The sequence below is a fragment of the Diaminobutyricimonas sp. LJ205 genome (assembly GCF_009755725.1).
Classification (GTDB): Bacteria; Actinomycetota; Actinomycetes; order Actinomycetales; family Microbacteriaceae; genus Ruicaihuangia.
In genome coordinates, this window is sequence record NZ_CP046619.1 from 1,939,920 (window position 1) to 2,166,796 (window position 226,877).

227 protein-coding genes, 3 tRNA genes, 1 pseudogene and 1 riboswitch (1 of these 232 only partly in view) are annotated in these 226,877 nt (G+C 66.9%); of the genes and pseudogenes, 64 read left to right on the plus strand and 167 right to left on the minus strand.

Translation table 11 applies throughout. The features are described 5' to 3' along the window. The 3 genes in view from cydC to GO591_RS09375 are tightly spaced (at most 14 nt apart) and all read right to left on the minus strand, a layout consistent with a single transcriptional unit that may run on beyond the window. Positions 1-1,451: the 5' portion of a thiol reductant ABC exporter subunit CydC gene (gene cydC, locus GO591_RS09365; protein ID WP_157156571.1), read on the minus strand. The gene continues 1,906 nt to the left of window position 1, outside the view; only the first 1,451 of its 3,357 coding nucleotides appear in the window; it begins with the start codon at positions 1,449-1,451; its stop codon lies beyond the left edge, outside the window. After that, entirely contained in the window at positions 1,448-2,461 is a 1,014-nt protein-coding gene (gene cydB / locus GO591_RS09370) for a cytochrome d ubiquinol oxidase subunit II (protein ID WP_157156572.1), read from the minus strand. Before cydB ends, cydC begins: the two co-directional genes overlap by 4 nt. A 14-nt stretch (positions 2,462-2,475) precedes the next feature. Continuing rightward, entirely contained in the window at positions 2,476-3,927 is a 1,452-nt protein-coding gene (locus GO591_RS09375) for a cytochrome ubiquinol oxidase subunit I (RefSeq protein WP_198295450.1), read from the minus strand. Positions 3,928-4,046: 119 nt separating this feature from the next. On the opposite strand from GO591_RS09375, the gene GO591_RS09380 reads away from it, so the two are divergent. Together GO591_RS09380 and GO591_RS09385 are read left to right on the plus strand one after the other, a co-directional pair. After that, positions 4,047-4,415, plus strand: a complete 369-nt coding sequence (locus tag GO591_RS09380; protein ID WP_157156573.1) for a BlaI/MecI/CopY family transcriptional regulator — start codon at positions 4,047-4,049, stop codon at positions 4,413-4,415. Further along, the gene (locus GO591_RS09385) at positions 4,412-5,311 is read left to right on the plus strand and encodes a M56 family metallopeptidase (protein ID WP_157156574.1); all 900 of its coding nucleotides are present in this window, start codon (positions 4,412-4,414) and stop codon (positions 5,309-5,311) included. The genes GO591_RS09380 and GO591_RS09385 overlap by 4 nt, the downstream gene beginning before the upstream one ends. Before the next feature lie 68 nt (positions 5,312-5,379). Here GO591_RS09385 and GO591_RS09390 read toward each other — a convergent pair whose 3' ends face one another. The 16 genes from GO591_RS09390 to GO591_RS09465 all read right to left on the minus strand — a co-directional run bounded on the left by GO591_RS09390 (position 5,380) and on the right by GO591_RS09465 (position 18,921). Then, entirely contained in the window at positions 5,380-5,754 is a 375-nt protein-coding gene (locus GO591_RS09390) for a hypothetical protein (RefSeq protein WP_157156575.1), read from the minus strand. Positions 5,755-5,801: 47 nt separating this feature from the next. Then, entirely contained in the window at positions 5,802-6,320 is a 519-nt protein-coding gene (locus tag GO591_RS09395) for a hypothetical protein (RefSeq protein ID WP_232466120.1), read from the minus strand. Positions 6,321-6,415: 95 nt separating this feature from the next. Next, complete coding sequence (locus tag GO591_RS09400; RefSeq protein WP_157156576.1) at positions 6,416-7,360, minus strand: DMT family transporter; 945 nt, start codon at positions 7,358-7,360, stop codon at positions 6,416-6,418. 210 nt (positions 7,361-7,570) lie between these two features. Next, positions 7,571-7,960: a VOC family protein gene (locus tag GO591_RS09405; RefSeq protein WP_157156577.1), complete on the minus strand. Its 390-nt coding sequence runs from the start codon at positions 7,958-7,960 to the stop codon at positions 7,571-7,573. Between the two features lie 123 nt (positions 7,961-8,083). Continuing rightward, a complete protein-coding gene (mutM, locus tag GO591_RS09410; RefSeq protein WP_157156578.1) occupies positions 8,084-9,007 on the minus strand; it encodes a bifunctional DNA-formamidopyrimidine glycosylase/DNA-(apurinic or apyrimidinic site) lyase in 924 nt (307 codons plus the stop codon). Between the two features lies 1 nt (position 9,008). Further along, a complete protein-coding gene (rnc, locus tag GO591_RS09415; RefSeq protein WP_370455350.1) occupies positions 9,009-9,677 on the minus strand; it encodes a ribonuclease III in 669 nt (222 codons plus the stop codon). 64 nt (positions 9,678-9,741) lie between these two features. Further along, positions 9,742-9,945, minus strand: a complete 204-nt coding sequence (rpmF, locus tag GO591_RS09420; RefSeq protein WP_157156579.1) for a 50S ribosomal protein L32 — start codon at positions 9,943-9,945, stop codon at positions 9,742-9,744. 2 nt (positions 9,946-9,947) lie between these two features. Further along, complete coding sequence (locus GO591_RS09425; protein ID WP_157156580.1) at positions 9,948-10,514, minus strand: YceD family protein; 567 nt, start codon at positions 10,512-10,514, stop codon at positions 9,948-9,950. Positions 10,515-10,538: 24 nt separating this feature from the next. Then, a complete protein-coding gene (locus GO591_RS09430) occupies positions 10,539-11,891 on the minus strand; it encodes an aspartate aminotransferase family protein (RefSeq protein ID WP_157156581.1) in 1,353 nt (450 codons plus the stop codon). 63 nt (positions 11,892-11,954) lie between these two features. Continuing rightward, positions 11,955-13,091 (minus strand): ABC transporter substrate-binding protein, encoded by a 1,137-nt coding sequence (locus GO591_RS09435; protein WP_157156582.1) that lies wholly within the window; start codon positions 13,089-13,091, stop codon positions 11,955-11,957. Between the two features lie 33 nt (positions 13,092-13,124). Next, the gene (locus GO591_RS09440) at positions 13,125-13,898 is read right to left on the minus strand and encodes an ABC transporter permease (protein ID WP_157156583.1); all 774 of its coding nucleotides are present in this window, start codon (positions 13,896-13,898) and stop codon (positions 13,125-13,127) included. Then, entirely contained in the window at positions 13,898-14,698 is an 801-nt protein-coding gene (locus GO591_RS09445) for an ABC transporter ATP-binding protein (RefSeq protein ID WP_157156584.1), read from the minus strand. Before GO591_RS09445 ends, GO591_RS09440 begins: the two co-directional genes overlap by 1 nt. After that, the gene (locus GO591_RS09450; RefSeq protein ID WP_157156585.1) at positions 14,695-15,609 is read right to left on the minus strand and encodes an ABC transporter permease; all 915 of its coding nucleotides are present in this window, start codon (positions 15,607-15,609) and stop codon (positions 14,695-14,697) included. The genes GO591_RS09445 and GO591_RS09450 overlap by 4 nt, the downstream gene beginning before the upstream one ends. Then, complete coding sequence (locus GO591_RS09455; RefSeq protein ID WP_157156586.1) at positions 15,606-16,622, minus strand: TIGR03842 family LLM class F420-dependent oxidoreductase; 1,017 nt, start codon at positions 16,620-16,622, stop codon at positions 15,606-15,608. Before GO591_RS09455 ends, GO591_RS09450 begins: the two co-directional genes overlap by 4 nt. A gap of 7 nt (positions 16,623-16,629) precedes the next feature. Beyond that, positions 16,630-18,063, minus strand: a complete 1,434-nt coding sequence (hydA, locus tag GO591_RS09460) for a dihydropyrimidinase (RefSeq protein WP_157156587.1) — start codon at positions 18,061-18,063, stop codon at positions 16,630-16,632. A 9-nt stretch (positions 18,064-18,072) separates the two neighbouring features. Further along, the gene (locus tag GO591_RS09465) at positions 18,073-18,921 is read right to left on the minus strand and encodes a nitrilase-related carbon-nitrogen hydrolase (protein WP_157156588.1); all 849 of its coding nucleotides are present in this window, start codon (positions 18,919-18,921) and stop codon (positions 18,073-18,075) included. A gap of 198 nt (positions 18,922-19,119) precedes the next feature. Here GO591_RS09465 and GO591_RS09470 point away from each other — a divergent pair, with 198 nt between their 5' ends. Genes GO591_RS09470 through cofD form a run of 4 tightly spaced genes read left to right on the plus strand, consistent with a single transcriptional unit; the run spans position 19,120 to position 22,931 of the window. Further along, a complete protein-coding gene (locus tag GO591_RS09470; protein WP_157156589.1) occupies positions 19,120-20,112 on the plus strand; it encodes a putative F420-0 ABC transporter substrate-binding protein in 993 nt (330 codons plus the stop codon). A gap of 4 nt (positions 20,113-20,116) precedes the next feature. Beyond that, a complete protein-coding gene (locus tag GO591_RS09475; RefSeq protein ID WP_157156590.1) occupies positions 20,117-21,193 on the plus strand; it encodes a putative F420-0 ABC transporter permease subunit in 1,077 nt (358 codons plus the stop codon). Beyond that, a complete protein-coding gene (locus GO591_RS09480) occupies positions 21,190-21,972 on the plus strand; it encodes an ABC transporter ATP-binding protein (RefSeq protein ID WP_157156591.1) in 783 nt (260 codons plus the stop codon). The genes GO591_RS09475 and GO591_RS09480 overlap by 4 nt, the downstream gene beginning before the upstream one ends. After that, positions 21,969-22,931, plus strand: a complete 963-nt coding sequence (gene cofD / locus GO591_RS09485; protein WP_157156592.1) for a 2-phospho-L-lactate transferase — start codon at positions 21,969-21,971, stop codon at positions 22,929-22,931. Before GO591_RS09480 ends, cofD begins: the two co-directional genes overlap by 4 nt. Positions 22,932-22,967: 36 nt before the next feature. Here cofD and cofC read toward each other — a convergent pair whose 3' ends face one another. Continuing rightward, a complete protein-coding gene (gene cofC, locus GO591_RS09490) occupies positions 22,968-23,567 on the minus strand; it encodes a 2-phospho-L-lactate guanylyltransferase (protein WP_157156593.1) in 600 nt (199 codons plus the stop codon). A 146-nt stretch (positions 23,568-23,713) separates the two neighbouring features. Here cofC and GO591_RS09495 point away from each other — a divergent pair, with 146 nt between their 5' ends. Further along, positions 23,714-23,974: an LLM class oxidoreductase gene (locus tag GO591_RS09495; protein WP_370455244.1), complete on the plus strand. Its 261-nt coding sequence runs from the start codon at positions 23,714-23,716 to the stop codon at positions 23,972-23,974. 41 nt (positions 23,975-24,015) lie between these two features. Here the strand turns inward: GO591_RS09495 and GO591_RS09500 are convergent, their stop codons facing one another. Then, complete coding sequence (locus tag GO591_RS09500) at positions 24,016-25,395, minus strand: LLM class flavin-dependent oxidoreductase (RefSeq protein ID WP_157156594.1); 1,380 nt, start codon at positions 25,393-25,395, stop codon at positions 24,016-24,018. A gap of 121 nt (positions 25,396-25,516) precedes the next feature. Here GO591_RS09500 and msuE point away from each other — a divergent pair, with 121 nt between their 5' ends. Continuing rightward, on the plus strand, positions 25,517-26,098 hold the full coding sequence (gene msuE, locus GO591_RS09505) for an FMN reductase (protein WP_157156595.1): 582 nt from the start codon (positions 25,517-25,519) through the stop codon (positions 26,096-26,098). A 22-nt stretch (positions 26,099-26,120) separates the two neighbouring features. Here msuE and GO591_RS09510 read toward each other — a convergent pair whose 3' ends face one another. The 8 genes from GO591_RS09510 to GO591_RS09545 form a co-directional block, all read right to left on the minus strand. Beyond that, complete coding sequence (locus GO591_RS09510; protein WP_157156596.1) at positions 26,121-26,402, minus strand: ATP-binding cassette domain-containing protein; 282 nt, start codon at positions 26,400-26,402, stop codon at positions 26,121-26,123. Positions 26,403-26,410: 8 nt separating this feature from the next. Continuing rightward, a complete protein-coding gene (locus GO591_RS09515; protein ID WP_157156597.1) occupies positions 26,411-28,612 on the minus strand; it encodes a transglutaminase TgpA family protein in 2,202 nt (733 codons plus the stop codon). Further along, complete coding sequence (locus GO591_RS09520; RefSeq protein WP_157156598.1) at positions 28,599-29,867, minus strand: DUF58 domain-containing protein; 1,269 nt, start codon at positions 29,865-29,867, stop codon at positions 28,599-28,601. Before GO591_RS09520 ends, GO591_RS09515 begins: the two co-directional genes overlap by 14 nt. A gap of 2 nt (positions 29,868-29,869) precedes the next feature. Next, positions 29,870-30,838 (minus strand): AAA family ATPase, encoded by a 969-nt coding sequence (locus GO591_RS09525; protein ID WP_157157861.1) that lies wholly within the window; start codon positions 30,836-30,838, stop codon positions 29,870-29,872. A gap of 65 nt (positions 30,839-30,903) precedes the next feature. Then, a complete protein-coding gene (locus GO591_RS09530) occupies positions 30,904-31,692 on the minus strand; it encodes a coenzyme F420-0:L-glutamate ligase (protein WP_157156599.1) in 789 nt (262 codons plus the stop codon). Continuing rightward, a complete protein-coding gene (locus tag GO591_RS09535) occupies positions 31,689-32,687 on the minus strand; it encodes a TIGR03557 family F420-dependent LLM class oxidoreductase (protein ID WP_157156600.1) in 999 nt (332 codons plus the stop codon). Before GO591_RS09535 ends, GO591_RS09530 begins: the two co-directional genes overlap by 4 nt. 1 nt (position 32,688) lies before the next feature. Next, positions 32,689-33,177 (minus strand): pantetheine-phosphate adenylyltransferase, encoded by a 489-nt coding sequence (gene coaD / locus GO591_RS09540; RefSeq protein ID WP_157156601.1) that lies wholly within the window; start codon positions 33,175-33,177, stop codon positions 32,689-32,691. Positions 33,178-33,238: 61 nt separating this feature from the next. Beyond that, the gene (locus GO591_RS09545) at positions 33,239-35,404 is read right to left on the minus strand and encodes an ATP-dependent DNA helicase RecG (protein ID WP_157156602.1); all 2,166 of its coding nucleotides are present in this window, start codon (positions 35,402-35,404) and stop codon (positions 33,239-33,241) included. Between the two features lie 48 nt (positions 35,405-35,452). Here GO591_RS09545 and GO591_RS09550 point away from each other — a divergent pair, with 48 nt between their 5' ends. Beyond that, complete coding sequence (locus tag GO591_RS09550) at positions 35,453-36,394, plus strand: DMT family transporter (protein WP_157156603.1); 942 nt, start codon at positions 35,453-35,455, stop codon at positions 36,392-36,394. After that, a complete protein-coding gene (gene rsmD / locus GO591_RS09555; protein ID WP_157156604.1) occupies positions 36,391-36,957 on the plus strand; it encodes a 16S rRNA (guanine(966)-N(2))-methyltransferase RsmD in 567 nt (188 codons plus the stop codon). Before GO591_RS09550 ends, rsmD begins: the two co-directional genes overlap by 4 nt. Before the next feature lie 92 nt (positions 36,958-37,049). On the opposite strand, the gene GO591_RS09560 is transcribed toward rsmD, so the two are convergent. Both GO591_RS09560 and thiL read right to left on the minus strand, forming a co-directional pair. Beyond that, entirely contained in the window at positions 37,050-37,334 is a 285-nt protein-coding gene (locus GO591_RS09560) for an ArsR/SmtB family transcription factor (RefSeq protein ID WP_157156605.1), read from the minus strand. Continuing rightward, positions 37,331-38,314: a thiamine-phosphate kinase gene (gene thiL / locus GO591_RS09565; RefSeq protein ID WP_157156606.1), complete on the minus strand. Its 984-nt coding sequence runs from the start codon at positions 38,312-38,314 to the stop codon at positions 37,331-37,333. Before thiL ends, GO591_RS09560 begins: the two co-directional genes overlap by 4 nt. Before the next feature lie 23 nt (positions 38,315-38,337). Between thiL and GO591_RS09570 the strand changes: the two genes are divergently transcribed. Next, the gene (locus tag GO591_RS09570) at positions 38,338-38,829 is read left to right on the plus strand and encodes a DUF3515 family protein (protein ID WP_232466122.1); all 492 of its coding nucleotides are present in this window, start codon (positions 38,338-38,340) and stop codon (positions 38,827-38,829) included. A 203-nt stretch (positions 38,830-39,032) separates the two neighbouring features. On the opposite strand, the gene GO591_RS09575 is transcribed toward GO591_RS09570, so the two are convergent. Then, entirely contained in the window at positions 39,033-40,823 is a 1,791-nt protein-coding gene (locus tag GO591_RS09575) for a DEAD/DEAH box helicase (protein ID WP_157156607.1), read from the minus strand. Positions 40,824-41,013: 190 nt separating this feature from the next. Here GO591_RS09575 and GO591_RS09580 point away from each other — a divergent pair, with 190 nt between their 5' ends. Beyond that, positions 41,014-43,323, plus strand: a complete 2,310-nt coding sequence (locus GO591_RS09580; protein WP_198295451.1) for a glycoside hydrolase family 3 protein — start codon at positions 41,014-41,016, stop codon at positions 43,321-43,323. Positions 43,324-43,423: 100 nt separating this feature from the next. Here the strand turns inward: GO591_RS09580 and GO591_RS09585 are convergent, their stop codons facing one another. The 17 genes from GO591_RS09585 to GO591_RS09665 form a co-directional block, all read right to left on the minus strand. Continuing rightward, positions 43,424-44,110 carry a YdeI/OmpD-associated family protein gene (locus GO591_RS09585; RefSeq protein ID WP_157156608.1) on the minus strand — a complete coding sequence of 229 codons (687 nt, stop codon included), beginning with the start codon at positions 44,108-44,110 and terminating at the stop codon, positions 43,424-43,426. 31 nt (positions 44,111-44,141) lie between these two features. Beyond that, positions 44,142-45,230: a D-alanine--D-alanine ligase family protein gene (locus GO591_RS09590; protein WP_157156609.1), complete on the minus strand. Its 1,089-nt coding sequence runs from the start codon at positions 45,228-45,230 to the stop codon at positions 44,142-44,144. Beyond that, positions 45,230-46,297, minus strand: a complete 1,068-nt coding sequence (locus tag GO591_RS09595) for an NAD(P)H-dependent glycerol-3-phosphate dehydrogenase (RefSeq protein ID WP_232466123.1) — start codon at positions 46,295-46,297, stop codon at positions 45,230-45,232. The genes GO591_RS09590 and GO591_RS09595 overlap by 1 nt, the downstream gene beginning before the upstream one ends. After that, positions 46,290-47,042, minus strand: a complete 753-nt coding sequence (locus tag GO591_RS09600) for a lysophospholipid acyltransferase family protein (protein WP_232466124.1) — start codon at positions 47,040-47,042, stop codon at positions 46,290-46,292. Before GO591_RS09600 ends, GO591_RS09595 begins: the two co-directional genes overlap by 8 nt. Positions 47,043-47,048: 6 nt before the next feature. Then, positions 47,049-48,416 carry a UDP-N-acetylglucosamine 1-carboxyvinyltransferase gene (gene murA, locus GO591_RS09605; RefSeq protein ID WP_157156611.1) on the minus strand — a complete coding sequence of 456 codons (1,368 nt, stop codon included), beginning with the start codon at positions 48,414-48,416 and terminating at the stop codon, positions 47,049-47,051. After that, positions 48,413-49,009, minus strand: coding sequence for a 3-isopropylmalate dehydratase small subunit (leuD, locus tag GO591_RS09610; RefSeq protein ID WP_157156612.1), 597 nt, complete (start codon positions 49,007-49,009; stop codon positions 48,413-48,415). The genes murA and leuD overlap by 4 nt, the downstream gene beginning before the upstream one ends. After that, positions 49,009-50,436: a 3-isopropylmalate dehydratase large subunit gene (gene leuC / locus GO591_RS09615; protein WP_157156613.1), complete on the minus strand. Its 1,428-nt coding sequence runs from the start codon at positions 50,434-50,436 to the stop codon at positions 49,009-49,011. The genes leuD and leuC overlap by 1 nt, the downstream gene beginning before the upstream one ends. 186 nt (positions 50,437-50,622) lie before the next feature. Continuing rightward, on the minus strand, positions 50,623-51,198 hold the full coding sequence (locus tag GO591_RS09620; RefSeq protein ID WP_157156614.1) for an FHA domain-containing protein: 576 nt from the start codon (positions 51,196-51,198) through the stop codon (positions 50,623-50,625). Positions 51,199-51,234: 36 nt separating this feature from the next. Continuing rightward, entirely contained in the window at positions 51,235-53,511 is a 2,277-nt protein-coding gene (locus GO591_RS09625) for a transglutaminase TgpA family protein (protein WP_198295452.1), read from the minus strand. Continuing rightward, positions 53,511-54,809: a DUF58 domain-containing protein gene (locus GO591_RS09630; RefSeq protein ID WP_157156616.1), complete on the minus strand. Its 1,299-nt coding sequence runs from the start codon at positions 54,807-54,809 to the stop codon at positions 53,511-53,513. Before GO591_RS09630 ends, GO591_RS09625 begins: the two co-directional genes overlap by 1 nt. Beyond that, positions 54,806-55,774, minus strand: coding sequence for an AAA family ATPase (locus tag GO591_RS09635; protein ID WP_157156617.1), 969 nt, complete (start codon positions 55,772-55,774; stop codon positions 54,806-54,808). The genes GO591_RS09630 and GO591_RS09635 overlap by 4 nt, the downstream gene beginning before the upstream one ends. A 16-nt stretch (positions 55,775-55,790) precedes the next feature. Next, on the minus strand, positions 55,791-61,301 hold the full coding sequence (locus GO591_RS09640) for an Ig-like domain-containing protein (RefSeq protein ID WP_157156618.1): 5,511 nt from the start codon (positions 61,299-61,301) through the stop codon (positions 55,791-55,793). A 99-nt stretch (positions 61,302-61,400) separates the two neighbouring features. Then, positions 61,401-62,108: a hypothetical protein gene (locus tag GO591_RS09645; RefSeq protein WP_157156619.1), complete on the minus strand. Its 708-nt coding sequence runs from the start codon at positions 62,106-62,108 to the stop codon at positions 61,401-61,403. Further along, entirely contained in the window at positions 62,105-63,682 is a 1,578-nt protein-coding gene (locus tag GO591_RS09650; protein ID WP_232466125.1) for a serine/threonine-protein kinase, read from the minus strand. Before GO591_RS09650 ends, GO591_RS09645 begins: the two co-directional genes overlap by 4 nt. A 46-nt stretch (positions 63,683-63,728) precedes the next feature. Next, positions 63,729-64,814, minus strand: coding sequence for an FHA domain-containing protein (locus GO591_RS09655; RefSeq protein WP_157156621.1), 1,086 nt, complete (start codon positions 64,812-64,814; stop codon positions 63,729-63,731). Then, the gene (locus GO591_RS09660; protein ID WP_157156622.1) at positions 64,811-65,662 is read right to left on the minus strand and encodes a PP2C family protein-serine/threonine phosphatase; all 852 of its coding nucleotides are present in this window, start codon (positions 65,660-65,662) and stop codon (positions 64,811-64,813) included. The genes GO591_RS09655 and GO591_RS09660 overlap by 4 nt, the downstream gene beginning before the upstream one ends. Positions 65,663-65,732: 70 nt before the next feature. Further along, complete coding sequence (locus GO591_RS09665) at positions 65,733-66,824, minus strand: TerC family protein (RefSeq protein WP_157156623.1); 1,092 nt, start codon at positions 66,822-66,824, stop codon at positions 65,733-65,735. Between the two features lie 288 nt (positions 66,825-67,112). On the opposite strand from GO591_RS09665, the gene GO591_RS09670 reads away from it, so the two are divergent. From GO591_RS09670 to GO591_RS09680, 3 genes are read left to right on the plus strand one after another with little or no spacing between them, the layout of a single operon-like run. Further along, positions 67,113-67,472, plus strand: a complete 360-nt coding sequence (locus GO591_RS09670; RefSeq protein WP_157156624.1) for a GntR family transcriptional regulator — start codon at positions 67,113-67,115, stop codon at positions 67,470-67,472. Next, positions 67,466-68,359 (plus strand): ABC transporter ATP-binding protein, encoded by an 894-nt coding sequence (locus GO591_RS09675; RefSeq protein WP_370455351.1) that lies wholly within the window; start codon positions 67,466-67,468, stop codon positions 68,357-68,359. The genes GO591_RS09670 and GO591_RS09675 overlap by 7 nt, the downstream gene beginning before the upstream one ends. A gap of 1 nt (position 68,360) precedes the next feature. Beyond that, positions 68,361-69,140, plus strand: a complete 780-nt coding sequence (locus GO591_RS09680; RefSeq protein WP_157156626.1) for a hypothetical protein — start codon at positions 68,361-68,363, stop codon at positions 69,138-69,140. Here GO591_RS09680 and zapE read toward each other — a convergent pair. Next, positions 69,137-70,096, minus strand: coding sequence for a cell division protein ZapE (gene zapE, locus GO591_RS09685; protein WP_157156627.1), 960 nt, complete (start codon positions 70,094-70,096; stop codon positions 69,137-69,139). The genes GO591_RS09680 and zapE overlap by 4 nt on opposite strands. A gap of 97 nt (positions 70,097-70,193) precedes the next feature. Between zapE and GO591_RS09690 the strand changes: the two genes are divergently transcribed. Next, positions 70,194-70,763 carry a DUF7010 family protein gene (locus tag GO591_RS09690; protein ID WP_157156628.1) on the plus strand — a complete coding sequence of 190 codons (570 nt, stop codon included), beginning with the start codon at positions 70,194-70,196 and terminating at the stop codon, positions 70,761-70,763. A gap of 46 nt (positions 70,764-70,809) precedes the next feature. Here GO591_RS09690 and GO591_RS09695 read toward each other — a convergent pair. Both GO591_RS09695 and GO591_RS09700 read right to left on the minus strand, forming a co-directional pair. Then, positions 70,810-70,882, minus strand: a tRNA-Glu gene (locus tag GO591_RS09695). A gap of 53 nt (positions 70,883-70,935) precedes the next feature. Further along, positions 70,936-71,841 (minus strand): diacylglycerol/lipid kinase family protein, encoded by a 906-nt coding sequence (locus GO591_RS09700; RefSeq protein WP_157156629.1) that lies wholly within the window; start codon positions 71,839-71,841, stop codon positions 70,936-70,938. Positions 71,842-71,876: 35 nt separating this feature from the next. On the opposite strand from GO591_RS09700, the gene GO591_RS09705 reads away from it, so the two are divergent. Beyond that, positions 71,877-72,512, plus strand: a complete 636-nt coding sequence (locus GO591_RS09705; protein ID WP_157156630.1) for an MBL fold metallo-hydrolase — start codon at positions 71,877-71,879, stop codon at positions 72,510-72,512. Here the strand turns inward: GO591_RS09705 and GO591_RS09710 are convergent. Next, positions 72,509-73,060: a TetR/AcrR family transcriptional regulator gene (locus GO591_RS09710; RefSeq protein WP_157156631.1), complete on the minus strand. Its 552-nt coding sequence runs from the start codon at positions 73,058-73,060 to the stop codon at positions 72,509-72,511. The genes GO591_RS09705 and GO591_RS09710 overlap by 4 nt on opposite strands. Next, the gene (locus GO591_RS09715) at positions 73,044-73,865 is read right to left on the minus strand and encodes an alpha/beta fold hydrolase (RefSeq protein ID WP_157156632.1); all 822 of its coding nucleotides are present in this window, start codon (positions 73,863-73,865) and stop codon (positions 73,044-73,046) included. The genes GO591_RS09710 and GO591_RS09715 overlap by 17 nt, the downstream gene beginning before the upstream one ends. 251 nt (positions 73,866-74,116) lie before the next feature. Here GO591_RS09715 and GO591_RS09720 point away from each other — a divergent pair, with 251 nt between their 5' ends. Then, a complete protein-coding gene (locus GO591_RS09720) occupies positions 74,117-74,368 on the plus strand; it encodes a hypothetical protein (RefSeq protein ID WP_157156633.1) in 252 nt (83 codons plus the stop codon). Positions 74,369-74,370: 2 nt separating this feature from the next. Here GO591_RS09720 and GO591_RS09725 read toward each other — a convergent pair whose 3' ends face one another. Continuing rightward, a complete protein-coding gene (locus tag GO591_RS09725) occupies positions 74,371-74,949 on the minus strand; it encodes a sugar O-acetyltransferase (protein WP_157156634.1) in 579 nt (192 codons plus the stop codon). A 131-nt stretch (positions 74,950-75,080) separates the two neighbouring features. Here GO591_RS09725 and GO591_RS09730 point away from each other — a divergent pair, with 131 nt between their 5' ends. After that, positions 75,081-75,530, plus strand: a complete 450-nt coding sequence (locus GO591_RS09730) for a VOC family protein (protein WP_208324070.1) — start codon at positions 75,081-75,083, stop codon at positions 75,528-75,530. Between the two features lie 95 nt (positions 75,531-75,625). Here GO591_RS09730 and GO591_RS09735 read toward each other — a convergent pair whose 3' ends face one another. The 10 genes from GO591_RS09735 to GO591_RS09780 all read right to left on the minus strand — a co-directional run bounded on the left by GO591_RS09735 (position 75,626) and on the right by GO591_RS09780 (position 83,644). Further along, complete coding sequence (locus GO591_RS09735) at positions 75,626-76,219, minus strand: dihydrofolate reductase family protein (protein ID WP_157156635.1); 594 nt, start codon at positions 76,217-76,219, stop codon at positions 75,626-75,628. Between the two features lie 15 nt (positions 76,220-76,234). Further along, complete coding sequence (locus GO591_RS09740) at positions 76,235-77,464, minus strand: WD40 repeat domain-containing protein (protein ID WP_157156636.1); 1,230 nt, start codon at positions 77,462-77,464, stop codon at positions 76,235-76,237. Between the two features lie 103 nt (positions 77,465-77,567). Then, positions 77,568-77,639, minus strand: a tRNA-Gln gene (locus GO591_RS09745). 38 nt (positions 77,640-77,677) lie between these two features. Further along, on the minus strand, positions 77,678-78,349 hold the full coding sequence (locus GO591_RS09750) for a hypothetical protein (RefSeq protein WP_157156637.1): 672 nt from the start codon (positions 78,347-78,349) through the stop codon (positions 77,678-77,680). A gap of 16 nt (positions 78,350-78,365) precedes the next feature. Next, positions 78,366-79,349: an NAD(P)/FAD-dependent oxidoreductase gene (locus GO591_RS09755; RefSeq protein WP_157156638.1), complete on the minus strand. Its 984-nt coding sequence runs from the start codon at positions 79,347-79,349 to the stop codon at positions 78,366-78,368. Next, positions 79,349-80,830 (minus strand): glutamate--tRNA ligase, encoded by a 1,482-nt coding sequence (gltX, locus tag GO591_RS09760; protein ID WP_157156639.1) that lies wholly within the window; start codon positions 80,828-80,830, stop codon positions 79,349-79,351. The genes GO591_RS09755 and gltX overlap by 1 nt, the downstream gene beginning before the upstream one ends. 44 nt (positions 80,831-80,874) lie before the next feature. Further along, a complete protein-coding gene (locus tag GO591_RS09765) occupies positions 80,875-81,486 on the minus strand; it encodes an HAAS signaling domain-containing protein (protein WP_157156640.1) in 612 nt (203 codons plus the stop codon). After that, a complete protein-coding gene (locus GO591_RS09770) occupies positions 81,479-81,811 on the minus strand; it encodes a PadR family transcriptional regulator (RefSeq protein ID WP_157156641.1) in 333 nt (110 codons plus the stop codon). The genes GO591_RS09765 and GO591_RS09770 overlap by 8 nt, the downstream gene beginning before the upstream one ends. A 172-nt stretch (positions 81,812-81,983) precedes the next feature. Further along, complete coding sequence (locus GO591_RS09775) at positions 81,984-82,748, minus strand: ABC transporter permease (RefSeq protein ID WP_157156642.1); 765 nt, start codon at positions 82,746-82,748, stop codon at positions 81,984-81,986. Next, the gene (locus GO591_RS09780) at positions 82,745-83,644 is read right to left on the minus strand and encodes an ATP-binding cassette domain-containing protein (RefSeq protein ID WP_157156643.1); all 900 of its coding nucleotides are present in this window, start codon (positions 83,642-83,644) and stop codon (positions 82,745-82,747) included. The genes GO591_RS09775 and GO591_RS09780 overlap by 4 nt, the downstream gene beginning before the upstream one ends. A gap of 113 nt (positions 83,645-83,757) precedes the next feature. On the opposite strand from GO591_RS09780, the gene GO591_RS09785 reads away from it, so the two are divergent. Then, entirely contained in the window at positions 83,758-84,531 is a 774-nt protein-coding gene (locus GO591_RS09785) for a TetR/AcrR family transcriptional regulator (RefSeq protein ID WP_157156644.1), read from the plus strand. An 84-nt stretch (positions 84,532-84,615) separates the two neighbouring features. Here GO591_RS09785 and GO591_RS09790 read toward each other — a convergent pair whose 3' ends face one another. From GO591_RS09790 to GO591_RS09800, 3 genes are read right to left on the minus strand one after another with little or no spacing between them, the layout of a single operon-like run. Further along, entirely contained in the window at positions 84,616-85,380 is a 765-nt protein-coding gene (locus GO591_RS09790) for a fumarylacetoacetate hydrolase family protein (protein ID WP_157156645.1), read from the minus strand. A gap of 56 nt (positions 85,381-85,436) precedes the next feature. Next, the gene (locus GO591_RS09795) at positions 85,437-86,546 is read right to left on the minus strand and encodes a branched-chain amino acid aminotransferase (protein WP_157156646.1); all 1,110 of its coding nucleotides are present in this window, start codon (positions 86,544-86,546) and stop codon (positions 85,437-85,439) included. Between the two features lie 24 nt (positions 86,547-86,570). Further along, a complete protein-coding gene (locus GO591_RS09800) occupies positions 86,571-87,626 on the minus strand; it encodes a 3-isopropylmalate dehydrogenase (RefSeq protein ID WP_157156647.1) in 1,056 nt (351 codons plus the stop codon). Between the two features lie 139 nt (positions 87,627-87,765). Here GO591_RS09800 and GO591_RS09805 point away from each other — a divergent pair, with 139 nt between their 5' ends. Further along, positions 87,766-88,017 carry a DUF6458 family protein gene (locus GO591_RS09805; protein WP_157156648.1) on the plus strand — a complete coding sequence of 84 codons (252 nt, stop codon included), beginning with the start codon at positions 87,766-87,768 and terminating at the stop codon, positions 88,015-88,017. A 126-nt stretch (positions 88,018-88,143) separates the two neighbouring features. Next, complete coding sequence (locus tag GO591_RS09810) at positions 88,144-88,500, plus strand: hypothetical protein (protein ID WP_157156649.1); 357 nt, start codon at positions 88,144-88,146, stop codon at positions 88,498-88,500. A 73-nt stretch (positions 88,501-88,573) separates the two neighbouring features. Here GO591_RS09810 and serA read toward each other — a convergent pair whose 3' ends face one another. The 8 genes from serA to GO591_RS09850 form a co-directional block, all read right to left on the minus strand. Beyond that, positions 88,574-90,163: a phosphoglycerate dehydrogenase gene (gene serA, locus GO591_RS09815; RefSeq protein WP_157156650.1), complete on the minus strand. Its 1,590-nt coding sequence runs from the start codon at positions 90,161-90,163 to the stop codon at positions 88,574-88,576. Positions 90,164-90,297: 134 nt separating this feature from the next. Then, the gene (locus GO591_RS09820; RefSeq protein WP_157156651.1) at positions 90,298-91,785 is read right to left on the minus strand and encodes an NAD-dependent succinate-semialdehyde dehydrogenase; all 1,488 of its coding nucleotides are present in this window, start codon (positions 91,783-91,785) and stop codon (positions 90,298-90,300) included. Positions 91,786-91,860: 75 nt separating this feature from the next. Beyond that, positions 91,861-92,202 (minus strand): hypothetical protein, encoded by a 342-nt coding sequence (locus GO591_RS09825; protein WP_157156652.1) that lies wholly within the window; start codon positions 92,200-92,202, stop codon positions 91,861-91,863. 2 nt (positions 92,203-92,204) lie between these two features. Next, the gene (locus GO591_RS09830; protein WP_157156653.1) at positions 92,205-92,624 is read right to left on the minus strand and encodes a hypothetical protein; all 420 of its coding nucleotides are present in this window, start codon (positions 92,622-92,624) and stop codon (positions 92,205-92,207) included. A gap of 9 nt (positions 92,625-92,633) precedes the next feature. Then, positions 92,634-93,761, minus strand: coding sequence for a mannitol-1-phosphate 5-dehydrogenase (locus GO591_RS09835; protein ID WP_157156654.1), 1,128 nt, complete (start codon positions 93,759-93,761; stop codon positions 92,634-92,636). A 6-nt stretch (positions 93,762-93,767) separates the two neighbouring features. Continuing rightward, positions 93,768-94,028, minus strand: coding sequence for a DUF3039 domain-containing protein (locus GO591_RS09840; RefSeq protein WP_157156655.1), 261 nt, complete (start codon positions 94,026-94,028; stop codon positions 93,768-93,770). Positions 94,029-94,057: 29 nt separating this feature from the next. Then, the gene (locus GO591_RS09845; protein ID WP_157156656.1) at positions 94,058-95,560 is read right to left on the minus strand and encodes a hypothetical protein; all 1,503 of its coding nucleotides are present in this window, start codon (positions 95,558-95,560) and stop codon (positions 94,058-94,060) included. 44 nt (positions 95,561-95,604) lie between these two features. Next, a complete protein-coding gene (locus GO591_RS09850; protein ID WP_370455263.1) occupies positions 95,605-96,606 on the minus strand; it encodes an ABC transporter ATP-binding protein in 1,002 nt (333 codons plus the stop codon). A 240-nt stretch (positions 96,607-96,846) separates the two neighbouring features. Here GO591_RS09850 and GO591_RS09855 point away from each other — a divergent pair, with 240 nt between their 5' ends. The 5 genes from GO591_RS09855 (at position 96,847) to GO591_RS09875 (ending at position 100,527) form a co-directional block, all read left to right on the plus strand. After that, positions 96,847-97,539: a phosphocholine cytidylyltransferase family protein gene (locus GO591_RS09855; RefSeq protein ID WP_157156657.1), complete on the plus strand. Its 693-nt coding sequence runs from the start codon at positions 96,847-96,849 to the stop codon at positions 97,537-97,539. 38 nt (positions 97,540-97,577) lie between these two features. After that, positions 97,578-98,384 carry an ABC transporter permease gene (locus GO591_RS09860; protein WP_370455352.1) on the plus strand — a complete coding sequence of 269 codons (807 nt, stop codon included), beginning with the start codon at positions 97,578-97,580 and terminating at the stop codon, positions 98,382-98,384. Then, the gene (locus tag GO591_RS09865) at positions 98,384-99,163 is read left to right on the plus strand and encodes an ABC transporter ATP-binding protein (RefSeq protein ID WP_157156658.1); all 780 of its coding nucleotides are present in this window, start codon (positions 98,384-98,386) and stop codon (positions 99,161-99,163) included. The genes GO591_RS09860 and GO591_RS09865 overlap by 1 nt, the downstream gene beginning before the upstream one ends. Positions 99,164-99,299: 136 nt before the next feature. Then, positions 99,300-99,599, plus strand: coding sequence for a hypothetical protein (locus GO591_RS09870; RefSeq protein ID WP_157156659.1), 300 nt, complete (start codon positions 99,300-99,302; stop codon positions 99,597-99,599). Between the two features lie 82 nt (positions 99,600-99,681). Beyond that, positions 99,682-100,527, plus strand: a complete 846-nt coding sequence (locus GO591_RS09875; RefSeq protein WP_157156660.1) for a hypothetical protein — start codon at positions 99,682-99,684, stop codon at positions 100,525-100,527. A 31-nt stretch (positions 100,528-100,558) separates the two neighbouring features. On the opposite strand, the gene GO591_RS09880 is transcribed toward GO591_RS09875, so the two are convergent. Further along, entirely contained in the window at positions 100,559-101,857 is a 1,299-nt protein-coding gene (locus tag GO591_RS09880; protein WP_157156661.1) for a CDP-glycerol glycerophosphotransferase family protein, read from the minus strand. Positions 101,858-101,952: 95 nt separating this feature from the next. Here GO591_RS09880 and GO591_RS09885 point away from each other — a divergent pair, with 95 nt between their 5' ends. Both GO591_RS09885 and GO591_RS09890 read left to right on the plus strand, forming a co-directional pair. After that, on the plus strand, positions 101,953-103,188 hold the full coding sequence (locus GO591_RS09885; protein ID WP_157156662.1) for a CDP-glycerol glycerophosphotransferase family protein: 1,236 nt from the start codon (positions 101,953-101,955) through the stop codon (positions 103,186-103,188). Beyond that, on the plus strand, positions 103,185-104,663 hold the full coding sequence (locus GO591_RS09890) for a CDP-glycerol glycerophosphotransferase family protein (RefSeq protein ID WP_157156663.1): 1,479 nt from the start codon (positions 103,185-103,187) through the stop codon (positions 104,661-104,663). The genes GO591_RS09885 and GO591_RS09890 overlap by 4 nt, the downstream gene beginning before the upstream one ends. Positions 104,664-104,668: 5 nt before the next feature. Here the strand turns inward: GO591_RS09890 and GO591_RS09895 are convergent, their stop codons facing one another. After that, positions 104,669-105,712 carry a glycosyltransferase family 2 protein gene (locus GO591_RS09895; protein WP_157156664.1) on the minus strand — a complete coding sequence of 348 codons (1,044 nt, stop codon included), beginning with the start codon at positions 105,710-105,712 and terminating at the stop codon, positions 104,669-104,671. 98 nt (positions 105,713-105,810) lie between these two features. Beyond that, positions 105,811-107,496: a trypsin-like peptidase domain-containing protein gene (locus GO591_RS09900; RefSeq protein ID WP_157156665.1), complete on the minus strand. Its 1,686-nt coding sequence runs from the start codon at positions 107,494-107,496 to the stop codon at positions 105,811-105,813. Positions 107,497-107,641: 145 nt separating this feature from the next. Between GO591_RS09900 and GO591_RS09905 the strand changes: the two genes are divergently transcribed. Next, entirely contained in the window at positions 107,642-108,847 is a 1,206-nt protein-coding gene (locus GO591_RS09905; RefSeq protein WP_157156666.1) for an aminotransferase class I/II-fold pyridoxal phosphate-dependent enzyme, read from the plus strand. A gap of 171 nt (positions 108,848-109,018) precedes the next feature. Here the strand turns inward: GO591_RS09905 and GO591_RS09910 are convergent, their stop codons facing one another. After that, positions 109,019-109,834, minus strand: a complete 816-nt coding sequence (locus tag GO591_RS09910) for a carbon-nitrogen hydrolase family protein (protein WP_157156667.1) — start codon at positions 109,832-109,834, stop codon at positions 109,019-109,021. Positions 109,835-109,852: 18 nt separating this feature from the next. Here GO591_RS09910 and GO591_RS09915 point away from each other — a divergent pair, with 18 nt between their 5' ends. Continuing rightward, positions 109,853-110,737, plus strand: coding sequence for a ribokinase (locus tag GO591_RS09915; protein ID WP_198295453.1), 885 nt, complete (start codon positions 109,853-109,855; stop codon positions 110,735-110,737). On the opposite strand, the gene GO591_RS09920 is transcribed toward GO591_RS09915, so the two are convergent. From GO591_RS09920 to idi, 9 genes are read right to left on the minus strand one after another with little or no spacing between them, the layout of a single operon-like run. Beyond that, positions 110,734-111,579 (minus strand): ACT domain-containing protein, encoded by an 846-nt coding sequence (locus GO591_RS09920; RefSeq protein ID WP_157156668.1) that lies wholly within the window; start codon positions 111,577-111,579, stop codon positions 110,734-110,736. The two genes, GO591_RS09915 and GO591_RS09920, sit on opposite strands and share 4 nt — an antisense overlap. A 25-nt stretch (positions 111,580-111,604) precedes the next feature. Beyond that, complete coding sequence (locus GO591_RS09925; RefSeq protein WP_157156669.1) at positions 111,605-113,797, minus strand: MMPL family transporter; 2,193 nt, start codon at positions 113,795-113,797, stop codon at positions 111,605-111,607. A 59-nt stretch (positions 113,798-113,856) separates the two neighbouring features. After that, positions 113,857-114,753: a prenyltransferase gene (locus GO591_RS09930; protein WP_157156670.1), complete on the minus strand. Its 897-nt coding sequence runs from the start codon at positions 114,751-114,753 to the stop codon at positions 113,857-113,859. Further along, positions 114,743-115,072, minus strand: a complete 330-nt coding sequence (locus GO591_RS09935; protein ID WP_157156671.1) for a lycopene cyclase domain-containing protein — start codon at positions 115,070-115,072, stop codon at positions 114,743-114,745. Before GO591_RS09935 ends, GO591_RS09930 begins: the two co-directional genes overlap by 11 nt. Then, positions 115,069-115,398, minus strand: a complete 330-nt coding sequence (locus tag GO591_RS09940; RefSeq protein WP_157156672.1) for a lycopene cyclase domain-containing protein — start codon at positions 115,396-115,398, stop codon at positions 115,069-115,071. The genes GO591_RS09935 and GO591_RS09940 overlap by 4 nt, the downstream gene beginning before the upstream one ends. Then, entirely contained in the window at positions 115,395-116,951 is a 1,557-nt protein-coding gene (gene crtI / locus GO591_RS09945; RefSeq protein WP_157156673.1) for a phytoene desaturase family protein, read from the minus strand. The genes GO591_RS09940 and crtI overlap by 4 nt, the downstream gene beginning before the upstream one ends. Then, positions 116,948-117,817, minus strand: coding sequence for a phytoene/squalene synthase family protein (locus tag GO591_RS09950; protein ID WP_157156674.1), 870 nt, complete (start codon positions 117,815-117,817; stop codon positions 116,948-116,950). The genes crtI and GO591_RS09950 overlap by 4 nt, the downstream gene beginning before the upstream one ends. Beyond that, positions 117,814-118,884, minus strand: a complete 1,071-nt coding sequence (locus GO591_RS09955) for a polyprenyl synthetase family protein (protein WP_157156675.1) — start codon at positions 118,882-118,884, stop codon at positions 117,814-117,816. The genes GO591_RS09950 and GO591_RS09955 overlap by 4 nt, the downstream gene beginning before the upstream one ends. Next, a complete protein-coding gene (idi, locus tag GO591_RS09960) occupies positions 118,881-119,462 on the minus strand; it encodes an isopentenyl-diphosphate Delta-isomerase (protein WP_157156676.1) in 582 nt (193 codons plus the stop codon). Before idi ends, GO591_RS09955 begins: the two co-directional genes overlap by 4 nt. Before the next feature lie 132 nt (positions 119,463-119,594). Between idi and GO591_RS09965 the strand changes: the two genes are divergently transcribed. Then, complete coding sequence (locus GO591_RS09965) at positions 119,595-120,101, plus strand: MarR family winged helix-turn-helix transcriptional regulator (RefSeq protein ID WP_370455268.1); 507 nt, start codon at positions 119,595-119,597, stop codon at positions 120,099-120,101. Here GO591_RS09965 and GO591_RS09970 read toward each other — a convergent pair. Beyond that, positions 120,087-120,536: a pyrimidine dimer DNA glycosylase/endonuclease V gene (locus tag GO591_RS09970; RefSeq protein WP_157156678.1), complete on the minus strand. Its 450-nt coding sequence runs from the start codon at positions 120,534-120,536 to the stop codon at positions 120,087-120,089. The two genes, GO591_RS09965 and GO591_RS09970, sit on opposite strands and share 15 nt — an antisense overlap. Next, positions 120,533-122,029, minus strand: a complete 1,497-nt coding sequence (locus tag GO591_RS09975) for an SDR family oxidoreductase (RefSeq protein WP_157156679.1) — start codon at positions 122,027-122,029, stop codon at positions 120,533-120,535. The genes GO591_RS09970 and GO591_RS09975 overlap by 4 nt, the downstream gene beginning before the upstream one ends. 101 nt (positions 122,030-122,130) lie before the next feature. Between GO591_RS09975 and GO591_RS09980 the strand changes: the two genes are divergently transcribed. Then, positions 122,131-122,625 (plus strand): bifunctional nuclease family protein, encoded by a 495-nt coding sequence (locus GO591_RS09980; protein ID WP_157156680.1) that lies wholly within the window; start codon positions 122,131-122,133, stop codon positions 122,623-122,625. Between the two features lie 43 nt (positions 122,626-122,668). Further along, positions 122,669-122,941, plus strand: a complete 273-nt coding sequence (locus GO591_RS09985) for a DUF2277 domain-containing protein (RefSeq protein ID WP_157156681.1) — start codon at positions 122,669-122,671, stop codon at positions 122,939-122,941. Positions 122,942-122,950: 9 nt separating this feature from the next. Here GO591_RS09985 and GO591_RS09990 read toward each other — a convergent pair whose 3' ends face one another. From GO591_RS09990 to GO591_RS10025, 8 genes are all read right to left on the minus strand, one after another. Next, positions 122,951-123,478, minus strand: coding sequence for an ASCH domain-containing protein (locus GO591_RS09990; RefSeq protein ID WP_157156682.1), 528 nt, complete (start codon positions 123,476-123,478; stop codon positions 122,951-122,953). Then, positions 123,475-124,110 (minus strand): CG0192-related protein, encoded by a 636-nt coding sequence (locus tag GO591_RS09995; RefSeq protein ID WP_157156683.1) that lies wholly within the window; start codon positions 124,108-124,110, stop codon positions 123,475-123,477. Before GO591_RS09995 ends, GO591_RS09990 begins: the two co-directional genes overlap by 4 nt. Positions 124,111-124,177: 67 nt before the next feature. After that, positions 124,178-124,969, minus strand: coding sequence for a ZIP family metal transporter (locus GO591_RS10000; RefSeq protein WP_157156684.1), 792 nt, complete (start codon positions 124,967-124,969; stop codon positions 124,178-124,180). A gap of 60 nt (positions 124,970-125,029) precedes the next feature. Next, on the minus strand, positions 125,030-125,980 hold the full coding sequence (locus GO591_RS10005) for an NAD(P)-dependent alcohol dehydrogenase (RefSeq protein ID WP_157156685.1): 951 nt from the start codon (positions 125,978-125,980) through the stop codon (positions 125,030-125,032). A 168-nt stretch (positions 125,981-126,148) separates the two neighbouring features. After that, a tRNA-Met gene (locus tag GO591_RS10010) sits at positions 126,149-126,225 on the minus strand. Positions 126,226-126,437: 212 nt separating this feature from the next. Next, positions 126,438-127,310, minus strand: coding sequence for a class I SAM-dependent methyltransferase (locus GO591_RS10015; protein WP_157156686.1), 873 nt, complete (start codon positions 127,308-127,310; stop codon positions 126,438-126,440). Between the two features lie 6 nt (positions 127,311-127,316). Then, a complete protein-coding gene (locus GO591_RS10020; RefSeq protein ID WP_232466127.1) occupies positions 127,317-130,187 on the minus strand; it encodes a UPF0182 family membrane protein in 2,871 nt (956 codons plus the stop codon). Between the two features lie 123 nt (positions 130,188-130,310). Continuing rightward, positions 130,311-131,420, minus strand: a complete 1,110-nt coding sequence (locus tag GO591_RS10025) for a YlbL family protein (protein WP_157156688.1) — start codon at positions 131,418-131,420, stop codon at positions 130,311-130,313. A gap of 117 nt (positions 131,421-131,537) precedes the next feature. On the opposite strand from GO591_RS10025, the gene GO591_RS10030 reads away from it, so the two are divergent. Both GO591_RS10030 and GO591_RS10035 read left to right on the plus strand, forming a co-directional pair. Further along, positions 131,538-132,872, plus strand: coding sequence for a zinc-dependent metalloprotease (locus tag GO591_RS10030; RefSeq protein WP_157156689.1), 1,335 nt, complete (start codon positions 131,538-131,540; stop codon positions 132,870-132,872). Positions 132,873-132,927: 55 nt separating this feature from the next. After that, positions 132,928-133,740, plus strand: a complete 813-nt coding sequence (locus GO591_RS10035) for a TOMM precursor leader peptide-binding protein (RefSeq protein WP_157156690.1) — start codon at positions 132,928-132,930, stop codon at positions 133,738-133,740. Here the strand turns inward: GO591_RS10035 and GO591_RS10040 are convergent. From GO591_RS10040 to nudC, 3 genes are read right to left on the minus strand one after another with little or no spacing between them, the layout of a single operon-like run. Then, positions 133,712-134,230: a flavodoxin family protein gene (locus GO591_RS10040; protein ID WP_157156691.1), complete on the minus strand. Its 519-nt coding sequence runs from the start codon at positions 134,228-134,230 to the stop codon at positions 133,712-133,714. The two genes, GO591_RS10035 and GO591_RS10040, sit on opposite strands and share 29 nt — an antisense overlap. A 32-nt stretch (positions 134,231-134,262) precedes the next feature. Further along, entirely contained in the window at positions 134,263-135,978 is a 1,716-nt protein-coding gene (locus GO591_RS10045) for an ATP-dependent helicase (RefSeq protein WP_157157869.1), read from the minus strand. Next, a complete protein-coding gene (nudC, locus tag GO591_RS10050) occupies positions 135,972-136,898 on the minus strand; it encodes an NAD(+) diphosphatase (RefSeq protein ID WP_157156692.1) in 927 nt (308 codons plus the stop codon). The genes GO591_RS10045 and nudC overlap by 7 nt, the downstream gene beginning before the upstream one ends. Before the next feature lie 68 nt (positions 136,899-136,966). On the opposite strand from nudC, the gene GO591_RS10055 reads away from it, so the two are divergent. Beyond that, a complete protein-coding gene (locus tag GO591_RS10055) occupies positions 136,967-137,965 on the plus strand; it encodes a phosphotransferase (protein WP_157156693.1) in 999 nt (332 codons plus the stop codon). Positions 137,966-138,124: 159 nt separating this feature from the next. Here the strand turns inward: GO591_RS10055 and GO591_RS16080 are convergent, their stop codons facing one another. The 5 genes and pseudogenes from GO591_RS16080 to GO591_RS10080 all read right to left on the minus strand — a co-directional run bounded on the left by GO591_RS16080 (position 138,125) and on the right by GO591_RS10080 (position 141,857). Further along, a complete protein-coding gene (locus GO591_RS16080; RefSeq protein WP_304506147.1) occupies positions 138,125-139,138 on the minus strand; it encodes an FAD-dependent monooxygenase in 1,014 nt (337 codons plus the stop codon). A gap of 49 nt (positions 139,139-139,187) precedes the next feature. After that, positions 139,188-139,682: pseudogene (locus GO591_RS16135) on the minus strand (FAD-dependent monooxygenase); the annotation flags it as partial. 98 nt (positions 139,683-139,780) lie between these two features. After that, positions 139,781-140,770, minus strand: a complete 990-nt coding sequence (gene trxB, locus GO591_RS10070; RefSeq protein ID WP_157156696.1) for a thioredoxin-disulfide reductase — start codon at positions 140,768-140,770, stop codon at positions 139,781-139,783. A gap of 14 nt (positions 140,771-140,784) precedes the next feature. Beyond that, complete coding sequence (locus tag GO591_RS10075) at positions 140,785-141,447, minus strand: arsenate reductase ArsC (RefSeq protein ID WP_157156697.1); 663 nt, start codon at positions 141,445-141,447, stop codon at positions 140,785-140,787. Then, positions 141,447-141,857: an arsenate reductase ArsC gene (locus GO591_RS10080; protein ID WP_157156698.1), complete on the minus strand. Its 411-nt coding sequence runs from the start codon at positions 141,855-141,857 to the stop codon at positions 141,447-141,449. The genes GO591_RS10075 and GO591_RS10080 overlap by 1 nt, the downstream gene beginning before the upstream one ends. Before the next feature lie 85 nt (positions 141,858-141,942). Here GO591_RS10080 and GO591_RS10085 point away from each other — a divergent pair, with 85 nt between their 5' ends. Next, the gene (locus GO591_RS10085; protein WP_157156699.1) at positions 141,943-142,647 is read left to right on the plus strand and encodes an aquaporin; all 705 of its coding nucleotides are present in this window, start codon (positions 141,943-141,945) and stop codon (positions 142,645-142,647) included. Between the two features lie 35 nt (positions 142,648-142,682). Here GO591_RS10085 and GO591_RS10090 read toward each other — a convergent pair whose 3' ends face one another. Together GO591_RS10090 and GO591_RS10095 are read right to left on the minus strand one after the other, a co-directional pair. After that, positions 142,683-143,105, minus strand: coding sequence for a pyridoxamine 5'-phosphate oxidase family protein (locus GO591_RS10090; RefSeq protein ID WP_157156700.1), 423 nt, complete (start codon positions 143,103-143,105; stop codon positions 142,683-142,685). A gap of 24 nt (positions 143,106-143,129) precedes the next feature. After that, positions 143,130-144,125 (minus strand): metalloregulator ArsR/SmtB family transcription factor, encoded by a 996-nt coding sequence (locus tag GO591_RS10095; protein ID WP_157156701.1) that lies wholly within the window; start codon positions 144,123-144,125, stop codon positions 143,130-143,132. An 87-nt stretch (positions 144,126-144,212) separates the two neighbouring features. On the opposite strand from GO591_RS10095, the gene GO591_RS10100 reads away from it, so the two are divergent. Continuing rightward, positions 144,213-144,509: a DUF2568 domain-containing protein gene (locus tag GO591_RS10100; RefSeq protein WP_157156702.1), complete on the plus strand. Its 297-nt coding sequence runs from the start codon at positions 144,213-144,215 to the stop codon at positions 144,507-144,509. A gap of 3 nt (positions 144,510-144,512) precedes the next feature. On the opposite strand, the gene GO591_RS10105 is transcribed toward GO591_RS10100, so the two are convergent. Next, positions 144,513-145,820, minus strand: coding sequence for an NAD(P)-binding domain-containing protein (locus tag GO591_RS10105; RefSeq protein WP_157156703.1), 1,308 nt, complete (start codon positions 145,818-145,820; stop codon positions 144,513-144,515). 86 nt (positions 145,821-145,906) lie between these two features. Here GO591_RS10105 and GO591_RS10110 point away from each other — a divergent pair, with 86 nt between their 5' ends. Further along, the gene (locus tag GO591_RS10110) at positions 145,907-146,251 is read left to right on the plus strand and encodes an ArsR/SmtB family transcription factor (RefSeq protein ID WP_157156704.1); all 345 of its coding nucleotides are present in this window, start codon (positions 145,907-145,909) and stop codon (positions 146,249-146,251) included. On the opposite strand, the gene GO591_RS10115 is transcribed toward GO591_RS10110, so the two are convergent. Further along, positions 146,248-149,511, minus strand: coding sequence for an ATP-dependent helicase (locus tag GO591_RS10115; protein ID WP_157156705.1), 3,264 nt, complete (start codon positions 149,509-149,511; stop codon positions 146,248-146,250). The two genes, GO591_RS10110 and GO591_RS10115, sit on opposite strands and share 4 nt — an antisense overlap. After that, a complete protein-coding gene (locus tag GO591_RS10120; protein ID WP_157156706.1) occupies positions 149,504-152,632 on the minus strand; it encodes an ATP-dependent helicase in 3,129 nt (1,042 codons plus the stop codon). The genes GO591_RS10115 and GO591_RS10120 overlap by 8 nt, the downstream gene beginning before the upstream one ends. 126 nt (positions 152,633-152,758) lie before the next feature. On the opposite strand from GO591_RS10120, the gene GO591_RS10125 reads away from it, so the two are divergent. Together GO591_RS10125 and GO591_RS10130 are read left to right on the plus strand one after the other, a co-directional pair. Further along, positions 152,759-152,983, plus strand: coding sequence for a DUF3107 domain-containing protein (locus GO591_RS10125; protein ID WP_157156707.1), 225 nt, complete (start codon positions 152,759-152,761; stop codon positions 152,981-152,983). Between the two features lie 2 nt (positions 152,984-152,985). Then, entirely contained in the window at positions 152,986-153,273 is a 288-nt protein-coding gene (locus GO591_RS10130; RefSeq protein ID WP_157156708.1) for a hypothetical protein, read from the plus strand. Positions 153,274-153,367: 94 nt separating this feature from the next. Here the strand turns inward: GO591_RS10130 and GO591_RS10135 are convergent, their stop codons facing one another. Continuing rightward, positions 153,368-154,084 carry a ferritin-like fold-containing protein gene (locus tag GO591_RS10135; protein WP_157156709.1) on the minus strand — a complete coding sequence of 239 codons (717 nt, stop codon included), beginning with the start codon at positions 154,082-154,084 and terminating at the stop codon, positions 153,368-153,370. An 88-nt stretch (positions 154,085-154,172) separates the two neighbouring features. Here GO591_RS10135 and GO591_RS10140 point away from each other — a divergent pair, with 88 nt between their 5' ends. Next, complete coding sequence (locus tag GO591_RS10140) at positions 154,173-155,588, plus strand: DEAD/DEAH box helicase (RefSeq protein ID WP_157156710.1); 1,416 nt, start codon at positions 154,173-154,175, stop codon at positions 155,586-155,588. A gap of 192 nt (positions 155,589-155,780) precedes the next feature. Here GO591_RS10140 and GO591_RS10145 read toward each other — a convergent pair whose 3' ends face one another. Next, entirely contained in the window at positions 155,781-156,647 is an 867-nt protein-coding gene (locus tag GO591_RS10145; protein ID WP_157156711.1) for a PHP domain-containing protein, read from the minus strand. Positions 156,648-156,721: 74 nt separating this feature from the next. Between GO591_RS10145 and GO591_RS10150 the strand changes: the two genes are divergently transcribed. Together GO591_RS10150 and GO591_RS10155 are read left to right on the plus strand one after the other, a co-directional pair. Continuing rightward, positions 156,722-157,741, plus strand: a complete 1,020-nt coding sequence (locus GO591_RS10150; RefSeq protein WP_157156712.1) for an endonuclease/exonuclease/phosphatase family protein — start codon at positions 156,722-156,724, stop codon at positions 157,739-157,741. A gap of 11 nt (positions 157,742-157,752) precedes the next feature. Continuing rightward, positions 157,753-159,246, plus strand: a complete 1,494-nt coding sequence (locus GO591_RS10155) for an aminopeptidase P family protein (protein ID WP_157156713.1) — start codon at positions 157,753-157,755, stop codon at positions 159,244-159,246. Positions 159,247-159,388: 142 nt separating this feature from the next. On the opposite strand, the gene GO591_RS10160 is transcribed toward GO591_RS10155, so the two are convergent. Both GO591_RS10160 and GO591_RS10165 read right to left on the minus strand, forming a co-directional pair. Next, positions 159,389-159,721: a carboxymuconolactone decarboxylase family protein gene (locus GO591_RS10160; RefSeq protein WP_157156714.1), complete on the minus strand. Its 333-nt coding sequence runs from the start codon at positions 159,719-159,721 to the stop codon at positions 159,389-159,391. Positions 159,722-159,749: 28 nt separating this feature from the next. After that, on the minus strand, positions 159,750-160,238 hold the full coding sequence (locus tag GO591_RS10165) for a YflT domain-containing protein (protein ID WP_157156715.1): 489 nt from the start codon (positions 160,236-160,238) through the stop codon (positions 159,750-159,752). 82 nt (positions 160,239-160,320) lie between these two features. On the opposite strand from GO591_RS10165, the gene GO591_RS10170 reads away from it, so the two are divergent. From GO591_RS10170 to GO591_RS10180, 3 genes are read left to right on the plus strand one after another with little or no spacing between them, the layout of a single operon-like run. Next, positions 160,321-161,634, plus strand: a complete 1,314-nt coding sequence (locus tag GO591_RS10170; protein WP_157156716.1) for a magnesium transporter MgtE N-terminal domain-containing protein — start codon at positions 160,321-160,323, stop codon at positions 161,632-161,634. Further along, positions 161,618-162,136: a DUF1003 domain-containing protein gene (locus GO591_RS10175; RefSeq protein ID WP_370455272.1), complete on the plus strand. Its 519-nt coding sequence runs from the start codon at positions 161,618-161,620 to the stop codon at positions 162,134-162,136. Before GO591_RS10170 ends, GO591_RS10175 begins: the two co-directional genes overlap by 17 nt. After that, positions 162,129-163,271 carry an Mrp/NBP35 family ATP-binding protein gene (locus GO591_RS10180; protein ID WP_232466129.1) on the plus strand — a complete coding sequence of 381 codons (1,143 nt, stop codon included), beginning with the start codon at positions 162,129-162,131 and terminating at the stop codon, positions 163,269-163,271. The genes GO591_RS10175 and GO591_RS10180 overlap by 8 nt, the downstream gene beginning before the upstream one ends. 29 nt (positions 163,272-163,300) lie before the next feature. On the opposite strand, the gene GO591_RS10185 is transcribed toward GO591_RS10180, so the two are convergent. Beyond that, the gene (locus GO591_RS10185; protein ID WP_157156717.1) at positions 163,301-163,684 is read right to left on the minus strand and encodes a sec-independent translocase; all 384 of its coding nucleotides are present in this window, start codon (positions 163,682-163,684) and stop codon (positions 163,301-163,303) included. 65 nt (positions 163,685-163,749) lie between these two features. Here GO591_RS10185 and GO591_RS10190 point away from each other — a divergent pair, with 65 nt between their 5' ends. Further along, complete coding sequence (locus GO591_RS10190) at positions 163,750-164,382, plus strand: O-methyltransferase (protein ID WP_157156718.1); 633 nt, start codon at positions 163,750-163,752, stop codon at positions 164,380-164,382. Between the two features lie 63 nt (positions 164,383-164,445). Here the strand turns inward: GO591_RS10190 and GO591_RS10195 are convergent, their stop codons facing one another. From GO591_RS10195 to dapE, 3 genes are read right to left on the minus strand one after another with little or no spacing between them, the layout of a single operon-like run. Continuing rightward, the gene (locus GO591_RS10195; RefSeq protein ID WP_157156719.1) at positions 164,446-164,616 is read right to left on the minus strand and encodes a DUF3117 domain-containing protein; all 171 of its coding nucleotides are present in this window, start codon (positions 164,614-164,616) and stop codon (positions 164,446-164,448) included. A gap of 60 nt (positions 164,617-164,676) precedes the next feature. Further along, positions 164,677-165,852 carry a mannosyltransferase family protein gene (locus GO591_RS10200; protein ID WP_232466130.1) on the minus strand — a complete coding sequence of 392 codons (1,176 nt, stop codon included), beginning with the start codon at positions 165,850-165,852 and terminating at the stop codon, positions 164,677-164,679. After that, positions 165,849-166,940, minus strand: a complete 1,092-nt coding sequence (dapE, locus tag GO591_RS10205) for a succinyl-diaminopimelate desuccinylase (RefSeq protein WP_157156721.1) — start codon at positions 166,938-166,940, stop codon at positions 165,849-165,851. Before dapE ends, GO591_RS10200 begins: the two co-directional genes overlap by 4 nt. Before the next feature lie 48 nt (positions 166,941-166,988). On the opposite strand from dapE, the gene dapD reads away from it, so the two are divergent. Further along, positions 166,989-167,942: a 2,3,4,5-tetrahydropyridine-2,6-dicarboxylate N-succinyltransferase gene (dapD, locus tag GO591_RS10210; RefSeq protein WP_157156722.1), complete on the plus strand. Its 954-nt coding sequence runs from the start codon at positions 166,989-166,991 to the stop codon at positions 167,940-167,942. 434 nt (positions 167,943-168,376) lie between these two features. On the opposite strand, the gene GO591_RS10215 is transcribed toward dapD, so the two are convergent. From GO591_RS10215 to GO591_RS10250, 8 genes are all read right to left on the minus strand, one after another. Beyond that, on the minus strand, positions 168,377-169,678 hold the full coding sequence (locus tag GO591_RS10215) for a citrate synthase (protein WP_157156723.1): 1,302 nt from the start codon (positions 169,676-169,678) through the stop codon (positions 168,377-168,379). 61 nt (positions 169,679-169,739) lie between these two features. Then, on the minus strand, positions 169,740-170,840 hold the full coding sequence (gene dapC, locus GO591_RS10220; RefSeq protein WP_157156724.1) for a succinyldiaminopimelate transaminase: 1,101 nt from the start codon (positions 170,838-170,840) through the stop codon (positions 169,740-169,742). Beyond that, the gene (gene fdxA, locus GO591_RS10225) at positions 170,840-171,160 is read right to left on the minus strand and encodes a ferredoxin (RefSeq protein WP_157156725.1); all 321 of its coding nucleotides are present in this window, start codon (positions 171,158-171,160) and stop codon (positions 170,840-170,842) included. Before fdxA ends, dapC begins: the two co-directional genes overlap by 1 nt. Beyond that, positions 171,157-172,284, minus strand: a complete 1,128-nt coding sequence (locus GO591_RS10230) for a PIG-L family deacetylase (protein ID WP_157156726.1) — start codon at positions 172,282-172,284, stop codon at positions 171,157-171,159. Before GO591_RS10230 ends, fdxA begins: the two co-directional genes overlap by 4 nt. A gap of 25 nt (positions 172,285-172,309) precedes the next feature. Beyond that, on the minus strand, positions 172,310-172,780 hold the full coding sequence (locus GO591_RS10235; protein WP_157156727.1) for a hypothetical protein: 471 nt from the start codon (positions 172,778-172,780) through the stop codon (positions 172,310-172,312). A 4-nt stretch (positions 172,781-172,784) separates the two neighbouring features. After that, positions 172,785-174,692, minus strand: coding sequence for a translational GTPase TypA (gene typA / locus GO591_RS10240; RefSeq protein ID WP_157156728.1), 1,908 nt, complete (start codon positions 174,690-174,692; stop codon positions 172,785-172,787). Positions 174,693-174,775: 83 nt separating this feature from the next. Continuing rightward, entirely contained in the window at positions 174,776-176,569 is a 1,794-nt protein-coding gene (locus GO591_RS10245) for an ABC transporter family substrate-binding protein (RefSeq protein WP_157156729.1), read from the minus strand. Positions 176,570-176,601: 32 nt separating this feature from the next. Continuing rightward, positions 176,602-178,275 (minus strand): ABC transporter ATP-binding protein, encoded by a 1,674-nt coding sequence (locus GO591_RS10250; RefSeq protein WP_167138924.1) that lies wholly within the window; start codon positions 178,273-178,275, stop codon positions 176,602-176,604. A 35-nt stretch (positions 178,276-178,310) separates the two neighbouring features. Here GO591_RS10250 and GO591_RS10255 point away from each other — a divergent pair, with 35 nt between their 5' ends. Continuing rightward, the gene (locus GO591_RS10255; protein ID WP_198295456.1) at positions 178,311-178,925 is read left to right on the plus strand and encodes a PH domain-containing protein; all 615 of its coding nucleotides are present in this window, start codon (positions 178,311-178,313) and stop codon (positions 178,923-178,925) included. Between the two features lie 8 nt (positions 178,926-178,933). Here the strand turns inward: GO591_RS10255 and GO591_RS10260 are convergent, their stop codons facing one another. The 7 genes from GO591_RS10260 to GO591_RS10290 form a co-directional block, all read right to left on the minus strand. Next, positions 178,934-180,040 carry an ABC transporter permease gene (locus tag GO591_RS10260; protein WP_157156731.1) on the minus strand — a complete coding sequence of 369 codons (1,107 nt, stop codon included), beginning with the start codon at positions 180,038-180,040 and terminating at the stop codon, positions 178,934-178,936. Then, a complete protein-coding gene (locus GO591_RS10265) occupies positions 180,040-181,569 on the minus strand; it encodes an ABC transporter permease (protein ID WP_157156732.1) in 1,530 nt (509 codons plus the stop codon). The genes GO591_RS10260 and GO591_RS10265 overlap by 1 nt, the downstream gene beginning before the upstream one ends. A 91-nt stretch (positions 181,570-181,660) precedes the next feature. Then, positions 181,661-183,466 (minus strand): ABC transporter family substrate-binding protein, encoded by a 1,806-nt coding sequence (locus tag GO591_RS10270; protein ID WP_232466131.1) that lies wholly within the window; start codon positions 183,464-183,466, stop codon positions 181,661-181,663. Between the two features lie 345 nt (positions 183,467-183,811). Further along, a complete protein-coding gene (locus GO591_RS10275) occupies positions 183,812-185,530 on the minus strand; it encodes a dipeptide ABC transporter ATP-binding protein (protein WP_157156733.1) in 1,719 nt (572 codons plus the stop codon). Beyond that, positions 185,527-186,486, minus strand: a complete 960-nt coding sequence (locus GO591_RS10280) for an ABC transporter permease (RefSeq protein ID WP_198295457.1) — start codon at positions 186,484-186,486, stop codon at positions 185,527-185,529. The genes GO591_RS10275 and GO591_RS10280 overlap by 4 nt, the downstream gene beginning before the upstream one ends. Further along, positions 186,476-187,405 carry an ABC transporter permease gene (locus GO591_RS10285; protein ID WP_157156734.1) on the minus strand — a complete coding sequence of 310 codons (930 nt, stop codon included), beginning with the start codon at positions 187,403-187,405 and terminating at the stop codon, positions 186,476-186,478. The genes GO591_RS10280 and GO591_RS10285 overlap by 11 nt, the downstream gene beginning before the upstream one ends. Positions 187,406-187,511: 106 nt before the next feature. Further along, a complete protein-coding gene (locus GO591_RS10290; RefSeq protein WP_232466132.1) occupies positions 187,512-189,128 on the minus strand; it encodes a peptide ABC transporter substrate-binding protein in 1,617 nt (538 codons plus the stop codon). Between the two features lie 214 nt (positions 189,129-189,342). Between GO591_RS10290 and GO591_RS15975 the strand changes: the two genes are divergently transcribed. Both GO591_RS15975 and GO591_RS10295 read left to right on the plus strand, forming a co-directional pair. Continuing rightward, positions 189,343-189,747 carry a thiol-disulfide oxidoreductase DCC family protein gene (locus GO591_RS15975; protein ID WP_232466133.1) on the plus strand — a complete coding sequence of 135 codons (405 nt, stop codon included), beginning with the start codon at positions 189,343-189,345 and terminating at the stop codon, positions 189,745-189,747. Then, complete coding sequence (locus GO591_RS10295) at positions 189,744-190,538, plus strand: CPBP family intramembrane glutamic endopeptidase (protein ID WP_232466134.1); 795 nt, start codon at positions 189,744-189,746, stop codon at positions 190,536-190,538. Before GO591_RS15975 ends, GO591_RS10295 begins: the two co-directional genes overlap by 4 nt. A gap of 60 nt (positions 190,539-190,598) precedes the next feature. Here GO591_RS10295 and gcvP read toward each other — a convergent pair whose 3' ends face one another. From gcvP to GO591_RS10340, 9 genes are all read right to left on the minus strand, one after another. Further along, the gene (gene gcvP, locus GO591_RS10300) at positions 190,599-193,523 is read right to left on the minus strand and encodes an aminomethyl-transferring glycine dehydrogenase (RefSeq protein WP_157156736.1); all 2,925 of its coding nucleotides are present in this window, start codon (positions 193,521-193,523) and stop codon (positions 190,599-190,601) included. Continuing rightward, complete coding sequence (gcvH, locus tag GO591_RS10305; RefSeq protein WP_157156737.1) at positions 193,520-193,900, minus strand: glycine cleavage system protein GcvH; 381 nt, start codon at positions 193,898-193,900, stop codon at positions 193,520-193,522. The genes gcvP and gcvH overlap by 4 nt, the downstream gene beginning before the upstream one ends. Before the next feature lie 3 nt (positions 193,901-193,903). Next, entirely contained in the window at positions 193,904-195,025 is a 1,122-nt protein-coding gene (gene gcvT, locus GO591_RS10310) for a glycine cleavage system aminomethyltransferase GcvT (protein WP_232466135.1), read from the minus strand. A 144-nt stretch (positions 195,026-195,169) separates the two neighbouring features. Then, a riboswitch (glycine riboswitch) is annotated at positions 195,170-195,259 on the minus strand. Between the two features lie 166 nt (positions 195,260-195,425). After that, entirely contained in the window at positions 195,426-196,397 is a 972-nt protein-coding gene (locus GO591_RS10315) for an ABC transporter substrate-binding protein (protein ID WP_370455275.1), read from the minus strand. 349 nt (positions 196,398-196,746) lie between these two features. Then, positions 196,747-197,628, minus strand: coding sequence for an ABC transporter ATP-binding protein (locus tag GO591_RS10320; RefSeq protein ID WP_157156740.1), 882 nt, complete (start codon positions 197,626-197,628; stop codon positions 196,747-196,749). Positions 197,629-197,631: 3 nt separating this feature from the next. Further along, on the minus strand, positions 197,632-198,420 hold the full coding sequence (locus GO591_RS10325) for an ABC transporter permease (protein ID WP_157156741.1): 789 nt from the start codon (positions 198,418-198,420) through the stop codon (positions 197,632-197,634). Further along, positions 198,417-199,232, minus strand: a complete 816-nt coding sequence (locus GO591_RS10330) for an ABC transporter permease (protein WP_157156742.1) — start codon at positions 199,230-199,232, stop codon at positions 198,417-198,419. The genes GO591_RS10325 and GO591_RS10330 overlap by 4 nt, the downstream gene beginning before the upstream one ends. A gap of 210 nt (positions 199,233-199,442) precedes the next feature. Then, the gene (locus tag GO591_RS10335) at positions 199,443-199,601 is read right to left on the minus strand and encodes a hypothetical protein (RefSeq protein WP_157156743.1); all 159 of its coding nucleotides are present in this window, start codon (positions 199,599-199,601) and stop codon (positions 199,443-199,445) included. Between the two features lie 150 nt (positions 199,602-199,751). Beyond that, positions 199,752-200,588 carry a hypothetical protein gene (locus tag GO591_RS10340; RefSeq protein ID WP_157156744.1) on the minus strand — a complete coding sequence of 279 codons (837 nt, stop codon included), beginning with the start codon at positions 200,586-200,588 and terminating at the stop codon, positions 199,752-199,754. Between the two features lie 130 nt (positions 200,589-200,718). Between GO591_RS10340 and GO591_RS10345 the strand changes: the two genes are divergently transcribed. Beyond that, a complete protein-coding gene (locus tag GO591_RS10345; protein ID WP_157156745.1) occupies positions 200,719-201,378 on the plus strand; it encodes a cold shock and DUF1294 domain-containing protein in 660 nt (219 codons plus the stop codon). Here GO591_RS10345 and GO591_RS10350 read toward each other — a convergent pair whose 3' ends face one another. After that, on the minus strand, positions 201,379-201,528 hold the full coding sequence (locus GO591_RS10350; protein WP_157156746.1) for a hypothetical protein: 150 nt from the start codon (positions 201,526-201,528) through the stop codon (positions 201,379-201,381). It abuts the gene before it with no gap. Positions 201,529-201,590: 62 nt separating this feature from the next. On the opposite strand from GO591_RS10350, the gene GO591_RS10355 reads away from it, so the two are divergent. Further along, positions 201,591-201,941: an iron chaperone gene (locus GO591_RS10355; protein ID WP_157156747.1), complete on the plus strand. Its 351-nt coding sequence runs from the start codon at positions 201,591-201,593 to the stop codon at positions 201,939-201,941. Here GO591_RS10355 and GO591_RS10360 read toward each other — a convergent pair. The 5 genes from GO591_RS10360 to GO591_RS10380 all read right to left on the minus strand — a co-directional run bounded on the left by GO591_RS10360 (position 201,932) and on the right by GO591_RS10380 (position 205,609). Further along, entirely contained in the window at positions 201,932-202,555 is a 624-nt protein-coding gene (locus tag GO591_RS10360) for a hypothetical protein (RefSeq protein ID WP_157156748.1), read from the minus strand. The two genes, GO591_RS10355 and GO591_RS10360, sit on opposite strands and share 10 nt — an antisense overlap. Continuing rightward, positions 202,552-203,088 carry a hypothetical protein gene (locus GO591_RS10365; protein ID WP_157156749.1) on the minus strand — a complete coding sequence of 179 codons (537 nt, stop codon included), beginning with the start codon at positions 203,086-203,088 and terminating at the stop codon, positions 202,552-202,554. Before GO591_RS10365 ends, GO591_RS10360 begins: the two co-directional genes overlap by 4 nt. Positions 203,089-203,127: 39 nt before the next feature. Continuing rightward, positions 203,128-204,141: a PHP domain-containing protein gene (locus GO591_RS10370; RefSeq protein WP_157156750.1), complete on the minus strand. Its 1,014-nt coding sequence runs from the start codon at positions 204,139-204,141 to the stop codon at positions 203,128-203,130. Between the two features lie 127 nt (positions 204,142-204,268). After that, entirely contained in the window at positions 204,269-204,967 is a 699-nt protein-coding gene (locus tag GO591_RS10375; RefSeq protein WP_157156751.1) for a hypothetical protein, read from the minus strand. A gap of 78 nt (positions 204,968-205,045) precedes the next feature. Beyond that, positions 205,046-205,609: a hypothetical protein gene (locus tag GO591_RS10380; protein ID WP_157156752.1), complete on the minus strand. Its 564-nt coding sequence runs from the start codon at positions 205,607-205,609 to the stop codon at positions 205,046-205,048. A 173-nt stretch (positions 205,610-205,782) separates the two neighbouring features. Here GO591_RS10380 and GO591_RS10385 point away from each other — a divergent pair, with 173 nt between their 5' ends. The 5 genes from GO591_RS10385 (at position 205,783) to ligD (ending at position 210,337) form a co-directional block, all read left to right on the plus strand. Beyond that, complete coding sequence (locus GO591_RS10385; protein WP_157156753.1) at positions 205,783-206,355, plus strand: GNAT family N-acetyltransferase; 573 nt, start codon at positions 205,783-205,785, stop codon at positions 206,353-206,355. A gap of 51 nt (positions 206,356-206,406) precedes the next feature. Beyond that, positions 206,407-207,144: a hypothetical protein gene (locus GO591_RS10390; protein ID WP_198295458.1), complete on the plus strand. Its 738-nt coding sequence runs from the start codon at positions 206,407-206,409 to the stop codon at positions 207,142-207,144. A gap of 9 nt (positions 207,145-207,153) precedes the next feature. Next, the gene (locus GO591_RS15980; RefSeq protein WP_232466136.1) at positions 207,154-207,753 is read left to right on the plus strand and encodes a hypothetical protein; all 600 of its coding nucleotides are present in this window, start codon (positions 207,154-207,156) and stop codon (positions 207,751-207,753) included. Between the two features lie 59 nt (positions 207,754-207,812). Further along, on the plus strand, positions 207,813-209,012 hold the full coding sequence (locus GO591_RS10395; RefSeq protein ID WP_232466137.1) for an MFS transporter: 1,200 nt from the start codon (positions 207,813-207,815) through the stop codon (positions 209,010-209,012). Between the two features lie 80 nt (positions 209,013-209,092). Further along, positions 209,093-210,337 carry a non-homologous end-joining DNA ligase gene (ligD, locus tag GO591_RS10400; protein WP_157156756.1) on the plus strand — a complete coding sequence of 415 codons (1,245 nt, stop codon included), beginning with the start codon at positions 209,093-209,095 and terminating at the stop codon, positions 210,335-210,337. Here the strand turns inward: ligD and GO591_RS10405 are convergent. The 4 genes from GO591_RS10405 to GO591_RS10420 all read right to left on the minus strand — a co-directional run bounded on the left by GO591_RS10405 (position 210,289) and on the right by GO591_RS10420 (position 213,930). Then, positions 210,289-210,900 carry a GNAT family N-acetyltransferase gene (locus tag GO591_RS10405; protein ID WP_157156757.1) on the minus strand — a complete coding sequence of 204 codons (612 nt, stop codon included), beginning with the start codon at positions 210,898-210,900 and terminating at the stop codon, positions 210,289-210,291. The genes ligD and GO591_RS10405 overlap by 49 nt on opposite strands. Positions 210,901-210,939: 39 nt before the next feature. Continuing rightward, a complete protein-coding gene (locus GO591_RS10410) occupies positions 210,940-211,935 on the minus strand; it encodes a hypothetical protein (protein WP_157156758.1) in 996 nt (331 codons plus the stop codon). 85 nt (positions 211,936-212,020) lie between these two features. Next, positions 212,021-213,340 carry an MFS transporter gene (locus tag GO591_RS10415; RefSeq protein WP_232466138.1) on the minus strand — a complete coding sequence of 440 codons (1,320 nt, stop codon included), beginning with the start codon at positions 213,338-213,340 and terminating at the stop codon, positions 212,021-212,023. Between the two features lie 80 nt (positions 213,341-213,420). After that, positions 213,421-213,930 (minus strand): DUF1269 domain-containing protein, encoded by a 510-nt coding sequence (locus GO591_RS10420; RefSeq protein WP_157156759.1) that lies wholly within the window; start codon positions 213,928-213,930, stop codon positions 213,421-213,423. 159 nt (positions 213,931-214,089) lie between these two features. On the opposite strand from GO591_RS10420, the gene GO591_RS10425 reads away from it, so the two are divergent. Further along, positions 214,090-215,037 carry an SMP-30/gluconolactonase/LRE family protein gene (locus tag GO591_RS10425; RefSeq protein WP_157156760.1) on the plus strand — a complete coding sequence of 316 codons (948 nt, stop codon included), beginning with the start codon at positions 214,090-214,092 and terminating at the stop codon, positions 215,035-215,037. A 16-nt stretch (positions 215,038-215,053) separates the two neighbouring features. On the opposite strand, the gene GO591_RS10430 is transcribed toward GO591_RS10425, so the two are convergent. Further along, positions 215,054-216,046: a hypothetical protein gene (locus GO591_RS10430; protein WP_157156761.1), complete on the minus strand. Its 993-nt coding sequence runs from the start codon at positions 216,044-216,046 to the stop codon at positions 215,054-215,056. A gap of 73 nt (positions 216,047-216,119) precedes the next feature. On the opposite strand from GO591_RS10430, the gene GO591_RS10435 reads away from it, so the two are divergent. Together GO591_RS10435 and GO591_RS10440 are read left to right on the plus strand one after the other, a co-directional pair. Next, positions 216,120-216,614 (plus strand): nucleoside/nucleotide kinase family protein, encoded by a 495-nt coding sequence (locus GO591_RS10435; protein ID WP_157156762.1) that lies wholly within the window; start codon positions 216,120-216,122, stop codon positions 216,612-216,614. Between the two features lie 178 nt (positions 216,615-216,792). After that, complete coding sequence (locus tag GO591_RS10440; protein ID WP_255446943.1) at positions 216,793-217,071, plus strand: DUF4190 domain-containing protein; 279 nt, start codon at positions 216,793-216,795, stop codon at positions 217,069-217,071. 8 nt (positions 217,072-217,079) lie between these two features. On the opposite strand, the gene GO591_RS10445 is transcribed toward GO591_RS10440, so the two are convergent. The 12 genes from GO591_RS10445 to GO591_RS10500 all read right to left on the minus strand — a co-directional run bounded on the left by GO591_RS10445 (position 217,080) and on the right by GO591_RS10500 (position 225,969). Then, positions 217,080-217,259: a PLD nuclease N-terminal domain-containing protein gene (locus tag GO591_RS10445; RefSeq protein WP_157156764.1), complete on the minus strand. Its 180-nt coding sequence runs from the start codon at positions 217,257-217,259 to the stop codon at positions 217,080-217,082. Positions 217,260-217,574: 315 nt separating this feature from the next. Further along, positions 217,575-218,042: an SRPBCC family protein gene (locus GO591_RS10450; protein WP_157156765.1), complete on the minus strand. Its 468-nt coding sequence runs from the start codon at positions 218,040-218,042 to the stop codon at positions 217,575-217,577. Beyond that, the gene (locus GO591_RS10455) at positions 218,039-218,401 is read right to left on the minus strand and encodes an ArsR/SmtB family transcription factor (RefSeq protein ID WP_157156766.1); all 363 of its coding nucleotides are present in this window, start codon (positions 218,399-218,401) and stop codon (positions 218,039-218,041) included. The genes GO591_RS10450 and GO591_RS10455 overlap by 4 nt, the downstream gene beginning before the upstream one ends. Positions 218,402-218,487: 86 nt before the next feature. Beyond that, a complete protein-coding gene (locus GO591_RS10460) occupies positions 218,488-219,402 on the minus strand; it encodes an arginase family protein (RefSeq protein ID WP_157156767.1) in 915 nt (304 codons plus the stop codon). 215 nt (positions 219,403-219,617) lie between these two features. Beyond that, complete coding sequence (locus GO591_RS10465; RefSeq protein WP_157156768.1) at positions 219,618-220,217, minus strand: RloB family protein; 600 nt, start codon at positions 220,215-220,217, stop codon at positions 219,618-219,620. Position 220,218: 1 nt separating this feature from the next. Next, positions 220,219-221,553: an AAA family ATPase gene (locus tag GO591_RS10470; protein ID WP_157156769.1), complete on the minus strand. Its 1,335-nt coding sequence runs from the start codon at positions 221,551-221,553 to the stop codon at positions 220,219-220,221. A 662-nt stretch (positions 221,554-222,215) separates the two neighbouring features. Next, entirely contained in the window at positions 222,216-222,758 is a 543-nt protein-coding gene (locus GO591_RS10475) for a GNAT family N-acetyltransferase (RefSeq protein WP_157156770.1), read from the minus strand. Continuing rightward, entirely contained in the window at positions 222,758-223,447 is a 690-nt protein-coding gene (locus GO591_RS10480; RefSeq protein WP_157156771.1) for a DUF4760 domain-containing protein, read from the minus strand. Before GO591_RS10480 ends, GO591_RS10475 begins: the two co-directional genes overlap by 1 nt. Positions 223,448-223,649: 202 nt before the next feature. Beyond that, complete coding sequence (ychF, locus tag GO591_RS10485; protein ID WP_157156772.1) at positions 223,650-224,723, minus strand: redox-regulated ATPase YchF; 1,074 nt, start codon at positions 224,721-224,723, stop codon at positions 223,650-223,652. 25 nt (positions 224,724-224,748) lie between these two features. After that, positions 224,749-225,147, minus strand: coding sequence for a hypothetical protein (locus GO591_RS10490; protein ID WP_157156773.1), 399 nt, complete (start codon positions 225,145-225,147; stop codon positions 224,749-224,751). 5 nt (positions 225,148-225,152) lie between these two features. Next, positions 225,153-225,572 (minus strand): hypothetical protein, encoded by a 420-nt coding sequence (locus GO591_RS10495; RefSeq protein ID WP_157156774.1) that lies wholly within the window; start codon positions 225,570-225,572, stop codon positions 225,153-225,155. Then, a complete protein-coding gene (locus GO591_RS10500) occupies positions 225,565-225,969 on the minus strand; it encodes a hypothetical protein (RefSeq protein WP_157156775.1) in 405 nt (134 codons plus the stop codon). Before GO591_RS10500 ends, GO591_RS10495 begins: the two co-directional genes overlap by 8 nt. Positions 225,970-226,074: 105 nt before the next feature. On the opposite strand from GO591_RS10500, the gene GO591_RS10505 reads away from it, so the two are divergent. Then, a complete protein-coding gene (locus GO591_RS10505) occupies positions 226,075-226,668 on the plus strand; it encodes an exonuclease domain-containing protein (protein WP_157156776.1) in 594 nt (197 codons plus the stop codon). Positions 226,669-226,877: the final 209 nt, after the last annotated feature.

Below are 226,877 nucleotides of genomic sequence, written 5' to 3' on the forward strand. Positions count from 1 at the left end.
TCAAGCAGCAGCAACTGCGGTTTCGCGGATGCCTCGTGCAGCAGCCGCGCGAGCGCCAGTCGCTGGCGCTGGCCCGCCGACAGCCCGTGGCCGCCTTCACCGAGCGGCGTCGCCAGACCGTCGGGCAGTTCACCGTCGAGGCCGACTGTGGCCAGCGCGTCAGCCCCGGCTGTGCCGAGCGCATCGGCGACGGTGCGCGCGTGCGGGAATCGCGGCTGCTGCGGCAGGTACAGGGCCGCGCCTGCCCTCACGCGTCCCTCGGTCGGGGTTTCGATGCCGGCCAGGACGCGCAGCAGGGTGGTCTTGCCCGCGCCGGACGCGCCGGTGATGGCGACGAATTCGCCGGGGAACACGGTCAGCTGATCGATTCGCAGCGCCGCGCGGGAGCGGCCCGGGTAGCGCACCACGAGGTTCTTCGCCGAGACGCCGGTGTCCAGCGTCCGGGCTGCGCGGGCCGCGACATCCGGGGTCGCCTGCTTGCCGGTGATCTCATCGATGCGATCGGCGACCGCGCTCGCTTGCGCGGAGTCGTGGAACTGTGAGCCGAGTTCTCGCAACGGCCGGTACGCCTCCGGGGCGACCAGGATCGCCAGCAACGCGGGGAGAAGGCCCAGGTCGCCGGCGGCCAGCCGAAGTCCTGCGCTGACCGCGACGACGCCGACCGAGATCGTGGCGACCAGATCGAGCACAGTCGACGACATGAACGCGACCACCAGCACCCGCATCGTGGCCGACCGGTAGCGGTCGGTGATCGCGGCAACCGAGCGGGATTGGCGGCTGGCGCGTCCGAACAGGCGCAGCGTCGGCAACCCGCGGACGACGTCGAGGAAATGCCCGGCGAGGGCCTGCCCGGACTCCCATTGCGCGTTCGCGCGCTTCTGGGTCGCCCAGCCGACCAGTGCTGCGAACAGCGGCACGAGCGGCAGGGTGGCGAGAACCGTCAGCGCCGAGGTGAGGTCGACGAGCGCGAGGGTGAGCAGCACCGCCGCCGGCACCACCGCGGCGCTCACCACCGACGGCAGATAACCGGTGAACCAGGGTCGGAGCGCCTGCAGGCCGGTTCCGAGCAGGGCGGCGAATCCGGCCTGCCCGGCCGCGCCGCTGCCGTCGCCGCGCCAGCTCGCCAGCCAGGCCGGACCGCGCGTCGCCGCCGCCGTCAGCAGGGTGGTGCGCACCTGGGCGGTGACCCGCGCGACCGCGCGCTCGGCGGCGACCCGCTTGCCCCAGGCGAGCAATGCCTGAGCGGCCAGAGCACCTCCGGCAATCAGCAGCGGAGCGACCGGCAACTCCGCGGGCTGGATGACCACCGAGGCCACGAACCACGCCGCGCCGATCAGCACCGCCATGGTCGCCACGCCGGCGACGACCTCCATCGCCGCGAGTGCGGTGATGGAGCCCCGCGCGCCGCGGGCGATCCTCAGCAGGCGGGCGTCGACGGGTCCGCGGCTCATGAAGCCACGCGCTCGCTCGCCACCCGCTTACGGAGCACCCAGTACGAGAAGGCCTGGTACAGGAAGACGCCGGGCAGGATGAAGAGCGCGCCGATCGAGATGACCTCCAGCGCGTAGTCGCTGTTGGCGCCGTTGTAGATCGTGACCGACCAGGCGTCGTTCAGCGTCGATGGCAGCACAACAGGCAGGTTCACCGCGAGCGCAGCGATCACGGCAAGCGCCGTGCCGATGCTGGCGAGTGTGAAGCCCACGCCCTCATGCACGGCGCGGGAGGCACCGGATGCGCCGAACATCAGCACCGCGATGACGATGAGCAGCATGCCGGCCACCACCGCCCCACCGATCAGCGCCAGCACCGCAATCGCCGCGGCAGCGAATCCGAGGAACCCGGTGAACACGATCGACAGGCGGCGGGCACGTTCCCGCACCGGTCCGGTGGTGCGCAGCGCGACGAACGCGGCGCCCAGGGCGAGTGAGGTGCCGACCGCGGCGAGGGCGCCGATGATCGCGCCGGGGGTGGCCAGCGGGGCAAGGCTGCGGGAGAGCGCGCCGGCAGTTTCCTGCACCTCACCGTTCTCGCCGATCGGCAAGCCGGTGGCGATGATGCCGATCAGGGCGCCGAAGCCGGCCGCGACCACAAGTGCCGAGATCGCATGCACGATGTCCGAGTTGCGTCGCCACTTCGGGGCATCGTGCTTGTTGCGGAACTCGAGCGCAACGCCGCGGGCGGCGAGACCGGCGAGCATGAGCACTACCGGCAGGTAGGTGCCCGACAGCAGCGCGGCGTACCAGTCCGGGAATGCGGCGAAGGTCACACCGATCGCGGCGACCAGCCAGACCTCATTGCCGTCCCAGAACGGGGCGATGGTGCGTGCGGCGGCGCCGCGCTCGTGCTCGTCACGGCCGAGCACGGGCGTGAGCATCCCGACACCGAGGTCGAAGCCCTCGAGCACGAAGAACAGCACCCAGCAGGCGATGGTGAGGATGATCCAGAGGATTGCGAGATCCATGACAGGGCCTTCCGTCAGTAAGTGGGCGCGGCCTGGCGCGCATCGGTGGTCGTGGAGTCGGTGACATCCGGAGTCTTGTCGTCGCTGTCGCCGTCCTCATCAAGTGGGAGCGGATTGCGGCCGAGCTTGAGCACGAGCCGGGTCCAAATGACGGCGATGATCCCGTAGATGATCGTGAAGATGGCGATGGAGATGATCACCTCGGTCGCGGTCAACCCCGGCGAGACGCCGTCCTTGGTCTGGAACAGGCCGAACACGAGCCACGGCTGGCGGGCGTTCTCGCTGAAGATCCAGCCGAAACTGTTCGCCGCGAGCGGCAGGATCGGCACCACCGGGACGGTCATCAGCAGCAGGCGGTGGGTGAACTTGCTGCGGTCGAGTCCGCCGCCCTTGCGGGTGAACCAGAGGATGACCAGGGCGAGCAGCGCGGCGAGCATGCCGACGCCGATCATCAGCCGGAACGTCCAGTAGGCCATCGGGATGAGCGGCATGTAGTCGCCGGGGCCGTACAGCTCGGTGTACTGCGCCTGCAGGTTGTTCAGACCCTGTACGGGCGCGTTCGGGTCGCCCATGGCGAGGATCGACAGCATGTACGGAATGTCGAGGGAGAAGAACGGTTCCTCGTCGACCGACCACGACAGCGCGAAGACCGAGAACGGTGCGCCGGCCTGGGTCTCGTAGAGCCCTTCGGCGGCGGCCATCTTCATCGGCTGCACCTGGGTGATGACCTTGCCGAGGATGTCGCCGGTGAGCGACACCGCGGCGGCGCCGGCCAGGGTGACCCAGGCTCCGGCGCGGGCGAGCTTCCGCCAGGCGCTGCGTTCCGCGGCATCCGTCACCGCGTTCTTGCCCCAGGCGCGCCAGGCGCCGATGGCGAGGATGAGCGCGCCGCCGGCCATCGCCGCGCCCGCCATGGTGTGTGGGAAGGCGGCCAGGTTCAGCGGGTTGGTCATCAGGTCGAAGAAGCTGGAGAGCTCCGCGCGATCGGTCTCCTCGTTCACGGTGTACGCGACGGGGCTCTGCATGAACGAGTTGGCGGCGAGGATGATGAACGCCGACAGGGCGGTGCCGATCGCCACGATCCAGATGGTGGCCAGGTGGGCGAGGGCGGGCAGCCGGTTCCAGCCGAAGTACCAGAGGCCGAGGAAGGTGGCCTCCAGGAAGAAGGCGAGCATGCCCTCCATGGCAAGAGTCGGGCCGAACACGTCGCCGTAGAAGCGGGCGAAGTCGCTCCAGGCCAAGCCGAACTGGAACTCCTGCACGAGACCGGTGACGACGCCGACAGCGAAGGTGACCATGAGCACCTTGCCGAGGAACAAGGTCAGCGCCCGGTACGGCTCGCGACCGGTGCGGTGCCAGACGGTCTGCATGACCGCGGTCATCGCGGCCAGGCTGATCGACAACGGCACGAAGAAGTAGTGGTAGATCGTCACAACGGCGAATTGCAGCCGTGACAGGTCAGTCACATCCAGTTCCACGGGTCCTCCGGTCCACCTACGACGTTACGTAGTAATTACTACCACATGTAGTACTTATTCGTGTAGTACGTCATACGTAGTACGGGGAATGTCGTAGAATACGATTTATGGGATTGGGTGAGCTCGAGAACGATGTCATGCGGCAGCTGTGGGCATCCGAGCTCCCGTTGACCGTGCGCGAGGTGCATGAGCGCCTCGCCGCCAACCGCCCGCTGGCCTATACGACCGTGATGACCGTGCTCGACCGGCTCGCCCGCAAGGGAGTCGTCAAGCAGGAACGCAGCGGCCGCGCCTACCTGTACTCCGCCGCGCACAGTCGCGAAGAGATGGCCGCGGAACTGATGCTCGACGCTCTCGGCGATGTTGACGACCCGAGCGCACGGCTCGCCGCCCTGCAGTACTTCGTCGGTCGCGTGGGAACGCGCGAGGCCGAGGCGATCAAAGACGCCCTCGGCGGCGCTGCCCGCCCCCAGTGACCGGCTTCTGGCTCGCCGCGCTCGCCCTGCTGCTGGCAGGGCCGGTGACGGATGCCTTCGGTCGCGCCCGATGGACGGACCGAGCTCCGCGCGCCGCCGTTGTGCTGTGGCAGGCAATCGCGATCGCGGCCGTGCTCGCGGCGATCGGCAGCGTGCTTGCCCTTCCCGAGGAACTGCTGCGGCTGACCGCCAGTCAGGACGAACTGCAATTCGGGCCTGACCTCGTCGCGGCCGCCACGATCGCGGCGATCATGGCCGGCACCATCGTGCTGCGGCTCATCATCTCGCTCGGTCGGCTCGCGATCAGCACGCGGCGCCGTCGCCAGCGTCACCGTGACCTGGTCGACCTGATCTCCCAAGCGGACGCCACCCGTCAGGCCCTGGACCTGCGGATCCTCGATGGCGAGCACCCGATCGCGTACTGCGTGCCCGGCCGTGAGGCGCGGGTTGTCATCTCGACCGGCACGACGGCGCTGCTGTCAACCGAACAGGTGGATGCCGTCGTCGCGCACGAACGGGCTCACCTGCGAAGCCGTCATGACCTGGTCATCGAGGCGTTCACCGCATTGCACGCGGCGTTCCCGCGGTGGGTGCGTAGCCGCCTTGCCCTCGACTCGGTGCGGACGCTCCTGGAGATGCTCGCCGATGACAATGCTGCCCGGCTGCACGGCCGCGGTGTTGTTGCGAGCGCGATCACCGCGATGACTGCAGCGGATGACACGGAAGCAACCGCCCGCATCCGTCGCCTCGAGGTGTCCACCCCGACCGCTGTCACCCAGCCGCGACGCCGGCTGGCGGCCGCGATGTACGCCGGTGCGGCCGCGGTGCTGCTCATCCCGACGGTGTCGCTCGCGATGCCGTGGCTGACGGACGCCTACGCCGCGCTGCCGCTGTAAGTTCGCTCGCCCCCTGATGGACCCGCACTGTCCGGCAGTTCCTAGGTGGTGCTGCCGCGGTAAACCGTCTAGGACCCCGCGATAACGAACAGCAGGGGCCCGAGGATGATGAGGCCGACGAGCAGGAGCATGAACAGCGCCGGCACCAGAGCGAGTACAGCAAACGTGCATGCGACCGCAGCAATGGGTGCCCGGCAGTTCGCACGCTTCGCCTTCTTCAACTCGAGGATGGAGAGGACGAGCATGAGAATCGCCACGACAAACCCGACGCTGGTTCTGATGTCCAACCACGAATCGACGAAGGTGAGCGTCACCTCTTCCTTGACGAAAGACGACGCTACGAGCACGAACCCGATGATCGCGATCACGGCCGCGATCCAGGCGAGCGGAGTGTTTCGAACCGGACGTGCCGCCGTTCCGTCAACTGCAGCGGTATCTGTCATCGGTGGCATCCGTTTCACTTGGCGGCGGTCGTAGTCATGATCCTTGCTCACACCCTTTCATAGGTGCTGTCCTGAGCTTCGGCCGTCGCGCGTCGTTGAGCCACCGCAACCATCACGAGTAGCGCAAGGAGCGCCGCGGCGCTGACAGCGTAGAGCGGTGCACCCCACGGGCTGTGGGGAGCGCCGGTGGTGTGAAACGTGTCGGCAATTCCCATGCCCGCTGGGAAGGAGGCCGCCCAGAATGTGGGAGCAGCAAGCACGAGCAGCACCAGATCCGCCTGCACAACCTGCGGTAACCGCACGGAAAGGCGCAGTACCGCGGCGATGAGTATGCCAGCAGCCAGGACTCCCCCGATGATCGCCCAACCGATCACCAACGAAGTCCCGAGTGACTCGCTCGCGCGCGCCAACCCTTGCTCAATCTCGGAGAGGGTTGCTCCGGGAACTGCCGCGAGCGGGTTCCACACCAGGATCTGGAGCGAGCCGGCGATCGCGTATCCGACAGTCACCACGAATCCGATGGCGGCAGCCATGATGACAGCGCTGCGGTCTCGAATAGCGCTCATTCCGCGAGGGTATCGGTGGGCCGGCAGCGGAGCAATCAGACGCAACGCCGGGCGTGACGACCTCGCTGCGCACCATCGGCGCACGGGCGTTCGACCTACCGCGGCGTCTCGCGCGGATCGTGCGCCGCGACGGACGCGGCCTTCCGATGCGGGTGCCGGGCGGACGCGACGCTCAGCACGACGAGCCCCGCTGCCAGCACGATGAACCCGGCAACACCGCTGGCGCTGAGCTGCTCCTGCAGGACCAACAGCGCCAGCAGGCTCGCGGTGAGCGGCTCGGCCAGGGTGAGCGTCGACACGGTAGGCGCGGACAGCAACGCCAGCCCGCGCCCGAACAGCACATAGCCGAGCGTGGTCGTGATCAGGCCCAGCCACAGCGCCATCGCGATTCCGGCGGGAGTGCCGAGCCAGGCGACATCCGTGAGCAGCAGGATCGGCAGGCTGGCCGCGGCTGCGGTGCCGAAGAGTGCGCCCATCGAGGCATCCGCCCTCCACCCGCGCACAAGCAGCGCCTTGGCCGCCAGCGTATACACCGCGTAGGACGCCCCCGCGCCAATCGAGCCGGCGAGCCCGACAGCGCTGATGCCGGATGCCCCGGCCTCCAGGATCCCGCCCAGCAGAGCCACGCCGAACGCCGAGATAACGGTCGCGATCAGCCACGGCGTGCCCGGGTAGCGCCGGGTCAGCGCCCAGTCGAGCGCCCCGGTGATCACCGGGGCGGAGCCGAGAGCGACCACGGTTCCGATTGCGACGCCGTTCTCGGCGGTGCCGAGGAAGAACGCCGGCTGATAGGTGACGATCCCGGCCGCGCCGATCGCGATGATTAGCCAGGTCGGCAGGCGGAACCGGCCACGATCGGCGAGCGAGTGCCGCGGCGTGCGCCGCGCAGCCGCCCAGGCGATCAGGGCTAGTGCCCCTCCCCCGATGACAATGCGGGCGGCGCCGAGCGAAACCGGCGAGACGTCAGGGCCAAGCGCCTGCGCTGTGCCGGTCGTGCCGAAGCAGACCGCGGCCAGCAGTACGAACAGGACGCCCCTCACGGCTCGATTCTGGCAGGTGCACGGAGGCGTCTGCGCGAGCGCGCTGAAAGCGACCGACCACGGCAGCGTCGGTGGCTCTGACGACGTTAGGAACGCGAGCGCTTGACGAAGCCGTACAGAACGACCGCACCGAGAGGCCGATCAGATCAGCCCACGCACGAGTCAGGCTCGAACGCCCCGCCGCGGAATCCTCGCTGGGTCCCCGTTCTCTCAGGCGGCGTCGGCCGCGGTGGTCCAGAGCCCGAGCACGTTGCCCTCGGTGTCGCGGAAGTAGCCAAAGTAACCCATACCGGGGATCGCGGTCTTCGGCTGAACGATGGCACCGCCGAGTGATGTGATCCGCTCGAGTGTGGCAGAGATGTCGTCGACGTCGACAGTGATGATCGGATGCACGAGGTCGCCCGAGCGCTCGAACAAACCGCCGTTGATGGCGCCCGCCTGCAGCGGCACCTGCGTCGTCTCATCGACCGGGGTCGTCTGCACGTTCGTGTACCCCAGATCGGGCAACGCGTCGAGGCGCCAGTCGAACGCCGCGTTATAGAACTGTCGTGCCCGAGCCTCGTCATCCGCGGGGATCTCAAAATGCACAACTCCGGACATGGCCCGCCTCCTCTTCGGCTGCGCGGCACCTCCGCGCCAGTCCGGAGTCTAGCCCTGCACCGCGGAGGGCCGGAAGAGTACAGTCGGGCGACGGCAGCGCTCGCGGGCACGACCGTTGGCGGCTCAGCGCAGGCGCTGACAGAACGCGCAGAAGTGCGAACCGCGGTTCATGAACTGCTCCCGACGGATGCTGCGGCCGCAACGCGGACAGGGCCTGCCGTGCTGTCCGTAGGCGTTCAGCGAATGCGCGAAGTAACCGGATGCCCCGTTGACGTTGACGTACTGCGCGTCGAAACTCGTCCCACCCTCGGCCAGCGCCTTGGTGAGCACCAGCCGGACCTCGGCCAGCAGGGTTTTCGCCCGCGGTCGGCTCAGGCTGCTCGCCGGCTGGTCGAAGTGGATGCGCGCCGCCCACAGCGCTTCGTCGGCGTAGATGTTGCCGATGCCGCTGATGAGGCTCTGGTCGAGCAGGACGCGTTTGATTCCCGAGTTGCGACGCTTCAACGCGGCCAGGAAGGCGGCGTCGTCGAACGCCGGGTCGAGCGGGTCGCGTGCGATGTGGGCCACCTGCGCCGGCACGGATGCGCCGGGGTCGCCGTATCCTCCGGGCGCGCCGTCCGGGGTGGGCAGCAGCGGGACGATCGACATCGAGCCGAAGATGCGCTGGTCGACGAAGTTGAGCCGGAGCTCTCCGTGGGAGGGGTGCTCGATGTCGAGCCGGATACGGGTGAGCCGGTCGTCTGGCTGGGCGCGGTCGCGGAGGAGGACCTGGCCGGACATGCCCAGGTGGACGACTAATGCTTCGGGGGTGGGGGTTTCAGCAGGCTCGACCAACGGTTCAGAGGAAAGCGGCAGCCACAGGAACTTGCCCCGGCGGACGGCGGCCCGGATGCCACGACCCTCGAGGCGGTCGATGAAGTCCTCGGATGGGCCCGCGTGCCGGCGCAGGCTGCGCTCGTCGTAGACCGAAACAGCGTGGATGGTGGCATCCGTGACCGCCGGTTCCAGACCGGCGCGGACCACCTCGACTTCGGGCAGTTCGGGCACGTCAGTCGCCGACGGTTTGCTGCAGCACCGCCCAGGCTTCAAGAGCACCGGCCATCTCGGCCTGCTTCTTGCTGGTGCCTGCGCCGTGCGCGACGACGTTTCCGGCCACGAGGACTTCGGCGGTGAACACCTTTGAGTGGTCGGGGCCGGTGTTGCTCACCCGATAGCTCGGAGCGCCGAGGCCGAGCCTGGCGGCGAGTTCTTGCAGGCTGGTCTTCGGATCCATCGCCGCACCGAAGCGGTCGGGGTCGTCGAGCAGCGGGGTGATCAGGCGCAGCACGAGTGCGGTCGCCTCATCCGGCCCCCGGTCGAGGTACGCGGCACCGATGATCGCCTCGACGGTATCGGCGAGGATCGACGACTTGTCGCGTCCGCCGGTCATCTCCTCACCACGGCCGAGCCGGATGTGGTCACCGAGGCCGATCCGTCGGGCCACCTCGGCGAGGGCGACACTGGAGACCAGGCTGGCCCGGCGCTTCGCGAGGTCACCCTCGTCGAGGTCCGGGTTCTCACGGAACAGTTTGACCGTCACCGCCTGGCCGAGGATCGAGTCACCGAGGAACTCAAGGCGTTCGTTGTGCCGTCCGCCGTGCTCGTACGCATACGAACGGTGGGTGAGCGCAACTTCGAGCAGGTCAGGATCGATCTGGATCTGGAGCGCGGACACCAAAGCGGCCCGGCTGGGCCCAGCCGATTCGGACGAGGGCACAGACACGGGCCGGATTTCGGCGTGCTTAGACGTCGGCGACCTTGCGGCCCTTGTACTCCATGTACAGGGCGGTGCCGGCGGAGTCCTCAACGACCTTGGCGCGGTGCGGCAGGCTGTAGACGACCTTGCCGTTCTCGATGGTCTTGACGAGCGCGACCGGAGCCGCCTTCCACTGCGAGCGGCGGGCGTGGGTGTTGGCTCGCGACTGCCTGCGCTTGGGAACGGCCATGGTTATCTCTTCTCTCTATCGGCGCGGGTGTCCGCGCCTTCATCGTCGGATGCGGCTGCCTGGAAGCCTTCGAGCGCAGACCATCTCGGGTCGAGCACTTCACTGGGTTTCCTGTCCGGATGATCCGCCAGGCGCTCCCCCGTCACCGGGTCAAGTCCTGGGCAGTCCGGCCGGCAGACCGGCTGGAACGGCAGTGACAGCACCACCGCGTCCCTGACTACTGGTTCAAGATCCACGTGGTCATCGTGAACCGTGTAGTCAAAAGCTTCGTCGAAAGAATACGCGAAAAGCTCCTGAAATTCGACTTCGACCGGCAGGGCGATGTCAATCAGGCATCGGACGCACTGCCCGGTCGCCACGGTTTCGATGTCGGCGGAGACCAGAATGCCGTCATGCAGGCCTTCGAGTCGCACGTCGAGGGTCACCGGAGTGCCCTCCTTGACGGTGACAACGCCGTCGCCCAATTGCTCGGACGCGGTGATCTCCATCCGGTGCTCTCGCATCTGACCCGGACGGTGCATGATGTCATGCGCCGCGAGGGTGTACGGAGTGGACTTGAACGCAGGCATAGCGATCAATTCTAGCGGCTCTGGCTACAGACTGTTCTCCACCACCAGGAAGGCCTGGTCGTACAGGTCGAGCGCCTTGGCCACCTCTGCCGGAGTCACCACGCACGGCGGCACGACGTGCAGGCGGTTGTCGGACGTGAACGGCAGCAGCCCGAGCCGCATCAGCTCGGACTTCAGCTGGGCCACGACAGCGCCTGCCACCGGCTTCCGGGTATCGCGGTCCTCGACCAGGTCGAGCGCCCAGAACACACCGAGCCCGCGAACCTCGCCGATGATCGGGTGCGCCTCCTGCAGCGCGGCGAGCCCCGGTGCCAGATCCTCCTCACCGATCGCGCGTGCGTTCTCGATGATCCCCTCGTCCTCCATCGCGTCGATGGAGGCGACGATCGCGGCCATGGCGAGCGGATGTCCCGAGTAGGTGAGCCCACCCGGGTACACCTTGTCGGTGAAGACATCGGCGATCGCGGGCGGGATGAGCACACCACCCGCGGGCACGTAACCCGAGTTCACTCCCTTGGCGAAGGTCACCAGGTCGGGGACCGTGTCGAAACCGTGGAAGGCGAACCACTCCCCGGTGCGTCCGAACCCGGCCATCACCTCGTCGAAGATCAGCAGGATGCCGTACTTGTCGGCGATCTTCCGCAGGCCGGGCAGATACCCGGGCGGCGGCACCAGCACGCCTGCGGTGCCCGGCACTGTCTCGACCAGGATCGCGGCGATCGACTCAGGCCCCTCGGCCTGGATCACGCGCTCGAGGTGGTGCAGTGAACGCTCGGTCTCCTGCTCGGGCGAGTCCGACCAGAACTCAGACCGGTACGGGAACGGCCCGAAGAAGTGCACGTGCCCGCGCGCGTACTCGTTCGGCACCCGGCGCCAGTCGCCGGTCGCGACGATGGCTCCGCCGGTGTTGCCGTGGTAACTGCGGTAGTGGCTGAGCACCTTGTCACGGCCGGTCGCAAGCCGCGCCATCCGCATTGCATTCTCGTTGGCGTCCGCCCCACCGTTGGTGAAGAAGACCTTGCTGAACTGGCCGCCGGCCTTGGCGAGGATGCGTTCCGCCGCCTCACCACGAGTCAGGTTGGCGTGCGCGGGGGCGACAGTGGCCAGTACGTCGGCCTGCTTCTTGATCGCCTCGATCACCTTCGGATGCCGGTGACCGATGTTGGTGTTCACGAGCTGGCTGGAGAAGTCAAGGTAGCGCTTGCCCTCGAAATCCCAGATGGTTGACCCCTCGCCACCCGCAATGACGAACGGATGCAGCGAGCCCTGCGCCGACCAGGAATGGAAAACATGCGCCCGGTCGAGCTCGTAGGCGCGTTCCCCCGCCGCCGGGTCGGATGGTTTCGTCTCGTGCTCGGTCGTCTTGTGCTCGGTCATTGTGCTCCCTTTACAAAATGCCGGTGTCCCCGGAGCATCTCATGCCCCGGGGACAGCATGGCGTTAGTTGCCGCCTTCTTCCAAGGTGACCTCAATCGGTTCGAAGTCCTCGCCTGTCACGTCGATGTCCTCCTCGGCGAGTTCGTCGAGCGCCCGTTCGATGTACTCGTTGGTCCAGGCTGACGCGGGCGGTTCGCTGGTGATCAGGCGCGCACCGCTCTCGTTGACGGCGCTCAGCGCTGCCTGCACCGTCGCGTTCCAGGACTCCTCGTTGATCACGCCGATGCCATCGGGCGCCGGCCAGATCAACTTGTTGGTCTCGTTCGCCATCCACAGCTCGTGACTTGGACCCCAGCCGGAGCCGGCATCGAGGGTGATCTGCGCGGCATCCTCGGGATTGTCGCGCGCGAACGCCCAGCCCTTGATGACGGCCTTGAGGAAGGCCACCGTGGTGTCCTGGTACGCCTCATCGCTCTCCAGCCGTTCGGTGTCGGCCCAGATGGCGTCCTGCAGCATGGCGCCGACGGTGTCCTCGTAGCTGATCACGTTGAAGTCCTCGGCCGTGTACAGCTCACCGGTCTCGGGATCCGTCGTCTCGAGCAGTTGGGCGTACTCGTTGTAGGTCATCGCCTGTGCGGCGTCGATGTCACCCTGCAGGAAGGCATTCATGTTGAAGTCCTGCGTGATGATCTCCACCGTTGTCGAGTCGAGCCCCTCCTCAGCCATGGCGGCGAAGATCTCCCACTCATTACCGAAGCCCCAAGAGCCGATCCTGCGGCCCTCGAAGTCGGCGACGGACTCGATCCCCGAGTCGGCCCACGACACCTGCAGGGTGCCCGAGCGTTGGAAGATCTGCGCGATGTTGGTGACATTCGCGCCGGCCTCGATCGACCCGAGCACCTTGGGCACCCAGGCGATCGCATAGTCGACGTCACCGTTGGCGAGGGCGTCCTGCGGCACGATGTCACCGCCGGACGGGATGATCTCGACTTCCAGACCCTCCTCTTCGAAGAAGCCCTCCTCCTGGGCGGCGAAGTAACCGGCAAACTGCGCCTGCGGCAGCCACTGCAGTTGCAGCTTCACCTGGGTGAGTTCGTCGGCGCCCTCGTCATTGGCGGTGGAGGTACAGGCTGACAGGACGAGCGCCGCGGCAAGGCCTGCGGCACCGAGTGTCGCGTAGCGACGTGTGCTGTGTTTCATGTCGATCCTTCCTGCTTGGTGTTTTCGGGTGAGTCAGGAACGTCTGGCGGTCACCGCCCGCTCGAGCGCGAGAGTGATCAGGTAGAACACCAGCCCGAGCACAATGCCGGCGACCACATAGGCCCAGGCGCGCGGGTAGGCGCTTGACGCCGCCGAGGTGGAGATGAGTCCCCCGAGACCGCCGCGCGGTCCCCCGAAGTACTCGGCGACCAGCGCGGAGATCACCGCGAGCGATGAGGCAACGCGGATGCCGGTGAAAACGAACGGCGTCGCCGTCGGCAGCGTGACAGTGCGCATCACCTGCCCGCGGCTGGCCGCGTAGGCCCGCATCAGGTCGCGGTGCACCGGCAGGGTCTGGCGCAGCCCGCGCAGCGTGTTGATGAACACCGGCACGAAGGCGGCGAGCGCGGCGATGGCCTGCCTGCCGAACTGGGAGCCGGCGCCATACATCGAGTTCAGCACCGGGGCGAGCGCGACGATCGGGATGACCGCCAGCGCGGCGACGAGAGGAGCGCTCATCCGGTCGACGATGCGGCTGATCGCCGCGAACACGGCGAGCAGGATGCCGAACAACGAGCCGACGACCAGGCCGATCAGGGCATTCAGCCCGGTGATCGCGGTGGCGGCGACCATCGACGGCCAGAACTCGGTGATCTCCTCGATGATCGAGGCCGGACTGGGCAGCAGGTAGTCGTCCACTCCGCCGACGGTCACCAGCAATTGCCAGATGCCCAGTACCAGCACACCGGCGACGACCGGCGCAATGATCCGCAGCGTCCGGTCACGGGAGACGCTCGCGGTGCGCATCAGCGGATCTCCACTCCGCGCGGCGCACCGGTCGCCGGTGAGCCTTGGTGCAGCGCCTCGCGCACGGCGGTGACCATGTCGAAGAACGCGTGCTCTTCGCGCAGCTCCTCACCGCGTTCGGTTCCGAGTCGCATGGGCAGGATCTCCTGGATGCGGCCAGGGCGCGGCGACATGACCACTACCCGGTCGGAGAGGAACACCGCCTCGGGGATGGAGTGGGTGACGAAGACCACCGCCGCGCCGGTCTCATGGCGGATGCGCACGAGCTCCGCCTGCATCCGTTCCCTCGTCATCTCATCCAAGGCCCCGAACGGTTCGTCCATCAGCAGCAGGTTCGGTTTTTCCGCCAACGACCGGGCGATGGCGACGCGCTGCTGCATTCCTCCCGACAGTTGATCCGGGAACCGGTCGGCGAACTCGCCGAGGCCGACGAGGTCGACCAGCTCGGCCACGCGAGCCCGCCGTTCGGCCTGGCTGACCCCATGCATGGCGAGCGGCAGTTCGATGTTCGCCGACACCGTGCGCCAGGGCAGCAGCCCGGCCTGCTGGAAGGCGATGCCGTAGTCCTGGTCGAGCCGCGCCTGGCGGGCGCTCTTGCCGAAGACCTGCACGGATCCCGTGGTCGGCTGGTCGAGGTCGGCGATCAGGCGCAGCAGTGTGGACTTGCCGCATCCGGATGGACCGATCAGTGACACGAATTCCTTGGCCCCGACGGTGAGGTCGATGCCTTCGAGCGCGTGGACCTGACCGGACTTGGTCTCGAACACCTTGTCCACGCCGGTGACCGTCACAGCGTTCATGCGTTCACCTCAACCCGGCGGTAGTCCTTCAGGATCACACCGAGCAGGGCGATCGACCCGGCGGCGACGAGGCCGAGCACGATGGACCCGAAGATCGGCCCCCACGCCTTGGCCGGATCGCCGGAGGCCTGGCCGGCGTACTGGATGAGGATGCGTCCGATGCCGCCCTGCAGACCCGTCGACACCTCGGCGACGACAGCCCCGATAACCGCGCTCGCGGCCGCGAGGCGCAGCGCGGGAAGGATGTATGGAACTGCCGCGGGCAGCCGGAGGCGTATGAGGGTCTTCCACCAGCCGACGGCGTAGGTGTGCATCAGGTCGACGTGGATCTGATCAGGCGACTGCAGCCCGCGCAGTGTGCCGACGGCGATTGGGAAGAACGCCAGGTACGAGGCGATCAGCGCAACCGACATCCAGTCCTGCCATTCGAACGCGCCGATCTCGATGCGCGACCCCCAACTGCGCACGACCGGGGCGAAGGCGATCAAGGGAATCGTCTGGCTGAGGATGATCCAGGGCAGCAGCCCCCACTCGGCGATCTTCCAGCGCTCCATGACCAGGGCCAGCGCGATTCCGACCACCAGGGCGACCGCCCAGCCGGCTGCCGCGATACCCAGGGTCAGCAGGGCGGCGAGCGCGACCTCGAGCCAGAGCGGGCGGGCCCCACTCGCCCGGGTGACCGGTTCACCGAGCCGGGCGATCATGTCCCAGACGTGCGGCATGGCCAGATCGGTGGTGCGCGGAAGGATGCGCGCCTGACCGATGAGCACGCCGTCGGAAGGGCCGAGCAGCTTGTAGAGCTCCCACAGGGCCGCAACCGCGCCGATGCCGAGCGCCCCGAAGCCCCACACCGCGAGCGTGCGCCGCGGCGATCGGCGACGTCGCGGCGGAATCCGGCGCTCGGTGCTCATCTCTTCGCCGCGATGTGTTCCCGGAGGGCTGGCATCACGGTCTCGCCGTAGACGCGCAAGGTCTCCTCCTTGTTGTCGTGCTGCAGGTAGCCGGCGAACTGGTCGGCACCGATGTCCTTCAGCGCCTTCAGCTTCTCGATGTGGTCGGCGGCGGTGCCGAGCACGCAGAACCGGTCGACGATGTCATCGGGCACGAACTGGGTGTGCACATTGCCGGCCTGGCCGTGCTCGTTGTAGTCATAGCCCTCGCGGCCCTTGATGTAGTCGGTGAGGGCATCCGGAACCGCGCCGTGCTCGCCGTACTTGGCCACGATGTCGGCGACGTGGTTGCCGACCATGCCGCCGAACCAGCGGCACTGGTCGCGCATGTGCTGCCAGTCATCACCGATGTACATCGGTGCCGCGACGCAGAATTTGACCGACATCGGGTCCCGGCCCGCTGCTTCCGCGGCATCCCGGACCGTCTTGATCATCCAGGCGGCGATGTCGAGGTCGGCCAGCTGCAGGATGAAACCGTCACCGACTTCGCCGGCCAGTTTCAGGGCCAGCGGACCGTACGCGGCGACCCACACGTCAAGCCGGGAGCCCCGGCTCCACGGAAACTGAATGGTGGCGCCGTGGTAGTCCACCGGGCGGCTGTTCGCGAGCTCCCGGATGACGTGGATCGATTCGCGCAGCTCCTTCAGCGTCGTCGGCGCGCCGTTGGTGACGCGCACCGCGGAGTCGCCACGGCCGATGCCGCAGATGGTGCGGTTGCCGTACATCTCGTTGAGGGTGGCGTACACGGATGCCGTGACCGTCCAGTCGCGGGTGGCCGGGTTCGTCACCATCGGGCCGACCATGACGCGTTTGGTCTGGCTGAGGATCTGGCTGTGGATCACGTAGGGCTCCTGCCAGAGCAGGTGCGAGTCGAAGGTCCAGACATGGCTGAACCCGTATTGCTCCGCCATGCTCGCCAGGTGCACGGTACGGGAGGCAGGCGGATTGGTCTGCAGTACTACTCCGAAATCCATGATCGCCTCAGATCAGGTACTGGCTCAAGCCGCGCTTGAGGAACTTGCCGTCGCCCTTGGCCCCCAGGTACTGGTTGCCATCGACGACGACCTTGCCCCTGGAGAGCACCGTGTCAACGTGCCCGTCGATCTCGTAGCCCTCGTACGCCGAGTAGTCCATGTTCATGTGGTGGGTCTTCTCGACACCGATCGAGGTGTGCCCGTTCGGGTCGTAGACCACGATGTCGGCATCCGCCCCCGGTTGGATGACACCCTTGGTGCCGTACAGGCCGAACATCCGCGCCGGGGTGGTGCTGGTCAGTTCCACCCAGCGCTCGAGGGTGATCTCGCCGGTGACGACGCCCTGGTACATCAGGTCCATCCGGTGCTCGATGCCGCCGATGCCATTCGGGATCTTGCGGAAGTCGCTCACACCGAGCTCCTTCTGGTCCTTCATGCAGAACGGGCAGTGGTCGGTGGAGACCATCTGCAGGTCATTGGTGCGCAGCGCCTGCCACATCGAGGCCTGGTGGCCGTCCTCGCGGGAGCGCAGCGGCGTCGAGCACACCCACTTGGCGCCCTCGAACCGCCCCCACTTCTCGCTCGAGGCACCGAGCTGGTCCTCGAGCGACAGGTACAGGTACTGCGGACAGGTCTCGCCGAAGACGTTCTGTCCCTTGTCGCGCGCCCAGGCGAGCTGCTCGACCGCCTGCTTCGCCGACACATGCACGACGTAGAGCGGGGCTCCGGTGAGTTTGGCGAGCATGATCGCGCGGTGCGTCGCCTCCTCCTCCATCTCCCAGGCTCGGGCGATGCCGTGATAGTACGGATCGGTGTTGCCCTGCTCGACGAGTTGCTGTGCGAGCACATCGATGGCTGGACCGTTCTCGGCGTGCATCATGGTCAGCATGCCGGTGTCGCGCGAGACCTGCATTGCCTTCAGGATCTGCGCGTCATCGGAGTAGAACACCCCCGGGTAGGCCATGAACATCTTGAAGCTGGTGACCCCTTCGTCTGGCAGGCGCCTCAGGGCCTCGAGTGAGTCGGTGGTGACATCCCCGACGATCTGATGGAAGCCGTAGTCGATCGCGCAGTTGCCGGAGGCCTTCTCGTGCCAGGCGGCGAGGCCGTCCTCGAGGCGCTGGCCGTAGGTCTGCACGGCGAAGTCGATGATCGAGGTGGTTCCCCCGTGCGCGGCGGCGCGGGTGCCCGTTTCGAAGGTGTCGGATGCTTCGGTGCCGCCGAACGGCAGCTGCATGTGGGTGTGCGCGTCGATGCCGCCCGGGATCACGTACTTGCCGTTGGCGTCGATCACGGTGTCGACGTTCTGCTCCACGTTGAAGCCGAGCAGGGTCGATCCGGGAGCGAGCACCGCGGCGATGGTGCCGCCGTCGACGAGGACGTCGGCGGCCGCGGTGCCGGTGGCGTTCACAACGGTGCCGTTCTTGATGAGAGTCTTCATGGCGTCTCCCTACGGCTTCGGAATCGACGTGTAGGAATCGGGCCGGCGGTCGCGATAGAACTGCCAGTTGTTGCGCACCTGGCGGATCATGTCGAGGTCGAGATCACGGATGACGAGGTCTTCATCCTCGTCGCTGCCGTACTCGCCGACCAGGTTGCCCTGCGGGTCGACGAACTGGCTGGAGCCGTAGAAGTTCACGGCGAGCTCGCCGTACTCGTTGTCCTCGGTGCCGACGCGGTTGGGCGCGGCGATGAAGTAGCCGTTCGCCGCGGCGGCCGCGGGCTGCTCGAGCTGCCACAGCCGGTTCGACAGGCCCGGCTTGGTGGCATTCGGGTTGAACACGATCTGGGCGCCGTTCAGCCCCAGCTCGCGCCATCCCTCGGGGAAGTGCCGGTCGTAACAGATGTAGACGCCGATGGGGCCGACCGCGGTGTTGAACACCGGGTAGCCCAGGTTGCCGGGACGGAAGTAGAACTTCTCCCAGAACTTGTCGAGGTTGGGGATGTGGTGCTTGCGGTACTTGCCGACGATGCTGCCGTCCGCATCGATGACGACGGCGGTGTTGTAGTAGACGCCAGGCATGTCCTCCTCGTAGATCGGGAGGATGGTGACGATGTTGTGCTCCTTCGCCAGCGCGGCGAAGCGTTGCACGATGGGCCCGTCTGCGGGCTCGGCGTATTCGTAATACTTGGCATCCTCGGTGATGCCGAAGTACGGCCCGTAGAACAGTTCCTGGAAGCAGATGACCTGCGCGCCTTGCCTGGCGGCCTCCCGCAGGAAGTCCTCGTGCTTCTTGATCATGGACTCTTTGTCACCCGTCCATGTCGTTTGGGTGATTGCTGCTCGGACGATGGTCATGAACCCTCCAGTCGCTAGCTCGTTGGCGTAAACCTAGACTCGCCCGCGCGGCGGGACAAGACCCCGCGTAGAGTAGAGAACATCTCGACCCCTCACGCCAGGTCTGGCGCGGCGTGCTGATTCCCCGGTTGGAACAGCTGGTTCGATTCCTATGGCTGCGTCCGCGACATCCGTTCGATGCGCGACTCGAGGAGTCCCATGCCCCGCCGCTTTGCCTTCATCCCCCTGTCAGCCGCCGGGATTCTGGCGCTCGCCGGCTGCACCGCCGCGCCCGCGCCGGCGACCCCGGCTGACACACTGCCGCGGATCGTTGTCGTCGACAATTGCGGCTTCGAGCTCACGCTCGACAGCGCTCCCGAGCGGATTGTCACAATAAAGTCCACGACGACCGAAATGCTGCTCGCGCTCGGCCTCGCCGACCGGATCGTCGGGGCCGCGTTCCTTGACGGACCGGTGCCAGATCGCTGGGCCGACGATGCGGCGAACCTGCCCATGATCAGCGATTTTGCACCGGGGCAGGAGGCTGTGCTCGAGCTTGAGCCGGATCTCGTCTACGCCGGATGGGAGTCGAATCTCACCGCGGACACCGCCGGGGAACGCGACACCCTCGCCGCGCTCGGCGTCGACAGTTACGTGGCGCCGTCGGCCTGTAAGGACCCGGGCTACCAGCCCGACAAACTCACCTTCGACGTGCTCTTCGACGAGATCACGGAAGCCGGTCGAGTGTTCAGAGCCGCCGACGCCGCCGCCGCGCTCATCGCTGAGCAACGGGCAGCGCTCGCCAGTCTCGAACCGTCGACCGCAGGGCTGTCAGCGCTCTGGTATTCCTCCGGCACGGACACGCCGTACGTCGGCGCCGGCATCGGCGCACCGCAGATGATCCTCGAGGCGGCCGGGCTGAGAAACGTCGCGGCAAACGTACGTGACACCTGGACGTCGCTCGGCTGGGAAGCGATCATCGAGGCGAACCCGGATGTCATCGTGCTCGTCGACGCCTCCTGGAACACCGCCGCCACGAAGATGGACCTGCTGCGCTCGAACCCGGTCACCGCGCAGCTAGAAGCGGTCAAGAACGAACGCTTCATCACCATCCCGTTCGCTGCCGGTGAGGCCGGCGTGCGCAATGTGGACGCGGTCGTCTCGATCACCGCCCAGCTGGACGAGCTCGGCCTTGGCCGCGGACTCGACTGAGCGGATGCCGACCACCCGTCCCCGCTGGTCGAGCTTGCCGAGACCAGGCCTCGGCAAGCTCGACCAGCGGCAGCTTAATCGCCGCCGCACCTGGGGCTGGGCAGCCGCGCTTCTCGCCATCCTGCTGGCCTCGATCGTCGCCGCGATCTGCTTCGGTGCCGCGGACATCCGCCCGCTCGAGGTGTTCCAGTCGGTTGCCGCGCACCTCGGCTTCGGGGAGAGCCCTCTCAGTGTGCTGCGCGACGGCATCGTCTGGGAGTTACGCCTCCCGCGCGTGCTGACGGCCGCCGCCGTCGGTGCCGGCCTTGCGATCAGCGGTGCGGTGATGCAGGCGCTGACTCGCAACCCGCTTGCCGACCCGTACCTGCTCGGGTTGTCGTCGGGCGCGTCACTCGGGGCGGTTGCCGTGCTGCTGCTCGGACTCGGTCTCCTGCTGCCGGTCGCCGCGTTCATCGGTGCCTTCGCCGCGTTACTCGCCACGCTGCTGCTGGCAGGCGCATCGGGCGGGGTCACCCCGACCCGCACGGTCCTTGCCGGCGTCGCGGTCTCGGCGCTGGCGGCCGCGGTGACGAGCCTGGTGATCTTCTGGTCGGCGACCGGCGACTCGTTCCGGGAGATCCTGTCCTGGCTGCTCGGCTCGCTCGCCGGAGCGGATTGGACGACCGTCGCCATCGCCGGTGGGGCGCTGCTCATTGTCGGGCTGCCGGTGTTGTTCAGCGGCGGCATCCTCGACGGCTTCGCCTTCGGTGACACGACCGCCTCTGCGCTCGGCATCAACGTCGCCGGCACGCGCTGGCTGCTGCTGGCCGCGACCGCGCTGCTCACCGGCGCGATGGTGTCGGTGAGCGGATCGATCGGATTCATCGGGCTGGTGCTGCCGCATGCTGTGCGGCTGCTCACCGGCTCGCGTCATCGGGTGCTGCTGCCGCTGTCGGCCCTCGCCGGCGCGATCGTGCTGATCTGGGCGGACACGCTGGCGCGCACGCTGTTCGATCCGCGGGAACTGCCGGTGGGCATCGTCACCGCGATCATCGGCGCGCCGGTGTTCGCGGCGCTGCTGACCAGGAAGGCCACCGGATGACGCTCACGGTGACGGATGCCGCGATCACGCTCGGCGCCCGCAGAATCGTCGATGCGGTGAAGCTTGCCGCGCCCGGTGGTGGGCTGACCGCGCTGGTCGGACCGAACGGTGCTGGCAAGACCACCCTGTTGCGCGGGATCGCCGGGCTGCTGCCGCTTGAAGCCGGAGCGGTCGGGTTCCAGGGGGACGACCTGCTCGCGCTCGGACGCCGTGCCCGGGCGCGGGTCGTCGCGGTGGTCGAGCAGGAACTGCATGCCGAGACCGCGCTGACGGTACGGGCGGCCGTCGAACTCGGACGCACCCCGCACCGGTCGCTGCTCGCAGCAGCGAGTGCCGCGGACGATGAAGCGGTCACCGCCGCCCTCGCGACGGTCGACATGGCCGACTTCGCCGACCGGCTGTTCGACTCGCTGTCCGGCGGCGAGCGCCAACGGGTGCACCTGGCCCGCGCGCTCGCTCAGGAGCCGCGCCTGTTGCTGCTGGACGAGCCGACGAACCATCTGGATATTCGGGCGCAACTGTCAACGCTCGAACTGCTGCGCCGACTCGCCCGGGGCGGGGTGACCGCGGTCGCGGCGCTGCACGATCTCACGCTCGCGGCCACTTACGCCGACCAGGTCGTGGTGCTGGCCGGCGGGCGTGTGGTTGCCACCGGTGACCCACGTTCGGTGCTCACCGCGGACCTGATTCACGACGTGTATGGGGTGCAGGCTACGGTGCTGGAGCATCCGTTCTCCGGCCGCCCGGTGATCGCCTTCGCCCCAGAGGAGGACTCATGAGTGGTGCAGCCTTGAAGATCGCCGTGCTGGCCGGCGGCGTCGGCGGCGCCAAGTTCGTGCGCGGTTTGCGGCACGCGGCGCCCGACGCCGACATCTCCGTGGTTGTGAACACCGGCGACGACATGTGGCTGGCCGGGGTGCGGGTCTGCCCGGACCTCGATTCGATCATGTACGCGCTCGCCGGGGTGAACGACGCCGAGCGGGGCTGGGGTCGCGCCGGGGAGAGCGAGCGGGTCGCGGCCGAGTTGACGGCATACGGGGTCGGCTGGCCGTGGTTCACCCTCGGTGACCTTGACCTCGGCACGCACCTCGCGCGCACCAGCCTGCTGCGCGATGGGCTGACCCTGACGGAGGCCACCGCGCGGCTGAGCGCACGCTGGGACCTCGGAGTGCGGCTGCTGCCGATGAGCGACCAGCGCGTTGAGACGCACGTCCGCACGGCCGAGGGGTTGCTGCATTTCGAGGAATGGTGGGTGCGCACCCGGGCGCAGCTGCCCGCGCTCGGCTTCGAGCAGGTGGGCGTCGCCGAGGCACGGCCGACGGATGCAGTGCTCGAGACTCTCGCCACTGCGGATGTCGTGGTGCTCGCCCCGTCGAACCCGGTCGTGTCGATCGGGACGATCCTCGGCGTGCCGGGGCTGCGGGCGGCGCTCATGGCGTCGCCGGCGCCGGTGGTCGGGGTGTCCCCCATCATCGGCGGCGCGGCGTTGCGTGGCATGGCGGCCGAGTGTCTGAGCGCGATCGGTGTCGACGTGTCGGCTGACGCGGTCGCACGGCACTACGGCGCGCGGTCCGGTGGTGGGCTGCTCGATGGCTGGCTGGTCGACGACGCGGATGCTTCGGTGGTTCCCCGGCTCGGCGGCGACGGCATCCGCACGGTTGCTCGCCCGCTGTACCTGTCCTCACTGGACGAGTCGGCGGCGATCGCCCGCGCGGCCCTGGACCTCGCGCGCGGCTGAGCGACCTCGCCTCCCCCCAATGAGGTTGCGGACCGGTCAGTCGAGGACGGCTCTGGTGTGCCGGCCGAGGCCGAGAGTCCGGGCAATGTCCAGGTCGGCGAGGCTGTCGACGTCGCGGCGGAGTCCGGATGTCTCCGGCACGGCCAGCACGACGTGTCCAGACTGCTCGTGGGCGCTGCGTGAGCCCTCGCCGAACCGGGGCACGAGCGAGTCCGCCCGCAGGGCCGTGGTCAGCGTGGAGCCGGTGCCCGCGGCATCCGGAACCAATGCCAGCGGATGCTGCGCAGCCATCTCCAGCGCCGCATCCAATTCGTCGGGGCGAAGCGCGGGCAGGTCGGCGAGCAGCACCCCACCGGGTGCGGCCGGGTCCAGCACCGCGAGTCCGGCGCGAATGGCGGCGTTCAGCCCGTGCCGCGGGTCAGCCATCAGCTCGACCCGCTCCGGCAGGCCGGCCGCGAGTTCCTCATCGGCGGTGACCACCACGACTCGGCCGACGCTTGTGGCTGTGAGCACCGCGTCGAGCGCGTCGAGCGCGAACGCCACGGCGAGCTCACGCCGGTCAGCGGCATCCGCGACGTCCAACCGCGACTTGCCGATCGCGCCCTTGATCGGCAGCACGAGGGACCAGGCGGGCATAGTTCCCCGAGCCTATCCGCCCCCAACAACCCCCATTTCATGAGTTAGCCGAAAATGCTAGTGCGCGGCGCGAACAACTAGCATTTTTGGCTAACTCAGCGAGTGGGCGGGGGGCTACTGCAGCGTGGAGGCCGCGCAACGCCGACTTGCCCACACCGGCCGGTTTCTCCCACGCCAGCCAGTACGTGCGGCTGGAGGACATCGCCGAAAGCATTCCCTGCGGTCCCGACCTGGACGAACTGGTCGACGCGGTCCGGCCGTTCGTCGACGCGGGCTTCACCGATGTCGCGCTCGTCCAGGTCGGCGATCAGACCCAGGAGGCCTTCCTCGGCGAGGCCGCCGGCCCGCTGCTGGAGAAGCTCCGCGCGCTCGAGCCGCCCGCTGGTCAACGCAATCCCGCGGTTTGAGCTTGCCAGACCGGTCTCGGCAAGCTCGACCGACGGAGTGGCTACACCCGGGTGCGCTGCACTCGGTAGCTCGCCCCGCGGTGCTCGTCCGGCAGCCGGTCGCCGCGGCCGTGCAGCTTCTGCCGCAGCGTTCCCGGCTCGTACTCCCCCGGGTAGGCGCCGCGCTTCTGCAATTCCGGGACGACGAACTTCACGACGTCTTCGAAGGTGCCAGGGGTGATCGCGTACGCCAGGTTGAAGCCGTCGACATCCGTGTCCTCCACCCAGCGGATCAGCTCGTCGGCGACCTCAGCACCCGAGCCGACCAGGTCCGGGCCGAGCCCACCGATCGCGCCGTGCTCGCCGATGTCCCGCACGGTGAACTCGCGGCCGAGATCGGCAGAAGCCTGAAAGTTCGCGATCACCGACTGGATTGCGTTGCTCTGCACATTGCCGACCGGCTCGTCGAGTTCGTACTGCGACAGGTCGATGCCCATCCAGCCGGACATGAAGACCAGCGCCCCCTCGGCGCTCGCATAGGACCGGAAGTCGTCGAACTTGGCGCGTGCCTTCTCGGGAGTCTCATCGGTGACGATGGTCAGCAACGTGTAGATGCGGGCCGCATAACGGTCCCGTCCGGCTGCCTCGAGAGCATCCCGGATCCGCTTCACGACCCCCGTCAGCACCTCCTTGGTGGGCGCGGCGACGAAGATCGCCTCGGCGTTTTCCGCGGCGAAGCCGATCCCTCGCGATGATGCGCCGGCCTGGTAGATCACCGGCGTGCGTTGCAGCGACGGCTCGGAGATGTGGATGCCGGGAACCGTGAAGTGCTTGCCCCGGTGTCCGATCTCGTGCACCTTCTCCGGGTCGGTGAACACGCCGGTCTCGCGGTCGCGCACCACGGCGTCGTCCTCCCAGGAACCCTCCCACAGCTTGTACAGCACCTCGAGGTACTCGTCAGCATGGTCGTAGCGGTCGTCGTGCTCGAGTTGGTCCTCGTGCCCCATGTTCCGGGCGGCCGACGGGAGGTAGCCGGTGACGACGTTCCAGCCGACGCGTCCCTTGGTCAGGTGGTCCAGCGTCGTCATCCGCCGCGCGAACGGGTACGGGTGCTCGTACGCGGTGCCTGCGGTGACCCCGAAGCCGAGGTGCTCGGTGACCAGCGCCATCGCCGAGACGAGCATCATCGGGTCGTTCACCGGAACCTGGGCGCCGTGCCGGATCGCGGCCTCGTTGCTGCCGCCGTACACGTCGTAGGTGCCGAGCACGTCGGCGATGAAGATGCCATCGAAACGGCCGCGTTCGAGCAGCTTCGCGAGCTCGGTCCAGTACTCGAGGTCCTTGTAGCGGTACGACTGGTCGTCGGGGTGGCGCCATAGCCCCGAGGACTGGTGGGCGACACAGTTCATGTCAAAGGCGTTGAAGCGGATCTGCCTGGTCATGCGCTCCATGGTCGGCGGGATCGGCCGGATGCGATAGCCGACCCGTCACAGGACGTCATACGGTGACGCCGTGTGACGGAGGGCATCGACAGGGGCGGATGCATCGATCTAGCGTCTGGGCATGGCAACTGATCCTCGCTCCCCGCTGACCGTCGTCGGAGTCTCCGGCAGCCTGCACCGGCCATCGAAGACGACCGCCCTGGTGACCGAGATCATCGCCGCGGTCGGACGGCAGCACCGGATCGATCCGCACCTTATCGAACTGGACGAACTCGGCCCGCAGCTGGCCGGCGCCATCCGCCGCGACGAGTTGCCGGACGCGGTCGAGGAGGAATTGCGCCGGATCGAGACGGCCGACCTGCTGGTGGTCGCGAGCCCCGTCTACCGGGCCTCATTCACCGGGCTGTTCAAGCACTTGTTCGACTTCATCGGCCAGTACGAGCTGGTCGACACGCCGGTGCTGCTGGCAGCCACCGGCGGCAGCGACCGGCACGCTCTGATCCTGGAGCACCAGCTGCGCCCGCTGTTCGGCTTCTTCCAGGCGCTCACCCTGCCGCTCGGCGTGTACGCGTGTGACTTGGATTTCACCGATTACCGGATCTCGAACCCCGACCTCGCCGAACGCATCGAGACCGCCGTTGCCCGGGGGCTGCCGTTGGTCATCCGCGAACCGGTCACGGTCGACCGTCCCGCCTGGTGGTGAGCGCAGGGTCCCGTCCTGGCGTTCAGGCGACGCCGTTGAAGCGCCCGATCGGCACCACCATCGGCGAGCCGCAGACCGGGTCGGCGACGATCTGGCAGGACAGTCCGAACGCGGACTCAACGAGTCCCTCAGTGAGCACCTCGGCAGGCGGACCCGCCGCGACCACTGACCCTTTCGCCATCACGATCAGGTGGTCGGCGTAGCGGGCAGCGAGGTTGAGGTCGTGCAGCACCATCGCCAAGGTGGTGCCACGTCCCCTGTTGAGGCCGGTCAGCAGGTCGAGCACCTCGATCTGATGCGTCACGTCGAGGCCTAAGCTGGGACAAGCCTCCTGGCGAAGTTCGGCAGCAGCGACGCGGGCAACAGCAGCGCCAGAAGACGCGTTCTCGGCCCGTGGCCGGCCTCGAGCCGCGCGATCACTTCGCGGGCGTCGGCGATGCTGATCTCGACGTCGGCCGGGTATGCCCCGTAACTGTGCTCCTCGACCGCCTGCCGCAGCCGGTCGAGTTGCTCGCCACGCACCTCGCCGATGTCGGCGAGCCTTGAGGCGAACGCGCGTGGGGTCTCGGTGTCGGCGGATCCGATACCGAAGTCGATCGCGGTGTCGCGCAGTTCCTGCCACACCCGCTCGGGGTTGCGGCTCAGCAGCCGGCGGGACCTGACGGATCGACGCCAGGATGCCGGGGCGAAGATCACCAGCAGCGCGGCGGCGATCATCCCGACAGCCCACATCGTCGGACGCCAGTCCACTGCCTGGGGCCCGCCGATCGCGATGTCCTCGTCGGGGGGCAGGTTCGGGTTGCGCGGCGTCGCCGACGGGACGCCCCCGGCTTCGGGCACCGGCCGCGACTCATCGACGTCGGGAGTCGCGGGGTCGTCGACGACCGGTGCCTCGTAGTTCGGCACCACGCCGCGACCGGGGGTCGGCTCGAACGGCACCCAGCCGACCTGGTCGAAGTACAGCTCGGGCCAGGCGTGCATGTCGTGCGAGGTCACCGCGTAGTACTGCTCGCGGGTCTCTTCGTCGGTGATCAGCTCGCCCGGCAGGAACCCGACCGCCACTCGCGCCGGGATCCCCGCGACTCGCGCCATCACGGCCATCGCCGAGGAGAAGTGCACGCAGTAGCCGCTCTTCGCGTCCAGGAAGGTGCCGATCACGTCGATGCCGTTGCCGTCGTAGCCTTCGTCGACTGGCGCATCCTCCGAGTACTGGAAGTCGCCGCCGCGGAAATAGTCCTGGAGCGCGATCGCCTTCTCGTAGCTGGTGGTGGCCGCCCCGGTGACCTCCTCGGTCACTTGCACGATGTTCTCGGGTACGCCCTCCGGCAACGCGGTGAACTCGGCAACGTTGTCAGGCACGGTCGCGCCGGCGGCGAGCAGCTGCTCGGCTGTGGGCCGCAGCCAGGCGCTCTCGACCTCGTATTCCTGCCAGCGGATGTAGGCGTTGTCGGCGCGGATGGCGAGGCCGTCCGGTTCCCAGAACCAGTTGCCCTCGAGGCCGGTCACCGAACTCGGCGGATATGGCACGGGCAGCCACCGGCCGACGATCGCGTCGACCTGGACGGCGGTGGTGACATTCTCGCGCACGACCTCGTCGGAGAGGCCCGGCGGTGACGCGATCGCGTCGACGGTGTTGTCGCGGTCGGGAATGACGCCCGCGGGCTCCCAATCCAGTCCTTCGAAGCTGTCGAGGGTCACCATCCGCAGGTAGTGCCCGGACTCGCGGCTGGTGATGTAGCGCAGGGCGAACACGGGGTCGGAACGCCGCAGGTCCTGGCCGAGGTTGACCAGCGGGTTCACCCCCACCTGCAGCCCGGGGGCGGTTCCCGGGCGGGTTCCTTCTGGCCGCAACCCGCCGAGCACCGGGGCGACGATCAGGCTCGCGGCGACGACGGCGGCGCCGACGGCGATCGCCGAGGACGCCTGCGGTCGTCGTTTGTCGACCCAGAGCACGAGCAACCAGGCAAGGGCGGTCGCTGCGAAGGTCATCGCGGAGGTCAGTTCCGCCTGCACGATGCTCGGGATGGCCACCACGACGAGGAGCGGCAGTCCGGTCAGCGCGGGAGCGCGCAGCGTGATCGCGAAGAGATCCATCGCAACGGCGAGAAGTCCGATGCCGAGGCCGATGATCAGCAGCATCCCCTCGTCCGCTTCCGCGGGCACGATCTCCTCGGCGATCGTGACCCGGCCGATCTGAATCAGCTCATCGAACCGCTCGAACGTGTCGGGAGTCGGAATCAGGCCGAGGATCGCGGTGTCTCCGCCGAAGCGGACCACCAGCAGCAGGAGAACGGCGGCGGCTCCACCGAGCGCGGGAAGGATGAAGCTGCGAGTGAACCGACGAAGGATGCCGGTCGTGCCGAGCGCCAGCAACAAACTGGTGACCGCCATCAGCCACCAGTCCCAACCGGCGAGCGCGCTGGACAGCCCGGTCACGGCGACGATCAAGGCCAGGGCCAGCGCCCCGGTCATCGGCCAGTTCTCGCGGCGTCCGCGTCGCTCAGACGAGGCCATGGACGCCCCCTGTCTCAGCGAGAGCCGCGGTCCAGGCATCGCCCGGGGCGACATCCGGAGTGACCTCGATGCAGTGCCAGCCGGCGTCCATCAAAGTGCGGGAGGGCGTGTCATCCAGTCCGCGGACGACGAAGGCGAGCGCGAGGTCATACGGGCGGCGCTGGCTGGTCAGCCAGTCGAGGGTGTGCTGGTCGGGGTTCGAGACCAGCGCGAACACCGGGCCCCGCGCCCCGGGTTGCTCGTCATTGACGTAGCCCTGGCCTTCGGTTGGTGAGACCAGGCCAATGCCGGCCAGGCTGATCAGGAAGGCATGGTCGGTGCCGGACCATTCCTGGGCGTCTCCGAGCGGCGCGACCTGGCCGACCCCGGTCTCGACGATGTGCACGCGGTACCCGGCGGTGTGCAGGTGCACGCCGAGAGAGGCCAGCATGGAGACGACCCATTCGAACGGTTCGTTCTCCACATCGGGATCATCGAGCAAGCCGCGCTGGCCGTAGCCCGCGAACAGGGTGTCGACGATGATGCGAGCCTCGGGGTAGGTGCGCTGCTCCTCCTGGCGCACCATCAGCTCACCCTGGCGGGCGGAGGCCCTCCAGTGCACGCGGCGCAACGCGTCGCCGGCCCGGTACTCCCGGGTCATCAGGTCATCGTCGTTGCCGGATGCCCGGCGTTGGATGAGTTGAGCGGCGCCGTCGCCTTCGGCGAGCACCAGGCCGGTGTCGGGCAGGATCACCGCGGGGGGCGTGACGATGATGCGCTCGGTGTCGGCGATCGTACGCCAGGAGTGCACCAGCCCGAACGGGTCGCCGTAGTCGATTGTCAACGGTCCGACGTCAAAGATCCCTCGGCGCGGTGGCCGCAACCGGTATTCGATGGTGGCGGTACGCCGTGGGGCGATCGGCCGCAGAATCTCGACCGGTGTCTGGTACGGCGCCCAGGGCAGCAGTTCGCTCCAACGCATCTGTGGGGTCGGCGCGGTGCCGCGATTGCGCAGGCTCAGGGTGCCGTGCGCTTCCTGCCCTGCGCTCAGGTAGGTGTGGTGAAAGTCACGACCGGTCTGCAAACGGGGGCGCCGCATGTGGATGTAGACCAGCGCGCCCAGCACCAGTAGCGCCGCGAACGCCGCGATGTAAAACATTTCGAGTCGGCTGGACGCGAAGCCGCTCACCAAGGCGACGGCCGCGACGAAGACCAGCGCCCAGCCGCGCCTGCTCAGTCGGGTGAGCCGGCGCCGGAGGGAAGCCGAGCGGGCCACGGCTAGACAGCGCCGAGCGGAACGGGGGTCTCGGCGAGGATGCGGCGGATGATGTCGCCGACCGACGCTGTGCCGAGCAGGCTTGAGCCGCCGACGGCGGAGCGTCCGATCGGGATGAGCCGGTGCCCGAACACGGTCACGGCCAGGGCGTCGATATCGTCGGGAAGGACGAACTCGCGACCATCGAGGGCGGCGCGCGCCTTGGCTGCCCGCACCAGCTGCAGTGTGGCCCGCGGACTCGCACCGAGCCGCAGTTCCCTGTCGACGCGGGTGGCCTGCGCGATCGCAACGGTGTACTGCTCGACCGCGGTGCTGACGAACACGTGTCGCGCGGCCTGGATCATGCGGCCCAGTTCGGTGATCGACACCACGGGTTCAACGTTGTCCAGCGGGCTTTCGATGTCACGAGTGCGCAGCAGCGCCACTTCGCTTGCGGCATCCGGATAACCCATCGACACGCGCGCCATGAACCGGTCGCGCTGCGCCTCGGGGAGGGCGTAGGTGCCTTCCATCTCGATCGGGTTCTGCGTCGCGATGACGGTGAACGGGGCGGCGAGCGGGTAGGTGGCGCCGTCGACGGTGACCTGGCGTTCCTCCATGCTCTCCAGCAGGGCGGACTGGGTCTTCGGGCTTGCCCGGTTGATCTCGTCGCCGATGACGAGGTTCGCGAAGATCGGGCCGGGCTTGAACTCGAACTCACGATCGGCCTGGTTGTAGACCGAGACGCCCGTGATGTCGCTGGGCAGCAGGTCGGGGGTGAACTGGATGCGCGACACCGAGCAGTCGACGCTGCGCGCGAGCGCCCGGGCGAGCATGGTCTTGCCGACACCCGGCACATCCTCAATGAGCAGGTGGCCCTCGGCCAGCAGTACGGTCAGCGCGATGGTCACGGCGTCCCGCTTGCCGTCGATGACGGTCTCAACGGCCGACACGATTCCCGCACTCAGTCGCTGAAACTCGTCGATGGGCATCAGGTCGGGTGTCCGGTGCGACGTCGGGGCAGCCGCGGGCAAGCTATTCACAAAACTGAGTCTGCCTACACAGCCGGTTCCGCGCTACCCCCGGTTTCCTGAGACTGTGCGGATCGACCGGCTTCGAATCCCGCCCGCCAGGCCTCCTCGGTGCCCAGCCGGAACATGTCGTGCTCGGCGGGACGCACAATCGACCGGGCTCCCGGCTCGTCGAAACCGCCCACCAGCCGGCCGAGTCCGCGCACGACCGCCACCGGGTTCTGTGAGGTCTTGCCCTTCACCAGGTCGGCTGCGGCGGCGATTTCATCGGCAACGGCGGTGAGCGTGACGTTCAGCGCCCGGCCGGCGGCGTCAACCGAGCCGCGCAGGTCATCGAGCACTCGCACGCCGGCTGCGCCGATGGCGACATCCGTCTGACCCACACGCCAGGGACGGCCGAGGGTGTCGGTGATCACGACCCCGATCCGAAGGCCGAAGCGGGCACGCAACTGCTCGGCGATCACGCGGGCGGAGGCATCCGGGTCCGCCGGCAGCAGCAGGACGGTGCCGTCGGCGGTGTTGCTGGCGTCGACGCCCGCGGCGGCGGCGACGATCCCGAGCGGGTTCTCGACGATGCGGGTCACTCCCCCGGGATACTCGCGGGTGGCCACGACCCGCACCGTTTGCTCGGTGATCGCCTGTTCCCGGTCGGCCGCGGCGACCTGCCGCCCTTCAGCCTTGGAGATGATCTTCGAGGTGACGGCGAGGATGTCGCCGTCCTCGAGCAGCCCGTCGGCGGCATCGCCGATCAGCGCGGCGACGTCATCGCCTGGCGCGATCTCGGGGATGCCGCTGAGGGCGAAGACGGTGATCATCGGCTAAGCCTCGGCAGCACATCGCGGCCGAAGACCTCGATCCACTCGCGCTGGTTGCGGCCGACGTTGTGCAGGTAGATCGCGTCGAAGCCGAGGTCGGCGAAGCGCTGGATGTGTGCACGGTGCACGTCGGGGTCGCTGGAGACCACCATCCGGCCTTCGAAGTCTTCGGGTCGCACCAGTTTCGCCATCTGTTCCAGTTCGAACGGGCTGCGGATGTCGCCCTTCGGGAAGCGCATTCCGCCGTTCGGCCATTCGTGGAGGGCGTTGCGCATCGCCTCCTCGTCGGTCGGCGCCCAGGACAGGTGCAGCTGCAGCACCTTGCGGCCGGGAGCCTTGCCGGCTTCGCGGGCGCCCTCGGCGAACCGGGCGAACAGGCTGGCGATCTTCTCCGGCGGCGCGCCGACGGTGATCAGGCCGTCCACGGTCTTGCCTGCCCGCTTCGCGGTGACCGGACCGGCCGTGGCGACGTAGATCGGCGGTGGCGTGGCCGGGCTGGTCCACAGCCGGGTGGTTTCCAGCTTGTAGTACTGACCGTTGTGCTTGACCTCCCGGCCGGAGATGCCCGAGCCGAACAGTTTGCGGATGATCTCGATCGCCTCGAACATCCGGTTGATCCGCTCCGGCGGTTCGGGCCAGTACTGTCCGACCACGTGCTCATTGATGGCCTCGCCCGAGCCGATGCCCAGCCAGTGCCTGCCCGGGTACATCGCGGCCAGGGTGGCGCTGGCCTGGGCGACCATCGCCGGGTGGTAGCGGAAGGTGGGAGCGGTCACGCCTGGCCCCATGTCCCCGGTGGTGCGTTCGCCGATCGCCGTCAGCACGTTCCAGACGAAGGAACTCTGGCCCTGTTGCGGGACCCACGGTTGGAAGTGGTCGGCGGCCATCACGCCGGAGAAGCCGTGGCTTTCGGCGTACTGGCTCAGTTCGACGGCCTCCAGCGGCGGGAACTGCTCCAGCATGGCGGCGTAGCCGATCTGCAGGCCTGCCGCCATGTCAGGATGCCGGGGTTTGGAGAAACTCCGCAACCGGCGTCGGCACGTATGGGCTGACGTCGCCGCCGAGCGCGGCGACCTGCCGCACGAGCGAACTGGACACGTGCGCGTGCGCCGGGTCGGGCAGCATGAACACGGTCTCGACGCCGGCCAGGTTGCGGTTGACGATCGCCATGGGTGTTTCGTAGGCGACATCCACCTGCGATCGGATGCCCTTGACGATGACGCTGGCTCCGACATCCGTGCAGTAGTCGACCAGCAGGCCGACGCTCCAGCTGGTGACGACGATGTTGCCCCGCATGCCGGCCTGGCGCACCGACTCGGTGAGCAGGCTGACCCGCTGGGCGATCGGCAGCAGCGCGGACTTGTCGGGGTTGTGCACCACCAGCACGTGCAACTCGTCAAACAGGCCGGCGGCCCGTTCGATGACGTCGAGGTGTCCGAGGGTGACCGGGTCGAAGGACCCAGGAACGACAGCGATCCGGCTCATTCCGCCAGATTACACAGGGAATGTCTCAAGTTTTCTGCATGGGCGTCCGGATGTCGCCCGGTTACGCCTTGGCGAGGAAGGATTGTTCGGTTTCGTCGAGGCGGCGTTCAAGGGCTGCCCGCAGCGCCGGATGCCTGGCCAGGGTGGGGTCGCCATCGATCACACCGGCCGCGAGCTCGCGGGCGTCGGAGATCAGGTCGCCGTCCTTGGCCACACGCAGCAGCCGGAGGCTGGAGCGTCCGCCGGACTGGATGCTGCCGAGCACGTCGCCCTCGCGGCGCAGCTCGAGATCGACCTGCGCGAGTTCGAAGCCGTCGAGGGTTGCCGCGACCGCGTCGACCCGTTCGCGAGCGAGGCTGCCCTGCTCGGCGCGGGTGACGAACAGGCACAGCCCGGGCACGCTGCCGCGGCCGACCCGTCCGCGCAGCTGGTGCAGTTGGGAGACACCGAAACGGTCGGCGTCGAGGATCACCATCGTCGACGCGTTCGGCACGTCGACGCCGACCTCGATCACCGTGGTGGCGACCAGGACGTCGATCGCGCCATCGGCGAAGGCGCGCATGATCTGGTCTTTCTCGTCGCTGGTCATCCGGCCGTGCAGCATCTCGATGCGCCGTCCGGCGAGAACCGGGTTCGCGCGCAGGCTCGCGGTGACCTCGGTGACGTTCGCGGCGGGGGTCGCCGGCTCGTCGTCGACCGGTTCACCGTCATCCTCGCGCGCCGGCGGCTTGCCCTGCACCTGCGGTTCGATGGCCGGGCAGACCACGAAGGCCTGCCGCCCCTGCGCGAGTTCTTCGGCGGTGCGTTCCCAGACCCGGCCGATCCAGTGCGGTTTCTCGGCGAGCGGCGACACGAACGAGGCGATCGGGATGCGGCCGGCCGGCAGCTGCGCGATGGTGGACACGTCCAGGTCACCGAACACGGTCATCGCAACCGTGCGTGGGATCGGGGTGGCGGTGAGCACCAGCACGTGCGGCGGGGTGACGCCCTTCTGCCGGAGCGCCTCGCGCTGGTCGACGCCGAACCGGTGCTGTTCATCGACGACGACCAGACCCAGGTCGGCGAAGCTCACCTTCTCGCCAAGCAGGGCGTGGGTTCCGACGATGATGCGCGCGCTGCCCACGGCGGCGGCGAGCAGCGCCTTGCGGCGTTCCGCGGCGGTCAGCTGCCCGGTGATCAGGGTCGGCCGCAATTCGGCGGCCAGGTCTGGGCCGAGGGTCTTCACGATCGAGCGCAGGTGCTGCGCGGCGAGCACCTCGGTGGGCGCAAGCAGCGCCGACTGCCCACCGGTGTCGGCGACGGAGAGCATCGCCCGCAGCGCGACCAGGGTCTTGCCCGAGCCGACCTCCCCCTGCACCAGCCGGTTCATCGGCGTCTCGGCGGCCAGGTCGCGGGCGATCTCGTCGCCGACCAGACGCTGGTCGTCGGTCAGCTGGAACGGCATGGACTCGTCGAAGCCGGTGGCCAACCGTCCGGGCAGCCGTGGGATCGCCGGTCGCTCACGCAGCGCGGCACGCTGGGCGAGCAGCGCGGTCTGCAGCACGAACGCCTCCTGGAAGCGCAGCGTCTTGCGCGCGGCGCGCCAGTCGGCATCCTTCTCGGGGCGGTGCAGCAGTTCGAGCGCGCGGCGGAAGTCGAGCAGCCCGCGCTCGGCACGCACCACCTCGGGTACCGGATCGTCAAGCGGCGGCAGTGTGTCGAGGACCACCCCGACCGCGTTCTGGATCTGCCAGGACTTCACCGTCGAGGTGGCCGGGTAGATGGAAATCGGCTGCGTCGCCCACTTGGCCGCGGCATCAACGCCGACCGCCGCACTGTCTTCAAACAACTGGTAATCGGGGTGCGCGAGCTGCCTGACGCCTTTGTACTGGCTCACCTTGCCGGCGAAGATGCCGCGAACTCCCGGCTTGAGCTCGTTCTCTCGCCATTTTTGGTTGAAGAAGGTGAGGGTCAGGATGCCCCGGCCGTCGCTGATCTTCGCATCGAGGATCGAGCCCTTGCGGTTCTTCATCGTGCGGGTCGCCACCTGGAGCACCTCGGCGACGATGGTGACGCTCGCGTCCAGCTCGAGTTCCTCAAGCGCGGTCAGCTCGCCCCGGCGGGCGTAACGGCGCGGGTAGTGGCTGAGCAGGTCGCCGATCGTGCGCAGCCCGAGACCCTTCTCGAAGGCGTTCGCCGTGCGGCCGCCGAGCGCTTCGGAGAGCTTGGCATCGAGCGGGGAGGTCACTCCTCGAGGCTACCGGGCGCCTCTGACAGCGCCGTCTAGGCTGGAGGCTTGAAGTCGATCCTGTTCCTTGCGCTGGCTACCTTGTTCTGGGCCGGCAATTTCGTTGCCGGTGCTGGGGCGGTGGCATCCGTCTCCCCGCTTCACCTGACCTGGCTGCGCTGGGCGATTGCGGTGCTTCCACTGCTGGCGCTCGCCCAGGTGATTGAGAAGCCGAACTGGAAGCGGTCGCTCGCGCAGTGGCCGCTGCTGGTGCTGCTGTCCGCGCTCGGGATGGCGGGCTTCCCGTGGCTGCTGTACACGGCGCTGGAGCACACCAGTGCGCTCAATGCGTCGCTGATCAACGCGGTGAACCCGGCGCTGATCGTGATCATCGCGGTCGTCGTGTTCCGGCAGCGCATCCGCTGGAACGGGATCGTCGGAATCATCATCGGCCTGGTCGGCGTGGTGGTCGTGGTCACCGACGGCCGGATCGGTGACGTGTTCACCCAGCCGCCGAACCAGGGCGATGCGCTGATGGTTGCGGCCATCGTGGTGTGGAGCGCGTACACCTTCCTCGGCCGGTTCCTGACCGGGGTGCCGCCGATCACCGCGACGGCGCTGCAGGCGCTGTTCACGACGGTCGGCCTGGCGCCGTTCGCGATCAGCAGTGGCGTCGCGCTGCCGACGGACACACCGACGATGCTGGCGCTGCTGTACATCGCCCTGTTCGCGTCCGTGCTGGCCTACGTGTTCTGGAACGCGGCGCTGCGCACCGTGCCGCCAGCCAAGGCAGGCATCTACCTCAACCTGATGGTGGTGTTCACGGCGCTCATCACGTTGGCGATCGGCGGCACCATCTCGGCGGCGCAGATCCTCGGCGGCATCCTGGTCGTCGGCGGGGTTGTGCTGACCTCCGCTCGACCGCGGAAACGGACTGTCCGGCGCGCGCGCAGAGGGGTGCCGGGGTCCCGCCGTCGCGTGCGCCGCTCACGGATACGCTCGAGGTCATGACCCGCATCATCGCCGGCTTCGCCGGATCGCTCTCGCTCGCGGTGCCACCGTCGGGCACCCGCCCGACCAGTGACCGTGTGCGTGAGGCGATCTTCAGCGCGCTGCAGGCCCGGGAGGTGCTCGAGGGGGCGCGGGTGCTCGACCTGTACGCGGGCTCGGGCGCGCTCGGTCTGGAAGCCGCGTCCCGCGGCGCCCGGCACGTGACGCTGGTCGAGCGCAGTTTCGGTGCCGCGCAGATCTGTCGCCGGAACGCGGCTCTGATCCAGAAGCAGGCGCCGAAGGCGGCGACGCTCACCATCGAGGTCAGCGGGTCGCCCGTGCACGCCTTTCTGTCCGGGTCGGAACGCACCTGGGATGTCGTGTTGATCGACCCGCCCTACGACCTGTCGAACGTCGCCCTCGTGCACATGCTCGAGGTACTGGTGCCGCGGCTGGACGACGAAGCGATCGTCATGCTGGAGCGCAGTAGCCGCGACCCTGAACCCGCGTGGCCCGACGGGCTCGTGCTCGACCGTCGCAAGGACTACGGCGACACGGCGCTGTACTGGCTGAGCGCCGGGTAGTCCCTCCTCCTTGCCTCCGTGCGCTACAGAATCGCGCTACAGGATCGCGCTAGCGAAACATCGCTAGCGCGAGGCCGATTCGCTAGCGCGGGTCAGCCCGCGGCGGGCTCGCCCTGCGCGAGGCACCAGGCGGCGACATCCTGCAGCGGTCCCGCGGTGAGGGTCAGCACACTGGCCGTGCCGCGGCGTTCGGATGCCACCAGCCCGACTTCGCGGAGCAGGGTGACGTGCTGGCTGACCGAGGGTTGGGCGATGCCGAGCTCGGCCGCGAGCTCGCCCACGGTGCGCTCTCGTTCGGCGAGGAGTTCGATGATGCGGCGGCGGTTGGCGTCACCGACCGCCGTGAAGATGTCACGGCGTTTGGCCTGCCCGGTCATCCGCGGCCTCCGTTCCAGCCGACGTACGGGTCCCAGCCGGACGGCCTGGTCCAGAGTTCACCCTCGACCAGGAGCGCGTCGCCGGTGACGACCCGGCCGATCGCCCGGAAACCGTCCGGCAGTGCCACCTCGGCGGGGAAGGTGGCCAGCAGGGCGTGATCCTCGCCGCCCTCCAGGGCGGCCAGCGGGTCTTCGCCGAGCGCGTCGGCGGACAGGTCGAAGCCGACGCCGCTGGCGCGGATCAGCCGGCGGGCGTCAATGGCGAGCCCGTCGCTGACATCGAGCATGGCGGTGGCGCCGGCCTCGGCGGCGGCGACTCCGGCCCGAAGGGGCGGACGCGGCGTGAGTTGGGCGCCGAGCAGCTCGGGCTCGCGGAGTCGCAGTTCATCGGCGGCCGATCGTTCGGGCACGCCGTCGGAGTCTGTTGCTTCGGCGAACAGCAGCGCCAAGCCACGGCCGGCCAGCCCGAGTTCGCCCGCCACCGCGACGGTGTCACCCGGCCTCGCGCCGGAGCGCAACACCGGCGGGCGCCCCTGAAGGTCCCCAAACGCGGTGACCGCGATGGTCAACGTCTGCGACACCGACAGGTCGCCGCCGACCACGCCGCAGCCCGGAGCCAGCGCGGCGCAGGCGTCACGGAATCCGTCGGCGATGCCCTCGAGGGTGGCGACCGGCAGGTCGGCGGGAGCGGCGATGGCCACGACCAGTGCGGTGGGCGTAGCACCCATGGCCGCGACATCCGACAGATTGGACGCCGCCGCCTTCCAACCCAGGTCGTGCGGTGTCGACCAGGCGAGCCGGAAGTCGGGACCGTGGATCATCATGTCGGTGGTGACCACGAAACGTCCATCGGGCGCGGCGATCACTGCGCAGTCATCTCCGGGTCCAAGCAGTTCGGCGTCGGCTTTCGGCAGCCGCGGGAACAGTCGCGCGAGGGCGCCCAGTTCGCCGACGGAACCCAGGGTGTCAGGAATGACCATGCCTCAAACGGTAGCCTGAACTGGTGAAGTCCCCGCGCCTGCTCGTTGCCATTCTGGCTCTGCCACTTGCGGTTGGACTAGCCGGTTGCGCTCCCGCCGTGGTCATGGAGGCAGCGCCGGATGCCGAGAACCCGGACTGCGCGTCGGTGATCGTGCGGCTGCCTGACTCCGTCGCCGGGCTGGAGAGCCGCGAGACGGACGCGCAGGCCACGGCCGCGTGGGGCGACCCCACCGGCGTGCTGCTGACGTGCGGGGTGCCGGTGCCCGGTCCGAGCGAGATGGACTGCATCGAGATCGACGGCATCGACTGGCTGCGGGATGCCTCCAATGACGAGCTCACGCTGTTCACGACCTACGGCCGTGACCCGGCGATCACGGTCGGCATCGACCCCGCCGCGGTCTCGGGCGGGCCGGCGCTGGCTGACCTGACGTCGGCGGTGCGCACGATCGAGCAGACCCGCACCTGCCTGTCCCGGCTCGACGTGATCGACCCGACTCAGGCGCCGACCGGCTGAGCTGGTCCCACTCTCGTGGCGCTAGCGTTCCGGCCGCGCGCGCGAAGTTTCGCGCGCGCTAAGCCGATTCACTAGCGCCGGGCAACGCCCCAATCTCTGATTGGGTACCGCCACGTTCGGGCGCTAGCTAATCGGCCTCGCGCGCGTGAAAGTTCGCTCGCGCGAAGCCGTTTCGCTAGCGGCACGCCGCCACCATCCGCGCGCTAGCTGCGGCGGGGCTTCCGGGCAGGACGGTCGCCGCGGTCGTCGGACCGGGCGCCACCGCGACGATCCGGTCGGATCTCGATGAGCTTGCCGCTGATGCGAGTGTCCTGCAGCTTGTCGAGCACGTCGCCCGACAGGTCGGCCGGCAGTTCGACGATCGAGAAGTCCGGGCGGATCTGAATGGCACCGAAGTCGTCCCGGCTGAGACCACCCTCGTTCGCGAGCGCCCCGACGATCTGCCTGGGCTCAACGCGCTGCCGCTTGCCCACCTCGATCCGGTAGGCCGCCATCGGCTTGGTCGAGCGCGGACGCCGCTCGGGGCGATCACCGCGATCACCGCGATCACCGCGGTCGCCACGTTCCGGCCGGTCGCCGCGAGCGCCTCGCTCGGCGCGGTCATCCCGGTCGTACCGCTGGGCCCGCTCATCTTCCGCGGAGAGCAAAAGCGGAGTGTCACCCTGGGCAACGACCGCGAGCGCCGCAGCGACATCTGCCTCGGGCACGTCGTGGTGCTCCACGTAATGCCCGATGATGTCGCGGAACCCGGCGATTCGATCTTCCTGGCTCAGCGCTTCGGTGATCGCGTCGTCGAAGCGAGCCAGGCGGGTGACGTTCACGTCTTCCACGGTCGGCAAGTGCATCTGCGTCAGCGGCTGCCTGGTCGCCTTCTCGATCGCAACGAGCAGACGGCGCTCGCGTGGAGTGACGAAGCTGATCGCGGCACCGCTGCGCCCCGCTCGACCGGTCCGGCCGATCCGGTGCACGTAGGACTCGGTGTCGATCGGGATGTCGTAGTTGACCACGTGACTGATCCGGTCGACGTCGAGGCCGCGCGCCGCGACATCCGTGGCGACCAGGATGTCGAGCTTGCCGGTCTTCAACTGGTTGACGGTGCGTTCACGCTGCACCTGGGCCACGTCGCCGCTGATCGCCGCCGCGGAATAGCCGCGCGCCCGCAGCTTCTCGGCGAGGGTCTCGGTCTCGTTCTTGGTGCGGACGAACACGATCATGCCCTCGAAGTTCTCCACCTCGAGGATGCGGGTGAGAGCGTCAACCTTCTGCGGGTACCCCACCATGAGGTAACGCTGGGTGGTGTTCGCGGATGTCGTGGTCTTGGCCTTGACCGTGATTTCTTCGGGATCCTTCAGGTACTGCTTCGAGATCCGTCGAATCTGCGCCGGCATGGTCGCCGAGAATAGGGCCACCTGCTTGTCGTCCGGGGTGTCGGCGAGGATGGTCTCGACGTCCTCGGCGAAGCCCATCTTCAGCATCTCGTCGGCCTCGTCGAGCACCAGGTACTTGAGCTCGGACAGGTCGAGGGTGCCCTTAGCGAGGTGGTCCATGATGCGGCCGGGCGTGCCGACCACGACGTGAACGCCGCGCCGCAGTGCCGACAATTGCACTCCGTAGGCCTGCCCGCCGTACACCGGCAGCAGGTGCACGCCACGCATGTGAGCCGCATACGACTCGAAGGCCTCACTGACCTGCAGCGCCAGCTCCCGGGTCGGCGAGAGCACGAGAGCCTGCGGCTTCTTCTGCGACACGTCGAGGCGGGACAGGATCGGCAAGGCGAACGCGGCGGTCTTGCCGGTGCCGGTCTGGGCAAGGCCGACGACATCGCGGCCCGCAAGGAGTGTAGGGATGGTGGCCGCCTGAATGGCGGATGGGATTTCGTATCCGATGTCGCGGATGGCCTTCAGCACTGCATCGCTGAGGCCCAGGTCGGAGAAGGTCTTCGCTTCGGTGGCAGAATCTGCCTCGTTCTGCGCCGTTGTTTCAGTGGGCGTCATGGCTCTAACGGTAGTCGGTCTGGGTCGTCGTTCTGTCACGGAGTACTCGGCCACATCGGGCCGCAGATCCTGAACGTACCCCCCGAACGGGTGCAACAGATGGCAACAGCTATTCACACCGAACCGGACTCCCGAGACTGAACCCAGCACGGGTATGTCCCGAGTGTCGGTTGTTCAAAGGAGAACTGTGATGACCAGAGCAGATTCGCGTGCAAGGCGACGGCGGGGCCTGATTGGCCTCGCCGTCGCACTGCCGCTGACGTTTATCATGGGCGCCGGCGCCGTCGCCGCTGCTCCCCCGACCACGAATGAAGGCAATCACGGGAAGCCGGCGGTGCTGGAGACCCGTGCCAAGCAGATCATCACGGTCAAGGGACGCCAGTTCAAAGATCTGAACGCCAATGGCAAGCTCGATGTCTACGAGGACTGGCGGAAGCCGGTCGAGACTCGAGTCGCCGATCTGGTGGGGCAGATGACGCTCGAGGAGAAGGCCGGGCTCATGCTCATCGATACGGTGAATGCGGCCTGTTCGCCGAGCGGTGTGCGAGGCACGGTTCCCGCCCTCGCACACGACTACATCGCCAACCAGCAGATGCACCGCTTCATCTTCCGCAACGTCGTGACCAGCGCAGATAAGGCCAGTTGCTCGGGAACGCCCAGCATCACGCCGGCCGAGGCCGCCAACTTCACCAACAGCATCCAGGAACTGAGCGAGGCCACCCGTCTCGGCATTCCGGTGTTGTACAAGTCCAACGCACGTAACCACATCGACGCTCAGGCCAGGGTCGGCATCAACGAGGCTCCGGGCGCCTTCTCGGCATTCCCGAAGGAGGCTGGCCTCGCCGCTGCCGCGCTCGGCGTGCAGGCCAAGGCAACCGGTGAGGCGACCGACGGCGACATGTCAGTCATCGAGGAATTCGCCGAGGTCATGGGTGAGGAGTGGGCCTCCATCGGCCTGCGCGGTATGTACGGCTACATGGCCGACCTGTCGACCGAGCCGCGCTGGTACCGCACACATGAGACGTTCACCGAGGACGCCGACCTGGGTGCGAACATCATGGGCGAACTCGTCCAGACCCTCCAGGGCCCGATCGGCAAGGACGGCAACTCGCTGAGCCCGGACACGTCGGTCGCGCTGACCATGAAGCACTTCCCGGGCGGTGGCCCGCAGGAACTCGGCCTTGACCCGCACTACGCCTTCGGCAAGGCGCAGGTCTACCCCGGGGACGCCTTCGGCTACCACCTCAAGCCCTTCCAGGCGGCCATCGACGCGGGTGTGGCCTCGATCATGCCGTACTACGGCGTCCCGGTGGATGTCACCTACGAGGGCGTGGACTACGACGAAGTCGGCATGGCGTTCTCCGACCAGATCGTGAACGGACTGCTGCGCGACCAGATGGGCTTCAAGGGGTACGTCAACTCCGACACCGGCATCATCAACGACCGGGCCTGGGGGCTTGAGGACGCGACCGTCCCCGAGCGCGTGGCGGCGGCCATCAACGGTGGCACCGACACCCTCTCCGGCTTCCACGACGTGGCGACGATCATTGACCTGGTCGACGCCGGGCTCGTGACCGAGGACCGCGTGACCCTCGCTGCCGAGCGGCTGCTCGCGCCGATGTTCGAGTTGGGCCTGTTCGAGGACCCGTACGTCGACCCCGCGGTCGCCACGGCCACGGTCGGCAGCGACGAGAACCGTGCGGCGGCCGTGGACATGCAGCGCAAGTCCACGGTGTTGCTGCAGAACCAGGAGATCGACGGCGACTCGGTCCTTCCGCTGGATGGCGGCGAGACCGTATACGTGCTCGGCAACGTCGACGCCGCGCAGGTTGCGGCCGCCGGCTACGACGTCATCAATGGCAACGACCCGGCTGAGCTGCGCACCGCAGCAGATGCCGACGTCGCGCTGATCTCGATGACCGGGCGGAACGTGAACACCGGCACCTACGTCAGCAACAGCCCAGCCACGGGGCTCAACCCCGAGCACATCAACCCGAGCGTCATCGAGGGCTACGCCGGCCTCGACGGGCAGAGCCCGTACGGCGCGGCGGATGCGTGTGTCCACACCGGCGGTGCCTGCACCGACAACGGGCTGCGCTTCGGTGGCTCCTTCCCGTGGGAGTCGAGCATCCTCGACTTCACCGGCATGGCGGACGCCGAGTCGTGGGAGGTCACCCCGTCCCTCGACAAGGTGCAGCAGGTGATGGCTGAGGTCGGCGCCGAGAACGTCGTTCTCGACATCTACTTCCGCCAGCCGTGGGTTATCGACGAGGCCAGCGGCCTGCGCGACGCCGGTGCGATCCTCGCCAACTTCGGCAACAGCACCGCGGCGCTGATGGACATCGTCTCCGGCGAGTTCAACCCGCAGGGCCGCATGCCGTTCGCGTTGGCCGGAACGCCTGAGGCGATCCTCCAGCAGAACAGCGACACACCGGGCTATGACGAGACCGATGACGGCGCGCTGTTCCGGTACGGGTTCGGCCTGAGCTACAAGGAGTAACCACCCTTCTCCGCAATGAGACGGCGGGCCACCTGACGTGGCCCGCCGTTTCGCGTTGCCACCGGTTCACAAGAGCACGGTCCCTCAAGAGCACGGTCCCTCAGTCGCGCCCCGAATTGGAGCCGGATGCCGCCGCCCGTGCCGCCTCCGCGGCCCGTGTTACCCACTTGGGTGTTTCGCCGAAACGCATAGGAGTCACCAGCCGGCCCGCCGCGCTGTCTTCGATGAGCTGCGTGAGCCGTCGCTCGCGGGTGGCCTCCTGCTTGGCGGACAGCACCCAGTGCGTGACCTGGCGCCGGTAGGTGGCGGTGGCCGCCTGCCAGAACGCGGATGCCGCGGCATCCGCTGTCATCCGTGCCGCGGCCTCGGGCGGCAACTCCTGAAGGGGGTTCTCGTGCGAGTACACGCCGGATTTGTCTTCACGCCGCCTCTCGAAGGCAGCGAGGCCCGCCTGGTGCATGCGCCCCTCAGCGGTGAGCCGCTCGACGAGGGCGATATTCACGCTCGACCAGATGCTCGAGGGCTTGCGTGGAGTCCAGCGTTGACGACGAGCATCGTCGTCGATGCGCTGGCTCACCGAGTCGATCCAGCCGAAGCACAACGCCTCGGGAACGGCGGCCTCCCAAGTGAGTCCGCGGTCGGGCACGTGCTTCTTGTACAGGCCCATCCACAACTCGGTCTCGGTGGCATGGTTGGCCTCGAGCCAGCCGCGGAACTCCTCCGGACCCGAGAAGAACAGGGCAGGCCGTTCGGGCGTGCCGCCCGGGGTGCCGAACGTCGCGGTCATGGCACGAGTCTGCCAGCAGCCACCGACGGGATTAGCGGACGGTTTCCCGGCCCAGGATGATCAGCTCGTCGATCAGTTCGGGGTAGCTGAGTCCAGACGCCATCCAGCACTTCGGGAACATCGAGATCGGGGTGAAGCCCGGCATCGTGTTCACTTCGTTGATCACGAAGCCGTCGGCGGTGAGGAAGAAGTCCACGCGGGCAAGTCCCGCCCCGCCGATCGCATCGAACGCGCGGGCCGCGAGGCCCTGCATCTCGGCCAGTTCGTCCTCACTCAAGGCGGCCGGGCAGACCAGGTCGATGCCAGGAGCGTCCAGGTACTTCGCCTCGAAGTCGTAGAACTCCCGTCCGCTGACCACGATCTCGCCTGCTACCGACACGCGCGGCGCCTGGCCGTCGCGCCCCCCGAGCACACCGCACTCGACCTCACGGCCGACCAGTGCCTGCTCGATCAGCACCCGGGAGTCTTCAGCGAACGCGATCGCTATGGCGTCGGCGAGCCCCTCGCGCGAGGTCACCCGGGTGACGCCGACACTGGAGCCGGCGCGCGCGGGCTTGACGAACACCGGCCAGCCGAGCGCGTCGGCGGCGGCCTCGACGGCCTCCCGGTCACCTTCCCAGTCACGCGGGGTGATGGTCTTCCACGGTGCAACGGCGATGCCGGAGTGCTGCAGCAGGCTCTTCGTGAAGTGCTTGTCCATGCCCGCGGCGGAGGCGAGGATGCCGGCGCCCACGTACGGGATCCCGACGAGCTCGAGCAGCCCCTGCACGGTGCCGTCCTCACCGAACGGGCCGTGCAGGATCGGGAACGCCACGTCGACCTCTCCGAGCGAGGACACAGCGCCGGTGGCATCCGTTACCGTCAGCTCCCGCGACAGGGTGGACGTCGGCCACTGCACGCGGGTGCCGTTGTCGACGACCACGGGCAGTTCGGTCTTCAGCTGGAACAGCGACGCGTCATCCGGTTGCAGCGTGAAGGCACCTTCGCGGGTGATCCCGATCGGGATGACGTCGTATTTCTCCCGGTCGATCGCCTCGAGCACGCCGCCGGCGGTGGCGCAACTGATCGAATGCTCCGAGGAGCGTCCGCCGAACAGCAGGGCAACGGTGGTCTTCGCCATTACTCCCCCTGAGGCTCGTCGGTGTCGGTGAGATGCGGTGCGAGGTTGCGCGGGGCCAGCGTACCGGCGAGCACCTGCTCGACCTGGCTGACGATGGGCATCTCGACGCCCTTCGACCGGGCCAGCTCGAGGATCGGCGCCACCGAGGCCAGGCCCTCCGCGGTCTGGTTCATCTGCTTGACCACGTCGGCGAACGCGTATCCCTGGCCGAGCAGTCGGCCGGCGGTGTTGTTGCGCGACAGCGGTGACTCGCACGTGGCGATCAGGTCACCGAGCCCGGCAAGCCCCGACAGTGTGCTGGCTGACGCTCCGAACGCGACGGCGAAGTCGGTCATTTCGACCAGCCCACGGGTGATGATCGACGCTTTGGTGTTCTCGCCGTAACCGACACCGTCGACGATGCCGATGGCGACCGCGATCAGGTTCTTCAGGACGCCGCCAAATTCGGTGCCGATCACGTCGTTATTGACGAAACAGCGGAAGTACGGGTTGGTCGCCGTGGCGGCGACGAGAGCGGCGGTGTCCGGGCTGTCGGATGCCACGACCGCCGCAGTGGGCTGCCGGCGGGCGATCTCCAGAGCCAGATTCGGGCCGGAGGCGACCGCGACGAGTCCGGGGTCGATGTCGAGTTCCTGCCGGATGATCTCGCTCATCCGGTTGCCGGTGCCCTTCTCCACGCCCTTCATCAGGCTCACGACGGGAACACCCCGCGGCATGATGTCGCGAATGGCCTTGAGGTTCTCGCGCAGCGTCTGGCTCGGCACGGACAGGTACACCTGCTCCGCGTCGGCGAGCACCCGCTCGATCCGCGAGTCGCTGACCAGCTTCAGCGGCAGGTTGATGCCCGGCAGGTAGTCCGAGTTGCGGTGGGTCTCGGTGATCTCCCGCGCCAGTTCCGGGCGCCGCGCCCAGAGAGTGACGTCAGAGCCGCCCTCGGCGAGCACCTTGGCGAAGGTGGTGCCCCAGCTGCCCGCGCCGAGCACCGCGATCTTGCGACGGTCGGCAGAGACGGTGATCTGGGTGAGCGCTTCGGTGTTCAGCGGTCCGTCGGCGAGGGCATCACTCAAATCGACCAGTCTCCTTCTGGTTGTTCTTCGACGGGTCCCACCGTTCGGCCGGGGCATCCTCGCCGCGCAGGTCTTCGAGCAGCTTCGTGATCTCGTTCATCAGCACCGTGGTCGCCGCCGACAGTGTCTGCGAGTCCAGCGGGCGGCCCTCGAACGCGGACAGGTCGACCGGGTCGCCGAACTTGATCCGGATCCGCTTGCGCGGCGGCCAGAAGCTGATCTTCTTGCCGTACCTGGCCATGAGGTGCTGGGTGCCCCAGTGCGCGGCGGGGATCAGCGGGATGCCAGCCTCCAGCGCCATCCGCACCGCACCGGTCTTGCCGCGCATCGGCCACAGCTCGGGGTCGCGGGTGAGCGTGCCCTCGGGGTAGATGATCACCGCGAGTTCCTTGTCGACCAGTTGGCGGGCGGCCGCCATCGGATCGCTGGAGCGCACGCTGCCGGCGCGTTCGACCGGGATCTGGCCGGATGCCTTGAGCAACGACCGCACGACGGGGATCTTGAACAGCGAGGCCTTGGCCATGAACCGTGGCACTCGGCCGCTGTTCCACACCGCGATGCCCATCACGACGGGGTCGATCTCGGAATAGTGGTTCGGTGCGAGCACAAAGGCACCGGTGCGGGGCATCTTGTGCTGGTCAACGATGTCGTACCGTGCCAGCCAGTTCATCAGCGGCAGCACCAAAACGGCAAGCACGTACCAGATGAAGCTCTTCTCGGACTTCAGCTTCGGGAGTTTTGCCACCCCCGGTTACCCTTCGTAGTCGAAGTCGGCCCCAAGCGCCCGCAGCTTCTCAATGAAGTGCTCGTAGCCGCGGCTGATGATGCCGACGTTGCTGATCGTGGACTGGCCGTCGGCGCTGAGCGCGGCGATCAGGTGGCTGAATCCTCCACGCAGATCGGGGACGCGCACGTTGGCGCCGGTGAGCTTGGTCGGCCCGGTGATCACCGCGGCCTGCTCGAGCGGACGGCGCGGCACGCGACGGGTGACGTTCTGCAGCCCGTCCTTGTGTACGACGATGTCGGCACCCATCTCGATGAGTGCCTCGGTGAAGCCGAACCGGTTCTCGTACACGGTCTCATGCACGACCGACACACCCTCGGCTTTGGTCAGTGCGACCACGAGCGGCTGCTGCCAGTCGGTCATGAAGCCGGGGTGCACGTCGGTCTCGACGACCACCGGCTTCAGCGGGACGTTCGGGTGGTAGAAGCGGATGCCGTCCTCGAGCACGTCGAACTCGCCACCGACCTTGCGGTAGATGTTGAGGAAGGTCATCAGCTCGTGCTGCTTGGCACCCTCGACGAAGATGTCGCCCTCGGTGGCGAGGGCCGCGGATGCCCAGCTGGCGGCCTCGTTGCGGTCGAAGATCGCCTTGTGCTCGTAGCCGCGCAGCGAGTCGACGCCCTCGATGAAAATGACCCGGTTGGGCTCGACCGAGATGATCGCGCCCATCTTCTGCAGGATCATGATCAGGTCGGTGATCTCGGGCTCAATCGCGGCGTTCTTCAGCTCGGTGACACCGTCGGCGAGCACCGCCGAGAGCAGCACCTGCTCGGTCGCGCCGACGCTGGGGTACGGCAGCTCGATCGCGGCGCCCTTGAGACCGTTCGGTGCGGTGAGGTGGATGCCATCCGGCTGCTTGTCGACGATCGCGCCGAACGCACGCAGGGCGTCCAGATGGAAGTCGATCGGCCGGTCGCCGATCCGGCAGCCGCCGAGGTCGGGGATGAACGCCTCACCGAGCTGGTGCAGGAGCGGTCCACAGAACAGGATCGGGATGCGGCTGGAGCCGGCATGCGCGTTGATCGCGGCGAAGTGCGCGCTCTTCACACCAGCGGGATCCAGGCGGAGCTCACCGGGAGCCGGCTGCTCGATGACCACGCCATGTACTTCGAGCAGGCCGCGCACGACCTCGACATCGCTGATCTCGGGAACGTCGGTCAGCACGCTCGGGCTGTTACCCAGCAGGGACGCGACCATGGCCTTGGTGACCAGGTTCTTGGCTCCGCGGACGCGGATGCGCCCGTTGAGCGGCTTGCCGCCCCTGATGACGATCTTGTCGGACTTCAGTCCAACGCGCTCGCCTGCTTTTTGGGCGTCTGTTACTAGAGAGCTCATTTCACCGGCAATGTCTTGGGCCGCCAGCTTTCGCGGCGGGCTTCGAATTCTGTTATCTGTGCCTCATTGCGCAGTGTTAGGGCTATATCGTCGAGACCTTCGAGGAGCCGCCAACGAGTGTAATCGTCGATGTCGAAGCTCACCTGATAGTCGCCTGCGGTGACCAGTTTGGACTCGAGGTCGACGGTCACCTCCAGACCTGGCTGGGCTTCGATGAGCTGCCAGAGCTGCTCGGTCTCCGCCTCGGTGATGGTGCCGGTCAGCAGTCCCTGCTTACCCGAGTTCCCCCGGAAGATGTCGCCGAAACGGGGACTCAGCACGGCACGGAATCCGAAATCGCGCAGCGCCCAGACGGCGTGCTCGCGGCTGGAACCGGTGCCGAAGTCGGGGCCCGCGACCAGGATCCGGGCACCCTGGTACGGCTCCTGGTTGAGCACGAAGTTGGGGTCCTGGCGCCAGGCGGCGAACAGTGCGTCTTCGAAGCCGGTCTTGGTGACGCGCTTCAGATAGACGGCGGGGATGATCTGGTCGGTGTCGACGTTCGACCGTTTCAACGGTGCCGCCACGCCGGTGACGCGGGTGATCTTCTCCATTAGTTACCCTCCAGATCCCACGGGCTCGATAGCGTACCCCGTACTGCGGTCGCCGCGGCGACCAACGGCGAGACCAGGTGGGTGCGTCCGCCCTTGCCCTGACGGCCTTCGAAGTTGCGGTTCGAGGTCGAAGCGCAGCGCTCCCCCGGAGCCAGTTGGTCAGGGTTCATGCCGAGGCACATCGAGCAGCCCGCGAACCGCCATTCCGCACCGAAGTCGGTGATGATCTTGTCCAGGCCCTCGGCCTCGGCTTCCAGGCGCACGCGGGCGGATCCGGGCACCACCATCACGCGAACGCCGTCGGCCTTCTTCTTGCCCTGGATGACCGACGCGAACGCGCGCAGGTCTTCGATGCGGCTGTTGGTGCAGGAGCCCATGAACACGGCGTCGACCTTGATCTCCTTGAGCGGGGTGCCCGCGGCGAGATCCATGTACTCGAGCGCTCGTTCGGCCGCCGCGCGGTCGTTGGGGTCGGTGAAGTCATCGGGGTTCGGCACGGTGTCGCTCAGCGACACGCCCTGGCCCGGGTTGGTTCCCCAGGTGACGAACGGCTCCAGCTCGTTGGCGTCGATGAACACCTCGGCGTCGAACTCGGCACCCTCGTCGGTGGGCAGTGTCTTCCAGTACTCGAGCGCGGCATCCCAGTCCGCACCCTCGGGAGCGTGCTGGCGGCCCTTGAGGTACTCGAACGTGGTGTCGTCCGGGGCCACCATGCCGGCGCGCGCGCCCGCCTCGATCGACATGTTGCAGATCGTCATCCGGCCCTCCATCGAGAGCGAGCGGATGGCGCTGCCGCGGTATTCGAGCACGTAGCCCTGCCCGCCGCCGGTGCCGATCTTCGCGATCACGGCGAGAATTATGTCCTTCGCGGTGACCCCGGGACGCAGCGTGCCTTCAACGTTGATCGCCATGGTCTTGAACGGCTTGAGCGGCAGCGTCTGCGTCGCCATCACGTGCTCGACCTCGCTGGTGCCGATGCCGAACGCCATCGCGCCAAAGGCTCCGTGGGTGCTGGTGTGCGAGTCGCCGCAGACCACCGTGATGCCGGGCATGGTCAGTCCCAGTTGCGGGCCGACCACGTGCACGATGCCCTGCTCTTTGTCGCCGAGTGAGTGCAGGCGAACGCCGAACTCCTCGGCGTTCTTGCGCAGTGTCTCAATCTGGATGCGGCTGGTCGGGTCGGCGATGGGCCGGTCGATGTTCAGCGTGGGGGTGTTGTGGTCCTCGGTGCCGATGGTGAGGTCGACCCTGCGCAGCGGACGGTCAGCCAGCCGCAGCCCGTCGAAGGCCTGCGGGCTGGTGACCTCGTGGATCAGGTGCAGGTCGATGTAGATCAGGTCGGGGGTGCCGTTTTCCCCCTTGACGACGACGTGGTCGTCCCACACCTTCTCGGCAAGCGTGCGCGGGCGGGCAGTGACTGCATTCATGGAGCGGATTCCTTGGGTAGAAGTTGGATCAGCCGATGACGAACTCCGCGACGAGGGAGGCCTGGAACTAGGACTCGTCGCGGCAGCCAAGAAGCAGGAAGCCGAACAACATGGAAGCGAGAATACCACCCGTATGGGGCGTGGTCGGCGCCACGCCGCACCCGGTGGTCATCTCCTGCCGGGCTTTCAGTCGAGTGCGACGTGAATGATGAACTCCCCCAGGCTGACCTCGGCGCGCGTCTGGATGAGCTGCGGATGACCCGGCGGAACCACCTGCTCGCCGTGGTCGCTGCGCACGATGACCCCGTTCGTGGAGTCCAGGTCGTGCACCCGAAAACCATCGGCGGTCAGCTCGAAAGCGGCATGGGTCTTCGACACCGTTTTCTGCGGGTCGACTACCGCGACCGTCCGGGCCGCGGGCCAGGGTGCGCGCGTCGCGGGGTTTCGGCCGATGAGCAGCACGCCGCTGAGCGTCAGCTGTTGCCCGTCGGCGAACGACAACTGCCACGTTCGTGGAACCGTGCCGAGCGGTGCAGTGGGCGCCTGCATGGCAGGGCGCGCGACGGGCACGGCAGGCGGGGCGGTCGGCAACCGCCGTGGCAGGCCGCTCAGGCGGTGCGTCGCCGAGTCACCGCTCACGGTCGGGGTGACCGGTACCGCGGGGATGCCGAGGACTGGCTTCGGCTCCGTCGTGGCGGGCTTGGCAACGACGGTCGGTGTGCCCGGAGGGGGCGGCGGAATCTGGAACGGGTTGTCGTTCATGCATCCTCTCCCTGCGGTCTCGGCCGACGGTCCATGTTAACGGGACCGCCGGATCCGGAACCGCGCCACCTGGCGGCGGAACCACCCGGCGGCCGAGCGTGCGCCCGCGGCCAGCGCGTCGACCTCTCGCCAGCGTTCGTCCACGGTTTCCTGCGGCACGTCCTTGCCGCCGAAGACGTCGGCGTCGACGCGCGCGGCGAGCGCCGTCAACGGTGCATCGCCCAGCTGCTGCTCGTTCAGTTGTGCCTGCATGAGGCCGGCCACCTGGCGTCGCGAGCGTTGCGTGGGTACCTCGAGCCCGAGTTCGGCATACCGGTCCAGCAGTTCCTCCCAGGCGCCGGCGACACTGTGCGGGGCGAGATCCTTGCGGCGGCGCACCCGGCGTCGGGTCTTCAGCGCGGCAATGATTCCGAAGGGAATCAGGTAGAGCAGAGCGGGGATCAGGATGGTGGCCGCGACCGCGTACGCCCAACCGGGCAGCACGAAGGCGCCGTTCTCGTCTTCCTCGTTGCTGTCGTCGATCTCGACGCTGGTGAGCAGGTCTTCCTCGTCGTTGTCGAGCCGGGGTGGCTGGCGCACCTGTGGCTGCGGCTCGTTCTGCGGCTTCGGCACCTGATCCTGCGGGACGTCGGTCTCTTCCGGGGTGGGGTTGAACGGGATCCAGCCGACGCCGTCGAAGGCAACCTCGGCCCAGGCGGTGACATCCTCACCGACGACGGTGACGCTGCCCTGTTCCTCGGTCACCTCGGGGGCGAAGCCCATCACCACGCGGGCCGGATAGCCCAGGTGCCTGGCCATCAGCGCGAACGCTGACGCGTACTGCTCTTCGTCGCCCACCATCGACGGGCGGGTGAACAGTTCCGCCATCCGGTCGGCGCCGTGACCGGCCCGCGAGGGCACGGAATCGGACGCCAGCCCGTGGCTGAGGAACCCTTCGTTGTGCAGGGACTGCTCGACGGCGCGGAGCTGCGCGATCGGGCTGGTCGCGTCGCCCGCGTACTCGAGTGCCTTGGCAACGAGCACGTCCGGCACGTTGTCGACCGGGGCGAGATCGATGCTGGCCACGGGCACGTTCGACAGCGAGTCGTCATCGGGGATGGCCTGGAAGTCGGAGGCCATCCGGTAGTGGTAGCCCTCCCGCACCCCACCGGTAAGCACCGCCGTCGCGGTGGCTGCGTTGTACCGGAACCGGTCCGCCTCGGCCGCGCTGGCGTCGTCTTCGAAGACGAGCTTCGTGGGGTAGCCGGCATCCGGCAGCCAGACGTCCTCGTAGCCGGTGATCTCGAATTCCAGGGTGCCGCTGTGCTCGGTGGTGATCAGCTCCGGTTCCGGGATGGTACTGCCGACCAGGCTGAAGCTGCCGGAGTCCGCACCGCCCGCGATCGAGGTCGCGACGTTCCACAGCCGGCCGTCGTAGCTGTCCATCGTGGCGAGCCGGATCTGCTGGCCGGGTTTCAGCCCGGCGACGGTGAACAGTTCGGTCTCGGCGAGGTCCTTCGTGTACTTGCGGAACCCGGCGAGCGGGCTCGGGAACTGCCTGGGATCGAACGGCGGTTCCACCTGTTCGCGCAGCACGAACCGGTTCTCGGGTGCCGGCGCGATCACCGCGCCGCCGACGACGCCGAACAGGATGGCGCCGCCTACGAGGGCGGCCACCCCGGTGATCCGTCGCCGGGTCAGATCGCGCGCGCTGCCCAGCCGCAGCTGTTCAGCAACGACCCGTCTCCAGCCGACCCAGATCAGCGCGATGGCGGCAAAGCTGACGCCGCGGACGATGGCGTAATACGGCTCGTCGGTGCCCAGCAGGATGCCGGCGAGGTACAGCAGCGCCGGACACGCAAGCAGGACGCTGGAGCGGAACACCGAACGTTTCACGGCGAGCCAGCGCAGCGCGAGCAGGCCGGCGCTGAGTGCGACCGCCCAGGCCGCGAAATACGGCAGCACGGCGATGTAGTAGGGCGCTTCGACGGGCGTGTGCAGGGTGAGGATGTCGGCCCAGCCGTAGATCCCGCCGATGCTGAGCCCGGTGAGCGACGGCAGGCTCGGCAGCACCCCGAACAGCGCGAGCGATGGCATCACCAGGGGCGTACCGACCAGGTAATAGGCGAGGATGCCGAGCAGCACCGCGGTGAGCGCGCCGAGGCGAAGCAGCGTGGCGGCGACGGCGGCCAGGGTGCCGACCAGCAGACCGCCGATGCCGGCGACGAGGAAGTTGTAGTCCCCGAACGAGGTCTCGAAGCCGACGATGCCGAGCAGGGACAGCGCGGCCAGCACGCCAAGGTCCGCCCAGGATCGGGGCTGGATGCGGCTCATCATGGCTGCACCCGCTGAATCAGTCGTGGCAGGTCGTCGAGCGCGCCGAGGGTGGCAATGCTGACGTCCGAGACCGAGTGTAGGCGCGGAAGTGCGCCGACCTCAGCCCGCACCACGATCCGCTTGGTGTCCTCGCCGAACACCGTCGCGACATTTCGGAAGTCGGCGATGTCCATCTGGGAACCGGTGACCAGCATCACCACGCTGGGCGCGGGGAGCCTGCGGGTCGCGAAGCGAGCGAACTCACGGGCGGTGGCATAGCGGCCCTCGACGGGTTCGACGCGGCAGGTGTCGTCCAGCAGTGCGGTCGGGGTGCCGGTGCGCAGCGAGCGGTCCTCGGTGATGACGCTGACCGGGCTGCCGTCGCGGATGACCTGCACGCCGAGTGATGCTGCCGCCGAGATCGCCAACTCGAATTCGTCGTCGCTTGCGAAGAACCGGCGCTCGGCGCTGAGCAGGATCAGCAGCTGGCTGCGGCGGGTCTCCTCGAACTGGCGAACCATCAGTTGCCCGGTGCGCGCTGAGGTGCGCCAGTGCACGTTCCGCAGCGGGTCGCCGGGCTGGTACTGGCGCAGCGCATGGAAGGAGATGTCGTTCGAGGTGATCGTCTTCGTGGTCTCGCCCTCGAGGTCGCGCACGAGACCGGCCGCGGACGACGCGATCCGGGCGGTCGCCGGGTGCACGAACAGCTCGATCGGCTCGGTCCAGCGCACCGCGCGGCGGAGCAACCCCAGTTGGTCACCGCGCACGGTGACCGCGGGGCCTGCGATGATCACGGCCCGCCGGTTGGTCGGCACCGCGAACAGTTCGTCGTGGTCGGCTCCGGGGGCAAGCGCCGGGATGGTGAACTCGGCGAGTCCCTTGCCCACCGGCAGCTCCATCCGCGTCGGCAGCGACCGCTTCGCGAGCACGTTGGTGACCAGCATCCGTCCCAGCGCGCGCTCGCCGACCACCACCCGGGAAGGCTCCAGTTCGATCCGCACCTCGTAGTTCGTCTTGCCGATCAAGAACAGCGCGGCGACGAGCATGGCTCCCAGCAACGTGGCGGCCAGGTAGGTCAGTTCCGGCCAGCCGAGGGTGAGCCCGGCGGCCAGGCTCGCGGCGAAGGTGAGCAGCACGAACCAGCCCATCGGTCCGACGACACCCAGCACCGGGGCGGCGGCCGTCCAGCCGCGCATGGCGGCAGCGCGCGCCGCGCGCCAGGCGGCCAGCAGCCCGTGCGTCGCCGAGCGCGCGACGGAGCGCAGCCCCAAAATCGCTTGCGGGGTGCGCTTGGTGCTGGGTGGGGCGACGCTCATGCGGCGCGGTAAGCGGGTGGTTCGATTGTGACGACGATGCGCGAGATGATCTCTTCGGCTTTCACGCCGGCGAAATCGGATTCCGGGTCGACGATCAGACGGTGCGCAAGTACCGGCACGGCGAGTTCGCGCACGTCATCAGGGGTGACGTAGGTGCGACCCTGCGAAATCGCCCAGGTCTTCACCGCGCGGGCGAGTGCGAGCGCCCCACGCATGCTGACTCCGAGGGCGACGTGCTTGTCGTCGCGAGTGGCCGCAACGATGTCATTGAGGTACTCGATGACGGACTGGTCGACGAACACCTCGCTGGCCAGCGCCCCCATCGTCAGGATCATGTCGGCGGTGACGATCGGGGTCACCGCGGACGCGCGCGACCGGTTCTGCGCGTCCAGCAGCAGGGCGATGGATGTATCGCGGTCGGGGTATCCGAGCGAGGTCTTGATCAGGAAGCGGTCCAGCTGCGCCTCGGGCAGCGAGTAGGTGCCCGCCTGCTCGACGGGGTTCTGGGTGGCGATGACCATGAACGGGGCGCCGACGTCGTGGCTCACGCCGTCGATCGTGACGCGGCCCTCCTCCATCACCTCGAGCAGCGCCGACTGCGTTTTCGGGCTCGCCCGGTTGATCTCGTCGGCCAGGACGATCGACGCGAAGATGGGGCCCTTGTGGAACTCGAAGATGCCCTTGCCCTGGTCGAAGATGGTCACGCCCGTGACATCCGATGGCAGCAGGTCCGGGGTGAACTGCACCCGGGAACTGGTGCCGTGCAGCGTGTTCGCCAGCGCCTTGGCCAGCACCGTTTTACCGGTGCCAGGGAAATCCTCGAGCAGCACGTGACCGCCGGTGAGCAGCGCGGCGATCACCAGGCGGATGATGTCCTTCTTGCCCAGGATCGCCTGATCGACGTTGCCGACGAGTTTGTCGAACGCGTCGGTGAACCAGTCCGCCTGCTCCTGCGTTACCGCCATGCTGTGTTTCCCTTCATCACCACGATGAGACCGTGTTCGACTTCCTGCCCGTGACCTCGTCGATGACGTAGTAGCCGCCGAAGCCGTTGTAGCAACTCAGCTCGCCTTCCCAGTTGCCATTTCCGTCGACGGTGTGCACGTATGGTCCCGCGAACTGGCCTTTGTTGTACCCGCAGAACAGCCTGACGGTCGAGTTCGGGGCGAAGTCCGTGATCGTCACGTAGTAGTGGTACGCGGTGTTCGTCGGGTCTTCGAAGCTGCCCCGACTCAGCGTGATCTTCGGCGTCGCCTGCGGCGGGGGCGGCGGGCTGTCCAGGGTGGCGCTGCGACTCACCGAGCCACTCCAGGCCCGCGGCGTTCCGTTGTAAGCCTGCACTTCGATCGAGACCCGCTCGCTGGCACTGCCGTTGTGGGTGTGGCTGCTGGATGTCGTCTCCTGCCAGCCGCCGGCATTGATGCGGAACCGGTACTTGTCGGCTCCGATCGAGGGCGCGTTCCAACTGAAGGTGACCTGCGTCTTGCTGGGGTCGTTGTTGCTCAGCCCGGTGGGCGCCGCTGGAGTCTGCGTCGGCATCGCCGAGTTGCTGCTCGACGTGCTCGGCCCCCAATCGCGGGCGTTCTTCGCCCGCACCGACGCGGTGTAGGTCTGGCCGAGGGTCTTACCGGTGAAGGTGTGCGAGGTGACCGCGCCGACCTCAAGCCGGGTCCCGTCGCTCAGGGTGATCTCGTACGCAGACACGGCACGACCGTTCCCGCCCGAGGCACCCCAGTTGACCGTGACATTTCCGTTGCCGGTATTGGTAGCCGACATCGAGACGCTGGATGGCGCGGCCGGCGCCCCGTACGGCCGGGCGGCTGCGCTCGGGCTCGACGGTTCACTCCAGCCGTGTCCGTTGTGGGCGCTCACGGTGAAGGTGTAGTCGGTGCCGTTGCTGAGGCCGGTGATCTCATGCGTGCCGATCGAGGACACCGGGATCTGGGTGGATCCGTGGCGGATCATGTAGCCGTCGATCGGGTTGCCGTTCGTTGCTGGCGCGGTGAAGCTGATCTGCGCCGACCCGTCACCCTCCGAGACGATCACCGGCGCGGCCGGCTTGTCTGGCTTGTCCTCGACGGTGACGATCAGGCTGCCCTGCACGTTGCGGGCCGAGTCGAGGGTGGCATCCTGCACGACGTAGACGACGCTGACGTCGCCGATGAATGAGGAGACGGCGTTGACCGTGATCCTGTCGGTGGCCTCGTCCAGGCGGACCGTGGCCCCCGAGGAGGTGTTGTTGATCCACGCATCGATGACATTCAGCGACTCGCCTGAGGCCGCGAACGGGTTGTAGTCGTTCTCCAGCACCGGGACGGTGACGGATTCGCCGCGCACGGCGACGACCCGGTCGTTCGCCGGCTTCGCGACCGGGCGTGTCGAGGACACGGTGGTCACCTCAACGGTTCCAGGGATGCTGAACTCGCCGTGCGCGACAGTGAACCTGAGCGTCGTCGTGGTGCCGGGTTGCACGCCGCGCGGCGCGCTGATCGTCACTGTGGATCCGCCCAGGCTGGCTTTCACGTCCTGGGTTGCGCCGCTGAAGTTCTCGTAACGCAGCGCACCGAGGATCTGCGGGTTCGGGTGCGCGCTGGAGTCGCGCAGGTCAATCTGCACGGCCTCTTCGCCCGCCTCGACGGTGACGTTCTGGGTGGTGAAGGTCGGCGGTACGTCTTCGAAATCGGGGTCGCCGACGGTCAACGGCAGCGTGATCCACGCGGTGCGCCCGGTCGCGTCACTAGCGGATTCGCCGTCGGTGACCTCGAAGGTGATGGATGCGCCGCCGCGGTACTCGGCGGATGCCGCGAACCGGACGGTGTCCTCGTCGACGTAGATCGCGCGGCCGTCGCTGTTGGTCGCGGTCACGGTGGAGGGGTCGGTGATGATCGCCCGCTGCCCGCTGGGCACGATGAGCAGGTCTTCGAGTTCCCAGGTGCCGTCACCGTTCATGTCGACGATCTGTTCCGGCAGGTTGGGGTCGAGGTACGGCGGCGGGAAGGTGTCTTCCTCACTCGCGGCGGGCGGCGCGATGATGAACGCCGTGGCGCTCAGGCCGTCGACTTCGTTGGTCAGGCGGTAGGCGATCGACATCCGCCACTTGCCCGGGGTGACCTCGACGGTGCCGTCCTCGAGCAGGGTCGCCGCGGACGCGTTCGGGCCCTCGAGGCTGACGACGAGATCGCTGACCCGACCGCCCGGATTCTGCGCCCCCTTGAGCACGTCGACGACGATGGTGTCCTCGTCGACCACTTCGGTCGGTTCGATGACATGGTCGATGGCGATCGGGTATTCGACGACCGCATCCTCGGTCACTGTCACCTGGATGAAGGCGCTGTCGACACCGCCGTGCCCGTTGGTGATCTGGTAGCGGATCGTGTAGGTGCCGGCGACCTCTGGCGTGGTGACGACGACCTGGTTGTCGACCACCTCGGCGTCCAGTGCGTCATCGATTTCCAGCAGCTTGTCCACCGAGATGGCGTGCCCGCTGGGGTCGGAATCGTTCTCGAGCACCGAGATCGATCCGGTCCGTCCGGGCTTCAGGTCCACGGCGTCATCCTGCGCGTTCGGCGGCGCCGCGTTCACCGGTGGCGCGATCACGCCCACGTTGATGGTGCCGATCGTGGTCAGCCCGTAGGTGTCCTGCACCCGGTAGCGGAAGGTGTCGGTGCCCGCCGACGCGGCGAACGCCTCATAGGTGATCGTCGTGCTGGTGGTCTCGACCACGCGGCCGAGCGTCGGAGCGGAGGTGATGCCGAGCAGCATCACCGAATCGCCGTCGGGGTCGATCCCGTCCAGCGGCACCTGGATGGTCACCGTGGAACCGGCGAACACGCGCCCGGTGAGCGGGATCGGCAGCGGTGCGCGGTTGCTCTGCGCGTCATCGGCGACGACCGTGAAGCGCACCATCGCAGACGCCGTCTCGCCGAACTGGTCGGTCACCCCATAGGTGACGCCGTACACGCCGGCTTCCTTCGGCGCCTGGTAGCGGACCTCGCCGCCCGACACGAAGGCGAGTCCGCCCGCATTCGCAGTATCCAGCAGCTCAGGCTGGAGGGTCATCAGCACCGAGTCCGGGTGGAAGTCGTTCTCGAGCACATCGACGCTGACGATGTCGCCGGCCCGCACATTGACGGAATCATCGACCGCGACCGGCGGCTGGTGTTTCACGAGGGGCGGAACCGGGATCACGGTGATGCCCGCGGTGGCCTGGCCGAGGCCGTCCGAAATCGTGTAGCTGAACTGCACCTGCTCGGTGAGCGTCGATGATGCGGTGACCCGGATCACCTGGTTGCCAAGCACTTCCACCGAGAGAGCACCGGCCGCCGCCGAGGCGTCGATCGATTGCACGGCGATCACCCGGCCGCTCGGGGACACATCGTTGTTCAGCACCTGGATGCTGGTGGGCTCGCCCCCGCGAATGTAGGCGATGTCCTTGACCGCGACCGGCTTCAGAACCGTGTCCGGGTCCTCCTTCACATCCACCCGGATGATTCCCACGCTCGTGGTGGTGCCGGCTCCGAGCGAGTAGATCAGGTAGTAGGTGCCCGCGGCTGGGGAGGAGAAGGTGATCGTGCCGCGTTCCAGGTTCGGAGTGACGGATGCCTCCTCCGGCGCCTGATCGACACTGAGCAGCGCGAGCGGGGCGCCCGACGGGCTGAGGTCATTCACGAGCGGGCTGATCAGCACCGACTCCCCCACGAATGTCTCGGCGAAGTCGGGAGTGCCGACCGGGTTCAGCGACCCGGTTTCCCGCACATCGATGGTGAGAGTGCCTGCGGCGGTGAGGGTGCCGTCCGAGACGACGAACTGCACCTCCTTCAGTCCGAGTTCACCGGAGCGGTGCTCGAAGGTGATGTAGCCATCCGGGCTGTGTCGCACGATGTCGCCGCTCGACGGCGCGGCCGACACCAGGTAGACGTCGTCGCCGTCGGGGTCGTTCCAGTCCGACAGCACGTTGTAGCTGACCGATTGGCCCTGTTCGACCGACACCGCGGCGCTGCGGCGCGACACCGGGGCAAGGTTCTCGCCGTCGGGGCGCAGCGTCACCGAGACCTGCGCCTCGGCGACACCGGCAGGGCGGCCGTCGCTGACGGTGTAGCGGAAGCTCACGGTGCCGGTGGCGGTCGCTGCCGGGGAGATCTGCAGCGCCCGTCCGCCATCGATGTAGTCGATGGTGCCCCAGGATTCGGCGATAGCCCCGGTGCCCGTGACCACCAGCACGTCGCCGTCCGGATCGGTGTCGTTGTCGAGCACGGGCAGCACGGTGGTCGACCCGGGGCGGACACCGAACTCGTCGTCGCGGGCGAGCGGCGGCCGGTTCTGGTCGGTGCGTTCGGCGAGCGTGTCCTCGAAGGACTGCTGCGACGACTTCTCGTCGCCCTCTTCGGTCTCTTCCTGCTCGGGCGGGGTCACCTCTTCCCAGTTGTCGACCAGCCGCATGCTGGAATCGACCAGCCAGACATCGCCGTTGGTGAGGTTGTTCAGGGCGATCACGCTGCGGTTCACCCGGAACTCGAGCACGGAACCGGCGGTGGCCTTCGGGATGTCAACCGCGTCACCCTTGCCGTCGGCGCAGTCGTGCACGTAGCGCTGCGCGGCGGACCAGGCTCCGTGAGCGCAGCCTTCCAGCCAGACCGGGGCCGACACATCCGCCGGCGCCGAACTCGCCTGCTGGATCCCGGCGTCGTGCCTGGTGATCTCACCGCCATCGAGCGGCACCTCGAGCAGCGCGTCCGCGGTGGCGACGAGCGCGAAAGAGTTATCGGCACCGGATTGCTGCAGTTTGATCCCGGAATCGGGGAGTTCGATCGGTGCGCCGGACCCGGTGATCAGAGTGTTCGCGTCGGTGTCGAGGATCACCGCGGTGTCGCCGACCGCGGTCAGCTGATGCTCCCCGAGCTTGGGAAGTTCGGTGTGCGCAGGTTCGGCGCCGACGCCGTCGATGGTGACCAACTCGCCGTCGTTCGGGGCGGTGGCGAACACGGTTCCATCCGGGGAGACGGCGACCGCTGCGCCTGGGCCCAGTGAGACATCCGGTTTCGTCCCGGCGATGTCGAGGCTGAGCCCGCCCGCGATGTCGGTCACCCAGAGGTCGCCCTTGGGAGCAAGGACGGCGAGGGTCGTGCCGCCGAAAGCCACCCGTGAGCCCGGCTCCACCTCGGACTTCTCGACGAGCGTGGTGAAGGCGGGATCGATGCGGTCGATCTGACCGAGACTGGGGTCGTAGAGCAGGACGTCCTCGCCGTGCTGCAGCACGTCGACCGCGCTCGTCATCGCCGAAACGGAGCCGTCGAGTTCCTCGATCTGCCGGTTGAGGCGGCCGCCAAGCAGTTCTTCACCGTTGGTGACCCAGACGTTGTGGGCATCGAGGTCGATGTCGGTGGTCGGGAATCCGTCGTGCAGGATCGCTGCCACCGTGGGCACGGCGACCAGAACGGCGATGGCTGTGACTGAGGCGATGGTCTTGCGCGTGCCGCGAGTCAAACGCTTCACGCCTCAAGTCCCCCAGATACGTCACACCACAAGTTCAGCGGCTCAACGCTAACATGCCCCTCGCACAGGGGTGGATGGGGAGTCCTCCCCATCGGATGGTCAGGCGTCGGCTACCTGCTGACGGTCGCGTTCCTGATCCAGCAGCCGGATGTCGTCGGCCGTGACCAGGCGGGTGGCGATCGCGTATTCGACGAGCCGGGCGCGGCGATTGGTCGCCAGTTTGCCGGCGCCGCCGCGCAGTCCCTGCACGCCGATGCGGTCGAGTTTTTCGCAGACATTATCGAGCTTGCGGTTGAAGGTGGTCATGCTCCAGCCGAGGCGGGCGGCGGCATCCGCGGATGACGGCAGGTCCCCGCGGCCGGGAACGGCCTGGGCAAGAATCGGTTCGGCGAGGGCGACGATGAGCAGCCGCTGGCTGGTGGTCAGGGTAACTGGCATGATCGTCGTCGAGCCGTGGCCGCTGTGCGTCGGGTTGGTTGTGTTGAAGTAGTCGTCGGCAGCGTGGATGCTCAGGTCATAGGTCGTCGACCCGGCGCTGAACATCACGTGCATCAGCGGAAAGACGATGGGCAGCTTCGCGCCCGGCGCCAGCCAGGCCTGCACGGCGCCGCCCCCATCGGACACCGTCGCCGTCAGCAACTGGCCCACGTTCACCAACCACCACAGCCCGAACTCGGGGCGCAGTTCGAGAAAGCGGCGGTGCAGGTAAGGGTTCTCGTCAACGGAGAGGTCGGACTCCCGGCCGATGCCGAACACGTCGGTGACCTCGGTCCACTCTCCGCAGAACTCGATCCTGAGCGGCGTCATCCGTGGCATCCCTCGGTCTCGTTGGAGAGCTTTCCGCTGCGCTGCACGACGACCGTGATGCACGTTCTCGCGCCAGGGGCCACTCCGTCGACGATGATGACGGTCTCGTCGCTCGCGTTCACGGAATGCTGGGTTCCGTCCGTCGTTGCGCTCCAGCGGAAGCTGTCGCCGTCCTGCGGGTCGGGGTTCTGCACGGTGAAGGCGACCTGGGTGCCGTCGGCGCTGGCCGCGGTTTCGGCGAGCACCGGCGCGGCGAGCGTGTCGATCACGGCGCTGCTGCCTGCCGTCGCGGATGGCTCGGGTCGGGTTTGCGGCGGGGCCATCCCGGGCGACAGCACGATGGCAACGATCACGATCGCCAGCAGCACGACCGCGGCTGCCGCGCTCGTGATGATGACCGCGGGTCGTCGCTTCCGACGCGGCGGCTCGGTGGCCGCGGGAGCGAGCGTTGGCTGCGGCGAGGGCTCGGAGCTGATGTCCGCGGCTGCGCCGGGCGTCGGCGTGCGCCGCACGACGGTGCGCTCGTCGATCGGCGCGGCGCTGGTCGGCTGGGCGTCGATCGGTGTGGCGCCGCGGGCGCGGGTGCGATCATCGTCCACGACCGCGATCGGCTGGGCATCGATGCTTGCGATTCCGCGGGCCCGGGTCGCGTCCGGGTCGTCCTCACCGGTGTCCGATCCGCTGACCGGCGCCATCAGGCTGAGATTCGGCACGTCGATGGCCGTCGGCTGGTAGCCGAGTTCCATCTCGACGCGCTGCAGGGCGCGTGCGAAGTCGATCGCGGTCTGGAATCGGGCGGCCGGGTCTGAGGCCATGCCCTTGTGCAGCACGGCGACGAGCGAGCGGGGCGCGTCGTCACGGGTCAACGGGGTGATCGCGCCCCGCTCGATGCGGCCGATGAGGTCGAGGGTTCCGTTGGACCGGCCGCGCATCTCGAACGGCGAATGGCCCGCCAGCAGGGTGTAGAGCGTCGCCGCGAGCGAGAACACGTCGGAGCGCACATCGGGCTGCGGGTCGTCGGAGAACATCTCCGGCGGCGACCAGGGAACCGACATCCCCACCGATTGCCCGCCGGTTCCTCCCGTGGTGTCCACCGGCGAGCCGCCGAGCGTTGTCGTGTGGGCGGGGAACGCGTCATCGTCGAGCGATGAGGCGATGCCGAAGTCGGTGAGCGCCGGCCAGCCGAAGTCATTGGTCAGCACGTTCGCGGGCTTGATGTCACGGTGCAGGATCCCCGCGGCGTGAGCGGTGGCCACCGCGCTGGACAGGCGCACCCCGATCCGGATCGCATCGGCGACACCGAACACCTCTCTCTTATAGCGGTCGGCGAGGCTCTTGCCCGGGGCGTACTCCATCATCAGGTAGGGGCGGCCGTCGCCCGAGACGCCCGCGTGGTAGATGGTGACGATGTACGGATGCGCCGAGAGCTGCGCCATCACGTTCGCCTCGGCGACGAACGCCGCGCGGGTGGCCGGCGAGAGGTCCTCGGCGAGCAACACCTTGACCGCGACGCGCCGCTTCGGCAGTTGCTGCTCGTAGAGGAAAACATCGGAGAAGCCGCCGGAACCGAGCACGCGAGTGAAAGTGAAGCCGGGAAGATCCGGCGGAGGTGACGCGGCTCTATGCATCAGCGTCCCGCACAGTGAGCGTGACTCCCCCGCCGAGGTCGATCTTGGTGTCGGCGATCACCGCCGTCGGCTCGCCTTCCCGCAGGCGCTGCAGCGGCTTGCCCGGCAACTGGATGGAAGTACCGTTCCGCGAATGCAGGTCGGTGACGACGACGGTGCCACCTTCGAGGGCGACTCGGACATGGCTTCGCGATACGTCCTGGTCGCCGCTGAGGGTGATCAGGCGCGGCAGCACACCGCCGGAAACCTGGGACACGCTCGGGGCACGCCCGACGATGATCACCGGGTCGATGCGCTCACGCGCACCGGAAGGAAGCTCGAGCACGGGCACCGGCTCGGGCGCCACCGGCGTCGACTCCACCGCCGCCTGCCGTTTCCGCCCGCGGAGCAGTTCGGAGATGTCCCCGCTCATCACGGTTTCGCCATCGTGGTCTCCGGCGCGGGCCGCGGGTGCGGCCTCCGCGGCGTCGGGGTCGTCCTCGGCGCTGCGGATGGCGGCATCCGAGACCGAACGCACGACCGTCGCGCCGAACAGGTAGTCATAGCCTTCGGGATCACCGGTCTCGGCCGCTGTGCCGGGGATGATCGTCGCTTCAGGGTCGACGGTCGGCGCTGGCGCTGCTGGAATTCCTGACGTGGCCAGCGCTGAGGTGACCGGCGCAGGCGTGACCGGCGCGGGCTCCGCGGTCGTGATCGCGACCGGGACGAGGGTCGACCATGAGCCGCCGGGCACGGTGAGGGTGAACGTCTGTGCGCCAGGGAAGAGCTGCTCGGCCCAGGTCGCGACGCCGACGCCGGTGAGCAGCCGGTCGCCTTCCGGCGAGGCGACCATGACCTGGGCGTCGCCTCGCAGCACGACCCGGAGTCCGGCGGGATCCGCCCAATCGAGTAACGCGAACGCCGGCGCTGCAGAGATCCCGCCACGCAGCAGGCCGTCGAGCACCGCCTGGATACCTTCTGCTCCAAACGCGGCGGCCGTGACATCCCACATCGACGCCTCCGTCGGTGACATCGCGAGCAGGCGAGTATCGGTGCTCGAAGCCATCCAGCCGCGGTCGGGAGTGAAGTACAAGGTCATGGCCTCGGTCTCGTGTCTTCCAGGAAGGGGTGAAGAGGGTAGCGGTCGACGGTTTCGTCAGCCCCGTCCGCGGCGACACCGCGGAAGCTTGACTCGACGACCACGACGGTGACATTGTCGGCACCGCCGGCCGCCACCGCCGCGCGCACCAGCCGGTCGGCGATCGGTTCATGGTCACCGTCTGCGTGCTCGGCGAGGAAGCGGGCAATCTCGCGGTCGTCCAACTCGCGCGTGAGACCGTCTGAGCAGATCAGGAAGGTGTCCTCCGCGGAGACCTGCACCAGCCAGACGTCCGGATCGACTGCGGCTGCGCCGCCCAGCGCCCTGGTGATCACATTGCGCTCCGGATGCGTCGCCGCCTCGTGTGCGGAGATCACGCCCTCATCGACGAGTTCCTGCACGACCGAGTGATCGACGGTGAGCTGGCCGAGGGTGCGGCCGTCCCAGCGATACACGCGGGAGTCGCCGACGTTGAAGATCATCCAGTGGTAGCTCGCGCCGGGCTGCGTCTCGACCAGGGCGACACCGCTCAGCGTCGTGCCCGACACCCCTCCAGCTGCATCGGCCAGAGCGATGACCGCAGCATTGGCCTCTCGAATCGTGTCGAGCACTTGCTGCGGTGTCGCCACCGACTGCGGCTCGAACGCATCCGCGAAGGTCGCGATCGCCTGCTGGCTGGCCTGGTCGCCGAAGTTGTGACCGCCCATTCCGTCTGCCACCACGAACACCGGCGGGGCGGCCCGGAAGCTGTCCTCGTTCACCCGGCGCACGGCACCGATATCTGAGGCGGCGAAAACCCGGAACCGAGCGGATGCCGAAGGCAGTCCGAGCTCGACATCAAAGCGCATCGATCCGCTTCCCCCTTCGCGACCAGTGTTCCCACGCTACCAAGGACTCACCCTCGGACGGGGGCATCGGTCAGTCGAGGGGCTTCTTCTCAACCGTGTCGGTCTGCGTGTCGGTCGGGGTGTCGGTCTGCGCGTCCGCCGCGGTGTCGTCGTCGCTGCCGACGGCCGGCGCGCCGAGCTTCACCTCGAGCGGGCTGCGGCGCAGCTTGATCAGGCTCGCGATCGTGGCCACGGCCATCGAGACGATGATGACGCCGAGCGAGATCCAGGTGTTGATCTCCGGTGCCCACTCGATCGGGTTGCCACCGTTGATGAATGGCAGCTCATTGACGTGCATCGCGTGGAAGAACAGCTTCACGCCGATGAAGGCGAGGATGAATGCGATGCCGTACTTGAGGTAGACGAGGCGGTCGATCAGGTCACCGAGCAGGAAGTAGAGCTGGCGCAGACCCATCAGCGCGAAGATGTTCGCCGTGAACACGATGAACGCGTTCTGGGTGATGCCGAAGATCGCCGGGATCGAGTCGATCGCGAAAATGAGGTCGGTCGTTCCCAGCGCGATGAAGACGATGATCATCGGGGTGAAGACCTTCTTGCCGTCCTTCACCACGCGCACCTTCGGGCCGTGGAACTCCTCGGTGATGTTGATCCGCCGACGGAGGAACGCGATCAGCTTGTTCTCGCTGTCCTCTTCGTCCTCGTGCCCGGTGAAGGCCTGGTTCCAGGCGGTGTAGACGAGGAAGGCGCCGAAGATGTAGAAGATCCAGCTGAAGCTTTCGATGAGCTGGGCGCCGAGCAGAATGAAGACTCCGCGGAAGATGAGCGCAAGGATGATGCCCACCATCAGCGCTTCCTGCTGATACTTCCTCGGCACCGAGAACTTCGCCATGATCAGCACGAAGACGAATAAGTTGTCGACGCTCAAGCTGTACTCGGTGAGCCAGCCGGCCAGGAACTGTCCGCCCTGTTCCGCGTCGCCGAGCATGAACATCAGCGCGGCGAAGATCAGCGCCAACCCGACGTAGAAGGCGATCCAGAGGCTGGACTCCTTCACCGATGGAATGTGCGGGCGCTTGAAGGCGAGCACCAGATCGAAAACGATGATCAGCGTCAGCACGACAAGCGAGCCGATTTCGAACCAAGCGGGAAGGGTGGATTCCACGGAGTTCCTAACGAGAGAGGGTACGGAGGAGGACCGAAAGTCTCTCCCGCATTCGCTGACCGGAATGCCGCCGTGCCCGGGGTCTCTCCGACGAGACCCGTATTGACGTACACGGCGAGGTGGGATACTCCCCTTCGCTTGGAAAAGTTTAGACCATGCTTCCGGCGGCCTGGTTGCAGGCCCGCTGCGCCTGGGTTGATCGTTCTTGCCTCAAGCACTTGACAAACCCCGTGCCACTTGGTTGGTTAGTTACATCACTAACTAACCAATGAGCTAAGGAGGGGTTGGATGGATGCTTCGCGACCGATCTTCATGCAGATCGCCGAGCTGATCGAGAACGACATCATCTCCGGCACTCTTCCCGAAGAGACCCAGGTTCCTTCGACGAACGAGTTCGCGGTGTTCTACCGCATCAACCCGGCGACAGCCGGCAAGGGCGTGAACCTGCTCGTCGATGCGGGAGTGCTCTACAAGAAGAGAGGGATCGGCATGTTCGTCGCCGAGGGCGCTCGCGATCGGCTGATCGCGACTCGCCGTGACCGTTTCACCACCGAGTTCATCCAGCCACTGCTGATCGAGGCCAGGAAGCTGGGCATCTCGACAAGCCAGCTGGCCACCATCATCCAAACCGAGGAGATCGCATCGTGACCGCCACCACCGCCGTAAGAGTGAACGGCCTGACTCGTCGCTTCGGCAGCCTGACCGCCGTCGATGACGCGACATTCAGTATCGAATCAGGCAGCATCGTCGGTCTGCTGGGCCGCAACGGTGCTGGAAAGACGACCATGATGCAGTTGCTCACCGGTCAGGACTTCGCAACCGCCGGCAACATCGAGGTCTTCGGCCAGCATCCGGTTGAGAATGCCTCTGTGCTGCAGCACGTCTCCTTCATCAAGGAGAGCCAGAAATACCCCGAAGACTTCAAGCCGAAGCACGTGCTCGCGGCAGCGCCCTGGTTCTTTGAGAACTGGGATGCCGAGTACGCCGAGCGGCTGGTCGACGAGTTCCGGCTGCCCCTGAATCGGCGGATCAAGAAACTGTCCCGCGGCCAGCTGTCGTCGATCGGCGTCATCGTCGGCCTCGCGTCGCGTGCCCCGCTGACCTTCTTCGATGAGCCGTACCTCGGGCTCGACGCGGTCGCCCGGCAGGCCTTCTACGATGAACTGCTCGCCGACTACGCCCGGCACCCGCGCACCGTCGTGCTGTCCACCCACCTGATCGACGAGGTCAGCGACCTGCTCGCTCACGTGCTGGTCATCGACCACGGCCGGATCATCGTCGATCAGGATGCTGAGAGCCTGCGCGGCTCGGCCACCACAGTGGTCGGTACCCGTGCCGCGGTCGAGGCCTTCGTCGCCGGCCGGGAAATCCTGCACCGCGACGGCATCGGTGGCCTGGCCTCCGTGACCGTCACCTCGCTCACACCCGAAGAGCGCCACACCGCGATCGACGCGGGCCTCGAACTGACCCCGGTGTCGCTACAACAGCTCGTTGTGCAGAAGACCCGCACGCCTCTCACCGAAATCGGAGACTGACATGACCACCGCAACGCTCTCCCCCGCGCTGCCGCAAGCCTCGCGATCTGCCGAGCTGAGCCGCATCTGGAACGTCGTGCGGCTGCACTTCGTGAACACCGCGACCACGATCATCGTGCCTTGGATCGTGCTGGGCTCGATCTTCGCGATCAACCTGCTGATCTGGGCGATCATCTACTCAGCCGCGGCGCCCGAGGATCGAGCGAAGATCGCCGACGGCACGCAGTGGAGCGGGTCAATCTTCTACATTTTCGTGTACATGCTGGTGGTCGCCGTGCAGGCGATCTCCACCACTTTCCCGTTCGCGCTGGGATTCAGCGTCACCCGCCGGGACTACTACCTCGGCACGTCGCTCAGCTTCCTGCTGCTGTCCGGCGGATACGCGATCGCGCTGACCGCACTCTCGCTGCTGGAAGACGCCACCAACGGCTGGGGGCTGCACGGGCGGATGTTCACCGCCGTCTACTTCGGCGGTGACGCCTGGTACGAGCGCCTGTTCGTCTTCTTCGTCGGCCTGGCGTTCTTCTTCTTCGTCGGCTCGATCTTCGCCGCCGTCTGGGTGCGCTGGAAGCAGTACGGCCTCCTCGGCCTGGCGATCGCCCTGGCGCTGCTCCTTGTCGGAGCAGTGGCGCTGATCTCCTTCACGAACAACTGGCCCACGGTCGGCGAATGGTTCGTGGCCAACGGGCCGGTCGGAGTGGTGGCGTGGATGCTCGTGCCGACGGCGCTCTCGGCCGTGGCCGGGTTCTTCCTGCTGCGGCGGGCGACCCCGAAGAACTAGCCGGGTGAGCCCTGGCGAAGCAGGGCGAGGCGGCTGAGAGTGCGGCCGATGTCGGGGAGTCCCCCGGCATCGGCCGCAAACTCGTTGCGGTCAACCAACGCGACAACGGTGAGCCGGTGGCCGCGATCGGCGAGCACGTCGACCAGGTTGCCGAATCGCGCGCGAGCGCCAAGCGAAGCCGAGGCCAGGGGCGGGACGCCATCCACCACCCAGTCGTCGAAGCGTTCCGCCCACTCAACGAAGTCGTTCACCGACGTGGGCGCCTCGCAGAGCTCAGCGAACGCGAACCACACCTGGCTCCCCCGCACCGCCCTGGCGCTGAAGCGGTGCCCCGCCGCAGTCAGGACAACACTCTCGCTGGGCGCCGGCAACTCGAGCGGGCCGGTCAGCCAGGCACCACGAGCGAACCGGTCGCGGCTGTCGGCGTCGTGCCGGTAGTCACGGCCGCCATCGACCTCGATCACCTCGAGGTTGTGCTCGATCAGTGCGATGGCCGGTTCGATCATCGGATGGAACACCGGGTTCGGCAACAGGCCTCGCGGCGCGTAGTTCGAGGTGATCAGCAGCCGCACGCCACTGGAGAACACGCGGCCCAGCAGGCGGGTGAGCAGCACGGCGTCGCCAGAGTCGTGCACATGGAATTCGTCGAAGTACAGCACGTCGAGATCGCCGAGCAGCTCGTCGATGGCGGCATCCGTGTCGTGTCCATGGCGGAAGATCGCGCGGTGCAGCTCACCGAAGAAGCCATGGAAGTGAACCCTGCGTTTCGCGTCAGAGGGCAGGGCATCGAAGTGGGATCCCACAAGCCAGGTCTTGCCGCGCCCGGCGGGGCCGTGCACGTAGGCGCCGACTGTGGTCGCGGCGAGCCGGCGGGCAGCGGCAACCTGATGGCCGTCGAGCGTGTGGCCTGCGGCATCCGCGGCTCGTTCGATCGAGGCGAGCGAGCTGACGAGCATGAAGGGCCTCCGGTGATGGCGAGCGCGATCAAGCGCAGCCTCGCTTGAACCAATCGGGGTGTTGCCTGCATGCCACCCATGTCGGCACAATATGCGCATGACTCAACTTTCTACGAGCCAGTGGACCGTCGACGAAGCGCGTCGAACCGCGTCCATGACCGCCGCTTATGGGGCGCCCTGGCTGTTCGCGTTCACCCTCACCCTCGGGGCGACCGCGGTCGCATCGTTCTTCCTGCCGATGGAGATCGCCGTGCTCGTCGCCCTGTTCCAAGGCGGGGTCGCGCTGCCGCTGGCGTTCACACTCGAAAGGAAACTCGGCAGCGGCCCGATGGCCGCCGACCATCCGCTGCGATCGCTGTCGATCCAGCTGGCGATGGTGCAGTCGCTCGCGCTTCCCGCGGCGATCATGATGTACTCCGTGAACCCGGCTCTCGTGCCGGCGACCTTCGCGGCGATCGGCGGCGCACACTTCTTGCCCTATGTCTGGCTGCACCGCACGAAGATCTACCTCGCGCTTGCGATCGCGATCGCGTTCGGCAGCTGGGCGATCATGATCATCGGCGGGGAGGTTGCCTGGCGAGGCGTCCTCATCTGGTGGCCGCTCTGCCTCGGAATAGGCGGCATCGTGCTCCTGGCGAAGTACCGGAAGGAGTCCGTCGTCGCTTAACGAAGAAGCCCTCCCAGCGTTGATCTGGGAGGGCTTTCTCGTGTTGTGACCCCAGCGGGATTCGAACCCGCGTTACCGCCGTGAGAGGGCGGCGTACTAGGCCGCTATACGATGGGGCCGTTTTGGCAACCAGACGAGTATGCCACACGAAATGCCCCCGGGCCAAAACGGGTCAGGCGAGCAGCGCGAGCGCCCCTGGAACGAGCTCGACGTCGATCGGCAGCTCGCTTATCCGCTCCCCATCGGCGTAGGCGACAACCCCCGCGGCGTCGATCGTGACACGCCGGGCGCGGCTGATGGTGACCTTGCGGTGACCGACGTGAGTGCCCTTGAAAACGCGAGGGAACAGCCTGATCAGCTCGAGTTTCGACATCGGCGCGACCACGAACACGTCGAAGAGGCCATCGTCGAAGCGAGCATCCGGGGTGATGTGCATGCCACCGCCGATGAAGTTGCCGTTCGCGACCGAGACGAGCATCGCGCTTTTTACGGTGGGCGGCCCGTCGGCGCCCAATTCGTAGCGGATCGGCCGGAACCGCAGCAGGGTGAGCAGCATGGCCAGCGTGTACCTGGCCGGGCCCTTCGGCCAGCGCAGCTGGTTCGCTCGCTCGTTCACCAGGGCGTCAAAGCCGGCGGAGAGCACGCCCACGAACCAGTGCTTGCTGCCATCCGGTCGGTGCACCAGTCCGGCGTCGATTCTCCGTGGGCCGGCCACGAGCGCGGCGGTGATCCAGTCAATGGCCCGTTCGGTGTCATTGATTGGGATGCCGAGGCCGCGGGCAACATCATTGCCGGTTCCGGCGGGCACGATGCCCAGCGGCACACTGGTCCCGGCGAGCAGATTGGCCGCAAAGTGCACCATGCCGTCACCGCCGACCACGACCAGGGCGTCGACGGAGCCGAGCACGCGACGCGCGGATTCCTCGAGATCTGCCAGATCGGCTTCCTGCAGGATGGTCACCTGATAGCCGAGGCCACCCAAAGCGCGCACGACGGCAGCGCCGACGGCACTCCCCCGGCCGCCTGCGGCGTTCGGGTTGATGGCGACGGCGATCCTCGAAATCCTCTCCGACGCCATCCCCCGATTATGCCGGTCGGCCGTAAGGTTTCATCATGAAGCTGACCAAGCACGAACACGCGTGTCTCGTTCTGGAGAAGGATGACCAGCGCCTGGTGATCGACCCCGGCGAGTACACGACTCCTCTTCTCGGTATCGACAATGTCGTGGCCATTGTCATCACTCATCAGCACCCGGATCACTGGTCCCAGAACCAGCTCAACACGATCCGCGAGCGCAACCCCGAGGTTAAGATCTTCGGACCCGCGGGAGTCGCGGGCGCGGCTTCCGACTTTCCGGTCAGCATCGTCGAGGCGGGCGACGAGGTCACGGCGGAACCATTCACCCTGCGCTTCTTCGGCGGCCAGCATGCGGTCATCCATGAGTCGATTCCGGTGATCGACAACGTCGGCGTGCTTGTCAACGAGATCCTGTACTACGCCGGGGACTCCTTCACCGTCCCGCCGGTGCCGATTGACACGCTCGCGGTTCCCGCCGGTGCCCCGTGGCTGAAGATCGCCGAGGTGATGGACTACGTCGCCGAGGTGAAGCCGAAGCGAGCCTTCCCCACCCACGAGATGGTGCTTTCGACCATCGGCAAGCGATTGTCGAACACCCGCATCGGCTCGGTCACCGAGATGATGGGCGGAGAGTACTTCCCGCTCGAGCCCGGCGAAACGCTCGAGCTCTAGGGCTCGAGGCTCGCCACCACCATGTCGATGATCTTCTCGTAGCTTTCGTCGAGATCGGCGTCCAGCCCGAAACCGCGATTCACCTCGAGCAGGCAGAACCCGTCTGCGCAGGTGCGCACCCGGCGGGCGGCATGCACGAGTTCGGCATCCGGCAGGCCGAAGCCGCGCAGGGTGCGCATCATGGTGTCCAGCAATTGGTCGGCTGGCTCCGAGAAGGCCGGGTTGTCCGCTGGCTGGGCCGGGAGCATCCGGTAGCGGTTCGGCCATTGGGTGGCGAACGCTCGATACTCCCGCATGAACGCGCGAATTGCCTCGCCGCCGCTGAGGCCCACCGCGGACGAGCCGAGGTGCCCTGCCAGATCGGCGTAGATGCGGGCGGTCACGTGGGTGGTGAGCGCGGCGAGGCTGGTCACGTGCGCGTACAGCGACGGCGTCCGGATGCCGAGCCGCTCGGCGACCGCGGACAGGGTGAGCGCACCCGAGCCGTGCTCGTCGACGATGCCGAGTGCGGCTTCGGCGACCGTGTCGAGATTATGCCTCGGACGCATGCAGGACCTCCTTCAGGAATGGGATGATCGCCGCCGCGGTCTGCCGCGGAGAGTCGGCGTGCGGGTAGTGCCCGGAGTCGGGCACCAGGGTCGTCCCGACCCGCCGGCCCTGCTGCTCGAGCACCTGGCGACCGGCCTCGAGTTCGGCGGCCGGGTCGGGGTAGTCCGGATCCTCGGCTCCGATGACGATGTGGGCAGGTCCACTGGATGTCGCGGCAGCGCTGAGTGCCTCGTCATTGCCGCGCGGGTAACCGCGCACAGCGGCCATCCGCCCCCGCTGCCGCAGAGTGCGCTTCAGCTGCGCGAGGTACTCGTCGAAGTCGGCGGGGCGAGCGGACGGATACAACGACCGGTAGAACATCGCCCAGAGCGTGGCGCTGCGACCGACAATACCGAGCGCGAGGTTGGACACCCACTCGTTCTTGGCAGGAGTGATGAACGGGCCGACCAGGACGACGCCGGACACGAGTTCGGGCGCCTGTGCCTGCGCCCACAGGGCGGAGGTCGCCCCCGCCGAGTGCCCGACAACGACCGCTGGCACACCCAGGTGGCGAAGCAGGTCGAGGGTGTCCGCGCCGACCGCGATCCGGTCATACCGCGGCCAGCCCACCGTGGACTCGCCGTGCCCGCGGGGGTCGGCGGTGACCACCCGGAAGCCCGCTTCAACCAGCAACGGTGTCAGGAACCGGAACACCTGGCGGCGATCGCCCATGCCTGGCACGCAGACCACCAATGGTGCATGAGCTGGGCCTTGATCGTCGTAGGCCAGGGTGCCTCCCTGGAGAGGAAGCGTGAGTGTCGACATCCGTGCTCCTAATTCGCTATCGATTCAACCTAATCCTATTAGGTTATTTCGATCCGCGAAAAGGGGGACGCGACTTGTACCCCGTTGTGGGACTGGAGCAACCGGTTAGTGTGAGCCAAAGTTATCTATTGGGCCTCCATGCACTACCCGCTGGTCCTACCCGTTTCTCGCTTGCGAACCCATCGCGAGCTCGCGATACCCGTCGCGCAATCCCGATGCACCACCCGACTACCCAAAAGGTGTAAACAACGATGTCTGCTGCCCCTGCCCTTGTCGAGACCGCCACCACTGCCGTCATGGAGTGCACCGCATGCGGTTCCTCGATGGAATCGCGTCCGAACCCGTACTTCGGCGCTGGTCTGGCCACTCACCGGATGATTGCCTTGTGCAAGGGCTGCTACCGGGTGGCGTTCGTGCCGGAGCCCGTGCAGGCAGAAGAGGCCTCCGACGACAAGTCGCGCTTCGGCAACTTCGCCCGCCGACTTTTCGCGCGCGCCGCGTAACCCTAGATCGAGCGGATGACGCGGGCCGGGTTTCCGACCGCGACGCTGTTCGCCGGCACGTCCTTGGTGACGACCGAGCCAGCCCCGATGACACTGTTCTCGCCGATGCGGACGCCGGGAAGCACCGTCACCGCACCGCCGAGCCAGACGTTGTCCTCGATGACGATCGGCTTCGCCGCTTCGAGCTTGTCGCGTCGCGGCTGCGGGTCGAGCGGATGCGTTGGGGTGAGCAGCTGCACGTTGGGGCCGAACTGGCAGTCGCGTCCGATCGTGATGGGCGCCACGTCGAGTGCCGTGAAGTTGAAGTTGATGAAGGTGCCGTCGCCGATCGAGATGTATTTGCCGTAGTCGACGTAGATCGGACCGCGGATGTAGACGTTCTCGCCGACTGAGCCGAGCATCTCCTTGAGGATTTCCTTGGCGTTCGCCGGGTCGTCGAGGAACACGTCGGAATACCGCTTGGCCAGCTGCATCCCGCGACGACTCTCCTCCATCGCCACCGGGTCGTCGGCGATATAGAGGTCGCCGGCGAGCATCCGCTCGCGGTTGGTGCGGGGGTCATCGGCGAAGTAATCAGGCATGCTTCGAGGGTAAGCAGGCGCGTCCGCCCGTCCTCTGGGAATCGGTCAGGCGTGCCTTCATGACCGGGCGCAGGATGATGAGCGCACAGGTGGCCGCGGTGCAAACACCACCCCTTCGTTAGGCTGCGAGGGTGGCGATTCAGAGAATGGACCACGTCAGCCTCGTTGTCGGGGACATTGACGCTGCGATCGCGTTCTTCCTCGAGCTGGGAATGGATGTCGAGGGCACCGCGCCCGTCGAGGGTTCCTGGGTGGATCGAGTCAACGGGATCGACGAAGTCCGGGTGCAAATCACCATGATGCGGACCCCGGATGGCAATGGCCGGATAGAACTGACGAAGTTCCGGTCACCGGATGTGATCCGCGCGGAACCCGCGCCGGCACCGCCGAACACGCTGGGTCTTCGCAGCATCATGTTCGCAGTCGACGACCTCGACGACACGGTAGCCCGGCTCCGCGGCCACGAAGCCGAACTCATTGGCACAGTGGAACAGTACGAAGACGCCTACCGGCTCTGTTACGTGCGCGGTCCCGAAGGGATCATCATCGCGCTGGCCGAACCGCTTCCCCACAGCGGATGAGTCGCCAGCACAACGGCGGGCTGAGCTTGCTCCATGCGGCGAATCTAATCCCCAAAGGAGAGCTGGCGCTACGGTGTCGGCGCGGACGCGGCAGGCTATCCGCTTCGTCGCTGCGGCCCGACACCCTCGGGGATGCCTTCATGCAGATGCGGGACGTACACGAGCTTCTGCGTGCGACCGTCGAGCACCGTCGACTCGACGAGCTCGAGGTCGAATTCAGGTCCATCGCGGAACAGGGACGCGTAACCTGCCCGTCCCGTGATAGCCGGGAATAACATCACCTCGAGTCGGTCGACGAGCCCGGCGGCGAGGAGGGCGCGATTCAGGGAGATGCTGCCGTGCGAGCGCATCGGAACATCGGTCTCGCGCTTGAGCCGTTCAATCGCAGTAACCGCGTCTTCGCGCAGGACTGTCGAGTTCTCCCACCCGAGCGGCTCTTCGAGCGTGCTCGAGAACACGATCTTCGGCAAGGCGTTCAGGCTGTCGTAGTAGGGCTCGTCGTACTCGACCACGAATTTCCGGAACTCCCGGAACGTCGTGGCGCCGAAAACGAGCACCTGATCCTGGGCGAAGGTTCGCACCCGATCCTCGCGAAGCTCCGGACCTTCCTTGCCCCAATAGCCGGGCCAGCCGCTCGCCGAGCCGTTGCCATCAAGACTGCTGAAGAAGTCGACCGTGAAGGACGCCATCGCCCCACGATAACGTCAAGTCGCAGCGCTCGGTACCGGAGTCCTCAGCGGTCTCCGCCGCGGAGTGGCAAGCCAGACGATGTAACCGAGCAGCAGAGCGAGCGGAATCGTGAGCAACGTGGGCGGTGCGCCGCGATCGGCCTGCCGGTCATCCACTTGCCAGACCGGTATCAGATCGCGGGCAACATCCGGCGCGATAAGGGAGGCGCCGGTGAAGTCTGGGGCGTAGGAGGCGAACGGTTCCCGTGCGCCCGACTGCACGTCGACCCAGGAGAACTCCGACTCATTGTTGTAGGCGTCGTCCCGAGTGTGCACGAGCACGGTGTTCGCGTCGCGCCATCCGATCGCCGACCCGGACGTAATACCGGGCACAGCCACCGTCTCCTCAACAGACCCCGCAGCCGTGACGTTGACGATACGGAGGACCGTCCCGCCGAGCAGGGCGAACCGCTGACTGTCGGGCGACCACGCATCGCCATCCAGCTCCCCCTTAGCCGCCGACAAGCGGTCTGTGACATCCCCCGTGACCGCATCCACGACGACGAGGCCGGCGGCGGTGTCAGCGACTATCACGGTGCCGTCGGGAGAGAGCGCCGCCGCGTTCACATCGGTGAGGCCGGCGTATGCACGAACGGTGCCCGTCTTCAGGTCCAGGAGTGAGAGAGCCCCGTGCAACCTGAAGTTCAGGTCATGCGGCGGCGAAAGGCTGCTCTCGCTGGTGAGGATGAGCACAAGCCTGTCGTCGGCCGCGATGCTGACCGGGACGGTGCTGAGCCCGTCGCCCACGAGGATGGATCGTCGGTTGTTGTCCTGCAATCTCGTCACGTCGACGCTGCCTCCGCGCGCCGCTTTGCCGACCACCACGAACGTGCCGTCTGCAGACAAGACGCTCGCCGCGGGATCGCCCTGATCCTCCACGATCCTGAGCGACTCGGCCGCATCCAGTCTGCGGTAAGCGGTTCCATCAGCCCCGAGGAGCACCGCTTGCGGGGAGTCGAGAAACTCGACTCCCGCCCCGTTCTGGTAGACCATGATCGCGGCGTCAACCGACGACGAGGAATGCATCGCCGTCCACCACGAATAGGCGGCGACCTGTCGAGGAAATACCGGCACCGCGTCGATCAGCCGTGGAACGGATGCCACCGCCGCCTGCACGAGGACAATGACGATGAGGATCACAGCGACCGTGATTGCGGGAATCAGGCTGCGGTCACTTGTGCGCTGGCGGGAGGCGGCAATAGGCACGAGTCTCCTCTGAGCTATCTGGCTGCCTACTCTTGGCACCCCGTAGAACGCGACCCTATCGGATGCAACAAGAAAACCCCCGCTTTACCGGGGGTTTTTATCGCTGGGGTACCTGGACTCGAACCAAGAACAACTGAACCAGAATCAGCCGTGTTGCCAATTACACCATACCCCAAGGGCGTTCCCGCCTTGCGGCGGCACCGAGAGACTACTTTACCCTACGCCGGGAGTGATCTTGAACACGACCGCGCACGCAGCTGACTCGTCGCAGGTCAGCTCGACAACCGTCGTCGCACCGAGCGCTTCCCCGGGACCCACCGTGTGGCTGTACGACTCGCCTGCCCGCACCGCGTCTCCCATCCCTGCGTTGATACGGTCTGAGTCGACCGTGTAACCAAACTCCTCAGCACGCTCGCGAATCAGATCAAGCGCGCCCTTGTACCCCGCGCCGGCAACCGCACTCGACCGCACTTCGGCGAGCTGTCCATCCACCGTCGCAAGAGTCGCCTCATGGACCTGGAGCCTTGTCAGGCCGGCCCCCATCGGCGTTCGAAGAGAAACTGTGTACGGCAGCATGATGGCCAGTCCCCCGTACTGCCCCAGCGTCACGTCGCCATCCTCAGGCAGGCCGAGTGCCGCAGCCTCCAGCGGCGGATTGCGCAGATCCAGGTTGATCTCACGGGTCTGCTGGATGTACCGGAGGCCATCGTCAGTGAACAGGGAGGCCCCGCGGTCGGTTGCCTCCCGAGCGGTGGGTTCACGGTCCTGGCCGAGCCCGCCGGCCATGAGCACCATGGTCGTGATCACCACGGCAATGATGATGATCGACATCGCGGCAGCCGGGATCCACCCAATCCACTTCGGTCGACGTCGATCGATGGCCATGCCTGCACACTAGCGGCTACCGCCGATGTGCGGTGGGAACTCCGATGAGATCGCGGTTGATCGTGGCCGCCACCCGGCCTCCGGCACCGGCAGCAACAATCAGCTGCTGCGGACCGGGCGAGGTGATATCGCCCGCGGCATACACGCCGGGGTGGCTCGTGCGCCCATCCCGATCGATGCTGACCAGTCCCCAACCATCGACGTCAAGGCCCAGCGTCTTCACGAACTCGAGGTGCGCATCCCACCGCGGTCGCACGAACCCGCCGACCACCGGCACCACGTCACCATCGGTGAGGCGGATGCCGCTGACTCCAGCCCGGTCGCCCTCGACGTCCTCGATCTTGCGTCGGTCGATGCGCACGCCGCGCTCGGTGAGCAGCTTCTCCTGCCCCTCGGTGATGGTCGCGGCACCGTTGGTGAACACGGTGAGATGGTCGCTCCACTGGGCGATCAGCAGGGCTCGCCAGGCGATGTCGCTTTCCTCGCCGATCAGCGCGATCGGCCGGTCGCTGTACTCGTAACCGTCGCAGGCGACGCAGCTGAACAGCCCCATGCCGTAGAAGGAGCGGATGCTCGGCAGCTGCGGCAGGGTCTCTTTCAGCCCGGTCGCCAGCAGCACGGTCTTCGACTGCACGACGCGGTCCGGCTGACCGTTGATGCCCTTGGCGTGCACCTCGAACAGGCCAGGCGCCCCGGTGGTGTGGGTGTCGGTCTGGTACGGATGCTCGGTGGCCGGCTCCTCGAGCGCGGTGACCGACTCCACCCGGGCGAGCTGGTGCTCGGCCTCGGGGTAGGCCAAATACTCCTCGCGGCCGAGCCGGCGCAGTTCCGACGGCGGCGTGTTGTCGCGGGTGAGGAAGCCGTGCGAAACCAGCGTCGCCGAGTGCCGCGGACGGTTCGAGTCCAGCACGAGCGTGCGCCGGCGGGCACGCACGAGGTTCAGCGCGGCCGAGAGCCCGGCCGGCCCCGCCCCGATGACGACGACGTCGTACTCGTCCATCAAAGCCGCGCCTTGAACCTCTCGAGGCGCGCGATCGACGACGCCTTGCCGAGCAGCTCCATCGATTCGAACAGCGGCGGGCTGACCCGGCGCCCAGAGATCGCCGTGCGCACCGGTCCGAACGCCAGCCGCGGCTTCAATTCGAGCCCGTCGATGAGGGCGGCGCGCAGGGCCGCCTCGATCGACTCGGTTCTCCAGTCATCCAGCTCGGTCAACGCGGTGACGGATGCCGCGATGGTCGCGGCCGGGTCGTCGCCGAGTCCCTTCATCGCGTCGTCGGCGTACTCGATCGCGTCGTCCGCGGTGAACAGGAACGCCAGCATGTCGCGGGCCTCGCCGAGCACCTGGATCCGCTCCTGGATCAGCGGTGCGGCCTTGGCCAGCAGCACCCGGTCAGAGCCCGAGTCGACGATGTCGCTCAGGTAGGGCAACAGCCGCTCCGCGAAATCATCGGGCTGGAGCATCCGAATGTGGTCGCCGTTGATGGACTCGGCCTTCTTCTGGTCGAAGCGCGCCGGGTTCGGGTTGACGTCGGTCACGTCGAACGCGGCGATCAGCTCGTCGACGCTGAACACGTCGCGGTCGGCAGAGAGGCCCCAGCCGAGCAGCGCAAGGTAGTTGAGCAGGCCCTCGGGGATGAAGCCGCGGTCACGGTGGTGGAACAGGCTGGCCTGCGGGTCGCGCTTGGAGAGCTTCTTGTTGCCCTCCCCCATCACGTACGGCAGATGGCCGAACTGCGGGATGAACTCGGTCACGCCGACCTCGATCAGCGCGGTGTACAGCGCGATCTGGCGCGGCGTCGAGCTGAGCAGATCCTCGCCGCGCAGCACGTGGGTGACACCCATCAGCGCGTCATCGACCGGGTTCACGAAGGTGTACAGCGGGATGCCGTTGGGGCGCACCACGACGAAGTCGGTGAAGCTGCCGGCCGGGAAGGTGATCTCGCCGCGGACCAGGTCGGTGAAGCTGAGGTCGCTGTCCGGTACGCGCAGGCGGAGCGCAGGCATCCGTCCCTCGTCCTTGAAGGCCGCCTTCTGCTCATCGGTCAGGTCGCGTTCGAAGTTGTCGTAGCCCTGCTTGGGGTCGCGGCCGTTCGCGAGGTTGCGGGCCTCGATCTCCTCGGCCGTGGCGAAGGACTCGTAGAGAAGGCCGGTGGCCTTCAGCTTCTCGATGACCTCCTGGTAGATGTCCTGCCGCTGCGACTGCCGGTAGGGGCCGTGCGGGCCGCCGGCGTCGATGCCCTCGTCCCAGTCGATGCCGAGCCAGCGCAGCGCGTCCAGCAGCTGCAAGTAGCTCTCCTCGCTGTCCCGGGCAGCGTCGGTGTCCTCGATGCGGAAGATCAGTTTGCCGCCGGTGTGCCGCGCATAGGCCCAGTTGAACAGGGCGGTGCGGATCAGCCCGACGTGCGGGGTTCCGGTCGGTGAGGGGCAGAAGCGCACGCGAACATCAGAACCGGTCGCGGTGGAGAAGGAAGCAGACATCGATGCCAATCCTACTGGCGGTCGGATGCCGCCGCCCGAGCCGATCAGAGGCGGCCGCGCGCCCGCCAGAGCAACCACATGCCGACCACCACGTTGACCAGAACGAGCAGCAGCGCGGACGACCACCAGATGTCGAAGAGCGCAGGTAGCACCGGGTTCTGCGGTTCGCCGGATTGCACCCGGACGGTCTGGTCCTGGCTCAGCGACACAGAGGCGGCAACGCCAGCGGCGAGGAGGACGGAGGCCGGCCCGGTGAGCGTCGCGACCAGCTTCTCGCCGAGCGACCAGGTGCGCGACATCCACACCATTGCGATGCCGACGATCCAGCCGAGCACGGGCACGAGGATGCCGCCGAGCGCGACCAGCAGTGCCGCGATGATCGTGTACGCGCGCGAGTCACCGGCAGGCGCGGCGGCCGGCGGCGCGACGATCACGGGCGGCGCGCCTGCCTCGGCACGCGCCTCCGCGGCAATGAACGCCGGGTCGCCGAGTTCTTCGATCCGGGCGGCGGCGGCTGCGGCATCCAGTCCGGTCAATTCCTCGGCGACGCCGGCGCGGATGTCGCGGCTGACGCTGTCCGGAACGCCGACCAGCGCGGCCTCGAGTTGCGCCAGGTAGCTGCGAACGACCTGCGGGGTGGGCTGCGTTTCAGTCATCGGTCCCTCCGACCAGATCGCTGACGGTGTGCGTGAACGGCTGCCACTGTTGCCGGAAGACTTTGAGCTGTCGGGTGCCGTCGTCGGTCAGCCGGTAGTACTTGCGCACCGGTCCGGCATCTGACGCTTCGTCGAAGGAGCTGACCAGCCCCTTCTCGCGCAGGCGCCCGAGCACCGGGTAGAGCGTACCGATGCTGGCGATCATGCCGTGGGCGGTGAGCGTTTCGGACAGCTGCCAGCCGTACATCGGCTCTCGCGCGAGCAGGCCGAGCACGCAGTACTCGACCACTCCCTTGCGCAGTTGGGCGCCGACATCCGCTGTCATGCATCACAAGCTACTGTGCAGTGCACGCTACTGCAATATCCGACTAGTGCACGTGCCCGGTCCGCCGATGGCGCAGCCTCTCGACGATGGCGCAGGTTTACGCCGATGGCGGCCTCTTTAGACACCGCCATCGGCAGAAACCCGGGCCATCGGCGCGAGTGCGGCCGGCCTGCTACCGGCGCGCGGACCTCCTCCACAGCAGCACGGAGGCGGTGATCGCGACCAGCAGCACGCCGAGGCACCACAGCACCGCAGGCAGCAGGTCGTCGCCAACCGGCAGGTCGAACAGCAGCCCGCGCACGCTCTCATTGATGAGCGTGATCGGCTGGTGCTCGGCGATCGGCTGCAGCCACTCGGGCAGCGTCGCGACCGGCACGAACGCGCTCGACACGTAGGGCAGGAACAGGATGGCGAAGCTGAAGCCCGAGGCCGCCTCGACGCTCTTGGCGAGCAGGCCGAACACCGCGGCGAGCCAGGACATCGCGAGGATGAACAGCGTGAGCACGCCGAGCGCGCCGAGCCATTCGAGCAGGCCGCCGGTCGGCCGGAAGCCGAGCACCACCGCCAGCCCGATCACCAGGCCGGTCGAGACGAAGTTGCGCAGCACGCTCGCGGTGACGTGGCCGGTGAGCACCGCGGATGCCGCCATGCTCATGGTGCGGAACCGGTCGACGATCCCCTCGGTCATGTCCTTGGTCACCGAGATCGCGGTCATCGACGCGCCATAGCCACTGCAGATCAGGATGATGCCGGGCACCACGTAGTTGAGGTATTCGCCGTCCGGGCTGATCGCGCCGCCGAACACAAAGGTGAAGATCAGCAGCAGCATGATCGGCAGGATCACGCTGATCAGCAGGGCGTCGAGATTGCGCAGCGTGTGCCGCACACTGCGGGTGATCATGGTGCCGCTGTCCACGGCGAGTCCGGCGATGCTCATGCCAGGGCTCCTTCGAGTTCGGTCTCGGGCGCCGGAACGCGGCGGTCGGTGAGGGTGAGGAAGACGTCGTCGAGGGTCGGCTTACGAATGCCGATGTCGGCGATGTCCTGACCGCGGGCCTCGAGTTGGTCGAGGATGCCGCGCAGTTGGTTGATGCTGCCATCCGTGGCGAGCCGTTCGGTGGTGCCATCCAGCCAGGTGACTTCGACCTGGTCGGCGCCAACGCGGGACTTCAGCTCGCCGGCGGTGCCTTCGGCGATCACCTGACCCCGATCGATCACGGCGATGCGGTCGGCGAGGCGATCCGCTTCTTCCAGATACTGGGTGGTGAGCAGCACGGTGATGCCGTCGCCGACGAGTTGCTCGACCGTTTCCCAGACGTCCTGACGGCTTCGAGGGTCAAGGCCCGTGGTCGGCTCGTCGAGGAAGATCACCGGCGGTGCCGCGATCAGGCTGATCGCGATGTCCAGCCGGCGCCGCATGCCGCCGGAGAAGGTGGACACTCGCCGGTTCTGCACGTCGGTGAGATCGAAGCGGCTGAGCAACTCGGCAGCCCGGGCGCGCGCGGCACTTGCGCTCAGCCGGTTCAGCCGGCCCATCATGACCAGGTTCTCCCGGGCGGTGAGCAGGCCGTCGATCGCCGCGTACTGCCCGGTCAGGCTGATCGAGCGGCGGACGCCCGCGGCATCCGTGGTCACATCGTGCCCGTTGATCCGGACGGTGCCGGCATCCGGTCGCACCAGCGTCGACATGATGTTCACTGTGGTCGTCTTGCCTGCGCCGTTCGGGCCCAGCAGCGCGAACACCGTGCCGCGCTCCACCTGGAGGTCGATACCGGCGAGCACCTCGGTGCGCCCGTACGACTTTCTCACCCCGCTCAGTTCGATGATTGCCATCGCTTGCTTCTCCGTAACTGTTTATGCCGTAAACGTGTGTGTTTATGTTATACACAGTTCTACGGTGTGTGGTCAAGCGCTGACCGAACAATGGGCTGTGGGAAGGTGGAGGGATGACCGACGCGCTGCAACTCCCCCATGAACTTCGCGTTGCCTGGGGGCTGGATGCTGCTGCCACTCGGGGCCCGAAACCGGGTCTCAGCCTTGAGCGGATCCTGCGTGCGGGCATCGAACTGGCGGACGAGCAGGGACTTGCCGCGATCTCAATGGCCAGCGTTGCCAAGCGGCTCGGATTCACCTCGATGTCGCTGTATCGCTATGTCGAATCCAAGGACGAGCTGTTGCGATTGATGGCGGATGCCGCGATCGAACTTCCACCGGCACCCGGCCCCGACGCCGGATGGCGAGCCAGCCTCGCCGCCTGGGCCGAGGCGATCACCGCCTACTGTGCGACGCACCCGTGGGTGATGGAGCTGCCGATCACCGGCGCGCCGCTGCTGCCGAACAACCTCGCGGCGATGGATCGGGGACTGGCGGCGCTGGAGGGCACTCCCCTTGAGCCCGACGAGAAGATCGCGACGATCCTGCTGGTGAACGGCTATGCGAAAAACGAGGCGATGCTGCTGACACAGCTCGCGCAGGGACGCGAGCAGAGCGGCCTGACCCCGGACGAGGCCGGGCAGCAGTACGAAGCCGCGCTCGGCCTGCTCATCACCCCCGAGCGTTTTCCCTCGCTGGCGAAGCTGGCGGCATCCGGCGTCTTCAGTGAGCCCAGCGGCGGTGTCGACTTCCCGCCCGAGATGAGCCGTTTCGGCCTGGAACGCATCCTCGACGGGATCGCGGCGCACATGGAAACCCGTGGATCGAGCTCGCCGAGATCTCTCTGAGGGTCTCGACAAGCTCGACCAGCGATCGGCGGGTTGAGCTTGCCGAGATCTCAGGGTCTCGGCAGGCTCGACCAGCGAATTCGACTAGCGTTTCCTGGCCGGGTTCGACAGGGTGCCGATGCCCTCGATGGTGATGTCCACGGTCTGACCGTCGACGAAACCGCCGAGGCCCGCCGGGGTGCCGGTGAGAATCAAGTCGCCGGGCAGCAGGGTCCAGACATCCGAGATGTACTCGATCAGCGCCGGGATCTTGTGCAGCAGGTCGGAGGTGCGCCCGTGCCGCCGCTTCTCGCCGTCGACGTAGGTGGTGATCTCGAGGTCGCTCGTGTCGAGTTCGGTCTCGATCACCGGACCGATCGGGCAGAATGTGTCGTACCCCTTGGCCCGTGCCCACTGCCCGTCGGCGAACATCTGGTCACGCGCCGAGACATCGTTGGCGATGGTGTAACCGAACACATAGTCCAGCGCCCGCTCGGCCTTCACCTGCTTGGCGATCTTGCCGATCACGATGGCGAGCTCGCCCTCGTGCACGATGCGCCCCTCGACCGGAGGAATCTGGATCGCCTCACCGGGTCCGATGATCGCGGTGTTCGGCTTGAGGAAGATCAGCGGGCTCGTCGGCGCGTCAATCGCCATCTCCGAGCGGTGCTCGGCGTAGTTCAGCCCGACGCAGACGACCTTCGACCGTGGGATCACCGGGGCGAGCAGCTTCGCATCCTTCAGCGGGATGCGCTCCCCGGTGGTCTCGTAGCCGGCGAACATCGGGTCGCCCTGGAGCACCACGAGTTCATCGTCGTCAACGATGCCGAAGCGTGGGTCCGAATCAGTGCTGAATCTTGCAATCTTCACGTGGTTGCTCCATCAGGTCGCGGGCGCCGCGACGGTGCGTCGGTGGTGCGAGCGGCTCAGGCGTCGAGCCGGGTGAGCCAGCCGTGCCGATCTTCGGCGCGGCCGTACTGGATGTCGGTGAGTTCCTGACGCAGCGACATGGCGAGCTCCCCGGCCGGGGTGTTCTCGTCACCGACGGTGAAGTCCTTCGACTTCAGCTGCGCGATGGGGGTGACCACCGCGGCCGTCCCGCACGCGAAGATCTCGACGATGTCACCGGATGTCACGCCCTCACGCCACTCGTCGATGGTGACCCGGCGGCGCTCCACCTTGTGCCCGCGATCCTCGGCGAGCTGCAGGATCGAGTCGCGAGTGATTCCCTCGAGGATGCTCTCGGATTCGGGGGTCACCAGTGTGCCGTCCTTGTAGACGAGCACGACGTTCATCCCGCCGAGTTCCTCGATGTGCTTGCCCTCGGCGGCATCCAGGAACAGCACCTGCGCGCAGCCCTGCTCGTACGCCTCGGCCTGGGGCAGCAAGGATGCCGCGTAGTTGCCGCCGGTCTTCGCGGCGCCGGTGCCGCCCTTGCCTGCGCGCGCATATTCGGTGGACAGCCAGATCGACACCGGCGCGACGCCGCCGTGGAAGTATGACCCGGCCGGGCTTCCGATCACGTAGAAGGCGACCTTGTTCGCCGGACGAACCCCCAGGAACGCCTCCTTGGCGAACATGAACGGCCGCAGGTACAGGCTGGTCTCCGGTGCGGAGGGCACCCAGGCGCCATCCACCTTGATCAGCTGCTTGATCGCATCGATGAAGTACTCCACCGGAAGTTCGGGCAGCGCGAGGCGGCGCGCGGAGCGGTTCATCCGGCGTGCGTTCGCCTCGGGGCGGAACGTCCAGATCGAGCCGTCTTCGTGACGGTAGGCCTTCATGCCCTCGAATATCTCCTGACCGTAGTGCAGCACCGCCGCCGCCGGGTCAAGTGAGATCGGGCCATACGGCTGCACCCGGGGGCGGTGCCATCCGCCCTTCACCGACCAGCAGATGTCGACCATATGGTCGGTGAAGTGAGTTCCGAATCCCGGGTCGGCGAGGATTTCATCGCGCTCAGCGCGGCTCTTGGCGACGAGGTTCTTCGTCACCGCGAATTCGAGTTCAGTAACGGATGCGGTGGGGGCGTTCATGAAAGTCCTTTGAACTGGGGGTTACTAATTCTGCCGGGCGGCTGCGGCGATCGCATCGCCGATCTCTGCCGTCGTGCGGGTACGGCCTGCGCGTGAGGCCAGGTCGGCCGTCACCGCCGTGCGTACCCTGGCGGCGGCATCCGGCAAACCCTGATGCGTGAGCAGCAGGGCTGCGGACAGGATCGCCGCGGTCGGGTCGGCCTTCTGCTGGCCTGCAATGTCGGGCGCGGAACCGTGAACCGGCTCGAACATGCTGGGAAAGGCGCCATCTGGGTTGAGGTTGCCTGAGGCTGCCAATCCGATGCCGCCGCTGATCGCGCCGGCCAGATCGGTGATGATGTCGCCGAAGAGATTGTCCGTGACGATGGTGTCAAATCTACCCGGGTTTGTGACGAGGAAAATCGTGACCGCGTCGATGTGCAGGTAGTCGACCGCGACATCCGGGTATTCGGGGCTGATCCGGTCGACCGTGCGCTGCCATAGACCGCCGGCGTGCACGAGCACGTTGGTCTTGTGCACCAGGGTGAGCTTCTTCGCGGGGCGCGAGTTCGCGGTTTCGAACGCGAAGCGCACGACCCGCTCGACACCGTAGGCGGTGTTCACGCTTACCTCGTTCGCGACTTCGTGTGGGGTACCGATCCGGATGGCGCCGCCATTGCCGACATAAGGACCTTCGGTGCCCTCACGCACCACGACGAAGTCGACGTCCCCCGGCGCCGCGAGCGGGGAGGTAACGCTCGGGTACAGCTCGGTCGGCCGCAGGTTGACGTAGTGGTCGAGCGCGAAGCGCAGTTTCAGCAGCAGCCCTCGCTCAATGATTCCGCCGGCCAGGCGCGCGTCCCGCGGGTCGCCGCCGACGGCGCCGAGCAGGATGGCGTCGTGCTGCTTGAGCGCGTCGAGGCTGGAGTCGTCGAGAATCTCGCCGGTCTCCAGGAAGTGCCCCGCGCCAAAGGGGTACGACGTCGTCTGAACCTCGACTTCATCACCAACTGCCGCGTGCAGCACCTTCAGTGCTTCAGTGATGACTTCTGGACCGATTCCGTCGCCGGCGATGACGGCGAGATCAAGGGTTCGAGGCATGGGATAAGGGTAGTCCCCGCCGCGCCCATGCCGATTCCTCCCCCGAACGGGGTACACAGGGGTAGTGTGTGGCGCGTGGCAATCCGGGCCGGGGGATCCCTTGGCTCGACAGGTCACCCGATCAGAAGGGACGCTGCTCATGAGCATCGGATTCGGAGTATTCCTATTCGTCGTCGGCGCCATCCTTGCATTCGCCGTGAACGTAACCCTCGACTGGATCGCCCTGTCAACGGTCGGCTGGATTCTGATGGCCGCCGGTGTAATTACGGTGATCATCGGCGTCGTTCTGATGGCCCGTCGCCGCCAGTCCGTCAGCACCACCCGGTCGGCTGTCGACCCCGCCAGTGGCGAGCAGGTCACCCGCCGGGAGAACCTGAGCGACCCGCTTTAGCGAGCCGCCAACCAGCGCTGGTCGAGCGCCCACCGCTGGTCGAGCCTGTCGAGACCTCTGGTCTCGACAGGCTCGTTTTTTTGGAGGCTCAGGATGCCAACACCTGAGTCTCCCTAAACTTGACAGATGGAAATCCTCCGCAACATCCTGCTCGTCCTTCATTTCATCGGCCTCGCTTCCCTGCTCGGAGGCTTCCTGACCCAGATGTCCGGGTTCAAGACCGGTGCGGTGAAGATCAACCCGGCGATCCGGCACGGCGCGCTCACGCAACTGGTCACCGGCGTGCTACTGGTCGGGGTGATCCAGATGGGCGACCTCGCCGAGGTGGACAATGTCAAGATCGCGGTCAAGCTGCTGATCGCCGTGGTGATCACCGTGCTCGCGTTCGCGTTCCGCAACAAGGACCGGGTCGCGGCGCCGGTGTTCGGAACGATCGGCCTGCTCACGATCGCCAACATCGTAATCGCGGTGTTCTGGCGCTAAGCGCACTCACCACAACCAACAGCAAAGGCCCGCCGGATGATCCGGCGGGCCTTTCCTATTGACGCTGGGTCGATCAGCCGACGATGTCGATCTCGCGCAGCAGGTCAGCCTCGATCGCGACGCTGAGCTTTTCGAGCAGGCTGTCCGGCACCGGCGAGTCGACGATCAGCACGCTCAGTGCCTTTCCGCCGGGCTCCTGGCGGGCGATCTGCATGCCGGCGATGTTGATGTTCGCCTCACCGAACTCCTTGCCGTAGATCGCGACGATCCCCGGACGGTCGGCGTAGAGCATGACGATGAGGTGCTCGGCCATCGGCACCTCGACGTCGTAGCCGTTGATCTCGACGATCTTCTCGAACTGCTTGGTTCCGACCAGGGTGCCCGAGACCGAGACCTGCGAGCCGTCGCTCAGCGCACCGCGGATGGTGAGCAGGTTGCGGTACTCCTCGCTCGTGGTCTCGGTGATCAGGCGCACCTCGATGCCGCGCTGCTCGGCCAGCAGCGGAGCATTCACGTAGCTGACCTGTTCGCTGACGATGTTCAGGAAGATGCCCTTGAGCGCGGCGAGCTTCAGGACACTCACGTCGAACTCGGTGATCTCGCCGCGCACCTCGACGTCGACGCTGATGAGCGGGCTGTCGACGAGGCCGCTGAAGACCTGGCCGAGCTTCTCCATGAGCGGGATGCCGGGACGCACCGACTGGTCGATCACGCCACCGGCGACGTTCACCGCGTCGGGAACGAGTTCGCCGCCGAGCGCCAGCCGCACCGACTTGGCGACGGAGACGCCGGCCTTCTCCTGTGCCTCATCGGTCGAGGCGCCCAGGTGGGGCGTGAGGATGATGTTGTCGAGCTCGAGCAGCGGCGAACCGACCGGCGGCTCGTTGACGAACACGTCGAGACCGGCACCGGCGATACGGTTCGACTTCAGCGCCGCGTACAGCGCGTCCTCGTCGATGATGCCGCCACGGCTGGCATTCACGATGCGCAGGGTGGTTTTCGCCTTCGCGAACTGCTCGGCACCGATCAGCCCGGTGGTCTCCGGCGTCTTGGGGATGTGAATGGTGATGAAGTCGGTCTGCTCCATGAGCTCGTCGAGCGTGACCAAGGTCACTCCCAGCTGCTGCGCGCGGGCGGGCGTGACGTAGGGGTCGTACGCGATCAGGTTGGCGCCGAATCCGGCCAGCCGCTGGGCGACGAGGGTGCCGATCCGGCCGAGGCCGACGACGCCGATGGTCTTCTCGTACAGCTCGACGCCGGTGAACTTCGAGCGCTTCCACTCCCCTGCCTTCAGCGACGTGTTCGCGTCGGGAACGAACCGGGCCAGCGAGAGCAGGTGAGTGATGGCGAGTTCCGCGGCGCTGACGACGTTCGAGGTCGGCGCGTTCACAACCATGACGCCGGCTGCGGTCGCGGTCTTCACGTCAACGTTGTCGAGGCCGACTCCGGCGCGGGCGACGACCTTCAGCTGCTTCGCCGCGGCGATGGCCTCGGCGTCGACCTTGGTGGCCGAGCGGATGAGGATCGCGTCAGCGTCCTCCAGCGCGGACAGCAGCGCCGGCCGGTCGGTCCCGTCCACGGAACGGATGTCGAAATCGGGGCCGAGAGCCTCGACAGTAGCGGGCGAGAGTTCTTCTGCGATCAGCACGATCGGCTTTGCCACAACTGTGTCCTTTGCGAGAGGGGGAGGGAGAACCCCTCGAAGTTTAGTTGCGCGCTGGAGCTTTAAAAATCGCGCCAGCGATTTAGCGACGCCAGCGCCGACGAAGCTTGCTTCGGCGGAGGGAGAAGTCGCCCTCAGCCGAAGGGGTTCGGGGTCAGGGTGTACTTCGTCTCGAGGTACTCGTGAATGCCTTCTCGCCCGCCCTCACGACCGAGCCCGGAGTGCTTGACCCCACCGAACGGCGCTGCCGCGTTCGACACCACGCCGACGTTCAGGCCCATCATCCCGGACTCGATGCTGTCGATCAGCCGCTGCCCGCGCTGGAAATCCTCGGTGAACACGTAGCTGACCAGCCCGAAGTCGGTCTCGTTCGCCAGCCGCACGGCGTCGGCTTCGTCGGCGAACCGGATGATCGACACCACCGGGGCGAAGATCTCCTCGAAGTTGATCTCCATGCCGTGCGCGACCCGGTCGAGCACGGTCGGCTGGAAGAAGCTGCCCGCGCCATCGATCGCCTTGCCACCGGCAAGCAGCGTCGCCCCCTTGCGCACGGCGTCGTCGACCAACCGCACCGTGTTCTGCACCGCTTTGTCGTTGATGAGCGGCCCGATCGCGACATCCAACTCCGTGCCGCGGCCGACCTTCATCGCCTTCACTCGCTCGGCGAGCCGTGCGGCGAACTCATCGGCGATGCCCTCCTGCACGATGAAGCGGTTGGCCGCGGTGCACGCCTGGCCGATGTTTCGGAACTTCGCGATCATCGCGCCCTCAACGGCCTTGTCGAGGTCGGCGTCGTCGAAGACGATGAACGGGGCGTTACCGCCGAGTTCCATCGAGGTGCGCAGCACATTGTCGGCGGCCTGCTTGAGCAGCGAGACCCCGACCGGGGTGGACCCGGTGAAACTCACCTTGCGCAGCCGTTTGTCGGCCATGAGGGCTTCCGAGAACTTCGACGTCGAGGTGGTAGTGATCACATTGACCACACCCTTCGGCAGGCCGACTTCCTCGAGCACCGCGACCAGCGCCAGTGTGGTCAGCGGGGTCAGCGTGGCCGGCTTGATCACCACGGTGCAGCCCGCGGCGAGCGCCGGTCCGAGCTTGCGGGTGGCCATCGCCAGCGGGAAGTTCCACGGGGTGATCAGCAGGCACGGACCAACCGGGCGCTGGCTGACGATCATGCGACCGGTGCCCTCCGGATTCGTCCCGTAACGGCCATCGATCCGCACCGCTTCCTCACTGAACCAGCGCAGGAACTCGGAGCCGTAGGCGACCTCGCCGCGCGCCTCGGCGATCGGCTTGCCCATCTCGAGTGTCATCAGCAGCGCAAAGTCCTCCTTGCGCTCCTGCACGAGATCGAACGCGCGGCGGAGGATCTCGCCACGTGCCCGCGGCGGTGTGGCGGCCCACTCCTCCTGTGCTGCCACGGCGGCATCCAGCGCGCGCACGCCGTCCTCGACCGAGGCGTCGGCGATCGTGCGGATGACCTCGCCTGTGGCCGGGTCGACTACATCAATGGTCTTGCCGCGACCGGAGTCGACCCACTCGCCGCCGATGAACAACTGGTGCGGAACGGATGCGAGCAGTTCGCGTTCGCGCGGGTCGGTGATGACGACGGTGGACATGGGCACTCCCTCATGCGGTGTCTTTCTCCCAGCGTGCCACAGCAGCTCGGGACACGGCAGAGCGGAAGCGACCGTTTAGAGCCCGCCGGCGCGCACGTAGGCCGTGAGGCTGAGGGTCAGCACCGCGACGAGGCACAATCCGGCCAGCAGCAGCGCCGCTTTGTCGAAGAGCCTCCGCTTGCGGCCGAGCACGAGGGCAAGCGCGAACACCGCGACCGGCACGACCGCGCTGGCGATGAATGCCGTCCACGGCACGGCCTGTCCCGCTGCGATGAATGTCGGCGGCGCGACGATGATCGTTTCCGCTGCTTCCCACAGGTCCCAGCCGTACAGCAGGGCGAAAAGCGCGACGATGACGGCCGTGAGCGTTCTCTGGCGCGGCGCAGGCGCGAGGGCCTGGGTGGCGACATCCGACATCGTCAGAATCCTCCGAGCAGGTAGGGCAATGGGAACAGCAGGATGAGTCCGCCGACGAGCCAACCCAGCCGCAGCAGAGCACTGCGGTCACGGGTGAGCAGCACGGTCACCGCCACCCAGACGAGCGGCGCAGCGATCGCCAGGAACTCTCCGAACTGCGCCATGATCTCGGCGAACAGGTTGTCGCGGCTGAACGGATCCGCGGTGACCGTGATCAGCCAGGCGACGGAATACAGCACGTAGATGCCGCCGATGATGCCGTAGACGACCACCAGCAGCGGGTTCGCCGGCTTGGCGGGCTCCTCCTCGGCGTCGGTCGAGCCGCCGTCGGCGACCTCCGCTGCCGATTCAGCGTGCTTCGGATAGTCGAGGTCTGAGTCGCCGGCCCAGCGGAGGGCCTCCTCATCCGGGTCGGTGCTCATCCCTCCAGATTAGCCGCCGGCGCGCTCTTCGAATGCGGTCACGACGGCGGGGAACAGCCGATGCTCCGGATCCAGCCCGGTGATCTCCACAGCGAGCTCCGCGGCGGTGCGGTTGCTCGCGAGCAACTCCCGCAGTTCGATGCTCTCGGCGTCGTCCGGAGAATGGAACTGCAGCGCAGCCCCTACCGCGCGCATCAGAGCGGATGTCTCGTGGCCGCGTTCCGCCAGTTGCGCAGCCGGCCCGATGAATCGCTCGTAGCGGCTGAGCTTGCGCAGGGGGTTGCGACCCACGCGTTCGCAGGTGTCGGGCAGGTGTGGATTCGCGACGCGCTGGATGGTCTTGTCGATGTACGCCTGCTGCTCGTCCGCGGAGAACCCGTGCTTGTCCACCAGCAGCGCCTTGGTCTCGGCGAGCACCGCGCGCACCTCCTCGGCCACGGCGGGGGTGGCAAGGGCCTCGCGGATGGTCACGATGCCCGCGATCGTGCCGTGGTAGGCGGCAGCGGCGTGACCGGTGTTCACGGTGAACAACTTGCGTTCGATGTATGGGGTGAGGTCATCGACCCAGATCACCCCATGCAGCTCGGGCGGGTTACCCGGAAACGGGGTGCGGTCGACGACCCATTCCGAGAAGGCTTCAAGGGTGACATCCAGTCCCCCGGGTTGCTCGGGCACGATCCGGTCGATGGCGCAGTTCGCGAACGCGGCCGACGCATCCGGGTTGACGCGATGCACCTCCGCCGCGAGCGTGCTGCTCGCGTTGACGGCGTTTTCGCACGCGATCACGGTGAGCGGTTCTGGCGCCGTGCGGCCGGCGATCCCCCGCGCGATCAACGGCGCAACGAACGGCAGAACCCGGGGGCCGACCGCGGTCGTGACGATGTCAGCCGCGGCGATCTCGGCGATGACGTCGGCCTCATGCGTGCGGCTGTTGATCGCCCGGTAGCCGTCGACGACGCTCTCGGTGGCGCCGGCGCCCATCTCGTGCACGGTGTAGCTGGGCTGTGCCTGCAGGGCCCGGATCAGCTCTTCGTTGACATCGACGAAGACCACCTCGTAGCCGGAGGCGTGCAGGAACTGGGCGACGAACCCTCGGCCGATGTTTCCCGCACCGAAGTGGACCGCCGTCTTGGCCATGACGGGTTACTCCTTGAGCTTCTCGTAGATCGCCTTGCACGTTGGGCAGACCGGGAACTTCTCGGGGTCTCGGCCGGGCGTCCACTTCTTGCCACACAGGGCTCGGACCGGTTTGCCGGTGATGGCAGATTCGACGATCTTGTTCTTCGGCACGTAGTGCGAGAACCGGTCGTGATCACCGTCGTCGAGCTGCTCGTCATTCAGTAGCTTCTCGAGTTCGCGGTCGAGGACGTCGGTTCCGCCGCCACTGTGGTCTGTGCTGCTCATGCGCTCCAGTGTACGGCCGACGCGAGGGCTCAGTTGCGGGCTGTGAACGCCAACAGTTCCGGCGCGCGGCGCTCGAATACCCGGCCGCCGAGGTGCAGTCCGCCGATCAGGCAGACCGCCCCGAATCCGAGCCCGACCAGCAGACTGGCCCAGTTGTACCAGCCGCCCAGGAAGATGCTCGCGGCGCCGAGCAGCAACGCCGGAGCGGCGAGCAGGATCGTCGCGAAGAACGACAGCGCCTGAATGAGGGCGGCCGCGGTGTTGCCGGACTGCGGCTGCGTGAACGGACTATCGCCGGGCCGCACCGCCGGGTACGGGAACAACGCGGACATGACGCTGGAGAGGCCGATCCCGGCCAGCAGCACCGCGAAACCGGCGCCCAGCATGCTCGGCAGGATGGCCCAGTCTCCGTAGATGGCGGCGCAGAGCAGTGCCGTGGCGGTCACCGCCGGGATCCCCAGACCGAGCGCAGGCACCGCCCTGCCGAGCCGATCGTCCCAGCCGCGGATGTGGGCGGCGACATGCAGCCAGATCGCGGTGTTGTCGTAGGCGACGTCATTGTGGATGGCCCAGCCCAGGAACAGGGCGACGACCGGCACCGGCAACAGAGCGATGAGCTCGGTGGGTACGCCTGCGATGGTCAGTGGCACGACCATGATCAGCGGCACGACCGGGACGATCGCCAGGGTGACCAGATAGCGGGCGTCACGCATCCAGTAGGTGATCGATCGGGCAGCGATCGCCCCGGCCGGTGTTCCGCCGATCCGTGCGAACCAGCCGATGCCCGAATACTGCGGCGCATGCGCCTCCCGGCTCGGGGTGACCAGCATGTGCGCGACGAGGCCACGCCAGGCGAACCAGAGAGCGCCGACGGTGACCACGGCGATGACCGTCTTGAGCAGTGCCGCCCCGGGAAGACCGGCTGCCGCATCCGCGGGCGCTGCCCAGACGGCGCCGAACGGGGTCCAGGACGCGATCGTGGCCAGCGAGTCAAGGATGCCGAGTCCTTCGCCCTGCCAGTCGACGTCGCTCAGCCAGACGAACAGCGGCGCAAGCAGCATGAGCGCGATCACCGCGAGCACTCCCGTCGCATCCCGGGCCTTGCGGCTGGCGAGCGCGAACGCGCCGACAGAGGTGGTGACCCGCGCGCCGAGCAGGCAGGTGGCCACCAGCAGCGGCATGGAGATGATCGCAAGCAGCACGGCCAACGGGTCACGGCTCCAGGTGACCACCTGACCGATTCCGACGACCACGAAGGCGATCGCCGGGACTCCGATCAGCGTGGTCACGGCGAGCGCCGTCGCCAGCTTCGCCGAATCGATCCCGAACAGCGAGAACTTCCTGGGGTCAAGCGGGTCGTCCACGCCGAAGAACAGCGGGACGATGAACGCGCCGAGGGTGACGATGGCGCCTGCGGCCACGACGATGCTGCGGGCGAGGTCGACGTCGACCAGGCGCAGCGCGACCAGCGCGAGAAACGCGAACACGGCAAAGCCGAGCCCGTAGAGCAGCCCGAGAACTGTGCCGACCACCTGCCAGGGGCTACGCCGGAAACTGTTCGCGAGGAGTCTGAGCTTCAGTCGGAGAAACTGTGCAACCACTCCATGCCCTCCGCCGCCTTGCGCCCACCGGCCAACTCCACGAACCGGTCCTCGAGGCTCTTCCTACCCCGTACCTTGCTCATGGTGCCTGCGGCCAGGACTTCGCCGCGCACGATGATGGCCACGTTGTCGCAGATCCGCTGAACGAGATCCATGCTGTGGCTGGATAGCACCACGGTGCCGCCGGCCTTGGTGTAGCGCTGCAGGATCTCGATCACGTTCGCCGCCGACACCGGGTCGACCGACTCGAATGGTTCGTCGAGGACCAGCAGCCGCGGAGAGTGGATCATGGCGCTGGCCAGCGCGATCTTCTTCGTCATGCCCGCGGAGTAGTCGGTGACCAACCGGTCGAGGGCATCCTCCAGGCCGAACGCCGCGGCAAGGTCGCGACTGCGGACGCGCACCGTCTCGGTGTCGAGTCCCCGCAGAGTGCCCGAGTAGTGCAGCAGCTGCGCGCCGGTCAGCCGGTCGAACAGGCGCAACCGGTCGGGCAGTACGCCCATATTCCGCTTGGCGACCACGGGATTCGACCAGACATCCGCGCCGTGCACCGTGATCAGGCCGGCGTCTGGGCGAAGCAGTCCGGTGACCATAGAGAGTGTGGTGGTCTTGCCCGCACCGTTCGGGCCGACGATGCCGAAGAACGAGCCCGCGCGCACCTCGAGGTTGATGCCGTCGACGGCGACTGTCTCACCGAAGCGCTTGGTGAGCCCCTCGACATGCAGGACAACCTCGGCGACGGGCTTGCGCGGCCGAGGGGCGCGCTTTGCTGCCGGTTTCTTCGCCGGCGTCTTGCGTGGCGCCGGAGACTTCTTTGCTGCCGCGACGCCTGCCGGGGTGGATTCAGCGGATTCGGAGGCTGCTGCTTCCGGGACATCCGCCGACTTATCGCTCAGCGTGGTGGAAACCGCTGCCGCTGCCGATCGCGTGCCTGTCGCGTCGGCTTTTGGCTGGGCTAAATCGGTTTCGGGATCCACGAGTCCCACCGTAGCAAGCGGTACGGACCGCGAAGGCGGTCAAACGACTATTTATCACGGATGCGCTACATTCCAGCCGCTTCCAGCTTTTGTCCCCCACTGGCGGGTACACTCTCATGAGCACAACGGCGTGTCCAGACAGTATCCCTGTGATGAATTTCAGACGAAGTCGCAGTGATCGGGAACTTGCGCAAAGCGTAAGGGCCCGCGACACAGGGCAAACATCGTAGGAGACAGAACGTGAGCACTCAGGTCGTCATTCTTGCTGCCGGTATGGGCAGCCGCCTCGGCCGTTCGCTACCCAAATCGTTGACCGAGTTGAACGACGGCCGCACCATCATGCGGCAGCAGTTCGACAACATCCGTCACGCGTTTGGCCAGAAGGCCAAGGTAACGACCGTCGTCGGCTACAAGCTTGAGCACATCATCGAGGCTTTCCCTGAGGCGTCGTACGTCTACAACGAGCAATACGACCAGACCAACACCTCGAAGAGCCTGCTGCGTGCGCTGCAGGCATCGAAGGACGGCGGCGTGCTGTGGATGAACGGCGACATCGTGTTCGACCCGGCGATCCTCGTGCGTGCGGCAAAGATGGTCGAGGCGGACCAGTCGTTCGTGACCGTGAACACCGCGCGCGTCTCGGATGAAGAGGTCAAGTACACGACCGACGCCGAGGGCTTCATCAAGGAACTGTCGAAGACCGTCAAGGGCGGACTCGGCGAGGCGATCGGCATCAACTTCATCTCGAGCCGCGACAAGGCGGTGCTGATGCAGCAGCTGAAGCGCGTCGGCGACCAGGACTACTTCGAGCGCGGCATCGAGCTCGCGATCGAGCAGAACGGTGTGCGCGTCGAGCCGATCGACATCTCCGACCTGTACGCGGTCGAGGTTGACTTCGCCGAAGACCTGGAGCGCGCGAACCTCTTCGTCTAGTCGCTAGATGACGAGCGCCGAGTCGGTGCACCCCTACGATAGTCAGCGTGTCAGCACCCGCCACTGAGCGTCCCCGATGGACGCCCGCCGCCCGTTATCGGCATTCGCTGTGGCTGCTGACCGTGCGCGATCTGCGGGTACGTTACTCGACGTCGTTCCTCGGCTACTTCTGGTCGATCCTCGATCCGCTGGTGATGGCCGGGATCTACTGGTTCGTCTTCACCGAGATCTTCGACCGTGGCGTCGGGTTTGACCCGTATTTGGTGTTCCTGCTGGCCGCGCTGCTCCCCTGGATGTGGTTCAACGGTGCCGTGTCAGATTCCACTCGGGCGTTCTTGAAACAGGCGAAGCTGATCCGGTCCACCGCGATCCCCCGAACCATCTGGGTCGTGCGGCTGGTGTTGTCCAAGGGCATCGAGTTCCTGCTGAGCCTGCCCGTTCTCGCAGTGTTCGCGGTGTGGCTGGGAGCGGAACTGCACTGGCAGATCGTGTACTTCCCTCTCGCCATCCTCATTCAGACTGTGCTCACCGTCGGCGTCGGCCTGATCGTCGCGCCACTGGTGGTGTTCTTCCGCGACTTGGAACGAGCGACGAAACTGGTGCTGCGGTTCCTGTTCTACGCGTCGCCGATCATCTACGGCATCGGCGACCTGCCCGGTCCACTGCAGTTCTGGATGAGCTTCAATCCCCTCGCCGGAATCTTCTCGCTGTACCGGGCGGCGTTCTTCCCCGCTGAGCTGAATTGGCTGGCGGTCGGGATCGGTGCCGCTATGAGCGTGCTCCTGTTGATCGTGGGCGTCCTGGTGTTCCGCCGGGCCGAGCGCAGCGTACTGAAGGAAATCTGATGACCGCCACGACTGGTGTCGGCCCCGTGCAATCGCCGGACACGCCGGCCTCCGTGATTTCGGTGCAGGATCTCGGCATCCGTTTCCGGCGCAATCGACGCGGTCGGCGCACCTTCAAGGATTTGTTCGCGCCGAAGAACCGGCGTTCCCGTCCTGGCGAGTTCTGGGCGTTGCGGAACGTTTCGTTCGAAGTGTCGCCGGGCGAGGCGATCGGCGTCGTCGGCCGGAACGGCCAGGGCAAGTCGACACTGCTGAAACTGGTCGCGCAGGTGATGATCCCCGATGAAGGATCCGTCGGCGTGCACGCGGGGGTCGCGCCGCTGATCGAGATCACCGGCGGCTTCGTCGACGAGCTGACTGTGCGGGACAACGTCTACCTGACCGCCGGGTTGCACGGCATGACCCGGCGCGAGGTCGACGAGCGGTACGAGTCGATCATCGATTTCGCTGGCATCCAGGACTTCGTCGACACCCCGTTCAAGCACCTGTCGAGCGGCATGAAGGTTCGCATCGCCTTCTCGGTGATCTCGCAACTCGAGGAACCGATCCTGCTCGTCGACGAGGTGCTCGCGGTGGGCGACAAGGCGTTCCGGGAGAAGTGCTACAAGCGGATCGAGCAGATGCTCGCGGACGGACGCACGCTGTTCTTCGTGTCGCACAACGAGCGGGACCTCAAGCGGTTCTGCACCCGCGGCCTGTACCTCGACAAGGGTCAGCTGCAGCTGGACGGTCCGATCGAAGACGTGCTGTCGCGCTACAACGCCGAGTACGGGGCGTAATCCCGCCGCTTGGCCCGCCGCTCGTCGGCACTCTCGCTGGTCGAGCCTGCCGAGACCCCTCCTCCCCATCGGAGCAACGGATGCGTCGCTCCCCCGTTCCCCTGACGATGTCGTTGGTGCTTCCTACGGTGCGAGCATGCTGTACCTCGTCGGCGATGGAGCACCCCACGACCCGGCCTACCGCGTGCCGTTCCTGGTGCGGCGGGAGCGGGCGCCCACCTACGAGCTGGTCAACGTCGGCGATGAGCGGCTGCGTGGGATCAGGCTGACCCTGCTGGGCGATGGCCGACTGGTGTGGGGCATCCCGAGCGTTCTCGAGCCGGCCGACGGGCTGCTGTTCCGGATGCACGGCGACGACCTGGCGCGCAGTTCGGTGGTGATCGTCCGCTGGTTACGGCCATCTGGCGACGAATACCTGTGGCGAATCTCGTTGTGACGTCCGGGGCTCTTGACCCTCCGACGCTTCACCACTCAGCGGGGATGTCTATCATGAGACCCCACCCCGGAAGGAGTTGACCATGGCCGAAACAACTCACCCCGCGCAGCATCCGATGGTCGTTCGCGGATTCGACCGGTTGCTCACCGCGCAGCGACCGACCGTGCTCGCCCACATCCGCCGCGTTCGGAGGCAGCACCCGAATGCCAGTCCCGAAGAGATCATTCAGGTGCTCGAGCGGCACTATCTCAACGTTGTGACGGCGAGCGGGGCTGGAGTAGGTGCCGCGGCAATCTTCCCCGGGGTCGGCACGGGCGTCAGCCTGGCCCTCACCGGTGTCGAGACGGCGGCGTTCCTGGAGACCAGTGCGTTGTTCGCTCAGTCGGTAACGGAGATTCACGGCATAGCCGTCACCGACCCCGACCGGGCACGAACCATGGTGATGGCGATGATGCTCGGCCCCTCCGGCGCGGACCTGCTGCGCAACCTCAGCACTCAGGTCACGGGTCGCGGAGGGTCGCTGCCGCTCTTCTGGGGTGACGTCATCGGCCGGAGCATGCCGCAGGCGTTCGTCGGCCAGGTCGCCGACCGTATGAAGACCATCTTCCTGCGCCGCTTCGCCGCACGGACCACGGCGAGCGCTTTCGGACGGATGGTCCCGATGGGGATCGGAGCCGTCATCGGCGGGACCGCCAACAACGTGCTCGGCCGTCGCGTGATCAGCAGCGCCCGCTTGGCGTTCGGCCCGCCACCGGCCCGCTTCCCCGAGGATCTGGGACCGACGAACTACCGGGAGCGTGAACGGGAACGGCGATTCCGGATGCCGCTGCGCAGGCAGCTGCCGAAAGAACCCGCCGACCAAAACCCCGGCCAGCCCACGAGCACCGATGACACGGTCAGCGACGACGACCGGCGCATGAGCGTCTAGCGGTCAGAGCCCAGCGCCGAGCGCCAAGCGCCTAGGACTCGTCCGCGGGCGCCTCATCCTCGTCGTCTTCATCGAACGGGTCAGCCTCGGCCTCGATGCGATCGCCCGCGTGGATCGCTGAATGCCGGTGCCACTCGTCGACGAGCTGACCGACCGCGGCATGGAACCGCGCGGTCGCGACTCCTGGCGACGTGTCACCGAAGTGGCGCTTCGCCCAATGTTGCAGGTTTTCCAGCGAGTCGGTGCTCGTCTGCACCCGGTCGACGATCTCGACGATTCGATCGGTCGAGTCGGTGGTCAGCCACTCGCAGCTGCCGAGGAAGCCGGACTCATCGACATCGGCCTTGGCTGACGCCGGCCGGGTGACGATGATCGGCTTGCCGGTGGCGAGCCGGTCGTAGACCATCGCCGAGATGTCGGTGATGGCGACATCCGCTGCCGCCAGTTGCCAGCCGAGCTCGGAGCCGGCGTCGTAAATGTGGTGCGCGTCGGGGTCGGCAGCGTTGGCCGCCGCGATCGCGGCGATGATCTGCTGGTTCGCGGCCTTGTACTCGGCGTCGACGACACCGCTGCGCGGATGCGGCCGATAGATGACCCGGTGGCGTCCGCTTGCGAGCAGATGCTGCACGAGGGTGACACCGTGCGAGGCGACCGAGCCGTAGGCCGCCGCCGCGCGGTCGCCCTCCCAGGTCGGTGCGTAGAGCACGACGGCCCGATCGTCGGGCTGGTACGGCAGTTCGCCGACGAAGTGGTCGGCCTGCGGGCGTCCGATCGGGATGGCCCGCTTGTCGAGATCGAAGTCCCACAGTTTGCGGCTGAGTCGTTCGAGCGCCGCGTCGCCGGCGACGAAGCTGTAGTCGTAGGCCTTGAACTGGTTGGTGGTCATGTACATCTTGTCGCTCTCACCGTGGTTGATGAACACGTGCCACATGCGGCCGTAGCGGAACATCTGGAAGTTCTTGGTGTTCTGGTTCACGTAGAACACGATCTTCAGGTCCTGCTCGGAGACGAAGCGCTCCAGTTCGACCACCTTGCGCCGGTACACGGTCGGCACCGGAGCCTCGTCCCATAGCGTGAGGGCGGTTCCCGGCGAGCGGGTGATGATCGCCACCGGATGTGTCTTCGCGAGTTCCTTGAGCGGCGCGTACCACTGGCGGATCTGGTACAGGTTGACGCGGCTGTCGGCGAAGTACACCGCGATCTCAACGCTGCCGGGGCGCGGCTGCGCGATCGTCGGTTGCCGGTGTTCAAGCTGCTTGCGGGTCCGCCGGGAGCGAAGGATGTTGCGGAGCAGTCGCCTGGCGGTCTTCAAGTCCTTGATCAGTGGCACAAACGATCCTTCCGCGGTTCCCGGCAAACGCCGCCATCAATTACACCAGCGCGTGGTCAGTGGTTCCTCCCAATCTGCGGGATAGTTGTTGAATCGTGTCCCGGTTTACCTTCGCGTCAGGCAATGCCGCCAAGCTGCTGTCCGTGCCCCTTTACGTCGCCGGTGCCATCGCCACTCGATTCGTCCGCCGCCGCAACGACCTCTGGGTGTTCGGCTCGGGATCGGGGGTCGGCGAGGGATCGCTTGCCTTGCTGCAGACCGTTCGCCGGCAGCAACCGGACCTGCGGATCGCCTGGCTCGCGCGTGATGAGTCTGACCTGGCCCGCGCTCGGGAACTCGGCATCCGCGCGGTCCTGAAAGACAGTTGGCGGGGATTTAGGCTCACCCTGCGCGCCCGCGTGATCGTCGTCACGCATGGATTCGGCGACGCGAACCGGTTCGCGGTGCGCGGCGGATTCATCGTGCAGCTCTGGCACGGCATTCCGCTGAAGCGCATCCAGCTGGACGCGCCGACCACCTTCGCCGCGCCCGGACCGTTGCGCGGGCTGCTGCGCCGCCTGTACCGCCGCACTGCGCAGAACATCGACCTGGTCACCGCCGCGGGTGCGCCGTCGGCGGAGCGGCTGCGCACCGCGTTCGGGGTGCCCGAGGACCGCATCGCGATCACCGGCGACCCCCGTGACGACCTGCTAAGCCGTGGCAGCTCGGGCGAGCGTCGGGCGACGGCGGACACCCTGCTGCACTCGCTGCTTCAGCTGGCGGGCTCCCCGCGGGTCATCATGTTCGCGCCGACCTGGCGAGACGGCAACCCCGATCCCGGGCTGCCCAGCGACACCGAGTGGCAGCGCATCGGCGAATGGCTCGAGAACACCCGATCGGTGCTGGTGGTTCGGCCGCATCCGCACAGCGTCGGCGACTACGAAGGCGGGCCCACCCACTCCCGGCGCATCCTGCTGCTCGATGCGACCGCGTTGCGGGACATCACACCGGTGCTGCCAGCGGTCGACGCGCTCATCACCGACTACTCGTCGATCGCCTTCGACTACGCGCTGACCGGCGGACCGATCTACTTCCTCGCCGCCGACGTTGCCGAATACGGAGCGAATCGCGGGCTGTACGAACCCTACGAGCGGTTCAGCGGCGGCCGTGAAGTGCACACCTGGCCCGCCCTGCTCGAGGTGATCGACCGGGCGGACACCGACCCGACCCTTGGCCGGGCCATCCGAGCCCACAGCGACGACCTGCGGCGGCGGTTCCATGCGTACGCTGACGGCCGGAACTCGCACCGCGTGTACACGCAGATCCTCGAACGCCTGAAAGAGGTGGAATGACGAAGCTCGTCGTCGACACGGTCACGCTCGACACCCATGATTCCCCGGTGGTTCGGCTGGCCGGCACCTTCGCCGGCGCCGCCCCCGATCAAGTCATTCTGATCGGGGCCCGGCAGCGTCTCGCCGCCCCGACCGATGTCGCGGGCGACCGCTGGAGCGCGAGCGTGCCGCTGATCGCGTCCCGCTGGGGTGGGGCGCCGATGCCGGGCGCGGCAGGACGGTACCGACTGCACGGAGACTCGGTGGCGGTGCGCGCAAGCCTGCCGGAGCCGATTCTGCTGCCGGATGTCGCGGAGGTCCAGTTCGCCATCACCGACACCCTCGAGCTCAAGCTCTCCGCTCCGCTGGGTGTGACCGAACGGGGCCCGAAGCAGCAGGCACGGCTTGAAGCCGAATACCACGCCGCCCGTCCCGAACCGATGAACGCGATCTTCTTCGAGAGCTTCTATGGGCAGAACGTGTCCTGCAACCCACGCGCGCTCGACCGGGCGTTCGCCCGGCTCCGGCCAGACCTGCCAAGGTACTGGAGCGTCGCCGACGCCTCGATCGAAGTGCCGGAGGGGGCGATCCAGCTCATCGAGGGCAGCGCCGAATGGTGGCGAGTGCGGGCCGCCGCCCGGCTGCTGATCGTCAACGACTGGCTGCGGAACCGTTACCGCAAGCGTGCGTACCAGACCGTTTTGCAGACCTGGCATGGCACGCCGCTGAAGCGGATCGCGCTCAGCCGCCGCGGGCTGCGCGTGCGGCCGATGCTGGCGACGCTGCGGGAGCGATCACGCTGGTCGGTGATGCTCTCCCAGAACGAACACTCCACCCGCATCTTCCGCCGCGCGTACGCCTTCTTCGGTCCCATCTGGCAGGAGGGCTATCCGCGCGACGACGTGCTGCTCACCGGGAATCCGGCATCCGTTCGCTCCCGCCTGGGCATCGATCCCGGCAAGACGGTGCTGCTGTATGCCCCCACCTGGCGAGATGACCGCCCGGATGAGGTCGACCACCTCGACGCCGCCCGCTTCGCCGCGGAACTCGGCGACGACTACGTTGTGCTGGTCCGCGGCCATGCGCGCACGCTGCAGCCGGGCGCCGACGTGCGTGGGAACAACGTGATCGACGTGACCAGCTACCCGGATGTCTCGGAGCTGTTCGTCGTCGCGGATGTGCTGATCACCGACTACTCGTCGGTGATGTTCGACTACACAGTCACGGGCAAGCCGGTGCTGTTCTTCACCCCGGATCTGGAGCACTACCGCGACGAGTTGCGCGGCTTCTACTTCGACCTGGCGCCCGTGGCGCCGGGCCCGATCGCGCGCACCACTGACGAGTTGCTCGACCTCGTGCGAGGTCGAGACGCAGTGGCAGCCCACTACGCCGAGAAGTACCGGGTCTGGCAGCAGCGGTTCAACCCGGACGATGACGGCCGGGCGGCGGACCGGGTGGTCGCCAAGCTGATCGACCGCGGGGTCTTCGGGGCCTAGCGGGCCTAGATGTCGGTGCGCGAGGTATCGGTGACGTCACGCGCGCCGCGCAGCAGCCCGGCGAGAAAGCCCACACCCCACGACAGGTGCATGGTCGGCAGCACCACCAGATACAGCAGGCTGTCGCGCAGCGTGGGACCGCGCTCGCTGACGAAGGCGACCCAGAGCATCAGCAGCACGTAGGCGATCGGCCCGAGGTACACCAGGCTCGCAATGGCGCCCAGAACTCCGGTGAGCACCCCGGTCAGCTGCAGGATGCCGACGATGACACTGAGCAGCACCGAGACGACCAGCAACGGCGGAACGAAGAAGCGCCACGGGTTGCGTCCGCGATAGCGGCGCACGAGTTCGCCTCGCCAGGCGCCGGTGGCCACGAACTGCCGCACGAGCTTGTTCCAGTTCTCGCGCGGCCAGTAGGTCACCTGCAGGCTCGGGTCGAACCACACGGTGTGACCGGCGTTGCGGATGCGCAGGTTCAGTTCCCAGTCCTCGCCGCGGCGCACCGATTCGTCGTACAGGCCGACCTCGAACAGCACCTCCCGCCGGAACACGCCGAGGTACGCCGACTCCGCGGGACCTTCATCGGCACCGCCATGGTAGCTGCCGCCGCCGAGCCCGATCCGGCTGTTGTACGCCCGGGCGACCGCCGCCTGGAACGGGGTGCGACCCTGCGCGTTCATCAGACCGCCGATGTTGGCGGCACCGGTCTGCTCGAGTTTCTGGATGGCGCGGCGGGTGTAATCCGGTTCCAGCTCGGAGTGGGCGTCAACCCGCACCACGATCGGATACCGGCTGGCGCGGATGGCAAGGTTCAGGCCGGCCGGGATGTCGGTCTGCGGGTTGTGCACGAAGCTGACCCGCGCGTCCTCGGCGGCCAGCCGGTCCACGATCGAGTCGGTGGCGTCGCTCGACGGGCCCAGTGCGAGGATGATCTCCCGCTCGCCGGCGTAGTCCTGCGCGAGCACCGTGCGCACCGCGTTCTCGATGTATTTGGCTTCGTTCAGGACGGGCATGACATAGGAGACGCCGGGAAGCGTTTCTGATGTCATGGGGTCCAATGCGTCGGGGGCGAAAGCTGCGGTGAGCCTATCAGTCAGTAAGAAGGGCACGGGGTGTCCCGTGCCCTTCTTGGCGGTTCACGCGCCGGTTACTGCGGGAGTTCGCCGACCGTGACCTCGGTGGAGTTGGTCTCGCCGTCACGGACCCAGACGATCTCGGCCTTCTCGCCGGCACCGAGCACCCGCACCTGAGCGGTGAGGTCGGTGGGGCTGGTGATCGGCACACCGTTGAAGCTGGTGACCACGTCACCTGCCTGCAGGCCCGCCTTGTCAGCCGCGCCATCCGCGGTGACATCCCGGATCTCAGCGCCGAGCACCGAGCCGTCGGACACCGCCTGAACGGTCGCGCCGAGCAGACCATGGCTGGCCGAGCCGGTTGCGATGATCTCGTCGGCCACCCGCTGGGCCAGGTTCGACGGAATCGAGAATCCGACACCGATGCTGCCGGCCGCCTCCTGGCCACCCGCGCTGGCGATGGCGACGTTGATGCCGATGAGTTCGCCGTTGGCGTTCAGCAGCGCCCCGCCGGAGTTACCGGGGTTGATCGAGGCATCCGTCTGGATGACGCTGAGCGAGATGCTCGACGAGGGTGCGCTCTGCTGCTCCTGCTGGCCGGGAATGTCGAAGTTCCAGAAGTCGAACGGGCTCTCGCCTTCTTCGTCGGGCTGGTCGTCCTGGCTGGGGGTCTCCGGGGCCGCCGACGAGGCGACCGTGATGCTGCGGTTCAGCGCACTCACGATGCCGTCGGTGACGGTGTTCGACAGCCCGAGCGGGGCGCCGATCGCGATGGCGGTGTCGCCGACGTTGAGCTCGTCCGAGTCGGCGAACTTGATCGCCGGCAACTCGGCTGACGGGTCGACCTTGATGACAGCGAGGTCGGAGATCGGGTCGGTGCCGACGACCGTGGCCTCGAGCAGGCGGCCGTCATAGGTCTGCACCTTCACGGTGGGTTCGCCGACGGCGCCGTCAAGAGTGACGACGTGGGTGTTGGTGAGGATGTGGCCCTCATCGTCGATCACGACACCCGATCCAGTGCCGCTGCCCTGACCACCGGTCACCGACAGGGTGACGACGCTGGGCGACGCCTTGGCGGCGACCGCTCCGACGTTGGTGGCGGTGTCAGCGTTGTTGATCGTGATTGTTCCGGGGTCGGAGTTGCCGACCACCCGGGTGTCAGAGGCTCCGCCGGTGGCCGCCAGCGTGACGCCCGCTCCGGAGACGCCGCCGATCAGGGCACCGATCGCGAGGGCGGCCACCACGGGAACGGCCGTGGACTTCTTGCGCGGCGATGCCGCCGGCCCGCCATGCTCGGACGCGGGGCCGCCGGCTGTCGGAGGGGCGCCGTTGCCGGTGGCCGCTGGGCCGAAGCCTGCACCCGGGGGCGTGGCTCCGCCGTGGTGCGGCGTGGCGCCGCTGCCCTGCGGGTGTGCTGCCGCCGAAACACCGGCGGGTGCGGGCGCGTACTGGCCGTAGCGCGGGGCCGGCCGGTCAGCGGTCGGCGGAATGGGCGTCGTCGGCTGCGTCCCTGCGGAGGAGGGCGGGATCGGAGTCGTCGGTTGCGTTCCCCCTGAGGTCGGCGGGATCGGAGTCGTCGGCTGCGTTCCGGTGGGAGCCGCGGTGCTCGGCTGTGCGCTCGGTGCCGGAGTAACCGGCTGCGAATCGAGCGGCTGCGGGGGTTCCGGCGTGGCCGGTGGTTCGGGGGCAGCGGGCGGCTGCGGAGTCTCGGGCTGATCGGGAGCAACGGGCTGGTCGCCGTTATCGGTGGGGTTTGTCATCGGGGTGCTCCTTTCAAGCGCCTTCAGCTTCCTCCGGCTAGCTGAGGGATCCGCTGATCGATCCTGTGAGCCGGCTGGAGGTTCCCTATGCGTCAGGCTGACGCATCCGCCGCGCTGGCCCGTCCAGTTCCGGTAACTTTGGTGGGTGACTGTTTCGGGAGCGTGGCGCCGTGCCGCCCGTGGCGCCATGCTGCTCGGCGCCGACGGGGAGACCCGTCCTACTATCTTCGCGGAAATGTCCGCACTCGCCGCACAGACCGGCGCGATCAACCTCGGTCAGGGGTTTCCCGACGAGGACGGACCCACCGAAGTCCTCGAGGCGGCGCGCCAGGCGATCAGCGATGGCCTGAACCAGTACGCCCCGGGCACCGGGCTGCCGGTGCTGCGGCAGGCGATCGCCAACCACCAGCAGCGCTTCTACGGGCTGACCGTCGACCCTGAACGGGAAGTTCTCGTCACGGCTGGCGCCACCGAGGCGCTCGCGGCAACGCTGCTGGCGCTGCTCGAGCCGGGCGACGAGGTGGTCACCCTCGAGCCGTTCTACGACTCGTATGCGGCGACGATCGCCCTCGCCGGAGCCCGACACCGCACGGTCGCGCTGCGGGCACCGGACTTCCAGCCCGATCTGGACGAGTTGCGCACCGCGATCACCGACGACACCCGGATCGTGCTAATCAACAACCCGCACAACCCGACCGGCAGCGTGCTGCCTCGCGAAACGCTCGAGCTGATCGTCGAACTGGCCGACCGGCATGACGCGATCATCGTCACCGATGAGGTCTACGAGCACCTCACCTTCGGTGTGACGCACACGCCAGTGGCGACCCTCCCCGGCGCCGCCTCGCGCACGGTGACCATCTCCAGCGCGGGCAAGACCTTCAGCACCACCGGCTGGAAGATCGGTTGGCTGACGGCGCCGGCGGAGCTCGTCGAAGCGATCCTCGCCGTCAAGCAGTTCCTCACCTTCACCAACGGCACCCCGTTCCAGGCGGCGATTGCCGTCGGTCTCGCACTGCCCGACAGCTACTTCGACGACCTCGCCCTCACGCTGCGGGCAAAGCGCGACATCCTCTCGGCCGGGCTCGCTGATGCGGGCTTCGAGGTGTCCAACCCTCAGGGCTCGTACTTCGTGGTGGCGGATGCCGCCGGCCTGGGCTTCCCGGATGCCGCTGACTTCTGCCGCCGGCTGCCCGAGCTGGCCGGGGTCGTCGGCGTGCCGATCAGTGCTTTCGTCGCGGACGAGCACAAGAGCGACTACGCGTCACTCGTACGCTTCGCCTTCTGCAAGCAGGTGCCGGTGCTGGAGCGAGCCGCCGAGCGTCTCGCAGCGCTGAAGCCCGCCGGGCGGTGAGGAACGTTGATTTCGAGCGTCAGCACCCTACGCGGCCTCATGGATGACGAAAGCTCGGGCATTCCAAACGTCGACCCTCCGTTCTTGCTATGTCACTCCGAAGTGACATAGCAAATACGCACTACTGCCCTCCGAAATGCGGGTGCGCGGTAGTCCGCTTCTGCGCCCGGCTCACTCCGCCGGGACGACCGCGAACCGGCGCAGGCTCAGCGCAGGATTCACTTCGCGCACCCGATCGATCCGTTCACTGCTGACTCGGGCGACCACGACATCCGCTTCCTCGCCGATCGTGACGAGCTCGACCCCCATCGGGTCGACGATCATGCTGTTGCCCACGCCGATCGGCGGGGTGTGGTCCGCAGCGGCGACGTAGATGGTGTTCTCGATTGCCCGCGCGGTGACCAGGGTGCGCCAGTGCTGCTCCTTGAGCGGCCCGCGCACCCACTCGGCTGGCACCAGCACGAGCTCGGCACCCGCGTCAACGAGCCGACGGGTGACCTCGGGAAAACGAAGGTCGTAACAGGTCTGCACGCCGACGGTCATCCCGCCGACCACGAACAGCTCCGGTTCGGTGATCTCAGCAGCCACCGCGAAGTCGCTCTCACGCTGCCCGAACGCGTCGTACAGGTGCAGCTTGCGTGAGGTGGCAACCAAATCACCCGCGGCATTCAGGACCACGATCGTGTTCGAGAACCGGGTGCCGTCGGTGCGCTCGACAATGCCGGCAGCGATATGCACCGCATACTCGGCGGCGAGCGCGGCGAGACCCTGCACGAACGGTCCGTCGAGCGACTCCGCCTGATCGATCCACGACTGGTCCATGGTGGGGCTGAAGTAGGACGAGTACTCGGGGAACACCACAAGCTCGGCACCGCTCGCTTTAGCGGCCGAGACATAACCGGCCATCTGCTCGAGGTTCGCGCCGCTGTCCGTAGTCGGCCCGAATTGCACGACGGCGACGCCAAGCGAACTCAGATCGGTGACCATGTCGGTAGCCTACCGATCGTGACTTCCTCGCTGATCGTGCTCGGATCCGCCAACCGTGACCTCACCGCGCTGGTGCCGCGGCATCCGGAACCGGGTGAGACCGTACTCGGCGGCCATCTCGCCACCGGAACCGGCGGCAAGGGGGCGAACCAGGCCCTCGCAGCCGCACGCGCCGGTGCCATGCCGCTGTTCATCACAGCAATCGGAACGGATACCGCAGGCGACGAAGTGCTCGCCGACCTCGCGGCCGGTGGCGTCGACGTGTCGGCGGTCACCCGGGTCGAAGGCGAGACGACCGGGGTCGCGCTGATCACCGTGTCCGAGCAGGGCGAGAACACGATCGTCGTGGTGCCGGGCGCGAACTCCCTGATCGACGCGGCACAGGCTGCACAGCGGATTGCCGTCGCTGCCACCTCGGACACCGTTCTGCTCGCGCAACTGGAGATTCCACTGGAGGTGGTGAAGGTCGGGGCGAAGGCGGTCGCTGCCGCCGACGGCCGGTTCGTGCTGAACCTCTCCCCCAGTCGCGAGATACCGGCAGGCTTGCTGGCGCTCGCCGATCCGCTTGTGGTCAACGAGAGTGAAGCGTCCCTGCTCGCAGGCGTACCGGTGGATTCAGCGGATCAGGCGCTCTCCGCTGCGACCGTGCTTGCGCAAACCTGCCGCTCGGTCGTCGTCACGCTCGGCGGCGACGGGGTGGTGCTGGCCGATGACTTCGGCGTGCGGCATTTCCCGGCCGAACGTGTGCCGGTCGTCGACACCACCGGCGCGGGCGACGCGTTCGTCGGCGCGCTGGTCGCGGTGCTGGCGGATGGCGGAGGGCTGGAGCCTGCCGTGCACGCAGGAGTCGCGGCCGGCGCCGCAGCGGTGCAGTACGTGGGCGCCCAACCACCGCGGGCCTAGGGTTTCGGCACACTCCCATTCGTCGCGGCGCCCTGCACCGCTTCGGCCAGCTCGGCCAGCCGGTTGGCCCGGGCAGACTCGGCCACCGTGAACGGCTCACCGGGACGTCCGAACACCATCGGTTCTCCCAGCGCCGTGGGGATCTTCAGCAGAGTGCGGTCGTCCGCATGCGCGGATTGCGCAGCCTCGCCGCGGACGACCCCCGCCCCGAGAAGGTCGGCGACCGCAAGTCGAAGCTCGCCGGGATCCGCCGCGACCCGGGCGGCGATGCTGAGTGCCCTGGTTTGCCCGTCCGCCAGCGCCAGCGCGGTGCTCGAGAACACCCCGACCTCCTTGCCACCCCCACGCTCGAGGATCTCGGTCAACCGGGCCTCGCCGATCGCCTCGGGACTCTCCAACACGAACTCGTTCAGCACCCCCTGCGCGACCAGGTGGGAATGGATGCTGAGGATGTTGACGTTCTCGCGGGACAGCGCTCGGGTCAGCCGTTGCAGCGCCCCCGGTTCATCGACAATCGTGGTGCGTGCCCGCCAGATCGCCGCCGATCCCTCGATCCGGCGCCGCCGATTCAAGGCGGGAGCATGCAGGAAAGACCGCAGCAGCCGTGCCGCCGAGGGCTCGGCGATCCAGATGACCAGCACGGTCGCCGTGATGGCGAGCACCGCCACCTTCGCCAAGTACGGCAACGGGGTGTTCACCACCAGTGCGTGCACGAGCAATTCGATCGGCAGGATCGTCGCCACGTTGGCGAGGGTCAGCCGGGTCTTGGCCGGTTCAGGCAGGCGCCCGCAGACGTCGCACAGCAGGTCGTCGGTCGGGGTCGTACGTGTGTTCTTGGCCATGCTCCAGCATGCGTTGGCACCTGTTTCAGGCGGATTGCGGGCGCGTCACGATCTCGCGACCGCGCTCCACGCGGGACAGCTGTGATGGCCACCAGATCTTCGGGCCGATGTCGTACGCCAGAGCAGGCACCAGCAGCGAGCGCACGATGATGGTGTCCAGCAGCACACCGAAGGCCACGATGAAGGCCAACTGGGCCAGGAACAGCACCGGGATGATCGCGAGTGCGGCGAACGTGGTCGCCAGCACGAGGCCGGCCGACGTGATCACGCCGCCGGTGATCGAGAGTCCGCGCAGGATGCCGCTGCGGGTGCCGTGCTTCAGCGATTCCTCGCGCACCCTGGTCATCAGGAAGATGTTGTAGTCGATTCCGAGCGCCACCAGGAACACGAAACCGAAGAGCGGCACCGCCGGATCCGCGCCAGGGAAGCCGAGCACGGTGTTGAAGACCAGCGCCGAGACACCCATCGCGGCGCCGAAGGAGAGCACCACGGTCGCGATCAGGAGCACCGGGGCGAGAATCGATCGGAGCAGCAGCATCAGGATGATGAGGATGACGCCGAGGATCACCGGGATGATCAGGTTGCGGTCGTGGATCGACGCATCGTTCGAGTCGATCGCGGTGGCGGTGACCCCTCCGATGATCGCGGTGTCGCCCAACTCGGTGCGCAGGTCTCGGACCGTGCCCTCGGCGTCGGCTGAGTCCGCGGCATCCGCCAGCGTCGCCTGCAGCATGACCTGCCCGTCGACGACCGTTGGCGCCGGCGGCGGCGTGCCCGGAGGACCAAGCGGTTGCACGCCGTCGGCGGTGACCGGGGCGCTGCCGCTCGGCGAATCCCCGGAGACCACCGATACCGCGTCGACCCCTTCGGCATCCAGCAGCGTGTCCGCTGTGGCGTCGAGATCGGAATCCGGGACGACGACATAGGCGGGACTGCCCGATCCCCCTGGGAAGTGCTCGCCGAGCGCCGCCTGGCCGTCGCGGGCCTCGGAGGTGCCGAGCACCAGGTCGCTCGCCGGAACGCCGTTGGCTTTCAGTTGCAGGGCGCCGACCGCCGCGAACAACAGAATCACGGTGGTGACGATCCAGATCAGGCGTGGCCGAGCCGAAATGAGCCGGGCCGTGCGCGCCCAGATTCCGGTGGTGGGCAGTTCGTAGGCTTCACCCTGATGGGCCGGCTCGTAGCGCGGACGCCTGGGCCAGTAAGCGGTACGCCCGGCCCAGAGCAGCAGCGACGGCAGCAGCGTGAGCGCGGCGAGCATGGCGAACAGGATGCCGATCGCGGCGATCGGGCCGAGGGCCTTGTTCGAGTTCAGGTCGCTGAGCAGCAGGCAGAGCAGCCCGGCAATCACGGTTCCGCCCGAAGCGAGGATGGGCTCGAACGAACCCCGTAATGCGGCCCAGGTGGAAGCCCATCGGGTCTGATGGGTCCGGAGGGCCTCTCGATAGCGCGCGACGTACAGCAGCGAGTAGTCGGTCGCCGCGCCGATGACCAGGATGAACAGGATGCCCTGGGTCTGCCCACTGAGCAACAGGATGCCTGCGTACGCCAACCACCAGACGCTCAGCAGCGCCGCGCACAGGGCGAACAGGCTGGTGCCGAGCACGATCAGCGGCAGCAGTGGTGACCGGTAGACGATCACCAGAATGATGAACACCGCGCCCAGTGCGACGAGCAGCAGCAGGCCGTCGATGCCGGCGAACGCTGCGACAAGGTCGGTCGTGAATCCGGCGGGACCGGTGACGTAGACGGTGAGACCGTCCGGGAGCTCTTCATGGGTGAGTGCGCGCAATTCGCCGACTCCTTCGGCGATCTCTCCGTCGGTTGAAATCGGCACGAACACCTGCGCGGCCCGGCCGTCATCCGACACGATCACCGGAGACACCTCGCCGCTGACGCCATCCAGGGCGGAGAAGTCCGCGGCGACCGCTTCGATCTCGCCCCGAGTCGACGCGTCGATTTCGTCTTCAGCCGTGTAGACGACGATGGCCGGGAGCGCGTCCCCGCCGCTAAACTCCGGCAGCAGCGCCTGTACCTGGGTCGCGTCGGCGCTGGCGGGTAAATAGGTCGTCTGGTCGTTCGAGGAGACCTCGTCGACCTTGCCGAAGTACGGCCCGCCGATCGCCGCCGCGGCGAACCAGACGAGGATCAGCACGGCGGGGATCAGTCCGCGCAGCCAGACCGGCACTCGGGGTCGCCTGGTCACCGATGAACGCATTCCGGGCCTCATACTTCTTTCGGTCTCCCTTTAGTCTGCTTGCTCACTGGCTGCGGTCATCAGGGGCTCTGCAACGCGAATGCGATGAGCAGCATGGTCACGCAGAATCCCACCGCGTAGTTGATCCAGAGGAATCGTTTCCACCCGCGGTTCGCCTCAGCCGAGCGGTCATCATCCAGCCGCACGAACGGCGCGACCGCGACGATGTACGGCACCGCCAGTGCTGCGGCCAGCGGGCCCGGCCAGTCGGTCAGCAACATCAATAGCCCGGCAGCGGTCCACAGGACGATCGCGAACCGCACCGTGAACCGGGCGCCGAGCGCGGTCGCGATGGAACCGATTCTCGCCTCCCGGTCGGGCACGATGTCCTGCACCGCGCCGAAGGCATGGCTCGCGACTCCCCAGAGGAAGAACGCGGTGAGCACCACGAGCAACTCCGGGGTCAGGGTGGCCCCGGCGAGGGTGAGCCCATACACGGCCGGGCTGACGAAATGGGTGCTGGAGTTGAGCGAGTCCAGGAATGGCCGCTCCTTGAACCGCAGCCCGGGAGCGGAATAGGCGACCACAGCGAACAGGCTGACCGCGAGCACCAGCCAGGATGCCGGCGAGCCGACGATCAGCAGATAGCCGAGGAAAGGCAGCGCCAGGCTGACCGCGGCGATCAGCGTTGGCCGGTGCACCGATGGCGGCAGGAGCGCACCCTCGAGTCCGCCCTTACGCGGGTTGGCGACATCCGATGCGTAATCGAAGACGTCGTTGATGCCGTACATCAACAGGTTGTACGGCACCAGGAAGAACAGGGCGCCGACGATCAGGGTGGCATCCATCTGGCCGGTGGTCAGCAGATACGCGGCGGCGAACCCGAAGGCGGTGTTGATCCAGCTGAGCGGGCGGGACGCGATGAGCAGGTGCATCGCCAGCGGGCGATGATCACGGGTGCGCTGATCACGAGTCATGAGGCCTCCGTGCGCGACGGCGGAGCAGCGACCACAGCGCGGGCAGCAGGATCACGGCGGCCAGTGGGTAGGTGAAGTCCTCGATGGGCGCCTGCCCGATCAGCAGGCCGCTGGTGTGCGCCGGGTCGTAGGCGAACAGTCCCAGCCCGATCATCACGTTGTCGAACACGGCGGTGAGAACCAGCAGCGCGAGGGTGGCCAAACCAATGGCGGCGGCGGAACGAGGTCGGATGCCGCGACCGTTGCGCATTCCGAGCGGGAGTGCGAGCACCGCCAGGGCGGCGATGAGAAAGCCGGCGCACAGCAGGAGGTAGGTCATGATTGCTCCTCCCCCGGCCGTGCCAGCACACGGGACCCGCCGGTCACCAGCACCATCGTCAGGTAGCAGAGGAAGACGAGAAAGAAGACCTCTTCCAGGGGCAGTTCGGGTGCGAGCAGGATGCCGGTGGAGATGTCCGACTGCGCTCGGAAGAAGATGCCGAGGCCGATGCCGGCCAGATCCCACGCGAGGAAGAACAGTGTGCCGACCACGAGCACCACGGCAGCACGAGCCGGATCGTGCCAGAAGAACAGCCGGAACCGGCGATCCAGCAGCACCATGCAGCCGATCGACGCGAGCAGGAAGCCGAGGTAGAGCACGTTCACAGCGGCTCCGGGAGGGGTGTCGTGCTGGTGTCGCCGCGCAGCCGCTTGATCACGAGCTCGGCGCTGATCAGGCACATCGGCAGGCCGACCCCGGGCACCGTGGTGGCTCCGGCGTAGAGCAGCCCCTTCACCTTCGACGAGGCATTGCTGCCGCGGAAGAACGCGCTTTGCGTGAGCACGTGGGCGGGGCCGAGGGCGCTGCCACGCCAGGAGTTGAAGTCGGATTCGAAGTCCGCGGGGCCGATCGTGCGCCGCACGCGGATCCGCTGCTCCAGGTCCGGGATGTGCGCCCAGAGGGCGATCTGCCGGATGGCCTGGTCGGCAACGCGTTCGACCGCAACATCCCCCGAGCCGTCGGCATCGCCGAACCCGATCGCCGGGTCGGCAGGCACCGGCACCAGGACGAACAGGTTCTCCTGGCCATCCGGGGTGACGCTCGCGTCGGTTGCGCCCGGTTTGCAGACGTACAGCGACGCCGGGTCGGGGATCGAGGTCGGCTCGCTGAAGATCTGGGAGAAGTCGCCTTCCCAGTCCTCGGTGAAGAACAGGCTGTGGTGCGCGAGCTGAGGCAGCTTGCCGTTGACGCCGAGCAGCACGAGCACCGCGCCGGGTCCGGCCACCCGCTGCTTCCACCAGGCGTCATTCGTGCTGCGGAACTCAGGCCGCAGGAGCACCGTTTCGGTGTGATGCAGGTCGGCTGTGGACACCACCACATCGGCGTTGATCGTCCGGTTGATGCCCGAGGCATCCGCGAACCGCACTCCGCGCGCACGTCCGTTCTCGACGGTGATCTCGGTGACTCGCGCGTCGGTGAGAATGCGCACGCCCTCTGTTTCGGCGAGTCGGCGGATGCTGTCGATGACCTGAGCGAATCCGCCGAGCGGGTAATAGACGCCATCCTGCAGGTCGAGGTGGCTCATCAGGTGGTACATGCTCGGCGCGGCATACGGCGATGTGCCGAGGAAGACGGCGGGATAGCCGAGCACCTGACGCAACCGCGGGTCGCGGATGCGGTCGGCGATGAAGCGGTGCAGGGGCTGCAGCAGCAAGCGGACCAGTCGGCCGCTGCGGCGCAGCACATCGCCGGTGGCAAGGGTGCGGTACGAGGCAAACGTCGAGTAGAGGAACCGCCGCACCGCCATCTCGTAGGTTTCCCGGGCGGAGGCGAGGTAGCGCTCCATCGCCGCCCGCGCGCCGGGTTCGATCCGTTCGAACGTGTCCAGGGTGCGCTCGCGATCAGCGCTGACGTCGAGTGGTTCGGGATGCTTCTCGAAGAACACCCGGTAGCCCGGGTCCAGCTTGGTCAGCTGCAGCTGTTCGGACGCGGAGGTGCCGAGCAATCGGTAGAAGTGGTCGAACACCTCGGGCATGAGGTACCAGGACGGCCCGGTGTCGAATCGGAAACCGTCCTTCTCCCACGTGCCCGCGCGACCGCCGACCACTTCGCGCGCCTCCAGCAGGGTCACCTGATAGCCATCCCTGCCGAGCAGGGCAGCGGTGGCAAGCCCCGCGATGCCGCCGCCGATCACCACTGCCGTGGCCGTCGCGGTCACTGCGCCCCCGCCATCGAGCGCATCAGAATGCCAAGCTTGCGCGCGGTCGGAACGCGGACGCGTTGCCGCACAAGTTGCGGGGCGGGGGTCTCCCGCAACCGCGCGGTCAAGGCGGAGAACAGCGCGTGCGCGGCAACCACCGCGCGGCGGCAATCCGGCGGCAGCAGCGAAATGGTCTCGCGGGCAGCGGCGAGGTCGGCCTGGATCTGGGCGACGAGGGCGTCCTTCTCGGCTTCGGTCAGCCGCTCGGGGTCGATGCCGGGAAAGTACCGACGGCCGCGCGCACTGAAGTCATCCGCGAGGTCGCGCAGGAAGTTGATCCTCTGAAACGCGGAGCCGAGACTGCGGGCGCCCTCCTCGAGGCGCGCCCGGGTGCTCTGGGCGACGGTGTGGTCGATCAGGAACACCCGCAGGCACATCAGCCCGATCACTTCGGCGGAGCCGTATACGTACTCGCGCAGTTCCGCCTCGGTGAAGTCCACCGGGCTGAGATCGCGGCGCATCGATGCGAAGAACGGCGCGGTGAGTTCGGTGCCGATCCCGGCTTCCCTGGCGGTGCGCGCGAAAGAGTGCACCACCAGATTGCTGCTGTAGCCGACGGCGATGGCCTGGTGAGTCTGGGTCTCCAGCTCATCGAGGATGTCGCGCTGCCCGGCGTTGTCGACGCCGGCCTGTTCTGCCGCCCCGTCGACAATCTCGTCGGCGATGCGCACCAACGCGTAGATGTCGGCTACCCGGTCCCGGGTGGGTCGGGCGAACAATCGGGAGGCGAGGCCGAACGACGACGAGTACTCGGTGATGATGCGAGCCGAACTGCGGTGCGCCGCGCGGGAGTATTGCGCCAACGGCTCCAGCTCGGTGCTCATGCTTCGCGCTCCACGCATCGGGTGAGCACCCGCCGAAGCAGCCCGTCGAGCTCGCCCGGCAGCCCAGCATGATCGAGCGTCTCGATCGCTTGGGCGGTGCGCGCCGCGATCACTGATTCGACGAAGACGTTCGCACCGAAGTCGACGAGGGCGGCGCGAACGAGAGCGGCGTCCTCGTCGGTGAGGTCGGGGCGGCCGAACCGCGGTTCGATGATGGCCCAGGCATCCGTCGTCCGCGCATAGGCGATCAGCAGCGTCTGCTTGCCCTCGCGCAGGTCGCCGAGGGTGCTCTTGCCGGTCATTCGTTCGTCGCCGAACACCCCGAGCATGTCGTCCCGCAGTTGGAACACGGTGCCCAGATCTGCGCCGATGCTCCGGAGAGTGTCGATGGTTCTCGCATCCGTCCTGGCGAGGATCGCACCGGCCACGATCGGCGCGATGAAGGAGTAACTGGCCGTCTTGTTTGCGCTCATGGTGACGATATCCGCGGGCGATGGCTGGACGATGCCGGTGGCGTACGCGACATCGGCGTGCTGGCCCGCGGCCGCGTCGAAGACGGCGTGGTCGAAGACGTCGAGCAGGGCGCTTCGCACCGCGGCATCGCCGGGCAGCTCGGCGATCACCCGCTGCGCGGCATGCAACAGCAGATCTCCGGCCAGGATTGCGGATGCCTCGCCCCAGACGGTGGCACGCTGCGGCTGCACGCCCCGGTCGACGGCGTCGGTGGCGAACACCCCGGCAAGGTTGGGGCTGCCGCGTCGGACCAGGTCCCGGTCGATCACGTCATCGTGCATGAGCAGCGCGGTGTGCAGCAGCTCGAAGGCGCCGGCGACTCGCACAGCGAGATCGGCATCCGTGCCGCCCAGCGCGCGATAGACGCCCAGCACCAGCAGGGGGCGAAGCTTCTTGCCGCCGACGCTCGCGTCCCGTGCCGTTTCCCACAACCGGCGGAAGCTCGGTCGGTGCCGTGCGGCCCGCTCGATCCGCTCGTCGAAGAACTCCTGCAGTCGCACCGCGACAGCGCTGCCGCCCTCCACGCCGTCGGTCTTGCTGAGAAGCGCGGTCATGCTGCATCCACCGCCTCGGTCGAGTGCTGGCCGTTATCCAGCGAGATCGCCTCGCCGCCCAGGAACGGGAGCAGTCGCGCCTGCATGACCAGCCACGGGCTGAACGCCCATGGCGCGCTGCGGACGGCGTGGCCGAGCGTCTGCGGATCGACCCAGGCGAAGTCGATCACCTCACCCGGATGCGCCGCTGGGGTGGTCTCGGTGACCGCGATGTACACCGGGCAGAGCTCGTTCTCGACCATTCCGCGCGCGTCGGTGGCCCGGTAGCGGAACAGTGGCAGCTCGAGCCGCACATCGGTCAGGGTCAGGCCCAGTTCGAACTCCGCCCGCCGATGCACGGCCGACAGCACGGGCTCGGCTGGTTTCGGGTGACCGCAGAACGAATTGGTCCACACTCCGGGCCACGTTGCTTTCTCCAGTGCACGCCTGGTCACCAGGACTTCGCCGTCCGGGTTCAGTACATGGCACGAGAACGCCAGGTGAAGAGCGGTGTCCGCGCCGTGCACGTGGGCCTTGGGCGCGGTGCCGATGGGAGCGCCCTCGTCATCGACGAGAACGACATAGTCTGAGTCCGACATGGCTAACTCCGTGTATTTCTAGACTGGCTAGTAAATAACGTAGCACGCATCTAGTTAGTCGACTAGGCTGATTTCATGCCAGCAGAGGGGCATCCCGCACATACCGTCGAAGGATCGATGCACGATCCTCGCGTGACCGACCCCCGGCAGGAACTCGTCAACCGTGCCGATCTCGACGAGGCCAGCCTCGACCAGATCGTGCGCGTGATGGACGCGATGCGGGACTGGCGCCAGGCTGAGACGCGGATGAGTGAGGCCTCGCGCAAGTACATGAAGCTCGGCGAGACCGACATGCGGGCACTGCGCTTTCTCATCTCCGCACACAACCAGGGCATCTTGGCCACCCCGGGCGCGATCTCGGATCACCTCGGCATCTCGAGCGCATCGACCACCAAGCTGCTGGACCGCCTCGAACGCGGCGGGCACATCACCCGGTCGCCGCACCCGACCGACCGCCGGGCACTGGTGATCCACGTGACCGACGAAACCCGGGTGGTCGCGCGCGAGACCGTCGGCCGCCAGCACGCACGCCGCTTTTACGCGGCGGCCAGGTTGACGCCGGAGGAGCGCGAAGTGGTGATTCGATTCCTCAGTGACCTGAGCGCCACCGAAACGGCGAACGGATCACTGCACGCCTGAGCCGATCGGGCGTTCCCAGTCGGCGATTCCGCCATCGACCACCTGAAAGATCGGGTGCGCCTCGGGAGCGGTGACCGCGGCCCAACGCTCGGCCACCAACGGGCTGCGGGTGGTGAGCTTGCCGAGCAGGTGGGACCACTCATAGTCCAGCTGACCCTGCGGCAACGCGATCCTGGCCACTACCGACCCGGGAACGAGGATGCGGGACCGGTCAAACCGGTAGCCCCGTGCGTCTGCCTCGTCGGCGATCCCGGTGAGGAATGCGCCGACCACCACGAGTGGCGCCGGGTCGGCGCGGAAGCGTTCGAGCTGCGGATGCCGGCTGTAACCCCGGCCCGGCGTGGCGATCACTGCCTGCGCCAGCAGCGCCTCCCGCCACCCGGCGGTGAGCGCCTGCCGGTCAAAGTACTGCGGATGCACCGACCAGAGCCTCACGCGTCAACCGTAACGGTCTGGGCTGACACCGCTCGTTGTTCCGCCTCGAGCACGATCCGGTTGGCCATGCCGTTGAAGATGATGCCGTGGAAGGGCAGGATCGCGAACCAGTACAGCCGACCGCTCAGCCCGCGCGGGAAGTACACCGCCCGCTGCCGGTAGCGGGCGCCAGTCGGGGTCGGTTCGGTCTCCAGCTCCAGCCAGGCCCGGCCCGGCAGCCGCATCTCGGCGCGCAGACGCAAGGTTCGCGGGCGCTCCAGCCGCTCCACCCGCCAGAAGTCCAGCACCTCGCCGGTGCTCAATCGTTCGGCGTGACGTCGCCCGCGACGAAGCCCCACTCCCCCGAACAGCTTGTCGATCCAGCCGCGCAGCGCCCAGGCCAGCGGAAAGGAGTACCAGCCGTTTCGCCCGCCGATCCCCTCGATGACCGTCCAGAGCTGGTCCACCGATGCGGAGGTCTCCCGCTGCTTGAGGTCGGTGTACACGGTGTGTCCCGCCCAGTCCGGGTCGCTCGGCAGTGGATCGCTCGGGGCATCCTCGACCGACGCGTTCTGCCACGAGGTCTCGACATCCGCGTCGCGCATCTTCGCCAGCGCGAGCCGCACCGATCGACGGTAGCTCAGCAGCCCCTCGGCGGGCGGCGGGATGTACTGGTCGATGTCGCGCTCGGTGACCACGCAGTCGAACTGAAGCGACTCGATGATTGGCACGGCCAGCCGCCGCGGGATCGGGGTCACCAGGTTCACCCATTGCGACGCGAGCCAGGGCGTCAACACCGGCAGCGATGCGATCGGGCGCTGTTTCAGGCCGGCCTCCAGCGCGTAGCCGTTCATCATCTGGCCGTAGCGCAGCACATCGGGTCCGCCGATGTCGAGCGTGCGATTCACCTCTGACGGCAGCTGGGCGGTCGCGAGCAGATAGTAGAGCACGTCCCGAACGGCAATCGGCTGCACCTTGTTGCGCACCCACCGCGGCGCCGGCATGTATGGCAGCACCTCGGTCAGGTGCCGAATCATCTCGAACGACGCCGAGCCGGACCCGATGATCACGCCGGCCTGCAGCGCTGCGGTCGGCACTCCCGACTCGAGGAGCGCATTGCCGACCGCCACGCGGGAGCGCAGGTGGCGCGAGAGGGTGACCCCGTCCGGGTGCAGTCCGCCAAGGTAGACGATGCGCGAGACACCGGCTTTCTTGGCGGCGGTCGCCACATTTCGTGCGGCGGCGAATTCTTCCTCGTCGAAATCTCCGTGCGAGGTCATCGAGTGCACCAGGTAGTAGGCGACATCCACGGCTGCGGATGCCTCGGCCACGGCCTTCGGATCCTTCAAGTTGCCCGTCACGACCTCCACCCTGTTCAACCACGGCACATCCGTGAGTTTCTGCGGCGAACGGACGATGACGCGCACCCGGTATCCGGCCTCGAGCAGTCGCGGCACCAGCCGCCCGCCGACATAACCAGTGGCCCCGGTCACCAGCGCGAGCTGTCCAGTCATGCCCGAGACACTACGCCCGAGTTCTTCGGTCTCTGGCCGCTCGGATGCAGCGGGCCTACCATGACAGGACTATCCCGTCGCCTCATCCGGGGAGCTTGCCCATGGTCCAGGTCCGCATCATCGGTCTCGCTGTAGATACCCGCGCGCAGCCCGTGATTCTGCTCAAGCCGATCCTCAACGAGCCCGGCACGGGCAAGATACTTCCGATCTGGATCGGCGCGCAGGAGGCGACATCCATCTTCATTGCCATTGAAGGGGCGCACGCCCCGAGACCGCTGGCGCACGATCTGATGAAGAACCTGCTCGAGGAGGTGGCCGCCAGCGTCGACAAGGTCGAGGTCACCCGCATCGACGAGGGCACGTTCTACGCCGAAATCACCCTGCGCACGCAAGGCGGTGTGCGGCTGATCGATTCCCGGCCGTCGGATGCGATCGCCCTCGCCGCCCGCGTCGATGCGCCGATCTGGGTCGATGACGACGTTCTCGAGGAGGCCGGGATCGAGGACGAATTGGATCACTCGGCGGAGGAAGACGAGAAACTAGCCGAGTTCAAGAAGTTCCTCGATGAGGTCGACCCGGAGGACTTCCAGGGCTAACCCTTGCTGGCGAACCAACCCCACATCGTTCTACGCTCAACCCATGTGCAGGAACATCCACACGCTTCATAATTTCGAGCCGGCCGCCACCGACGATGAAGTTCATGCCGCCGCACTCCAGTTCGTCCGCAAGATCAGTGGGACGACCAAGCCGTCGAAGGCCAACACCGCCGCATTCGAGCTGGCGGTCGAAGAGATCGCGCACATCTCGCGTCATCTGCTCGATGATCTGGTGACGAGCGCTCCCCCGAAGAACCGGGAAGTCGAGGCTGCCAAGGCGCGAGCCCGGGCGGCCACCCGGTACTCGGCAGCCTGACCCGGCCCGCTAGTTCGCCGACGGGCGGTGGCTGTCGGTGAGCGCTGGCGGCCATACAACCTGGAACCGCTCGAACACGATCTCGTGGTCGTCGGTGAAGCTGTCACCGCGAGCAGCGCAGGTTCGCTCCCAGTAGCGGCGGTGTCCGATCAGCCAGCTGTCCAGCGAGCCATCGTCTTCGCCCTCGTCGCGGGCGAACGTGGCATCCACGCTCGCAATGGTGCCGATCCGGAGTTCCGTACTGCGGAGGATCACCGTCGGTCGGCCCGATCCGTCACAAGCCACCCAGTGCGAGCCGACGCGCGGCAGCGGCTCGTCGCGGGCCAGGAATTCGTCGACGAGGTCCGCGGTCGCCCGCTTGGTGCCGCCGACGACGAGCCCGAGCAGTTCATCGGAAAGCTCTGCAGAGTCCCCGAATCGGTCCACCGCGTACTCAGGGTCGGAACGCGCTGCGACGGGATGCGCCGCAGCGTAGTCCGCCCAGAATCGGTCGGCGGCTGCCCGATCAAGCGGGGCGGCGGGCGTTCGTTCCGTCATGCGCGGTCGGCGATCGCCGCGAGCAGGACGGGCTCGGGCTGAGTGTCCCACGTGCCGGTCAGGGTCTGGCGCACGCGTGCAGGAAGCGCGACGCCGATCTCGCGCACCAGCAGCAGCTCGAAGGACGGGGTGGCGATGGTGGTCACGGCACCGCTGGTCGCGGCCTCGACCGGGTCGGCCTGAATGCCGTCAATCGGCGCGCTGCCGCTTCCCCGGACCTCCGCAGAGCCGGGGACCGATTCCCGGCCGGCATCCGTCTCGTAGAACACTTCGGCTTCTCGTCCTCCGCCGAGGATGGCCTGGGCGAGCACTTGCGCGTACACCGGGTCGCCGGCGGCGTCGTAGAACCAGCGTGTGCCCAGCACCGAGTGCTCGGCTGTGCCGAGCAGCCACGCGTCCGCGCCTTCCAGTGGAGCGCCGCGGTAGGTCAGCGGGACCTGCAGTTCCGCCCCGTCGCCGGCGCGCACGAGCATTGTCTCCACGCCGACCTCGCCGGCGGGGTCATCGAATCGGTAGGCGGCGGTGCGCTCCCACGGCTCGGTGGCGTCGTAAGCCCACGGTTGTTTCCTCAGCCAGGCCGAGATCAGATCGAGCTTTGACGGGTGAATTTCTGCTTTGTGCAGGATGGCCATTGGTTCAGGCTATGACAGGTGCGCATTACTCGGAAGCAGACGCACTCGATGCGTCGGCCCTGTTGGCTCAGGCGAGCGACAGCACGTAGGCGAGCACGAATCCTGCCGCCGTGCTGATAGCGACGGCGGGGCCGCCATGTTCGAAGGCCTCGGGCATCAGGGTGTCGGCGAGCGAAGCGATCACGGCGCCCGCAGCGAAGGCCAAGGGCAGCGAGATCGTCTCGGGGTCGCTGGTCGACAGCGGGCCTGCTCCGATGACGACAGCGGCCACGAGCAGCGCCGCGCAGGCGCCCCAGAGGCCGAGGATCCACAGCGTCGACCGACCCTGACTGCGCATCGAGGCAGCGCCGACGAGCGCCTCCGGCAGGTTCGAGACGAAGATCGCGGCGAGCAGGGCGAGTCCCCCGGTTCCTTCGCCGAGCGAGACCCCGAGCGCGATGTTCTCGGGAACGCCGTCCAGCGTGACGGCGGCCAAGAGGGCCAGCCCGGCGGCGCCTCGGGTGGACGTCTTCGCCGGAGCTCGGTCGACGGCGGCGGCATCCGTATCCAGCTTTGCGCTTCCTCGGTATTCGTCTGCCGGTTTCGTCCGGGAGCCGGGCTGCGCCCAGCGGTCGAGCAGTGCACTCAGGATCGTGAACACGACCGCCCCGACGAGCAGCCCGATCGCGGCGCGGACGATCCCACCGCGCTCATGCGCATCCTCGAACAGCTCGAAGGTCAGCGCGGTGATCAGGGCGCCCGCCGCGAACGACAACAGAATCGCGAGCAGTCGCTTCGGGAGTTCGAATCGCGCGCCGATGAACGCGCCGATCACGAGCGCGCTGGATGCGACGATGCCGAAGAGCAGGGCACTTCCCACGTCGCCAGTATGGGCGCGGGTGGGTTGCTCGGTAAGGCCACGGTCAGCCGTCGAGCGATTCTAGGGCGTGACCACCAGCTTGCCGAGCGCGCGCCCCTGACCGACCTGGGCGAGCGCGTGCGGCACTTGCTCAAGTGGGAAGGTTCGGTCGATGTGGATGCGCAGATCGCCTGCGATGCACAGCGCCGCTGCGGGCTCGAAATGTGCGGGGCCGGGTTTCACGACCAAGACCCCGAGTGAACGTCCGGTGAGCCGGCCGGCCGCGGCGCCTACCGTGATGATCCGCAGCAGCGCCCGCACGGTGCCGCCGACACAGCGGTAGCGGCCGCCTCGGGCCAGCGCCCGCCGGTAGGCGAACACCGACCGGTGCGCGACGAAATCGAGCACGTGGTCGTACGGCTCGCCCCGGGTGAAGTCTTCGGTGCGGTAGTCAATAACCTCGTCGGCGCCGAGCTGCCGCATGAAATCGAGCTTGTGGGCATTATCGACCGCGGTCACGTGGGCGCCGGCGCGTTTGGCGAGCTGGATCGCGAACGTTCCTGATCCGCCGCCGCCCCCGTTGATGAGCACGCGCTGCCCGGCTCGTACGGGAGCGATTCCCTGCAGCGCGATCGCGCCCGTCTGGGGCAGCGTCGAAGCTTCGGCGAAAGACAACTCTTTCGGTTTGTGCGCAAGCGCGGTTTCTGCGGCCACGGAGTACTCGGCGAACCCGCCCATCAGGGTCAGATTGTCGCCGTACACCTCGTCGCCGACCCGGAACCTGGTGACACCGGAGCCGACCACCGCGACACGACCGGCGATGTCGGAGCCGAGCACCCTTCGCGTCGGGGCGCGGAGTCCGCCGAGGCGGGCGTACGCAGGCTTCCCGGTCAGGCCTTCCCAATCGGAGAGGTTGACGGATGTCGCGGCGACCTTGACCAGCACCTGTTTCGGGCCCGGAGTCGGGGTTGGAATGTCCTCGATCCTGAGCACGTCAGGCGGGCCATACCGGTCGTAGACGACTGCCCTCATCCGGATTGACCGTTTCGCGCGGGACGCCGGTTACTGGACATGCCATGAGTGTACGACGCCGGTGAAGGCTAGCGCGGAACAATCCTCGTGTTGCGTACCGAGCCCATATCTGAGCCAACCGGGTTTAAGCACAAAATCCCGGCTTCCGAAGAAGCCGGGATTTTGATTTGGTTGCGGGGGCAGGATTTGAACCTACGACCTCTGGGTTATGAGCCCAGCGAGCTACCGAACTGCTCCACCCCGCGGCACAAGAATTGACTCTAGCACGCGGTTTTGAGGGGCGCCAATTGAAGGCGGTTCACCGTCCGTTCATGCCCCATTTAGGTGTTGCTCGAGCCGAGAGCGCGCGTGCTGCGGCGCGCAAAAGAGGAGATTCGGTGACGCGCCGCAGCAACTGGCGCGACACACCGAGGGTGTTGCAGAAAGTCCTTCTGAAGGCACGCGCTCGAGGCCGGTTCTACCGCGCGGAGGCGCCGATGGAGTAGCTCAGGGGTAGCCACTTCTTGTCGGGCGATCCGAACATGCGGTCATCGGCATCGATGAGCGAGTCGAACATCTTGAACGGCACTTCGTAGTGTTCGTGCAGGAAGTCGATGGACAGTCCCGCGTCCAGCAGTGCGGTCACGACAGCGGAGAGCGGATGCATCCACTCGTGCGTCACCGTGTTGACCGTCTGCTCCTCCCCTGCGTAGTCGGCCCCGTCGTCGCTCACGATCGCCTCGCCGGCCATCGTGTACGGGTAGGCGAACCGCGGCAGCGTGTCACCGGCGGCATCCTCGAACACGAACGCCGCCGGATGCCCGTCGGCGAAATACAGCTTGCCGCCGGGCTTCAGGAACCAGGCGATGATGCGAGCCCACTCCGCGACATCCGGCAGCCAACCGATCGTTCCCCACGTGGTGAAGACCAGGTCGAAGGATTCGGGTTCCGGCAGCATGTGCCGGGCGTCGTACAGGTTGGCGTTGATGAACCGCGATCGATCGTCGAGCCCGGTCTCTCGTGCGAGCGCCCGCGCCGCGTCGATCGCAGGCTTCGAGAAGTCGAGCCCGACAACACTCGCCCCGCGCTGTGCGAGCACAAGGCTGTCCGCCCCGAAGTGGCACTGCAGGTGCAGCACCCGCTTGCCCTCCAGCCCGTCGGGCAGGTAGGCGGCCAGTTCCGCTTCCTCGATCGGGTACAGGATGCCGCGACCATCGCGCAGCGCCGACTGGTCGTAGAACTCGCTGGCCACATGCAGCGGAACCCGCTCGTCCCACTGGGCGCGGTTCGCCTCGAGCCAGTCCCCGCCGCGTAAGTCCACGCGGCGGGGGGCCTCGTCAGGCTCGGCCAACGAGGGCTACTGGCCTTCGCTGGCCGCGATCGCCCGCTCAAGAGCGTCCTGCAGACGCTTATCGGCCTCAGCAGCGGCGACCAGGTCGTTTGCGGCGTAGGCGGCCTCACGCTCCAGCAAAGCGTCGTGAGCATCCTGTAGCGCTGCGTCGAGATCGTTGCTCGGAGCCGGTGCCTCGGGCGCAGGCTCCGCTCCCGGCTCGGTGGGCGCCGGTGCCGGCTCGGTCGGCGTTACCGGCACCTCGGTGTCACCTGCCGCTGCTCCGGAGTCGCCACCGAACAGCGAGTCCAGCGCCGCATCGAGGGTGTCCTCGAAGGCGATCTGGTCACCGAAGGCGACGAGCACCTTCTGCAGCACCGGGTACGACGTTTCCGTGCGCGACTGCACGTACACCGGCTGCACGTAGAGCAGGCCGCCCCCGACAGGCAGTGTCAGCAGGTTTCCGCTCAACACGTCGGTCTCACCCTGGCGCAACAGGTTCAGTTCTCGCGAAACCGTCGGGTCGGCGTTGAAGTTTGCCTGCACCTGCCCCGGACCGGGCACCGTGTCCTGCTTCGGCAGGTTCAGCAGCGTCAGTTTTCCGTAGTCCTCCGACACTTCACCCGGAGTGCTTCCGGCGTCGGCGTTCACTGAGAGGTAGCCGAACAGCACGTTTCGGGTGGACTCGGCGGTACCGCTCGGAATGAACGTCGAGTACAGGGAGAACGCGGGAGTCTCCTCGCCCGGCATCTGCATCGTCAGGTAGTACGGCGGCTGGAGCGGCGGGTTCGCCGAGGTAGTGGTCGGTTCGTTCGGCGTCACCCAGGCGTCATCCCGCGAGTAGAAAGACCCGGGAGTGGTCACGTGATAGGTGCCGAGGATCGCCCGCTGCACCTTGAACAGGTCAGCTGGGTAACGCACGTGCTCCATCAGCTGGGCACTCATCTCTTCCATCGGCTCGAGAGTCGAGGGGAAGATCTTCTGCCAGGTCTGCAGCACCGGGTCCTGCTCGTCCCACGCGTACAGCGTCACACTGCCGTCGTAGGCGTCGACCGTGGCCTTGACCGAGTTGCGGATGTAGTTGATGTCATCGAACGCGACGACCGGCTGCGGAGTGTAAGTGTCCGCAATCACATCGGAGAGCTGCTCCACCCGCGAGTACGGGTAATGGTCGGTCGTCGTGTAGCCATCGACGATCCAGACGAGCTTCTCGTCAACAATCGCCGGGTAGGCGTCGCTGTCCAGGGTGAGGTAGGGCGCGACCTTCTGCACCCGCTCGCGCGGGTCGCGGTCGTACAGGATCTGCGACTCGTCATTGACGGCATCCGACAGCACAATCTGCTCCGACTGGAACTTGATCGCGTAGACCAGCCGGTTGAAGAAGTTGTCGAGCTTCGGCCCGCCTTCCCCCTCGAACGTGGTGGTCGTGTTCTGGGCGCCCTCTTCGTCCCCGGAGGGGTAGTCGAGTTCGACGTCCTCAGAGCCTTCGGGCGCGCCGACGATCGAGTAGGCGGGCGAGGACTCACCGAAGTAGACGCGCGGTTCGAAGTCACCGAGCGCACCCGTCGAGGGGATTCCCGACTCGATGAACACCGGCTGGCCGTCAACCGAGCGCTGGTTGCCGAACGCGGCGACCACGCCGTACCCGTGCGTGTAGACGACGGTGCTGTTGTACCAGCTGACGTCTTCGCCAAGACCCGCCTGGTCAAGCTCGCGCACCGCAATCACGGTGTCGGTCATCTCGCCGTCGACGTTGTAGCGGTCGACGTCGAGGTGCTCGGGGAACTGGTAGTAGTTGCGGAACTGCTGCAACTGCCCGAACGCGTCGGTCACGAGGGCGGGGTCGATGATGCGGATGTTCGCGGTGGTCTCAGCGTCCTCGCGGAGCGCGCCGGGCTCGGCATCCGTCGTCGCGTTGTAGGCGACCGACTCGACCCCGGACACCCCGTACGCATTTCGGGTGGCTTCGATATTCCGGGATATGTACTCCGCCTCAACGGTCGCCTCACTCGGGTCGACCTGGAAGCGCTGCACGATGAACGGGTACACGCTGCCGATCACGATGCTCGACACAATCAGCAGCGCGGTGCCGATGATCGGCAGGCGCCAGCGACCGATGACCGCGGTGATGATGAACAGCACCGCGATGACTGCGGCGATTCCGGCGAGGATGGCCCGGCCGGGGATGATCGCGTTGACCTCGGTGTAGCCGGCACCGGTCTGCAGGTAGCCGGTGCTCGATTCGGCAAGCGTTGCGTACTGGTCGAGCCAGATGCTCACGGCCTGCAGCGCCAGGTAGAGCGCGCCGGTGAGGGCGAGCTGCACGCGCGCGGTGCGCGATATGCGCACCTCACGACCGCTCACCCGGAGCGCACCGTAGAGGTAGCTGGTGGCCAGGGCGGCCAGGCCGGAGATCAGCACGACCGCCGAGGCGAACGCCACGATCGACTGGTAGAACGGCAGCTCGAAGACGTAGAAGCCGATGTCGAGTCCGAACTGCGGGTCGGTCTCACCGAACGGCGTGCGGTTCAGCCACTGCAGCGCGAGCGGCCAGCGGCTGGACGCGGCAATGCCGGCGAACAGACCGAGCACAGCGGGGATGCCGTACATCGCCAGGCGGCGCAGCGGCTCGATCACCTGCTGGTAGCGGTCAAGCTGCGCGTTGAGCTTGGCGTACACCGGCCGTCGGCGGAAGGCGACCTCGATCGACACCCAAACCGGGACGGCCATCGCCAGGAAGCCGATGACGAACATCGCGGCGGTGGCGAACCACTGCGTGGTGAGCACGCTGAGGAAGCCGAGCTGGTCGAACCAGAGAATGTCGGCGTACAAGCCGGAGAAGATGAAGAACAGGATCACCAACGCCGCGAGGACCCCGGCCGTGACGGCGAGGGTCACGCGTGAACGTGACCGATTTGCGGACGGTGATGCTGAACTCAAGTGATTGCTCCAAGTTGCTGGCCAAGGATGCTCTCATCTTAAGCGTGCCGCGGCTGCGAGTTCGCCTCGAATATTACTTATTTACTCTATGGCGCAGGTTGGAAGCTCCGAAGTGTCCCCTTCAGCGACGCCTTCCAGCACCGTGAGTGCCTCATCGAGCGTCGACACAGCGAACACCTCGAGCCCGTCCGGCACGTTGCCGGTGACCTCGTTGCAGTTGTCGGCCGGGGCCAGGAAGTACTCCGCCCCGGAGGCGACGGCACCGTGCATCTTCTGCCGGATGCCACCGATCCCGCCGACGTCGCCCGAGGCCGCGATGGTGCCCGTGCCCGCGACATCCGCTCCCCCGTTCAGCGCGCCCGGGGTGAGCTTGTCGATGATCCCGAGGGTGAACATCAGGCCGGCGCTCGGACCGCCGACGTTCTCGAGCTGGATGTCGACCTCGAACGGGAAGTCGTACTGGCCGCCGACCAGGATGCCGAGGATCGGCGTCGGCTCCGGGCCATCGCTGAGCTCCGGGGTGACCTCGAGCTCGAGGCGTTCGCCGTCACGGACGACGATCACCGTTGCCGGCTTGTCGGTGCCGTTGTCGGCGATCGCGGCGCGCAACCCGGTGACGTCCTCGAAGGTTTCGCCATTGAGGCTTTCGATCACGTCGCCGGCTTCGAGCACGCCATCGGATGCCCCGCCGGGCTGCGCCTCGACGACGCTGAGCATGCTCGAGAACTCATGACCGAGTTCGGTGAGCGCCGCGGCCACGGCCTCCTGCTGCGAGTTCTCCATGTCGACCCGGCTTTGCTCGGTGGACTGCTCGCGGGTGACTCCTTCGGGGAACACGCTCTCCACCGGCACCACGGCCTGGCTGGGGTTGAACCAGGCGCCGATGACGTCGAGCCAGTCGGGCAGCCGTTCCGGGTTGCCCACCACGCTGACGGTGAGCAGGCTGAGCGATCCCTCGGTCGGGTGGGTCTCCTGCGACGGGATCGAGATCATCGGCACCTGGTCGCCGGAGACCTGCACATCGCTCAGCGTGTCGAACACCGGGCCGGGCTTCTCAATGACATACGGCGCCGGGATGACGGCGAGACTCGCCGCGGTGAGCACACCGACGCCCAGCAGTGACCAACCGATCCATCCGCCGCCGCGTTTACGACCTGGCCGGGCCGGGGTCAGTTGTTCGAACAGAGCCACGTGATCCTTATCGGGTGAGCGGATGTTCCCGCCTGTTCGCCACGGGCGCACAGTCAGGAGCGTCAGCCTAAGTCAAAACACAGCCACGCCGACCGTGCACCGACTAGCGTAGTTTGCATGGCTGACGATCCGCGGAAAGAGCCCGAGGACGAGTTCCGCGACATGCTTCGCGAGTTCCTTTCTGGCAACTCGGAATTCGACCCCGGCAAGCTGGCGGGAGCCGCTGGGCTCCCGAATGATCCTGCGCTGGTCGCGCAGATGATGAGCCAGCTGCAGAGCGCACTGAACTCCTCCGCCGACGGCGTGAACTGGGACCTGGCCGTGCAGCAGGCAGAGCACATCGCCACCCGGTCCTCGGTCGTGTCGCTGCCTGCCGAGCGTTCGCAGCTGGAACAGGCGTTCCACGTCGCTTCGCTCTGGCTGGACGAGGTGACCGAGATCTCCGAGCTCACCGCCACGCCGAAACTGTTGAGCCGCACCGAATGGGTGGCTGCGAGCATGCCGGTGTGGACCCAGCTCACCGAACCCGTGGCCACGTCCATCGCCAACGCGCTCACCGAGGTGCTCGCCGAGCAGGCTCCCGAAGAGATGAACGGCATGATGGCCGGCGCCAGCCGCATGATGCGCAACCTCGGCGGCACACTGTTCGCGATGCAACTCGGCCAGGTCGTCGGCCAGCTGTCGACCGAGGTCGTCTCGGGCGGTGACGTCGGCATCCCACTGCTGGATGACCAGCACGCTGCGCTCATCCCCCAGAACGTCGCCGCTTTCGGCAGCGGCCTGGACATCCCCACCGAAGAGGTGCGCCTCTACCTGGCGGTGCGCGAACTCGCGCACGCGCGGCTGTTCCGGCACGCCAAGTGGCTGCGGATGCATGTGCTTTCGTCGGTGACCGAGTTCGCCCGCGGCATCCACATCGACACCATGCGGCTCGAGGAGCTCGCCGCCGACTTCGACCCGTCGAACCCCGAGGAACTGCGCAATGCGCTCTCCAGCGGCGCGCTGATCCCGCCGAAGACCCCGATTCAGCAGGCCGCGCTGGCGCGACTCGAGACCATGCTCGCACTGATCGACGGCTGGGTCGACGTGGTCACGGCGCGGGCAACCTCCCGGCTTCCGCGTGCGGCCGCGATCGCGGAGACGGTCCGCCGCCGCCGCGCCACCGGAGGCCCGGCCGAGTCGGCGTTCGCCACCCTGGTCGGCCTGGAACTGCGGCCGCGCCGGTTGCGTGAGGCTGCGGCGATGTGGCAGCAGGTGACGGATGCCACCGGCGATACCGGTCGCGATGACCTGTGGGCGCATCCCGACATCCTTCCCACCGCCGACGACATCGACGACCCCGCAGCGCTGGTCGCCCGCCTCACCGCCAGTGAGCCGGTGCGCGATGACATCGACCAGGCGATCGAGGATCTGCTGAGCGACAACGGCGAGGACCGTCCGAAGGAAGACTGACCCGTCCTGTGGACAGATCCGGCGAGCGCCGGAGCCCCGGGGTCATCATGCCTGCATGATGCACACCCTGGACTCTCGCTATCCCGTCGTCTGGCGCTCCCCGGAGTGCCTGCAGTTCGGCGGCCTCGACCCGGTCGCCGTGATCGAGGGCGTCACGCCGGCACATGAGCGCATGCTGAGCGCCCTCGCCACGGGTGCCACCCGGTCGGAACTCGCGGTGATCGCCCGTAGTTCGGGCGGCACCGAACACGATGCCGACGACCTGCTCGCCATCATCAGCCCGGCGCTGGTTCGGTCGGCGCCGCCCGGCACGGTGGTGGTCTCGGGTGAGTCGCCGGCCGCTGAGCAGATTGCCGACGCGCTCGCCTGGCAGGGTGTCAGCACCGTGATTGCCGCGACCGCGGATGCCGCCGAGCACGCCAGCGGGGATCTCGCCGTCATCGTCGACAGCTTCGTCGTCGAACCGGCGTTCCACGGTCTGTGGTTACGTCGCGACGTGCCGCACCTGCCGGTGGTGTTCGGTGGCGCCGCCGTGCTGATCGGGCCGATGGTGGAGCCGGGCGCTGGGCCGTGCCTGCACTGCGTGGAGCGGTACCGCACCGACTCGGATTCGGCCTGGCCGGCGATCGCCACCCAGCTGTGGGGTCGACGTGCCGCGGTCGAGACGCCGATCGTGCTCGCGGAAGCGATCGCCCTCAGCTGCCGACTGGTGCTGCGGCGCCTCGCCGGCGCCGTTGTGCCCAGTGAAGAGTTGCGCCTGGACACCCGCACCGGCCGCATCGACCGTCAGCGGCTCGAACCTCACCCGGACTGCGGATGCACCACCCTCGCCGGGCGGGTCAGCCCCAGCTTCGCGGCTCACCCCTGAACAACTGCCCGAGCTGCCCGCCCCAGACTTCGGCGCGGTTCAGCTCACCCTCGAGCAGTGGCCCCGAGACATCCTGCACATAGAAGCTCTCCGGCCGGGTGATCGGTGAGTAGCCCAGTTTGCGCGCGCGTTTGGTGGCTGCCTTCGCTGCCGAGCCCGGCAGCTTGCGCACGATATCGACCCTGGTGTCGAACGTCGCGAACGGGATGCCATCGACGGCCGCCAGGCCGTCCAGCCACTCGCGCAAGCCCACGTCGGTGTCGGCAGTTTTCGCTCCCTGCTTCACCGCGTCGGCGCGGGTCGACGCGCGGGACAGCGAGAACGCGTGCGTCGGGCCGCCGACTACCAGCAGATCCGCGCCCGAGGGCCGGTCCGGGTCGGTCACGTTGTGCACCTCGACCTCGAGGTGGTGCTTCATGCCCTTGGCGATAGCATTCGCGATCTTTGCGGTGTTGCCGAACTGGGACTCGTAAACAATGAAGGCTTTCATCGGGTACCTCCTCGCGCTAGTTGGCGGTGAGGCTACTCCGCACGCACCGGCCCCGCACCCTTCGCGCCGAGTTCGCTGAGGAACCGGCTCGGCACGCGGGCCTGCGACCGATGTGGACCGCTGCCGGCCCAGGACAGCTGCAGGGTGCGCCGGGCGCGGGTGATGCCGACGTAGAGCAGGCGGCGCTCTTCGTCGACCGCCTCGGCGGTCTTCGCGTAGCTGATCGGGATGAGTCCCTCGCTGAGGCCGACCAGATAGACGTGGTCCCACTCCAGACCCTTGGCACTGTGCAGTGTGGCCAGGGTGACGGCAGCCAGGGTGGGCTCGTGCTGTGCGGACTGACGCTCGAACAGCTCGTCGACGAACCGGGTGAGAGTGGTCCCCTCCGGCGCCGCGTCGGCGAGGGTCATGATCGCGTTCAACGACTCCCACTTGTCGCGGGTGGCGCCCGGGTTCTCCGGCGGGCTCTGGGTCCAACCCTGCGAGCGCAGCACATCGCTGACCGCCTTGAACAGCGGCCCGGTCGCCCCGGACACCGCGTAGCCGCGCAGCTCCATCAGGGCACGCTTCACCTCGGGCAGGTCGAAGAAGCGGGTTCCGCCGTGCAGCCGGTAGCTCACCCCGACGTCGGTGAGCGCGGTTTCCAGCGCGGCGGCCTGCACATTCATGCGGTAGAGCACGGCTACGTCTTGCGGGGCGACGCCGGCTGCGATCCGCGCGGCAATGGCGTGCGCGATTGCCCGCGCCTCCACCGTGTCACCGGAGTAGGCGGCGGTCTCGACATCCGGCAGCTTGCCGACCCGCTCCTGAGCGGGCACCAGTTCCAGCGCGCCGTGACGTCCGCGCATCAGCCGGTTCGCGGCGTCCACGATCGGCGGCGCGGATCGGTAGTTCTGTTCCAGCCGCACCACGGTGGCATCCTCGTAGCGGCTGGCGAAGCCGAGCAGGTAGTCGCTGGAGGCGCCGGCGAATGAGTAGATGGTCTGACTGGCGTCGCCGACCACACACAGGTCGGTGCGGTCGCCGAGCCACAGCTGCAGCAGTTCGTGCTGCAGCGGCGACACGTCCTGGTACTCGTCGACGACGAAGAAGCGGTACTGGCCGCGCACATGGTCGGCGACCCGCGGCTCGGACTCGATCATGCCCGCGGTGGCGAGCAGCACGTCCTCGAAGTCGATCTGCCGGCGCTCGTCCTTGAGCTTCTCGTATGCGGCTTGCAGTGCCATCGCGCTGTCAACCGTCAGCGACGGCGGCAGTGCCCTGGTGGCGAGTGCGCGTTCGTAGTCGTCCATCGTCATCCGCGATACCTTGCGCCACTCGATCTCGGCGGCCGCGTCACGCAGGGTCGCCGTGTCGAGCTTCAGCCGCAGCCCGTCCGCGGCGTGCGCGAGCAACCTCGCCTTGCCATCGAGGATGCGCGGCAGGGTGCCGCCGATGACCTGCGGCCAGAAGTAGCTGAGCTGCGCAAGCGCCGCCGAGTGGAAGGTGCGGGCGGACACGCCGCCGGCACCGAGCGCCCGCAGCCGGCCACGCAGTTCGCCCGCGGCGCGGTTGGTGAAGGTCAGCGCCATCACCCGGCTCGGAGAGTACACGCCGCTGGCGACGCCGTAGGCGATCCGGTGGGTGATCGCGCGGGTCTTGCCGGTGCCAGCACCGGCGAGCATGCAGACAGGTCCGAGCAGGGTTTCCGCGGCCACGCGCTGCTGGTCGTCGAGGCCCTGCAGCAGTGATTCCGCGCCGCTCACCAGGGTGAACCGCCGTCGAGAGGCCGCCCGTACCAGTGCTCGACGATCGCGCGGGCGATGGAGGACGGACCGGGCAGCAGGATGTCACCGAGCGACGCCGTGAGTTCGTCACGGCTGAACCAGCGCAGATCGAGGATCTCGTCACCGTCGGGAAGCAGGTCACCGTGCCAGGAGTCGTCGACGCTCGCGGTGAAACCAAGCATGAGCGAGGCCGGGAACGGCCACGGCTGGCTTCCCAGGTAACGCGGATTGGTCACCCGCACCCCGGACTCCTCGAACACCTCCCGCATCACGGCGGATTCGAGCGACTCGCCCGGCTCTACGAACCCCGCCAGCAGCGAGTAGCGGTTGTGTTCCCAGAGGGCGTTGCTGCCGAGCAGCAATCGGTCCTCGGCATCCGTGATTCCGACGATGATCGCCGGGTCGGTGCGCGGGAACACTTCGACCCCGGTGTCCGGGTCGACGCGCACCCAGCCGCCCATGGTCGGCACGGTGGCGGTCCCGGTGCGCGGTGAGAAACCGTGCGATGCATGCCAGTTGATGATGGCGACGGCCTCGGCGAACAGCGCGGCGTCCCGGTCGCCCAGTCGATGTGCGACATCCCTCAGGTTCGCCCAGTCGCCGCCGATCTGTTCGGCCTCCTCAGGGTCGGTGACCCGGGCGACGATTGCGGTGACTCCCCCGTCGACCTCGGCTCGACCGAGGTAGACGAGCAGCCCGTCACGGGCCACGGATGCCGCCGGCAGCAGGCGCAGCGCGGTGCGGTCTTCGGTCACCGGGGCGGTTCCGTTGGTGACCGCGAGTACCCGGGTGGTGGGCTCGGCCCAGAGTTCCTCGAACAGGTTCTCGCGGGGTCGGGAGAGGTTGTCGCGGTCGATCTCGAATCGCGCGAGCGGAAGTCGCGCTGAGAACGACAAAGTCATGCTGCCCCTATTCTCCAAGTGCGTGGCGTAGGGCCGAGGTCGGGCGTGCTGGACCTACCCTGATTCCTATGGCCAGATCCCATCTCACTCTAGCCGCGCTGGCTACCGCGGCCGTCGCCGACCTCGATGTCGCCAGGGCTACCGTTTTCGGTTCGAGCTCAGGCGGCGAGTTCAGTTCCGCCCTGCTCACCGGCCGTGATGGTCGGGACTGGGTCATCCGAATGCCACGAAATCCCCGCGCCGAGGCGGAGCAGTCCGCCGACCTGGTCGCGCTGCGCGCGCTCAGCCCCGGCGTGCGCGCACGGTTGCCGTTCGCGGTGTCGACATTCGCGGGGCAGGTGCCGTTCCAGGGCAGCCGCGCCGTGGTCTACGAGTACGTGCCCGGCGACAAGGTGCCGCTGCGGCGCGTCGACCCGACCCTGGCGGCCTCCATCGGCCGGGCCATCGCCGCGATCCACCAGTTGCCGACGACATTCGTGACGGATGCCGGACTGCCCACGATGACCGCGGTGGAAAGCCTCCGCGCAACGCTCAGCATCATCGACCGGGCCTCGGCGACCGGCCTGGTGCCCGCGCTGCTGCAGAGCCGCTGGGAAGCCGCTACCGACGATCACCTGCTCTGGCAGTTCCAGCCCACCGTCATCAACGGTGAGCTGAGCGCCGAGTCGATTCTCAGCGCGGGCGACGCTGTCTCGGGCGTGCTCGGCTGGCAGGAATTGCGCATCGGTGACCCGGCGAAGGATCTCTGCTGGCTGCTCAGCGCACCCACGGAGAGTGCCGACGCGGCACTCGACGCGTACATGGCCGCGCGCGGCGGCACCGACCGGCAGCTGAAGCACCGCGCGGTGCTATACGCCGAACTGGAACTTGCCCGCTGGCTGCTGCACGGCACCGAGGTTCGTGACACCTCAATCGTTGACGACGCGGTGGCCATGCTGCACGGACTCGTCGACCGGGTGCAGAACGATGTGATGAACCCGATCAGCCCGCAGACCATGCCGACGCCGACCGTGTCCGAGGTGGAGGCGCTGCTCGACGCGGCCGAGCGGCGCACCGGCTCCGCGTAAACCACGTCCGCTGGTGCAGCCGCTAGTGGAGCTCGCTGGCGCGGGTCGCTGCTGCCGATCGCCGGCGCTAGCGAATCGGCCCCGAGCTACTGGTATTTCACTAGCGCCAAGCCGAAAGGCTACCGCCCGAAACAGAGTAGCGGGTTTTGTGCAGTTCACTCAGCTATGAAGGATCCGTCGAAGGTGCGATTCCAGCGGCTTCAGATCAACCCCGCGCGCCCTGTAGGCAATGTGACCGTCCGGTCGCACGAGATAGTGAGCGGCAGCGTCGGCGTCGACACCGAGTTCCGCCATCGCACTCCGGTCGGTCAGCCGGACTGACCGGATCAGACCCGGCCATTGGTCCTCGATTCGGGACAGATTCCAGTCCGCTGTGCCCACCAGGATCAGGTGAAAGCTCGGGTCACTGAGCAACCGGTGGAGCGACGTTCGACTGCCGGCGTGGTGAACCCGAGCATCGGGCAACCGGTCACCGGCACGCGGACCCCGACGCATCCGCGGGCTACCCTCCCTCGACAGTCGACTGCTCCGGTACCGGATCCGCAGTTGCGCAACGATCCGGAATCCGTCGGTACGCAGGGCGGCCGGCCTTAGCACCAGCGGAACCAGCAACGGTGCGACAGTCAGCCGCGCGAATCTGGCGACCGACGTCCGCGCGGTAGCGACCCTGAAGGCGCGATTGGTCATCCGCAGCACTGTCCGGGCAACCGGGAGCCGTTCTTGTGCATAGCTGTCGAGCAGCGTGTCACCGCCTCGAGCCGTGCAGGCGAGCGCGAGCTTCCAGCCGAGGTTGACGGCGTCCTGGATGCCGGTGTTCATGCCCTGCGCGCCGGCCGGACTGTGGATATGAGCGGCATCCCCGGCAAGGAACACGCGGCCGTCGCGGAAGCGGCGGGCATAGCGACTGTGCACCGTGAACGTGGTCGACCAGACAGGATCATGCAGCGTGAGCGGCTGCTGGGTGTACCCGGTGATCATCCGTTGTAGGACGGGCAGGTCGGGCGAGGCGCCCGGCGCGACCATGACCAGCATCCGCCACGCAGCGGGTCTTCCGAGCGGGAAGAACAGCAGCGGGCCGGCTTCCCCCAGGTAGGCATGCGCGCGGCCCCTCGCGAGCTCGTCGACCTCGAGGTCCGCCCAACGCGAAGGTCTGCGGGAACGCGCGTCCGGCAAACGGGATCCCGGACAGGTGACGCACCGCGCTGTGGGCGCCGTCGCATCCGACGACGTACCGGGCGCGGATGCGGGATGTCTCGTCACCGCTGGTCAGCGCTGCTGTCACCGCGCCGGGACTCTGCTTCAGCTCCACGAGTTCGACGCCACGCTCGACCGGTACGCCCACACTCGCGAGATGCTCGCCCAGGATTCGTTCGGTTTCCGCCTGCGACAGGAAGAGCAGATACGGATACCGGGTGTCCCGAATCCGTGCCGAGGCGAGGGGAAGGGTGACCGATCGTCTGGGAAAGTGAATCTGCAGCCGCACCATGCGGTTTCCTGCCTCGACCAGGGCATCGGCAATCCCCAGAGGGGCCAGCACTTCAAGGGTGCGCGGCTGAATCGCCAGAGCCCGGGACTCGTGAACCCGATCGATCATCCTGTCGATGATCCGGGTACGGATTCCGAAGGCGGCGAGTTCCGCCGCGAGCGCCAGACCAGTCGGCCCCGCTCCAACGATCAGAACATCGACATCAACGATTGGCGTGGACTGATCCGCCATACTGCCAACCTAATCAGGCGCGCCTGCGAGCACATCGCGATTTCACTAGTGATCATCGCAGCCGCATATGCGGCTGGTGTGCTGGCCGCCAAAGCGAGTTAGCCGAGCATTACCTTGTCGATATCAGGCTCCACCGTTGCCGCGCCTTCGTGTGCCGTCATCCCGTTCGCCGCGAGGTAGTGCTCAGCGTCAAGCGCGGCCGCGCACCCGGTTCCGGCCGCGGTAATGGCCTGCCGGTAGCGCCGGTCGACGAGATCGCCGCAGGCGAACACGCCGGGAAGGTTCGTCTCGGTCGTAGGGTGGGCGACCTTCACATATCCGTCGATGTCGGTGTCGATCTGGCCCTTGACGAGGTCGCTGCGCGGGTCGTGGCCGACCGCGATGAACAGCCCAGTCGAGCCCAGCTGGGACGTCTCACCGGTGACCGTGTCGCGGACCGTGAGACCGGCGAGTCGTTCGTCGCCGAGCACCTCGAGCACTTCGGAGTTCCAGCGCAGCTCGATCTTCGGATTGGCGAGTGCGCGCTCCTGCATGATCTTCGACGCTCGGAGGTTGTCGCGGCGGTGGATGAGCGTCACCGAGTCGGCAAACCGGGTGAGGAACATTGCCTCCTCCAGTGCGGAGTCGCCCCCGCCGACCACGGCGATGTCCTGATTACGGAAGAACGCACCGTCGCAGGTGGCGCACCAGGAAACACCGTAGCCGCTGAGGCGCTGCTCCCCGGCGACGCCGAGCTTCCGGTACGCGGAACCCATGGCGAGCACCACCGCGTGAGCCTCGTATTCCGTGCCGCCGCCGGTCTTGATGCGCTTCACCGGCCCGGTGAGCTCGAGTTCGGTCGCGTCGTCGTAGACGATCCGGGCGCCGAAACGCTCGGCCTGGGCCCGCATCTGTTCCATGAGCTGCGGGCCCATGATGCCGTCGGTGAATCCGGGGAAGTTCTCAACCTCGGTGGTGTTCATCAACGCGCCGCCGATCTCGACCGAGCTGGTGAGCACGATCGGGGCGAGCCCGGCGCGGGCGAGGTAGGTGGCGGCGGTGTATCCGGCGGGGCCGGAGCCGACGACGATGACGTTCTCGACACTCATTAGGTGCGCGCTATTCACTGTTCAGTACTGGCAACGCCGAGGCTCGCGAGAAGCGCTTCGACGCTGTGCTGGATTTCGTCCCGGATGCCGCGGACCACTTCGAGGGACTGGCCCTCGGGGTCGAGAAGCTCCCAGTCCTGGTACTGCTTGCCCGGGTAGATCGGGCAAGCGTCACCGCAGCCCATCGTGATCACTACATCCGCGGCCTGCACGACGTCGTCGGTCAGTGGCTTGGGAAACGCCTGGTGCATATCCAAGCCCATCTCGGCCATGACCTCGACTACAACGGGGTTGAGTTCCTGGGCGGGCATCGAACCCGCGGAGCGAACGTGCACGCGCCCGCCGGAGAGGTGGTCGGTGAGCACCGCGGCCATCTGCGACCGGCCGGCGTTCAGCTCGCACACGTACAGCACTTCTGGCACGTCTCGGGCGATGGCGCCCTTCGCCTGGGCGAGCGCAGTGAGCCGCTCGGTCGCGTAACGGGTGGTGCGGGAGGCGAGATGCGCCTTCACCGTCGAGGTACGGAGAAGGCTCGCGTAGGACTCCAGGACATACCGCTCAACCGTCTCGGGGCTGAACACTCCAGCGAACCGCTCCGACAGATCGCCGGCGAGCCGACGAAGATACTCCTCGGGGTACGCCAACCCCGGCATCCCGCGGCGCGACGACACGTTCATCAGACGTTCGCCGGCAGGATCTCCGCGAGCAGGTTCTCGATGCGCGCCTTGATGTCATCGCGGATCGGGCGCACGTTGTCGATCGACTGGCCGGCCGGGTCATCCAGCTCCCAGTCCTCGTAGCGCTTGCCGGGGAAGATCGGGCAGACATCGCCACAGCCCATGGTGATCACGACATCCGATTCCTTGACGGCCTCGGTGGTCAGGATCTTCGGGGTGTTGTCGGCAATGTCGATGCCCTCTTCACGCATGGCCTCGATCGCGACCGGATTGATCTGGTCTTTGGGCTCCGAGCCTGCGGAGAGCACTTGGACGCGGTCGCCCGCGAGCGCCTGCAGGTAACCGGCGGCCATCTGGGAACGGCCCGCATTGTGAACGCAGACGAACAGGACGGTGGGCTTTTCAGACATGGTGCTCGCAATCAATCGATGAAGGTCTATTGATTAGTATCGCGGCAAAATCAATAGATGTCAATCTATATGTCAGACTGGGCGGGTGCCTAAGATCACACTCCCCCGCCGCTTGCTCGCCGAATTCCTGGGCAGCGCGCTGCTGGCCGCCGTCGTCATCGGCTCCGGCATCGCCGCCTCTCGACTATCCGAGGATGCCGGCCTGCAGTTGTTGCAGAACGCCCTCGTCACCGGGGCGGGCCTTTTCGCACTCATCCTGATCTTCGCGCCCGCCAGTGGCGCACATTTCAACCCGGTAGTGAGCCTGGTCGACGCCGGTTTCGGCGAGCGAGCCTGGCGGGATGCGGCGGCCTATATTCCCGTCCAGATCATCGGATGCATCGCCGGGGCGATGCTCGCCAACGTGATGTTCGACCTGGATGTGATCTCCATCAGCGCGAACGAGCGACTCACTGGCGCCACGGCAGCGGCCGAAGTGGTGGCAACCGCAGGGCTTGTGATGGTGATCTTTGCGCTCACCCAGACCGGCCGTTCGTCCTGGGTGCCCACCGCCGTCGGCGCCTACATCACGGCGGCCTACTACTTCACCAGCTCGACGAGCTTCGCGAACCCGGCGATCACGATCGGCCGCATCTTCTCGGATACCTTCGCCGGCATCGACCCCGGCTCCGCGCCGGGGTTCATCGCGGCGCAGCTGGTCGGCGGGGCGCTCGGCTTTCTCGTCGTGCGGGCGCTGTATGGGACATCCGCCCGCCGCGCGGAGCCGGCGACCATGGGCGAGACGGTCTAGCGCCCCGCGCACGCAATTCGACTCACCCGGCCGACTCAGCTGGTCGGCATGAAGCCGGACGACATCAGGAAGCGGTCGACCTCGATTCGCAGGGCGACCCGGGAAGGATTCGGCTGGGGTTCGCGATAGCGCGCGGAATAGCAGGACACGGCGCGGGCGACTGAGACCTCATCGGTCACGACCCGGGCTGCGCCCTCGATCGTCGACCAGTGCCGCCCGCTCACCTGGCATGCGGCGACCCGGTCGTCGGCGGTTATGTGCTGAACCTTGCGCGAGTGTTCGTTGGTGATCACCCACGCACACTGCTCCTCCAAATCCAGCGCTACACCGACCGGGACAAGGTGCGGTCTACCGTCGGCGCGAACGGAGGCGAGAGTGCAGAGGTGCCGCTCGGTCCAGAAATTCAGGAGGAGGGATGGGAAGTTCGTCCACTCAGGTTTCCACGAAGGCACCCGCATATTGTCCCAGATGGCCGCTGGGTACTAGTTTCCGGCGGTGATGTCCTCGAGCAGCCCACGGACGCGACGCTCGATGTCGTCGCGGATGCCTCGCACTGTTTCCGCCGGCTGACCGACCGGATCCTGAAGATCCCAGTCGAGATAGCGGCGACCCGGATAGACCGGGCAGGCATCCCCGCAGCCCATCGTGATCACGTAGTCGGCGGCACGCACGACCTCGTCGGTGAGCGGCTTCGGGAAGTCGGCGTGCAGCGGCACCCCGATCTCGTCGAGCGCGTCGATCACGACCGGGTGGACGGATGCCGCCGGCTCGGAGCCCGCGGTACGCACGCGCACCCGATCACCGCCGAGCGACCGTAGTAGTGCGGCGGCCAGCTGAGACCGGCCGGCATTCTGCACACAGACGAACAGCACCTCGGGCACGTCGCGCGGAACGACCGAGGCGGCGGTGGCCAACGCGGTCAATCGGTCGGCGGCGAACTGGGAGGCCAGCGAGGGTAGCAGTGCGGATTCCCCGGCTCGGGCTTCCAACAGGGCATAGCTCTGCGCGACGTACTTGGCGACGGTTTCGGCCGAGAAGGTGCCGGCGAAGCGGTCCGCCAGGTCGGTGGCGATGCGACCGACGACCGGAGGAAGCGAGTCAAGGTTTGCCGTGTCGGGAAGGCCCGCGGCAGTGAGCAGTTCGGTGAGCTCGGCGCGAGCCTCGACGGGCTGCCCGGCGACCGCGCCGAGCACAGTGTCGACGATCTCGCGGCGCCGCGCGGGCACGATCGAGTACCAGACTTGCCGGCCGCGCTTCTCGCGTTGCAGCAGGCCGTCCTCGACCATCACCCGCATGTGGTGGCTCACCGTCGGCTGGGTGAGCTTCAGTGCGTCGGCCAGTTCGCCGACCAGCGCTTCACCGTTGACGCTGCCGATGATGCGGCTGAGCAGCTGCAACCTGGTCGGATCGGCAACTGCGCGCAGCGTCCGGGCAAGACGCTCCGCGCTGTCTCGGCCGAGGGCCACCGCCGTATCCATAGACCAGAGTCTATTCAACCCGTCGCCCTGAGCGGCCTATCGAGCTATGTTAGCTTTAACCCTAACGTCATTAGGAAAGGTGTTTCGGTGTCGGTTGTGGTGGGTGTCGTCCTCTTGCTCAAGTTCCTGGTCGAACTCGCCTCGCTGGTCGCGGTGGGTTACTGGGGCTACCACCTCACGGACATCGGCATCCTGCGCTGGGTCCTGGCTCTGGCGGTTCCGGCCGTTGTAGAGCCGTGGCTGGTGATCACTCAGCTCGCGGTGTTCGGGCTGGCAGCACTCGCACTGTGGGCATCCGGACAGCCTTGCCTGGCGGTCGCGCTCGGCTCTGCTGCGGTCGTCATCGAGGTGCTTCTGCTGGTGACCGGGCAGTACTCCGAGTGAGGGTCAGCAGCAGCCATCCGGTGCGCCGGTAGAGCACACGCCGGTTGCCGGCAGGCTGAGCTGCACGACGCTGGCCGACGCCAGATCGCCCGCGAGCCAGGCAGCGATCGAACGCACCTGCTCATAACCGGTGGCCAGCAGGAAGGTCGGGGCGCGGCCGTAGCTCTTCATCCCGGCGATGAAGAATTTCGGTTCCGGCTGCTGCAGTTCCCGGAACCCGTGCGGCTCGACGGTGCCACAACTGTGCACATTCGGGTCGATCAGCGGCGCGATCCCACGCGGTGCCTCGACCACCTCGTCGAGGTCGAGGCGGATCTCGCGGAGCATCCCGAGCTCCGGCCGGAACCCGGTGGCGTTCACCACAACGTCGACATCGATGGTTTCGACACCGCCCGCTCGGTTGCCGGTCACCCGCACGCCGTTCCCGCGGCGCTCCAGCGCAACAATCTCGAACCGGTCGACCAGGCGGATATCGCCGCGCTCAACGAGCCCGTGCACCGCCGAGCCCAGGGATGCGCGGGCCGTGAGCTCATCATCGGCGGACCCGAACACTCGCACTGCATTTTCATTCCGGATACCCCAGAAGACCGTCGTCCCGGCGGACTCGCCGGAGAGGGCGGCAAGGCTCAACAGCGTGTTCGCCGCCGAGTGTCCGGCACCGACGACCAACACGCGCTTCCCCGCGAATCGAGCGCGCTCCGCTCCGAGCACATCGGGCAGGGCGTGGCTGACCAGGTCGGCGACCTCCCGCGCGCCGAGCGGGTCGAGTCCGCTCGAGCCGAGACTGTTCGCGGTGCGGTAGGTGCCGGAGGCATCGATCACCGCGCGAGCGGTGATGTCGGCTACGTGACCGTCGCGGTGAACGGTGCGGAGCACGAATGGCGCTTCGGCGCGGCCGGCAGTGCGGGTGCGGTCCATCCCCTCGCGAGAGACCGCGACCACCTCGACGCCGAATCGGACGCGCGAGGCGATCTCCGGCAGTGCAGCGAGCGGCGCGAGATAGCCGTCGATCACCTCACGGGCGGTCGGCAACGCCGTGGCGGGCGGTGCCTGCCACCCCGCAGTCTCGAGCAGTCTGGCTGCGGCCTTGTCGACGAGCAGCTCCCACGGCGAGAACAATCGGATGTGCGCCCAGAGTTCCATGCTCGCGGCAACCGTGTCGCCCGCTTCGTAGATGACGAAGTCGACTCCTCGCTCAAGCAGCTGCGCTCCGGCAGCGAGGCCGATCGGTCCGCCGCCGATGATGGCGATCGGAAGCCCATCCAATCGGGACGGACGTGCAGTCGGTGTCGCAAGGTCGACGAGGGTCATCAGGGCACTCCTTCAGCTTCATCGATGAATGTCGATGAAGCGAGTATGGCCACCTATATCGATGGTTGTCAATGTAGTCTCGACACATGACGATCATGCTGCCCGTCACCGACGTGACCGCGTGCTGCGCGCCCCTGACCCGCGAGACGCTCGACGCCGAGAACGCCGACGGCCTGGCCCGTGCGCTGAAGGCCCTCGCCGACCCTGCTCGGCTTCGGCTGATCTCAATCGTGGCCGCGTCCGACGGCGCGGAGGCGTGCGTGTGCGACCTGACAGAACCGCTCGGACTGAGCCAGCCGACGGTTTCGCACCACCTCAAGGTGCTCGTGGACGCCGGCTTCCTGACCCGGTCGAAGCGGGGCACCTGGGCGTACTACGCGCTCGTGCCCGGTGCGCTCGACTCGGTGTCGCGGTTGCTTGTGACGGTTTAGTCGGAATGCAGCGCCTGACGCCAGAGGGCGACTAGTTCGTCTTCCTCGAAGATCCGCTCCGGCTCGATGACCCGGTCGTCGCTGACGTAGTAGAACACCGCTGAGATCAGCGCAGGGTCGATGCCCCTCCACTTCGCATACGCGAGCCGATAGAGCGCCAGCTGCAGCTGCTTGTTCTCAAGGTCCGCGGCATCCCGGGGCGCCTTGCCGGTCTTCCAGTCGACGACCTGGAATCCGTCACCGTCGGCGTAGACCGCGTCGATCTTGCACACCACGACTTGGCCATCCAGCACCAGGTGGATCTCCCGTTCGACATCAACCGGGGTCCGGGTAGCCCACGGGGAACGCTCGAAGATCCCCTGCAGCCTCACCAGTTCCGCCTCGTCGATGGGTGCGTCATCGACATCGAGTTCCGTGGCGAGCGCGTCGATGGTCTCCGCGGTGCCGCCGACGCCGTAACGCTGCTCGACCCAGGTGTGGAACAGAGTGCCGAGCCGGGTCGCTCGGTACGGTCGTTCCGGCATCGGACGGCGAAGGGATGCCGCGACCGCAGCCGGGTCGGTGACGAAGTCCTTGAACCGGCTCGCCGGTACCCGCCCTGGCAGGGGCATCCGCTCGGCGCCGTCCAGTCGGCGGCGGCGTTCCTCGAGCAGCAGGTCGAGTTCGCGCTGCCAGACGCCGGCCTGGTCGGGCAGCGCGCTGCGCACTCGTTCGGCGGCGGCTTCGAGCGCCGGGCGGCGGTCGCCGAGCGGGTCCCGCGGCCAGGAGAACAGACTGATGCGGTCGCCGAGCGGGTTCTCCTCGAACTGGCTGGCGTCCGGCAGTTCGGCGATCACGCCGTGACTTTGCAACTCGATCAGGTACGGGCTCGGGGTGCGCGGCTTCGTCTGCGTCGCCCAGAACGAGCCGCTCATCAGCAGCGAATGCCGGGCGCGGGTGACTGCGACGTACGCGAGCCGGCGTTCCTCGAGCTCGTGGCGGTGCTTCACCGCCTCGGCGAACTGCTTCTTCAGGTCGACCAGTTCCTTGCGGGTCTCGGCGATCTGCCAGTCGAACTCGGGCATGTCGGCGGCATCGCCGCGGAACGGCCAGGGCAACGCCCCGAAGCTGATCCAGCCGCCGGAGCCGTCACGGGAACGGGCGGGCAGTTCGTCGACAACCATCCGCGGCACCACGACGTGGTCCCACTCGAGGCCCTTCGAACCGTGAATGGTGAGCACCTGCACGGTGCCCGGCTCCGGATCCTCCGGACGCGGGGCGAGCCCCTCGCGCCATTCGGCTTCCCGCAGCCAGCCGAGGAAGCCGCCGAGATTCGCGGTGTCGTCGATGGCCAGGTAGCCCGAGAGCGCGTCGAAGAATGCCTCCATCGCCGCGCGGCCCGTGGTGTGGGTCTCGTTGGCGGCCGTCTCGATGTCGAGCAACAGCTCCTGCTCGACAACGGTGACCAGATCGAGCAGGTCTCCGCCGGCGCGCCCGCGGAGCCGTTCAAGGGTGAGGCCGGCGTGCCGCAACCGCTGAAGCCCGGCCTCGCTGAACGCGGCCAACTGGCCGTGGCAGGGTTTCGCGTGCGCGACGAAGTCGAGGGCGTCGATGATCGAGCCGCCCTCGCCGTCGGCGACTGAGTCACGCAATTGCTCGCGCACATCGTCATCGAGGGGCTGTTGGGCCAGGTCGCGGTCGCGCAGCCAGGAAGCGACCCGGCTGAGCGCGTGCAAATCCTTCACGCCGATTCGCCAGCGGGATCCGGCGAGCAGCCGCACCAGCTCGGAACCGGCGGCCGGATCGTGCAGCACGGTGAGCGCGCTGACCAGGTCGGCGATCTCGGGTTCGGCCATCAGACCGCCGATGCCGAGCACGTGGTACGGCACCTCCGCCTTGCGCAACGCGTCGAGGAAGTACTGCTGCGACTTGCGGGTGCGGAACAGCATCGCCGCGGTGGCGTTCTCGCCGCCCCGGCTGAGTTTCTGCTTGAGCCAGGCCGCAGCAGCCTCGGCCTCCGCCTCCACGGTCTCCTCGAAGATGACGTCGACTGGGACGTCAGTGGCGGTGAACGATGCTTCCAGCCGGGCCACCGGCACCCGGGTCTCGGGCACCAGCGGCGCCACGATGGTGTTCGCCGAGCGCAGGATGTCGCGTCCGTTTCGCCAGCTCGTGGTCAACGAGTACGTGCTCGCGGTGCCGCCGGCGAACTGGGTGGCGAACTGCTCCAAGTTCGCGGCGCTCGCCCCGCGCCATCCGTAAATCGACTGGTTCGGGTCACCGACCGCCATCACCGGATGCTTCGCGAACAGGGCGGCGAGCAGCCAGGTCTGCACCACCGAGGTGTCCTGGTACTCGTCGAGCAGGACGACCCGGTAGCGGTCACGGAAGTCGGTCGCCACCGTCGGCACGGTGCGGACCACTTCGAGGGCGAGGGCCACCTGGTCGGAGTATTCAACGAAGCCGCGTTCCTTCTTGGCAGCGGCGTACCGTTCGGCGGCGTCGAGCACCACGGGCAGCCCACCGACGGTCTTCGCCATCTCGTCGACGTCGGCGTAGGCGCCCCGGCCGCCGGCCGGAAGGTCGGCGATGCCGGTGAAGTCCTCGGCGAAGCGGCGCACGTCGGCGGCGTCGGCGATGTTCTCGCCGAGCGACTGGCTGAGGGTGAGCACCGCGCGAGTGATCTGATCGACGCTGCGGCCGAGGCCGGCCAGCCGCGGGTCGCGGCTTTCGATCACCACCCGGCGGGCCAACTGCCAGGCGGCTGCTTCGCCGAGCACCGCGCCGTCGCTTTCCCGGCCGAGCAGGATCGCATTATCGCGGAAGATGGTGTTCGCGAACGAGTTGTAGGTGGCCACGTTCGGCGGGTCGAACTCGTCGTAGGGCACCGCGAGCAGCGGTGCCAGGCCCGCGTCAACCCGGATCAGGTCGTTGTCGGCGAGCGCGCGGATCCGCTCGCGGATGCGTGCCGACAGCTCCCCCGCGGCCTTGCGGGTGAAGGTCAGGCCGAGGATCTGCCCCGGCTCGACCAGTCCGTTGGCAAGCAGCCAGAGCACCCGGTTCGCCATCGTTTCGGTCTTGCCGGATCCGGCTCCGGCGATCACCAGTGCCGGGTCGAGGCCTGCCTCGATCACCGCCCGCTGCTGCTCGGTAGGGCGAGGTCGGCCGAGGGCGTCGGCTATGTCATTGGCACTGACCGGAGTGTGGGTCTCGGCAGGCTCGACCAGCGGACGCGGTTCGACCAGCGAATTCGGCTCGACCAGCGATTCGGTGTTAGTCACTGGACACCGCCTTCACCCGGTGCAGTCGCATGCTGGTGGTGTTGCCCTGTGCCCACTGGTCGATCTCTACCGTTCCCTCAAATGTGGCGGCCGCCATTGCCGTCGCCACCTGTCGCACCCGCTGCCTGAAGCCCTCGAGTTGCTCGTCGCTGAGTGGCGCCTGCACGCCCTCGCGGTAGAGCTTCCCGCGCACGCCCTTCTTGACGTACAGCAGCTTCGCGCCGCCGGCGCGGTGGGCGCCGTGCTCGGCGAGCAGGTCGTCGAACCGGCCTTCCGCGTACGCCAGCTGGTAGGCCAGCAGTTGGGCGTGGGCGTCGATGTCGTCCTGCCGGGTGATCGGCGAGCCGGTCTTCAGGTCGACAATCACCACGGAGCCATCCGGCGCCCGTTCGACCCGGTCGATCGAGCCGTTCAGCCGCGCCGGTTCCAGATCCAGGCCGAAGCGCCCCTCTGCCGCGATGAGTTGCTTGCTGTCGCGGTTGAAGTCTGCCAGGTACTCGGCGATCCCGGCGACCAGGGTGCGCGCTGTGGCCTTCTGCGCTTCGCCGAGCCAGGGCGCCTCGAACGAGAGCTCGCCCCAGCGACTCTCCACTGCGCGCCAGAGTTCGTCGATTCCCGGGTCGGTGGCGGTTTCCATAGCCCAGTGCAGCACCGTGCCGATACCCATCGCGGTGGAGGGCTGGCTGCCCGCAACCGAGTCGATGAACCAGTCCAACGGTGACTTCTCGAAGGCTTCCAGCTTCGATGGCGATACCGGCACCGGGTCGTCGCCGAACAGCGGCTCAGTCGTCGACGGGTCGAGCAGGCCGTGCCAGTCGATCGGGTCGGCTCCGGGCACCCGCTCCGCGGACAATCGGGCCAGCGCGGATGCCGCGGCCTGCCGTTGCCGGTCGTTGCCGGTGACCAACTCACGCCGCAGCGCGCCGGTCAGCCCGCGCAGCGACAGCGGCGCGCGGCCGGCCACCCGGGGCAGCCGGTCGACGTCGGGGATGAGGCTGAAGAAGCTGCTGCGGGCGGAGTCTTCGCTGACCTGCGCGGTGATGATCACCTGTCGGCGCGCCCGACTGACTGCGAGCGCGAACATCCGCAGTTCGTCGCTGACCACCTGTTTGCGGGCGTCGACGGTCGCCGAGTCGACCCCGGTGACGGCGTCGACGAGCTGGTCGGGGAACAGCAGCGAACCGCGCACGCGCAGGTTGGGCCAGACGCCCTCCTGCACACCGGCGACGACGGCGATCTCGAACTCGGCGCCGACCGCGCCGTTCGGCGTCGTGACCAGTACGGCGTCATCCGCCTGCTGCGGGGCGAGGGTGTCCTCGGGGACCTCAGCGTCGAACAGGGTATCGAGGAAGGCGCGCGGTGGCCGTTCGGGTTCACGCTCCACGAACCGGCGGGCGGCCGTGAACACGGCCATGATGCCGTCCAGATTGCGGTTCGCCTCGGCCGCGGTGACGCCGGCGCTGAGCGCCTGCTCGAACCAGGTGGGGGCCAGTCGGCTGCGTTCCCAGACCAGCCAGAGCAGTTCCTCGATCGAGTCGCCGGCCTCGTGGCGTTCTCGCAGCTGGTGCAGGGTCACTGCGAGCCGTTCGGCGGCACGGCCGATCCGGTGGTCGATGGTGGTGAACCGGCCTGGGGCGGCCAGTGCCTCGATGAGCAGTTCATCGCTGGACCGGTTGCCGCCACCAGCGAGTTCTTCGGTGCGCAGCGCCAGCCGCAGCCGGCGAAGGCTAAGTCGGTCGAGTCCGCCGAACGGCCCCTGCAGCAGCTCCGCGGCCACCGTGGCGGTCAGCTCGGCGCGGCCGATGCCGACGTCGATCACGGCGAGCAGGCTGCGGGCGGCGAGGTCATCGCGCAGCGCGCGGCCACCGGCCAGCGTGCGGGTGGGCACCTCGGCCAGCGCGAGTGCCCGGGCAATGCCGGGCAGCTGGGCGCCGGAGCGGGCGATGACGACCATGTCCGAGAAGGCGACCCCGCCCAGCAGGTGGTGCTCACGCAGCACTCGCGCGACCGCGGAGATCTCGCGGGACGGAGTCGGCTCCTCAACCAGCAGAATGGCGTCGGATGCTGCGGCAGGTCCGGATCCGGTGAACACCGAGGCGGCGCGCTGTTGCCCGGCGGCGGCCGTGCCGATACGCGCGGTGATCGACTGGGTGAGCGTGCGCAGCACGGCCGGTTGCCGGTGCACGTGGCCGAGCACGAGGGTGCGGGCGTCGGGCAGGTTCAGCTTGGTCTGCAGGAGGCCCAGGGCGTCGGGCTCTCCCCCGCGGAACGCGCTAGTGGCGACATCCGGATCACCGAAGGCGATGACCGCCACGCCGCGGGCGGCGAGGGCGCGCAGCAGGCCGAGCGTCGACTGGGTCGCCTCCTGCAGGTCGTCGACGATCACGAGGCGCAGCCGGTCCACGGATGGCGCGACCTCGGCGCGGCGGAGTGTGGCTGCCGCGAAGGCAAGCAGTTCCGCGGCGTCGACGACCGCGTCGCCGGACGTGGCTAGCACCTGGAGGTACTCGTCGATGAAGTCGGCAGTGGCGAGCCACTCGGCGCGCTCATGCCGGCGGCCGAGGTCCCGCATCCGCTCCGGCGTGATGCCGTATTCCGTCGCACGCATGAGCAGTTCCCGCAGTTCGGTGCGGAACCCGCGGAGCGCCCGCACGTCGGGGCCGAGGATCTCGGGCCACTCCGGTCCGGCGCCCGCCTCGACGTGGCCGGCGAGCAGGTCTTTGATGATGCGGTCCTGGTCGCCTCCGGTGAGCAGCACCGGCGGCGCGGCGCCGTCGGCAGCGGCCGCGTGCCGCACCAGTTCGAAGGCGACCGAGTTGGCCGTGCGCGCGAGCGGACCGTTCGTCGGCACGCCCAGGCGCACAGCGATGCGGTCACGCAACCGGGTCGCCGCGGCGCGGGTCGGAGCGAGGACCAGCAGATCATCGGCCGCCCAGCCGCGGCTGTGCACCCGGTCGGCGACGAGTTCGACGATGGTGCTGGTCTTGCCGCTGCCCGGCGCGCCGAGGATCGCCGCGGACTCGTCGTCCGGCAAGGCGAGCACCGCCTGCTGGGTCGAGTCGAGGGTCAAGGGGTGCGCGGGGCCGAGCGTTCGGGAAGGGTCGAAGCCGCGCACTGCCATGCCTCAAACGGTATCGGCGGCGACCGACATCGCCGCGCAGACCCCGCCGGTGTCGCCCACTCCGCCGGTTCCGCCAACAGTGAACGGCGAAATGGGCGGCATCCGTTCTGTCGTAATGTTGGCGTCGTGGACATTCGAATCGGTATCGCCAACACTCCCCGTGAACTGAGCTTTGAGACTTCGCAGACTTCGGCTGAGGTCGAGTCGATCGTCTCGTCGGCGCTCGAGACGGGCAGCCCGCTGATTCGCATCAGCGACGACAAGGGCAAGGTCTACATCGTGCCGACCGCTGCGTTCGCATACATCGAGGTGGGCACCGAAGTGAGCCACCGCGTCGGTTTCGTCGCCTAACCATGGAGCTGCTGTTCGTCGCGGTGATCGTCGCCGCGTTGGGCCTGGGCATCCGGTACCTGATCCCGGGCCGGAACACCTACGGCGTGGTGCTGCTGCCAGCAGTGGCAACCGCGGTCGGCATGGTGGTCTGGGTGGCATTGCTGTGGCTCGGCTTCACCTTTGACGGCGGCTGGATCTGGGTGATCTCCATCGCCGCAGCCGTGCTGGCTGCTGGCGCTGTCGCTCTGCTGCTCCCGCGCGCACGACACGCCGACGACACGCGACTGCGTCACTCGCTCGGGCTGTAGGCCGCAGCATCCGGATCCCGCAAACCCGCTGATCGCGCTCCAACCCGCCGATCGAGCCTCAACCCGCTGATCGAGCCTGCCGAGATCTGGCCGACTACGCGGTGAGGCCCAGCGCGTCCATCCGGCGGGTGTGCGTCGCGATCAGTTCGGTCAGCACCGGCTCGATGCGGGCCTCGTCGCTGTCGTGATCCTCGGAGTAGACGAGCGACTCGCGCGCCAGCAGGATCGTGTCGCCCATCAACCGGCGACCCCACATCGCCAGGCGCGAGGCCAGCGCCTCATCCGCCTCGATGGCGATTCGCAGCTGCTCGAACAGGGCCTCTTCGGCTGAGTCGCCCGACAGCACCTCGATCGCCTTTTCCGCGTCGTGCCCGGTCAGCCCGCCGGCAAGGCCGACGAAGAAGTCGTCGAGGAACCCGCTGGTGACGTATGCCGTCATCAGCATCTCGTGCCAGTCGTCGCCGCGGACCAGCCGGCGGAACTCGTCGATCCGCGCCGCGGAGCGGTCCATCAGCTCGACCGCCGACTTGCCACGGCGTTCAATCGCCCGCACCAGCTCGTGGTGCTTGTTCAGCGCCAACCGCGCCGCCTCGGCGAGGGCGCGCTTGGCCTCAGTGGTGGGCGCGGCGATCACCGTCAACGACAGCGCTTCGAAGCTCGACAGCTGAAGGTAGGCGACCTGGCCCAGGTAGTCGAGAATGTTCGGGGCAAGCTCCGAAAGCTCGACACGAGCGGCCGAGGAGACAGTGGATCGGGGCTTCACCGTGGGCGCTTCTATGCGGGCGCGCGCACGACTGAACCAATTCACCACGGGCCCAGCATACGGCCCTGCCGTCGGGCGCCCGTGACGGCGGCTAAACTGAATCAGCTTTCCTCTTATATACGACAGGCGTATCCATTTGACTTTCAGTGAACTGGGCATCGAACAAGACTTGGTCGATGCTCTCGCAAGCAAGGGCATCATCGAGCCCTTCCCCATTCAAACCCAGACCATCCCACTCGCGCTCGGCGGCCAGGACATCATCGGTCAGGCGAAGACCGGCACCGGCAAGACGTTCGGTTTCGGGCTCCCGCTCGTGCAGCGCCTCGGCGCCGATCCCGAACCCGGTGTGCAAGCCCTCGTCGTGGTGCCGACCCGCGAGCTCGCGGTGCAGGTGTCCGAGGATCTCGAGCTGGCGACATCCAACCGCCCCACCAGCATCGTCGCTATCTACGGCGGTAAGGCCTACGAGGGCCAGGTGGCCCAGCTCAAGGCCGGAGCGCAGATCGTCGTCGGCACGCCCGGCCGATTGCTCGACCTCGCCGGTCAACGGCTGCTCAGCTTGAAGAACGTCAAGGTGATGGTGCTCGACGAGGCCGACAAGATGCTCGATCTGGGCTTCCTGCCCGACGTCGAGAAGCTGTTCGCGCAGACCGACCCGACCCGGCACACCATGTTGTTCTCGGCGACGATGCCGGGCCCCGTGGTTGCGCTGGCGCGTCGGTTCATGAACCGGCCGATCCACATCCGCGCGACCGACCCCGATGAGGGGCTCACGCAGGCCAACATCAAGCACCTCATCTATCGGGCGCACTCGCTCGACAAGGACGAGGTCATCGCCCGCATCCTGCAGGCCGAGGGTCGCGGCAAGACCGTGGTCTTCACCCGCACCAAGCGCGCGGCCTCGAAGATCGTCGAGGAGCTCACCGACCGCGGCTTCAGCGCCGCGGCGGTGCACGGCGACATGAGCCAGGAGGCGCGTGAGCGCTCGATGGCGTCGTTCAAGGCGGGCAAGAAGGACGTGCTGATCGCCACGGATGTCGCCGCCCGCGGCATCGACGTGGACGACGTCACCCACGTCATCAACCACACCATCCCCGAAGACGAGAAGGCCTACCTGCACCGCGTCGGCCGCACCGGCCGCGCCGGCAAGACCGGCATCGCGGTCACCTTCGTCGACTGGGACGACCTGCACAAGTGGGCGCTGATCAACCGGGCACTCGAGTTCGGCCAGCCGGAACCGACCGAGACCTACTCGTCGAGCCCGCACCTGTTCAGCGACCTGAACATCCCGCACGGTTCCAAGGGCCGCATCAAGAAGACGCCCGCCGCGCCGCACGTCGAGCGGGAGCCGAAGGCTGAAGCCGAGCGCACCCGCACGCGGAGCCGCAATCGCACCCGGTCGGGCGGTGGAGGGTCGGATGCCACGGCCGAAGCCCCTCAGAAGCCCGCAGGCGCCGGCACCCACGACGGCACCGCTCCCGCGCGTCGCAGTCGCTCGCGTCGTCGTCGGCCGAGCTCGGGCGCTCCGCAGACGCCGCCGCCCGCAGCGTAGCCACCTGCCGCTCGGCCGCACCGCCCGTCGTCGCCAGAAACGGCCGGCGCGGTGCGTCGTGCCGGTTCGGTGCGTCCGTGCCGGTTCGGTACGTCCGTGCCGGTTCGGTACGTCAGTGCCCGCTCGAGCGGGCACTGATGTACCGGATGGGCACACACGCGAGCGATCTCCGGTGCGCGGACCCGCCGGGTGCTAGCCCTGGAACGGCTCCGAGCCCGACCCGAGCGCGAGAATTCGCTCCAGCTGGTCGGGTGCGGTGGAGTTCTCCGCCAGCCGGTTCGGCTTGCCGTCACCGTGGTAGTCGCTCGACCCGGTGACGATCAGGTCGTACTTCTCGGCGTAGCGACGCAATTGCGCGCGCCCCGCCTCGGTGTTCTCCCGATGCCCGATCTCGAGCCCCGCGAGGCCCACGTCGATCAGCTCCCGCAGGTGCGACTCGGCGACCACACTGGACCGGCCGTGCGTCGCCGGATGCGCCAGCACCGGAACCCCGCCCGCTTCGGCGATCATCCGGATGCCGTCCCGCGGGCTGGGCGCATAGTGCGGCTCGACATAACCGGTGCGCCAGTGCAGCATGCTCGCGAACGCGGCACTGCGGTTCGGCACGTGCCCACGCGCGACCAGGGCATCGGCGATGTGCGGGCGGCCGATCGTCGCCCCCATCGATGACTGCGCGAGCACGTCGTCCCAGGTGAGGTCGTAGTCGACGGCCAGACGTTCGACGATGCGCTCGGCCCGGTGCAGCCGGCCATCCCGGATGCGCGCCGTCTCAGCGACGATCTCGGCATCCAACGGATCGAACAGGTAACCGAGCACGTGCACGCTGGCGTATTGGATGCGGGTGCTGAGCTCGATCCCGGGGATCAGCAGGACGCCGGTACCGGATGCCGCGGTCATCGCTTCCTGCCAGCCCGCAGTCGAGTCGTGGTCGGTCAGCGCGACCACGTCGAGTTCGGCGGCAACGGCCGCGCGCATCAACTGGGTCGGGGTCTGGGTGCCGTCCGACACACTCGAGTGAGTGTGCAGGTCAATGAGCATTGACGGGTCGGCCTTCGGCATACCCCAATCGTAGGAGCGTTTGCCTGCGCGCTTTCATCGGTCGCGCAGACTCGCGCCGTTATGCTCGCAGGGCCATGTTCGCCCGCCTGCTCGCCGCTCTCGTGACCCTCATCGCCGCAGTATGCCTGCTCGTGGCGGTCTGGCCGCAGCTGTTCGGGCTCGAGCAGGCGCCGATCATCGCCCAGGTCGTCTCCGCACGCGGCGCACTGCTCGCCGGGACGACGCTGGCCGCACTGGCGCTGGTCATCGGCGCTCTCGCGTTCCGCCCCGCCCGACGGTTCTTCGGCACGCTGGCCGCCCTCTGCGTCGGCTTCGCCCTGGTCACCGCGATCGTTCTCGGCACGCGCGGCTTCGGCAATCCGGCCGATACCGCCGCGCCCGACTCCGTCACCGTGCTCACCTGGAACACGCTCGGCGACGCGCCCGGCGCGCAGGTGATCGCCGACCTGGCCGTTGCGGAGCAGGCCGACGTCGTGGCTCTTCCCGAGACGACCGAAGCCACCGGTGTCGAAATCGCGAAGATCATGCGCGATTCCGGCCGTCCAATGTGGGTGCACACTCGCGTCTTCGACCCCGAATACAAGGCGCAGTCGACGACCCTGCTGATCAGCCCAGACCTCGGCACCTACACCCCGGACGAATCCGCGGGCGACACTCGGGTGTTGCCGAGCGTCGTGGCCCGACCGGACGACGGTGACGGTCCAGTGATTGCCGCGGTGCATCCGGTCGCGCCGGTCCCCCAACAGATGCGGAACTGGCGGGCGGACCTGGAATGGGTGTCCGGCCTGTGCAGCGACGGCAGCACCATCGTCGCCGGTGACTTCAATGCGACGCTTGACCACATGGAGGATCTGGCCGGGGACAGCGCCGACCTCGGTACCTGCGTCGACGCCGCCGTGGCCACCGGAAACGGCGCGGTCGGAACTTGGCCGACGTCGTTGCCCGCCCTGGTCGGTACGCCCATCGACCATGTGATGGCAACGCCGGACTGGACGGTCAGCGGGATGCGCGTCATCGACTCCCACGACGATCACGGCAGCGACCACCGGCCGGTCGTCGCTCACCTCACCCGAACCGCAGGAACGACAGGGTAGAAGATAGGACTATGGCTGACTCGACCACGCAGGCGCCCCGCGCCACCTCCAACCGTTCAACCACCCCGGCATCCGACACCTTCAAGCAATACATCTCGCAGGGTTGGGCGGAGCGGCCGGCCGAGACGCTCGCCCCACGGGAGCAGGCCGCCTACGCTGCCGCCCGGCGCATCCGCATCGCCGCACACTACCCCGGCAAGACCCTGGTCATCCCTGCCGGACCGGCCAAGCAGCGGTCGAACGACACCGACTACGCCTACCGTGCGCACTCGGCGTTCTCGCACCTGACCGGCTGGGGCTCGGACACCGTTCCCGGCTCGGTGCTGGTGCTGCGCCCCACCGCCGACGGGCATGAGGCGACGCTGTACTTCCGCGAAAGCGCCGGCCGCGACTCGGACGAGTTCTACGCGAACCCCGAGATCGGCGAGTTCTGGACCGGACCGCGCCCGTCGCTGGCGCAGGTCGCCGCCGAACTGGGGCTGAACACCGCGGACCTGGGCGAGCTGACCGCCGTGCTGGAGCGATCGGATGTCGACACCCTCGTCGTCCGTGAGGCAGACCGGGCGATCACCGACCACATCGATGGACGCCGCCTGCTCACAGCCGAGCCGACCGACCTGTCTTCGCCGGAAACCGACTTCGACGACGAACTAGCGCGCGATTTGAGCGAGCTGCGCCTGGTCAAGGACGAGTACGAGATCAACCAGATGCGACTCGCGGTCGAGGCGACACGGCAGGGATTCAACGACGTCTTCGCGGATCTGCCGCAGGTTGTGGCGCACCCGCGCGGCGAACGGCTGGTCGAGGGCACCTTCAACCGGCGCGCCCGCGCCGAGGGCAACACCGTCGGCTACGACACCATCGCCGCAGCCGGGCCGCACGCGTGCATCCTGCACTGGACCCGGAACGACGGCAAGGTCTCCCCCGGCGACCTGGTGCTGCTGGACGCGGGCATCGAACTGGACAGCCTGTACACGGCCGACATCACCCGCACCTTCCCGGTCAGCGGCACCTTCACGCCGGTGCAGCGCAAGGTGTACGAGGCCGTGCGCGAGGCTGCCGACGCGGCGTTCGCGATCGTGCGCCCCGGCATCCGGTTCCGCGAGGTGCACGCCGAGGCGATGAAGGTGATCGCGGCCCGCACCGCCGAGTGGGGGCTGCTGCCGGTCAGCGCCGAGCAGTCACTGGAGCCGGAACACCAGTACCACCGCCGGTACATGGTGCACGGCACCAGCCACCACCTGGGCCTCGATGTGCACGACTGCGCCCAGGCGCGACGGGACTTCTACCACGACGGCATTGTTGAAGCCGGGATGGTGTTCACGATCGAGCCGGGGCTGTACTTCCAGCCCGACGACCTGACGGTGCCCGAGGAGTTCCGCGGCATCGGGGTGCGTATCGAAGACGACATCCTGGTCACCGAGACCGGCGCCGAGAACCTGTCGGCTGCGATTCCGCGGACTGCGGACGAGGTCGAGGCGTGGGTTCAGGCATCCGTCAAGTAGCCTCGCCCGCCACCCGGTAGCCGCCCGCCTCCGGGCGCTATAGAAACGGCCCCGCGCTAGCGAATGTTCGCTGGCGCGGGGCCGTTTGGCTAGGGCCGCCCACTATTGCCGGGCTGAAGCCGCCCACCATCTACGGGCTGAACTAGTGCACGTGCTTGAAAGCGAGCCGACCGTGCGTGTACGCGGAGCCTGCGCCGACGGCCGAGGCGACCCAGACGGCCTCGGCGATCTCTTCCTCAGTCGCGCCGGCGCGCTGAGCGCTGCGCGTGTGGGACTCGATGCAGTACTCGCATTGCCTCGCGATGCCGACGGCGACGGCCATCAGTTCCCGGTACTTCGCGGGCACGGCGCGGGCCTCATCATCGGCGAACACCGTCTTCGAGAAGTTCGCGTACGCGGCGAGGATGTCCGGGCTGTTGGTCTTGTAGTTCCGCATGAACTGCTTGTCGTCGCGCGGCGTTGTCTCGTCACTCATGTCTGACTTAACGCACAGCAGGTGCCGGTCATTCCGACGGCTGGCCGAGCACCGACTGCGCCTGCGCGGTCAGGTTCGGGTCGATGACGATCTGATAGTTGGTGGCGAGCACCTGCGTCATCGAAGTGAAGTCGCGTTTGCGGCGGTTCAGCCCGTAGGTGGCCAGGCTGAACAGCATGCCGAAACCGGCACCGATCAGGGCGGCGGATGCCACGACGGCAAGATTCGGCGTCGGCGAGAAGATGAACAGCAGCAGCCCGAGGAACAGGCCGAACCAGGCACCGCTCGCGGCTCCGGCGAGCGCGGCGCGGCCGTAACTGAGCTTGCCGGTGACCCGCTCGACGGTCTTCAGGTCGTTGCCGATGATCGAGAGCTTCTTGACGTCGAAGTCCGCCTTGGCGAGAACGTCGACGACCTTCTGCGCCTCGACATAGGTCTCGTAGGTACCGAGCACGTCGCCGCGCGGCACGGAGGGCAACGCGGGCGTGCGGCGTGAGAACGGACTCTGGTTTGTCATTGACCTATTCTCGCACCCGCCAGTGTCGGATTCCCTGAATTACTGGGACGACCGGGCCTGACCGACCGGCTAACCTGTGAATGTGAGCGCCACCAGAGTCTTCGTAGCCCGCCTGGCCGGGTGCTCTGTTTTCGACCCCGCGGGCGATCGCGTGGGCAAGGTTCGCGACGTCCTCGTTGTGTACCGCAAGGATGGCGCGCCCCGCGTGGTGGGCATGATCGTCGAGGTGCCCGGCAAGCGGCGGGTGTTCATGTCGATCGGCCGGGTCACCTCGATCGGCTCCGGACAGATCATCACCACCGGGCTGATCAACCTCCGCCGCTTCGAACAGCGCGGCGGCGAGGTGCGGGTGATCGCCGAACTGCTCGGCCGCAAGGTCTTCCTCGCCGACGGCTCCGGCGAGGCCACCATCGAAGACGTCGCGATCGAAGCGGTGGCCCCCAGCGAGTGGGAAATCGGCCAACTGTTCCTGCGACGGCCCCGCACGAGCGCCGCACCGTTCGGTAAGGGACCCACCGTCTTCGCCGACTGGTCGGAGGTGCGGGAGAAGAACGCAACCGGCGAGACCCAGAGCGCCGAGCACCTGATCGCGACCTACGCCGACCTGCTGCCGGCTGACCTCGCGAACACGCTGCTCGACCTGCCGCCGGAGCGCCGCCACGAGGTGGCCGAGGAACTGTCCGACGACCGGCTCGCCGACGCGCTCGAGGAGATGCCCGAGACGGATCAGGTCGACATCCTGAACGAGCTCGACGACAAGCGCGCCGCCGACGTGCTCGACCACATGCAGCCGGATGACGCCGCCGACCTGATCGCGCAACTCTCCGAGGAGCGCGGTGAGGCGCTGCTCGGCCTGATGGAGCCGGAAGAGGCCGAGGACGTGCGCATGCTGCTCGCCTACGACGCCGACACCGCCGGCGGCCTGATGACGACCGAGCCGATCATCGTCTCGGCCGACGCCACCGTCGCCGAAGCGCTCGCCCTGATCCGCCGGCACGAACTGGCCCCCGCCCTCGGCGCCGCGGTCTGCGTGACGCTGCCGCCCTATGAGACCCCGACCGGCCGGTTCCTCGGCATGGTGCACTTCCAGCGGATGCTGCGCTACCCGCCAGGTGAACGCCTCGGCACCCTGCTCGATCAGAACCTCGAGCCGGTGCGGGCAACCTCATCCGCGGCCGAGGTCTCGCGCATCCTCGCCAGTTATGACCTGGTCTCCGTGCCCGTGGTCGATGACAACCACCGCCTGGTCGGGGTGGTGACCATCGATGATGTCCTCGACTACCTGCTGCCGGAAGACTGGCGAAGTGCGGACGCGGACGAACCCCGTCCGCGCATCCGCAAACGACCGCTCAGCACAGCACAGGGAAGGAGGACCGCACGTGGCACGGAACGATAACAACTCCCGGATGGATGCCCCGAAGGGCCTCCGCACCCCGTTCACCGCACGGTTCCGCGGCCGTGACCGGTTCGGCCGGATGACCGAGTCCTTTGCGCGCGGCATGGGCACGCCCTGGTTCCTGCTCGGGATGACCATCTTCTGTGGCCTGTGGCTGACCTACAACACCCTCGCGTCGCCGGGTAACCAGTTCGACCCTGAGGCGCAGAAGTTCCCGCTGCTGACGCTCATCCTGTCGCTGCAGGCGTCCTACGCCGCACCGCTGCTGCTGCTCGCGCAGAACCGGCAGGACGACCGCGACCGCGTGCAGATCGAGCAGGACCGCCAGCGCGCGGAACGGAACCTGGCCGACACCGAGTACCTCGCCCGCGAGGTGGTCGCCCTGCGGCTGGCCATGAAGGACATGGCGTCGAAGGACTTCATCCGCGGCGAGCTGCGCACCTTGCTCGAGGAACTCGACCGCGACAAGGGCACCTCCAGGGAGCCGACTTCCGGTGGTTGAGGAGCGCCCGACGCAGGAGGACGCGTCTCGAAACCATCCCACTGCAGACTCGATCCGCACCGCGCTCGGCCGGGTGATCGACCCGGAGATCCGCAAGCCCATCACCGAGCTGGACATGGTCCGCGACATCCGGGTCGAAGCCGGTCACGCGACCGTGGGCGTGCAATTGACGATTGTCGGATGTCCGGCGGCTGACACCATCGAACGCGACGTCCGCGCCGCGACAGCCGCCGTTGACGGTGTCACCGAGGTGACCGTCGATGTGACGGTGATGACCCCTGCGCAGCGGCAGGCGCTGACCGAGAAGCTCCGCGGCGGGCGGTCCAAGACGCTGCAGTTCGGCCCGGACTCGCTCACCAGCATCTACGCGGTGACCAGCGGCAAGGGCGGGGTCGGCAAGTCCACGCTGACCGCGAACCTTGCCGTCTCGCTCGCCAGCCGCGGACTCAAGGTCGGGCTGGTCGACGCCGACGTGTTCGGCTTCTCGATCCCCGGCATCCTCGGCATCGAAGGCGCGAAGCCGACGCAGGTGAACGACATGATCCTGCCGCCGGTCGTGCACGGCGTGAAGGTCATCTCGATCGGAATGTTCGTCGAGAACACCTCGACCGCCGTGGCCTGGCGCGGACCGATGCTGCACCGGACGATCCAGCAGTTCCTCACCGACGTGTACTTCGGCGACCTGGACGTGCTGCTGCTCGATCTGCCGCCCGGCACCGGCGACGTGGCAATCACCCTCGGGCAGCTGCTGCCGCACGCCGAGGTGCTCGTGGTCACCACCCCGCAGCCGGCGGCGGCGGATGTCGCGGAGCGCAGCGGTCTCGTCGCCAGGCAGACCGGGCAGAGCGTGCTCGGGGTGGTCGAGAACATGGCGGGGCTCGCACAGGCCGACGGCAGCGTCCTGGAGCTGTTCGGGTCTGGCGGTGGGGCGGAGACCGCTCGGCGCCTGGACGTGCCGCTGATGGCCTCTGTGCCGCTGAGCATCGCGTTGCGGGCCGGCGGTGACACCGGGGAGCCGATCGTGCTTGCCGACCCCGCAGATCCCGCGGCGCAAGCGATCGCATCCGTCGCTGACGTGCTCGCCACCCGCGGCCGCAACCTCGCGGGCCGGAAGCTCGGCTTCAGCGTCAACTGAACCCAGCGCGGCGCACCCCGCTGTGACTCCTACGTGGCCTCGTCGTCGAACGGGGCAGGGCGGCCTTCCTTGAGCATCCGCTGGCGCTGCGCGTACGCGGACTCACGCACGGTCGGCGTCACCGCGACAGCAGCAGCCACCGGCGCCGGGGCGACGTCGTCATCGTCGACCAGCGCCTCGCGAATGATGCGCCTCGGGTCATACTGGCGCGGGTCGAGCTTCTTCCAGTCGACATCGTCGAACTCCGGGCCCATCTCCTCGCGCATGCGGTCCTTGGCGCCATTCGCCATGCGTCGCAGTTGCCGGATCAGTTCGCCGAGCTTGCCCGCGTAGTACGGCAGCCGTTCGGGGCCGAGAAGGAACACGGCAAGGATGCCGATGATCAACAGCTTCTCGAAAGTCAACCCGAACACCCGCCCAGAATAGCCCGGGTTCGCTGGGCCAACCCCCTACCCTTGGGAAAGAGCAAGGAGCGTGCGTGTCTGAAAAAGAATTGAACTGGAAGTTCGCCGAGGAGTTCGTGGTCGAGACTCCCGAAATCATCCAGGCACGCCACCACTCATTGGAGCAGGGCATCGAGCCCATCTCCGCTGCGGTCGGCGCGCAGCTCGCGGTGATCGCCGCGGCCACCAACGCCTCGAACATCGTCGAGATCGGCACGGGGGTCGGCGTCAGCGGACTGTGGCTGTTCACCGGTGCCCCGAACGCCACGCTCACCTCGATCGACAGCGAACTGGATTACCAGCAGACCGCCCGGCGCATGTTCGCCGATGCCGGCATCCCCGCCGCGCGCACCCGCCTGATCACCGGCCGCGCGCGTGAGGTGCTGCCGCGTATGAACGAAGGGTCATATGACATCGTCTTCGTCGACGCCGACCCGCACTCGGTGATCGAATACGTCGAGCACGGCCTGCGCCTCGCGCGTGTCGGCGGCACGGTGCTGGTGGCTCATGCGCTGTGGCGTGACCGCGTCGCAGACCCGGCGCAGCGCGATGACACGGTGGCCGACTTCCGCCTGCTGCTGACTGAGATCGCGGCATCCAGCGCCGTGATCAGCGCCCTCTCCCCCGTGGGCGACGGCCTGCTGCAGCTGACGAAGATCGCCGAATAGAAGCCAGATAGAAGAAGCCGGTGACCGCACTGCGGTCACCGGCTTTTCTGTCTAAGGCCTCGCCTATGCGGAGATTACTCCGGCGAGTGCGTCATGGAGTTCCTTGGCCTCGGCGTCGTTGACCGACACGACCAGGCGACCGCCACCCTCAAGCGGCACCCGCACGATGATGAGACGACCCTCCTTGACAGCCTCCATGGGTCCGTCACCGGTCCGCGGTTTCATGGCTGCCATAAGTCTCCCCTTTCGTTGGATTCCTTACCCATTATCGTCCATGAGTGCTGATCATGAAAATCACGGGGGCGTCCAGTCAGCCCCATCGACCCACCAGCCGATGTACATCCAGCCGATCTGACCGGCGATTCCGAGCAGCACCAGGCCCACCCGGAACAGTCGCGACCGGGGCACAGCGAGCGCCCCGAGCAGCGGGAAGATCGGCATCAGCAGCCGGAAGGTGCTCGACTGCGGGAAGAACACCGCGAGCAGGTAGATCACGTAACTGGCGACCCACAACCGCAAGTCCACGCCGATGCGCTTCACCCATGGGGTGAACATGAACCAGGCGAACAGCACAACCGCAACGAGCAGCAGGAGCGCACCGAGCGGCGCGCCCAGCCACCAGTTGGCTCCCTGCACCCATGGCGTGAAGGGGATCAGGTGCTGGTGGCCGATGTACGCCGCCCGCCACGCCATCTCCGTGTCGGTGTAGGCGGTGAGTGACCCGGTGACCACCCAGGCGATCAGCAGCCAGGCCAGGCCCATCACGCCGCTGAACAAGGCCAGGGACGCGGATGTCACCAGCTCACGCCGCCCGAACGGTTCACGTCGGCGATTCCACCAGCGGTAGGCCACATGCAGCACGAGGAATAAAGCGAACGCGAGCCCCGTCGGGCGCACGAGCGAGGCGACTGCCACGACCGGGAACAGCCACTCGTAGCGGCGCTGCACGACCAGCAGCAGCGAGGTGGTGAGCAGCAGCAGGTGCAGCGACTCGGCATAGGCGACCTGCAGGATCGGGGACAGCGGGGCGACGCAGAACAGCACCACCGAGAACAGTGCCCGGCTCGGGTCGCCGAGCACGTGCAGCATGAGGCGGTAGAACACCAGCGCAGTGCCTGCCGCCGCCAGCACGGAGACCGCCACGGCGACGACGTCGTAAGGCACCAGTGTGAGCTCCGTCAGCAGCCGCACAAGCCACGGGTAGACCGGCATGAACGCCCAGGCGTTCTCACCGACGTGGCCGTCGTCGGTGACCGGCAGCACGTTCGGGTAGCCGGCCATGGCGATGATGTAGTACCAGTGACCGTCCCAGATGGTGGCGAAGTCGGTGTAGTTCGGGTTCGCCGGGGTCCAGGCGTTCTGCTGCTGCTGGCTCGCGAAGACGAGCATGATCGTCGTGGTGACGATGCGGGAGAGGACGAAGACGGCAAGTACTTTCACCCACCAGCGGGTGCGGGTGTAGAGCCTCACCCCTCGGTGAGCCAGGTGCGCAGTCCGTGCTCGCATTCGGTGATCTCCCACACGGCGACTCGTTCGTCGTCAGCGTGCGCCTTCAGTGGGTTGCCCGGTCCGTAATTCACGGCAGGGATGCCGAGCATCGAGAAGCGGGCGACATCCGTCCAACCGTATTTCGGTTTCGCGGCCCCGCCAACCGCGTGCAGGAAGTGTTGAGCGAGCGGCGCGTCAAGGCCGGGCCGGGCGCCCTCCGCCTCGTCGACGACGGTGATCTCGTAGCCCTCGAACAGTTCACGCATGTGGTCGATCGCCTCGGCAACGGAGCGGCTGGGCGCGAAGCGGTAATTGATGTGCAGGTCGGCCTGGTCGGGGATGACGTTGCCGGCGACACCGCCGGAGATGCCGACGGCGTTCAGTCCCTCCCGGTAGACGAGTCCCTCGACCTCGACCTCACGCGGTTGGTAGTCGGCGAGGGTGGTGAGCACCGGGGCGAGGTCGTGGATCGCATTATGGCCGACCCAGGCGCGGGCGCTGTGGGCGCGCAGTCCGCTCGTGCGCAGCTCGAACCGGAGGTTGCCGTTGCAGCCGCCCTCGACCTCGGCGGAAGTGGGTTCGCCAAGGATGGCGAAGTCGCCGACAAGCAGTTCGGGGTGCTCGCGCGCGAGGCGGCCAAGCCCGTTCAGGTCGGCGGAGACCTCTTCGTGGTCGTACCAGATCCAGGTGACATCCACGGCCGGGACGGTCAATTCCGCGGCGAGCTTGAGCTGCACCGCGCAGCCGGCCTTCATGTCGACCGTGCCGCGCCCCCAGAGGTATTCCACGCCGTCGATGCGTTCGAACCGGGTTGGGAGGTTGTTGTTCACCGGCACGGTGTCGATGTGCCCGGCGATCACCACGCGCTGACGGCGGCCCAGGTTGGTGCGGGCGACGATCGCGTCGCCGTTGCGAGTGATCTCCAAATGATCGTGCCCTTCGAGGGCAGCCTGGATGGCGTCGGCAAGATGACGCTCATTGCCCGAGACGGACTCGATGTCGCACAACTGGCGAGTGATATCAATCGAGGTCTGGGTGAGATCGAGGATCGGAAGGGTGGGGTCGGTCACCGGCACCATGTCAGCTTAGCGATGCTCGGCAATCGATACCCTTGATGCATGACTTCACGCACGGCTTGGGGCTACGGCCTCGTCACCATCGCCGCGAACGGCACCACCCTCGACTCCTGGTTCCCGAACCCGCAGCTCGGCGCGCGGCCGGCCGAACAAGACCCGTACATCGCCCCCGCGGAGCTCGACAGGCAGACAGGCACCGACGAGCGCCGCAACGTGCGTATCGACTTCACCACGGTGGAGATCGACCTGGATGCCGCGCCCGCTTCCACCCCGGACGCCTACCTGCGCCTGCACCTGCTCAGCCACCTGCTGGTCGCCCCGAACAGCATCAACCTCGACGGAATCTTCAGCCACCTGCCGATCGTCGTCTGGACGACTGCCGGCCCGGTGCATCCGGATGATTTCACCACCCGTCGGATGTCGCTGCAGCGCGCCGGCATCTCGGTGGTGTCGATTGACAAGTTCCCGCGTCTGCTCGACTATGTCGCCCCGGCGGGCGTGCGCATCGGCGACGCCAACCGGGTGCGCCTCGGCGCGCACCTCGCCCCGGGCACCACGGTCATGCACGAGGGCTTCGTGAACTTCAACGCCGGCACGCTCGGCGCCTCCATGGTCGAGGGCCGGATCTCGCAGGGCGTCGTGGTCGGTGACGGTTCGGATGTCGGCGGCGGCGCGTCGATCATGGGCACCCTGTCGGGTGGTGGCACCCAGCGTGTGGCGATCGGCCAGCGGGCGTTGCTCGGCGCGAACTCCGGCATCGGCATCTCGATCGGTGACGACTCGGTCGTCGAGGCGGGCCTGTACGTGACGGCCGGCACCAAGGTGGCGGTGCTCGACGGCGTGGCCGCCCCGGGCGGCGGTCCGCGCACGGTCAAGGCGGTCGAGCTGAGCGGGGTTCCCGGGCTGCTGTTCCGGCGCAACTCGCAGAGCGGTGCCGTCGAGGTACTCCCCCGCTCCGGCCACGGTGTCGTGCTGAACGAGGCACTGCACGCGTAACCGGTTGTGCGTAACGCGCAGCACTGTCGGTTACTGAGGATTTCAAGCGACACGCCGGGCAACCCGGCTGATTGAAGCGGCGTGGCGCAGGAAGCTCCTCACTTAGCGACCGGCCTGCATGGAGCGACGAGTTCGCGTCGACGCCGGCGCATCAGCGCACCGTTCCCACATAACTCAGGAGTTTCGCGAAACACGCCGCGGAAACGTCCCGCCTGAGCGGCGTGCCACCGAAAAAGTCCTGCGTTATGCAGCCTCGCCTGCGTCGGTAACCGAGGAGATGAGGCACCACGCCGTGCAACTTGGCTGATTGAAGCGGCGTCGCGCAAAAGCTCCTCACTTAGCGACGGGCCTGCATGGAGGAGGAGTTGGTGCACACCCCGCAAACGAGCAAACCCCGCCCGAAAGCCCGGGCGGGGTTTGCTGACTGAGTGAACTCAGCGGTGGTTGGTGGGCCACTCGCGGGCCGGATGCCCCGTGTACAACTGCTGCGGACGGCCGATCTTGGTCGCGGCATCCGCGTTCGCCTCACGCCAGTGCGCGATCCAGCCGGGTAGCCGGCCGATCGCGAACAGCACCGTGAACATGCGGGTCGGGAAGCCCATCGCCTTGTAGATGACGCCGGTGTAGAAGTCGACGTTGGGGTACAGCTTGCGGCTCACGAAGTAGTCGTCGGCGAGGGCGGCCTCTTCGAGCTCCATCGCGAGTTCGAGCAGCGGGTCGTTCACGCCGAGGGCGTTCAGCACCTGCTCGGCGCTCTCCTTGACCAAGGTCGCCCGCGGGTCGAAGCTCTTGTACACCCGGTGGCCGAAGCCCATCAGGCGCACGCCCTCTTCCTTGTTCTTGACCCGCTCGATGAAGCGCTTGACGCCCTCACCGGAGTCGCGGATCTCGGCCAGCATGTTCAGCACGGCCTCGTTCGCCCCGCCGTGCAGCGGGCCGTAGAGCGCGTTGATGCCGGCCGACACCGACGAGAACAGGTTGGCCTCGGTCGAGCCGACCAGTCGCACCGTGGAGGTGGAGGCGTTCTGCTCGTGGTCTTCGTGCAGGATCAGCAGCCGGTCGAGGGCGGCGCTGACCACCGGGTTCACCTCGTACGGTTCGGCCTGGGTGCCGAAGTTCAGCCGCAGGAAGTTGTCGACGAAGCTGAGCGAGTTGTCCGGGTACAGGAACGCCTGCCCGAGGCTCTTCTTGTGCGCATACGCCGCGATCACGGGCAGCTTGGCGAGCAGCCGGATCGTGGAGATCTCGATCTGCTCCGGGTCGTGCACGCTGAGCGAGTTCTCATAGAACGTCGACAGTGCCGAGACCGCGCTCGAGAGCACCGACATCGGGTGTGCGGTGTGCGGCAGCGCGTCGAAGAAGCGCTTGAGGTCCTCGTGCAGCAGGGTGTGGCGGCGGATCTTCTCGTCGAACTCCGCCAGCTGCGTCGCGGTCGGCAACTCACCGTAGATGAGCAGCCACGCCACCTCGAGGAAGGTCGAGTTCTTGGCGATGTCTTCGATCGCGTAGCCGCGGTAGCGCAGGATGCCCGCATCACCGTCGATGTACGTGATCGCGCTCTTGGCGGCGGCGGTGTTCACAAACCCGTTGTCGTAGGTGTTGAAACCGGTCTGCTTCTTGAAGGTCGAGATGTCGATGACGGATGCCCCGTCAGCACTCTTGACTATCGGAAAATCGGCGGTACCCCCGGGAAAGTGAAGAGTGGCCTTCTGAGAGTCGTCGGCGAGATCATTCACGGCTACAGCCTATTGGAGTCCCGAGGCTACTGTGACAACCGCCAAAGCGAGCGCGAATCCGTTAGGCGAAATCGCCAAGCCGGCCCGCGGCGGCCCGGATCCGTTCATCGGATGCCGTCAATCCGACCCGCACGTGCCTGGACATCTCATCCCCGTAGTAGACGCCCGGGGCGCACAGGATGCCGGCGTCCGCGAGTCGTCCGACGGTCTCCCAGGCCGGCCGGTCCTCGGTCACCCAGAGGTAGAGGCCTGCGGTGCTGGCGTCGATCCGGAACCCGGCGCCCTCGAGCGCGGGAACGAGGATGTCGCGGCGGGCCCGGTACTTCTCACGCTGTTCGGCGACGTGCCGGTCGTCGGCCAGGGCCACCGTCATCGCGTGCTGCACGGGCGCAGGCGGCATGAGCCCGGCGTGCTTGCGCACCGCAAGCAGCCGCTGCACCAGCCGAGCGTCGCCGGCGATGAACCCGGCGCGGTACCCGGCCAGGTTCGACTGCTTGCTGAGCGAGTACACCGACAACAGGTCTCTCAGATCTCCGTCGCTGACCCGTGGATCAAGGATCGAGGGGGTCGGCTCGTCGCCCGCCCAGTTCAGTTCGGCGTAGCACTCGTCGTTCACGATCACCGCGCCGAGTTCCCGTGCCCGCGCAACCGCAGCGCGCAGGGCGTCCGTCTCAAGCACGCCGCCGTCCGGGTTGCCGGGGCTGTTCAACCAGACCAGGCGCGTGTTCGCCGGCCAGCGGCTGGGGTCGGACTCGGCAATGGCGTCGGCGCCGGCCAACGCCGCACCGATCGCATAGGTCGGATAGGCGACCGCGGGGTACACCACAGCATCGCCCGGCCGTACGCCGAGCATGAACGCGAGCGAGGCGACCAGTTCCTTCGAACCGATCGTCGGCATCACGTTGTCCGGGCTGAGGCCGGGCACGGCGCGACGGCGCGCGTACCAGGCGACGATGCCCTCGCGAAGCGCCGGCGTTCCCGCCGTGGCCGGGTAGGAGTGCGCGTCAGTGGCCTCGGCCAGGGCATCCCGAATCAGCTGCGGGGTCTCATCGACCGGCGATCCGACCGAAAGGTCGACCATCCCACCGGGATGCTTCCGCGCGGTCTCGGCGTACGGCTGCAGTGAGTCCCAGGGAAAGTCCGGCAGGTCCAGCGGCCGCACTAGCCGGCCTGCGGCGGCAGGGCTGCGACCACCGGGTGGTCACCGGCGATCTTGCCCACCTTGGCGGCGCCGCCGGGGGAACCGATCTCGTCGAAGAACTCGACGTTCGCCTTGTAGTAGTCCGCCCACTGCTCGGGCAGGTCGTCCTCGTAGTAGATCGCCTCGACCGGGCAGACCGGCTCGCAGGCGCCGCAGTCGACGCATTCGTCGGGGTGGATGTACAGCATCCGGTCGCCCTCGTAGATGCAGTCAACGGGGCATTCGTCGACGCAGGCGCGGTCGAGAACATCGACGCAGGGAAGGGCGATGACGTAGGTCACGGCTGTACACGTTCCTTTACTTCGGGGACAGTATCCATCCTACGCGCGGGCAGCCGCGGCCACGCGAGCACCACGAATGCCACGACCGCGGGACCGAAGGTCCACCAGTAACCGAGATCCGTCGCCGGGACCAGCACGGAGCCGCCCGGCCCGCTGCCGGAGAACATCGCGACGGCGCCGAGCACACCGACCGCGGCCGCGGCGGCGGTCAGCCGGCTGGCGAACAGGACGCGGAACCCGCCGAGCAGGCAGAGCACCATCAGCAGGGCCAAGGCAATCCCGAACGGCGGGATGCTCTGGTGTGTCGCGGTGCCGATGGCTCCGGCCAGTGCGCCGGTCATGAGGGCGAGAACGGATGCCGCGATCTTCGGCCAGACCCCGGCGAGCTTCCCGCTCCGACCGTCGGCGGCGGTCTCCTCGGCTTGCAGGGGCAGGTAGTACTCCACGTCGGCGATCGGTGTGACGGTGCCGTTGGACAGCTCATAGCTGGTCTCGGTCACCCGCAATTGGGTGGAATGCGCCGTCAGCGCGGCTCGTTTGCGGTCGAGCACCGCGCTGACATCGACCGGGATGGCGCCTTCGGCGTTCTCTGATGCGATCGCCCAGAAGTGCGCACCGGCGACATCCGCCGCCAGCTTCGCCGCCGTGTGCGCGCGCACGTGGTCCGGGTGACCGTAACCGCCGTCGCGGTCGTAGCTGATCACCAGGTCAGCGGATGTCTCGGTGATCACGGCGGCGATGTCGGATGCCACCTCGCCGAGCGTCGCCGCTGACAATGACTCCGCAGAGATGCCCGGCAGCGGTTCCGCCCCGTTCTCGCCCCACTGCATGCCCGAGTCGAGGTAGCGGCGCGGCTCACGGCCCGGCCAACGGGCGTTCTCGTCGCCAAGGAAGCGCTGGTCGGTCACCCCGAGCGCCGCGATCGCGTTCGCCAGTTCCAGCTCGCGCAGGCCGGCGAGGGCATCCGTCCCCTGCAGGTGCCGGAGCTCCTCGGGGATGACCTCACCGAGTTCGCCACGGGTCAGCGTGAGAACGGTGACGGGGGTACCCGCGTCGATCAGCGCCGCGATCGTCCCACCGGTCGAGATGGATTCGTCGTCAGGGTGAGCGTGAACGAAGAGCACATGTCTCGGCACTGTGCCCGCCCGGTCAGCGAGGCGTGACGACGTACGTCGCGACGGCAACCCCATCGGTCGTGGTGACGGTGAGGGTGACCGTGTAGGCGGAGGAGGTGAACGTCCCGAATCCGCTGGACGGGTCGGAGCTGATCCCCGAACCACTGAATCCGGCGTCCTCGAGCAGCTTCTGCGCGGCGGTGAACTCGGTGGCGGAGGTCAACTCGATCCGCGCGGCCCAGCCGGAATTGTTCGGTCCCGTGCCGCCGCCGAGCACGGTCCCGGGAACCAGCGGCACGCCAGCCGGGAAGCTCTCGGGCAGCGATCCGTCGGTGGTCAGCTCAGCGCCCCCGAGCGCCTCGGAGACGAGACCCTCAACTCCCCCGCTCAGCTGTTCGACGCCCTCGTTGACGGCCCCTTCCACCACATTGTCGACCACGCTGCACGCGGACAGGGAGGCAGTGAGAGTGGCCGCAAGCGCGGCGGCGATCAGTGTGCGACGCATAGGGTCAAGCATCCTGTTTCTTGAGTCGTGAGGTCAGCCGGGCACGAGCGTTCTGGTCGAGCTCCACCTTACGGATGCGCACCATGCCGGGCGTGACCTCGACACACTCGTCCTCACGGGCGAACTCGAGGCACTCTTCCAGCGACAGCTGCCGAGACGGGGTCATCGACTCGAAGTTGTCGGCGGTCGACTGACGCATGTTGGTCAGCTTCTTTTCCTTGGTGATGTTGACGTCCATGTCGTCGGCACGCGAGTTCTCGCCGATGACCATGCCCTCGTAGACCTCTTCGGTCGGGTTGACGAAGAAGGTCATGCGCTCCTGCAGGGCGATGATCGCGAACGGGGTGACCACACCGGCACGGTCGGCCACGATCGAGCCGTTGCTGCGCGTGTTGATGCTGCCGGCCCACTCGTCGTAGCCGTGGAAGAGCGCGTTGGCGATGCCGGTACCGCGGGTGGCGGTGAGGAACTCGGTGCGGAAGCCGATCAGGCCGCGCGAGGGCACGATGAACTCCATGCGCACCCAGCCGGTGCCGTGGTTCGACATGCCGTCCATGCGGCCCTTGCGGGCGGCAAGCAACTGGGTGATCGAGCCGAGGTATTCCTCCGGCGCGTCGATGGTGAGGTGCTCGTACGGCTCGTGAACCTTGCCGTCGACCTTCTTGGTCACAACCTGCGGCTTGCCGACGGTGAGTTCGAAGCCCTCACGGCGCATCTGCTCGACGAGGATCGCGAGCGCCAGCTCGCCGCGGCCCTGCACCTCCCAGGCATCCGGACGCCCGATGTCGACGACCTTGAGCGAGACGTTGCCGACCAGCTCCTTGTCGAGGCGGTCCTTGACCATGCGCGCGGTGAGTTTGTGGCCCTTGACCTTGCCGACCAGCGGCGAGGTGTTGGTGCCGATCGTCATCGAGATCGCCGGGTCGTCGATCTGGATGGTCGGCAGCGGGCGAGGGTCTTCGGCGTCGGCCAGGGTCTCGCCGATGGTGATGTCGGGGAAACCGGCGACGGCGACGATGTCGCCAGGGCCGGCGGACTCGGCCGGGTAGCGGTCAAGCGCCTTGGTGATGAACAGCTCGGTGACGCGCACGTTGTGCACGCTGCCGTCATGCTTCATCCAGGCGACGGTCTGGCCCTTCTTGATGGTGCCCTGGAAGACACGCAGAAGCGCGAGGCGACCGAGGAACGGCGAGGAGTCGAGGTTGGTGACCCAGGCCTGCAGCGGGTGCTCGTCGTCATAGGTGGGCGCCGGGATGTGCTTGAGGATCGCCTCGAACAGCGGCTCGAGGTCGGCGTTGTCCGGCAGCTCACCGTTGGCGGGCTTGTTCGCGCTGGCGGCACCGTTGCGGCCGGAGGCGTAGACGACGGGAACGTCGAGGATGGCGTCCAGGTCGAGGTCGGGAACCTCGTCTGCCATGTCGCTGGCCAGTCCCAGGAGCAGGTCCTGGCTCTCGGCAACGACCTCGTCGATGCGCGCGTCGGCACGGTCGGTCTTGTTCACCAGCAGGATGACGGGCAGCTTGGCGGCCAGCGCCTTGCGCAGCACGAAGCGGGTCTGCGGCAGCGGGCCCTCACTGGAGTCGACCAGCAGCACAACGCCGTCGACCATGCTGAGGCCGCGCTCGACCTCACCGCCGAAGTCGGCGTGGCCGGGGGTGTCGATCACGTTGATGGTGATCGGCTTGTCGCCGGCGTGCAAGCCGTTGTAGGAGACGGCCGTGTTCTTGGCGAGGATCGTGATGCCCTTTTCGCGCTCCAGCTCGTTGGAGTCCATGGCGCGCTCTTCCAGGTGCTCGTGCGCGCTGAAGGAGTTCGTCTGCCGGAGCATGGCATCGACGAGCGTCGTCTTGCCATGGTCGACGTGCGCGACGATGGCGACGTTACGAAGGTCTGAGCGAGTGGCGATTGCCATGCGAGGGTTTCCTCAATGTGAAGTCGAGATCTGCGGGGATGCCCGCGACGAACGATTCTAACGGCTGCCGGTTGCGCGTGCGTTCAGCTGGCGGTCGGCTGCCACTCCCACACGTTCCAGAACACCCCGGGCGGCAGCGGCGACGGACTGATGCCTTCGACCGCGTCACTGTGCGCGATCAGTTGCGGGTATTGGTACAGCGGTGCCCCGTAGGAATCCGCCCAGAGCAGGGCGTCGATTTCGGCGAGCAGCTCGCTCTGCCGACCGTCGTCGATTGAGGTGGCGAGCTCGGCAAGCAGCGCGTCCACCTCGGGGTTGGCGTAGAACGAGAAGTTGCTGATCTCCTCCGTGGAGTGCAGCCGGGCGGCCAGTCCGGTCACGCCGACGTTGGTCGCGCGCCAGCCGAACAGGGCGGCGTCGTAGGCGCCAGGATCCCCGAGTTTCTCGACCCAGTCCGGGTCGGAGCAGTCGGTGATTCGGATGCCGGCGGGGGCCGCAGCATCCCGGATCAGTTCGTACTGCTGTACTCGCCGTGGATTGGACGGATCGAACAGCACACAGACCTCGGGACTGCTGACGCCCGCCTCGGCGAGGAGCTGCTGGGCAGCCCGCAGGTCGGGATGGGCATACGCGTCCGAGCCGTTCTGCTTGATGGTCTCGTCGTAGCCGTCGGTTCCGGGCATGATGACGAACGAGTCGCGGGGGGCCGCCTTCTCATGCACCGGGGTGACCAGCGCATCGACGATCTGCTGCCGGGGCAGCACGGTCAGCAGCGCCTGCCGCACCGCCGGGTTCTCGATCGCGCCGTTGCGGCTGTTCGCCATCCGGAAGTCGAGGTGCTCGAACATGCCGTCGATGCCCTCCGCGACCGTGACCCCCGGGGCATCCCGCAACGCATCAGCGGTCTCGGCGCTCGGCCCGGGGCTGATCACGTCGAGTTCGCCCGAGGCGAGCCGCTCGATCGAGGACAGTGGATCGGTGCCCGCGTGCAGCCGGATCTGCTCGAAGCGAGGCTTGTGCTCGCCCCGGTAGCGCGGGTTCGCCGAGAAGGTCACCGGCTCGCCCTCGATGAGCTCGTCAAGCAGGTAGGGACCGGAGGTGACGATCCGGTCCGGGTCTTCGCGCAACCGATCGATGGTGAATCCGGTGGACCATTCGGTGGCCAGCGGGGCCAGCGCCGCGAGGTCGCGCTGTTCGATCGCGTCCACCATCGCCTGCTTGGCCTCGGCGGGCTTCTCGATGCCGAGTGCCTCCCGGGCGACGACATGGGCAGGAACGCCCAGCGAAAAGGCGAGCGGCCAGTCGGCGAAGTACCGGTCGTAGACCAGCGTGATCGACCGGGAGTCGTCGCCGATGGCCGGTGTCTGGCTGACGTTCTGCAGGCCGGAGTTCACCGCGCCGTCGAAGAAGACGACGTCCTCGGGCAGCGGGCTGAGGTAGGCGCCGGTCTCCGGGTCGAGATGGTCGGCGTCGTCGAAGTCTGGCGTGTTCAGCTGGCCCGAGTTCGCTGCCCACGACAACAGCAGGTCCGCGGCATCCACCGGTACCCCATCCGACCAGGTGGTGTCCTCGTTCACGGTGTAGCGCACCGTGAATGGCTCCTCGGCCACCACGTCGATTTGGCCGAATGACTCGTCGGGCACCAGCGCGGTGCTGCTGTCGTAGTTGACGAAATCCGAACCGGTGACGAACGCGACGGCCGTGTTGGTCTCGGTGTTGCCGAAGCCGGTGGCCTCGTTCAGCGAGGTGAACGGGCCGGCCAGTTCAACCGAGATCGCCGATCCCGCGACCACCGGATCCGTGTCGGTGCAGCCCGCGAGCAGCGCCGCGAGCCCCACCGAGGCGACTGCCGCGAGGGTTCGAGATCGTGGTGCCATCCTGTCGAGGGTAGTCGAGCGGATACCGCCTCCTACGACCGACCGGCGGCGCGCTCCTCGCGCCGGGCGCGCTGCGCGACCGGGTCGGGCACCGGGACGGCGGCGATCAGCCGCTGCGTGTACGGGTCCTTCGGGGTCCGCAAGATTTCATCCCTGGTGCCCTGCTCGACGATCCGGCCGCGGTGCATCACGGCGATGCGGTGCGCGAGGATGTCGACGACCGCGAGGTCGTGGCTGACGAACAGGCAGGCGAAGCCAAGATCCTGCTGCAGTTCCTGCAGCAGATCGAGGAAACGCGCCTGCACCGAGACGTCCAGCGCCGAGGTCGGCTCGTCGGCGATGAGCAGGTCGGGGGCAAGCGCGAGAGCGCGGGCGATGCCGACGCGCTGACGCTGACCACCAGACAGCTCGTGCGGGTAGCGGTTCTTGTAACTCGTAGGCAGCTCGACCTGGCTGAGCAGGTGCTCGACGCGCTTGTCGAGCTCGCTCCCCTTGATGCCCTCAGAGAGCAGGATCGGTTCCCCGATCGACTGGCCGATGGGCATGCGCGGGTTCAGCGACGAGGCCGGATCCTGGAACACGATGCCGGTCTTGCGTCGCAGTGGCCGCAGATCCTTCTGGCTGGCCTTGGAGATGTCCTGACCGGCGGTGATCAGGGTGCCCTCGGCGATCGGCAGCAGGCCGATCGCGGCACGACCGATGGTGGTCTTGCCCGAGCCGGACTCGCCGACGAGACCCACGATCTCTCCGGGGAAGATTTCGAGGTTGATGTCGTCCGCGGCTCGGAAGGCGGGCACCCGGCCGCGCTTCGGGTACTCGATTGCGACGTTCTGGAAGCTCAGCACCGGCTGTGCGGACGCCGCACCCCGCACGCTCGGAGCCACCCGTGCGCCGCCTTGGCCGAGATTCGGCACCGAGGCGAGCAGCTGTTTGGTGTACGGATGCTGCGGGGTCTGGAACACGTCGACGACGGCGCCCGTCTCGAGCACCTCACCGTCCTTCATGACCATGATCCGGTCGGCGAGGTCGGCGACGACGCCCATGTCGTGGGTGATCAGCAGGATGGCGCTGTCCAGACGTTCGTGCAGGCTGCGCAGCAGGTCGAGGATCTCCGCCTGAACGGTGACGTCAAGGGCCGTGGTCGGCTCGTCGGCGATCAGCAGCACCGGGTCGCAGGAGATCGACTGGGCGATCATCGCGCGCTGCCGTTGTCCGCCAGACAACTGGTGCGGGTACTTGTTGAAGGCGACCTCGGGGTTCGGCATCTCGACCTTGCGGAGCAGCTCGATCGCGCGCTCTCGGGCCTCGTCGGGCCCGATCGGGAAATGCGATCGCAGTGCTTCCATGATCTGGAAGCCGACCGTGTACACCGGGTTCAGAGCGGTCATCGGCTCTTGGAAGATGACCGCGATCTCCTTGCCGCGCACCCGTCGCTGGTCGGCGTCGGTGACATCGCCGATCTCCCGGCCCAGCAATTTGATCGAGCCGGTGACGTGGGCGTTCGACGGCAGCAGGCCCAGCAGCGCCATCGAGCTGGTGCTCTTACCGGAGCCGGATTCACCGACGATGGCCATGACTTCGCCTCGCGCGACGGAGTAGGTCATCGACTTCGCGGCTGGATAGAACGTGCCGTCGACCCAGAAGTCCACGTTGAGGTCAGTGACCTCGAGGACGGTCTCGGATTGGGGTGTCTCGATGGTCGTCACAGGGTGTCCCTCGCTGCATCTGCAAAGCTGAGGGCGTGATCTTCAAGCCCGTCAGCTTCCGTCCGGCGTTCGGCCGGGTTCTTACGATTGTCATGGCCGTCATCACAGCGGTCGCTCTGGGCGGATTCGTCGTGTCCGGTGACCTGGGCGGTTTGCTTCGCTACGGCTGGGTGCCGCTCTTCGCGTTCGCCCTCACCTGGGCGCTGTTCTGGGCGCCGAAACTGGATGTCAGGGAGCATGAGGTCACCGTGCGAAATGTCTTCCGCACCGTGCACCTTCCGTGGCCGGCGATCCAGCGCATCGACACGAAGTACGCGCTCACGCTCGATACGTCGATCGGTCGCGTCCCGGTCTGGGCTGCCCCCGCTCCGAGCCGTTACTCGGTGATGAATATCACCACGGAGGACACCAAGCGGGTCGCCGAATCGGCGCGCGCCGCGGAGGGCTCGATCCGTCCCGGTGACGCGCTGAACTCGGCGTCCGGCGCCGCCGCGCACAGCATGCGCCTGCGCTGGCAGCAACTCCGCGACGAGGGCTTCCTCGACGCGGCGATCATCGAGCCCGGCAGCCTGCGGGTGCAGTGGCATTGGGGCACCGCTGCGCTGCTGGCTGTGCTGCTGGTCGGCGCCGTGCTTGGCACGGTCCTGTAGGGCGAGCATCAGCCGTCCCTCTTGCCCGGGTCCGGCACGTCCGCATGGAACCCGCGGACCCCGCCGCCCAGGATGCCAGCGCCGCGGGTCGCGACCGTGGCAGTGGCCCGGTCGATGTTTCCTGCTCGTGCCAGTGCGCGGGCGCTCGGCATCCGCTTCTGCCTCGGGTCGAACGCGTCGCGCAGTCCGTCACCGATGAAGTTCACGCAGAGGGCGATCGCGACGATGAACAGGCCCGGCCACCAGAACAGCCACGGCCGGGTGGCGAAGGCGGACTGGTTGTCGCTGATGATCTTGCCGAGCGACGTGTCAGGCGACTGGACGCCGAAGCCCAGGTAGCTGAGGGCAGTCTCGAGCAGGATCGCTGCCGCCATCAGCAGCGTCGAATTGACGATGATCACGCCCACCGCATTGGGCAGGATGTGCCGGAAGATGATTCGTGAGTCGCTCGCGCCGGCCACCCTCGCGGCATCGACGAACTCGCGTTCCCGGAGGCTGAGGAACTCGCCGCGGACGAGGCGGGCCAACGTGGTCCAGGAGAACAGGCCGAGCACGATGCCCAGCACGAAGGCGCCGAGGCTGCCGAAGGCACGGCCGAGCACCGCGCCGATAACGATCACCGGGATCGTGATGATCACGTCGGTGAACCGCATGAGTACCGAGTCCAGTCCCCTGCGGTAGTACCCGGCAACAGCGCCGATCACGGTACCGATCGTGGTGGCGAGCAAGCCGACGACGACCATCACCATGAGTGACTGCTGGGTGCCGCGCATGACCACCGCGAAGATGTCGCGACCGACTTCGTCCTGGCCGAACGGATGCTCGAGGCTCGGCGCGGTGCGGTTCACGACCGCTGGGAGCTCGTTCCACGTGTAGGGCCACCAACCCGGCACCCGCCAGTTGCCGATGGTGAGGCCTACAGACGACAGCGAGAGCAGCACGATCCCGGCGAGGACGATCATCGCGATGACCGCTCCGCGGTGACGGAAGAACCGACGCCGAACGATCTGCCCCTGGCTGAGGCCTGCAACAGCCTTCATCTCGAGGTTGGTTTGCGTGTCGGTGATACCCGGCTCGCTGTGCGTGGGCTCGGGGGGTGGGTTGAGCGTGGTCATTACGAAATCCGGATTCTGGGGTCAAGCGCCGCGTAGACGAGGTCGGCGATCAGGTTGAACACGACTGCCAGGGTGCCGGTGACGAGGAAGAACGCCATCACCGGGTTCGGGTCGACATGCTCGAGACCGTTCTGGAACAGCGCTCCCATGCCGGTCCAGGCGAACACCCGCTCCGTGATGACAGCACCGCCGATGAGGGCACCGATGTCGAACGCGATGATCGTGGCAATCGGGATGAGGGCGTTGCGGAAGGCGTGACGCACCATCACGGTGCGCTCGGTGAGGCCCTTCGCCCGTGCCGTGCGGATGTAGTCCTGGTTCAGCACCTCGAGCATGCTCGAGCGGGTGTAGCGGGTGTAAGCGGCGACCGACACCAGGATCAGCGCGATCGTGGGCAACAGCAGGTGGGTGAACGTGTCAACACCCTGCACCCAGAAGTTGCCGCCGAGGTTCGGTGTCGCCGAGCCGATGGTCGCGATCGGGCGGCCACGCACTCGACTGGAGTTCGAGTAGGCCTCCCAGTACGACATGTACTCGTCGAGCGCAATGACCATTGCGATGATGACGCCGACGATGATGGCGGTGCGCACCGATTGCCAGCGGTCGTGGCCGCCCCAGAACCATCCGACCAGTCCACTGACGACGACGGTGGCGACAGCGAGGCCGAGGAACAACGGCAGGCTCATGCCGACGAAGACGAACTGCAACGGGTAGTACAGTGCCAGCGCGATCGCCGCGACCGTCAGGGACGAGTACAGCGCCTTGCGGTTTCGCAGACCGGTTGACACCGCGGTGATCCCGAAGGCCGCACCAACAGCGGTCAGCCCAATGCCGACGATGCCAATCGATGGCTGGCGGAACCAATCGGTGACGCTGATGTAGACGAGTACCCCGGCGGTGGCGACTGCCGCGATACCGAACACCATCAGTCGCTTTCGAGCATTTCCCCCAAGCATTGACATCCAGATGATGCCGCCGAGAAGGGCGAGCCCCGCGATCAGCCAGGCCGGGATGACCGGATCTCGCAGGAAGTCATTGAAGCCGATCGCGATGTACTGCTTGAGCAGCACGGCGACCCAGAAGATCGGAAGCGAGAAGAACAGGAAGGCGAGGAAGGTGACGGAGTAGTCGTAGCCGCTGTACTGGCGAAGCGCCGTGGTGATTCCGACGATCACGCCGACAACGATCGCGATGATCGCGGCGATGGTGACGAGCTGCAGCGTCTGACCGAATGCCTGCGAGAGCAAGGTGATGACCGGCTGGCCCTGCACGTTGACACCCAGGTCGCATTGGCCGATGAAGCACTGGCCGACACCCGCGAGCCAGATGAAATATCGCAGATACGGGGGGACGTCGAGGTGGAGCAGATCGATGCGCCGCTCGATGAGCTGGGCGGCGTTGGGAGCGGTGCTTGCTCGCAGATCCTCAAGCGGATCTCCTGACAACGCTGTCAGGAGGTACATGAGGTACGTGGCTGCGAGGAGCACGAAGAATGAGGCGATGAGACGCCGAATGATGAATGTGGCCATGGGCGGACCTTCTATGAACAGGGATCGGTAGTTGGGAGGGCTTGCGCCCTCCCAACTACCTTTCGGATCGCTTGAGAGTCAGAGGATCTGACTACTCAGAGCGTTCCCACTCCCAGGTGTTCCAGAAGATGGTCGGCGACAGGATCGACGGGTCGACCCCAACCAGGCTGCTGCTGTACGCAGTGACCGACGGGAACTGGAAGATCGTGACACCGTAGGCGTCAGCCCACAGGTGCTTGTCAACTTCCTGCAGCAGTTCGATCTGCTTCTTAGCGTCGAACTCGGTGTTCAGCTCGTCGAGCAGAGCGGTGACCTCATCGTTGTTGTAGTAGTTGAGGTTGTTGAGTCCGTCCGGAACGTAGTTCGCGCGCGGCTCGGTCACACCGAGACCGGTCGACTGCCATCCGAACAGCGAGGCGTCGTAGGCACCGGGGGTGCCCAGCAGGCCGCCCCACGCCTCGGCGCCACAGTCGGTGACGTTGAAGCCTGCCTGGCCTGCGGACGCCTGGATGAGCGAGAACTCGTTCACGCGACGCGGGTTGTTCGAGGCGTACAGGATGCAGACCTCGGGGCTGGTCACGCCAGCCTCGGCGAGCAGGGCCTTGGCACCCTCGATGTCGACCTCTGCATACGCGGCCGATCCGTTGTTCGCGACGGACTCGTCATAGCCCTCTGCACCCGGAACGAAGATCTGCGAGTCGCGCAGCGTGGCGTCGTCACCGATGATCGGCTTGATCAGGGTGTCGAGGATCTGCTGACGCGGGATCGTCTTGAGGAAGGCCTCACGGATCTTCGGGTCATCGAAGTGACCGCTCTTCGACTGGTCGAACTGCAGGTCAACATGCTCGTAGGTGCCCTCGAGACCGGTGAGGATCTCGATGTCGTCGATCGGCTCGAGCGCCTTCACGACGTCGGTGGTCGCCTGAGGCGAGATGATGTCGACTTCACCGTTCTCGAGCGCGGTGACCGCGGCGAGCGGGTCAGGGATGACGCGAACCGTGATCTCTTCGACCTTCGGCTGCTTGTCACCCTTGTACTCGGGGTTCGCCTTGAGGGTCACGAACTGGTCGGCCACGAACTCGGTGATCATGTACGGTCCGGTGGACAGCACGAGGTCGGTGTCGTCGGGCATCTCGGTGAAGTTGAAGATCGTGTTCCATGCGTTGGAGATCTTCGCGAGCGCTGCCTGGTCGTCGCCCTCGATGGCGTCGATGATGGCCTGCTTGCCCTCTTCAGCGTCCTCGATCTCGAGCGCGTACTTGGCAACAACGTGGGCCGGCAGGATCTGACCGGCAGTGCCGAACACGATCTCCCAGTCGACGAACGGCTCGTCGTAGCTGAGGGTGACGCTCTTGCCGTCGTCGCCGACCTCGGGAACCTCGGTGACGAGGTCGAGCCCGGTTCCACCGCCGTCGAAGTAGACCTGGTCCTCAGGGAAGTCCTCGGTCACCTCACCGGTCTCCGGGTCAAGGAACTCGGAGGGGTCGAAGTCCGCGTCGTTGAACGCGTTCGACTGCGATGCCCAGTTGAGCAGCAGGTCAGCAGCGTCAACCTTGGTGCCGTCCGACCAAGTGGCGGTGTCGGCGAGGGTGTACTTCACCTGCTGCGGGTCTTCGGACACCAGTTCGTAGGTACCGAACGACTCGTCCTGAACGAACTTCGGGGTGTTGTCGTAGTAGCCGAAGCTCGACATCGTCTGCGAGATGATGATCTGGTTCGCCGTGGCGTTACCAAACGATGTGTTGCTGTTGTACGAGTAGAACGCCTGGTTCCAGGCGGCCGTGACGCTTGTACCCTCGTCGAGTCCAGATTCTGCTTCCGGGGTGGAGCAGCCAGACAGGATGAGTGCACCAACGCCGACCGTGGCGATGCCCGCCGCGATGCGCTTGATTCTCAATTTTCCTCCTGTGCAAGGTGTCGCAGCAGGACGAGTCCTAGCGTCACTGCTACTTGAATAGGTACGACATTAGGCAGGCGTCGTCACCCTCGGCAAACTGTAGGGCCAAAAGTTACACGGATGAAACACCGAAACGGGAATGTTGTGGACTACGCACAAATAGTTCGTGGAAGCGTTGCCATCGCAGGATTCCTGCGACAAAGCCCGAATAATCCGCGCGGCCGTGCATCCGGGGCCAGCCTGAACCGGTCTCACGACCGGGTGGGATCCATCGAGGATGTACCCCATCACTCGGCACGTCGGCGGCCGCGTTGACCCTGGGTGAGCGCGTCCGGCTCACACGCTTCAGACCCCGAGTTGGATGCCGGCGCCCGGAATCGCGTCCAGCAATTCGCGGGTGTACTCCTGCTTCGGGTTGTCGAATACCTCATCGGTGGTGGCGGATTCGACGATCTTGCCCTTCGACATCACGCTCACCCGGTCGGCGATGATCCGGACGACCGCGAGGTCGTGGGTGATGAAGAGGTAGGTGAGGTCGAGTTCTGCCTGGAGCTCAGCCAGGAGCTTGAGAATCTGGGCTTGCACGAGCACGTCCAGGGCGGAGACGGCTTCGTCGAGCACCACGATCTCGGGCTTCAGCGCCAGCGCACGGGCGATTGCGACCCGCTGCCGCTGGCCGCCGGAGAGCTCGTTGGGGTATCGCGTCGCGATCGCCTGCGGTAGTGCGACTTGCTCGAGCAACTCCGAGACCCGCTCGCGCCGGGCTCGCCGGTCGCCGACACCGTGGGTGTGCAGCGGCTCGGCGATGGTGTTCCCGATGTTTCGGAGTGGGTCCAGCGAGCCGTAGGGGTCCTGGAAGACCGGCTGCATCCTGCGTCGAAGCCCGAAAAGCTGCTTTCGGTTCATCCCCGCGATGTCGGTGCCGCCGATCCTGATAGATCCGGAGGTCACGGTCTCAAGCTTGAGCACCATCCTGGCCACCGTGGTCTTGCCCGATCCCGACTCCCCCACGAGCGCCATCGTGGTGCCCTTGGCGATGGAGAAAGAAACATCGTCGACGGCTTTGAACTGCCGCGCTCCGCCCTTTACACCGCGGATTGTGAAGACCTTGGTGAGGTTGTCGACGGCGATCGCCTGTTCCTCGTGCTCAGCCGTGGCCTGCTGCTCGACCCGCTCTTCCGCGGCCACGATCAGGTCCAGGCCCTCAGCCGCGGCCGGTGCGTCGTACACAAGTTCGCTGAGCTGATGCGTTGACGCCTGGATGCGGCGGGAGGCCAGACTCGGTGCCGCGGCAACCAGACGCTGGGTGTATGGATGCTGCGGATACTGGAGCAGCTCGACCGACGGTCCCGACTCGACGATCTGTCCGCGGTACATCACGACGATCTGCTCGGCACGCTCGGCGGCGAGTCCGAGATCGTGCGTGATGAACAGCACTGCGGTGCCCTGCTCAGCTGTGAGCGTTTCCAGGTGGTCAAGGATCTTCCGCTGCACCGTGACGTCGAGAGCGCTCGTCGGCTCGTCGGCGATGAGCAGCTTCGGCCCCGCGGACAACCCGATCCCGATCAGCACGCGTTGCCGCATGCCGCCGGAGAACTGGTGCGGGAACTGCTTGAGTCGGGATGCGGCATCCGAGAGGCCGGCCTGCTGCAGTACCTCAATCGCGCGCTGCTTGACCTCGCGTCTGGTGGTGGCGATCCCATTGACGCGGATGGCCTCCTCGACCTGGAATCCGACGCTCCATACCGGGTTCAGGTTGACCATCGGGTCTTGCGGCACGAAGCCGATGAGCGACCCTCGCACATCCGCGATCTCGTCCTGGGGAAGGGCGGCAAGATCCCGGCCCTCGAAGAACACCTGACCGGCGGTGATGCGTCCCGTTCCGGGAAGCAGGTTGATGATCGCGTGAGCGGTCGTCGACTTGCCCGATCCTGACTCGCCGACAATCGCAAGAGTCTGTCCCGGCATGATCCTCAGGTTGACGCCATTGACAGCCTTCACCAGTCCGTCCTGGGTCTGAAATCCGACGTGAAGGTCGCGGACGTCGAGCAGCGGCTGCATCATCGCTGTGCCCGCGCCTTCGGGTCGAGGGCATCACGGATGAGTTCGCCGAGCATGATGAACGCGAACACGGTGATCGATAGGGCGAGCGAGGGCCAGAACAGCGTCTGCGGCGCGGTGCGAATGTCGAACTGCGCCTGGCTGATGTCGTTCCCCCACGACATCGTGGAGGTCGGCAAGCCGACCCCGAGGAATGACAGCGTCGCCTCGGCGACGATCGCGGCGGCAAGGGAGATCGTTGTGATCACGATGACGGGCGCAATGGAGTTGGGCAGCACATGCCGCAGCAGGATGCGGAATCGTGACACGCCGAGTGCCTCGGAAGCCATCACGAACTCCGAGGATCTGACACGAAGGATCTCTGATCTGAGTACGCGCGCGGTGGAAGGCCAGGCGAACGCGCCGATCGCGAGAGAAATGACCCAGACGTTGCGGTAGGCGCTGAACACCGACATGACGACGACCGCCGCGAGGATGTAGGGAATTGAGAAGAAGATGTCGCCGACGCGCGACAGCACGGAGTCGATCCAGCCGCCGTAGAACCCTGCGAGCGCGCCGAAGACGATGCCGAGCACCGTGGTCAGGACGATCACGATGATGCCGACCGATAGCGAGGTTCCCGCACCGTGCAGGATCCTCGAGTACACATCGCACCCCTGTTTGGTGAATCCGAGCGGGTGTCCTTCGGTCGGCCCACCGTTGCTGTTCGAGAGCTGGCAGTCGTTGTTCGGCGGCACATCAGTGAACAGGGTCGGGAACAGGGCAACGACGGTTATCAGGACGATCAGGGCACTCGAGATCCAGAACATGGGCCGTCGTCGCAGATCGCGCCATGCATCGATCCAGAGGTTGCTGGTCCTCTCGGCAACTCGAACCCTGTCGATGGCGACCAGCGGAGTCTCCTCCAGGGGAGCGACGTAGTGCTGTGGGCTCAGCGTGATGGGGCGGTCACTTGACATAGCGGATCCTCGGATCGAGCACGGCGTAGAGGAGGTCAACCAGGATGTTGACGACGAGATAGATGAGCACCATGACCGTCACGAACGTGACAACGGTTGGTCCCTCTCCGCGGATGATGGCCTGGTACAGCGTGCGGCCGACTCCCGGCACATTGAAGATGCCCTCGGTAACGGTCGCACCAACCAGAAGCACACCGAAATCCGTGGCGATGAAGGTGGTGACGGGGATCAGCGAGTTGCGCAGGATGTGGACCGGAATGATCCGTCTTCGCGAGAGGCCCTTGGCGTACGCGGTTCTCACGAAGTCCAGGCCCCCGGTCTCGATGACCGATGACCTCGTCAATCTGACGATCTGGGCGAAGCTCGCCGTCGCGAGCACGAGCGCGGGCAGGATCAGATCCTGAATGGGTGCGCCCTGCCCCACCGTGGCGCGAGCCCAGCCCAGCTGGATCGCGAACACGTACTGGAAGACGAACGCGATCACGAAGATCGGCAGCGAGATCAGGATGAGGCTTACCACCAGGGCGGACGAGTCGAACAGCTTGCCCTTGCGGATCCCCGAGATCAGGCCGACCAAAAGACCCGCGACTGTCTGGAAGAGCAGGGCGAGGATGGCGAGCCTGATGGTCACCGGGAAGGTTCGCGCGAGGATCTCTGACGTCGGCTCGCCCGAGAACGACGTCCCGAAGTCACCCGTGAGGATTCCGGTCAGGTAGTACCAGTACTGCACGATGAACGGCTCGTTCAAGTGGTACTGCTCACGCAATTGTTCAAGCAGCGCCGGGTTGGGCGCCCGGTCACCGAACAGAGCGAGCAGAGGGTCGCCCGGCATAGCGAAGACCATGAAATAGATCAGGAACGTCGTGCCGATCAGCACGGGGATTGCCTGCAATATTCGCCACACGATGTACCGGGCCATCGATTACACCCTCTGTCAGTGCTGTGGTGCTGTCAGTGCTGTGATTGCAAGTTGCGGACGAGAGAGCGGCGGCTGTACGAGCCGCCGCCCTCGCGCGGTTTGAGCGTTACTCCTTGGTGATTTCGTGGTAGAGCGGAACCGAGTTCCAACCGAAGGACACGTTGCTCACGCCCTCGGCCCATCCGCCGTTCACATTCGAGTACCAGAGCGGGATGGCCGGCAGGTCCTCGAGAAGGATCTCTTGTGCCTGCTGGAAGAGCCCGTTCGCTTCCTCGATGTCGGTCGACTGGGAACCCTCGTCGAGCAAGGCGTCAACCTCAGGGTTCGAGTAGTCGCCGTCATTTCCGCTGCCATTCGTTGCGTACAGCGGTCCGAGGAAGTTGTACAGGCTCGGATAGTCGGCCTGCCATCCCGAGCGGAACGCCGTCTGGATGGTGCGGTCGGAGATCAACGTGCGCGACTCGGCGAAGGTGGGGTACGGGTCGCCGGCTGCGTCGATTCCCAGGACGTTCTTGATGCTGTTGCACACAGCGTCAACCCATCCTTGGTGGCCTCCGTCGGCGTTGTAGGCGATCTTGAATGTGCCATCCCACGGGGCGATGGCATCGGCCTCGGCCCACAGCCTCTGCGCCTCTTCCTCGTTGAACTCGAGGACGTCGGCGTTCTCGAGCGAATCAGACCAGCCGTCGATCACCGGAGAGGTGAAATCGGAGGCAGGCGTGCGGGTTCCCTCGAAGATCACGTCGGTGATCTCCTCCCGGTTGATGGCCATTGACAGGGCCTGACGGCGAAGTTGACCTTCTTCGCCACTCCAGTGCGGCAGTCGCTCCGGAATGGTGAACGACTGGAAGATCGCCGCGGGCTGGTTCACCCAGCGGTCGCCCAGATCAGACTCGTACGTCGAGAGCGCGGCTTCCGGGATTTCGTCGACAACGTCGACGTTCCCGGCTTGCAGATCAGCGTACGAAGCATCCTGCGACGCGTAGAAGATGAACGACAGTCCGCCGTTCTTCGGCTCCCGTGGACCGTCATACCCTTCGTTGACAACCAGGTCGATCCGCTCATCGTGCTTCCACGCATCTTCACCATCGAGCATGTATGGGCCGTTACCCACTGGGTTCTGGCCGAATGCCTCAATGTCGTCGAAAGCCGACGCCGGCAGTGGGTAGAAGGCGGAGTAGCCGAGCCGAAGCGGGAAGTCCGACAGCGGCTGCGTCAGCGTGATGGTGAACTCGGTGTCGCTGACCTTCTCCAGACCAGTGAGCTCGCTGTCGACATCGAAGCTGAATCCCTCGATGGGTTCGAAGAAGAAGCTGGAGAGATGGTTGTTCGACAGTAGAGCCCCGTAGTTCCAGGCGTCGATGAAGGAGTCAGAATTAACAGGCTCACCATTGGTGAACTCGAGTCCCTCTCGAATGGTGACGGTGTAGGTCTGAGAATCCTCGGTCTCGATGGACTCGGCCACGTCGTTGTGCGTCGTCCCCTCGGCGTCGTAATAGACCAGCCCGGCGAAAATGGAGTCGAGAATCTTACCGCCACCGACCTCATTGGTGTTGGTCGGGATCAGAGGGTTCTGCGGCTCGCTGCTGTTTGTGGTGATGACCGCGGACGTGTCGGCATCGTCTGCCGATCCGCCTTCGTCTTCGGCTGCGCATCCGGTCAGGACGAGCGCTCCCGCCGCCAGCAGCGAGATCACGCCGCCGGCCTTGCGTATTCTTTTCACTTTTCCTCCCGTGCAGGGTGTGCAGCACGACGAGTCGTAGCGTCGGTGCCACGGTTTATGAGTATGACCCTAGAACTGGGGGCAACACCCGCCAAGGTAGAGACCGAAACGTTATAGACCAGAGACCAAATGCCGTTTTATAAGTGATATATATGCCGGCACTCTGAGCGGGTGCCTATCCAGCAGAGGCTGGGCGCCCGCGTACCATCGAGTCATGTCCGACGCCGATCAGCCGGAACCTGTCCCCCGTGCGACCCTCCTGGTTTTCGATGGCGACTGCGCGTTCTGCACGACATGGGTGAACCGCCTCGCCGACTGGCTGCCCGCCTTTCCCGAGTCGGTGCCGTGGCAGTGGGCGGATCTCGATGCACTCGGGCTGTCGCACGACGAGGTCACCCGGTACGTCTGGTTCGTCACCGATCACCGTCAGTTCGCCGGGCATCTCGCCGTCTCTGCGCTCCTGCGCGCTCAACCCCGGCTCGGGCTCCGGTTGCTCGGGTGGCTTCTGGCTACTCCTCCCTATTCGTGGGCGGCCGCGGTCGGCTACCACTACGTCGCCAAGTACCGTCACCGTCTACCCGGCGGCACGCCTGCCTGCCAGATGCCGGCCCCGAAGTGACCAGGAGCACCGGACTGCCGCTGACCGACACTGGATCCCGTCGACGGCTCAGCGTCGAGATCGTCATCGTGCTGCTGCTCTCGCTCGGGGCATCCGCGGTGTATTCCATCGTGGCGATCGCGTACCGGCTGACCCGCGATGTGCCGCTCTCGGACCAGACCGCGACACTCAACCAACCGCTCAGCGACCGCGAGATATTCGACCTCATCTACCAGCTGCTCGCCGTCTGCTTCGACCTGGTGCCGGTCGCGCTGGTGGTCTTCCTGCTCTGGCAGGCGGCGCCACCCCGACTGGGTCGGCTCGGTGTCGACCTGACCCGGCCGCGACGCGATCTCGGCTGGGGAGTCGGCCTGGCCCTGGCGATCGGCATTCCCGGTCTCGCCCTGTACCTGGGCGGCAAGGCGCTCGGGCTGACCACCACGGTGGTGCCCACCGCCCTCGACACCTATTGGTGGACGGTGCCGGTGTTGTTCCTCGCCGCCGTGCGAGCAGGTGTCACCGAAGAGGTGATCGCCATCGGGTACCTGTTCGCCCGGCTCCGTGACCTGGGCTGGTCAAGTTGGCAGATCGTCGTGTCCAGCGCACTGCTGCGCGGCACCTACCACCTGTACCAGGGGTTCGGCCCATTCATCGGAAACGTGCTGATGGGGCTGCTCTTCGGCTGGCTGTACCAGCGCACCGGGCGGCTGCTCCCGTTCGTCATCGCGCATGTGCTGCTGGATGCCGCGATCTTCATCGGCTATCCGTGGGCTGCCGCGACCTTCCCCGACCTGTTCGGGCTGCCCACCTAGTCGCTGATCGAGCCTGCCGAGATCCTTTCGGGGTCTCGGCAGGCTCGACCAGCGGTCAGGTTATGCGAAGGCCTCGATCGGGGGGCAGGCGCAGACCAGGTTGCGGTCGCCCCAGGCCTGGTCGATCCGGCGCACCGGCGGCCAGTATTTCCCGGTCACCGAGCGCATCCGATCGGCACCGGTGAGCGTGCTCGCCGCCGGGTAGACCGCCTCCTCGCGGGAGTAGGAATGCGTCCACTCCCCCTCGACCACGGACAGCGCCGAGTGCGGGGCGTTCACCAGCGGGTTGTCATCCGCCGGCCAGCGACCCGCGGCGACGGCATCCGCTTCAGCCTTGATCGCGATCATCGCGTCGATGAACCGTTCTATCTCGCCGAGGTCTTCGCTCTCGGTGGGCTCGATCATGAGCGTGCCCGGCACGGGGAACGACATCGTCGGCGCGTGGAAGCCGTAGTCGATCAGCCGCTTGGCGACATCGTCGTTCGAGATGCCTGTCTGCTGCTTGAGCGGACGCAAGTCGATGATGCACTCGTGAGCAACGAGGCCGTTGTCACCCGAGTACAGCACCGGATAGTGATCATCGAGCTTGGCGGCGATGTAGTTCGCCGACAGCACGGCCGCTCCGGTCGCCGCCTTGAGCCCTTCGAGCCCCATCATGCGCACGTACGCCCAGGTGATCGGCAGGATCGACGGGCTGCCATACGGCGCCGCCGACACCGGTCCGCCGCCGTGCACGTACTCGCCCTGCGCGCCGGTGGCGACGTCGAACGCGGGATGCCTGGCGGACTGCGCCATCGGATGCCCGGGCAGGAACGGCGCGAGGTGAGCCTTCGCCGCCACCGGTCCGACGCCGGGTCCGCCGCCGCCGTGCGGGATGCAGAACGTCTTGTGCAGGTTGAGGTGCGAGACATCCCCGCCGAAGTCGCCGAACCGGGCGTAGCCGAGCAACGCGTTGAGGTTGGCGCCGTCGACGTAGACCTGTCCGCCGGCTTCGTGCACGGCATCCGTGATCGCGGTGATCTCGTGCTCGTACACGCCATGCGTGGACGGGTAGGTGACCATCAGCGCGGCCAGGTCGTCGCGGTGGGCGTCGATCTTGGCGTGCAGGTCGGTGAGGTCGACGTTGCCGAAGTCGTCGGTGGCGACCGGGACGACCTTCATGCCGGCGAGCACCGCGCTGGCGGCGTTGGTGCCGTGCGCGCTGGTCGGAATGAGGCACGCCGTGCGGTGCACGTCGCCGCGCGAGCGGTGGTAGCCGCGGATCGCAAGCAGCCCGGCGAGTTCACCCTGGCTGCCGGCGTTCGGCTGCAGCGACACGGTGTCATAGCCGGTGACCTCGGCCAGCCAGCTCTCGAGGTGGCTGATCATGACCAGGTAGCCCTGCACATCCTCCGCGGGCGCGAACGGGTGGATGTCGGCGAACTCGGGCCAGGTGATGGCTTCCATCTCGGTGGCCGAGTTCAGCTTCATGGTGCAGGAGCCGAGCGGGATCATCCCGCGGTCCAGCGCGTAGTCCTTGTCGGCCAGGTACTTCAGGTAGCGCATCATGCCGGTCTCGGACCTGTGGGTGTTGAACACCGGATGCGTCAGGTACTCACTCGTCCGCAGCAGGTCGGCCGGCAGGGCGGGGTCGGGCGCGTAGGCGAACCCGGCCTGGATGCCGAACACGGCCGAGAGGTCCTGGTCGAGGTCGGTGCCGGGCATCGTGTCGAGGCTGGCCTCGTCGAAGCTGATCGAAACGGTGTCGCCGTCGACCTGGTGCAGCAGGATGTCGCGGCTGTGCGCGTCGGCGACCAGTTCGGCCGCACGGCCGGGAACGCTGACCCGCAGCGTGTCGAAGTAGCTCTCGCTCGCCAGCTCGAAGCCGGCATCCTTCAACCGAAGGGCGAAGGACACGGTGCGCTCGTGCACGCGCTCGGCGATCCGCCGCAGGCCCTGCGGGCCGTGGTAGACCGCGTACATCGACGCCATCACGGCCAGCAGCACCTGCGCGGTGCAGATGTTCGAGGTCGCCTTCTCGCGGCGGATGTGCTGCTCGCGCACCTGAAGGCTGAGCCGGTAGGCGGAGTGCCCGTCGGCGTCCTTGGAGACGCCGACCAGCCGACCGGGCAGCTGCCGTTCGAGTCCGTCGCGCACCGCCATGTAGCCGGCGTGCGGACCGCCGAAGCCCATCGGCACGCCGAATCGCTGGGTGGTGCCGACGGCGACATCCGCGCCGAGCTCGCCCGGGCTCTTCAGCAGCGTGAGGGCCAGCAGGTCGGCGGCGACGACGACGACTCCGCCCTGCTCCTTGACGGCGGCGATGACGGATGCCGGGTCCCGGACCCGCCCGGATGCGCCGGGGTACTGGATGAACGCGCCAAAGGACTCGGGGAGCTGGGCGGTCTCGGCAAGCTCGGCCAGCGGGAGTTCCACCAGCTCGATGCCGACCGCCTCGGCGCGGCTGTACAGCAGCGCCTTGGTCTGTGGCAGCGCGTCGGCGTCGATCACGAAGACGTTCGACTGGGACTTCGAGGCGCGGCGGGCGAGCAGCATCCCTTCGACGACTGCGGTGCCCTCGTCGAGCATCGATGAGTTCGCGGTGGCCAGCCCGGTCAGGTCGGCGACCATGGTCTGGAAGTTGATCAGCGCCTCAAGCCGGCCCTGCGAGATCTCCGGCTGGTAGGGCGTGTATGCGGTGTACCAGCTGGGGTTCTCGAGCACGTTGCGCTTGATCACGGCCGGGGTGATGGTGCCGTGGTAGCCGAGGCCGATCATCGATCGACGCGCCTTGTTGTATCCGGCAAGGGTGCGCAGTTCGGCGAGAGCCTCGCGCTCGGTGGCGGGCGCTGGGATGCTCGATGCCTTGGCCTCGCCGATGCGAATCGACGGCGGCACGGCTGCGCCTACGAGATCCTCGACGGTGGCGTAGCCGAGCGTGTCGAGCATGTGCCGCTGCGCGGCGGCATCCGTTCCGATGTGGCGGTCTGCGAAGTCGAGGGTCACTGGCCGATCTGCTCCGTGTACTCGTCCCGGCTGAGCAGGGAGGTGGCGTCGAGCGCGGCGGGGTCGATCCGCAGCTTGAACAGCCAGCCGGCGAACGCGTCCGCGTTCACCAGTTCGGGGTTCTCGATGATGGCGTCGTTGCGCTCGATGACCTCGCCGGCGATCGGCGTGGACACCTCGCCGACAGACTTCGTCGACTCGACCTCGCTGACCACCGCGCCGGGCTGCACGCTCGCGCCGACCTGGGGAAGGTCGACGAAGACCAGGTCACCGAGCTGGTCGGCCGCGTAGTCGGTAATGCCGACGGTGACGACATCGCCATCGATCTCGAGCCATTCGTGGTCGGCGGTGTACTTGAGTGCGTTCAGATCGGGCATGGCTCAGGCCTTTCGAGAGTAGAAGGGAACAGCGGTGACGGTTGCGGGGATGCGGCTGCCGCGCACATCGATGGCGAGGTGGGTGTCGGGGGCGGCGTGCTCGGGGTCGACGTAGGCCATGGCGATCGGATGTCCGAGCGTGGGCGAAAGCGCACCGGAGGTGATCTCGCCGACGACCTCGCCGGACTCGGTGACGATGGGGTAGCCGGCGCGACCGGCGCGACGGCCTTCGGCGACCAGGCCGACCAGCACGCGGGCACCCTCGGGCGGCCCGGCCTCGACGGCAGCGCGGCCGACGAAGTCGCCCTCCTTGTTGATGTGCACGACCCGGCCGAGTCCGGCCTGGACGGGCAGGATGTCACGGCCCAGCTCGTGCCCGTACAGCGGCATGCCCGCCTCGAGCCGCAGCGTGTCGCGCGCGGCGAGACCCGCAGGCACGAGCCCCGACCCCTGGCCGGTCTCGATGATCGCGGTCCACAGTGCGGCGGCGGCATCCGGAGCGATATACAGCTCGAAGCCGTCCTCGCCGGTGTAACCGGTGCGGGCGATGAGCAGTTCGTGGCCGTTCCAGCGGGCGGCGGCGCAGCGGTAGTACTTGAGTGAGGCGAGGTCGACCTCCTCGAGCTGCGGGGTGAGCTGGGTCAGGATCTCGCGCGTTTTGGGCCCCTGCACGGCGATGAGCGCCATGTCGTCGCTCTCGTCGTAGACCTCACAGTCGAAGTCCTTCGCCCGGTCGATGAGCTCCTCGGCGACGGCGTCGCGATTGCCGGCGTTTGCGACGACGAGGAAGCGGTCCGCCCCGGTGCGGTAGACGACGAGGTCGTCGAGGATGCCGCCGTCCTCGGTGAGCAGCAGGCTGTACTTCGCCTGGCCTTCCTCGATCGTCGATAGGCGGCCGGCGAGCGCATAGTCGAGGGCGGCGCCTGCCTCAGCGCCGAGCACGACGATCTCGCCCATGTGCGAGATGTCGAAGATGCCGGCGGCGGTGCGCACCGCGTGATGCTCGGCAAGGTCAGAGCTGTAGCGGACGGGCATCTGCCAGCCACCGAAGTCGGTGAAGGCTGCGCCGGCGGCCACATGGATGTCATGCAGCGGGCCATGACGGGCGGTGTCAGTCTCGGTCACGGAGTTCTCCAATGGATCGCGCAATTCGCGTGGGAACTCCCCCTCTGTCATGGGCCTGAGAGTTTCGTCGCGGGTGGCGACTTTCACCGTGGGCGAGCGTCACGAAACTCCCTGCGGATTTCGCTCGACTCTTTTCAGAGTGGCCAGAACGATGCGGTACGACTACCTGAGAGATTGGCGGGGAGGCTTGCTCCTTCGGTGTCCCGGCTGTGGGGACTCTCCCGCATCGCGTTGCGTGGCCCGATATGTGATTGTGGGCCCAGCATATCCCAACCGGAGGCACGTCCTCGGGACCCGGGCTACCGCGGCTACCGTGTCCGTATGGGAATCCTGGAGCTGCGGCGCGCGCGCGAAAGTGCCCGGTCGCCGAAGCGGCCGGGCACTGCGCTATCGAGTCAGCTCACTCCCTGACAAGGCCCTTGATATCGGCCGGCTTTTGAAGCATTCCGTCCTCGAACATCAGGTCACCGAGTTGTGTCAATCGTTCCACCGGGATCTCGGTATTGAACTGTTCGAGCACAATCTTCGCGAGAAGGGCGTCATCCAGTTTGACAACCTTCTTAGCCCCTTCGCGCACTGCGTCCGGATTCTCGTTTGCGAACGCCGTGGATTCTTTGAGTGCTTCGGCCATGTCCTTGACCAGTTCGGGGTCCGAGTCGGCCAGCTCACCTGAGGTGAAGAACAGTTGTGATGGGTGACCCGGCACCGAGTCGTCAGAGGGGTAGGTAACGACGTGCGCTCCCGCGCCCTCCAGAATCGTGCCAAAGGGCTCGGGCACCCATGCAGCGTCGACATTCCCTGCCTCGAGCGCAGCCTGCATGTCCGGGAAGGGCAGCTCCACGAACTGTACTGCGTCCGGATCCCCATTGTGAGCACGCACCGCTGCGCGGATAGTGAGGTCACCCATCCCGTTCAGGGTGTTGATGGCGACTCGCTTTCCCTCGAGATCTTCGGCTGATTTGATGGCTGGGTCCAAGGCCCGCACAACGTTGACATTGGACCCTTCCTCCAAGGCGGACGTCCAGCCGGCGACGGCTCGGATGTCGAGTCCCTGGTCACGTGCCTGCAGCAGCGTTACGGGCGTGGCGGTCGCAAACTGAATGTGTCCGGACATCACGCCAGGGACCAACGCGGCACCGCCGGTGCCCGTCTCGAACTTCAGTTCAATCCCACGCTTCTCAAAGAAGCCCTGCTCCACGCCGGCGTGGATTGCGCCCGCCGTGGCGATCGGCGCCATAGCAACGGTAACTGTGCGAACTTCTCCGACCTCACTCGCTGGCTGGTCGCCGGTCGTCGTGTCACCTCCAGCGCACGCACTGAGCGCGAGTGTGACGGTGGCGGCTAGGGCGAACATGCCCGATCTTTTACTCATGCGGGGCTCCTGTCGTGATCGCCGGCGGGTCCGGCTGGTGCAATGAATACGTGGTCTGCAAACGGGACGTGCTGTGCAACAAGGATCTGGCGGCCACCGTGGTGACGGGGCATCTGGCCTGCGACCAAGGACACCTTGGTGAGGACGCTACTGGAGCCATCGAGTATATTCAATAGCTTTATAAGCGGATTTCCGGATAACTTCCGCAAAGCATCGTGCCTCGAGATGCAGCTGAAACCGGCGCGACAACGCGCTCGCGGTGAGCGTGGAGGGGCTCACCGCTCGCACGAATAGTCCCGGGCATTCAGCGATCCGGAACTGGAACCCCTCTGTGACGAGGGTCCGGAATTCATAGGGCCTGTTTGGTGACGACCGCTTCGTGAGACGGATACTCACCTGCGGGCTCAGCATGTTCCCCGGCGGCCGCCGGACGGTGTCCTCGTTTGGCCTGCTGAATGAGCTCATGGATGTGTGTGCGCAGCTCGCCGAACCGCTGTTCTGAGCGAGTATGGATCTGGTCTCGCTGGTCCGGCAGGTCAATGACGACGTCCTCCATGATCACCGTCGGGGAACTGGATAGCACGAGGACCCGCTGCCCCAGGTACACCGCCTCGTCAATGTCGTGGGTGACGAACAAGACGGTGACGCCTAGTCGATGCCACAGGGCACGCACGAGGTCTTCGAGGTCGGCGCGAGTTTGAGCGTCCACGGCAGCGAAGGGCTCATCCATGATCAGCACCTGAGGCTCGTAGGCCACTGCCCGAGCAATGGCAACACGTTGCTGCATCCCTCCGGAGAGCTGCCATGGATGCGCCGAGTGCACATCGTCGAGGCCAACGGCTTCAAGAGCTTCTGTCACCAGGCGTCGGCGTTCGGTTTTCGGCACGCCCTTGTCCTTGAGCGGAAGCTCCACGTTCTGCCACACGGTCATCCACGGAAACAGGCTGCGACCGTATTCCTGGAACACCACCGCCATGCCCTGCGGAGATCCGACTACGCGCTTACCCTCGAGCAGCACCTCGCCGGATGTCACATCCATCAGGCCAGCGATGCACTTCAGCAGCGTCGTCTTGCCAGCCCCCGATGGCCCCACTATGCAGACCAACTCACCGGGATTGATAGCAAAGGTCAGGTCGCGGACGGCCTCGACCATGCGGTCCTTGGTCTCGTAGACCTTCTTGAGTGCTCGAACCTCAAGGATCGCTGATTGATTGTGGGTCGCAGTGACCATGAGTCAGCCCTTTCGCTGCAGACGGCGCATCCCGGTGTACCAAGTCAGCACCCGGGCCTCGACGAGACGGAAAACCAGCGCCAGCAACACACCACAGACGCCGAGCAGGATGATGCCGCTCCACATCTGAGGAATGGCGAAACCGCGCTGGAACTGAACAATGCTGAAGCCGATGCCATTGCTGGCCGCGAACATCTCACTGATCACCATCAGGATGATTCCGACAGACAGCGCCTGCCGGGCGCCAGCGACAATGCGCGGGCTCGCGCCCCGCAGAATCAGGTGCCGGACGCGTGTGGAGCTACGCAGGCGGTAAACCTGTGCAGTGTCCAAGAGGACATCGTCGAGGCCACGCACCCCCTCGATCGTGTTAAGCAGGATCGGCCAGACACATCCGGTGACAATGACGACCACCTTCATTTCGTCGCCAATCCCCGCAAACAGCATGATGACGGGAATGAGCGCGGGTGGCGGGAGCGCGCGGAAGAACTCGAGCACCGGTTCCAACACTCGCCTAATGGTGCGGAAGACGCCGATCACGACTCCGAGTACCACGCCCACCACCAGCGCCAACAGGTATCCCACGGCTAGCCGGCCGAGGCTGGGGAGTACATCAGCAAGGATTCGGCCCTCGAGCCAGGTCTCCGGGAACACCTCGACAATCGTGCGCAACGGCGGCCAGAAGAAGTTCTGACTGCCTGCGGACGCGAACCACCACAGTCCGACCAGGAGGACCGGCAGCCCCAGGAACGTGAGGGCTTTCCTGGCCCCTTCGAGTCGTCGTCGCTTCATCGGGCCGCCTCCGCACGAATCGAGGGATGCCACCGCAGTACGCGGAGTTCACATGCCCTTGCCCCGAGATTGACTACGACCCCGATCAGGCCAGTCACCATCACAAGCGCGTACATGATCGACACCGCGCCGGAACTCTGGGCAACGGCAATCGAACGTCCAAGCCCGGGAGAGCCAATGATGAGTTCGCCCGTGACCTCGAGGATCAGGGCCACCGATGCCGCCAATCGGAGGCCGGTCATCACATATGGCAGAGCTGTTGGCCACGTCACGGTGCGAACCTGAGTCCACCGGGACAAGCGGTAGGAGCGCGCAGTCTCCCGCGCTACGGGATCCACATCTTGCGCCCCGTAGAGAACTTGCACGAGCATCTGCCAGAAGCTGGCATACACGACCAGCAACAGTGTGGAACGCATGTCCGGTCCGAACAGCAAGACTGCAAGCGGAATGAGCGCCACCGACGGTATCGGTCGAAGGAACTCGATGGTTGTGGCGGTGGCGGCGCGCATGACCTGATTGCTGCCGATCAGGATGCCAAGAACGACACCTAACACAACGGCGATGGCGAGTCCTGTTGCCCAGCCGCGCATCGTGTCCCCGAGTGCCAGCCAGAACTCTATGCTTCCGGCTTGACCGACCAACGCCGCGAGTATCTCGCTGAACGGCGGCAGGAATCGCGGGTCAACCAGTCCGACCCTGGGCAGGATCTCGATGAGAGCAACTAACCCGAGCAGCCCAGCCAATCCCGGCCCCAAACGCCGCACTGGATTACGCCAGACCCGTGAGGGCACCCCCAATGTTGCGTTGGCCATGCATCCTCCGTCATTGGTTTAGAAGCACACCGACTGGACTCGGTGGGGGCCGCAAGCGGCAACTGAGGCCTTCACGCCTCAGACGGACGCTACTGGAATATACGACTCTATTCAATAGTGTTAATAAATTGGTTCCCAGTCGGTCAGGTTCGACGCGCCGCCACGACTCCGTGGACAACGGCGGGAGGCTCGTCTTTGGGGCCAGCCGGACTAGTCCCCGGCTGTCCGTTCTGCGAGCGCGCGCCACGCGTCGAGCGAGTCGTCTTCGATCGCGCGTCGAGCCTCATCAACCTCGTCAGGAGTGACCAGTCCTTCGGCGACGGCCGACTCGATGTCGGCTGTCGAAAGCAGCACAGCGGCCAGCAGCACCCTCGGCGCTCACCGTGTCGCTCACCCGCTCGGCGAGCTGGGCCGTGGCATCCGCCCGCCGCTGTTCCGGTTGCACGGGGGCGCACGCGGTCAGGCTGATCGAAGCAGCAAGCAGCACAGCAATCAGTGCGGCACCGTGCCGCGGCGAACTCATCGGTCGGACTTGCCGTTCCCGTGACCGTTGCCACCCTTATTGCCGTTATTGCCGTTGCCGTTGCCATTGCCGTTGCCGCGGTGGTCCGTCTTCTGGGCCTTGTTGCCCCGCTGGTCGGTCTCCGGGGCGTTCTGCCCCGTGCTCTCGGCTGCGGGAGCTTCCTCGACGGGCGCCGAAGTCTCATCGGGTTGCTCCTCCTCGACGGGCATTCCGGTCTTCTTCTCGAGCTGCGTGCGGGCGCGTTCGAGTTGCGCTGCGGCGTGTGCACCCTGTCGCTCGAGCTTGGCAAGAGCGGCCTCCTGCTCCTCCGCCGGCAGCGCGGAGACATCCCCCAGCTTGGCGGCGTGGCGAGCCTGCCAGGCCTGCACGTGGTTCACCCGCATGTCATAGCGGAACTGGTGCGCGCACAGATCAGCGCCGCCCTCCGCCGCTTCACGGCATTCGGCGAACTCAGCATGGATCGCATCGAAGGTCTCATGCCACTGCGCCGAGACTTCGTCCCAGCCGCGTGTCTGCTCTTCTAGCTCGTTGTCGAGTGCCTCGTCGATCTCAGCGTCGAGCTCCGACTCGGGATCGCCGACTGCGTCCTCGGCGAGCTGCTCCACCTGGGGTGCGATGATCCCGGCAGCGAGCGCCTCGGCGATGGCTGCGTCCAGGGCGGCCGCGAGCTCGGCATCCGGGGTGGTGACATCGAGCTTTTCCAGCGTGGATGCCGTGATCCACGACGCCACTTCCTGGTCAGTGGCCGCGGCGGCGGGCGCTGCGACCAGCCCGGCTGAGGCGATGACCGCCAGCGCAATCGTCGCCGATCGTAAGGTTCCCCAAGTCTTCACGTTTCCCCCAAACATGACGTATGCCGACAAGGTAACAGCTGCAGAGCCCGCCCCGCATCGGGGCCGGACAAACAGTTCGGGAACAGTGGCCGAGAACGCCGTGCAGTGATCGGTGATTTAGCATCGGCACATGCAGTCGGGCACAACGCGAGTCGAGGGCACGCTCGCGTCGTGGAACGAAGACCGCGGGTTCGGCTTCATCACGCCTGCTGACGGCGGGCCCCGCCTGTTCGTGCACGCCACCGGCTTCGAGAGCCGCGCGCAACGCCCGGAGCCCGGCGAACTGCTGCAGTTCGCGATCGAGCGCGACCAGGACGGCAAACCGCGGGCAATCCGCGTGCGGCGGCCGACGGTCGCACGGCCGAGCCCGAGCCGCCGCCCGGAATCCGCCGAGTACCGCGGACGCCGAGGCAAGCTCAATCTGGTTGCGCTGATGAGTGTCATCGCGTTTCTCGTGCTCTACGCCACAGTGCACCTTCTCTGGCCGGTGCCCTGGTGGGTCGCCGCGGTGTACGTCGGGACCAGCCTGCTGAGCGTCGCGATCTACGGCCTCGACAAGTCGGCCGCGACTGCTGGACGGTGGCGCATCTCCGAGAGCACCCTGCTGTCAATCGGTGTCATCGGCGGCTGGCCCGGCGCCGTCCTGGCGCAACAGTTCTTGCGGCACAAGACCAAGAAGGCATCGTTCCGGCGGGCGTTCTGGGCGACGGTGATCCTGAATGTGGTCGCGTTCGCATTCGCGACAACGCCGCTGCGCGAGCTGATCGTCGCGCGAGTGGTGGGCAGTTAATTACTGGTCGTCGTCCCGATGGTTGCGGAAGTAGCGCACGGCCTGCCAGATCAGCACCACGAAGCCGGTGATCGCGGCGATCCCGAACAATACGGCCACCCAGGCGGGGGTTCCCGCAGGCGCGGGAATCGGGAACAGCGGCAGGCTCATGGTTTCACCGTAGCAACCCGGGTCGCAGTACACTCGGCGGCATCCGCGAGAAGGGCGATCCCATGGCAACGGTGCCAACAACGATCGACGAGTACATCGCTTCGTTTCCCGATGACGCACGGCGCGCGCTCGAGCAGGTGCGCTCCGCTGTTCACCGGGTGGTGCCGGATGCCACGGAGACGATCAAGTACGGTATGCCGACGTTCACGGGCGAGGGCCACCACAACGTGTACTTCGCCGGTTGGAAGACCCATGTCGCCTTGTACGCGGTGCCCCCGTTGCCCGCCGAGCTTGAGACTCGGGTCGCGCCGCTACGGTCGGACAAGGACACCGTGAAGTTCCCGCTCAGTGAGCCGATGCCGGTGGAACTCGTCCAGGAAGTTGTCGCCGAACTAGTGAGACGTCACGACTGATACGGCGTCGCGAGAGCCCTGCGGTACTCATCTGGATCCGCCCTCGTGCTCGGCGAAACTGCTAAATGGCGTCGGGTGATCCGCTTCGCGAAGTACCCGGCGTAGGGCAGGACGACAATGCACTGCAGGCCGGTCTGCCATGCCTCGATGAGCGCGGGAAGGCTGACGCGCTCGGGCGTCTCCTCGAGGGGCTGACCGAGAGGCGGCTCGAGCCCGCGGCTCCAGTCCGTGAACGACTCCTGGTCGATGCCGTCCATGCCGTACTCAACCTCCCAGCGCGGCGGCAGAGCGGGGTGCAGCGGCTGACCAGGCACCCAGATTGCGCGCATGTCCTCCGGGGTTGGGCGAGCGCTCGGGTCGTGCACGCCATACCAATCCCAGGCACGCGCCCATTCGCGCTGCCAACGCCGCTTCCACTCGTCGCGGCTCACGGTGTCGGGCATCACCGACCCACCCACGTCCGGCACGGGATCGAGTTCCGGGACAGCCGTCTCGCGGCCGACATCCCATGCCTGCCGGATGAACAGCAGCAGCTCCAGATGATGCGGATTATCGACCGAGATGACCATGTCCCGCGGCCACGGATTCCCAGGGATCGGTTCGGTCGATCTCATGACGATCCCTCCGGCGGATGGACGAGCAAGTCCACCCGTTCGGCGAGATATTTCTCGAAGGGGATTGCCGCGTCATCCGGAGCCGTCGCGCTCCACCGCACGAACGCGTCGTCGCCGCGCAGGAACAGCGGACCGGTCGAGGAGCGCAGGATCTCGGCATCCAGCAGGATCTCGTGAGCATCGAAATTAACCGTTTCCCCGTGTTCGAATGGTCCGCGAAACGCGGCCGCGCGATGATCGCGGCGGTGCTCGGCGGAGACCGACTGGTAGCCCGGATATCCCGGTGGCACCGCCCGGGTGGTCGCGCCGACCGCATACAGGGCACCCGCCCGATCCAGCAGGAACACGCCAAGCCGCCACGCCCGTCCGAGCGAGCGCATCGCCGCCTGGCGGTTGATCATCAACACCCGGCGCGGCGGAACGAACTCGGCGAGCGCCTCGTCTCGCGCGCCGCCCTGCTCGAGTGCGGCGACAGCCCCGGCCAGCTCGCGCCGCAGCCGCTCGATCACCGGGTCATCCTGTGCATCGCTCACCTGGCTACCTCACCACGCCGGACTTCCGCGAGGCAAGGATCAGCCCCGCGACCAGGCGAGCAGCTGCTCCAACGGCCAGGTCGTCACGATCCGCTCGGCGGGCACCCCATTGGCGGCCGCCCGTTCGGCGCCACCTGCGGCGAACGCGAGGTGGCCGGGCGCATGCGCGTCAGTGTCGATGCTGAACAGGCAACCGGCCTCGAGCGCGAGCTGGATGAGCTCGTCGGGCGGATCCTGCCGTTCCGGCCGGGAGTTGATCTCGACCGCGACGTTGTTCTCGGCGCAGGCCGCGAACACGGTCTCGGCATCGAACTCGGACGGCGGGCGGGTGCCCCGCGAGCCGGTGATCAGACGGCCGGTGCAGTGGCCGAGCACGTTGGTGTGCGGGTGCCGGATGCCTCGAAGCATCCGTTCGGTCATGGTGGCCCGATCCGCGCGCAGCTTCGAATGGACGCTGGCGACCACCACATCAAGCCGGCCGAGCATGTCCGAGGTTTGGTCCAGCTCCCCCGTTTCGAGGATGTCGACCTCGATGCCAGTCAGCAGTGTGAAGTCATCGATGTTGGCGTTGATGCCGGCGACCACGTCGAGCTGTTCGATGAGCCGCTCGGAACTGAGCCCGTTCGCGATGGTCAGGTTCGGGGAGTGGTCGGTGAGCGCGAGGTAACTCCTGCCGAGGGTGCGGGCGGCCTGCACCATCAGTTCGATCGGCGTCGTCCCGTCGGACCATTCGCTGTGGGAGTGCAGGTCGCCGCGCAGCGCCTTGTAGAGTTCCGCGGCCGGGCCAGTCAGCGTCTGCGCGTTGCGACTGCGAAGGTTCTCCAGATACTCCGGCACGTCGCCGGCGAGGGCCTGGCCGATCACCTCGTAACTGCGCGAGCCGATGCCTTTCATGCTCTTCAGTCGCCCGTCGGCGGCGCGGCTGGCGAGTTCGTCGGGGTCCAGCGTTGCGGCTGCCGCGGCTGCCTTGCGGAAGGCCTGCACCTTGAAGGATGGCGCCAGTTCGCGTTCCAGCCAGAATGCGATCTCGTTCAACGCGTCGACGGGGTCCATTCCCCTATCTTCCAGCCGCGGCATCCCTCAGCCCAGACGTTGATCGGCTGAAGACCCCTTGGCGAGCGGCAGCTGCTGAAGCATCGGCCATCGCGAACGCGGCGGCGCCAACCGGGCCGCGAGGACTCTAGCTGGTGGCACCCGACCGCGCGTGATACCTCTCGACTCGCTCCTTGATCCCGAGCAGCATCTTGCGTTCCATCAGGTACTGGCCGGGCTCAAGCAACGCTCGCACCGCGGCACCGATGGCCGGGGAGTCGTAGGCGACCCGGGTGCGGGTGATCAACCGTGTTGAGGTATCGCCCACCGGCTTCAGCACGAAGGTCCACGACACCTCGACGGTGCGTTCCGGCCTGGGAGCCGCCGCGGCGACGAACTTTCCGGTGGATGCGTCGACCGTGCCCCCAAGCGAGAGCACCGACTCACGCTCCAGCATCCGCACCGGAATGCCATCGTTGTTCTCACCCCACGGGATCACGTCACCGACCTGCAGGTTCTGAAACTCCGGCAGGATCCTGCGGGACCGCTCGGGGTCCGCGCCGACGGCTTTCTCGCTTTGGTCATAGGAATAGAATCCCGCTCGGCCATACCCGATCTGCACCAGCCACGGCCATACCTCGGCTGGCGTCGCGCGGATGGTGACCGCCCGCGTCGTCTGCATCTTGGGTTGACTCACCAACGCGTCGCCCGGCAGAACGGCCGAGACCTCGGCGTCGTCACTCCCCCAGCGCAATTGCTTCGGTCGGACGTACTTCGCATATCCGACAGCCGCGATGATCGGAATCGCCACCACCGCGATCGCCTTCGCTACCGTGCTTCCACTCATAACAGACCTCACTTCGCCGTTTGCGCACACCCTACGCCGCACCGGAAGGCCACGACCAGCCATGCCGTCGACCTCGGATCAGTTCGAGCTGTCGAGAACCGCCCGGATAATGACCAGCCTGACACCGTCATCGTCGGTTGCGAAGTACACGGTCGCGCGCCCGGATCGCTGTGCGAAAGTCCAGACATCCTCGACCGACGCGATCGCGCGTTCAATCTGCCGCTGGAGCATCGGGACGGATGAGACTGCCTCCCCGGTCGCCCTGACGTAGCCGTCACCGAGGGCGAAAGCGTCGATGTCGCTGACCTCGAGAACGGCGGTCACCGTGACCGATTTGAGCGAGCGCAACGAGCCCGACTGGACCACCGTGACGCCGTCCAGAATGGTCACGTTGGCAGCTTCCTCGATGCGCGTGACACTCAGTGACGTGCAATGGTCCGGACTGAGCACGAAACAGTTGCCACGTTCCAGCACCGGGGCGATGACGGACTGATAGCCGAAGGAGCCCAGCGCGGCGAGCGTCACAGCGATCACGATGACGGTGGTTGCCGCGGTTCGGAGCGATCGGCGTGGCTCAGGCTCATCCGAGCCGTCATCATCGACGTCGAAGATCTCGATGCCGTCGGACTGTCCTCCTTGCACGATCTCGCCCCCTCACGTCGGTGCGGCAGACAGTAGCAACCTGCCGGGGGCGGCGATAGACCCGGTTTTCCGCACGTCGCATCGGATGCGGAACTGTGACTATTGCCCGCTCACGGACTATTGCGCGCTCCCGCACGGTGGCACGATGGCCGGTAGACGGAGGCGCACGCACGATGATCGAAGTAAAGCCGGCCCACGAGTTCGACGACATGGCGACCATGTTCGCGCCGAAGAAACCCGAGTCATCGGTGTGCTGGTGCCTGTCGTGGCGCCTGAGCTCGGCAGAGAACCGCGAGCTCCACGGCACCGAGCGAGCGGAGAAGGTCCGCGAACTGTGCTCGCGCGAGATCGCGCCCGGAGTGCTCGCCTACCTGGACGGCGAAGTCGCCGGCTGGGCCGGCGTGGCACCCCGAGCGGACCTGCATCCGTTCGCCAATTCGCGGAAGATCCCCCACGTCGATGACCTGCCGGTGTGGACTCTCTGGTGTCTCAAGGTGCGTCCCGGGTTCCGCAAGACCGGGGTGACGGCGGCACTGATCGACGGCGCCGTCGAGTACGCGCGAGCGTCCGGAGCACCCGCGATCGAGGCCTATCCCGTCGACAATGGCAACGAGCGGGTCGACCTGACCATGGCGTTCGTCGGTACTCGCAGCATGTTCGAACGAGCCGGCTTCACCAAGGCAGCAGACACGAGTTCGGTATCGGGAGGCTTCCCGCGCATCCTGATGCGTCGAAAGCTCGGCTGAAGCGCCTGCCGTGGACTGCCGCCGCTCACGAGCGCGTGTCATAATCCGGGCGTGACGCTGTTCGAACCCGACCGCGACTGGGTCTCGCCGCCCAGGCCACCGCTGCACAGCGCGCGGCGGAGAGTCGGCATGACTGCGCTCCTGACCGCGTCCCTCGGAGCGTTGCTCCTTGCATTTTGGCCGTCGAGCCCGCTGTCCAATCCGTACTCGATGCCGACGGACGTGGCGCAAATCGCCGATCAGCTCGGCTTCACCGATGAAGGCCGGAGCATCTTCATGGATGCCCGCCCTGAGCTCCTCGACGGCGAGGAGTTTCGGAGCGCGTGCAATCTCGGTCCCGACGAGGGCGAGCAGGACCGCGGGTTGGACACCATCGGGTGCTACTACGGAATCGGGTCGAACACCGGGCGGATTGCGATCTTTCGCCCGGAGGACGAGCGCCTGGCCAATCAAGTGCTTGTGACGGCGGCCCACGAGTTCTTGCACGCAGCCTATGAACGGCTTTCCCCCGAGCAGCACGGTCATCTCAACGCGCTGCTCGAAGCGCGCTGGTCACTCATCCCGCCGGACGACCCGATCCAGGCCAGGTTTGCCTCATCGGTCGGCGGGTTGAGCGAGAACCGCTCGACGGAGCAGTTCGCTTACCTCGGGACCGAAGTCGCCGAAGCGTTGGACCCCGCTCTCGAGGAGTACTACGCGCAGTACTTTCGGGATCGTCAGGCGGTAGTCGCCCTTCACGATGCCGATCACTTTCTGGGCGCCGGACTCCGAATAGCCACGCCGGAGTAGCCTGTGCGCGTGGCCGAACAGCTGCGCATCTGGGCCGGTCTTCAAGGGTTTCTGAGTCTTGCGGCGTTGGTTGCGCTTGTGCTCTTCTTCCTTCTCGCGACGCCGTTCACAAGCGTGCAAACACAATGGATGTGGCTCGGGCCGGTCAACGACTGGCTTTCGGTGTTCAGCGCTGTGCCGTGGATCGTCGCGATGATCGTGCTCACCCTTCGAATCAATGCCGGGACAGGGCTCTGGATTCTCACCCTCCTTGCGTGCCTCGGCGTTACGGCCCTCGCGGTGGTCACCTTGCTGATGCTCGCCGGGCGGGCGAGCTTGCAGGCGCAGTCGGTCATCGCCGTCGTGGCGATGACCGTGGCGTTGGCGTGGGGCGCCGTTGCCGCTCCCGCGGCCTCTCGGGCAGCAGCGATTCCACCGTGGCTCTCGTTCTTCGCTATCGGGCTACTCGTGGCGTTCATCCTCGGCGCGGTCCTCGCCGGCGTCGGCTACCTCCTACATGCCGGCTCGTCCGCGCAGATGCCGCTCTACATCGTTGCGGCCACGGTGGGCGGACTCGCTTGGTGTGCGTTCCCGGTCTGGTGGCTCGCAGTCGCGTCCACGGCGCGGTGATCCGTAGGCAGATCGCCGGGGCGGCGCCGCCGTGCTGGCGGAGCCCGTACGCTGATCGGGTGAAGCGTCGGCCGCCCGTTCCCCGGCTTCGCGAGGAACGCCTGCCCCGCGATGTGTACGTGCTCGGATTGATCGCGTTCTTCGTCATGGTCGGCTTTGGCGTCGTCATCCCGGTGCTGCCCGTCTATGTGCGTGAATTCGGGGTGGGCTACCTCGAGGTGGGCGCCGTCGTGTCGGCGTTCGCGCTGATGCGGCTGGTGGTGACTCCGTTCTGTGGGCGGCTGATCGACCGCGTCGGCGAGCGCACCATCCTCGCCACCGGCATCGGCATCGTCGCGGTATCCAGCGGTCTGGTCGGTCTAGCCGCCGACTACGCGCAGGTTCTCGTGCTGCGCGGTGCCGGTGGGATCGGATCGGCGCTGTTCACTGTGTCGGCGATGACGCTGCTGCTCGGGTCGGCGTCGGCGACGCAGCGCGGCAGGGCAATGAGCTTCTACCAGGGCGGGTTCCTGATCGGCGGCATGGCCGGACCCGCCGTCGGAGGTCTGCTCGCCACGATTTCCTTACGCGCCCCGTTCTTCTTCTACGCCGGCACCCTCCTGATCGCCGGCCTGATCGGGTTGCTCCTGCTGCAGCCGGCGCGACCCAGGGCCGATCGGGATGCGGCGCCGCCACCAATCCCGTTGCGGGACGTTCTACGCGACGTGCGGTTCCGGGCCGCCTGCCTGGCGAACTTCGCTCAGGGCTGGGGCACCATGGGCGTTCGCACCGCCCTCATCCCGGTGCTGGTCGTCGAGCTGCTGCACGAGTCGGCAACCTTCACCGGCGCCGCCTTCGCCGTCGCCGCCGTCGCGCAGACCCTCGCGCTCACGCCGGCGGGCCGATTCGTCGACCGGGTCGGGCGCCGGCCCGCGCTGGTCGGTGCGTTCACGGTGGCCGGCGGCATCCTGCTCCTGGTCCCGTTCGTCGACTCGGGCTCGGTGTTGATCGTTCTGCTTGCCCTCTACGGTGCGGCGGCGGCGTTCATGGGCCCGGCAACGGCGGCCTCCGTCGGTGATGCGGCCGGGCCGCGAAACGCGCGTCCGGTGGCGATCTATTCGGCGTTCTCCGATGTCGGCGCCATCGCCGGACCGCTGGTCGCCGGTGCCCTGCTGGACGCGTTCTCGTATCCGGCGGCGTTCGCGTCGGCGACGGTGTTCATGCTGATCGCGGCCGGGTACGCGCTCCGGATGCCACGGCTGCGCTCCGACGTTGGCTGAGTGCGAGTCCGGCCTGCTGCTGCCGGGCTGGGTCGGATCAGACTGGACCGCGCATTGCCTGCCGGGGTTATCGTGAGGGCGTGAGCCCGAAGACGAGCCCGGCCGAGGTGTTGCAGATCGACGGCCGCGAGGTGCAGATCTCGAATCCCGGCAAGGTGGTCTTCCCCGACCCCGGCATCACCAAGCTTGACCTGGTCAACTACTACCTCGCCGTGGCCGACGGGGCGTTGCGCGGCGTGACCGGCCGGCCGATGGTGCTGAAGCGGTTCGTCAAAGGCATCGAGCAAGAGGCGTTCTTTCAGAAGCGCGCGCCCGAGAAGCGCCCCGATTGGGTCGAGACCGCGACGCTGCACTACGCGTCGGGCAATTCGGCCGAGGAGGTCGTCGTGCGAGACGCCGCGGCGCTGGCCTGGGTGGTGAACCTCGGATGCCTCGACCTGAACCCACACCCGGTACGCGCCGAGGACCTCGACCATCCCGATGAGTTACGCGTGGACCTCGACCCGATGCCCGGCGTCGACTGGAAGCAGATCGTCGACGTCGCCATGATCGCCCGGGAGGTGCTCGCCGACCATGGCCTGGTCGGCTGGCCGAAGACCTCCGGCTCGCGGGGCATCCACATCTACGCGCGGATCGAACCGCGCTGGGACTTCCGCCAGGTGCGGCTCGCCGCCGAGTCGCTCGCCCGCGAGGTTGAGCGGCGTGCGCCCGGCCTGGCGACTGCCCGATGGTGGAAAGAGGAGCGGGGCGAGAGCGTGTTCGTCGACTTCAACCAGAACGCCAAGGACCGCACCGTGGCATCCGCCTATTCGGTGCGTCCACTGCCGGATGCCCGGGTCTCGACTCCGCTCGATTGGGAGGAGCTGTCGGTTTGCCGGCCGGAGCAGTTCACGGTGCGCACGGTGCTCGAGCGGTTCGCCGAGCGCGGGGATGCGGCATCCGGAATCGATGACGCCGTCGGCAGCCTGGACGCGCTGCTTGCCCTGGCTAAGGAGCTCGGACCGGCGGAGAAGCCACCCAAGGCTGCGGACGGCTCGGGCAGGCGCACGTCGACGATGCCGCTGATCGAGATCGCACGAGCGAAGACCAAGCCCGAGGCGCTGGAGGGCCTCGAGCGCTGGAAGGCGAAGCATCCGAGCGTGGTGCCGCTGCTCGAGCCCGCGGACGTGCTGGTCGACGGGATGCGCGGCTCGAGTTCGCTGTGGTATCGGATCCGGGTGAACCTGCAGCACGTGCCCGAGCTTGAGCGGCCGGAGCAGGCCGAACTCGAAGTGGACTACGACCCGTGGGCGAGCAAGCGTCCGCCGGGTGACGCGGCGGAGTGAGCGGATTCTCCGAGCACTGACCAGCTCTGCGGTGCACGGTCATCGGCAGAGGTGATTCCGGCAACCCAGTCATCTTCGCGGCCGTTCCGTCCAACCGCGCCGAGCCGGAGACAGCCCTCGAAACGGAAGCCGGCTTTGCTCGCGACCGCCGCGGATGCCTTGTTTCCGGCGAAGGCTCGCCATTCAAGCCGGTCCAGGCTGAGGTCTTCAAAGGCATACGTCACCACTTCAGGCACCGCGCGCGACATGATGCCGCGGCTGCGGAAAGCCGGGTCCATCCAGTAGCCGATCGCGGCACCGCCGGCCGCGATGCGGTCAAGACTGACTATCCCGGCGAAGCGATTGTTGTGGCGGATGGCCCACGTCAAGTGGGTGCCGTCGGACCACCCGCGCGGGATGAAGGTCGTGACGTAGCCCTCCGCGTGAGTGAGCAGGTACGGGACTGGAACGGGAATCCGCCGCTGCAACTCCGCATCCTGACAGGCCGTGTAGATCGCCGGCACGTCATCCACGGAAGGGATCGTCAGTCGGATGTCCCCCAGATCGAACTCAACCGAATCCATTCGAGGAAAGTATCACCGCGACTCGGGTGAGCAAGTCGCTCAGACAAATTCGCGTGGCGCCGCGGCATCCGATCGCGTCCGAAGGAATCGGAGGCCGAGCCATCCGAGAATCCCGACAACCGCTGCCACGATGAGCCGCGGAAGCACCAGCTCCGGCAGCCACAGCGCCATATTGAAGACTCCGATGCCGTAGTCGAGCATCTCAGCGGGTCGGGTGGCGAGCACGCGCGTTCCCGCTGCGGCGCTCACGGCTGTGAATACGGTCGGTCCAATCCACAGGATCAGGATGGCTACCGCACCAGCGACGACCCGGCCGATCGTATGGAATCCCGACCAGGCGAGCGCTGCGCCGATGATCACCGCGGGAACCCAGCGAACGAGATCGAGCAGCCCGGTGGTCAGGTCATTCTGAATCGAGCCGAACGGGGCCACGAGCGCGCTCAGCCACACGCCGGTGGCAAGCGCGGCGATGGCCAGGGCGATGACTGCGCCCGGGACAGGCGATTTGGCGATCAGCAGCAGGACCAGGATGCCGGTCAGCACCGCAAGGGCGGTGACGGCGACCAGCGCCGCGAGGTAGAGGTCCGCCCAGTTGCTCCGTTCCAGGCCGTTCATGACAACCGCGGTGGTCTGAACTGCGGCGATGGCCTGCACCACGAGCACACCGAGCAACACCATCCGCAGGCTATGAGGGGACTGGCGTGCTCGGACGGATCGCGCCGCGACTCCCGCGATCGCCGAACCCGTCACGATCAGCCCCACAATCACGACGAGTTCGTACTGGCTGAACGGCAGGAGCGCGATCGGCATCTGCTCGGGGCTGGTGGGGGTAGCCCAGAGATTCTGCAGTGGGAGGCGGGCTCCGGTGATGAGCCAGGGAAGCAGTCCGACCAGCGCGGCGGCCGCTCCGATGACCAGGAACCAGACGAGGGGCAACTGTCCCTGCGACTCGGCGGTGTCTTCCGGGGCATCCGTCACCGGTGCATCGTGTGTCGTTCCGTGCGCCGAGGAACCGCCATCGCTGGGAGCTGTCATTCAGCCGACATTAGTTTGTAACTGAGAATGATGCAGCATTTACGCGGACACCGGCCACCTGCGTCGCAGCGGTGACTGGATCAGGTCAGTCCTTCGACGGGTTCTCAGCCATGAGGGCCCGCTTCGGCATCCACGCGAAACTCGCCGCCGCGACGAAGCAGAGCGCGGCGGCCGAGATCCAGGCGATCAGGTAGCTCCCGCTCATCTCCCGGCCGACGCCCGCCGCAAACGCGCCGATTCCGGCGCCCACCATGTGTGCGGCGAACACCCAGCCGAACACCACGGTTGAGCGTCGCAGGCCGAAGTGCTCCCTGCAGAGTGCCACGGTGGGCGGCACCGTGGCGACCCAGTCCAGTCCGTAGAAGACGATGAAGATCCACAGCGGCGGCTCCACAGCGGGGGCCAGTAGTGCGTGCACGACTAGCAGCGACATCCCACGCAATGCGTAGTAGATGACCAGAAGCAATGCCGGGCGCACCCGGTCGGTCAACCAGCCCGACAGGATCGTGCCGATGACGTCGAAGATGCCGATCAATGCGAGCAGGCCCGACGCGGTCGTTGCCGGCATGCCGTGATCGTGGGCAGCGGGAATGAAGTGCGTCTGCACGAGCCCGTTCGTCGACCAGCCGCAGACGAAAAAGGTGAATGCCAGGATCCAGAATGCGCGGGAATGCATCGCCTCGCGCAGCACGAGGATGGTCTCCGCAGCGATGTTGCGCCTCGGCACGGCAGCGGCCGGGGCATCGGCGGTTTCGTCAGCACCATACGGTCGCAACCCCACCCGCGCCGGGCTGTCGGCGAACGGCCAGAACAGCAGCGGGATGATCACGATCGCCAGCGCCGCCACGCCGAGCGCGGCCGTCCGCCAGCCCTCGTGGGCAGCCACGTGGACGACCGTCGGCAGGAAGATCAGCTGGCCGCACGCGTTCGCTGCCGAGAACACACCCATGACCAGCCCACGGCGCCGGTGAAACCAGCGATTGGCGACCATCGCGCCGAATACCAGGGCCATCGCGCCGGTGCCCACGCCGACGAATGCACCCCAGAGCACCCAGAGCTGCCAGGAGTCGGTCATCACCACAGTCAGTCCGCTCCCGAGGGCGACCAGACAGAGCGCAGTGGCGATTACCGCGCGCACCGAGAATCGCTCCATGAGGACGGCCGCAAACGGCGCGACCAACCCATAGATGATCAGATTGGCGGTGACGGCTCCGGATGTCTCCGCCCGAGTCCATCCGAATTCACTCTCCAGCGGCTCGAACAGCGCGCCCGTGGTCGAGCGGAAGGCGGCAGCCGCGATGAGGGCTGCCATGGTGACCGCGGCGACAAGCCAGGCGCGGTGGAGGCGCATGCGTGGTGCCGGCAGTTCGCTCGGAGTCTGCTGCTCCTCAGTCGTGCCGGTCACGACCTCGCCCACGCGGCAGCCGGCACCGCAGGGGTGGGTTCAGTTCTCGTACGCATCGCACAGGAGCGTATCGCGGACCCTCAGCTGACTTCGCCGGCCGCACCCTTCACGGCGTCATCCACGTCGGATGCCTTCACGTCGAGTTGTTTGGCAACGCGTTTCTCTGCCTTCAGTTCGGCCTTGTCAATCGCATCCTGAATCGTGGTTTCACCGATGATCAGCAAGGCAGCCTCACCTTCGTCGATGAGCACCCCGAGTTCTTTGACTTCGGAACGCGAGATTCCACGCGCGAGGTGCCCACTCACCGCGCCGATCGCGCCGCCGACCAGGGCAGTGCCGATGACAGCCGGAGCGAACACGAGCCCCACAACGGCGCCAGCCGCGGCACCACCCCAACCCCCCTTGCGGGTCGCCATCTCGTCCTTGTTCAGGTGCACCTTGCCCTTGTCGTCCTTGGTGACCACCCCCGCGTCGTACGTGCCAACCGCACCTGCCGAGTGCAGTTCCTTGACGACGTCGTAGTCAGCGCGCGCCGCCGCTTCGTTCGGATATGTGCCGATGAAAAGGAAAACGCCGTCTGCTTTAGCCATGGTGGGGCTCCTATCCAATGTGGGAATCTCCGTCGATGGAACCACCTCGAGCACAGGCGGTCATCACACAGTTGGGGTGAAAGCGTTTGCCGGTGAACTTCTCCTGAGAGCCCGGTGAGAAGTCTTCAGCGGGCCGGGAGCCGGACGTAGCATGGCCCTATGTCCGGACGCATCGTCGCACGTACATTGTCCGCCGCCGCATTGAGTGCCCTCCTGCTGGTTTCAGGGGCACCCGCCGCCCTCGCCTCACCCCACGCACCGCCCGGCCCCTTCGAAGATGTGATCGCGTTGCCCGACGCGTTCCAGCCCGAGGGAATCGCGATCGGCCCCCGCGGCACCGGCTACGTCGGCTCACTGGCCGACGGCGACGTCTACGTCTTCGATGTGCGCACCGGCGAGGAGATTGAAACCCTCGAGGGGCCCGGCACGCCGTCGGTCGGCCTGAAGATCGACAACAAGGGTCGGCTGTTCATCGCCGGCGGACCTACCGGCGAGGCGCGGGTCGTGGATGCCGCCACGGGCGACCTCATTGAGAGCTACCAGCTCACCACCGAGCCGTCGTTCATTAACGACGTCGTTCTCACTCGCGACGCCGCATGGTTCACGGACAGCTCGCAGGCCCAGCTCTACAAGCTCCCGCTCGGCCCGGGCGGCGCGCTTCCGGAGCCGGATGCTATCGAGGTCCTGCCGCTGTCGGGTGACTGGGTGCAGCAGGGTGAGTTCAACGCCAACGGCATCGCGCAGACCCCCAACCAACAAGCGCTCCTCGTGATCCAGTCGTCCACCGGCATCCTGTTCCGCGTCGATCCGGAAACCGGCGTCGCCACGGCCGTTGACCTTGGCGGTATCGTGCTCACCGACGGCGACGGGCTGCTGGTTGTCGGACGCACCCTGTACGTCGTGCAGAACTTCTCGAACACAGTCGCCGTGATCCGCCTGAACGCGGCAGGGACCAGCGGCGAACTCATCGCCCAGCGCACAGACCCCGATTTCCAGGTGCCGACGACAATCGCGCGGTTCGGCAGCGGGCTCTATCTGCCGAATGCGCGCTTCGACACTCCCCCGACGCCCGATACCGAGTACTCGGTGGTGCGCATCGATCGGTGATTCCGCACCATGAGCGCTACCGAGGCCCTGCGGCGGCGTGCGGCGCGGCATTCGGCCGCAAACGTATCGGGGATCGGATGAGCGACCCCAACGCCGCGACGATGACCGCAACCATCAACGGGAGTAGCGCCGGGAGCAGGAGCGCCATCCGTAACGTGTCCACGAGATAGGCGAGCATCCCACCCGGCACGTCCTCGTGCCCGCCCAGACCAGTGACAGCCCGGATCACGACGAGAACAGCAGGAGCGATCCACAGGATCAGCAGAGCGGCGACAGCAGCGCTGACCCGACCAACCGTGCGGAACCCTCCCCAAGCGATGGCCACCCCCACGATCAGCGCGGGAATCCATTGAACGTTGTAGAGCCTCGACGAGGTCGCCTCATCGGGGATGATGCCGAAAGGAGCTACCAGGGCGTTCACCCAAATCCCGGCGCCGATTGCCGCGATGCTCAAGCCGATGATTGCCCCTGGTACTGGAGAGCTGGCGATGAGCAACAGGACCAGGATGCCGATAAGAACGGAGACCACTGTGACGGCGATCATGGAAGCGAGATAACCACCTGCCCAGGTGCTCCCCTCGAGACCGTTCATGACGACGGCGGTGGCCTGAGCTGCGACGATGATCTGCACGAAGATCACACCCAGGACCACTGCCCGCAGGCCATGCCGTGCGTGGCGCGCCCGAGTTGCCCGAGCCGCGACTCCTGCGATCGCTGAGCCGGTCACGATCAGTCCGATGATCAGGGTGAGCATGGACTGGCTGAATGGCAGAACCGCTTCGGGCGTTGCGGCGGCGCTGGCGGAGTTGCCCCACAGTTTTTCCAGCGGAAGGCGCATGCCCGTGACGAGCCATGGGAGCATTCCGATCAGCGCAGCGATCACGCCGATGACAAAGCACCACAGCACATTCAGCTGTCGGCGGGGTTTGGCCGCGTCCGCGACATCCGTCGACGGCGCATCATCCGCGTCCGCTTTGTATACCGAAGAACCATCATCATCGGTTGTCATGGGGCTGAGGCTATCGGTGCGCGAGGCATCCGTCGACCCTCCCGCCGGCCGAGATGACGCGTACCGTTAAGTCATGGTCGAGCTCAGCGAGAGCAGACGTGAGTTGCTCGTCTCGATGGCCGAGGAGTTCTTGCACAACTCGTGGGCCGGACGTCGACTGCTCGCGATCGAAGGGGAACCGGCGCCGCTTGCGCCGCGATTGGCGGACGACCTCGCCTCGGTGCTCGTCGAGAAGGACCAACCGGTACTGCGGCTCTCGGTCGGCGATGTGGACGAGGCGGATCTGCGCTCGAAGACCGTCGAGCCGTTCCGCGCGGGCTCCCTACCCGGGGCGACCGATCCCAACACAGTGCTGGTTGTCGACGGCCGAAGACTACTCAATAAGTCGGTTCGCGGCATTTGGCACTTCTCGGTGTGGGTGCTCGCGGGCGACGCGCTTCCCCACGCGAACGTGAATGTGGTGGTCGACGCGACGGACGAGACCGCCCCGAACCGGTACTTCTACGACGCGTGCAGGTTGCCGCCGAGTGTCGGTGAGCGGCTGGCGGTAGTTCGCGGAGCCGTGTGAGCTTCTGAGCTCGCCGGCTCGACGGCGCGCACGGTTCTGCGGTGCTGTCCGCCCTCACGACACCGGGGTGCTTCGTGGGGCCACGGTGGCGAACGATCGTTAGCGCCGATACTGTCGCAGCATGGCCGACCAAGGACGAGGTACGGAAGCGCAATCAGATTCCGAAACACAGTAGGCGATCCTCGCCGCCGAAGGCTATGACGGTCGGTCGGTCGCTGCTTTTGTGCTCGGCATCGCGGCTCTAGCGATGAGCTTTTCTATCTCACTTCTCGGTGCGGTGCTCGGCGTCGCAGCAATCGTCGTCGGGCTGCTGTCGCGCCGCCAGTTGCGCCGTTCGACCGCCCTCCGCGGATCGAGGCTCTCCTTGGCGGGCGTGATCCTCGGCGGGGTCGCCTTTGCGCTCACCGCAGTGCCACTACTGATGCCGGTTGCGTACCTTTGGGCAGACGCTGGCTGACTTGGTTACTAGCTCTTCTGCAACGCTGCAGGACGTCCGATTGTGAACCACAGGATCGGCCCGAGCAGCGGGAAGAACAACACCACCAGCACCCACAGGACCTTGGGCGTGGGCTCCGCCGGGGTTTGCGCGACGCTGACGATCGCCCAGACGAATAGCGCCAGCGGGACGATTACGAAGAGAAGCATGAAAATCGTCAGCAGGTCCAAGCATCACTCCAAGGTTTGGCGGGTTTGGGCTGAGCGTAGTGGCAGAAGGGCTGCGGGTTCCACACCCGGTTCGGGTGACTGTTTCGATGTCGCCGATCGAAGTTCATGCCGCTGGCAAGCGCTCTTATGCCGCAAAAGCGTGCACATGCGCGGAGGTTTCGAGACGCGTGCAACTACGTCGCGCGCTCCTCAACCACCGGAACGCGACTAAACGGCCACATCAGTGGATGCTCTGGGCGAGCCCGATGAGGATGCCCTCGGGATGCCGACGTTGTCCATCCTGATCGTATGCACTCAGTCCAACTCACCAGCAAGGTGCCGACCGAAGTTCGTAAGAGCCTCGTCCCACCCGTCGTAGACGAAACCGTCACCGGCCTTGCCCTCGTATCCGCGCAGGTGGAAAACAAGTTCAGTGCGCTCGCCCTGAGGAATGAGGGTGAGCGTGATGACCGGTGCCCCGTCAATTGGTGCATCGGGTTCGCCCCAGGTGAAGACAAGTCGGTCGATCGGTTCCACCTCGAGGTACTCTCCCCCGGTCGGGAACTCCTCACCGGTTTCGTTGTTCGTCATCGTGTATCGGTACCGGCCGCCCACACGAACATCGATCGACACGCTCTCCGTGGAGACACCGAACGGGTGCAGCCACTGTGCCAGCTCGGCCTCTTCGGTCCAGGCACGCCACACGAGTTCACGCGGCGCGTTGAAGACGCGGGTGATCGAGAACTGAGGTGCTTCGATGGGTGATGAGTCTGTCGCGGTCATGATCCTGTCTTCTGCGAATTGTGGGTTTTGATTGCGGTCTTCATGGTTTCGAGGTGCACCTCCAGGGCATCGAGACGCAGGTTCCACTCGCGGCGGTGTTTTTCTACCCATGCCGACGCCTCGTCGAGTGGCTCCGACTGCATCGACAGGGTCCGCCACTGAGCTTGAGCAGTGCGGGTGACGAGACCGGCGCGCTCGAGCACCTTGAGATGCTGGGAGATCGCCGGGGCGGTCACCATGAACGGCTCGGCGACTTCACCCACGGTCGCAGGTCCCTGCGCGAGCCTCGAAAGGATCGCGCGACGCGTCGGGTCGGCAAGCGCAGCGAAGACAACACTCAGAGAGTCCGACGCAGCCATTTCAGGTACTCCTTAATTAAGGATTCACTTTATTAATGCATTGCACGGCTCGAGTGTCAATACACCTGAAACCACTACATTTGGCTCTATCGTTCAGCGAGCGCCACGGCGACTTCCCGAACGAGAAGGTTGATCGTTTGGGCACCGGCCCCGTCGACATCCTGATCAGGGTCGTATATCGCAAGGCTGACGCCAATGAGGCCCGGATGCCGTGCGGCCGAGACCATGACACCGACAAGTTGGTCAGGGGTGAGCCCACCCGGTTCGTCTTGCGTGCCCGGCACCCTCTGTGCAGGGAATTGCTCGGGGTCAAGGACGTCGAGGTCCACATGCAGCCACCAACTGTTGCCAGCACCGGTGACGAATGCTGCTGCTTCTCGACCAACATGTTCGGGTGCCAAGGCAGCGGCTAGCGCTCCGCGGGCGTAGGCGCCAAGGCCTTCGACCGAGGCGACATTGAACCTCCGCCGCCATGAATCATCGCGCGCCCCAATCATTGCGAGCCTCTGCGGAGCAAGGGTCGGCACCAGCTCAGCGAGCGGACCGGACATTGTCCTTCCTGTCACCCCCAACAGGAGGCCGATCTCGACGTTCGCCGCTTCCCCGTCCTCGGACACGTCGAGCGGGATGGTGTCCTCGTGGCCATCGAGCACCAGCAGGCCGACGCCACCAGATTGCCCTCCCACTCCGGCCATGATGCCTAACAGAGCCGAGCAGTCGCCGCCGATGACGCAGGGAAAGGTGTCGGATGCCACGGCCCGCGCCACCGCTGCCGAGAGGTTCTGCGTCATGGCCACAAGTGCCGGCTCGTTCATGAGCGTCGTGGCAATGCCCCGCTCCGGGGTCTGCGCGGGAAGGAGGATGTCCTCGTCGGTGACCACTTCAAGAGCCGCCCAGGCTGCCGAGATGCCGGCGTCTCTCATCGCCTGAGCGGCAATCGCCTGATGTCCCGCTCGACCGTACCCGTCGAAAGGTACGCCGATGAGCGCGATCCGCATCATGCCCTCATGACAGCACGCAACGGCGGCCCTGTCGACCACTCCGCGAGGAGCACGCCTCGCGAAAGCTACACGTTGAAGCGGAACTCCACCACGTTCCGTCGCTCACTTGCATGACGGTGCAATGTATGACTTGTCGCCACTTGTCACTCAGCTACTTTCGTCAATTGCGCGGGTCTTCGAACGTTGAGCGACTCCGCTGCATAGTCGCATCCGTGTCAGGACTGCCCGCGCAGGATCTCCACAAGCACCGGCATCGCAGACGAGGGGTCCGCTCCCTTCCTGCACGACGCCAGATCCGGATCAGCACGCCTGGCAATCGTGTCGGCGTCGGTCCACTTGTCGATCGGGAACTTCACCGTCAGATGTTTCGGGTTGTCCTTTTTTACGAGGCCATGCTTTATTACGAGTTCGTCGAGCTCCTTCGAAGTCTTGGTGCTGATGCTGTCCTCAACATGCCAGAGCAGCCAGACTTCAAACTTCAGGTTAGTCACGATCAGAACGACGTCGTTCTTCTGCGCAAGGGCGACCGCATCATCTAGGTGAGCGTGGGTGTCGACGTCAACCAGGCAGACATACTGATCGAATGCTTGCTGCTTCTTCCTTGCTTTGTCGGCCTCGCTGACGCACTTGCGCACCACGGCGACCGGGTCAGAGCCGCCGTGGGCCGTTTTCACTGACACCATCACACCGCGCTCTCGCAGATGTTGCCCCAACAGCTCGATGTACTGGCGTTCGGTCTCCTTACCCTCGGCAACGACCAAGATGCGGCGATACAAGCTCCGTATCGGGCGCCGCCGGCGGCCGTTACCGCCCATGTCAGGCATCCTCTGAAATGAGCAGCGTCTCCAGCATGCTCGGTGCCAGCCTGGGCGTCCCGCCGTAGCGACCGGAAAGGTACCGCTTAGCGACGTTTGCATCACCGTGACGCGGGAATTCCGCGAGGCAGGTGATCTCGGTAACGCCGTCGTAGCTCTTGTCCGTGAACCAAACTTGCTCGGGCTCGAGGTCGATCTCACTCAGCGGTGACAGGATGTAAGTCTCGTGGCTGGTGAAGATCAGCTGCGCGTGCTTTCGGTTCAGCCGCGGATCTGCGAACAGACCAAGTACAACGTCGAGTAGATGCGGATGCAGGCTAGAGTCAATCTCGTCGATGCAGAGAAGCCCCCCTTCGCGCAAAGTCTCGGTCACTGGAACCATGAGCGCCAGCCAGGCTACGGTGCCGTCGCTCTCCTGGTTGATCGAGAACGGTGGGCAGTCATCTGATTCACCGCGGTGGGTAAACAGTAGGTTTCGGACAATCTGCTTCGAGTCCTCCTCCTCGAGCTCCTCCGACGTCATGCCATCCTTGTCGCCAGCCTTTTCGACGTCGCCGGTATCGCCCTCGTTCATTGCACGCTTAAACAGTTGGAGCGCACGTTGCACCCTCTCGGGCAGGTCCTTCTCCTCCACTGTCACGGCGCGGATGCCGATGTCGGCAACTTGCAGCAGAGTCTCGATGTCGAGCGAAGTGATCGATCCGTCGACGAGCGACTCTGCGATGTTCCGCAGCCGGACCTCGCGGTGCGAGTCCTTCACGGACACAATGTCGAACGATGCGATCAGGTCCGTCGCGATAGGAAACAGCTGCGGGTGCTCTAACACGTATGCGCGGCTGAGCGCGAGCTCGCGATCACTGACATCTCCAAGCACTCGCATTGAGCTGCCCAACTTGACGGCGCGTTGCCCTCGGCGACGCTCGAAGAGCGTTCGCCACCGGCCCGATGCCTCCCTGAGCCATTCGGTCAAGACGCCTTTGCTGTCAAGCTCGAACCCGTATTCGTGGCGACGGCCGTCGTGCACGAACTCCAGCACATACTTGCTCGGCTCCTCTCTCGAACGCCCATCGAGTCGGAAGGGCACGCGCGGCATCTTTGTCCGCGCCTGCCAGGTTGTCGACGAATTGCGTATCGCGGTGAATGCGTAATTCATCGCGTCGAGAACAGCGGACTTGCCAGAGGCGTTCGGACCGAAGATGCCCGCAAGCGTGTAGACGTAGTCTCCCCACGCTCCCGACTTGGGTGCGAGTGTGCGCAGCGTCGGTCGCGTTAGATCGATGGTGACCTCTTCACGGATGCTCTTGTGGTTGCGCACCGTAAATCTCAGAAGGATCATGCGCACGACGCTATCACGTCCAGTGCATTCTCTTGAACGAAAATCGTGAGATAAGTGGGCTTCAGCATCGAATCCGTGCGTCTGCATCCTCGCTCGCGCGAAAATCGCTCCTAGCGTAGCGTTGCGCTTGCCAGGGCTTCAGTCCTGCGCGCGCCACAGTGCTTGTCGGAACACTGCAGCAAAGCATCAACTTTCGCGCGAACGCGAGGACACCCTAAAAGCATCAAGACCCGCTGCGGCAATACGAACGAATCGCCCGTCTCGGCAAGCACGGCAACCGCGACACCCGTGCACCCGCCCCTGGACACGAATGCTAGCGCCGGGTCCTAATCGCAGCACTTATGCCGGCCGTTACAGCGAGTTGCCGACGAAAACGACCCCCGTGCGCCTGGAGCATTCGACCATCCGCACGACCCTCGAGTGAGTCCTCTGTAAAGCAGGGTCCACCCGAGCCGCTGCAGAAACGGCTCCAGCGCACCGAATAGGCTGTGGCTGCGCCGGTAGATTCATGACCGTTTCCGACGCCATTAAGAGTTGAAGCGGAACTCAGCCCGTTTTCGTTACTCGATTGCTCAATCGATTCGCCCCGATCTCGCGCCCTCATTGAGCGCAAAGACTCGGAAATGCGCACCCGTGAGTGACTACACGGGGTTGGGCAAGCTTCATAGCAGCATCGCCAAAACGCTTCGGGCCTTGCCGCCGTACAGCAACCGCTCGAAGACGGGTTTATAACCGAGACGGGCGAAGTTTTTGATACTGATTTGATTCTGCGGCGAAACCGTTGTCATCATCACTTTCGCGCCACCACTCCTCGCAAGCCGGTGGATCTCGGCGCAGATCGCGCCCTGCAGGCCATGGCCTCTATGGTCGGGATGCACGGCGACTGTATCCAGTACTCCCAAATCAAACGAGCGGCCGCCATACAATTCGGCGACCTCAGTCCCGAGCGAGCGAAGCCTGGGGTCGGAGTCAGGAAACGAAGTGTAAATGCCGTAACCAGCCAAGGTGCCATTTTCGTAGGCGCCGATGACATCGCCGCCGCCCGCCAAGTACGTCTCGAGCTCACCGGCCGACGAGCCCTCAAGCAAGTCAGGGTCCGGCAGCGCACCCAGTACTTGGGACTGAACTTCCAGCAAGTTGGCCAGTTCGCTCGATGCACAGCGCCTCACTGAAAAGTGCCTGGCCTGGGTACCGGCGTCAACCACTACTTGGCGCCGACCAGACTGCCGTACGCAGGGGAGAGCGAGAGGTCGTGGTCTTCGAAGAAGCCGTGTTTACCATTCGCCGAACGGTATGCAGTCCACCCCTTATGCAGTAAGTAGAAGTTCTGGTAGTAGGGGGCGTCCTTAATCAGCTCCTGCTCCTGCACGAAGCTGTCGTGAGCAACGAGGAAGAATCGGTATGCAAACAGATCATCAATCATCGCGAACGTGAGAATCTTGCGTTGCACGAGACTGTAGATCGTTTCGAAGAAGGTCAGGTAGATAACGATGGCAGCTATGTCATCCTGGTTGAGCCCGACCTCAGCCGAGCGGCGACTGCGCTCGATCTTGCCGTAAACGCGTCTGATTTCTTCACTAGCGCCGAACGACTCATTGAGGTTGACGATGAACTCGGCCTCAGTTAAGTCGCGTGCTCGCTTGAGCTGATACCAGATCGCGACCGCTCCGCCGACCGCCGCAACCGCGCCAGCCACGTCGGTGAAAAGGCCGATCTTGGACTGCGGCTCAGACTCGATACCAAGCAAGAGAACAAACGCGATAACCGTGAGCGCCGTGATCAGAGTGAGAAACGCGCTTCGTCCGTGCTTTTGCAACTTCAATGGTGTTCCCCCGACGTCATGTGGACGTTTTACCACCGGGAAAGCCTCGGCAACGAAAGACCCGCCGAGCATTTGTCAGTTCCACGCTAGCGAGTCCATGAGGCGGCGCCATATCCCGATTCGGATGTCGGCGTCGCCTTCTTCGCTTCCGAAGGGGCGCGCTTGCTGAACGAGAGTCCACAAGCGCAAAGGTTTCGGACGCGTGCGACTCCGTCGCGCGCTCCTCAACCGCCGGAGACTTCGTCGGGCGTTCCTCAATCACCGGGTGGCGGGACTACACGTTGAAGCGGAACTCCACCACGTCGCCGTCCTGCATGATGTAGTCCTTGCCCTCCATGCGGGCCTTGCCCTTGGCACGGGCCTCGGCGACCGAACCGGTCGCGACCAGGTCTTCGAAGGAGATGATCTCGGCCTTGATGAAGCCCCGCTCGAAGTCGGTATGGATCACGCCGGCCGCCTGCGGAGCCTTCGAGCCCTTCGGGATCGTCCAGGCGCGCGCCTCCTTCGGTCCCGCGGTGAGGTAGGTCTGCAGGCCCAGGGTGTCGAAGCCGATGCGGGCGAGCTGGTCGAGTCCGGACTCCTCCTGCCCGGTGGACGCCAGCAGCTCCGCGGCATCCGCCTCGTCCAGATCGATCAGTTCGCTCTCGAGCTTCGCGTCCAGGAAGACCGCCTTCACCGGCGCGACCAGCGCAGCCAGCTCGGCCTTGCGCTCCTCGCTGGTGAGCACCGCCTCGTCGACGTTGAAGACGAAGATGAACGGCTTCGCGGTGAGCAGGCCCAGTTCGCGGATCGGCTCCATGTCGATTCCGGATGCCGAGAGCAAGGTTCCCTCGTTCAGCACCTTCTGCGCAGCCAATGCCGTCTCGAGCACGACCGGGTCGAGCTTCTTGCCCTTGACCTCTTTCTCGTAGCGCGCGAGCGCCTTCTCGAGGGTCTGCAGGTCGGCGAGGATCAGTTCGGTGTTGATGATCTCCATGTCGCTGGCTGGGTTGACCGCGCCGTCGACATGCACCACGTCGGAGTCGTCGAAGCCACGGATGACCTGGGCGATGGCATCCGCTTCACGGATGTTGGCGAGGAACTTGTTGCCGAGCCCTTCCCCCTCACTGGCGCCCTTGACGATGCCGGCGATGTCGACGAAGGACACCGGCGCGGGCAGGATGCGCTCGCTGCCGAAGATCTCGGCCAGCGTGTTGAGGCGCTCATCCGGCAGGTTCACCACACCGATGTTCGGCTCGATCGTCGCGAACGGGTAGTTCGCGGCGAGCACCGTGTTCTTGGTCAGTGCGTTGAAGAGGGTGGACTTGCCGACATTCGGGAGTCCAACGATTGCGATAGTGAGAGCCACGGGGGTCTATCGTACCGGGGCGGGGCTAGTCCTCCTGGATCAGCAGGTTTGGAGTCAGCTCCCGCCAGCCGTCCTCGTCGTGCGCCGAGTAGTTGTCTGGCACGAGTTGCACACTCTTGCCCTGCCCGGTGACGCTCGCGGGCAGCGTTGGCGAACAGCCACCGGCGCTCCCGATCCCAGGGTCGACAACAAAGACGCAGTAACCGTCCGATGAGATCGCCGCGAAGTACCGCAGTCCGTCGGCGTCGGCAAGGTGCCGCACCGAGTCGAGGTTGATGGAGTCGGATAGAACCTCCAGGTCCGCCGACCTGTCGGTGTCGTCCTGCGGCTCGCTGAACAGCGAGATCTCCAGCGGCCCGCTGCACGCCGCCAGTCCGAGCACGCTCACCGCTGCGATCAGTGCCGCCGCTGCCGCCCTGCGCATCCGTCCTAGTTCCTTTGGATCAGTAGGTTCGGCGTCAGGATCTCCCACCCGTCGGCATCATGGGCGGAGTAATCGTCGGGAACGAGTTGGACACTCGGACCGAGTCCGCCGACATGCGCCGGCAGGATCGAAGAGCACCCGCTGGAGCTTGCCGCGGTCGCGATTTCGATGACGATGACGCAGTAGCCGTCCTGAGAGAACGCCGCGAAATAGCGCCACCCGTCAGTGTCGGCGAGATGACGCACCGAGTCAGGGTTGATGGTGTCGTACAGAATCGCCGCTGGCACCAAGTCGTCCTCGTCCTGCGGCTCGCTGAACAGCGAGATCGGCATCGGGCTGTAGCACGCGGCCAGCCCGAGCACGCTCGCCGCTGCGATCAGTGCCGCTGCGGCCGCTCTGCGCATCCGTCCCGCCGGGCTAGTCACGTCGCCCGATCATCAGGTTCGGCGAGAGCGCCGTCCAGCCGTCCGGCGGGTTCTCGACGAAACCGTCTGGGACGAGTTCCACCATGGTCCCGGCCCCGCTGATGCCGATCCCCACGGGCAGGTTGTCGGAGCAGCCCATGGATGAACCCTCGCCATCGGGGCGTGTGGCAATTACGCAGTAACCGCCGTGCTGACCGATCGCCGCGAAGAAGCTCCAACCATCGTGATCGGCAAGATGCCGGGTGGTGCTGTCCCGCACATCGGTGAACTCCAGAGTGGGGACGTCGTCCGCGTCCTGCGGCTCGCTGAACAGCGAGATCGGCATCGGGCTGTCGCACGCCGCCAGCCCGAGCACGCTCGCCGCTCCGATCAGTGCCGCTGCGGCCGCTCTGCGCATCCGTCCCCCTGAAGATGAATCACTTCACGCTAGCGGGTGACAACGATCCGAGCCAGCGCGGCGTGCGCTCCCGGCGATGTCGCCGGCGCATGAAACCATCAAGCCGTGCCACTGGATTTCACCGCCATCGACTTCGAGACCGCGAACAACAGTGCAGCGTCAGCTTGCTCGGTGGGACTGGTGAAGGTGCGCGACGGCCGCGTCGTCGACACCGCGGGCTGGTACATCCGCCCACCGCTCGGCCACGACTGGTTCTCGGAGTGGAACACGCGCATCCACGGCATTGAGGAAGCGGATGTCGCGGACGCCGCGCTCTGGATCGACCAGATGCCCGACCTGATGGCCTTCGCCGAGGACGACGCCCTGGTCGCGCACAACGCCGGATTCGACATGGGCGTGATCAAGGCCGCGTGCACCGCGAGCTTCATCGACATTCCGAGCTACCGGTACGCGTGCACGCTGCAACTTGCCCGCAAAACCTACAACCTGGACTCGTACCGCCTGCCGGTCGCCGCGATGGCCGCCGGGTTCGAGGACTTCCGGCACCACGACGCGATCGCCGACGCTGAGGCGTGTGCGGCGATCATGATCCACGCGGCGAAGCGGCATGGGGCATCCGATGTTGACGAGCTCGCCGGGCTGGCGGGCATCCGGGTGAACTCGATCGGCACGCTGGCGGCGGCTGCGGCGAGCGCGTAGCCCCGTCAATGTCGCCACGGAGCACTGGCGCTAGCCGGTCGGCTTTACCGGCGGTCGGCCAGCGGATCGGCTCGACCACCTGGCCGGGACGGTTGCCGCCGCGCCATCCCGCAACCGTGCCGGTTCGGGACGTCCGAGCCTGCTCGAACAGGCACGGACGTACCGACCGGGCACGGACGGGCACAGATCCGCACAGGCGGAGGTCGACT

Excerpts from the sequence above, each read along its gene's own strand:
- cydB (WP_157156572.1), bottom strand. The coding sequence starts at position 2,461 with ATGGATCTCGCAATCCTCTGGATCATCCTCACCATCGCCTGCTGGGTG.
- GO591_RS09380 (WP_157156573.1), top strand. The coding sequence starts at position 4,047 with ATGGGATTGGGTGAGCTCGAGAACGATGTCATGCGGCAGCTGTGGGCA.
- GO591_RS09390 (WP_157156575.1), bottom strand. The coding sequence starts at position 5,754 with ATGACAGATACCGCTGCAGTTGACGGAACGGCGGCACGTCCGGTTCGA.
- GO591_RS09395 (WP_232466120.1), bottom strand. The coding sequence starts at position 6,320 with ATGAGCGCTATTCGAGACCGCAGCGCTGTCATCATGGCTGCCGCCATC.
- GO591_RS09405 (WP_157156577.1), bottom strand. The coding sequence starts at position 7,960 with ATGTCCGGAGTTGTGCATTTTGAGATCCCCGCGGATGACGAGGCTCGG.
- rpmF (WP_157156579.1), bottom strand. The coding sequence starts at position 9,945 with ATGGCCGTTCCCAAGCGCAGGCAGTCGCGAGCCAACACCCACGCCCGC.
- GO591_RS09425 (WP_157156580.1), bottom strand. The coding sequence starts at position 10,514 with ATGCCTGCGTTCAAGTCCACTCCGTACACCCTCGCGGCGCATGACATC.
- GO591_RS09430 (WP_157156581.1), bottom strand. The coding sequence starts at position 11,891 with ATGACCGAGCACAAGACGACCGAGCACGAGACGAAACCATCCGACCCG.
- GO591_RS09435 (WP_157156582.1), bottom strand. The coding sequence starts at position 13,091 with ATGAAACACAGCACACGTCGCTACGCGACACTCGGTGCCGCAGGCCTT.
- GO591_RS09440 (WP_157156583.1), bottom strand. The coding sequence starts at position 13,898 with ATGCGCACCGCGAGCGTCTCCCGTGACCGGACGCTGCGGATCATTGCG.
- GO591_RS09445 (WP_157156584.1), bottom strand. The coding sequence starts at position 14,698 with ATGAACGCTGTGACGGTCACCGGCGTGGACAAGGTGTTCGAGACCAAG.
- GO591_RS09450 (WP_157156585.1), bottom strand. The coding sequence starts at position 15,609 with ATGAGCACCGAGCGCCGGATTCCGCCGCGACGTCGCCGATCGCCGCGG.
- GO591_RS09455 (WP_157156586.1), bottom strand. The coding sequence starts at position 16,622 with ATGGATTTCGGAGTAGTACTGCAGACCAATCCGCCTGCCTCCCGTACC.
- hydA (WP_157156587.1), bottom strand. The coding sequence starts at position 18,063 with ATGAAGACTCTCATCAAGAACGGCACCGTTGTGAACGCCACCGGCACC.
- GO591_RS09465 (WP_157156588.1), bottom strand. The coding sequence starts at position 18,921 with ATGACCATCGTCCGAGCAGCAATCACCCAAACGACATGGACGGGTGAC.
- GO591_RS09470 (WP_157156589.1), top strand. The coding sequence starts at position 19,120 with ATGCCCCGCCGCTTTGCCTTCATCCCCCTGTCAGCCGCCGGGATTCTG.
- GO591_RS09475 (WP_157156590.1), top strand. The coding sequence starts at position 20,117 with ATGCCGACCACCCGTCCCCGCTGGTCGAGCTTGCCGAGACCAGGCCTC.
- GO591_RS09480 (WP_157156591.1), top strand. The coding sequence starts at position 21,190 with ATGACGCTCACGGTGACGGATGCCGCGATCACGCTCGGCGCCCGCAGA.
- cofD (WP_157156592.1), top strand. The coding sequence starts at position 21,969 with ATGAGTGGTGCAGCCTTGAAGATCGCCGTGCTGGCCGGCGGCGTCGGC.
- cofC (WP_157156593.1), bottom strand. The coding sequence starts at position 23,567 with ATGCCCGCCTGGTCCCTCGTGCTGCCGATCAAGGGCGCGATCGGCAAG.
- GO591_RS09500 (WP_157156594.1), bottom strand. The coding sequence starts at position 25,395 with ATGACCAGGCAGATCCGCTTCAACGCCTTTGACATGAACTGTGTCGCC.
- msuE (WP_157156595.1), top strand. The coding sequence starts at position 25,517 with ATGGCAACTGATCCTCGCTCCCCGCTGACCGTCGTCGGAGTCTCCGGC.
- GO591_RS09515 (WP_157156597.1), bottom strand. The coding sequence starts at position 28,612 with ATGGCCTCGTCTGAGCGACGCGGACGCCGCGAGAACTGGCCGATGACC.
- GO591_RS09525 (WP_157157861.1), bottom strand. The coding sequence starts at position 30,838 with ATGCCCATCGACGAGTTTCAGCGACTGAGTGCGGGAATCGTGTCGGCC.
- GO591_RS09530 (WP_157156599.1), bottom strand. The coding sequence starts at position 31,692 with ATGATCACCGTCTTCGCCCTCAGCGGCATCCCCGAGATCGCGCCAGGC.
- GO591_RS09535 (WP_157156600.1), bottom strand. The coding sequence starts at position 32,687 with ATGGCGGCAGGCCTGCAGATCGGCTACGCCGCCATGCTGGAGCAGTTC.
- coaD (WP_157156601.1), bottom strand. The coding sequence starts at position 33,177 with ATGAGCCGGATCGCTGTCGTTCCTGGGTCCTTCGACCCGGTCACCCTC.
- rsmD (WP_157156604.1), top strand. The coding sequence starts at position 36,391 with ATGACCCGCATCATCGCCGGCTTCGCCGGATCGCTCTCGCTCGCGGTG.
- GO591_RS09560 (WP_157156605.1), bottom strand. The coding sequence starts at position 37,334 with ATGACCGGGCAGGCCAAACGCCGTGACATCTTCACGGCGGTCGGTGAC.
- thiL (WP_157156606.1), bottom strand. The coding sequence starts at position 38,314 with ATGGTCATTCCTGACACCCTGGGTTCCGTCGGCGAACTGGGCGCCCTC.
- GO591_RS09575 (WP_157156607.1), bottom strand. The coding sequence starts at position 40,823 with ATGACGCCCACTGAAACAACGGCGCAGAACGAGGCAGATTCTGCCACC.
- GO591_RS09580 (WP_198295451.1), top strand. The coding sequence starts at position 41,014 with ATGACCAGAGCAGATTCGCGTGCAAGGCGACGGCGGGGCCTGATTGGC.
- GO591_RS09585 (WP_157156608.1), bottom strand. The coding sequence starts at position 44,110 with ATGACCGCGACGTTCGGCACCCCGGGCGGCACGCCCGAACGGCCTGCC.
- GO591_RS09590 (WP_157156609.1), bottom strand. The coding sequence starts at position 45,230 with ATGGCGAAGACCACCGTTGCCCTGCTGTTCGGCGGACGCTCCTCGGAG.
- murA (WP_157156611.1), bottom strand. The coding sequence starts at position 48,416 with ATGAGCTCTCTAGTAACAGACGCCCAAAAAGCAGGCGAGCGCGTTGGA.
- leuD (WP_157156612.1), bottom strand. The coding sequence starts at position 49,009 with ATGGAGAAGATCACCCGCGTCACCGGCGTGGCGGCACCGTTGAAACGG.
- leuC (WP_157156613.1), bottom strand. The coding sequence starts at position 50,436 with ATGAATGCAGTCACTGCCCGCCCGCGCACGCTTGCCGAGAAGGTGTGG.
- GO591_RS09620 (WP_157156614.1), bottom strand. The coding sequence starts at position 51,198 with ATGAACGACAACCCGTTCCAGATTCCGCCGCCCCCTCCGGGCACACCG.
- GO591_RS09625 (WP_198295452.1), bottom strand. The coding sequence starts at position 53,511 with ATGAGCCGCATCCAGCCCCGATCCTGGGCGGACCTTGGCGTGCTGGCC.
- GO591_RS09630 (WP_157156616.1), bottom strand. The coding sequence starts at position 54,809 with ATGAGCGTCGCCCCACCCAGCACCAAGCGCACCCCGCAAGCGATTTTG.
- GO591_RS09635 (WP_157156617.1), bottom strand. The coding sequence starts at position 55,774 with ATGGCGGTAACGCAGGAGCAGGCGGACTGGTTCACCGACGCGTTCGAC.
- GO591_RS09645 (WP_157156619.1), bottom strand. The coding sequence starts at position 62,108 with ATGACGCCGCTCAGGATCGAGTTCTGCGGAGAGTGGACCGAGGTCACC.
- GO591_RS09655 (WP_157156621.1), bottom strand. The coding sequence starts at position 64,814 with ATGACCTTGTACTTCACTCCCGACCGCGGCTGGATGGCTTCGAGCACC.
- GO591_RS09660 (WP_157156622.1), bottom strand. The coding sequence starts at position 65,662 with ATGCGCTTTGATGTCGAGCTCGGACTGCCTTCGGCATCCGCTCGGTTC.
- GO591_RS09670 (WP_157156624.1), top strand. The coding sequence starts at position 67,113 with ATGGATGCTTCGCGACCGATCTTCATGCAGATCGCCGAGCTGATCGAG.
- GO591_RS09680 (WP_157156626.1), top strand. The coding sequence starts at position 68,361 with ATGACCACCGCAACGCTCTCCCCCGCGCTGCCGCAAGCCTCGCGATCT.
- zapE (WP_157156627.1), bottom strand. The coding sequence starts at position 70,096 with ATGCTCGTCAGCTCGCTCGCCTCGATCGAACGAGCCGCGGATGCCGCA.
- GO591_RS09690 (WP_157156628.1), top strand. The coding sequence starts at position 70,194 with ATGACTCAACTTTCTACGAGCCAGTGGACCGTCGACGAAGCGCGTCGA.
- GO591_RS09700 (WP_157156629.1), bottom strand. The coding sequence starts at position 71,841 with ATGGCGTCGGAGAGGATTTCGAGGATCGCCGTCGCCATCAACCCGAAC.
- GO591_RS09705 (WP_157156630.1), top strand. The coding sequence starts at position 71,877 with ATGAAGCTGACCAAGCACGAACACGCGTGTCTCGTTCTGGAGAAGGAT.
- GO591_RS09710 (WP_157156631.1), bottom strand. The coding sequence starts at position 73,060 with ATGCGTCCGAGGCATAATCTCGACACGGTCGCCGAAGCCGCACTCGGC.
- GO591_RS09715 (WP_157156632.1), bottom strand. The coding sequence starts at position 73,865 with ATGTCGACACTCACGCTTCCTCTCCAGGGAGGCACCCTGGCCTACGAC.
- GO591_RS09720 (WP_157156633.1), top strand. The coding sequence starts at position 74,117 with ATGTCTGCTGCCCCTGCCCTTGTCGAGACCGCCACCACTGCCGTCATG.
- GO591_RS09725 (WP_157156634.1), bottom strand. The coding sequence starts at position 74,949 with ATGCCTGATTACTTCGCCGATGACCCCCGCACCAACCGCGAGCGGATG.
- GO591_RS09735 (WP_157156635.1), bottom strand. The coding sequence starts at position 76,219 with ATGGCGTCCTTCACGGTCGACTTCTTCAGCAGTCTTGATGGCAACGGC.
- GO591_RS09750 (WP_157156637.1), bottom strand. The coding sequence starts at position 78,349 with ATGGCCATCGATCGACGTCGACCGAAGTGGATTGGGTGGATCCCGGCT.
- GO591_RS09755 (WP_157156638.1), bottom strand. The coding sequence starts at position 79,349 with ATGGACGAGTACGACGTCGTCGTCATCGGGGCGGGGCCGGCCGGGCTC.
- gltX (WP_157156639.1), bottom strand. The coding sequence starts at position 80,830 with ATGTCTGCTTCCTTCTCCACCGCGACCGGTTCTGATGTTCGCGTGCGC.
- GO591_RS09765 (WP_157156640.1), bottom strand. The coding sequence starts at position 81,486 with ATGACTGAAACGCAGCCCACCCCGCAGGTCGTTCGCAGCTACCTGGCG.
- GO591_RS09770 (WP_157156641.1), bottom strand. The coding sequence starts at position 81,811 with ATGACAGCGGATGTCGGCGCCCAACTGCGCAAGGGAGTGGTCGAGTAC.
- GO591_RS09775 (WP_157156642.1), bottom strand. The coding sequence starts at position 82,748 with ATGAGCATCGCCGGACTCGCCGTGGACAGCGGCACCATGATCACCCGC.
- GO591_RS09780 (WP_157156643.1), bottom strand. The coding sequence starts at position 83,644 with ATGGCAATCATCGAACTGAGCGGGGTGAGAAAGTCGTACGGGCGCACC.
- GO591_RS09785 (WP_157156644.1), top strand. The coding sequence starts at position 83,758 with ATGACCGACGCGCTGCAACTCCCCCATGAACTTCGCGTTGCCTGGGGG.
- GO591_RS09795 (WP_157156646.1), bottom strand. The coding sequence starts at position 86,546 with ATGAACGCCCCCACCGCATCCGTTACTGAACTCGAATTCGCGGTGACG.
- GO591_RS09800 (WP_157156647.1), bottom strand. The coding sequence starts at position 87,626 with ATGCCTCGAACCCTTGATCTCGCCGTCATCGCCGGCGACGGAATCGGT.
- GO591_RS09805 (WP_157156648.1), top strand. The coding sequence starts at position 87,766 with ATGAGCATCGGATTCGGAGTATTCCTATTCGTCGTCGGCGCCATCCTT.
- GO591_RS09810 (WP_157156649.1), top strand. The coding sequence starts at position 88,144 with ATGGAAATCCTCCGCAACATCCTGCTCGTCCTTCATTTCATCGGCCTC.
- GO591_RS09820 (WP_157156651.1), bottom strand. The coding sequence starts at position 91,785 with ATGTCCACCGTCGTCATCACCGACCCGCGCGAACGCGAACTGCTCGCA.
- GO591_RS09825 (WP_157156652.1), bottom strand. The coding sequence starts at position 92,202 with ATGTCGGATGTCGCCACCCAGGCCCTCGCGCCTGCGCCGCGCCAGAGA.
- GO591_RS09830 (WP_157156653.1), bottom strand. The coding sequence starts at position 92,624 with ATGAGCACCGACCCGGATGAGGAGGCCCTCCGCTGGGCCGGCGACTCA.
- GO591_RS09835 (WP_157156654.1), bottom strand. The coding sequence starts at position 93,761 with ATGGCCAAGACGGCGGTCCACTTCGGTGCGGGAAACATCGGCCGAGGG.
- GO591_RS09840 (WP_157156655.1), bottom strand. The coding sequence starts at position 94,028 with ATGAGCAGCACAGACCACAGTGGCGGCGGAACCGACGTCCTCGACCGC.
- GO591_RS09865 (WP_157156658.1), top strand. The coding sequence starts at position 98,384 with ATGACCGCCACGACTGGTGTCGGCCCCGTGCAATCGCCGGACACGCCG.
- GO591_RS09870 (WP_157156659.1), top strand. The coding sequence starts at position 99,300 with ATGCTGTACCTCGTCGGCGATGGAGCACCCCACGACCCGGCCTACCGC.
- GO591_RS09875 (WP_157156660.1), top strand. The coding sequence starts at position 99,682 with ATGGCCGAAACAACTCACCCCGCGCAGCATCCGATGGTCGTTCGCGGA.
- GO591_RS09890 (WP_157156663.1), top strand. The coding sequence starts at position 103,185 with ATGACGAAGCTCGTCGTCGACACGGTCACGCTCGACACCCATGATTCC.
- GO591_RS09895 (WP_157156664.1), bottom strand. The coding sequence starts at position 105,712 with ATGACATCAGAAACGCTTCCCGGCGTCTCCTATGTCATGCCCGTCCTG.
- GO591_RS09900 (WP_157156665.1), bottom strand. The coding sequence starts at position 107,496 with ATGACAAACCCCACCGATAACGGCGACCAGCCCGTTGCTCCCGATCAG.
- GO591_RS09910 (WP_157156667.1), bottom strand. The coding sequence starts at position 109,834 with ATGGTCACCGATCTGAGTTCGCTTGGCGTCGCCGTCGTGCAATTCGGG.
- GO591_RS09920 (WP_157156668.1), bottom strand. The coding sequence starts at position 111,579 with ATGGCCAAGAACACACGTACGACCCCGACCGACGACCTGCTGTGCGAC.
- GO591_RS09925 (WP_157156669.1), bottom strand. The coding sequence starts at position 113,797 with ATGCGTTCATCGGTGACCAGGCGACCCCGAGTGCCGGTCTGGCTGCGC.
- GO591_RS09930 (WP_157156670.1), bottom strand. The coding sequence starts at position 114,753 with ATGACTCGTGATCAGCGCACCCGTGATCATCGCCCGCTGGCGATGCAC.
- GO591_RS09935 (WP_157156671.1), bottom strand. The coding sequence starts at position 115,072 with ATGACCTACCTCCTGCTGTGCGCCGGCTTTCTCATCGCCGCCCTGGCG.
- GO591_RS09950 (WP_157156674.1), bottom strand. The coding sequence starts at position 117,817 with ATGAGCACCGAGCTGGAGCCGTTGGCGCAATACTCCCGCGCGGCGCAC.
- GO591_RS09955 (WP_157156675.1), bottom strand. The coding sequence starts at position 118,884 with ATGACCGCGCTTCTCAGCAAGACCGACGGCGTGGAGGGCGGCAGCGCT.
- idi (WP_157156676.1), bottom strand. The coding sequence starts at position 119,462 with ATGTCGGACTCAGACTATGTCGTTCTCGTCGATGACGAGGGCGCTCCC.
- GO591_RS09975 (WP_157156679.1), bottom strand. The coding sequence starts at position 122,029 with ATGACTGGACAGCTCGCGCTGGTGACCGGGGCCACTGGTTATGTCGGC.
- GO591_RS09980 (WP_157156680.1), top strand. The coding sequence starts at position 122,131 with ATGGTCCAGGTCCGCATCATCGGTCTCGCTGTAGATACCCGCGCGCAG.
- GO591_RS09985 (WP_157156681.1), top strand. The coding sequence starts at position 122,669 with ATGTGCAGGAACATCCACACGCTTCATAATTTCGAGCCGGCCGCCACC.
- GO591_RS09990 (WP_157156682.1), bottom strand. The coding sequence starts at position 123,478 with ATGACGGAACGAACGCCCGCCGCCCCGCTTGATCGGGCAGCCGCCGAC.
- GO591_RS09995 (WP_157156683.1), bottom strand. The coding sequence starts at position 124,110 with ATGGCCATCCTGCACAAAGCAGAAATTCACCCGTCAAAGCTCGATCTG.
- GO591_RS10005 (WP_157156685.1), bottom strand. The coding sequence starts at position 125,980 with ATGAGGGCAGTCGTCTACGACCGGTATGGCCCGCCTGACGTGCTCAGG.
- GO591_RS10030 (WP_157156689.1), top strand. The coding sequence starts at position 131,538 with ATGGCTGACGATCCGCGGAAAGAGCCCGAGGACGAGTTCCGCGACATG.
- GO591_RS10035 (WP_157156690.1), top strand. The coding sequence starts at position 132,928 with ATGATGCACACCCTGGACTCTCGCTATCCCGTCGTCTGGCGCTCCCCG.
- GO591_RS10040 (WP_157156691.1), bottom strand. The coding sequence starts at position 134,230 with ATGAAAGCCTTCATTGTTTACGAGTCCCAGTTCGGCAACACCGCAAAG.
- nudC (WP_157156692.1), bottom strand. The coding sequence starts at position 136,898 with ATGACTTTGTCGTTCTCAGCGCGACTTCCGCTCGCGCGATTCGAGATC.
- GO591_RS10055 (WP_157156693.1), top strand. The coding sequence starts at position 136,967 with ATGGCCAGATCCCATCTCACTCTAGCCGCGCTGGCTACCGCGGCCGTC.
- trxB (WP_157156696.1), bottom strand. The coding sequence starts at position 140,770 with ATGAGTGTCGAGAACGTCATCGTCGTCGGCTCCGGCCCCGCCGGATAC.
- GO591_RS10075 (WP_157156697.1), bottom strand. The coding sequence starts at position 141,447 with ATGAACGTGTCGTCGCGCCGCGGGATGCCGGGGTTGGCGTACCCCGAG.
- GO591_RS10080 (WP_157156698.1), bottom strand. The coding sequence starts at position 141,857 with ATGTCTGAAAAGCCCACCGTCCTGTTCGTCTGCGTTCACAATGCGGGC.
- GO591_RS10090 (WP_157156700.1), bottom strand. The coding sequence starts at position 143,105 with ATGCGGGTGCCTTCGTGGAAACCTGAGTGGACGAACTTCCCATCCCTC.
- GO591_RS10095 (WP_157156701.1), bottom strand. The coding sequence starts at position 144,125 with ATGGATACGGCGGTGGCCCTCGGCCGAGACAGCGCGGAGCGTCTTGCC.
- GO591_RS10105 (WP_157156703.1), bottom strand. The coding sequence starts at position 145,820 with ATGACCCTCGTCGACCTTGCGACACCGACTGCACGTCCGTCCCGATTG.
- GO591_RS10110 (WP_157156704.1), top strand. The coding sequence starts at position 145,907 with ATGACGATCATGCTGCCCGTCACCGACGTGACCGCGTGCTGCGCGCCC.
- GO591_RS10120 (WP_157156706.1), bottom strand. The coding sequence starts at position 152,632 with ATGGCAGTGCGCGGCTTCGACCCTTCCCGAACGCTCGGCCCCGCGCAC.
- GO591_RS10130 (WP_157156708.1), top strand. The coding sequence starts at position 152,986 with ATGGAGCTGCTGTTCGTCGCGGTGATCGTCGCCGCGTTGGGCCTGGGC.
- GO591_RS10145 (WP_157156711.1), bottom strand. The coding sequence starts at position 156,647 with ATGCCGAAGGCCGACCCGTCAATGCTCATTGACCTGCACACTCACTCG.
- GO591_RS10150 (WP_157156712.1), top strand. The coding sequence starts at position 156,722 with ATGTTCGCCCGCCTGCTCGCCGCTCTCGTGACCCTCATCGCCGCAGTA.
- GO591_RS10155 (WP_157156713.1), top strand. The coding sequence starts at position 157,753 with ATGGCTGACTCGACCACGCAGGCGCCCCGCGCCACCTCCAACCGTTCA.
- GO591_RS10160 (WP_157156714.1), bottom strand. The coding sequence starts at position 159,721 with ATGAGTGACGAGACAACGCCGCGCGACGACAAGCAGTTCATGCGGAAC.
- GO591_RS10165 (WP_157156715.1), bottom strand. The coding sequence starts at position 160,238 with ATGACAAACCAGAGTCCGTTCTCACGCCGCACGCCCGCGTTGCCCTCC.
- GO591_RS10195 (WP_157156719.1), bottom strand. The coding sequence starts at position 164,616 with ATGGCAGCCATGAAACCGCGGACCGGTGACGGACCCATGGAGGCTGTC.
- dapD (WP_157156722.1), top strand. The coding sequence starts at position 166,989 with ATGACTTCACGCACGGCTTGGGGCTACGGCCTCGTCACCATCGCCGCG.
- GO591_RS10235 (WP_157156727.1), bottom strand. The coding sequence starts at position 172,780 with ATGCGTCGCACACTGATCGCCGCCGCGCTTGCGGCCACTCTCACTGCC.
- typA (WP_157156728.1), bottom strand. The coding sequence starts at position 174,692 with ATGGCAATCGCCACTCGCTCAGACCTTCGTAACGTCGCCATCGTCGCG.
- GO591_RS10245 (WP_157156729.1), bottom strand. The coding sequence starts at position 176,569 with ATGGCACCACGATCTCGAACCCTCGCGGCAGTCGCCTCGGTGGGGCTC.
- GO591_RS10260 (WP_157156731.1), bottom strand. The coding sequence starts at position 180,040 with ATGACCACGCTCAACCCACCCCCCGAGCCCACGCACAGCGAGCCGGGT.
- GO591_RS10265 (WP_157156732.1), bottom strand. The coding sequence starts at position 181,569 with ATGGCCACATTCATCATTCGGCGTCTCATCGCCTCATTCTTCGTGCTC.
- GO591_RS10275 (WP_157156733.1), bottom strand. The coding sequence starts at position 185,530 with ATGATGCAGCCGCTGCTCGACGTCCGCGACCTTCACGTCGGATTTCAG.
- GO591_RS10280 (WP_198295457.1), bottom strand. The coding sequence starts at position 186,486 with ATGTCAAGTGACCGCCCCATCACGCTGAGCCCACAGCACTACGTCGCT.
- GO591_RS10285 (WP_157156734.1), bottom strand. The coding sequence starts at position 187,405 with ATGGCCCGGTACATCGTGTGGCGAATATTGCAGGCAATCCCCGTGCTG.
- GO591_RS15975 (WP_232466133.1), top strand. The coding sequence starts at position 189,343 with ATGTCCGACGCCGATCAGCCGGAACCTGTCCCCCGTGCGACCCTCCTG.
- gcvH (WP_157156737.1), bottom strand. The coding sequence starts at position 193,900 with ATGCCCGATCTGAACGCACTCAAGTACACCGCCGACCACGAATGGCTC.
- GO591_RS10315 (WP_370455275.1), bottom strand. The coding sequence starts at position 196,397 with ATGAGTAAAAGATCGGGCATGTTCGCCCTAGCCGCCACCGTCACACTC.
- GO591_RS10320 (WP_157156740.1), bottom strand. The coding sequence starts at position 197,628 with ATGGTCACTGCGACCCACAATCAATCAGCGATCCTTGAGGTTCGAGCA.
- GO591_RS10325 (WP_157156741.1), bottom strand. The coding sequence starts at position 198,420 with ATGAAGCGACGACGACTCGAAGGGGCCAGGAAAGCCCTCACGTTCCTG.
- GO591_RS10330 (WP_157156742.1), bottom strand. The coding sequence starts at position 199,232 with ATGGCCAACGCAACATTGGGGGTGCCCTCACGGGTCTGGCGTAATCCA.
- GO591_RS10345 (WP_157156745.1), top strand. The coding sequence starts at position 200,719 with ATGCAGTCGGGCACAACGCGAGTCGAGGGCACGCTCGCGTCGTGGAAC.
- GO591_RS10350 (WP_157156746.1), bottom strand. The coding sequence starts at position 201,528 with ATGAGCCTGCCGCTGTTCCCGATTCCCGCGCCTGCGGGAACCCCCGCC.
- GO591_RS10355 (WP_157156747.1), top strand. The coding sequence starts at position 201,591 with ATGGCAACGGTGCCAACAACGATCGACGAGTACATCGCTTCGTTTCCC.
- GO591_RS10360 (WP_157156748.1), bottom strand. The coding sequence starts at position 202,555 with ATGAGATCGACCGAACCGATCCCTGGGAATCCGTGGCCGCGGGACATG.
- GO591_RS10370 (WP_157156750.1), bottom strand. The coding sequence starts at position 204,141 with ATGGACCCCGTCGACGCGTTGAACGAGATCGCATTCTGGCTGGAACGC.
- GO591_RS10375 (WP_157156751.1), bottom strand. The coding sequence starts at position 204,967 with ATGAGTGGAAGCACGGTAGCGAAGGCGATCGCGGTGGTGGCGATTCCG.
- GO591_RS10385 (WP_157156753.1), top strand. The coding sequence starts at position 205,783 with ATGATCGAAGTAAAGCCGGCCCACGAGTTCGACGACATGGCGACCATG.
- GO591_RS10405 (WP_157156757.1), bottom strand. The coding sequence starts at position 210,900 with ATGGATTCGGTTGAGTTCGATCTGGGGGACATCCGACTGACGATCCCT.
- GO591_RS10410 (WP_157156758.1), bottom strand. The coding sequence starts at position 211,935 with ATGACAGCTCCCAGCGATGGCGGTTCCTCGGCGCACGGAACGACACAC.
- GO591_RS10420 (WP_157156759.1), bottom strand. The coding sequence starts at position 213,930 with ATGGCTAAAGCAGACGGCGTTTTCCTTTTCATCGGCACATATCCGAAC.
- GO591_RS10425 (WP_157156760.1), top strand. The coding sequence starts at position 214,090 with ATGTCCGGACGCATCGTCGCACGTACATTGTCCGCCGCCGCATTGAGT.
- GO591_RS10430 (WP_157156761.1), bottom strand. The coding sequence starts at position 216,046 with ATGACAACCGATGATGATGGTTCTTCGGTATACAAAGCGGACGCGGAT.
- GO591_RS10435 (WP_157156762.1), top strand. The coding sequence starts at position 216,120 with ATGGTCGAGCTCAGCGAGAGCAGACGTGAGTTGCTCGTCTCGATGGCC.
- GO591_RS10445 (WP_157156764.1), bottom strand. The coding sequence starts at position 217,259 with ATGCTTCTCTTCGTAATCGTCCCGCTGGCGCTATTCGTCTGGGCGATC.
- GO591_RS10450 (WP_157156765.1), bottom strand. The coding sequence starts at position 218,042 with ATGACCGCGACAGACTCATCACCCATCGAAGCACCTCAGTTCTCGATC.
- GO591_RS10455 (WP_157156766.1), bottom strand. The coding sequence starts at position 218,401 with ATGGCTGCGTCGGACTCTCTGAGTGTTGTCTTCGCTGCGCTTGCCGAC.
- GO591_RS10460 (WP_157156767.1), bottom strand. The coding sequence starts at position 219,402 with ATGATGCGGATCGCGCTCATCGGCGTACCTTTCGACGGGTACGGTCGA.
- GO591_RS10465 (WP_157156768.1), bottom strand. The coding sequence starts at position 220,217 with ATGGGCGGTAACGGCCGCCGGCGGCGCCCGATACGGAGCTTGTATCGC.
- GO591_RS10470 (WP_157156769.1), bottom strand. The coding sequence starts at position 221,553 with ATGATCCTTCTGAGATTTACGGTGCGCAACCACAAGAGCATCCGTGAA.
- GO591_RS10480 (WP_157156771.1), bottom strand. The coding sequence starts at position 223,447 with ATGCTCGGCGGGTCTTTCGTTGCCGAGGCTTTCCCGGTGGTAAAACGT.
- GO591_RS10490 (WP_157156773.1), bottom strand. The coding sequence starts at position 225,147 with ATGCGCAGGGCGGCAGCGGCGGCACTGATCGCAGCGGTGAGCGTGCTC.
- GO591_RS10500 (WP_157156775.1), bottom strand. The coding sequence starts at position 225,969 with ATGCGCAGAGCGGCCGCAGCGGCACTGATCGGAGCGGCGAGCGTGCTC.